This is a genomic window from Xanthomonas hyacinthi (assembly GCF_009769165.1).
Taxonomy (GTDB): Bacteria; Pseudomonadota; Gammaproteobacteria; order Xanthomonadales; family Xanthomonadaceae; genus Xanthomonas_A; species Xanthomonas_A hyacinthi.
Genome location: NZ_CP043476.1, coordinates 2,544,655 through 2,775,340, shown reverse-complemented (window position 1 = coordinate 2,775,340; position 230,686 = coordinate 2,544,655). Strand labels below are relative to the sequence as shown.

Genomic DNA, 230,686 nt, shown 5'->3' with positions numbered 1-230,686 from the left:
GGGTCAGCGCGGTGGCCATTCCCGCCGCCACGCCCAGCGCATCGGCCAGTGCGTCGAATGGATCGGCCGAACGCGTCGTGGTCCACGCGCCCTGCGCGAACTCGATGCCGATCCCCAGCAGCAGCAGGCCCAGCGCCGCCCAGCGCCAGGCGCGCGGCCCGGCGTAGACCTGCACCGCGCCGGCCGCCAGCAGCAGGTAGGCGGTGAAATGCTCGGCCTTGTCGCTGTCCGGCAGGTCGGACAGCTGCGGCGGGTGCGGCATCATGCACACATAGATCAGCGCCAGCACGCCGAGCCACCACAGGCCCAGCCACAGCCAGGGCCGGCGGAATGCGCGCAGCGCCGCCATCACAGCCGCCAGGTCAGGTCGCCGGCCAGGAACGCCGGCGCCAGCGACACGTCGCGTTCGAAACCCATCACCTGGAAGCGCTCGCCCATCTCGCTGGGCAGGGTCAGCCGCTTCACCTGCTCGCGCAGGCGCAGGCGGCCGCGTTCGTCGCTGCGCGCCTCGGCCTCGGCCAGCAGCGCATCCAGGCCGTTGCCGAGCAGGAAGCTGGCCTGGGTACAGTAGCCGCCAAGCGCGAAGCCGGCGCCGGTGCCGGCCTCGGCCAGCGCGGTGAAGTCCACCGACGCGGTCAGGTCCTGCAGGCCCGGCCACAGGTACGGATCGGCATGGGTGCGATGCCGATAGAACGCGCGCAGGGTGCCGTCGTCGCGCTGCGGCAGGTAGAACTCGCCGCGCGGATAGCCGTAGTCGACGAACAGCAGCGCGCCGCTGCGCAGGCCGCCGGCCACTGCCTGGATCCAGTACGGCAGCTGCGGCAGCAGTTCGGAACGATAGCCGTCGGCGAACGGCGCCTGCAGGTAGCGTTCGATATGCCGCACCGCCGCTGCCAGCAGCGGATCGGCCGGCTGCTCGCCGCGGCGGAAGCGGCCTTCGCCGTCCAGGATCACGGTTTCCTCGAACACCTCGCCCTCGCGCAGGGTGAAGCGCGGCGTCGGCAGCGCATCGATCACCTCGTTGGCGAACAGCACCCCGTTCCAGGCGTCCTCGAACGGCCGCTCCAGCCACTCCACCAGGTCGAACACCGGCGGGATCAGCGCGCGTTGCAGGCGTTCGCGCTGGCGCGCGCGCAGATCGGCGCTGGGCTCCAGGATCGCGTAGCGCTCGGGCAGCGCATCCAGCGCCAGCAGGCGCTTGAGCATCACCTCGGCGAACGCGCCGCTGCCGCCGCCCACTTCCAGCATCCGCGCCTGCGGCCCGAGCTGCTGCAGCACCGGCGCCAGCGCGCTGCAGACGGTGGCGGCGAACAGCGGCCCCAGCTCCGGCGCGGTGACGAAGTCGCCGTCCTCGCCGAACTTGCTGCTGCCGGCGCTGTAGTAACCCAGGCCCGGCGCGTACAGCGCCAGCTCCATGAAGCGCGAGAACGGGATCGCGCCGCCGCCGGCGGCGATCTCGGCGCGCAGATGCGCGGCCAGGCGGTCGCTGTGGGCGAGCGCGTCGGCGTCGGGGGTGGGAAAGTCGATAGGCATGCGGCGCTGGATTGCGTGGACAATGCACAGCATAGCCGAGCGTGGAATGCACACATGACCGAGACCAAAGTCGCCCTGATCACCGGCAGCGCACGCCGCATCGGCGCCGGCATCGCGCGGCGCCTGCATGCGGCCGGCTATCGCGTGGCGCTGCACGCGCATACCTCGCAGGCCGAGCTGCAGGCGCTGGCGCAGGAGCTGGAAGGCGTGCGCGCCGGCAGCACCCTGGCCCTACACGCCGACCTGCGCGACGCCGCGCGATTGCCGGCGCTGGTGGCGCAGTGCGTGCAGCATTTCGGCCGGCTCGACGCGCTGGTCAACAACGCCTCCAACTTCTACCCCACTCCGCTGGCCGAGGCCACGCCGGCGCAGTGGGACGACCTGTTCGCGGTCAACGCGCGCGCACCGCTGTTCCTGGCCCAGGCCGCGGCTGCGCAGCTGCGCGAACACCACGGCGCGATCGTCAACATCACCGACCTGCACGCCGAGCAGCCGCTGCGCGCGCACCCGCTGTACAGCGCGGCGAAGGCGGCGCTGGCGATGCTGACCCGTTCGCTGGCGCTGGAACTGGCGCCGCAGGTGCGGGTGAACGCCATCGCCCCCGGCGCGATCCTGTGGCCGGAAGCCGGCAAGGACGGCGCCGCGCAGCAGGCTTTGCTGGCGCGCACGCCGCTGGCGCGGATCGGCCGGGTCGAGGAAATCGCCGAGGCGGTGCGCTGGCTGCTCGACGACGCCGGCTTCGTCACCGGACAGACGCTGCGGGTGGATGGGGGGCGGGGCCTTTCTTGAAGGCTGGGAATGGGGAATGGGGGAGCGCGCCTAGGCCAGTCGTTGCTGAGATCCACTCCTTACCGCGCCATGACAGCCCGACGACCCGGCCCGGCGTCCGCCTTTACCGATTCCCCATTCCCTCTTCCCTATTCCCGGCTTCATCACCCAACTCCACCCCCTCGAACGCCTCCCCGAACTGCGCATGCGCCTGCCACAGCGCGCCCAGGCTGCGGCCGCTGAGCGGGTCGACGAAGTCGGCGGCGATGTCGGCCAGCGGCTTGAGCACGAAGGCGTGGCGCAGTTCCGGGCGCGGGATGCGCAGGTGGCCGGGGCCTTCGACGATGCGATCGCCGTAGAACACCACGTCGATGTCCAGGGTGCGGTCGCTGAAGCGCGGGCCGCCACGGTCGCGCCCGTGCGCGTCTTCCAGCGCATGCAGCCACGCATCCAGCGCTTCCAGCTCCCACTCGGTGTGCAGCGACACGGCATTGTTCAGGAACGGCGGGCCGTCGAATCCGACCGCCGCGGTGCGGTAGGTCGGGGACACCGCGATCGGGCCGAAACGCTGGCGCAGCGCGGCGATCGCGGCGTGCAGATGGTATTGCGGGCGCAGATTGCTGCCCAGGCTGAGGAGCACGGTGGTCATGCGATATTCGCGCATGCCGCGGCCGCGAGCGTCAACGGGTAGCCAAGCCCGTCCCCCCCGCATAGAATCGAAACGCACTGATCTCCGGCAGCGACATGACTTATTGCGTAGGCATCGAAGTGGACGAAGGCCTGGTCTTCGCCGCAGACACGCGCACCAACGCCTCGCTGGACGACGTTCGCGTGCATCGCAAGCTGCATGTGTTCGAGTATCCGGGGCAGGCGGTATTCGTGCTGATGTCGGCCGGCAACCTGGCCACCACCCAGCTGGCGATCTCCAAACTGCAGCGCGACGCCGACGATGCGGACGCGCCGCGCAGCCTGCGCTCGTTCCGGCATCTGTTCGAGATCGCCGAGTACGTCGGCGAGGTGCTGGTCTCCAGCCAGGTCAAGCTGTCCGACCAGTCCCAGCACAGCGGCGTCAGCGTGCAGTCCACGCTGATCCTGGGCGGACAGATCGCCGGCGAGCGGCCCGGGCTGTACATGATCTACCCGCTGGGCAACGCCATCGCCACCTCGCCGGAGACGCCTTACCTGCAGATCGGCGAGTCCAAGTACGGCAAGCCGATCCTGGACCGCATCATCCGCCCGGAGATGCAGCTGGAGGATGCCGCGCGCACCGCGCTGGTGTCGCTGGACTCCACCATCCGCTCCAACCTGTCGGTCGGCATGCCGATCGACCTGGCGCTGATCCGCCGCAACGACCTGCGCGTGACCGAGCGCCTGCGCCTGGAAGCGGACACGCCGCTGTACTCGGAAATCCACGACACCTGGTCGCGCAAGCTGGAGAACGCGGTGCGCACGCTGCCACGCTTTCCGTGGGAGCCGGCCATGGCCAGCGAAAGCGAAACCGACAACCGCGGCAGCCTGCCGCCGCTGCCGCCGCGCCGCGTCCCGGCCCGGCGCGACCCGGAAGACCAGTCGTCCCAGCAGTGAAGCGGGGATTGGGGATTCGGGATTGGGGAATCGTAAAGGCAACGGCAACAGCGCCTGACCGATGACCTCAGCGGAAGCGGTGCCTTTGGCGTACGCGTTGGGGTGTAGGGATTCGCTTTTCCAATTCCCTATTCCCCATTCTCGATTCCCAGCTTCTAGCCACTCTCCAACGCATGCGCCACCGCGCGGAACACGCGCTGCATCTGCAGCGGCTTGCGCAGCACGTGCACGGCGATGTCGCGCGGGAAGTGGTCGCGCTGCAGCGCGGTGCCGGCATCCTCGAGCACGATCGCCGGGCCGCGGTAGTCCAGGTCCTGCAGCGCCAGCAGCAGGCTCACCGCCGACAGCAGGATGATGTCGCTGTCCACGATCAGCAGATCCGGCATGCCGTGCTCGCGCACGGCGCGCAGCGCCGCGGCGCCGTCGGAGGCCAGCTGCGGCCGGTAGCCCTGGCTGGACAAGGCATTGCCGAGCAGCGACAGGCGCGTGGCCTCGCCGTCGACCAGCAGCACGCGCTGGCCCCTGCCCATCGGCATCGCCGGCTCCGGCTCGGCCGAGGGCGCGTGGCCGCGCAGCGGAATCAACAGTTCGAAGCAGCTGCCCACGCCCGGGGTGCTGTCCACGCCGATGCTGCCGCCGTAGCTTTCGACGATGCGCTTGCACGAGATCAGGCCCAGGCCGGTGCCGTCGGGCTTGGTGGTGAAGAACGGACTGAATAGCTGCGCCTGGGTGTCCGCGTCCATGCCCACGCCGGTGTCGCGGACCAGGATCCGCACCTGCTCGCTGCCGTCGGCGCCGATCGCCGGCGCCGCGGAAATGGCCAGGGTGCCGCCATTGGGCATCGCCTGGATCGCGTTCAGGCCGAGATTGAGCAGGCATTGCTGCAGTTCGGTGTAGTTGGCCTCGATCGACAGCTCGGCGTCGGCCACCTCCACCTGCAGCCCGACCCGCTCCGGCAGGCTGCTCTTGAGCAGCATCTGCACCGCCTGGAACAGGCCGGCGATGGACACCCGCTCGCTGGGCGTGCGCGAGCCGCGCACGAACGACAGCATCGACTCGGCCATCTCATGGCCGCGCCGGCCGCACTCGGCGATGACCTCGGCCAGGTGCCGCAGCTGCGGATCGTCGCTGCGCCCGATCATCAGCTCCGGCACGATCAGCAGCGGCTGCAGGATGTTGCGCAGGTCGTGGCTGAGGCCGGCGGCCAGCAGCGCCAGGCTCTCCAGCCGCTGCGCGCGCATCAGCTCGCCCTCCACCCGCTGCCGCTCGCGCTCGCTGCGCGCCTCGCGGATCGCGCGTGCCACCGCCGACGGCAGCCGCGTCGGGTTGTGCTTGATGATGTAGTCGTTGGCGCCGTCGCGCAGCGCCTGCACCGCGGTCTCCTCGCCGATGGTGCCGGAGACGAAGATGAAGGGCACCGACGTGCTGTGCTCGCGCAGCACGCGCAGCGCCTGGTGCCCGGAGAACTCCGGCATGCTCAGGTCCGACAACACGATGTCCGGGGCGAACTCGCGCAGCGCCGCGCGCAGCGCGGACTCGCCTTCCACACGGCGGAAGGTCGCCTCCAGGCCGGCATCCAGCAGCTGGTCGGACAGCAGCTCGGCGTCCTCCGGGGAATCCTCGACCATCAGGATCCGGAGCAGTCCGAGCTTGGTGCCGGTCATGGGCATGCGCGCCTACTCTTTGTCCGGCGCCTGGTTGATCAGCGCCCAGAACGTGCCCAGCGTCTTCACCGCGGTGAAGAACTGGTCCACGTCCACCGGCTTGACCACGTAGGCGTTGACGCCCAGGTCCCAGCTGCGCGCCAGGTCGCTTTCCTCGCGCGAGGACGACAGGATCACCACCGGCAGGCGCTTGAGCGATTCGTCGGTGCGTACCAGCTTGAGCACTTCCAGCCCGTCCATGCGCGGCATCTTGATGTCCAGCAGCAGCACCGCCGGCAGGCCGTCCTCGCGGTCGGCGTAGGCGCCGCGGCGCAGCAGGTAGTCCATCGCCTCCACGCCGTCTTCGACATGCACGATGGGATTGGCCAGGCGCGCGTCGCGCAGCGCATCGACCGCCATTTCGGCATCGGCGGGGCTGTCCTCTGCAAGCAGGATGGTGCGGATGGCGGTCATGCGGTCAACTCGTTGGGAGGCGCTTCGAGCGCGGGGAGTAACACGAAATGGAAGGTCGCGCCCTGGTCCGGCGCCGCATCGGCCCAGATATGGCCGCCGTGGCGGGCCAGCACCCGGCGCACGCTGGCCAGGCCGATGCCGGTGCCGGCGTATTCGCTGGCCTTGTGCAGGCGCTGGAACACGCCGAACAGCTTGGCCGCATAGGCCATGTCGAAGCCGGCGCCGTTGTCGCGCACGCTGAAATGGTGGCTGCCGTCGGGCTGCAGCCGGTAGCCGACCTCGATCGCCAGCACTTCGCGCTTGGCGCTGTACTTGACCGCGTTGCCGAGCAGGTTCAGCCACAGCTGGCGCATCATGTTCTCGTCGGCGACCAGGATCGGCAACGGCGCCACGCTCCACTCGATGCGGCGGCCGCTGCCGGCGTGGTCGGACTGGAAGTTGGCATCCAGCACCGAGCGCGTCTCCGCCACCAGCGACTGCATGTCCACCGCCTGCAGGCGCAGCGCGCTGCGGCCCAGGCGCGAATACACCAGCAGGTCGTCGATCAGCGAGGCCATGCGCCGCGCCGAGGTGCCGATCACTTCCAGATAATGGCGGCTCTTCTCGTCGGCGCCGTCGCCGAGGTGGCGGGCCAGCTTGTCGGCGAAGCCGGCGACATGGCGCAGCGGCGCGCGCAGGTCGTGCGAGACCGAATAGCTGAAGGCCTCCAGTTCGCGATTGACCTCCGAGACCTGCTCCACCTTGCCCTCCAGCTGCCGGTTCAGGAGCTGGATGCGCTGCTGCGAGGCCTTGTGCAGGCTGATGTCGCTGACCGTCATCAGCACCACTTCGTCCTCGCTGTCCGGCAGCGGCATGCGCCGCGCGTTCAACAGCATGGTGCGGCCGACGCCGTCGGCGCCGCGCTGCTCGTGTTCGAAGTCCCACAGCTCGCGTCCGCGCAGCAGCACGTCGGCCAGGCGCTGGCGCACGAGGGGGTCCTGCCAGGCGCCGTCGCCGACCTCGGCCAGCATCTTCGGCGCCGGCTCCGGGTCCAGCCCGTACAGTTCGCCGAAGGCGGCGTTGTGCATCAGCATGCGCTGCTCACTGTCGAGCAGCACGATCGGCTCGCGCACCGTCTGCAGCACCGCGGCAGCGCGGGCATTGGCACGCAGCATGTGCCGCTCCGCGTCCAGGCGCCGGCCGGTCTGCCGCTGCAGCAGCCAGATCACCAGGCCCAGCAGCAGCAACTGCACCGCCAGCGACACCCAACTGATCGCCGAGGCCAGCATCCGCCGCTGGTCGGCATCGGCGGTGCGCTCGGCCAGCAGCGCGTCCTCGCGCCGCTGCAGTTCGGCGACCAGGCCGCGGATCGGATTGTCCGCGGTCATCTCCTGGATCAGCGCACGGATCCGCTGCGGGTCGCGGTTGTGGGCGATGCGCGCGGCCAGCAGGCCGCGGCGCTCCAGGGTGCTCTGCAGGCGGCCGATGCGCACCTGCTGGTCGGGGTTGTCGCGGGTCAGCGCGACCAGGCGCGCGATGGTCGGCGCGATCGCGGCGCGCGACGCGCTGAAACGGATGCGCAGGATCGGCGAGTCGACGTCGTGCGCCATCGCCATCGCCGCCGATTCCATGTCGCGCATGTTCGCCTCCAACCTGCTCAGCGTCGCGGTGACCTCCTGGCTGTGGCTGACCCAGTCGGCCGCATGCAGGGTGCTGTCGCTCATCTGCCGCAGCAGCAACGAGGGCAGGATCACGATCAACACCACGGCTAACGCCAGCAGCGGCAAGCGCCAGCGGTCCCAGGCGTCATGTTTGGCGGTGATCTGCATACCTGTTCATGGAAGATGGGAACGGCAGCGACACCGAGAGGCGGGCATTGCCGCCGATCCCTGCCATCGCACGATGCATTATTCAGGCTTTGCGCAACTCCCCAGCGCGCCATCCGAATGCGACTCTATCCTAATGCTCGGGAACAAAGAAACGGGCGACTGTGCGCCGCCCGATGCCGATGCCGATGTGATGCGATCAGGTGCGGCGCGGCGGAGCCTGCACCGTGCGGGCGGCCGCGCCCTGCGTCGCAGCGATCAGCGTCCACGACGACATCCCGGCCCGGACCAGCAGGAAATCGGCATGGCTGCGCAGGCGCGCACGCTCGGCGGCGCCCAGGTCTTCGTCCAGGTGCTGCATCAGCTTGGCGAAGGCCGCCCAGAAACCGGCATCGTCGTGGAAGGTGGCCAGCAGCATGCCCAGCTGCGATTCGAGCTGGCGCAGCGCGAGGGGCAAGCAAGAGGGTCGCAGCGACGTGCCCGCCGAGGAGGTCGAATCCACCGCGCCGACGGACGCGGGGCGTGCGGACGCGGGGCGGGACGCGGCCTGGGAGTAAGCATCCAACATGGCAATTCGCCTGGTAGCCAACGTCGCTTGATGATGCCTGAACGTGCGTCAATGCAATGCGAAGCGCTGCGCCACCACGTGTGGTGGATGCCCGACATGCGTCTGTGTCGGGCAAAAAAAAGCACTCCGGAGAGTGCGTCGTTGCGTGGGGAGGCGGGACGCGCCTCGTCGCGCGCCCCACCTCCACGGATCGCGAGGATCAGTGCTTGGCCGCGCCGGCCACTTTCAGGCCGGACGCGTCGACCTTCTTGACCCCGTCGATCATCTTGGCGACCGCGATGGCCTTGTCGTGCTGCGCCTTGCTCTCGACCGCACCGGACAGCGTGACCGTGCCGTTGAGCGTCTCGACCTTGATGTCGGTACCGGAGACGTCCTTGGTCGCGAGCAGATCGGCCTTCACCTTGGTGGTGATCCAGGTGTCGGCGACCGGCTCCCTGGACGCGTGCTGCATGCCGTCGGTGTGGACCATGCCGGCATGGTCCTTGTCGGCGGTGCTCGGCGGATCGACGGCCAGCGCCTGGCCGGCGGCCAGGGTCAGACCGAATGCGAGTGCGGTGCCGAGCAGCGTGGGCGACGTGAACTTTTTCATGCTGTCCTCCTCCCTTGAAGGTGTGTGGCGCAGTGTCTGCGCGGCGGCGTACAAGCGATGTGACCGGCAAATCGCGGCGGCGTGAAAGGCGTGCACGCCGCGTGACGGCCTGTGCCGGGATACTGGTCGCCCCCTCGCAGCGCAGCTTCGACGCCATGCCCCAGCCCTTCCATCTCGCCCTGCTCGGCTACGGTTTCGTCGGCCGCGTATTCCATGCGCCGCTGATCGCGCACACGCCAGGCCTGCGCCTGCACAGCATCGTGTCCAGCCGCCACGACGAAGCCGCTGCGGCCTATCCGCAGGCGCGCATCGTCGCCGACCCGCAGCAGGCCTTCGCCGATCCGCAGATCGATGCGGTGGTGGTGGCCACGCCGAACCAGACCCATGCGCCGCTGGCGCTGGCGGCACTGGCGCAGGGCAAGCACGTGCTGGTGGACAAGCCGTTCACTCTGGACGTGGACGCGGCGCAGCAGATCATCGCCCAGGCGCAGCGCGCCGGGCGCATCGTCAGCGTGTTCCAGAACCGGCGCTGGGACGGCGACTTCCTGACCCTGCGCACGCTGCTCGACGCGAACAGGCTGGGCGCGATCGCCGAATTCCACTCGCACTTCGATCGCCATCGTCCGCAGGTCGGCGACCGCTGGCGCGAGCATGCGCTGCCCGGCTCCGGACTGTGGTTCGACCTGGGGCCACACCTGCTCGACCAGACCCTGCAATTGTTCGGCCCGCCGGAGGCGATCCAGGTCGATCTGGCGCAGCAGCGCCACGGCGCACAGGCGACCGATTATTTCCATGCCGTGCTGCGCTACCCGCGGCTGCGCGCGGTACTGCATGCCGGCTCGCTGGTGGCGGCGAAGGGGCTGCGCTTCGCCGTGCATGGCGAGCGCGGCAGCTATCTCAAGCATGGCCTGGACACGCAGGAGGCGCAGTTGCGCGCCGGGCTCACCCCGGCCGCGCCGCAGTGGGGTGAGGATCCGCTTGCCGGCGAGCTGACCCTGCTCGGCGCCGACGGCAATGCCGCCACGCATGCGCTGCCGACGCAGCGCGGCGACTATCGGCACTGCTATGCCGGCTTTCGCGAGGCGATGGCCGGGCGCGCGCCCGCGCCGGTGGATGCGGCGCAGGCGCTGGCGGTGATGCGGCTGCTCGAACTCGGCCAGCGCAGCGCCGCCGAAGGCCGCACGCTGGCGCTGGACTGACGCGCCGCGGCCTAGGGCGCGTCCTCAATCCCCAAGCAGATCGCGCCGCTCTTGTGCGTGCACGAGGCAAGCAAGAGCGAGAAGGCGTGGAGGATGGTTCCGCCCGGGCGATGACGTAGCGCCGAGGGCGCACAAGAGCGGCCCCGCGGGAATCGAGGACACGCCCTACCCGGCCGCAGTCGCGGACGGCGGCACGGCCGGCGTTTCGTGCTTGATCGCGTGCCCGCCGAACTGGTTGCGCATCGCCGACAACAGCTTGTCGGTGAACGAATCGTCGTCGCGCGAGCGCAGCCGTTCCAGCAGCGACAAGGTGATCACCGGCGCGGCGACGTTGAGGTCGATCGCCTCGGCCACGGTCCAGCGGCCCTCACCGGAATCCTCCACGTACGGCGCGATGCCGGACAGGCCCGGGTTGCTGCCCAGCGCATCGGAGCACAGGTCCAGCAGCCACGAGCGCACCACGCTGCCCTGGCGCCAGACCTCGGCGATCTGGTGCAGGTCCAGCTCGAACTCCTGCTTGCGCGCCATCAGCGCGAAGCCTTCGGCATAGGCCTGCATCATGCCGTACTCGATGCCGTTGTGGACCATCTTGGTGAAGTGGCCGGCGCCGCTGGGACCGACCCGGCCCCAGCCGGCGTCGGCGGCCGGCGCCAGGGTCGCGAACAGCGGATCGAGCCGCTGCACCGCCGCGGCGTCGCCGCCGATCATCAGGCTATAACCCTCCTTCAGGCCCCATACGCCGCCGCTGGTACCGCAATCGACGTAGGCGATGCCGTGCGCGGCCAGTTCGCCGGCGCGGCGCATCGAATCCTTGTAGTACGAATTGCCGCCGTCCACGACCACGTCGCCTTCGCCCAACAGCGGCAGCAGCGCGGCCAGGGTGTCGTCGACGATCTTGCCGGCCGGCACCATCAGCCACACCGCACGCGGCGCCGGCAGCGCCGCGACCAGCGCGGCCATCGCCTCCACCGTCTCCACGCCGCGCTGCTGCGCCGCGCTGCGCGCCGCCGCGCCCAGGTCGAAACCGACCACGCGGTGGCCACCACGCACCAGCCGCTCGGCCATGTTCGCGCCCATCCGGCCCAAGCCTACAAGTCCCAGTTCCATGCGTCTGTCCTAGCTCGAAGAGAGGACCGTTAGGGTCGCACGAAGCGTTGCGCCGCGGCTGACGCGCAGCTAAGGCGATTGCGCCTGCGCCGCCTGCGCGCAATCCTGCAACTGCTGGTCGCGCCAGCGCCGGTACAGCGTGGTATGCAGGTTGTGCAGGGTCAGGTCGATCGCGAACGGCGTGCGCGGATTGCGGTCCAGCAGGCGCGCCACGTGATAGCCGATCGGTTGGCGGCCCATGGGGTGCACGTACACCTCGAAGCCGCGGTAGAAGGGATCGTCGAGCAACGCATCGAGCTGCGCCAGGACACTGCGTTGCGCCGGCGATAGCGTCGCGCGCAGCACGGGATCGCGCTCGAACAGCAGTTTCTCGAAGCGCTTGCGGCCGGGTCCGCGCAACGCCTGCGCCAGTTCCCAGATGCGCCGGTTGCTGGCGTCGTAGTAGGCGAAGCCGCCATGCGTGCGCAACGCCGCCGCCTCGGCGCCGACCGCCACGACCACGAAGTTCTCCGCCTGGTTGTTGATGTCGTCCAGGTAGCGGCGCTCGAACACGTGGGCGATGAAGCCGGGCGCGCCGAGGAAGGCGGCGCCGCCCAGTTGCGACGTCTTGGCCGCCTTGCCGTCGGCGAAGAATTCGCCGGCATGCGCGCCGAGCAGGATGCTGTCGGTGTCGTGCAGGGTGAGGAAGGTGCCGATCGACAATTCCCCGGCGCTGAACGCGCGATCGAAGCCGGCAGCGCCGTATAGCTCGCGCTGCGTGGCCAGCTGCGCGATCTGCCGGCCGACGCCGCATTCGGAGCGCACGCGGCCGCTGTAGAAGGCCTCGATCGCGCGCGCATTGCCCTGCAGCGGACGGTAGCCGCGGCCGAAGCTGCGGAAGCGCTGCCAGCCCTGCCGGCGCGCGCCGCCCGGGCCGAATCCGATCCAGCCCAGCTGCAGCGCACTGAACCGGTAGCCGGGGTTGCCCTGCAACTGCGTCACCGCACGCTGGGTGGCCGCGCCGAGCAGCAGGAAATAGCCGCAGTGCGTGGCCGGCGCCTGCAGCAGCGCGCGCAGCGCGTCGCGCCGTTGCGCCTGGTCCCATTGCGCCGGCAACGCCGCCTGCAGGTCGCCGTGCGCCTGCGCATCGGCCAGCGAGCTGCGTGCGCAGGGTGCGCCAGGCAGCAGCCGCGGCTGCGCGGCAGGCGTGCTGTCGATGCGCCAGCCGAGCTGGCGCAGCAGCGCGGCCAGGCAGTCGGCGCTGGCCTGGTCGGCCGCTTGCGGCGGCGCCGCGAGCGCAGCGCCCGTGGCCAACGCCAGCGCCAGCAGCAAGCGCGCGGCAACACGGCGACGGCGCAGCGGTTGCTGGAGCGCAGTGGGGGCAGTCATGGCGCGAGCATGGCAGAGGCGGAAGAGGACAGACCCAGGATGGATGGATGGCTGCGCTGCGGGACGCGCACGCGGAGGCGGAGGCGCAGCGTGACGCGCGCGTGGTGCACGCGCCGCGAAGCCGTGCGCCGCCGCGGCGATGCGCATGGCGGCCATCGGCAGGCGCATTCACTCGGCCGCAATGCCGGCCAACCCTACACTGCCGCTCCCCGCTCGCGGAACCAGCGTCATGCATGTGCTCGTCACCGGCGGCACCGGATTCATCGGCCGCGCCCTCTGCCCCGCCCTGCTCCAGGCCGGACACCAGGTCAGCGTGCTCACCCGCGACGCGGCGCGCGCGGCACGTGCGTTGCCGGGCGTGCAGGCGCTCGAAGACCTGCAGGGCGCGGCACCGGCACACGCGGCGATCAATCTGGCCGGCGAACCGTTGAGCGCGGGTCGCTGGAACGAGACCCGCAAGCGTCGCTTCCGCACCTCGCGCATCGGCAGCACCCGTGCGCTGCTCGACTGGATCGCGCAACTGGACCCGGCGCAGCGTCCCGCGTGCCTGCTCTCCGGCTCGGCGATCGGCTGTTACGGCGACCGCGGCAACGACCTGCTCGACGAGCGCAGCGCGGCCGGTGCGGATTTTGCCGCGCAGCTGTGCCGCGACTGGGAGGCCGAGGCGCTGCGTGCGCAGGCGCTGGGCGTACGCACCAGCCTGGTGCGCACCGGCGTGGTGCTCGGCGGCGACGGCGGCGCGCTGGCGCGGATGCTGGTGCCGTTCCGGCTCGGCCTGGGCGGGCGCATGGGCGACGGCCGGCAATGGATGAGCTGGATCCACCGCGACGATCATGTCGGCCTGTTGCTGTGGCTGCTGCAGCACGGCGGCGACGGCGCCTACAACGCCACCGCACCGACCCCGGTGACCAACGCCGATTTCGCCCAGCAACTGGGCCAGGCGCTGCACCGGCCGGCGCTGCTGCCGGCGCCGGCCGCGGCGCTGCGCCTGGCCTTCGGCGAGATGGCCGACCTGCTGCTCGGCAGCCAGCGGGTGCTGCCGACGCGTGCGCAGCAGGAAGGCTACGTGTTCCGCTATCCGGAGCTGGGCGCAGCGCTGCACGCCGTGGTCGGCGGCTAACGCATCATTTGCTGGCGACCTGCAACGTGTGTGAGCGACTTCAGTCGCGACGGGCATTCCCGATAAAGTCCCGTCGCGACTGAAGTCGTTCCCACAAAAAGCGCCATAGCCTGAAAGAAGCACCATTGCCTGGTGGTCCTCAGCGAGCCACGCGCGGCCTGCGCTGCATCATCCCGAGTGGCGGTACACACATTACTCAGGCCGCAGCAAGCAACACAAAACGCCCCGGCGGATGCTGTCCGCCGGGGCGTTCTGTGTTTCGAGCGCTGCGCCGCGATGGCCTATCGCGGCGGCGACTCAATAGCGCTTGCAGACAGTCTCGACCACGCGGTTGCCGTTGGCCTGCTGGCGCTGGCCCTGGATGTAGCGCCCGGTGGCGCCGCCAGCGACCGCGCCGCCGACCGTGGCCAGTTTCTTGCCGTCGCCCTTGCCGATCTGGTTGCCGAGCAGGCCGCCGATCGCCGCGCCGGCCACGGTGCCGCCGATGCGGTCGGGGTCGGTGTTGTTCTTCTGCACCGCGACCTTCTTGCAGTGCACGCGGGTGCCGTCGTTGAAGCGGCGTCCGGCGTCTTCCGGCCCGTATTGGCGCCGCGCCTGCGCCAGCGGCGCGGCGGCCGTGGCGATCGCGAGGATGCTGAGACACACGGCGGATTTGAAAGTGTTCATGCTGGTTGCTCCTGGGTGGCGGAGCCGATGCCTGCTGCAGGCATCGCACTCTCGACAGGGTTCACCTTTGCACCGCGATTGCAAATGAATCGTGAAGCGAAACTCCCTCTATTCAGTTTCGGCAGGCGCGGACGAACGCAGGCCTCAGCGCGGTGTGGTGCCGTCGCTGACGGCGGGCGCGACGGCAGCCGCAGGCATCGCATCGGCGGCGGGTGCCGGTGCCGGTGCTGCTGCTGGTTCTGCTGCTGGTTCTGCTGGTGCTGGTGCTGCTGGTGCCGGTGCCGGCACCGCAGCGGCAGGCTCGGGCTTGGGCGGCGGCGGCGGCTCGGGCGCGGCCGGCTTGGCCTTGGGCAGGTATTGCGCCATGAGTTCGAAGAAGCGCTTGTAGAAATCGCCGTCCTGCACGGTGCTGCTGGCCACGCGCACCAGCGAGTCGTCGCTGCTGCCGACCGGCAGCGACACCGAGCCGAGCACGCCAACGCCGACGCTGGCCGAGGTGGCGCTCTTCTTCAGCGCATAGCGGTCCTGCAGCGCGCTGACGAACACCCAGGATTCGTCCTGGCCGTGCGCCACGCACGATACGCGCAGTTCCAGCTGCTCGTGCGACTCCTGGTTGGGCTGGAAGTTCTTGGTGCCTTCGACCGCATCGGCGGTGGCCTTGGCCACCACGTAGCCCTGGCTCAGCAGCGCGCGCCGCGCCGATTCGCAGGCCTGGCCCGGCTGTACCGGATAGCTGCGCGAATAGGTGTTATCGGAATTGAAGGTCTCCTTCACCAGGTTGTCCTGCTTGCGGGCGAAGCAGCCGCTCAGGCCGATCGCGACCAGCACGAGCGCGGGAAAGGCGAGGACGTTGGCAGAAGCGGACATGGCCATGGACCGGAAGGAAGGAACCGGCCAAGGATAGCCGCAAGCGCGTCGAGACGGCCTTGATGCCGCCGCCAGCGCTCATCCCGCGGTTAGCGAGTCCGCTGCCGGTCGCAGCGACAGGCCCAGCCGCAGCAAGCCGCTGCCGCGGTCGCAGCGCTCGGCGCGTTGGTAGTGGCAGGCGTCGAACAGGGCTAGCGTTGGCGATCGCCGCGCCGTCGCGGAAGCGCATGATCGCATCGTTGCCGGCCTGCTGCGGCGGCTGCCGCGACAGCGCCAGCCAGGACAGCCGGAAGCGCTGCAAGGCGTGCAGCAGCGCATCGCCGCGACCGCGGGCGGAACCGGCGCCGTTGCTGTACAGAGCACGCGCTGCTCGACCCGCAGCCCGTCGCATTCGGCCTCGCCCAGCGTCTCCAGCAGTTGCAGGAACCAGGCTTCCTCGTCGCTCATCCAGCCCCGACTGCGACGGCGGTAGCGCGGACAGCGGCGCCAGGCCCTGGCGCAGCATCGCGAAATGGTCCGGCGGCGACGGCGGCAGGCTGGCCACGGCGGTGCCGCCGGCGTGCGGGCGCAGCGTCTCCGAACAGAAGCGGCAACGCGCGAACACGGCCGCAGCGACGCATCCGGGGTGAAGGTCGCCGGCTGCGCGACGCGGTAGTCGCGGCGGCCTGAACGCCATGCTGGCGCCCATGCCGACACCTACAGACGCGCGGCGTTCGCGCGCTCGCGCACCTGCGCCAGGCTCCAGTCGTGCAGCAGGCGGCCGTTTTCCCATACCGTGACCATCGCGTCGTCGTAGCCGGCAGGCCGCGCGAGTGCGTCCAGCGACGCGGCCGCGGCCGGCACCGGCTCGGTGCGGTAGCCGCCGTACTCGCGATGGCGCAGCAGGCTCATGCGGCCGCGCTTGCTGAGCTTGCCCTTGTCGGTGACCGGGTCCTTGTAGACGTCGATCCAGGCGCCGTCCACGCGCGCGGCCGAGCACTTCAGCGCGAACTTCTGGGTGTCGCGGTCCAGCCGCTGCAGCAGCGCACCGCCCATGCCGAAGGCGACGTTGTCGGTGGCGTAGCCGGCGCTGGTGACGCGTTCCAGGATCGCGCGGATGCTGGTCGGGTTGACCCCGTCGCCCTGGATCACGCGCACGTGGTTGAGCACCTTGTAGCCCTTGCCGTTGACGCTGTGGCCGAAGGCCTCGTCGAGCAGTTCCAGGCACTGGTGCACCACCGCGACCGGGTCGCCGGAATCGGGGCGGATCACCACCGTGGCGCCGGAGGCGATCACCTCCTCGCGCAGGGTGCTGCCCCAGTGCTCGCGGATCGCGTGGAAGATGTCGTAGCTGTCGGACACCACCGCGACGATGCCGCCGGGCTTGCCGAACTGCCTGAGCATGTTGCGGTACGCATCCACTTCGCGCTCGCGGCCCCAACTGGTGATGGTGCTGTGCTCGGCGGCGGGAATCGAGTAGCCGGCCATCGGCTCGTGGTAGTGGGCGCGCGCCAGCAACAGCCCGGACACGGTATCGGTGCCGAGGAAGTTGACCAGGTGCGCGGCGCCGCCGATCGCCGCCGACTCCAGGCTGGACACGCCGCGCGCGCCGAAGTCGTGCAGCTTGAACGGCAGCTGCCCTTCCGGATCGTCGCTGGTGCGCTCCAGGAACTGGCGCAGGGTCTGCTTGGCGTGCCAGCTGACCGTGGCCACGGTGACCGGATACCAGATGCGCAGCAGCAGCGTTTCCAGGTACGACGGCACCCAGTAGGCCTGCGCGTCGGTGGACTCGATGGTCATCAGCGCGTTGTGCGTGGGCACCACGCTGCCCTCGGGCACGGCGCGGATGCGGATCGGCAGCTGCCCGCCGAGGCGATCGACGATGTCGCGCCAGCCGGCCTCGTTGAACGGCTCGCCGTGCGCGGCGAACAGCTCGCGCGCCGCGTCGATGTCGGCGTGGGTGACGGCGCGGCCCAGCGCCTCCTTGAGGATCGACTGCAGGCCGAAGAACACGGTGCGGTCGTACACGCCGCCGCGCGATTCCACGTAGAAGAACGTGGCATCGGTGCCGGCCGGATATTGCAGCCAGTGGCTGGCCTTGTAGCTGTCGGTGTTGAGCAGCAGGTTGTCCAGGCATTGCATGACGGGAAGCTCCTTCGCGTCGGGGAAAGCCGGCGGTCTGTCCGCTGGCCGGGGCAGGCCGCGGTCAACCGCGGTCCAGGAAGAATTCGAGCAGATGCAGGGCGCAAACGCTATGCCGATGCGCGAGTGGGTCACGTGCGTGCGCGCAGCCGCCGCTGTCGCCGGGCGTAGACGCCCTGCGCTGCAGCGCGCGCTGCACGCGCGAACGCGCTAGCCTCGCGCTCGCCCCGGCCAGCCCCGCAGGTATCCAGGCATCGCTTACGAGCACTCCACCATCGCGGGGAAGAACCTATGAACGGATCGAGCAAACGCATCTGCGCGTGGCTGACGCTGTTGCTGCCGACCTGCCTGTGCGCGCCGGCGGCGGCGCAGAATTTCGCCAAGGGCGCGGACGTGAGCTGGATCGACCAGCAGGAGAACAGCGGCCGCGTATTCCGCAATGCTGCGGGCGCGAACGCCGACTTCTTTGCGTTGCTGAAGGGCACCGGCGTCGACGCGATCCGCTTGCCGGTCTGGGTCAACCCCAAGGACGGCTGGTGCGGCGGCGCCGACGTGCTCAGCATGGCCAAGCGCGCCAAGGCGCAGGGCATGCGCATCATGCTCGACGTCCACTACAGCGACGGCTGGGCCGATCCCGGACGGCAGACCAAGCCCGCGGCATGGAACGGCGATACGTTCTCCAAGCTGGTCAGCGACGTCTACGCGCACACCAGCGGCATCCTTTCGTACCTGAAATCCAACGGCATCGGCGTCAGTTGGGTCCAGGTCGGCAACGAGATCAACGGCGGCATGCTGTGGCCGGACGGCAAGACCCCCAACTTCGGCAATCTCGCGCAGCTGATCGACAGCGGCTACAACGCCAGCAAGGCGGTCTATCCCGACGCCAAGGTGGTCGTGCATCTGGCCAACGGCTACGACAACGCCACCTTCCGCTGGTTCTTCGACAGGCTCAAGTCCGCCGGCGGCAAATGGGACGCGGTCGGCATGTCGTATTACCCCTCGAGCAGCGGCTGGCAAAGCGCCAATACCCAGATCGCCAGCAACATGCGCGACATGGTGGCGCGCTACGGCACGGACGTGATCGTCGGCGAAGTGGGCATGGATTGGCAGCAGGACGCGGCCACGCGGTCGATGCTGGCCGACCTGGTCGCCAAGACCCGCGCGGTCGGCGCGCACGGGCTGGGCGTGTTCTATTGGGAACCCGATGCCTATCCGGGCTGGCAGGGATATACGAGGGGTGCGGTGAACAGCAACGGGCAGCTCACCCAGGCGCTGTCGGCGTTCCAGTAGCGCGCGCGTTGCCGGCCGCGCCGATGCGCGGCGGGCCTGCCTGCCGCCGGCTGCGCACGCCGCTGCCTGTGCGCTGGCAGCGCATTGGCGATGCGGCCGGCGACTGGCGGCCGGTCGCATCCGCATGCCAGCATCGGCGCGATCTCTCGCCACCGGCCAGGCCGGGCAATTCCGTCTGCCAGAGTTGCGCCAGGCGCAGCTGCGGCGCGCGCGCCAGCGGATGCGTGGCAGCCGCTACCGGCAGCGATGAGCGCATGCGATGGCGCGCAGCCAGGCGAACGCCCAACGAAAAACGCGCCACCGCTGGACGATGGCGCGTTCGGTTTTCGCGCGGCGGTGGAGCGTGCGCTCAGTCGGCCCAGCGCCCCGGGCCGGTGGACTGCGGCAGCACCTGCACCGACAGCGGGCGGTCCTTCTCCAGCAGGTTCAACGCGTCGGCCAGGATCGCCGCCGACTCGCGCAGCAGCGGGTCCGGGCGCTTGTCGACCAGCTTCTCGCGCGCGGCGTCCTTGACGATGTCGCGCTCGTTGCCGGTCAGGCCGTCGTCGCTGCTGTCGTCGGCGAGCGGGTCCAGCGGCAGGCCGAGCTGCTTGCGCGTCTCCTGGCGCTGCTTGCGCTGCACGTCCTGCTTCTCGCGCTCGGCGCGGCGCTCGGCCTCGTTGAGCACCACGTACTTCTTCGCCGCCTCGGTGCGGAACTGCTGCACGTCCTCTTCCCACCACTGGAATTCCTTGTCGCTGGCGATGCGGCTGGCATGCAGCGTCTCCAGCTTCGGCAGCAGCGGCGCGAAGTTGCCGTACTGGGTGTGCGGCACCGCGGCGATGCGGGTCCACGGCAACGCGTTGGGGTAAGTGCTTTCGCCGAACTCGGTGGCATCGACGCTGGCCGGGAACGCGATGTCCGGCACCACGCCCTTGTGCTGGGTGCTGCTGCCGCTGACCCGGAAGAACTGGGCGATGGTCAGCTTGACCTGGCCGAAGCGGTCGGTCTCGTTGGCCGGCCAGCGGTCCAGGTCGACGATGTTCTGCACCGTGCCCTTGCCGAAACTGGTCTCGCCGATGATCAGGCCGCGGCCGTAGTCCTGGATGGCGCCGGCGAAGATCTCCGAGGCCGAAGCCGAGCCGCGGTTGATCAGCACCGCCAGCGGGCCGTCCCAGGCCACGGCCGGGTTGTCGTCGCTGTTGACGGTGACGCGGCCGCCGGATTCGCGCACCTGCACCACCGGACCCTGCTCGATGAACAGGCCGGTCAGTTCGATCGCCTCGTCCAGCGAGCCGCCGCCGTTGTTGCGCAGGTCCAGCACCACGCCGTCGACCTTGTCGGTCTTGAAGCCGGCCAGCAGCTTGGCCACGTCGCGGGTCGCCGAGGCGTAGTCGCTGGCGTTGCGGCGGCGGCCCTCGAAGTCCTGGTAGAAGGCCGGCAGCTTGATCACGCCGACGCGCCGCGCCGGCTCGCCGTCCTTCGCCGGCAGGCTGATGGCCTCGCCCTTGGCGGCCTGCTCGGCCAGGCGCACCTTCTGCCGGGTCAGCAGCAACTGGCGGTGCTTGCCGTCCACGCCGGCCTCGGCCGGGATGTACTCCAGGCGCACCTGGGTGTCCTTGTCGCCGCGGATCTTGGCCACCACGTCGTCGATGCGCCAGCCGATCACGTCCTCGACCTGGCCGGACTTGCCCTGGCCGACACCGACAATGCGGTCGCCCGGCTTCAGCGTGCCGTCCACCGCGGCCGGGCCGCCCGGGATGACCTCGCGGATCACCACCATGTCGTCCTGCTTCTGCAGCTGCGCGCCGATGCCTTCCAGCGACAGCGACATCTGCTGGTTGAAGTTCTCGGCGGTGCGCGGGGTGAAGTAGTCGGTATGCGGATCGACGGTGTTGGTGTAGGCGTTCATGAAGAACTGGAACACGTCCTCGCTCTTCAGTTCCTTCACCGAATCGGCGAGGCTGGCATAGCGCTTGTCCAGGGTCTTGCGGATGTCCTCGGGCTTCTTGCCGGCCAGCTTGAGCCGCAGCCAGTCGTTCATCACCGACTTGCGCCACAGCTCGTCCAGCTCCTGATTGTCCTTGGGCCACGGCACGTCCTTGCGGTCGTACTCGAACTTCTCGTTACCCTCGAAGCTGAAATCCTGCTTCAGCAGCTTGCGCGCGTAGCCGATGCGCTCGTCCACGCGCTGCCGGTACACGGCGAACACCTGGAACGCCGGCTCCAGCTGGCCGGAGGCGATATTGGCGCCGAGGTTGGCCTGGAATGGGGCGAACCTGTCGACATCGGCCTGGGTGAAGAACTGCTTGCTGCCGTCCAGCGTCTCCAGGTACTTCTTGAAGACTTCCTTCGACGTCGCCTCGTCCAGCGCGCGCGGCCGGTAGGCGTAGCGGCTGTCGGACAGCAGCCCGTACACCAGCTTGGCGGTGGTGGACTGGTCGGCAGTCGAGGCCGCCGGCAGCGCAGGCGCGTCGGTGCGCGCGAACAGCGCCAGCGGCGCGGTCAGCGCGAACGCCAGCAGGAAGACGGAAGCTTTGAATTTCATCTAGGGACTCTCGGCACCAGGCCGTCAGGGGGCTGCAGAACGTGTGAGACAACACGACAGTGCCGCAAGTTGCAGGCACTGTCGCCTGTTCCTGAACCAGACTAGCCGCGGCCCGGTAGCGAAATGTGAATGGCGCCGATGCAGGCGCTGCGGGCGGGCGCAGAGGCCGCCGCGGCGGGCACGCGGCAGGCCTCCGGCAGGCGCCGGACGCTGCGCTCGAACGCGGAATCGATGCCGCTGCGCCCGCTCAGGCAGCGACGCCGGCGCCGGCGGCCTGGCGGTCGGCGTGGTAGGACGAACGCACCATCGGCCCGGAGGCGACGTGGCTGAAGCCCAGCGCCTTGCCGTACTCCTCCAGCGCCTTGTATTCCTCCGGCGTCCAGTAGCGCATCACCGGGTGGTGGTGCGCGGTGGGTTGCAGGTACTGGCCGATGGTGACCATGTCCACGGCGTGCGCGCGCAGGTCGCGCAGCGTGGCCTGCACCTGCTCCAGGGTCTCGCCCAGGCCGAGCATGATCCCGGACTTGGTGGCGATGGACGGGTGCTGCGCCTTGAACTTCTGCAGCAGGGTCAGCGACCACTGGTAGTCGGCGCCGGGACGCACGTTCGGGTACAGCTCCGGCACCGTCTCGATGTTGTGGTTGAACACGTCCGGCGGATTGGTCGCCAGGATCTCCAGCGCGCGGTCCATGCGGCCCTTGCCGCGGAAGTCCGGGGTCAGGATCTCGATGCGGGTGGCCGGCGCGGCGGCGCGGATCGCGCCGATGCAGTCGGCGAAGTGCTGGGCACCGCCGTCGCGCAGGTCGTCGCGGTCGACGCTGGTCACCACCACGTAGCGCAGGCCCATGTCGGCCACGGTCTGCGCCAGGCTGGCCGGCTCGCCGGCATCCGGCGGCTTGGGCCGGCCGTGGGCGACGTCGCAGAACGAGCAGCGGCGGGTGCAGACCTCGCCGAGGATCATGAAGGTGGCGGTGCCGTGGCTGAAGCACTCGTGGATGTTCGGGCAACTGGCTTCCTCGCAGACCGTGACCAGGCGGTTCTCGCGCAGCTTGGCCTTGAGGGTCTGCACCGCGTTGCCGGACGGGATCCGCACCCGGATCCACGACGGCTTGCGTAGCACCGGCGCGTCGGCGAACTGCACCGGCGAGCGGTTGATCTTGTCCCCGCCCAGCTGCTTGACGCCGGCCTGCAGCGGCACGGGCGCGCTGTCGTCGGAAAGGACCTGCAAGGGGATGCTGCGTGCGCTGGGCTGGGTCATGGCGTCGTCGGCGGGCAGGCGGTCAGGCCGCGTGCGTGAGCGTGAGGTCGGGCAAGGCGTCGAGCGGCTGCAGGGTCAGCCCGAACTGGCGCGCCAGTTGGGCCAGCAGCACCGGTGTGACGGCCTGCATGCCGGAGGGACCGCCCAAGTCTAGCACCGAGGTCACCTGCAGGCCCTGGTAGCCGCAGGGGTTGATGCGGTGGAACGGCTCCAGATCCATCGCCACGTTGAACGACAGGCCGTGGAAGGTGCAGCCGCGGCGCACGCGGATGCCGAGCGCGGCGACCTTGGCCGCACCGACGTAGACCCCGGGCGCGCCGTCGCGGCGCTGGCCGAGGATGTTCCATTCGTCCAGCGTGTCGATGATGGCCTGCTCGATCCGGCACACGTAGTCGCGCACGCCGATCCTGAGCCGGCGCAGGTCCAGCAGCGGGTACACCACCAGCTGGCCGGGGCCGTGGTAGGTGACCTGGCCGCCGCGGTCCACGTGCAGCACCGGGATGTCGCCCGGTGCCAGCACGTGCTCGGGCTTGCCGGCCTGGCCGAGGGTGAACACCGGCTCGTGCTCGACCACCCACAGCTCGTCGGCGCTGGTTTCCTCGCGCGCATCGGTGAAGCGCTGCATCGCCCGCCACACCGGCGCGTAGGGCTGGCGGCCGAGATCGCGGACCCGGCACGGCGGCAGCGCCGGCGCCAGAACGGTGGTGCCGGCTACAGCGTCCACTTCACTTCCGGATGCTCGCGCAGCGCCAGGTGCGCGGCGTCGTACTGGGCGCGGTCGGCGGCACGGAAGGCGATCCGCACCGACACGTATTTGCCGTTGGACGAATGCTTCCAGCTGATGCGCTCTTCCAGCACGTCCACGCCGGCCTGGGCGAGCAGGCGCGGCAGTTCGGTCTCCAGCCCGGTGTTGGCGGTGCCCATCGCGCTGAGTTCGAAGACGCCGGGGAACTGGAAGCCGTGTTCGGGGTTGTCCGCGGTGATATCCATGGCTGCATTATCGGGCCGGCGCCGGGCAAACCCAAGGCCGCGGCGGGCACCGGCGCGGTTGCCGGCACGGGCGCTACCCGGGACCCGCGGCGGCGCCCGCATCCGCGCCGCGTTGGCAAGCGGTACCAGTGGGACGAACCAGTACGACCATGTGCCTTTCCTGCGGCGGCCGCCACATCCTACTATGCTGGGCCGCCACATCACTCTGCTGAGCTTCGGCATCTTCCGCCACCGGTTTCACGGCAAGCGCGCAGCCGGCACGCTAGCGTCGCCTTATCCTTGCCCCTTCACCCGCACAGGGACGTCGCCCATGCCGTCATCGCGCCTGCCTCTCGCCTTCGCCGTCCTGCTCGCCCTCGCTTCGCTGCCCGCCGCCGCCGCCGATCGGTGCGCCGGCAGCGCACTGCAGGACACGCCGCCCACGGTGAACTTCCGGGTCGACAACGACCTGTTCGGCGGCGCCGGCCAGGACCAGGGCTATACCAACGGCTTCGGCGTGACCCTGGTGTCGCCGAACCTGGTCGACTACACCGACGACCCCTGCCTGCCGCGGCTGGCGCGGGCGGTCAACCGCTATCTGGAACGCCTGCATCCAGGCGAGTTCGAGCAGCAGAACATGGTCTTCAGTTTCGGCCAGGCCATCTTCACCCCGACCGACAAGACCCGCCGCGACCTGATCAAGGACGACCGTCCCTATGCCGGCATCCTGGCGGTGAACTTCGGCTACAACGCGCGCAACCACGACCGCCTGCGCACCACCCAGCTGACCCTGGGCATGGTCGGCCCGTCGGCGCAGGGCAAGCAGGTGCAGGACGCGGTGCACGATCTGCTCGGCGACGACAAGTTCCTGGGCTGGGACAACCAGTTGCACGACGAACCGGTGTTCCGCCTGCTGCACGAGCGCATGCGCCGCTGGCCGGGCGACGCGGCGGTCAACGCCGACGGCTGGGGCTGGGACGCGATCAGCCACTGGGGCGGCGCGCTCGGCACCCTGGACACCTACGCCAACACCGGCGCCGAGCTGCGCTTCGGCTGGAAGCTGCCGGACGATTTCGGCAGCTCGCCGCTGCGCCCGGCCGGCGAGAACACCGCCCCGCCGCGCTACGGCCTGGGCCGCGGCTGGTCGGCGCATCTGTTCCTGACCAGCGACGCGCGCTGGGTGCTGCGCGACATCACCCTGGACGGCAACACCTTCCGCGACAGCCACAGCGTCAAGAAGCGCCCCTTCGTCGGCGAGGCCGGTTTCGGCTTGGCGGTGATGCGCGGCAAGTGGAAGTTCGCGCTGGCGCGCTACTGGAGTACCCGAGAATTCGACCTGCAGAAGCAGACCCCGGTGTTCGGCAGCTTCACGATCAGCCGGCGGCTGTGACACAGCACCGGAAAGGCGGAGGCGGCCTGCGGATTCGGCGCGGCCTCTTGTGATCCAAGGCCTCTTGTGATCCAGGCACGGCTCAACCCATGACCGGCGCACCCCTGCCGCCGGGACCTTCCTGCTGCCGCTGCTGCGCCTCCAGCGCCAGCTGCTGCGCGCGCTGCTGATTGAGCGCCTGCGTCTGCTGCACCGTGTCCTGCATCGGCGCGGCCGGCTGCGCCACGTCTGTCGAAGTACGGAAGCCGGGCGTCGTCCCAGCTACCCACATGGCGTCCCCGGCCATGAGCACGCGGTCGATCTTGTCCGCATCGGCGATGCCCGCCTGCTTGGCAGCGAGCATTGCCTGCGCGACGTGGTCATCGCCGATATGCACCGGCACGTCCTGGCGGATGCGCGCGAACATCGCCTGATCGGCCGCCGACAGCGCGGCGATGCCCTGTGCCTGCGCGGCCGTGCGCTCGGCCGGCGGCGCCTGGCTGAGCAGATGCGGCGAACGCAGCTGCGCCCACTGGCTGGCGTAATCGTGCATCGCCACCGATTGCGCCCGGCGTGGATCGATCTGCACCGTTTTCGGCGCATCGAAGGCACTGAAGCGCTGCCGTCCTTGCACCTGGCCATCCGGCCCCATCGCCACGTTGGTGATGCGCTGGCCGTCGCGCTCGGCCGCCACCAGCAGCGCGGCGGCCACCTTCTCGCTGTGCGGGCCGGAGGCGATGCCCTGCCCGGCTTCCATGCAGTGCACTTCGCGCAAGCTGTGCTTGAACTCGGCGTGGCCGGGATGGGCCGGGTCGCGCAGGTCCGCCGGCAGCGACGAGACTGCCGGGGCTGCGCGCTGCGGTCCAGGTTCCGGCGCCGTTGCGGGTGACAGCGCCCGCTCGCGTTCGGCCTGCACCTCGGTTCCACGCCCGGAGACTCCAGGCAGACCCGACGCCTGCGGACCGCTGCGCTCCGGCGCCACATGCTGGCGCGCCTTGTGCCCGATGTCCTGGATCCGCGCATCCAGGCTCGGCACCACCGTTTCCGTCATCAAGTGGCGCTCGGTGGCTTCCTTGGTGCTGGACGCGACCTGGCGCAACAACGTGCCGGACGCGGCGATGTTCACCACGTTGGCGGTCGCGAACAGCGGGTTGTACTGCACATTGGCGGCGGTGCCGGCGAAGACCGTCGCATTGACCGCCGCCGCCGACGCCGGGACCTGTGCGGCGACCTGCCGGGTCTGCCGCCCTGCGCCATCGAACGCGCCATCCACCGCCGCGCCAGCCTGCGCAAGCGCAGCATGGCCCCAGCACAGTCGGAACGGGTAGGTAGATCTCGGCACGGAAGCCGGACTTGTCGGGCTTAAGCAAGTCCTTTATCTGTTCATCCGTCAAATCCAGCTGCGGCGCGCACTCGCGCAGCTTGTCCAAGTGTTCGCTAGCACGGATCCAACCCGCATCCGGCCTACCCTCGCCCTTGGCCGCGTCGTACACGTCATCGGCAATGCCCGCCATCTCGCGGTCGTGATAAAGCTGCTGGAGTTGCGTGGCCTGCTGCTGCGCCTGCGGATCGTTGCTGGTACGCAACTGTTCGAGCAAGGCTCGCTGCTGCTGGTATTCGGCAAGATTGGGCATCTGAAAACTCCTTCTCTCAGTGGTTGGTCAAAGCAACGGGATGTCTTTTTCTTCGTAAGGAAAGCCTAGGACTTTACGCATGCTGCGGTAGTTCTCTAGCAACGGAGGACGCTTGTAGCCACGCTCCAGCAGCCACTGCTGGCACTTGCGCTGCCACGTCGGATCATTTGGATTGCCAGGATGCCAGAACACCGCCGAAATGACATATTCATTGGAAAATTCCGCACCATGCTGGAAAAGCCAATAGACCTGCTCGAAACCACCGCGAGCCGCATATTCAAAAACTATTGGCTGATTCCTCGTTTTTCCATTCACATCCGCGCCTCGCTCCACCAGCAGCTTCACGTTCTGCCATTGGTTTTGCGTCAGGAATGCCTGGAGAAGAAGCGTCTCGCCATTGGAGTTGCGCGCATTCGGATCGCCGCCATGATCCAGCAGCAGCTTCAGGTAGATGGGATCTTCCTGCTTGGCCGCCCAGACCATCGCATTGTCCTCGTAGCGCCCCTTGAAACGGGTTGTGTTCTGCGATGGATGCAGCTTGCGTGCATTCGGGTCGGCCCCGTTCTCCAGCATCGCCCGCAACCCCTCGGGGTGTGGGTCATGATCGGCCACATCAGTAGCGGGTAGCCGTCCGTGGAGAAGAGCGCGTCGGGGTTGACGTGTTCCTCCTTCATCAGCCGCCGCACTTGCTTGACATCGCCATGCTCGGCCGCCAGCGCCAGCGCCTGCGCCTTGGGATCCGGGAAGAATCCGGATAAGCCGTACGCGGACTGCTGTGCGGGGGAAGCCAGCGACAATCCATCGCAGCCGGCGCAGGTCAGCAGCAGCAATGACAGCAATAAAGCGCGCAGCAGCTCAGGCACGTTCCATCCTCATGAACGGGAAAGGCGCAGGTACGGGTTCGCCGTACATGGCCCTAGCCTAGAACTTGTCCGCAGGCTGCGCAGACCCTCGGCAGCAGCCATGCCACTCCGTCACGACCCGGCCGCACGCACCATGTCCAGCAGCGGCACGGCATTGCAGACGCGTCGCCCGAATCAGTCTGACGCGGCACCGAGCCTCGACCTCAGGCGCCGGCAGCGGGTGGCTTTGTTGATGAAGACGGGATTGAGGATTGGAAAACCGCACACCCAAAGTCCAAACGCGAATCGCGAATCCCGAATCCCAAAAAAAGCCGGCGTACGCCGGCTTCTCTAAGATCACTCCGCTTCCCACCACATCCAGAAGCTGTCCCACAGGCGCTTGAAGAAGCCGGCCTCGTCGACCGCCTTCAGTGCCACCAGCGGCGCCTGCGCGATCACCTTGCCGTCCAGCGAGACCTTCACCGTGCCGATCGCCTGGCCCTGCTTGATCGGCGCTTCCAGGGTCTTGGGCACGTCGATCGACGGTTTCAGTTCGTTGTAGCGGCCGCGCGGCACGCCGACCAGCAGCGGCTGCGCCACGCCCAGCAGCACGTCCTTCTCGGTGCCCTTCCACACGCGCTGCTGCGCGACCTGCTTGCCCGGCTCGTACAGGCGATGGGTCTCGAAGAAACGGAAGCCCCAGTTCAACAGGGCCAGGCTGTCCTCGGCGCGCTGCTTCTCGGAGCTGTCGCCCATCACCACCGCGATCAGGCGCTGGTCGCCGCGCTGCGCGGAGCTGAGCAGGCAGTAGCCGGCCTCGGAGGTGTGGCCGGTCTTGATGCCGTCCACGCTGGGGTCGCGCCACAGCAGCAGGTTGCGGTTCTGCTGGGTGATGTCGCCGACCCGAAATTGCTTGATCTTGTTGTAGGCGTAGGTTTCCGGATAGTCGCGCACCATCGCCCGGCCCAGCAGCGCCAGGTCGTAGGCGGTGGTGTGGTGGCCTTCGGCGGACAGGCCGTGGGCGTTGACGAAGTGCGAGCCGGTCATGCCGAGCCTGGCCGCGTAGTTGTTCATCAGTGCGGCGAAGGCTTCCTCGCTGCCGGCGGTATGTTCGGCCAGCGCGATCGCCGCGTCGTTGCCGGACTGGATCGCCATGCCCTTTTCCATGTCTTCCAGGCGCGCGGTCTGGTTGACCGGGAAGCCGCTGTAGCTGCCGTCGGTGCCGGCGCCGCCCTCGCGCCAGGCGCGTTCGCTGAGCATGACCTGGTCGTCGCGCTTGATCTTGCCCAGCTTCAGCTCGGCGGCGACCACGTAGGAGGTCATCACCTTGGTGATGCTGGCCGGGGCCACCTGCGCGTGCTCGTTTTCGCCGGCCAGCACCTGGCCGGTGGCGTAGTCCATCAGCACCCAGGACTTGGACACGGCCGGCTTGGGCGCCGGCGGGATCGCCACGGCGGCAGGCGCGGCGGCAGCGGCGGCAGGCGATGCCGGCACCGGGCCGGGGGTCTGCGCGGAAACCAGGCCGACGGCGAAGGTGGCCACGGCGGCGACGGCGAAGCGGAATTTCATCTAAAACGACTCCTGGCGGGCCCGAGGGCCGATGGTAAACGAGGCATTGTAGGGCTAGCCGGCGCCTGCCCAGCCACGATGGCGGCGCAGGCGGAAGTCGGCGTTAAGCCATCGGTGCTTGAGAACGACGCGCCGCTGGCCGCCTCCGCTCCGGCACGCGGCGCCGGCAGCAGGATCGCGTGCGATTGGGTCTGGCGCCCTCAGTCCTTGACGATCTGCGGACGCCCGAAGCCGAGGCCGGCGATGCGGCTGGCCAGCTCGGTGGCGCGGCCATGATCCTCGGCGGCGACCCGCAGCCGCCACAAGGTGCGCCCGCCGGACACGATGTCGCTGACGCTGGCGCCGACGATGCCGGCCGAGGCCAGCTGCAACAACGCGCGGTTGGCGTTCTCGCGGCTGGCGAAGCTGGCCACCTGCAGCAGGATGCCGAGCGGACCGCGCGCCGCGGCGCTGTCGGCAGCGGCGCGGGTGGCCGACGCGACCGGCGCGACCGGCGCGGGTGCAGCAGCCGCGACGGTCGTAGCGGTGGACGCCGGCGCGGCGGTAGCGGTGACGCGTCGCGGCGGTACCGGGGTGGCGGCGACGGTCACAGCGGCCTTGGTCGGTTTGCCGGTGGCCACGCGCACGCCGCGCGATTTCATCCAATCGTCGAAATGGTCGGCGTTGGCCGCGGTGTCGGCATCGGCCAGCACCCGGTAGCGCCAGCGCTCGCCTTCCGGCAGGGCGGCGGCGGCCGCGCTCGCGCTGGCGGCACTGGGCGCGGCGGCGCTGGCCGTGGCGGTGCTGCGCGCCGACACGCTGGCCGCGGCGACGACGGTGGCCGGCTTGGCCGGCAAGGCCTTGACCAGGTTGTCCATGTCGGTGGCGCGGCGTGCCGCGGCGGACTGCGCGGCACTGCCCGCTGCTGCCGCACTGGCCAGCGCGGTGCCGGTGGCGACCTGCTTGCCGGTCCGTCGCGATGCGAGCAGGTTGCCGTTGTCGGCCGGGGTCAGCCCGCGCACCTCGACCCGGCCGGTGCCCTTGCCGGTGATGCCGAGCTTGACCGCCGCCGCATAGCTCAGGTCGATGACCCGGTCGTCGTGGAACGGGCCGCGGTCGTTGACCCGCACCACCACCGATTCGCCGTTGTCCAGGTTGGTGACCAGGGCGAAGCTGGGCAGCGGCAGGGTCTTGTGCGCGGCGGTGAACGCGTACATGTCGTAGACCTCGCGGTTGGAGGTCAGGCGGCCGTGGAACTTGCTGCCGTAGTACGAGGCGGTGCCGCGTTCGACGTAGCTGTGCGGGTCGTCGATGATCGTGTATTCGCGGCCCAGCACCATGTACGGCGAGCGGTTGCCGACCGCCGAGCGCGGCTCGTTGGTGACCAGCGGCTCGGGGATGCAGGCCACGTTGGGCACGTAGTCCGGGGTGCTGTCGCTGACCCCCGGCGCGTACAGGCCGCCGGCGGTGTAGTTGCCGCGCGTGGACGGGTCTTCCTTGGCCGGTGCGTACGGCGAGGTGGACGGGCAGCCGGTGGCGACATGCGCCGGGCCGCGGCCTTCCACCCGGACCCCCGGCGCTGCGCCGCCGCCGGCGGCCTTCTTCGGGGCGCTGCTGCAGGCGGCCAGCGCCAGCAGGGCGACGACGGGGACGATCCGGAGCAGCGCGTTCGGGTTCATGCCGGGGGTAACTCCTTGCCGGCGATGGCCTGGGACAGTTGGTACACGGCCATCGCGTACATCTTGGAAATGTTGTAACGGGTGATCGCGTAGTAGTTCTGGAAGCCCAGCCAGTACTGCTTGCCGGCGCTGCCGTCGAGCGCGATCGGGGTGGCGCTGGCGCCGGCCGGGACCGGTGCGGCCGGCTGGTAGCCGCGCGCGGCCAGGTCGGCCAGCGTGTAGCTCGGGGTCCAGTCGCTCGGATTGAATTCCTCGGCGCCGGGACGCAGCGTGGCCGGCACCGCGACCACGCCGTCGCGCACCCAGCCGCCCTTCTTGACGAAGTAGTTGGCGATCGAGGAGAACATGTCGTCGTAGTCGGTGAACAGGTTGCGCCTGCCGTCGCCATCGCCGTCCACCGCGAACTGGCGGTAGCTGGACGGCATGAACTGGCCCAGGCCCATCGCGCCGGCGTAGCTGCCGATCAGGCTGGCGATGTCCAGGTTCTCCTCGCGGCCGAGCGCGAACAGCTGGCCGAGTTCGTCGCGGAAGAACAGCTCGCGGCGCACTTCGCGCTCGAGCCTGGCCGGGTCGCCGCTGCGCGGATAGCGGAATGCCAGCGTGTACAGCGCGTCGAGCACGCGGTAGCTGCCGGCGTTCTTGCCGTAGCTGGTCTCCACGCCGATGATCGCGACGATGATCTCCGGCGGCACGCCGGTGCGCGCCTGCACCCGCATGAGTTCTTCGCGATGCGTGGCCAGGAACGCGCGGCCGCCGTCGATCCGCGCCTGGCTGATGAACATCGGCCGGTAGTCGTTCCACGGCTTGACCCGCTCGGCCGGGCGCGACATCGCCGCCACGATCGCGTCCTTGAACTGCGCCTGCGCCAGCGTCGCCTCGATCTGCGCCGGGTCCAGGCCGTACCTGGCCGCGGTGTCGCGGACGAAGTTGGCGCGGGCGATCTCGAACGGCACCGGGGTCAGATCGACCGGCGGCGCGGACACCGCTTCGGGCGCCGCCTCCACCGGCGGCGCCGGGCGCGGCGCGGACTGCGGCAGCGCATTGGCCTGCGGCGGCGCCTTGGGCTGGGTCGCGCATGCGGCCAGGCCAAGCGTGATCAGGCAAATCAGCGAGCGTCGAATCATGCCGGCAGGTTAACAGAGTCCAGATGAATTTCCACCAATAACGCCATGAAACAAAAGAACTTTGCGGCAAGTCAAGAAACCTGCCGCATTCATCCGGCCAGGCCAGTGGCGACTGGCTGCGCGATCCCCAGGCGGCGGCGCCATCGCCACGCGCGCAACGCAAAGGCCGCCGGTGGTTGCCCACCGACGGCCCGGGGTGCTGCGCGGCGGCGCGGCTCAGAACGGCGCGTCGATCTCCACCACGTCGATCAGCTTGTGGTTGACGAACTCCTTGATGCCCAGCCCGATCAACTCGCGGCCGTAGCCGGAACGGCGCACGCCGCCGAACGGCAGGTCGGCCTTGACCATGGTCGGATGGTTGACGAACACCATGCCGGTGGAGACGCGCCTGGCCACCGCCACGCCGCGCGCGGTATCGGCGGTGAACACCGAGCCGCCAAGCCCGAACGGCGAGTCGTTGGCGATGCGCACCGCATCGTCCTCGTCCTGCGCCTTGAACAGCATCGACACCGGGCCGAAGAACTCCTGATGGTAAGCCGGGTTGTCGGGGGTGACGTCGGTCAGGATGGTCGGCTGCACGAACGCGCCCTGGGTCGGCACCGGCGGCCCGACCTCGGTGGCGGTGGCGCCATGCGCGACCGCCGCGGCGATCTGCCGCCTGAGCTCGTCGGCCGCGCCCTGCGAGGACAGCGGCGCCAGCGTGGTCGCCGCGTCCATCGGATCGCCGGCCTTCAGCGCCGCCACGCCCTCGCTGTAGCGGCGCAGGAATTCCGCGTACACCTCCTGCACCACGATCATGCGCTTGGACGACACGCACACCTGGCCGCCGTTCCAGTGGCGGCCGAACACCGCCCACTTCACCGTCTTGTCCAGCTCGGCATCGGCCAGCACCACGAAGGCGTCGGCGCCGCCCAGTTCCATGGTCGATTTCTTCAGCGCCTTGGCCGCCTGCGCGGCGACGATCGCGCCAGCGCCTTCCGAACCGGTCAGCGCCACGCCGTGCACGCGCGGATCGTTGAGGATCGTCTCCACCTGCGTGCGGGTGGCGTAGAGGTTGGCGAACCCGCCGGCGGGCAGGCCCGCTTCGGCCATCAGCGCCTCGAACCTGGCCGCGCACTGCGGCACGTTGGAGGCGTGCTTGAGCAGCACCGTGTTGCCGGCCGACAGCTGCGGGGCGATGATCCGCGCGATCTGGTAGTACGGGAAATTCCACGGCTCGATCGCCAGCAGCACGCCCAGCGGCTCGTGCACGACCATCGCCTCGCCCTCGGCCGGATCGGCCACCGACAGCGGCTCAGGCGTCAGCAGGCGCGCGGCGTTGACCGCGTAGTACTCGAAGATGTCCGCCGACAAGGTCACCTCGGCCTCGGCCTCGCCGATCAGCTTGCCCATTTCCAGGGTCAGCAACTGGGCGTAGCCGCGCACATCGGCGCGCAACAGCTGCGCCGCCGCGTGCATGACCTTGGCGCGCTCGGCGAAGGAGGCGTTCTTCCACTGCTGGAAGGCGGCATCGGCGGCGCCGATCGCGGCGAGCACCGCCTCGTCGGTCGCCTCGGGGAAGCTGGCGAGCAGTTCGCCGGTGTAGGGATTGCGGGTCGCATAAGCCATGGTCGTGTCCTCGTGGAAAGTCGGGAAGCGCCGGTGCGTGGCCGCGCCGGCGCGGGAAGCGGTTCGGTCAGGCGGCCAGATCCTTGACCGCCTGCACCATGCGGTTGAGCACCGCGGCGGCATCGCCGTAGACCATGTCGCAGTTGTCGCCGTAGAACAGCAGGTTCTCCACGCCGGCGTAGCCCTTGCCCTGGCCGCGCTTGATCACGTAGACCTGGTGCGCCTGGTCGGCGTTGAGGATCGGCATGCCATAGATCGGCGAGGCCTTGTCGCTGCGCGCGGCCGGGTTGACCACGTCGTTGGCGCCGATCACCAGCGCCACGTCGGTGTTGGCGAAGCTGTCGTTGATGTCGTCCATGTCGAAGATCAGGTCGTAGGGCACGCCGGCTTCGGCGAGCAGTACGTTCATGTGCCCGGGCATGCGCCCGGCGACCGGGTGGATGGCGAACTTGACGTCCACGTCGGCGGCCTGCAGCAGCTTGACCAGTTCGTACAGCCGCGCCTGCGCCTGCGCCACCGCCAGGCCGTAGCCAGGCACGATGATGACGCTGGAGGCATAGCGCATCGCCACCGCCGCATCGCTGGCTTCCACCGCGGTCATGCGGCCCTGCACGTCGCCCTGCGCCACCGCGGCGCCGTCGCCGAAATTGCTGAACAGCACATTGGCCAGCGACCGGTTCATCGACTTGGCCATCAACATGGTCAACAGCGTGCCGGCCGAGCCGACCACCATGCCGGCGATCATCAGCGCCGGGTTCTGCAGCGCGAAGCCTTCCAGGCTCACCGCCAGGCCGGTGAATGCGTTGTACAGCGAGATCACCACCGGCATGTCGGCGCCGCCGATCGGCAGCGTCATCAGGATGCCGAAGCCCAGCGCAGCGACGAAGAACGCCAGCGCCGCCCAGCCGCCGCCGATCTGCGCGACCACCAGGCCGCCGAGTACCAGCGCGCAAAGGAACACGCTGGCGTTGAACACGCTCTGCCCCTTGAACCTCCACGCCGTGTTGATGCGCCCATCGAGCTTGGCCCAGGCGATCACCGAACCGGACAGCGAGATCGCGCCGATCAAGGCGCCGAGCACGGTCACCGTCAGGTGCAGGCCGCTGTGCTGCGGCTGCCGCGAGGTCAGCGCGACCGCCGCCACCGCGGCCGCGGCGCCGCCGCCCATGCCGTTGTACAGCGCGACCATCTGCGGCATCGCGGTCACCGCCACGGTGCGCCCGCTGCGCCAGGCCCAGGCGCCGCCGAGCGCCAGCGCCAGCAGCGCCAGGGCGAGATTGGTCAGCGCATGCGGCTGCGCGCTGGGCTGCAGGTCGGCCAGATAGCCGAACGCGGCGGCGACCGCGACCAGCATGCCGATGCCGGCCAGCACGATGCCGTGCAGCGCGGTCACCGGCGAGGACATGTGCTTGAGGCCGAGAATGAACAACAGGGCGGCGGCGAACCCGCTGAGCTCCACCAGTAACTGCAGCATGACGCTATTCCTTCGGGGTGGCGGAGGCGGAGGCGGATTTGGCGCTGGGCTTGAACATCGCCAGCATGCGGTCGGTGACCACATAGCCGCCGACGGCATTGCCGGCGCCGAGCAGCACGCCGACGAAGCCGATCGCCTGGCCGGCGACGGTGTCGGCGTTGAACAGCGCGTGCATCGCGCCGACCACGACGATGCCGTGGATGAAGTTGGAACCGGACATCAGCGGCGTGTGCAGGATCGACGGCACCTTGCCGATCACTTCGTAGCCGGTGAACGCGGCCAGCATGAATACGTACAACGCGATCATCCAGCTCATCGACAGATCGAGATTCATCGCTCAGGACTCCTTGGCGGCGGGTGCAGGCGCAACGGCCTGCGGCGTGGGATGGCAGCGCTGGCCGTCGCGGGTCAGCAAGGTGCCGGCCACGACCTCGTCGTCGAAGTCCGGCGCCAGTGCGCCGTCGCGGACCAGCAGCTCGAGCAGGTTCAGCAGGTTCTTCGCGTACAGCTCGCTGGCGTGCTGGGCCAGCGCCGAGGGCACGTTGAACGGCGCAACGATGGTCACCGGCCCCACTTCCACGGTCTGCCCGGGCACGCTGCCTTCGCAGTTGCCACCGCTGTCGGCGGCCAGGTCCACGATCACCGCGCCGGGTTTCATGCCGTCGATCTGCGCGCGGTCGATCAGGATCGGCGCGGTGCGGCCGGGCACGTTGGCGGTGGTGACGATCATGTCGGCCTGCTGGATGTGCTGGGTCAGCACCGCGGCGGCCTTGGCGCGCTCGTCGGCGGTCAGTTCGCGCGCATAGCCGCCCTCGCCGCGCGCATCGATGCCGGTGTCGACGAACTTGGCGCCGACCGATTGCGCCTGTTCGCGCGTTTCCGGACGCACGTCGTAGCCTTCGGTGATAGCGCCGAGCCGGTGCGCGGTGGCCAGCGCCTGCAAACCGGCCACGCCCAGGCCCATCACCAGCACGCGCGCGGCGCGCAGCGAGCCGACCGCGGTGGTCATCATCGGCAGGATCCGCGGCAGATGCACCGCGCCCAGCAGCGGCGCGTAGTAACCGGCCAGCGCGGCCTGGCTGGACAGCACGTCCAGCGCCTGCGCGCGGCTGATCCGCGGCACGGTTTCCATCGCGAACGCGGTGATGCGGCGTTCGCACAGCAACTCCAGCAAGCCCGGCGCCTTGGCCGGATACAGCAGCGCGACCAGCATGCTGCCCGGACGCATCGCCGCCAGCGTCTGCAGCGACGGCGCCTGCACCGCCAGCACCAGATCGGCGCCGGCGACGACTTCCTGCGCATCGTCGAGCACGGTGGCACCGGCATAGGCCACATCGGCGAAGCGCGCGGCCACGCCGGCACCCGCCTGCAGGCGCAGCTGCGCGCCCAGTTTCGCCAGCTTCGGCAGCACCGCGGGCACCATCGCCACGCGGCGCTCGCTGGCACGCTCTTCTTTGATGACCGCTACGGTGAACGCCATATCCAGGCCCGGTTCGAGTACGCAGGCACTGTGCGCGGCTTGCGGCGCGCGCGCATTGATCCGGATCAAATGCGGCTGGCGCCGCGATCGCGGCGCCGATACGGCGCCAGGCCGCGGCAACTACAGCGCCGGGAACACCGGCTTGCTGGCGCACTCGGGCACTGCACCGGACACCGCCGTGGCATACGTAGTGGCGGTGCTGTCGGCGGTCAGCTGCAGGTTGGACCGGTCAACGCCGATGCGCGCGTTGTTCGCCCTCAACGCCGTGACGTCGACCGACACGTTGGCCAGCACCAGGTCCAGCGGCGTGGATGCGTCGTAGCCCTGCACCAGGTTGCCCTTGCCCTTCGGCGAATCCTGCGCCTTCAGGCCATTGACCACGATCTTGGTGAAGGTCGGCACGGTGCCGCCGCCACCGCCGCCGCCGCCGTACAGCGGGTTGATCACCAGCGCGTTGGCCACGCCGAACAGGCAGGTGTTGCGATAGGTGACGTCGTTGACCGGACCGCCCTTGGCCAGGCTGGTCTTGATGCGCAGGCCGTTGTTGTCGGTACTGCGTGCGCCGTCGGCGTCGCTGCCGAGCACGCTGTTGCCATCGATCAGGACATTGTCCACGCCGTGCATCAAGTCGCTGCCGAAGGAGATGCCGTGGGTGCCGTAGAAGCGCGAGTTGCGCACGGTGATGTTGGCCGATTTGGAGGCGATGGCCTTGATCGCCACGCCGTCGTCGCCGCTCATCACATCGTTGTCGTAGAGCGTGGCGTTGCTGACGCTGTCCAGGTCCAGGCCGTCGGTGTTCGGGCTGCGGGCTGAGGACTTGACCCGCATGCCCCAGATGGTGACACCGTCGGCGATGTGCGCGAACAGGTGGAAGTACGGCGCGTTGATCAGGTTGACGTGGTAGACGCTCACGTCGCTGGCGTTCTGCACCTTGATCAGGTCGGGACTGTTCTGGGTCAGATTGGCGGCCTTGGCCTTTTCCCCGAACTGCCACCAGCTGTCGCGGCCGCCGAGCATCGGCAGGTCGCCGCGGCCGTCGATGGTGCCCTGGCGACCGGCGCCGTCGCGCAGGCCCATCACCCCCAGGGACTTGCCCTTCAGGTTGAGCAGCGCGCGGCAGCCGCCGCTGCTGGCGGCGGCCTTGCCGCAGGCATTGGCGCCGGCGATCTGATAGTCGGACGGCTGGCGCGAGGCGAACAGGGTCACCCCGGCGTCGATCAGCAGGATCACGTTGTCCCTGACGTTCAACGGCCCGCTGAGGAAGGCATTGCCGGCAGCGGCGCGCAGCAGCACCGCCGAGCGGCCGCCGGCGGCCGCACACGTGTCCAGCGCGGCCTGGATGCGCGCGGTATCCGGCGCGTTCTGCTCCTGGGCGTCGCTGAAGATGCGATCGCCGGCCTGCAGCGTGGCATCGAGCGGTTGCCCGCAGAGGCTGGGAACGATCGGCTCGGCGACCACGCGCGCATCGCCGGTGGCGGCGGATGCGTCGAGCGTCGCCAGTGCCAGCAGACAGCCGAGCACCAGGGGAGTTGCATGGGACGTCATTGAAGGACTCCAGGTGAGGTGCGCAGGGGGGAGGGCCGCAGCGTGGCGGCGCGAGCATGTCCGAAATTGATTGCAGCAATGGGACGGTCTGGGTTTTCGGCGAGCTGCCGTCGGCGATCGTCCACGATCGCCGCCAGGCCGGCCGGGCGCTGGTCGAAATGGTGGCCGCCGTGCAGCGCGACGATCCGCGCACCGCTGTCGCGCAGTTCCGGGCACACCGTGTCCTTCTCCTGGTCGCCGTACACGCACAGCAGCTGCGACGGCGCGATGCGCGCGATCTCCGGCAGCACCGGCCTGGCATCGCCGGCATCACCCAGGTCCAGCCAGTTGCGCACGCGGATCTGGAAATCGGCTTTGTGGTCCACGCCGAACAAGGCCAGCAGGCCGACCTGCGCGCGCTGCGCCGGCGGCAGGCGGTTGTACATGAACGGCAGCGCGGTGGCGCCGAAGGAATAACCGACCAGCAGGATGCGTTGCGGGTGCCAGCGCTGCTGGTAGTGCGCGATGACCCGCGCCAGGTCGGCGCTGGCCTGCGCCGGCGGCTTGTCGTGCCAGAAGTAGCGCAGGCTGTCCCAGCCGACCACCGCGATGCCGCGCTGCTGCAAGGCCTCGGCCATGCCTTTGTCGATATCGCGCCAGCCGCCGTCGCCGGACAGCACGATCGCCAGCGGCGCGCCCGGCGCGCGCACCGGCAATTCGGTCAGCGGCAGGTCGTCGAGCGCACCGCCGCTGCCCGGCGTGTGCAGGTGCGCGGCCACGCGTGCGGCCAACGCCGTCTCCGGCGCAGCGCCCACCGGTGCCGCCGCGATATCGACGAAGCCCTGCGCGGCATTGGCTGGCGCGGTGCCGGCGCAAACCTCGGTCGCGGCCGGCGCCACGCCGATCGCGCCGCCCAGGGTCGCGGCCGGCGCGGCGCCGACGATGCGCTCGACCAGGGTCGCGCTGCTGCCGGTCCCGGCCAGCAGCGGCAGGAAGTAACGGTCTGCGTGCAGGTCGCGCTGCAGGTGCCGGCTCAGCTGCTCGGCATCGTGCCAGGCATGCCCGCAACCGGTACCGGCGCGCTGCAGGCGCGCCAGATAGCGATCGCCATCGACCGTGGCGACCACCGCGCCGGTCGCGGCGATGCGCGCTGCCGCCGCCTGGCGCTGCGCCCGGTTGCCGCTGGCGAACAGGATCACCATGCCTTGCGCCGGCCCGGCCGGCTGGGTCAGCGCGACCCGGCCATAACCGTGGCTGTGCATGGCGCCGGCAGGAAAGTAGTAGCGGATCAACGCATGGCCGCCCAGGCCCAGCGCGACGCTCGTCAACAGCAGCAATCGCAGGAATTTCATCAACACGCATCCATGTCGGCGCAGCCGAGCGGAGAGGAACCACTAGAGAACGCGAGGGCGGCGAGACGGACGCGGACGACGCAACTGGACGAGACGGGACAGGCCTGGTCGATGCCGCGCTGATTCCCTCGGTGACGCTGGCCGGCTGGGCGGCATGACTGCCGCGCATGGCTCACCCGGAACAGGTCCTGCGCTCGCCACGGGCCGTCAGGAGCGGTACCGCGTCGTCGCATCGAGACCAAGTGTGGGTATCGTCGACACGCATTGCAATCGTTTGCAACATTGCCGCACGCTCGCGGTTAAGCCAACCCATGCGCAGGATCCGCCAGGCTCTCAGTAGCCGTGCACCGGACGATGCGCCTTGACCGCCATCACCAGGCCCAACCCGGCCAGCAGCGACACCGCGGAGGTGCCGCCGTAGCTCATCAGCGGCATCGGCACCCCGACCACCGGCAGCAGCCCGGAGATCATGCCGCCGTTGACCAGCACGTAGACGAAGAACGCCAGGCCGGTGGCGCCGGCGAGCAGGCGCGAGAACGTGTCGCGCGCCTGCGCGGCGATCCACAGACAACGCGCGATCACCACCAGGTACAGGGTCAGCACCGTGGCCACGCCGATCCAGCCGAATTCCTCGCTGAGCACCGAGAACGCGAAGTCGGTGGTCTGCTCGGGGATGAAGTTCAGGTGCGACTGCGAGCCCAGGCCCCAGCCCTTGCCGTGCAGGCCGCCGGAGCCGATCGCGATCTTGGACTGGATGATGTTCCAGCCGGCGCCGAGCGCATCGTTCTCCGGATTGAGGAACATCATGATCCGGTCCTTCTGGTAGGGCCGCAGCAGCCACAGCCAGGCCACCGGCGCGGCCGCGGCGACGCCGCCCACCGCGATGCCGACCCACCACCACGGCAGCCCGGCCAGCAGCAGCACGAAGCCGCCGCTGGCGGCGATCAGCACGCCGGTGCCGAAGTCCGGCTGCAGCATGATCAGCGCGGTCGGCAGGCCGATGATCACCGCGCTGACCAGCACCGTGGGCAGGCGCGGCGGCAGCGGCACGCGGTGCAGGTACCAGGCCACCATCATCGGCATGCTGATCTTCAGCAACTCGGCCGGCTGCAGGTAGAACACCTTCAGGTCCAGCCACTGCCGGCCGTACTTGCCGGTGCCCAGCGCGAACACCGCCAGCAGCGGCAGCATCGACAGCGCGTAGATCAGCGGCGTCCACGCGCGCAGGCGCAGCGCCGAGACCCGCGACAGGCCCCACATCGCCGCCGCGCCGATCGCGAAGCGGATGGCCTGCGCCAGCATCAGATGGTTGCCACCGGCCTGGCCGCCGGCGCTCTTGAGCACGGCCAGGCCGATCACCATCAGCGCTGCCAGGGCCAGGCACATCGGCCAGTCCAGGGTGCGGGCGAAACGGCCGCCGAGATCGGCCAGCCAGCGCAGGAAATCCTTCATCGCTCGTCCGGGATCTCGTCGGGGATCGGCGGCGGCGCGGCCGCTAGCGGCACCGCGGCGGCATCCACCACCACCGGCCCGACCAGCACCGGGCGTTCGCCGGCGGCCAGCGCCACCGTGTCGGCGGCACTGCGCGAGCCGGGATCCTCGGCGTAGTACAGCCGGCTGCCGAACGCGGTGGCGCCGCGCAGGCTGTCCAGCGGCTCGATGCCGGGGGGCAGGCGCCCGAGCAGCCAGGCATCGAAGATCTTGCGCGCGATCGGCGCGGCGGTGCTGGCGCCGTAGCCGCCGCCCTCCACCGCCACCGCCAGCGCGATGGCCGGCTCCGCGGCCGGGGCGAAGCCCTCGAACAACGAGCGGTGGCGCAGGTGCATCGGCAGGCTGCGCGGATCCACCGCGGCCAGGCCCTTGCGGCTGACCACCTGCGCGGTGCCGGTCTTGCCGGCCATCTGGTACGCCGCGCCGACGGCGATCGCATAGCCGCTGCCGCCCGGACGCATGGTGTCCATCATGCCCTCGCGCACCACCTGCAGATTGCCGGGAGTGTCGCTGATCGGCTTGCCCGGGCCGAGCGGCACCGGCGCCCACGGCTGGTCGAACGCGCCGCGCTGGGCCATCACCAGGTGCGGGGTGCGCAGCCGGCCGTCGGCGATGCCGGCCACCGCGCGCACCAGTTGCAGCGGGGTCACCTTCCAGTCGCCCTGGCCGATGGCGATGTTGACCGTGTCGCCGGGATACCAGGCTTCCTTGCGGCTTTTGGCCTTGTAGGCCGGCGACGGCACGATACCGCCGATCTCGCCCATCAGGTCGATGCCGGTGGGCGCGCCGAAGCCGTAGCGGTTCATGTACTGGTCGACCTTGCCGATGCCCATGTCGACGGCCAGCTTGTAGTAATAGGTGTTGACCGACTGCGCGATCGACTTGCGCAGATCGGTCCAGCCGTGCCCGCCGCGGTGCGAGTCGCCCCAGCCGCGGCTGACCCCGGGCAGATAGAACATGCCGGTGGACAGGATCTTGTCCTGCGGCCGGCGCGTGCCGCTGTCCAGCCCGGCCAGGCCCATGAACGGCTTGATGGTCGAGCCGGGCGCCACCCCGCCCAGCACCAGCCGGTTGAACTGCGGCCGCGACGGATCGCTGTTGAGCGCCTCGAAATCGGCGTGGGAGATGCCGTTGACGAACAGGTTGGGGTCGTAGGACGGCAGGCTGACCATGGCCAGGATCTCGCCGGTGCGCGGATCGATCGCGATGGCCGCGCCCTGGTAGTCGCCGAACGCGGCGACCATCGCGCGCTGCAGGTCGGCGTCGATGGACAGGCGCAGGTCGGCGCCGGACTGCGCCGGGACCCGGCCGACGGTGCGGATCGCGCGGCCCTGCACGTTGGTCTCGACCTGCTCGTAGCCGACCTTGCCGCGCAATTGCTCTTCGTAAGAGCGCTCCAGCCCGGACTTGCCGATGTGGGTCAGCGCGGCGTTGCCCTCGCCGAGCATCTCCAGGTCCTTCTCGTCGATGCGGCCGACGTAGCCGATGATGTGCGCGAACAGCTCGCCGTAGGGATAGTGGCGGGTCAGGTACGGCTCCAGCTCCACGCCCGGGAAGCGCCAGCGGTCCACCGCGAAGCGCGCGCGCTCCTCCTCGCTGACCCGCAGCTTCAGGGTCACCGGGCGGAAGCTGCGGCTGGCCTTGCGCGCGGCCTGGAAGCGTTCGATGTCCTCCGCCGACAGCGCGATGACCTTGCCCAGTTCGCCCAGCAGCGCATCCATGTCGGCGACCTTGTCCGGGGTCACGTCGAGCCGGAACGCGGGCACGTTCTCGGCCAGCAGGCGGCCGTTGCGGTCGTAGATCATGCCGCGCCCCGGCACCACCGGCCGCGGCTTGATCCGGTTGGCCTCCGAGCGCGTGGCGTAGATGTCGTGGTCCAGCACCTGCAGCTTGAAGTACCACGCGCCCAGCCCGACCAGCGCCACCAGCACGCAGAAAAAGCCCAGCGCCGCGCGGCGCCGGAACTGCTCGGCCTCGGCGTGCGGGTTCTTCTGCGTGCGGCGGGTGCTCACGGCCACGCTACTTGCTCCGCCGGCCCAGCCGCAGCGCGTCCAGCAGCACGAACAGCGGCGGCCACAGCGCCATGCCCAGCAGCGGCGCCCACCAGTAGTTCCACGGCAGCGTCGGCTCGCCCACCGCCAGGTGCACGGCCGCGGCGACGATGCGGTCGTTGACCAGCAGCCCGCCGATCGCCAGCGCCTGCTGCGACATCGGGAAGAAGCGGATGCGCGCGCGGAAGCGCTGCAGGATGAAGCTCAGGATCACCAGCCGCAGCGCCTGCTCGCCAAGCACCCCGCCGTACAGCAGGTCGGCGACCACGCCGGTGGCGAAGGCGAAGCCCAGCCCGGCCTTGTCCGGGGTCTCGATCACCCAGTACGCCACCACCAGCGCCAGCCAGTACGGGCGCAGCGGCTGCAGCAGCAGCGGCAACGGCAGCAAGCCCAGCACCAGCGCCAGGATCACGCTGACCGGCAACACCCAGCCTTTGCTGCGGGGGCGGCTCATTGGTCCGTCTCCTGTGGAGCCGGACGGGAATCGGGAATGGGGAATGGGGAATGGGGGGCCGCGCTTGCCGGCTTGGCCGGTGCGGGGGTAGCGGTGGCGCCGGCGGGGGGGGATTGCGTCGACGCAGGCGTGGCGGCCCTGGTACGGCTGCCTGCCGGCGCGGGGTTGTGCGAGGCCGCCTGGGCGGGATCGGGCGCGGCGCCGGCCGCCGGGCCAGTGGCCGGCACAGGCGCTGCGTCCGCAGCCGCCGGCTTCATCAATTCCCGATTCCCGATTCCCCATTCCCGGCTCTTCAGCAACAACACATCCCGCCCCCGATCCAGCTTCGCCGCCGGTTTCAGCGCACCGACCAGGAAGGCGTGGGTGTCGTCCGGGCGCAGCGTCGCCACGGTGCCGACCGGGAAGCCGGCCGGGAAGCGCCCGCCCAGGCCGGAGGTGACGATCTCGTCGCCGACCTCGACCCCGGCGCTGAGCGGCACGTCGCGCAGCTCCAGGGTGTCGCCGCGGCCGTAGACGATCAGGCGCACGCCGTTGCGCGCCACCGTCACCGGCACCGCGTGGTCCGGGTCGGTCAGCAGCAGCACGGTGGAATGCAGCGGGGTCACCTCGATCACCTGGCCCATCAGCCCGCCGGCGTCGATCACCGCCTGGCCGACGTGCACCCCGTCGCGGCCGCCGGCGTCGAGCACCAGGCGCTGCCGGGTTGGGTCCAGGTCGATGTCCAGGATCGGCGCCAGCTGCACGTCCAGGCCGCGGCGTTCGGCCACGCCCAGCAGTTCGCGCAGCTGCGCGTTGTCCAGCGCCGCAGTCTGCAGCCGGGTCAGGCGCGCCTTGGCGATCAGCAGCTCATTGCGCAGCGCGCGGTTGTCCTTGACCAGCTGCGCATGGCTGGCGGCGCTCTCCTGCACCTGCGAGCCGAGCCGGCCGGGCAGCCCGGCCAGCGCCCACAGCGGCTGCACCAGCAGGTTGGTCTGGCCGCGCAGCTGCGCCAGCCAGCCGGCCTGCGCGTCGAGCACGATCAGTACCACCGCCAGGGCCAGGTACGCCAGCAGGCGCGGCGTGCTGGCGGCTTCGCCCGGGCGGGCAGTGACGGGAGGACCGGCGTAGGGAGGCACAGTTAAAGCCGGGATTGGGGAATCGGGAATGGGGAATCGGAAAGCAACAGCGCATCCCCGGCGTGATCAGGCCGGGGCGCAGGCAAGGTAGCGGCTGCGGAGCCGGCAATGTCGGTGCGGAGGGGCCTTTCGATTCCCCATTCCCCACTCCCCATTCCCGGCTTCACCATCACTCCGGCGCGAAGAACTCGTTGCCATGCATGTCCACCAGCTCCAGCGCACGGCCGCCGCCGCGGGCCACGCAGGTCAGCGGGTCGTCGGCGACCTGCACGTGCAGCCCGGTCTCCTCGGAGATCAGCCGGTCCAGGTCGCGCAGCAGCGCGCCACCGCCGGTCAGCACGATGCCGCGCTCGGCGACGTCGGCGCACAGCTCCGGCGGGGTCTGCTCCAGCGCCAGCTTGACCGCCGAGACGATGCCCGACAGCGGCTCGTGCAGCGCCTCGAGCACCTCGTTGGAGTTGATCTTGATCATCTTCGGCACGCCTTCGGCCAGGTTGCGCCCGGAGATCTCCATCTCCTGCACCTCGTCCTGCGGGTAGGCGCAGCCGATCTGCAGCTTGATCCGCTCGGCGGTGGCCTCGCCGATCAGCATGCCGTGGTTGCGGCGCACGTAGTTGGTGATCGACTCGTCGAAACGGTCGCCGCCGATGCGCACCGACTGCGAGTAGACGATGCCGTTCAGCGAGATCACCGCCACCTCGGTGGTGCCGCCACCGATGTCGATGACCATCGAGCCGCGCGCCTCGGTGACCGGCATGCCGGCGCCGATCGCCGCGGCCATTGGCTCCTCGATCAGGTACACATCGCGCGCGCCGGCCTCCTCGGCCGACTCCTTGATCGCGCGGCGCTCGACCTGGGTCGAGCCGGCCGGCACGCACACCAGCACGCGCGGGCTCGGGCGCAGGAAGCGCGACTTGTGCACCTTCTTGATGAAGTGCTTCAGCATCGCCTCGGTGTAGGTGAAGTCGGCGATGACGCCGTCCTTCATCGGGCGGATGGTGGTGATGTGGCCCGGGGTGCGGCCGAGCATCTGCTTGGCCTCGGCGCCGACCGCGGCCACCGAACGGGTGCCGCCGATCGCGCGATCCTGGCGCACCGCGACCACCGACGGTTCGTTCAGCACGATGCCCTGGCCACGCACGTAGATGAGGGTGTTGGCCGTGCCCAGATCGATGGACAGGTCGTTGGAGAACATGCCGCGGAGTTTCTTGAACATCGGGGAATTGAGTCCTGGGGAGTCGCGTGCCGTCGCCGAATGGCGAAAAAATGGGCAGAAAACGAAGTCCGCTAGCCTAGCAACCCGCCTGGGTACGGGCAAGGAAAATTCTCGCTAAAACCGCGCCTTGCGCGGCCTCGCAGGCGCGCGGTGCATCGTGCTTCTGGTCCTGTCCGGCCGCAGCCGGTACCCTTTGCGCCGCGGCGCCCCGCACGCTGCCCGCCTGAATGCGGGCTCATCCCTCCGCCAAGGCCTGCCCGATGTCCGCACTGATCTGTGGTTCCCTCGCTTTCGACACCATCATGGTGTTCCCGGACCAGTTCAAGAACCACATCCTGCCGGACAAGGTGCACATCCTGAACGTGTCGTTCCTGGTGCCGCGGATGCGCCGCGAGTTCGGCGGCTGCGCCGGCAACATCGCCTACAACCTGCACCTGCTGGGCGGCGAGCCGATCCCGATGGGCACGGTGGGCCAGGACTTCGGCCCGTACCGCGAGCATTTCGAGACGCTGGGCATCGACCTGTCGCGGGTCAGAGTGATCGAGGACATGTTCACCCCGCAGGGCTTCGTGGTCACCGACCACGACAACAACCAGATCTGGGCGTTCCACCCAGGCGCGATGATGCGCAGCTACGAGAACCACGTGCGCGACGTGCCGGGCGTGACCCTGGGCCTGGTCGGCCCGGACGGACGCGAGGGCATGCTCCAGAACGCCGAGGAGTTCGCCGCCGCTGGCATCCCCTTCATCTTCGACCCCGGCCAGGCGATGCCGCTGTTCAACGGCCCGGAACTGCGCACCCTCATCGAACGCGCCGACTACGTGGTGGTCAACGACTACGAGTCCAACCTGCTGCAGGAGCGCACCGGCTGGAACGAGCAGGACATCGTGGCGCGGGTGCAGGCCTACATCACCACCCGTGGCCCGAAGGGCGCGCTGGTGTACACCCCCGAGAAGACCTACGACATCCCGCCGGCGCACGAGCGCCGCGTGGTCGACCCGACCGGCTGCGGCGACGCGTTCCGCGCCGGCCTGATCTTCGGCATCCAGCGCGGCTGCGACTGGCTGACGATCGGACGCATGGGCAATTTGATGGGCGCGCTGAAGGTCGAGCACCCCGGCACCCAGAACCAGCGCTTCGACTTCGACGAGTTCAACGCCCAGTTCAAACAGCAATTCGGCTACGCGCTGTAAGCGCCTGGGCAGCCCGGCGGCTCGGCTCGGCTGGGCCGGCCCCGGCGTGGCGTGGCGACCCGCCGGAGGTGTCGGCCTCCCCTCGGCCTGGCGCAAGCGCACTTCGGCCGCCGGCCGGGCAGCTCCGGCCGTTACGACGGCACGGCGCCCAGGACCCGCGCGCTCCGGCGGCGTGCCGATCCGCGCATGCCGCCGGGGAAGGTCGCCGCCACGCCTGCCGCGGCGCCGCTCCAGCACGGTTTGCTGCAATGCAGTTTGAGCCGGCGTCCGGTTTGTGTCTCTACTGACGCTTCGCCGTCACTGAGGAACGCTGGCGTGTCCGAGCCAAGCGTTGTCGCCGACACCTCCATCGCCTTGCCGGACGTCGAACCGGACATCCTTCGGCAGATCCGCCGGCTGCGCGACATCGCGCCGCTGGCGGCGCCGCTGTCGCGCTCCTGGCGCCGTTGCCTGGACGATTACGCGTTGCTGCCCGAAGCGCCGCCCAAGCCACTGGTACACGACGCCCTGCATGTGCGCGCGCGGCAGCAACGCCTCAGCGAGGTGCTGCGCATCGCCAAGGTGGAGATGGAAAATCTCTACGAGCAGATCGCCGGCAGCGGCTATGCGGTGATCTTCGCCGATGCCGAGGCCACCGTGCTGCACAGCGTGCAGGACCCGAACATGCTGCGCGAATTCCGCCAGGTCGGATTGTTCTGCGGCGCCAGTTGGGCCGAGTGCCATCAGGGCACCAACGGTCTGGGCACCTGTGCCGCCGAGCGCGCCGCAGTGAGCGTGCACCGCGGCGAACATTACCTGACCCGGCATCTGCCACTGTCGTGCAGCGGCGCGCCGATTCTCGACCCGCACGGCGGCCTGCTGGCCGTGCTGGACGCCTCCACCCCCAACGCGCAGGACGGCAAGCAGATCCAGCGGCATACCGTGGCCCTGGTCAGCATGTCGGCCGCGCAGATCTCGCGCTCGTATTTCCTCGCCCAGTTCGCCCATGCCTACATCCTGCGTTTCCACAGCCGTCCGGAATTCGCCGGGCTGCTGCACGAGGCGCTGATCGCCATCGCCGCCGACGGACGGGTGCTGGCGGTCAACGAGGCCGTGCTCGAACAACTGGGCAAGGTGGACCGTCGGCAACTGGTGGGCCGCGACATCTCGCAGGTGATGCAGCTGGATTTCGATACCATCGAACGGCGCGCCGGCAGCGACGCCGGCACCGTCTGGTCGATCCGCTGCGCCTGCCACGGGCGCCGCTTCTACGCGTTGGTGCGCCCGCCACGCCCGCGGCCTGGGCCGGTGCCGGGCGGCCCGGCCCAGGCCGCGGCGGACACCGAGCCGCAGCCCGGCGAGCATGTCGGCTCCGATCCGCGCATGCGCCACAACCTGGCCAACGCCTTGAAGCTGGCCGCGCACCGGGTATCGATCCTATTGCGTGGCGACACCGGCACCGGCAAGGAAGAATTCGCCAAGGCCGTGCACCGCGGTTCGCATTGGGCGGGCGGCGCATTCGTGGCGATCAACTGCGCGGCCATTCCCGAAGCGCTGATCGAGAGCGAACTGTTCGGCTATGCGCGCGGCGCCTTCACCGATGCGGCGCGCGAAGGACGCCACGGCAAGTTGCTGCAGGCCAGCGGCGGCACGCTGTTCCTGGACGAAATCGGCGACATGCCGCTGCCGTTGCAGAGCCGCCTGCTGCGGGTGCTGGAAGAACAGAGCGTGACCCCGCTCGGCAGCGAGCGCGCAGTGCCGCTGGAACTGCACGTCATCAGCGCCAGCCACCGCGATCTGGCCCAGCGCGTGGCGGCCGGCGAGTTCCGCGAGGATCTGTACTACCGGCTCAACGGCGTGGCGCTGCACCTGCCGCCGTTGCGCGAGCGCAGCGACAAGGCCGAACTCATCCGCACGGTGCTGGGCGAAGAGAACGGCGAGCGTGGCGTGCGCATCAGCGAAGACGCCATGCACAAGCTGCTGAGCTACGCATGGCCGGGCAACCTGCGCCAGTTGCGCAATGTACTGCGCACTGCGGCGGTGCTGTGCAGCGACGGGGTGATCCGGCTGCCGAATCTGCCGCAGGAAATCGTCGATGCCGGCAGCGCGCCGCGCCTGGTCGATGGCAGGGCGCCGGCCGCCGACGATCTGTCCGGCCGCGTGGCGCTCGAACAGGCCGAACGCCTGGTGCTGCAGCAGCAGCTCGAACGCCACCGCTGGAACGTCAGCCGCACCGCCGACGCGCTGGGCATCAGCCGCAACACGCTATACCGCAAGCTGCGCAAGCACGGCTTGGCGACAGCTTGAGCGAGAGTGGCGTCTCGAAACTAAAACTCGAAACCAAAATCAGGCAACTTCGGCGGACGCGGGCCGCCGAAGCGCAGATGGAATCGACGCTCTTGTGCCAGACGAAGGACTTGGGATGGCGAGGCCCTTCCATGACGTTGGCCGGCGTCGATGCGCGTGGCCGGTTCGCCAACAGTCAGCGACAGACCCGGCCGGGACCGATTAGGGGAATGGATCTGGCCAGTTTCGTCAACGCACAACACCAGTGCCCGATCCAGCGTCGCCAGGTAGAGGCCCACCACATCGCCCATCTTGTTCACGCAATGCGGACCGGTGGATGGCTTGCAGGTCTGCTGCAACGCGTTCGAGACCGGGCGCATTGCGAACACGCAGGCATGCCTTCGATTCCGCGTGTTCGGCATCGCCGGTCTGCAGCTTCGCGACGGGGCGTCCTATGGGAAACATCGCCATGGTTTACCGAAGCAAAAACACTGCAAGAGCTACATTCCATAATAGATAAATTTTTCCGCCACATTAGCGCGCTGTATATAGCCGATCTCGATACTTGACCAGCAAGCGTGGGCGGTCGACCGGAAGGACGCAGCGACCCACTGAGAAGGCGCCCCTGTTCCTGCAGCGCCATCCCGCGCTCGAACCGCACCACTTCCGACTGCGCCAATCGTTGCGCCTGGGCGTCCCGGCCTTGCCAAGCTGCCGTCCCTCACCGCGCATATGACTGCGCGGTATGACGCCTGGATCGCGGGCGACCGACGACGCCCGTCCTTCTGCGCACGCGTCGGCGCAGCATGCCTGGACTGTGCGCAGAAACGCCGCCGCGCCGCCCTGCTCTCAACCTTCATCCTGCTCATGCGCTACCGCGACTTCCGATTGTGGGTCGCTCAATCCGGCGTACGTGAAAGGAGGAGCAAATTTTTCCTGAATTTTAAGATATTCCGGACCTGACCTCGGACACGCCTGGAGCAGATCCGCGCGAGTTGCCAACGCAAAATCTCTACCACGCGCACAAAATACTTATCGGTCATAAAAATTAACGGGCGTCGCTCTCGATTGAGCGGTTAATCATGAAAACCAGACACGAGTCACAATAGAGAAATCTGCGCGCGATTCTGCTCAGATTCCTGTTGACAGACGGTCAACCAAGGAATTACATATACGTAGGATCAAGCGCACCATTACAAAAAAATCAAGAAAATCCGAATGAATTTTCGCCACCGAAGGCGCCAGCAGCGCCCATAATAAAAGAGTCCGCAGAATGGCTACCGATCCGGCTGCCGCCAGCGGCTACGGACACCTTGATTTTTCCACATGGATTTCATTCCGCCTCCTCGTTGAGTCGACACGCCATGAAACTATTCCCAGCGCCATTCAGCGATGGATTCACTGTGTCGCACACACAGCATCGACATCGACGAGAAATCGCTCTACCGCCAATTTAGGCAAAGCCTGAACACTCGCCCGTGGGTTGCCGGTCAACGACTGCGCCCGCAGGGATGCGAATTGGCACTTTATTTCCAGTCTTGATATTTCGGCGTTTCCGCGCTGAATTCCAGACTCGGCAGCTATGTTGCGAGTTATTCACAGGTTCACTGATGATTCGCTCCAGGGTACGTTCCGGCCGAGCATGGAGTCGTGTGCGCCCACGAGTAGCGACAGACACGGATCACGAATCGAAACCCAGCGCCCGTGAAAAATAATAAACATCCATTGACTTGAATGATCCACTTCCACTTTTTCATGCGCCTCTAATTCGGCCAAGAAGCGCACAACGGAAAAATATCATGTTCATATGCATTCGCCGGGCGCCACTCCTTGAACTCGCCCCCAGGTACAACACTCGCTTTTAATAAGTGCGGTATCCGCATGTCCAGACATCATTCACAGCTCTCGCACTTTCCAGGTCGCCTGTCCGGCTTCAATTCGGGACCGACCTATCGCAGCGTCTCCAGAAAATATTAATCAAATCGTGATCGAGCCCGCTTCGATTATCTATTTCCACGCCTGTGCGAATGCGTGATCCGGGAGATTCCATCTTGCACGACCCGGAATAGCACCGGCGCAACCATAAATATATGGAGTTCACTCCTTGAACACCTCATCCCAGCAATTTGATGGGCGTCATCGCGACGCATATCTGGCTTCGAAGCTGCGCGCCCTGCTCACCGGACAGGGCACGTCCTTCCTGATGGAAGCGCATAACGGCCTATCGGCACGCATTGTCACCGAAGCAGGCTTCGAGGGGATATGGGCATCGGGTTTGTCCATCTCCGCCTCGCTGGGCGTGCGCGATGCGAACGAAGCGTCCTGGACGCAAATATTGGAAGTGGTCGAATTCATGACCGACAGCACCGATCTGCCGATCCTGCTGGACGGCGATACCGGCTACGGCAACTTCAACAGCGTGCGCAGGCTTGTCCAGAAGCTGTGCCAACGCAACGTTGCCGGAGTCTGCCTGGAGGACAAGATGTTCCCCAAGACCAATTCCTTCGTCGGTGAGGATCAGGAACTGGCGGACCCTTCCGAGTTTGCAGGCAAGATCAAAGCCGCAAAGGACAGCCAGAGCCACGACGCGTTCTGCGTCGTGGCGCGGGTCGAGGCCCTGATCGTCGGCCGTGGACTCACCGAGGCATTGAGCAGAGCCGAGCAATACCACGCCGCTGGAGCGGATGCGATCCTGATTCATTCCAAGAAAAGCGATGGAGCGGAAATCCTGAAATTCGCCGAGCACTGGCAAGACCGCTGTCCCTTGGTGATCGTGCCGACCACGTATTACGCGGTGCCGACCCAGGCATTCATCGACGCGAAGATCGCAAGCATCATCTGGGCCAACCACAATCTGCGCGCGTCCGTCGCCAGCATGCGCAAGATCTGCGCAGCCATTCACCGGGAAAGGTCGCTGAGCGGCATCGAGGCGGAATTGCCACGCGTCAAGGAAATATTCGACCTCGTCGATCAGGACGAACTGACCCAGGCCGAGGGCATCTATCTCCCCAAGGAGAAAAAGGCGGCCCCGCCGACAGACGCAAGCCGCCGCGGCGAGGCTTCACAATGATCAACGGCAGAGAATTCGTCGCGACCGCGTCGCGGCTGGGGTTCAATTTCTACACAAGCGTGCCCTGCTCCTATCTGACATCGCTGCTCAATGGCGTGCTCAGCGACCCGGATGCGCCTCATGTCGCTGCAGCCAGTGAGGGCGAAGCCATTGGCATCGCCGCAGGCGCCTATCTTGCCGGGCGTCTGCCGGTGGTCATGCTGCAGAACTCAGGCCTGGGCAACGCCGTCAATCCGTTGACCTCACTCAACCACGTGTTTCAGATCCCCTGCCTGCTGATCTGCAGCTGGCGCGGCTGCCACGGTGTGGCAGACGAACCGCAGCATGCCGTCATGGGCCAGATAACCCACAGTCTGCTCGACGTGTTGCGCATTCCGCACGCACGCTTCCCGTCCGAGCCGGACCAGGTCGAGCCGACCCTGCGCGCTGCATATGCCTGCATCGCACAAACGCATCTGCCATATGCCCTGATCGTGGAGCCCAACGTGCTCGAAGACGAGCACCTGCTGGCGCAGACGCAGATCCGGCCCCCGGCGGCGGCGACGGCGCGCTTCGGAGGGCCCGAATGTCCGCTGCCGAGCAGAGAAGACGCGTTGCGCGCAGTGGTCGCTATCGCATCGCAAGACGCTGCCATCATCGCAACCACGGGCAAGACCGGGCGGGAACTCTGCTGCATCCGCGACGACGCGCGCAACCTCTACCTTGTGGGATCCATGGGATGCGCCAGTGCGGTTGGCCTAGGTGCCTCGCTCAATACCGAGCATCCGCTGATCGTGCTCGATGGCGATGGCGCAGCGCTGATGAAGCTCGGCAACCTTTCCACCATTGGCCGCTATCGACCTGCAGGGTTCATACACGTGCTGCTGGACAACGGCGTTCACGATAGTACGGGCGGTCAGCCGACCAACTCGGGAAATATCGATTTCCCGAGCGTCGCGGCGGCCTGCGGCTATCGTGCGACGTACGCCTGCAATGGCGATGCAGCGCTGCGACAAGCGCTGGAGATCGCCCTGCACAGCATCGGGCCGCACTTTATCCATGTGCGCATACGCCCCGGATCCATGCATCCGCTGCCGCGCCCCACCGTTTCGCCGAGCGAGGTCGGCAGACGCTTTGCGGCGCATCTGCGACAGCCGAGGATGCCCCAATCCGAAGCGGCTACCGATCCTGCCGTTGCATACGCCGAGATAACCGAGAGGGCGCCGTTGCCATGAACTACCCAATGCCATTCAAAGAATGGGAACGCTGCGCGAAGGTGCGCGGCCCGCTCCCGATGCGCACGCCCGCCGCGAACGACTGGCAGAACGGCCTGCTTTTCACCCCCGAACTGGTGTCGTGCCATCGCCATCCTCTGGTACAGGCACAGGGTCCGCAGGCCTTGCGCTGGCTGTTGGCGCAAGCGTTGTACAACAACCTCGAGTTCACCCAGGTGCTGGAGCATCAGGTTGTCAACGCCGCGGTGTATCGGATCGCGCGCAGCGGAAGCGGCCTCGAACTTCAGTCGGAAATGCTCACCGACGCCTGGAACATCCTGGTGGACGAGTCTTACCACGCCAAACTCACCGCCGACCTGGCGCAGCTGGTGCATGCCCACACCGGAATCCCGGGCAGGTCGGCCAGGATTCCTGCGTTCTACCAACGCCTGCAGCGCGAGTTCCTGCGCGCCGACCCCTCCATAGCCGCGTTGCTTCCCCTGTTTTTCTGCTCCATCTCCGAAATGCTGATCACCAGAAATCTGGTTGAAATTCCCCGCGATCCGCGGGTGGTCGATGCGGTACGTCAAGTCATGAGAGACCACGCGGAAGACGAGAGCAGGCACCATCGTTTCTTTGCGTGCTTCATCTCCCAGGCCTGGCCGCAGCTGAGCGAGCGGCTAAAACGCCGCATCGGACCGCTGTTGCCTTCGTTCATCGCAATCTTTACCGATCCCGACCTGGTCGCCGTGCGCGGCAAGTTGCACGATATCGGCTTGAACGACGCGCACGCCAGCGAGGTGATCGACGACTGCTACTCGCCACGGCAGCTGGCGCAGGTCAGGTGCGAGGCGGCGAGAGCATGCATCGGCACGCTACGCAAGGTCGGCATACTGGAAAGCGCGCAGGTCCAGGACGAATGCGTACGCCTGGGCTTGCTGGATCCTGTCCCCGAGGACACGCTGCCATGAGGGCGATCATCCTGGCCGCAGGAACCGGCAGCCGGCTCAGAGCCCATACCGAGCTGCCCAAGTGCCTGTTGACGCTGGCAGGCCGGAGCTTGATCCAGCATCAGATCGATGCGCTGGCATCGCTTGGCATCGACGACATCCACGTGATACTCGGCTACCGCAGCGACGATGTGGACCGCGTGCTGCCGCCACATGTCGAACGCCACATCTATCCGGACTTTGCCGACACCAACAACCTCTGGACCCTGGCCGCCTTCGCGACGTTGCTCTGCGGCACCTGCATGATTCTGTTCGCCGATGTCTGGGTCGACAGCGCTGCACTGCGCGATCTCGCCAGCACCGATGCGGAAATCGCCGTACTGGCCGATGGGCGCGCCTGCCTCGAAGGCACGATGCGGGTACTGGCGAAGGGCGAACGACTTATGGATCTGGGAAGCCATATCGCCGTCGAACAGGGCGATGGCAATTTCATCGGCATCGCCCGCTTCAGTACGCGCGCAGCGCTGGCATTGGCCGAACGGATCGTTCACCACGTCGATCGGGACGAACGCCGGCAGGCGTATTACACCGCCGCCATCCCCGAGCTGCCTATGGCATCTGTTGCGCTGATCGTATGGATGCGCGGTCGTCGCTGGATCGAGATCGACTGCGAGGACGACCTGCGCAAGGCCCGTCAGCTCCCCATCGCAATCTCCACGCCTGCCACTGCAGCGCCAGTTTGAAGGAAACCCCATGTGCGGATTCGTAGGCATCTTCCATCGCGACGGCGCCACCTTCGAGAAGTACGGCATGCTGCATGCGATGAACCAGACCATCGTGCACCGTGGTCCGGACGACGCAGGCATCCACCTCTCCGGACCGGTCGGCCTGGGCTTTCGTCGGCTCAGCGTCATCGATGTCCCGGGCGGCCATCAGCCGATGCTGGACGGGCACACCGGCGTGGCGCTGGTGTTCAACGGCGAGATCTATAACTACAAGCAATTGCGTCGGCAGCTTGAAGCGCTGGGCGCGCAGTTCCAGACGCGTTCGGATACCGAGGTGTTGCTACGCAGCTTCATCCATTGGGGTGCGCAGTGCGTGGAACGGTTGTCGGGCATGTTCGCGTTCGCCGCCTGGGATCCACGCACCGCCACTCTGACGCTGGCGCGCGATCGGCTGGGCGTGAAGCCGCTGTACTGGACTCAGATCGGCTCGGATTTTGTGTTCGCCTCGGAAGTCAAGGCATTTTTCCAGCATCGCGGATTCGAACGGCGCGCCGATCTCGACGGCATCTCCAGCTACCTGTCGTTCCGTCAACCGGTCTGGGACAACACCTATTTCGAAGGCGTCCACAAGCTGCTGCCCGGCGAGATGCTGGTGGCGAGCCCGACGCAGCTGCAGCGCCACCGGTATTGGTCGCTGCCCATCCCGACTGCGGAGCATCGTAGAAGTGAAGCCGATTGGCTGCAGGCGCTCTCCGAGAAGCTCGATGCGGCCGTACGCCGATGTCTGGTGTCGGATGTTCCACTCGGCGCCTACCTGAGCGGCGGGTTGGATTCGAACATCATGGTGGCGCTAATGGCCCGCCACATGACCTCGCCTCCGCAGACCTTCTCGGTTGGCTATGGCACCCATGGCTACGACGAAGGCGCGTATGCGGCCGAGGCCGCCGCCGCGGTCGGTGCCGAACATACCCATCTGCTGATCGACCGACAGGAGTACATCGACGGCATGGCGCCACTGATCGCGCAATGCGATGCCCCGCTGATGATTCCGCAGATGGTGGCCGGCCTGAAGCTGTCCAAGGAGATGCGTCGCCACGTCAAGGTGGCGCTCAGCGGCGACGGTGCGGACGAGCTGTTCGGCGGCTACGGACGGGTAATGCGCTCGCCATTCGATTGGAAGAAGATCGCGGCGACACGGCGCGTATTGGGTCCGGCGGCGCAATGGCTTAGCAAGCTGGGCAGCGACCCCTACGGACCGGTCAGCAACCTCGGCTGCACACGGCAGATCGAGCACTTTTTCAACGTTTATCACTGGATGCCACTGGACGAAAAGATGGCGCTGTTCTCGCCCGACGTGCGCATCCGTCTGAACGGCGACCGCAAGACACTGGCACCCTTCGAGGACGCATTCGATCAGACCCGCGATTGCGATCCGCACGACAGGGTGCTGCACGTGTTCCAAAAGATCCACCTAGGCTGCGTGCTGGACAAGGTGGACACCATCGGCATGCTCGCGTCCTTGGAGGGGCGCGTTCCCTTTGCCGACCATGAGCTGGTCGAGACTTTCGTCCATATGCCGCATCGCCTGAAGATGAAATGGCGCTCCCCTCTCGCGTTGATGCGCGCACTGGGCACCTCGGCCTTCAACGCGTCCGAAGTGCTGGACCAGAACAAGTATCTGCTGCGCAAGTCCGCCCAACGCCTGTTGCCGCCGCATCTTGCGCAGCGTAAGAAGATGGGGTTCCCCACTCCGCTGGACGACTGGCTCAAGGCCGGCATGCTGGACGACGCGAAGGCGATCCTGCTCGATCAACGTTGCCGCGAGCGTGGCCTATTCGACTCCAGGCGGCTAGAGCATTTCCTCTCCCATCCGCAGTCGCTGGACCACGACTTCTACGGCAAGAAGGTGTGGATGCTGATGAACGTGGAGCTATGGTACCGGGGCGTGGTCGATGCAGCACCAGCTGCAGGCGCCGGGTCGCCACCGCAGGCAGCGCCGATCGCCGCTGCTGCGGATTCCCGCAGCGTCCCTACGCAGACGCACCGACCGACGCGAGGAGCCGACGTGAGCGAATTGCAATTGCGACACGAACAATGGCGCATCGCCGGTACACGGGTGAATAATGCCATCGACCGCCTGGAAGTGCGCTTCCCCTACAACGGCTCGCTGGTTGGAACGGTGCCCCTGGCACAGGCGCATGACGTGCGATCTGCGCTTGCCCAGGCGTATGCCTACCGTCCAACGCTCACACGCCATCAGCGGTATACGATCCTGTCCACCGCGCGCGACCTGCTGATGGCACGCACTGCCGCGTTCGTGCAGTCGATCGTGGCCGAGAGCGGACTGTGCGTACGCGATGCCAGCTACGAAGTCGGCCGTGCCGCAGAGGTGCTGCGCACGGCCGCTCATCAGGTGCTGATCGACGATGGCGATATCTATGCGTGCGACATCACCCAGACCGGACATCCACGTCGCGTCTACACGCAGCGCGATCCGCTGCTCGGTGTGATCGTCGCGATCACCCCGTTCAACCATCCGCTCAATCAGGTCGCGCACAAGATCGTGCCGTCCATCGCGACCAACAACAGGATGCTCCTCAAACCCAGCGAAAAGACCCCGCTGACCGCATTGCTGTTTGCCGATCTGCTGTCCGATGCCGGGCTTCCCGGGCCGATGCTGTCGGTCGTCACCGGCAGACCTGAGGTCATCGGGGAGGCGCTGCTGACCAGCGAACAGGTGGATCTGGTGACCTTCACCGGCAGCGTCGCCGCAGGCAAGCAGATCGCCGCTCGTTGCGTTTATAAACGACAGGTGCTGGAACTCGGGGGCAACGATCCGATGATCGTGATGGAAGATGCCGATCTCGACGAAGCCGTCTCGCTGGCGGTGGCCGGGGCCTATCGCAACAGCGGGCAACGGTGTACGGCGATCAAACGATTGCTGGTGCATCGACAGGTCGCAGACGCCTTCGCGGAGCGTCTGGTGCAGGCCACGCAGCGACTGAAGGTGGGCGATCCGTTCGATCCGCAGGTGGATCTGGGTACCGTGATCGACGATGCGGCGGCCGCGCAGATCGAACGCCGAGTCGATGCAGCCGCTGCCGCCGGTGCCCAGGTCCTGTGCGGGCATCGGCGTAGCGGCGCGCAGTATCTGCCCACCGTCGTCGATCGCGTCGCACCGACCATGGAGCTGGTGCGACAGGAGACGTTCGGACCAGTGGCGCCGATCATCCGTATCGACTCGATCGACGATGCAATCAGGATCGCCAATGCCAGCGACTTTGGGCTGTCGTCGGCGGTGTGCAGCAATCGCTGGGACTACATTCAGCGCTGCGTGGCCGAATTGCAGACAGGATCGGTGAACATCCGCGAGGTGCCTGGCTTTCGACTTGAGTCCACCCCGTTCGGCGGGATCAAGAGCTCAGGCCTGGGCTGCAAGGAAGGCGTCCTGGAAGCCATGCGTACCTACACCAACCTGAAAACGTACTCGCTTCCCTGGGGCGAAAGGACGGTGGCGTGATGGACGGCATCGGCTGGATCTACCCGCTGTTGATTCTGACCGGCGTGCTGTCTGGATTCCTCTCCGGCCTGCTGGGCGTGGGCGGCGGCTTCCTGATGGTGCCGGTCTTCATCGTCCTGTTGCCGCTGCAGTTTCGGATGGACATGGCCGTCGTGCCCCAGGTGGCGGTGGCTACTGCGTTGGCGGCCACCATTCCAGCCACGGCCAGTGCCGTGCTCGCGCAGTATCGACGGGGCGCGCTTCCGATCGGCTGGGCGCTACGGCTGGCGCCGACCGCCGGTGCCGGCGCGGCCATCGGCGCAGCGATCGCAGGCAGCATTCACGGCGTCTGGGTGGCGGCAATCTTCAGTGCCTATGCCGGCTATTTCGGCCTGTGCATGCTCCGTGGCGCGGGAATCCCAGCGCCGCAGCCCGACCAACCATTGGCACACACGCTCGCCACGCGCGTGCCGGCGAGTCTGGTCGGTGGATTGATCGGGTTGTTCAGCGCGACAGCCGGTGTCGGCGGCGCCAGTCTGACCGTGCCGTATGTGCTCGCCCAGCACGACCGCCTGGAGATGCGCAACGCGGTGGCGGTGGGAAGTGCGGTCGGGCTGGCCGTCTCCCTGATCGGCGCACTCACCTTCGTGCTTGGCCCGATGCCCGCACTGGGCGACAGCCAGGGCCTGGTTGGGCTGGTGTGCTGGACGGCGGCTGTCGCGGTGGCCTTTCCTGCCACGCTCCTGGCACCGACGGGGGTCTCCGCCGCTCACCGCTGGCCCACCCGCAAGCTCAAGCGGGCCTTTGGCCTGGTCATGTTGACCGCCTCGCTGGTGACGCTATGGAAGGTGTTCTACTGATGTCTGCCGTGCTGCCCCTGAGCCTGCAACTGCAGCACCGCGACGAGGCTGACGTTACGATCGAGCGACTGCAGACAGTGCCTACGAAAGGCGCACAGCATCCTTTCCCGGGATGCCACCCAGGTGCGCCGGCCCTCGAACTGTGGCGCGCCTACCGAGCTGGACGATGCAACGACGCACGCCATCGCGCACCGCTGTCAGCAGCTCGATCAGCACCACCTGTTCGCCGAAGCCAACATTCGCACCATCGGTTTCTTGCGCTTGAACAAGCTCCTGCTCGACCAAGGCGCATCGCCCACGATGCTTGAGTCTCCCAAGGTGCTGGACATGTGTTCGACCGCGGAAGTCGTCGCAGGCATCCGCCAGGGCCAGCGTCGCTTGCAGGCATTGCAGGCGACCTGAAGCCATCCGGCGACACGCTGGCGCCTGCCATCCCCACTTCTACAGACCAGGAATGCATCATGACGCAATGGCAATCGGTACTGATCGAACAACAACGTTACTACGACGACCGCGCTACCGAATACGACGACTGGTGGTTCCGCCGCGGACAGTTCGATGAGGGTGACGCGCCGAACGCCCGCTGGCGCGAAGAGGCCGCTGTCGTGCAGGACGCGCTGGATGCCGCGGCACTGCAGGGCGATATCCTCGAGCTCGCGGCCGGCACCGGCATCTGGAGCGTACAGCTGCTGCCGAAGGCACGCACGCTGACCATGGTGGATGGATCGGCGCAGATGCTCGCGTTCAATCCGGCGACCCGAGACCCGCGGGCGCTTACGGTGCAAGCAGATCTCTTCCAATGGCGACCCGCGCGGACCTACGACGCGGTGGTGTTCGCCTTCTGGATTTCGCATGTGCCGCGAGAGCTGCTGCTGCAGTTCCTGTGCGCGGTAGCGAGCGCGCTCGCTGTGGGCGGGAAATTCTTCTTCGTCGACAATCTGCCCAAACCCGAGACGCTGTCGCCGCACGTCGTGGGCGTGGAGGGCCAGCTGATGCAGCGCCGCCTACGCAATGGCAACGTCAGCACGATCGTCAAGAACTACTACACGAGCAGCGAACTGCAGGCCGCATGCAGCGCCGCAGGACTGGAAGTCATGGTGGGTCGGACGCAGGCGTTCTTCCAGTATGGCGTCGGATATCGTCGTTGACACGGTTGTCGGCCAGGCGGACCCCGGGTTCGTGACGGACGTTCCCGGGGCGCGGTCCACTCCACGCAGATGCAATGCGCTACAAATTCCAGCGCAAACCGATCAGATACTGGCGCGGCGCACCCGGCGCCAGAAAGCGGGCTGGCCCGGTTTCCAGCGCAGCGTCCTGTGGGCGTGCCAGTTGGCCGCCCGGAAACACATCCTCGGCCACTGCGGCATAGGTGGCGTAACGACGATCGAACACATTGTCGATACGTGCGAACACCGACAAGCGCGTATTGATGGTCCAGCGGGCATGCAGATCCACCAACGCATAGCCGGCGGTGCCGATGTCGATATGCGCCGGCGCTGTCCCGCCGTCTTCGGCGTTGTCCACCTGGCCGTCCTCGTTGCCGCTGGCCACCCGTCCGGACACCGCGCGCAGGCCCGCACCCAGGGTCAGCGCAGCGCGCTGCCACTCCACCCCGAGCTTGAGATTGTGCCGCGGCAGCGCGGCGATGCGCAGGCCGGGACGCAGGGCGATGACCCGTTCGCCGGACAGCAATTCGCCGCTACTGCGATAGGTCGCGTCGAGATAGCTGTAGCCGGCGAACCAGCGCAGCGCGCCGTGGCTGGCGCGCCAGCTCAGGTCCGCGCCCTGGTAGCGGGTGCGGCCGACGTTGTCGAAGTAGCCCCGCTGGGTGTCGGGCGCGCGCAGGAACAGGATGTCGTCGCGGTTGTCGGCCCGGTACAGCGAGGCGTTGAAGGCCTGCTGCGGCGACGGGTTCCAGCGCACACCGACCTCGTAGGTGCGCGAGACGATCTGCTCCAGGCGCGGATCGGCCTGCAGCCCGGTCGGCAGCCGGCACGGCTGCTCCGGATCGGCGCAGCCCAGTTCGATCGCGGTCGGCGCGCGGCTGTTCTGCGAGGCCGAGGCGAAGGCGGTGAAGCTGCCGCCGAGGCGCTGGGTGATGCCCAGCGACGGATTGGCCTTGGCGAACACGAAGCGTTCGCGCGGCAGCGCGCCGTCCTCGGCGGTGGACAGCACGTTGCTGACCTCGACCCGGTTCCAGCGCAGCGCGGCGGTCACGTGCGTGGCTTCGCTCAGTTCCCAGGTATCGGCGGCGAACACGCCCAATGTGCTGCTGCGACCGCTGACCCCGGAAAAGAATGCGCGCTCCTCGTCGGGATCGGCGACGACGGAGCGGTCGTCCTCCACGAAACCCTCCTGTGCGTACTGCCGGTAGCGCACCCGGTTGCGGTCGTAGGTGGCGCCGAGGCTGAGCGCATGCGCGCCGGCCTGGCGGCTGAAATTCAGCGCCACGCCCGCGACGTGCTGGCGCATCTGCGTGGTGTTGAGCACGCCGCTGTGCAAGGCGTCGGCCTGCGCGCGCGACACCGTGCAGTCGTCGTCCAGCGGCGTGCCGTCGGCCGCATAGCCGTCGGCGCAGTCCTCGACGAATTCCTCGTAGTCCTCGTTGATGTCGCCGTTGACGGTGTCGCGGCCGCCTTCGCGGTAATAGGCCAGCAGATGCAGCGCGGTGTCGGCGTCGAAGCGGTGGTCCAGCTGCGCGGTCAGCAGCGTGTTGCGGTTGCGGGTCAGGTCCGGCGAGGTGTAGACCGCGTCGCGGTCGGCCGCGTACAGGCCGGGTTCGACGCCGTCGTCGGTGTAGCGGCTGCCGGGCAGCAGGCCGTTGCCGATCAGGCGGCTGCGCCCGTGCAGCAGCGACACATCCCAGTCGGTGTTCTCGCCTTGCTTGCCCACTTTGCCGAACACGCTGCCGAGGCGGCCTGCGGAGGCGTCGCGCCAGCCGTCCTCGTCGAAGCCGGTGACCGCGACGAAGGCATGCAGGCCGTCGCGCCCGGCATAGCCGTAGGAGGCGTCCAGGCGCTTGCGCGCACCGCTGCCGAACGACAGCTCGGCGCGCAGCCCCGGCGCGGTCAGGCCCGACTGGGTGGTGAACGCCAGCGCGCCGCCGAGCGTGTTGGGGCCGAACAACGGATTGGAGCCGGGCATCAGCGCGACGCTGCGGATCGCCGCCTCCGGCATCATGTCCCAGCTGACGATGTCGGCGAACGGCTCGTTCATGCGCACCCCGTCCAGATACACCGACACGCCTTGCGAGGCGCCCGGCAGCGCCGAGGCGCGGAAGCCGTGGAAGGTGAGATCGGTCTGGAACGGGCTGCCCTGCACCTCGTTGGTGTCCACGCCGTTCATCTGCCGCAGCATGAAATCGGTGAGGTTGCCGGCCTGGCTGCGCGCGATGTCGTCGGCATTGGCGATCTGCACCGTGTACGGCAGGTGGTCGGCATCGATCAGGGTGCCGGGGATCGGCGTGGCGGTGACCTCGACCCGGTCCAGCGCGGTGATCTGCGCATCGCCGGCATTGACCGTGCTCTGTGCGGCGGCCGGTGCGGACGCCAATGCGATGAGGATGGCGATGGCCAGCGCATGCGCGCTCGCCGGCGAAGGACTGCGATCTTTTCTGCTAGCCATGCGTGCTCCTTGGTGTCAGTACAGGACGACCGATTTGATGCCCCTGCCCGCGCGGATCGCATCGAAGGCGCGGTTGATGTCCTGCAGCGGCAGCGTCTCGCTGATCAGTTCGTCGATGCGGATCTCGCCGGCCAGGTAGCGCTCGGCGTAGGCCGGCAGTTCGCTGCGGCCCTTGACCCCGCCGAACGCGCTGCCGCGCCAGGCGCGGCCGGTGACCAGCTGCAGCGGCCGCGTGCTGATCTCCTGCGCGCTCGGCGCCACGCCGAGGATGATGCTTTCGCCCCAGCCCTTGTGGCAGCACTCCAGCGCCGCGCGCATCGCGCGCACGTCGCCGACGCATTCGAAGCTGTGGTCGGCGCCGCCATCGGTGAGATCGACGATCACCTGCTGCACCGGCGCACCGAAGTCCTTCGGGTCCAGGCAATCGGTGGCGCCCAGCGCACGCGCCAGTTCGAACTTGTCGCGGTTGATGTCGACCACGATGATGCGCCCGGCGCGCGCCATCACCGCGCCCTGCACCACCGACAGGCCGATGCCGCCGAGTCCGAACACCGCCACGCTGTCGCCGGGCCGCACCCGCGCGGTGTTGAGCACCGCGCCGATGCCGGTGGTGACCGTACAGCCGAGCAGGCACACCTTGTCCAGCGGCGCGGAAGGGTGGATCTTGGCCACCGCAATCTCCGGCAGCACGGTGTATTCGGCGAAGGTGCTGGTGCCCATGTAGTGCAGGATCGGCCGTCCGCGCAGCGAGAAGCGGCTGCTGCCGTCGGGCATCAGGCCGCGGTCCTGGCTGGCGCGGATCGCCTGGCACAGGTTGCTGCGCCCGGAGCGGCAGAACTTGCACACGCCGCATTCGGGCATGTACAGCGGGATCACGTGATCGCCGGGGCGCACGCTGCTCACGCCGACGCCGACTTCCTCGACCACGCCGGCGCCTTCCTGGCCCAGGATCACCGGAAACGCGGCATCCGGATCGGCGCCGGACAGGGTGCTGGCGTCGCTGTGGCACACGCCGCTGGCGACCAGGCGCACCAGCACCTCGCCGGCCTTGGGCGGTTGCAGGTCCACTTCCTCGATGGCCAGCGGCTGGTTCGCCGCCCAGGCCACCGCGGCTCGCGTCTTCATTTCCCTCTCCCCGCATCCTGTCGCTGTGCCGCGTGCGCTCCTCGCCTCATTGCGCGATGACCACACCCCAGGGCATGTCGCCCACTGCGATCTGCCTGATCTCCTTCATCGTCGTCGTGTCGATGACGCTCACGCTGTTGGAGCGGCCATTGGCCACGTACAGTTTCCTGCCGTCGGCGCTGAGCGCCGGATTCCACGGGCGCTGCCCGACCGCGATCTCGGCCAGCGTGCTGCGCGCGGCCGGATCGATCACGCTGACCGTGCCGGCGCCGCCGTTGGAGGCGTAGACGCGGCTGCCATCGCGCGAAATGGCGATGCCGGCGGTGCGCTGCCCGGCCGGGATGCTGGCCACGCGCCGACGTGCGACCAGGTCGATCACATCGACCACGCTGGCCGCTTCCTGCGCCACGTACACGGTGTTGCCGTCGGGGGCGAAGGCCATGCCGCGCGGATGGCCGCTGGTGGCGATGACGCCGCTGGATTTTCCCGCCTTCAGGTCGATCACGTCCAGATCGTCGGAGCCTTCGTTGCTGGTCAGCAGCAGCGCGCCGTCGGGGCTGTACACGCAGTGCTCCGGCGCCTGGCCCTGGGTGGCGATGCGCGCGCCGATCGCGAAGCTGGCCCGGTCGATCAGCATCACCTGGTTCTGCCCTTCCACGCACACCGCGAACTGGCGGCCGTCCGGCGACGCGGCGATGCCTTCGGCATTCTCGCCGATGTCCACGCTGCGCAGCACCCGGTCGCGCACCGTATCCAGTTCCAGCAGCCGGTGCCCCTGCGCATCGATCACGTACAGGTGCCCGGACGGTCCGGGCAGGATCTGCTGCAGGCGCTTGCCGAGCCGGCCCTGCGCGGACAGCGTGCGCAGCACCGCGTCGCTGCCGGTGTCGATCACCGAGATGGTGCCGCCGCGCTGGTTGGGCACGTAGGCCAACGCGGCCGCTGGCGTGGCCGGCGGTTTGCCGGCCGCGCGCCCCGCCGCGGTGTCGGCCGGCGCCGGCGCGCGCTGGCAGGCGGTGCCGGCCAGCAGCAGCACCAGCGCGATCGTCCCCAGCATGCGGCGCGCCGATTGCCTCATGGCGCCGCGCCTGCGGTCTTGTTGATCGAATGGATGAAGGCCAGCAGCTTCTCGGTGTCGCCGTCCTTGAGCACCGGCGCGAACGGCGGCATCTGCCCCACCACCTTCTCGTGGCCGACGCGGACCTTGCCGTGCGCGGTCATGCCGGCGGTGCCTTCGCTGATCAATGCGCGCAGCGTGTCGTCGTCGTGGCCGTAGACCCAGATGTCGTTGGTCAGCGGCGGGCACATGCCGCCGCCGCCGGTGCCGCCGTGGCAGGCGCTGCAGCCGGCGGACAGGAAGATCTTCTTGCCTTCGGCGGCCAGCTCCGGGGTCACCTTGACCGGCGGGCCTTTCGGAATCGGGGTAACCACCGCCGCCGGCGGAGTCGCGGCAGCCGCCGCCGGGGCGGCGCTGGGCGCGGGTGCGGCCGCAGCGGGCGCTGCAGCGGCAGCGAGCGCGGCAGGCGGCGCATCCTGGCCGCAGGCGGCCAGGGCCAGGGTCAACGCAAGCAGGGACAGGTGCAGCAGTTTCGGCACGACGCAGAAACGGACGACGGCATTGCGCATGGGAGAAGAACCTTTGCGGGACGGACTGTGGGGACGTGCACGCCGCGGCTGCGGCGCGGGCAGGGCGGGCGTGGCGGTCATTGCGTGCGGCGGTGTTCGGCCTCCGTCAGCAGTTGCGCCAGCGATGCATCGCCGCGCTGTTGCGCCAGCGCCGCCGCGGTCTTGCCGTCGGCATCGCGGGTCCCGGCATTGGCACCGGCGGTGAGCAGGCGGCGGCTGGCGTCCGCGCGGCCGGCGGCGGCGGCCAGCATCAGCGGGGTGACGCCGGCGCGGTTGGGCCGGTCGGCCTCGGCGCCGCGCGCCAGCAGCGCGTCGAGCATCTGCGGATCGTTGCGCGCCACCGCGAACATCACCGGGGTGAAGCCGGCCGGATTACTGCGGCGCACGTCGGCGCCGGCACCGAGCAGCGCCTGCACCAGCTCGACATCGGCATAGGAAATCGCCAGATCCAGCGCGGTCCAGCCGTCCTTGGACACCGCATCGACCTTGGCCCGGCGCGCCAGCAGCTGCTTCAGGCTCTGCGCATCGTTGCCCCAGGCCGCCTTCATCAACGGCGTCCAGCCGCTGCCGTCGCGGCCTTCCGGGTTGGCGCCGGCAGCCAGCAGTTCGCCGACCAGGGTCGGCGCCTGGTTGCGGATCGCCTGGTGCAGCGGCGGCTCGCCGAGCAGGTTGGGCCGGTCGGCGCTGGCGCCATGGCGCAGCAGCCAGGCCACGCGCACGCCGTCGCCGGCATCCAGCGCATGCGCCAGCTCCTGGTTGGGATCGGCGCCGCCGGCGATGCGCAGCTGCAGTTGCGCCAGCATCGCCGAGGAGGCCTGCGCGCTCGGTGTGGTGGCATCGTCGGCGGGCATGGCGTAACTGCCGTGCGAGCGCAGATCGCCGTCGACGATGCAGTCGGCGCAGGCCACCAGCGGCACGTGGTACTCGCGCAGGATCGCGCCGATCCTGCCGGCGCTGCGCTGCATCGCCGCGTCCAGCGCATCGCGCAACGCGGCGTTCTTGCGCGACACCGCCCACGCCAGCGAATACTCCAGCACTTCGTCGTCGATGACGTTCAGCGGCACCACGCCCAGGCCGCCGCGCGCGGCGTAGTAGCCGGCCACCGGGCCCCAGGATTCGGCGGCGTCGAGCTGGCCGCCGGCGACGCGTTCGGCCAGCTTGCCCGGGTGGTCCTGCGGCGCCGTCGCCGAGTCGTAGAACAGGTATTGCACGTCGCCGGACACGCCGTGGTCGAACAGCGCCTGCCGCGCCGGCGAACTCTGGAACACGCCGATCTTGAGTTTCTTCAGCGCCGGATCGTCCAGCGAAGCCGGCTGCAACGCCAGACCCTTGCGGGTCACCAGCACATAGGTGGAGCGGTACAGCGGACGCGTGGGCAGGCCCATCTCGAAATCGCTGTTCATGTCCATCAGCACGTCGCAGCGCCCGGCGTTGATCGTGCTGCGCGCCAGCCCACGTTGGTAGTAGGTGCGCCATTCGTATTCCAGGCGCCGGCCCAGCGCTTCGGCGAGGACCTGCGCGATCTTGTTCTGGAAGCCTTCGCCGGCGCGATTGGACAACGGCATGTTGCCCGGATCGGCGCAGACCCGCAGTACCGCCGCAGTGGCGGCGAGTGCGGGAGCGGGCGTGCCCGCCGCTGGCCTGGCGGCCGCGCTGGAAGCGGCCTCAGGAACGCGAGCCGTCGCGGACGACGGCTCGCGCGTGCAACCTGCGGCGACGAGTCCGAGGCTGCAAAGCAGCAACACGGCACACGCGCCCCGCTGCAGGCGCGGCGCGACGACCGCCCCTCCCGGGCGCTCGCTCGCAACATGGACGCGGCGGCGCCGGCTCATCGCGCGGTCTTGGCCGCGGCGGCCGGTGCGCCACCGGCAGCCGCCGTGGCGCTGGCGCTGGCGGTGACGGTCTTGCCGGTGCCGTCGATGCGGAAGGTATGCACCATGCCGCCCAACGGGATCTTGTCGAAGCCGTTGCTGAAGGCCAGCCCAGCCGCACCCAACGCGCCGTACGGATCGCCCGGATCCAGGCCGCCGGCGACCGGCAGGCCGATCCAGCCGCCGATGCCGGAGAACACCGCCACGTACTGGTGGCCGTTGGCCTTGTAGGCGATCGGGTTGCCGATGATCCCCGACGGCAGCTTGGTCTCCCACAGCTTCTTGCCGGTGTCCTTGTCGACCGCGCGGAACCAGCCGTCGAGCGTGCCGTAGAACACCAGCCCGCCGTCGGTGACCAGGGTGCCGCTCCACACCGGGAACTTCTCCTTGATCTCCCACCTGGACTTGCCTTCGACCACGTCGAACGCCTTGACGATGCCCAGCGCGCCAGGCTCGTTCGGCTTCATCATCACGTTGGCGAACACGTACGGCAGGCCCATCATGGTGTTGCCGCGTTCCTGCGGTTCCAGCTCCATGTGCCAGTTGTTGGTGCCGCAGAAGAACACCGCCGAATTGGCCGGATCCACCGAGCACGGCTGCTGGTCCTTGCCGCCCATCGCCGACGGGAACGCCTGTACCTTCTTGCCGCGCTCCAGCGGCGAATGCGCGGCGACCTTGATCGGGCGGCCGGTCTTCATGTCGATGCTCTCGGCCCAGTTGGCCGGCACGAACTTGTGCGCGCGCAGCAAGGTGCCGTCGCGGCGGTCGAGCACGTAGGCGAAGCCGTTGCGGTCGAACTGCACAACGGAAGGCACCTGCTTGCCGTCGATGGTCAGGTCGACCAGGATCGGCTCGTTGATGCCGTCGTAGTCCCACTGGTCGAACGGCGTCTTCTGGTAGCCCCACACCGCCTCGCCGGTCTCGATCTTGCGCGCGAACAGGGTCATCGACCACTTGTTGTCGTATTCGCCGCTATCGCATTCCTTCTGCGTGGTCTTGCCGCAGCGGTACGACGGGCTCCACAGGCCGGGATTGCCGGTGCCGTAGTAGACCAGCTTCAGTTTCGGGTCGTAGCTGTACCAGCCCCACGCCGCGCCGCCGCCGCGCTTCCAGCCGTCCTCCGGGAAGGTCTTGATGCCCAGGTCGCCGAGCTGGCCGTGCTGCGGATTGGCCTTGTTGAAATCCGGGCCCAGGCAGATCGCCTTGTCGCTGCCGGCCGCATCGCAGGACCACACCTGCTTGCCGTCGCCCAGCGCGTACGCGGCGACGCGGCCGAGCACGCCGAACTCGTTGCCGCTGATGCCGGCCACGACCTTGCCGTCGGCGACGATCGGCGCCATGGTGATGGTCTCGCCCTTTTCCGGATAGGCGAGTTTCTGCTTCCACACTTCCTTGCCGGTCTTGGCATCGAGCGCGATCACATCGCCACTGAGGCTGGCGAACACCAGCTTGCCGTCGGCGTAGGAGGCGCCGCGGTTGACCGTGTCGCAGCACGCCACCGCCACCGAGCGCTCGTCCTGCTGCGGGGTGTATTTCCACAGCACCTTGCCGCCGTCGTCCTGCGCCGCCAGATCGATCGCGAACACGTTGTTCGGATACGCGCTGACCATGTACATGACGCTGCCGATCACCAGCGGCTGGCCTTCGTGGCCGCGGGTGGCGTCGGTCTTCATTTCCCACGACATCTTCAGGTTCTTGACGTTGTCGCGGTTGATCTCGGCCAGCGGGCTGTGCCGGGTCAGGCCGAAGTCGCGGCCGATGCCGCCCCAGTTGTCGGGATTGCTGGCGGTGGTGGTGAACTCGCTATCGGTGTCGGCCACCGCGACCGGCGCGGCGGGGGCCGGCTGCTGCGCGGCGGCAGGCGCGGCCGGAGCGGCGGTTTCTTCCTGCTTCTTGCAACCCGCCAGCACCAGCGCGGTAGCCAGCGCGAGCAGCGTCCAGGCACGGGTACGACATGGATGACTGTGCATCGTTCTACTCCCCTCGTTGAAGAGCCGTGGCGCTCGCCGTCGGACGGCCCGCGCGGCGGGATGTGGAAACATCGGGGAAGAGCGAGCAACCCACGTGCCAGCACGCTGCTGCAGTGCGCCATCGCTGGCGCAGCAGGCATCGGATGTCGCGCCAGGACCGGCGCGGCCGTCCGTGACGATGACGTTGTATCGACAACGCGACACTTTGTGCCACGCGCTTGTATCGCGTTTGGCGCAGCCGGCAGCGAAGGGGTCGCCAGGCGGCAGCGACCGGCGTGCCTTGCGCAAGCCAGCGCAGGCGCCTGATCGATCCCTCGCCGCCCTGCCTGCGCGCGTCTGGCTGCACGCGCCCAGGCTTCTTGCGGGAGGAACTCAAGTCTCGACGTTGTTACACCGCGCAGCAGTTGCTGGAGATACGCCGCCGCAGATCGCCGGCGCGGTGCGGCAAACCGCTGCGTCCGAGACGTTAGGCTCTCCAGCGCCAGCTCTTGCTTCTGCTCTTGCTTTGGATTTTCCGGGTTCCCTTACGCAGCGGCGAATAGGTCGGGAAAAACCCCGAAGGGGCGGCGCACAGGGATGTGCGCCGTTCGCGGCAGGGGCAGGGCTCGCCGGAAAAGGCGAAGCACTGCTTCGCCCCGGCGGGCGGGCGGGCGCCGCAAGGCGACTGCCCCGGACTTGGCCGCGTAGCGGACAAGCCCCTTCCGCGAATCCCGGCCTATTCGCGGACCCGGAGCGCGCAGCGCGGAGCGCGTGTAGTCAGGGTGTGCTTTCTTTTGGTTACTTTTCTTTGCACAAGCAAAGAAAAGTAACTCGCCCCAAGGCGAAAGCTCTTGCTCTTGCCTCCCCTGTTGCGACGGCGATGGCAGGGCGAATGCGAAGGATGCAAAGATTGGCAGTCCGCCAGGCGACACGTGGGCGCTGGAAGCCGAATCTGCGCGGCCGTGGCAACGACCGCGACTGGCGCGCCTTTCGCTCTTTGTGGGAGGGATAGTCCCGACAAGGCTTCACCGACAAAGCGTCGGGACTGAAGTCCCTCCCACAGAGAAGACGCCCTACCCGGCCACGTCCTGCCACCACGCCAGCAGCGCCGCACAATCGGCGAAGTGCAGATCCGCCAGCGCCGGCCACGGATTGTCCGCATGCAGCAGCACCGTCGTCGCGCCGGCATGGCGCCCGCACTGCAGGTCGTATTCGTGGTCGCCGATCATCGCCAGCGAATGCGGCGCCACGCCCCAGTGCGCGGCCAGGTGCTGCAGACCGCCAGGATGCGGCTTGGGAGGCGCCTCGTCGCGACCAAGGATGGCGACCTCCTCGAACAACTCATCGACCCCGATCTCGCGCAGCGTCACCCGCGCCAGTTCCTGCGCATTGCGGGTCAGCACCGCCAGCCGGCAACCGGCCGCATGCAGCGTGCGCAGCAGCGCCGGCGCGCCGGGCGCGGCGACCGCCCCCAACGCGAGCTCACGTTCGTGCTCGAGCAGCCAGGCATGCTTGGCCGCGCCCTCCTCGGCCGGCAGCGCGGCCAGATGCTGCAGGATGTCGGCCTGCTGCGGAATCTGCAGCGCGCGGCGGATCAGCGCGGAATCGTGCACCGCGCGGGTCAGCGTGCCGTCCATGTCGAACACCCAGTGCCGCACCTGGCGCAGGCGCGCGCCGGGTGCCGCCACGCTCAATCCCATCCCGGCATCTGCGACCCGTCCAGGCCGCCGGTCTCGAACACCGCGGTGCGGGTGCCGCCGGCCTTCACCGGGAACTCGATCTGCAGCAGCGTGGTCTTGCGCGCCAGCTTCCACAACGCCTTGTCGTCGCTGATGAACATCGCGATCGCCTCGTCGGTGTTCGGGCGCCACGCCGCGGCCGCGCGCGGCGCGGCGTCGTCGGCCTTGAGCTGCACCTTGCAACCGCCGGCGCAACGGAAATCGCCGGCCTGCAGCACCAGGTAGGCGCTGCGCTTCCACTCGGGATGATCGCGGAACACCAGTTGCACCGGCTTCGGGCCGCTGCCGTCCACATCGACCTTGTCGCGGCTGTACAGCATCGCCGAGCGCTGCGTGCCCTTGCCGGCCGGCACCTGCGAATACTCCCAGGCGACCTGCATGCGCCGCAATTCGCGCGCCGCCTCGCCCTTGGCCTTGACCTCGGCATAGCCGGGTTCGATGCGCTCGGCCGCGTCCGAACCGGGATACTGCTGCAGCAGCGCCGCGCCATGGATGCGCGCCAGGTCCCAGTTGCCGGACTTCGCCGCGGCGTCGTATTGCTTGGCCAGGTCGTCGGCGGCCTGCGCCTTGGCCTGCGCCTCGGCCGCCGCCTGCGCCTTGCGCTCGGCCTCGTGGTCGCCGCAACCGGCCAGGGCGACGGCGCACAGCACGCCGAGCAACATGCGTTTCATCGGGGAACTCCTCGTTGGATCAGATTCTCGAGCGCCTGCGCGACCTCGTCGGGCTTCTCGACGATGCACATGTGGCCGCTGCCGTCGAGCAACACCTGCAGCGCCTGCGGCACGCGCTCGGCGTACAGCGCCAGCGCGCTGGCATCGATCACTGCATCCTGCACGCAGTTCAGCAGCAGCGCCGGCTGGCGGATGCGCGCGGCTTCTTCGAACGGCAGGAAGGCTTCGTCGCTGCGTCCGATCCGCGCCAGCACCTGCTGCTCGAAACCGGCCTCGCTGCGCCGCCAGGCCACGATCGACGGCACCGCCCAGGACGGGATGCGCGGCTTGCTCGGCTCCAGCAGAAAGACCGTATCGACGTAGCGGCGCAGCGAGTCGGCGTCGTACACCGCGAACGGATTGTCGCCGTCCAGCACCGCCTGGCCGAAGGCGTTGTCGGCGAAGCGCACGCCGGCGGCGTTGAGCAGGCCGACCCGGTCGAACAATTGCGGATGGCGCGCGGCGGCGAGCGCGGCGATGCCGCCGCCCATCGAATGCCCGACCAGCACGCATTCGCTGCCCGCACGGCGCACGCACTGCGCGGCGAACGCGGCCACGCGCTCGGCCTGCGCGACGAAGCCGTAGTCCTGCCCGTCGATGCGCTGGCTCTCGGCCCAGCCGGGCAGATCGGGAATGAACAGGTGATAGCGCGCGCCGAGCGCGCGCGCCAGCGGCAACCAGTTCTCCTTGCTGCCGGTGAAGCCGTGCACCAGCAGCAGCGTCGGCGCAGCAGGATCGGCGGCCGCGCGGTGCAGATAGGTCCAGCGATGCCCGGCGACCTGCGTCTGGCAGCGCTGCAGACCGCTGCCCCAACGCAGGCGCAGGCTTTCCAGGCGCACCAGCAGGAACGGCCTGCTGCGCAGCAGCAGCACGACGCCCAGCAGCAGCACCAGCATCACGGCCAGCACGGTGAACGCCACCAGCAGCAACAACGTCATCAGCAGCATGAAAAAGCCGGGAACCGGAAACGTGCCATGCGCCTACCTTCGCATGCGCCCCGGCCCGCGCCAAGCCCTGCATGGCGGCACGCCGCGCTGGTGCAGGCGCGGCAGGGTTACGCGGCAACCATCGCCGGCCGCGCAAAAGAAAACAGCGCCGGGATTGCTCCCGGCGCCGCGATCGAACGCCTGCGTTTGCAAGCGCGCCGCCTCAGTGCGCGGCGGCGCCCTTGTCGGCCTTGGCCAGCATGTCTTCCACCGACACCGTGGTGATCGGGTGGTAGCCGGGCTTGGCCTGGGCGAAGACCTGCCTGGCGAAGGCCAGGCCGTCCGCGGTCTTCACCAGCTCGGCGTAGATCGGCAGGATCAGCTTGCGCCGGCCGACGCGGGCGATGAACGCGCCGGCGGCCGGGCGCGCTTCGGCGTAGCCGCTGCGGATCGCCAGCGGATACCAGCGCATGGCGATCTCGCCGTTGGCGGTGCCGGTGAAGTGGTAGGCCGCATCCAGCTGCTTGAGCTGCTCGGGTTTGAGCGTGGCGCCCAGGCCGCTGAGGAAACGCGTCCATTCCTGCGTGCTCCACGCATCGGTGACCTGCTTGGTCGGCAGGGTGCCGCTGCCGGCCCAGGCGATGCGCGCGGTATCCACCATCGCGAAGTTGCGCGAACGCGCCTTCTGCGCGAACGCCGGGATGCCCGGCTCGTCCAGCCACGCATGCAGTTCCTGCTCGCTGACCGCATCGGGCTTCTTGGCCAGCAGGTTCTTCTTCAGGTAGTCGACGAACTGGTCGGTATTGGCGCTCTGGAACGCGTGGTCGTCGAACCAGCCGCGCAGGAACGGATCGAAGGTGGCGCGGCCGAAGCGCTGTTCCAGGAACTGCAGGAACCAGGCGCCCTTGACGTAGGCGACCTGGCTCAGCGCGTCGTCCGGATCGCGCTCGGTCAGCGCCGGCAGCGCCAGCGCCTGGTCGGCCGGGCGCATGTCCTTGACCTCGGCGAGCAGGTCGGTCTGGTCGATCTCGCGCTCCATCTCCGCCGCTTCGGCGCCGTACAGCGCCTCGGTGATGCGCGCCTGCACATAGGTGGTGAAGCCTTCGTTGAGCCAGATGTCCTTCCAGCTGGCGTTGGTCACCAGGTTGCCGGACCAGCTATGCGCCAGCTCGTGCGCGATCAGCGACACCAGCGACTTGTCGCCGACGATCACGGTCGGGGTGGCGAAGGTCAGGCGCGGGTTCTCCATGCCGCCGAACGGGAACGACGGCGGCAGCACCAGCATGTCATAGCGGCCCCAGCGGTACGGACCGTACAGCGTCTCGGCGGCGACGATCATCTTCTCGGTGTCCTCGAACTCCTTGGCCGCCTTGTCGGCCATGCTCGGCTCGGCCCACACGCCCGAACGTGCGGAGATCGGCTTGAACACCAGGTCGCCGGCGGCGATGGCCAGCAGGTAGGACGGGATCGGCTGCGGCATCTTGAACGTGTAGTCGCCGTCGCGCGCCGCCTTCGGGTCGTTGTCGGCGCTCATCAGCACCATCACGTCCGGACGCGACACGACGTGCGCGCTATAGGTGAAGCGCACGCTCGGCGTGTCCTGCAGCGGCACCCAGCTGCGCGCATGAATCGCCTGCGACTGGCTGAACATGAAGGGCAGCTGCTTGCCCTCGGTCATCGACGGCTGCAGCCACTGCAGGCCCGAGGCGGTCGCGGCAGTGTGATAGGCGATGGTGACCGTCTGCGGCTGGTTCGGCGCCTCGATGGTCAGCTTGCTGCCGTAGATCTTGTCGGCCGGCGCCAACGCGTACTGCAGCGGCGCCAGGTTGCCCTTGCCGTCGTCGCCCTGCACCCGCTCGATGGTCAGCTCGCGCGTATCCAGCAGCAGCTGCCTGGCGCCCTTGTCCTTCCAGTCCAGCGTATAGGTGGCGGTGCCGCCGATCTGCCTGCTGTCGAAATCCAGCTTCAGGTCCAGCGCCAGGTCCTTGATCACGACCTTGCCCGGCTCGGCGTAGGAGCTTTCGTCGTGGCTGCGGTCGGCGGGTTTCATGGCGGCGGGCGCGGGCTTGGCGGCGGGAGCGGCGGCTTCGCTAGGAGCCTCGCGGGAACAACCGGTCGCGATGACCGCGGCCAGGGACAGCAACAGGAACGGGGAACGCATGGCGGCACCGGTTCGGGGAAAACCGGCAGTTTACCTTGACGGCTGGGATTGGGGATTCGGGATTGGGGATTCGTAAAGAGCGCATTGCCCCGCTTTTACGAATCCCCAATCCCGAATCCCCAATCCCGGCCGTCAGATCTTGTAGCCGGAATGGATCGCCACGATGCCGCCGGTCAGGTTCTTGTAGTGGCTGCGGGCGAAGCCGGCCTCGGCCATCATGCCCTTCAGCGCGTCCTGCGGCGGGTGCTTGCGGATGCTCTCGGCCAGGTACTGGTAGCTGTCGGCGTCCTTGGCGAACAGCCGGCCCAGCCGCGGCAGGATCTTGAACGAATGGAAGTCGTAGATCGGCTTGAACCAGTCGGCGGTGACCTCGGAGAACTCCAGCACCCGCGCCTGCCCGCCGACCTTCAGCACCCGGTACATCTCGCGCAGCGCCGCGTCCTTGTCGGTGACGTTGCGCAGGCCGAAGGCGATGGTGACCAGGTCGAAGCTCTGGTCCGGGAACGGCAGCGCCTCGGCGTTGCACTGCACGTAGTCCAGGCCCGCGACCAGGCCGCGGTTGGTCAGCCGGTCGCGGCCCACCGCCAGCATGCCGGCGTTGATGTCGCCCAGCACCACCGCGCCGTCGTCGCCGACCCGCTCCTTCAGCAGCGCGGCGATGTCGCCGGTGCCGCCGGCCAGGTCGAGCACGCGGTCGCCCGGCTTGACCTGCGCGGTGGCCACGAAATAGCGCTTCCAGACCCGGTGAATGCCCAGGCTCATCAGGTCGTTCATCAGGTCGTAGTTGCCGGCGACCGAGGTGAACACCTCGCCGACCAGCTTCTGCTTGTCCTTGGCGGCGACGTCGCGGAAGCCGAAATGGGTGGTGCCGGAGGTGTAGGGGGATTCGCTCATGCGGGGGATTATCGCACTGCCGGCCGGTTCGTGGCGGTGAAGCGGGCGCAGTGCCGCCGTGCAGGGGTGACAGCCGCCCGCCGCCTGGGCCAGACTCCGGGGACACGCCCCCCCAACGGCCCCACGATGCTGACCACGCCCGATTACCGCGCCCTGCTCGACACCGCCATCGCCGAGGCCCGCCAGGGCCTGGCCGAAGGCGGCATCCCGATCGGCGCGGCGCTCTACCACAACGACGGCCGCCTGCTCGGCTGCGGCCACAACCGCCGCGTACAGGAAGGCGACCCGTCGGTGCACGGCGAAACCGATGCGTTCCGCAAGGCCGGCCGCCAGCGCCGCTACCAGGACACCATCATGGTCACCACGCTGGCGCCGTGCTGGTACTGCAGCGGCCTGGTGCGGCAGTTCAACATCGGCACCGTGGTGGTCGGCGAATCGGTCACTTTCCAGGGCGGCATCGACTGGCTGCGCGAGAACGGGGTCACCGTGATCGACCTGCACAGCCAGGAATGCATCGACCTGCTCGGCGGCTACATCGCGGCCAATCCGGACGTGTGGAACGAGGACATCGGCGAGGACTGAGCCGCCGCCGCGTAGCCGGTTCAGAACCGGTACTGCACGCCGGCGGTGACGGTGCGCGCCGCGCCCACCGCCACCCACGGCGTCGCCGCCACCGAGCTGGTGTAGTAGCTGCGGTCGAACACGTTGTCCACGTCCAGCGACACGCGCAGCCGTTCGTCGATGCGCCAGTACGCCAGCAGCTTGGCCACGCTGTAGCCCGGCAGCCGCGCCGGCGCGATGCCGGCGTCGGCCTGCGCCTGGGTATAGGCTTCGGCCAGCCGCCGGCCGCTGTAGGTCATGCCGCCGCCGAAGCCGAGCAGGCCGCCGCCCGACAGCGCCGTCTCGCGCACCGCGAGCAGGCTGGCGTTGAGCCTGGGCACGTTGATCAGGCTGCCGCCGAGCTGCAGCGTGTTGTCGCGCAGCACCTGCACCCGGTTCCACGAGGCGCTGGCGTTGAGCCGCCAGTGCGCGCTCAGTTGGCCGGAAACGTCGGCCTCGGCGCCGCGGCTGCGCACGCGGCCGGCGGCGATCTGGTTGCCCGGATTGAGCGGATCGCCGGTGAGCACGTTGTCCTTGACGATCTCGTACAGCGCCGCGGTGCCGCCGAGGCGGCCATCGGGTGCCTGCCACTTGCCGCCCAGTTCCAGCGCGCGGCCGCTTTCCGGTGCCGGCGCGTGCGCGGTGCCGGTGCCGTTCCACACGTCGGACCCGGTGTTGGGGCGGAACGTGCGCCCGGCATTGACGTACCACGACCACTGCTCGCCCGGCGCGTAGCTCAGGCCGATGCGCGGCGTGGTCTTGGCCGGCGCCTGCGCGTAGCGGCCGCCGCTGCGGCGGTCGTCCAGCCTCTGCCGGTAGCGGTCGTGGCGCAGGCCCAGCAGCAGCGTCCATTGCGGCGCCAACGCGATCGCGTCCTGCAGGTACAGCGCGGCGTTGCGCTGGCGCTCGCGGGTATCGACGAACGGCAGCGGCGTCGGCAGCGGCTGTCCGTAGACCGGCGCGAACACGTCCAGCGCGTAAGGCGCGGCGGCGCTGGGGCGGATCCGCCGCATGCGCTGGTTCAGCACGAAGTCGTAGGCCTCGGCGCCGAGCAGCAGTTCGTGGCGCCAGGCGCCGGCGTCCAGTTGACCGCGCAGTTCGGCCTGCAGCGCGCTGTCGTGCGAGGCGAAATCGCGCCAGCGCCGCTGCCGCCACAAGGTACGGCCGTCGTCGCGCAGCGCGCTGGGCTCGGTGGAATAGCCGCGCAGGCTGCCGTCGCGGCGCGAGGCGGCGAGCAGCGCGCTCCAGTCGGCGGCGATGGCGTGCTGCAGCAGCAGCTGGTGATTGCGGTTCTCGACCTGCACGTCGCCGTCGCCCGGCTCGCCGAGGAAGCGCGAACGCGGTATCGCGCCCAGCGCGCCGCGCACCGCGACGATGCCGCGGTCCAGCGGCACCCGCTGGCGCAGCCATTCGCCGTCGTAGCGCAGCGTGGTCGCCTCGCCCAGGCGCCAGGTCAGCGCCGGCGCCACGAAGCGGCGCCGGCCATGCACGAAGTCGCGGAAGCTGTGCTTGTCCTCGAGCGCGAGGTTGAGCCGGTAGGCGAGCGACTCGCCGAGCGGGCCGGTGCTGTCGGCGGCGATGCGGTAGGCATCGTGGCTGCCGGCGGACACTTCCAGCGCCGCGGCCGGCCGCCACTGCGGGCGCTTGGTGACGATGTTGAGCGTGCCGCCCGGCTCGCTGCTGCCGTACAGCGCCGCCGCCGGGCCCTTCAGGAATTCGATCGCCTCGATGTTGGCGGTATCGCGCGGCGCGTTGTAGCCGCGGTTGCCGGCCAGGCCGTTGAGCAGGGTCGCGCTGCCGGTGTTCTCGTTGCCGGGCAGGCCGCGCACCGCGAAGTTGTCCCACAGCCCGCCGAAGCCGTTCTGCCGCGAGATGCCGCCGACGTAGTCCAGGGTGGCGTCGAGCCGGGTCGCGCCGAGGTCGTCGATCGCCTGCCGCGGCAGCACCCGCACCGATTGCGGCAACTGGCGCAGATTCAGGCCGGTCTTGCTGCCCTCGATGGCGTCGGCCTGGTAGGTCCCCGAATCGCGGCGACCGACCACCCGCACCGCATCCAGTTCGGCCGGCTCCGGCTCGGCAGCGGGATCGGCGCCGCGCAGGACCGGATCGGCATCTGCCGGACCGGCGCACAGGCCGGCCAGCAAGGCGATGCAGGACAGGGACAAGGGATGCGGCGAGCGTGGCGGCATGGAAAGGGCACCTCAAAAGAATGTTATATTATTTCAATATCGGCACGAACGCAGCATCTGTCTTCCGTTTCTCTCACCGCCCCCGCCCCCCTCTCCTACGTCCACGCGCCTGGCCTCGATCGATCTGCTGCGCGGCACGGTGAATGGCGCTGATGCTGCTCGACCACGTGCGCGAGACGTTCTACCTGCACCACCCGATCGGCGATCCGGTGGACGTGGAAGCCACCGCGCCGGCGCTGTTCGTGACGCGCCTGCTGGCGCATCTGTGCGCGCCGGTGTTCGTGTTCCTGACCGGCCTGTCGGCCTGGCTGTACGCGGCGCGGCAGCCGCGCGGTCGCGCCGCCGCCGCCGCATTCCTGCTCAAGCGCGGGCTGTTCCTGATCGTGCTGGAACTGACCCTGGTCAACTTCGCCTGGACCTTCTCGTTCCCGCCGCAGGTGCTGTACCTGCAGATCTGGGCGATCGGGCTGAGCATGCTGGCGCTGGCGGCGCTGCTGTGGCTGCCGCGGCCGCTGCTGGCGCTGCTCGGCGCGCTGCTGGTAGCCGGGCACAACCTGCTCGATGGCGTGCAGGTGCACGGCGACGGTCCGTTGGCCGCGGCCTGGGCACTGCTGCACGATCGCAGCTGGCTGCAACTGGGCGGGCTGCGCCTGCGCACCTCGTATCCGCTGTTGTCGTGGATCGGGGTGATCGCGCTGGGCTATGCGGCCGGCCCCTGGTACGGCGCCGGCACCGCGCCGGCGCAACGCCAGCAGCGTCTGCTGGCCTGCGCACCCGGCGCGCTGGCGCTGTTCCACCTGCTGCGCTGGCACAACGGCTACGGCGATGCGCCATGGCGCGACCACGCCGACATCGCGCACACCGCGATGAGCTTCTTCAACCTGACCAAGTACCCGCCGTCGCTGCTGTTCCTGCTGCCGACCCTGGGCGCGGGCCTGCTATTGCTGCGCCTGTACGAGCCGCCGCGGCCGGCGCTGACGCCGCTGGCGGCGATCGGCGCGGCGCCGATGTTCTTCTACCTGCTGCACCGGAGCGCCTTGCTGCACTGAACAGACTAAAGAACACCTTGTGGGAGCGACTGATGGCCCGAGGCCACCCGGAGTCGACTCCCACAACTCCCACAAAAGACGCAGCCCGGCCTGCGCCAGGCTGGCACACCACGGTTACAGGATGTAGCGGCTCAGATCCGGATCCTGCACCAGCTCGCCCAGATGCGTGTTCACGTACGCGGCATCGACGACGACGCTCTGTCCGTCGCGGTCCGGCGCCTCGAAGCTCAGCGTGTCGAGCAGGCGTTCGAGCACCGTGTGCAGGCGCCGCGCGCCGATGTTTTCCTGGCGCTCGTTGACCAGGAACGCGATCTCGGCGAGGCGGTCGATCGCATCGTCGGTGAAGCTCAGGGTCACCCCTTCGGTCAGCAACAGCGCTTCGTACTGCTTGCTCAGCGCCGCCTTCGGCTCGGTGAGGATGCGGATGAAATCGTCCTTGGACAGCGCCGACAGCTCGACCCGGATCGGGAAGCGGCCCTGCAACTCGGGGATCAGGTCGCTGGGCTTGGCCAGGTGGAACGCGCCGGAGGCGATGAACAGGATGTGGTCGGTCTTGACCGTGCCGTACTTGGTGCTGACGTTGGAGCCTTCGACCAGCGGCAGCAGGTCGCGCTGCACACCTTCGCGCGACACGTCGCCGCCGGACGCTCCCGCCTCGCCACGCTTGGCGACCTTGTCGATCTCGTCGATGAACACGATGCCGTGCTGCTCGCAGGCCTCGATCGCCGCGGCGCGCACGTCTTCCTCGTTGACCAGCTTGCCGGCCTCTTCCTCGATCAGCAGCGGCCGCGCCGCCTTGATCGTCAGCTTGCGCGACTGCGACTTGCTGCCGCCCAGATTGGAGAACATCTGCCGCAGCTGCTGGCCCATTTCCTCCATGCCCGGCGGGGTCATGATGTCCATGCTGACGTTGACCGCCACGTCCAGCTCGATCTCGCGCTCGTCCAGTTCGCCAGCGCGCAGCATGCGCCGGAACTTGCTGCGGGTGTCGTTGTCCTGCGCCGAAGGCTCGTTGCGCGCGGCTTCCGGATCGAAGCCGATGCCGGCGCTGCGCCGCGGCAGCAGCGCGTCGAGGATGCGGTCTTCGGCGCGCTCCTCGGCCTGGGTGCGCACGCGCACCTTGGCCTGCTCGCGGTACAGCTTGACCGCGGTGTCGGCCAGGTCGCGCACGATCTGCTCCACGTCCTTGCCGACGTAGCCGACCTCGGTGAAACGCGTCGCCTCGACCTTGACGAACGGCGCATTGGCCAGCGTCGCCAGGCGCCGCGCGATCTCGGTCTTGCCGACGCCGGTGGGGCCGATCATCAGGATGTTCTTGGGCATCACTTCGTTGCGCAGCGCATCGGGCAGCTGCATGCGCCGCCAGCGGTTGCGCAGCGCGATCGCCACCGCGCGCTTGGCGTCATGCTGGCCGACGATGTGGCGGTCCAGCTCCTGCACGATCTCGCGCGGGGTCATGGTGCTATGGGTATCGGTCATGGTCGGGACATCGAAGAGGAAATCGGAAATGGAGAATCGGGAATGGCAAGAGCCGGCATCCTCGGTAACGGAGAGAAGAATCGCCGTTGCGATTCTCGATTCCCCATTCCCGATTCACAGCTCCTCGACCACCACGTTGCGATTGGTGTAGATGCAGATGTCGCCGGCGATGTTCAGCGCTTCGACCGCGATGGTCTTGGCGTCCAGCTCGGTGTGGCCGAGCAGCGCGCGCGCCGCCGACAGCGCGTAGGAACCGCCGGAGCCGATGGCGATGATGCCGTCCTCCGGCTCGATCACGTCGCCGGTGCCGCTGATGATCAACGAGGTTTCCTTGTCGGCCACCGCCAGCAGCGCCTCGAGCTTGCCCAGGCGGCGTTCGGTGCGCCAGTCCTTGGCCAGTTCCACCGCCGCGCGGGTCAGCTGGCCGTGCTTCTCGAGCTTTGCCTCGAACAGTTCGAACAGGGTGAACGCATCGGCGGCGGCGCCGGCGAAACCGGCCAGCACCTGGCCGTCGCGGCCGAGCCGGCGCACCTTGCGCGCATTGCCCTTCATCACGGTATGGCCCAGCGTCACCTGGCCATCGCCGGCCACGGCGACATGGCCGTTGCGGCGCACCGACAGGATCGTGGTGGCGTGGAAAACGGTGGGGTTCTGACTGGGATCCATGCGGCCTCCGGGGTGTTCTCCCTGAGGTGGGGCCGGCCGCGCGCGCTTCAAGCGCGCGGCGAACGCTCAGGGCGCGGTCTTGCGCTTGGCGCGCGGATGCGCGGCGTCGTAGACCTTGGCCAGGTGCTGGAAATCCAGGTGGGTGTAGATCTGCGTGGTGGCGATGTCGGCGTGGCCGAGCAGTTCCTGCACGCCGCGCAGGTCGCCGGAGGATTCGAGGATGTGGCTGGCGAAGCTGTGCCGCAGCATGTGCGGGTGCACGTGCTTGAACAGGCCCTGGCGCCCGGCCAGCTGCTTGATCCGGATCTGCACCGCGCGCGCGCCGATCGGCGCACCGCCGCGACCCGGGAATACCGGCGCCTCTGCCGCCGCCTTGGTCTGCGCCTGCCATTCCAGCAGCGCCTTGCGCGCGTGCGAGCCGACCGGCACCAGCCGCTGCTTGTTGCCCTTGCCGAGCACCCGGACCAGGCCGCTGGCGAAATCCAGGTCGCGCCAGCGCAGCGCGCACAGCTCGCTCAGGCGCAAGCCGGAGGAATAGAACAGCTCCAGCAACGCGCGGTCGCGCAGGCCCAGCGGCACGTCGGTCGGCACTTCGACCAGGCGCACCGCCTCGTCCGCGTCCAGCACCTGCGGCAGCTTGCGCGGCGCCTTCGGCGCACGCAGCGCAGCGGCCGGACTGGCCGCGATCCGGCCATGCTTGAGCAACCACGCATAGAAACTGCGGCACGCCGACAGGCGCCGCTGCAGGCTCTTCGGCGACAGCCCGCGGCGATGCTCGGCGGCGATGAAGTGGCGCAGCTGCTCGGTGCCGAGCGCCACCATCTCGCCGCCGGCATTGTCCGCCGCCCACGCTGCCAGCGCGGCCAGATCGCGCCGGTACGCATCCAGCGTGTGCGCGGACATGCGTCGTTCGACCTGCAGGTAGGCGAGGAACCGGGATTCGGGATTGGAAAGTGGGGATTGGGCATCGCCACTCGGCTCTACCGCCGCGCCGGCAGGCGTTTGCCGCGTTCCCGAACCGCCGGCGCCGCGCGCGCTCATGCGAAGCGTTGCAACGCCACCGTCAGCGACTCGCCCATCATGCGCAGGAACAAGGTGCCCATGCCGGGATAGAAGCGGTTCGGATCGCGGCTGCCGACCGCGAGCAGGCCCACGCCCGGCAGCGGCAGCAGCGCGCTGGACTGCACTTCGTCGATGCGCTCGGCGTACAGCAGCGCCTGCTTTTCCGGCTGCAGGCGGCCGCAGATCGGCTCGCCGTCGTGCAGGCAGTCGCGGAACGGCGCCAGCCGCGGATCGTCCTGCGCCAGGATCTGCAGCCACGGCGCCTGCGCCAGCCCGGGCAACGGCTGCAGCAGCACGATGCGGACCAGGTCGCCCTGGAAATCCTCCTGCAGCGAGGCGGCCATCGCGCGCACGCTGTCGGCGGCGTTGCCCTGCCGCATCAGCGCCAGGGTCAGCTGGTGGGTGCGCACCGCCAGGCGCTCGTTGACCTGGGCATTGGCGGCCAGTTCGGACAGGCGCCGCGCCAGTTCGCGGTTCTTGTCGCGCAGCACTTCCAGCTGGTAGCTGGCCAGCGACGCGGTCGGGCCGTCGTCGCGCGGCACCACCAGGGTCAGCGCCAGGTCGGGGAACTGTTTCAGGAACGCCGGGTGGCGGCGCAGCCATGCGGCGATTTCGTGCGCGCCGATCTTGTCCTGGGCCTCGCTCATCGGATCCACTCCCCATCGAAAACGAACGCGGCCGGCCCGGACATCACCAGCGGCGCATCATCGTGCGGCCAGCGGATGCGCAATTCGCCGCCGGGCAGCACCACGCGCACGTCGCGCTCCACGCGGCCGCGCTGGATCAGCACCGCCGCCGCCGCGCAGGCGCCGCTGCCGCAGGCCAGGGTTTCGCCGACGCCGCGCTCGTACACGCGCAGGCGCACATGGCCGCGGTCGAGCACCTGGGCGAAGCCGACATTGACCGAATCGGGGAACGACGCATGCTGCTGCAGCAACGGCCCCAGCCGCTCGACCGGCGCCGCGTCGACCAGGCCCACTTCCAGCACCGCATGCGGATTGCCCATCGACACCGCGCCGAAGCGCACGCTGCCGCCTTGCAGCGGCAGCACATACTCCTCGCGCATGCGCGGGAAGCCGATCAGCGGCACGTCCTCCGGGGCGAAGCGCGGCACGCCCATCGCCACCGCGAACTGGCCGTCGGCACCGCGCTCGATGCGATGCGAGGCGAACGGACTGTCGATGACGAACGGGTCGCGGCCGGCGGCGCCGTCGCGCACCAGCCAGGCGGCGACGCAGCGCGCGCCGTTGCCGCACTGCCCGGCCAGGCTGCCGTCGGTATTCCAGATGCGATAGCTGGCCACCGCGTCCGCGCTGCGCGGCGCCTCGATGGTCAGCAGTTGGTCGCAGCCGACGCCGAAATGGCGGTCGGCCAGGCGCACCGCCAGCGCGGCGTCCGGCGGCGGCGTGCCATCGCGCAGGTCGAGCACCACGAAATCGTTGCCCGCGCCCTGCATCTTGGAAAAGCGCAGGCGCGCCGCGACGCTGGCCTCACTGACGCTGGCCTCACTCATTCCCATCGGTGGGCGTGGGGCTGGTGGCGTCGACCGGCTGCTGCTGGCCATCGACCGGCTGCGCCTGGCCGGCGGGATCGGTGGTGGCCGGCGGCGTCGCGTCGGGCGCGGTGGCCGGCGCGGCTTCCACCGGCACCGGCTTCTGCGGCATCACCAACGGGCCCTTGTTGCCGCACCCGGCCAGCGCCAGCAGGGCGGCGCCGAACAGGACGGTACGGATCGGATGACGGAACGATGTGCTCATGCGCCGAGTATAGCCAGAAGGGCATGAACCGGCTGTGCCGCATGCGGCGCTGCGGCCAGGCGCAGCAGCACCTAGGCCCAAGGCCTCACTCGCGCGGCGGCGGCTCCGGGCGCAGCCACAGCCACAGCGCCACGCCGCTCATGCAGCCGATCGCCAGCACCTGCACCCACGGCGTGTGCACGAACAGCAACAGCACCAGCGCGCACACCGCCATGGTCAGCGTGGCCATCCACTTGCCGCGGCGGCTGACCGCGCCGTGCGCTTCCCAGTCGCGGATGCTGGCGCCGAAGCGCGGATCCTCCAGCAACCGGCGACGCAGGCGCTCGGAGCCGCGCGAGGCGGCATAGGCCGAGATCAGCACGAACACCGTGGTCGGCAAGCCCGGCACGAAGATGCCGACGATGCCCGTCGCCAGGCTGACGTAGGCCAGCAGCCACCAGGCCCAGCGGAAACGGGAAGGGGGTTCCATCGGCGCATGATAAAGCCGCGAGCCGATGTCGAGCGGAATATGCGCCCTCGCCGCCCGCCTCTTGCGCGAGCGACTTCAATTGCGAGGAGCGGAGCGGCGGGCCTGCCGAACCTCGATGCAGTCGGGACTGAAGTCCCTCCCACATGCACCCGGCCGGCACTCGGCACACTCCCGCCTTGTGGGAGCGGCTTCAGCCGCGACGCAGCGCCGCGCCAATCCGCCTTACTTCGCCGCCTGCTCCACGCCCAACTGGTCGAGCATGAACGCATACGATTCGGCCTGCTCGCGATAGCGGCGGAAGCGCCCGGACTTGCCGCCGTGGCCGGCTTCCATGTTGACCCGGAACACGATCGGGCGGGTGCCGGTGTTGTCGTCACGCAGCCTGGCCACCCACTTCGCCGGCTCCCAGTACTGCACCTGCGAATCCCACAGGCCGGTGCCGACGAACAGCGCCGGATACGCCTGGCGCGTGACGTTGTCGTATGGCGAATAGCCGAGCATGTAGTCGTAGTACTGCTTCTGCTCCGGATTGCCCCACTCGTCGTATTCGTTGGTGGTCAGCGGAATGCTCGGGTCGAGCATGGTGGTGACCACGTCGACGAACGGCACCTGCGCCACCAGCACCCGGTAATCCTGCGGCGCCATGTTCGCCACCGCGCCCATCAGCAGGCCGCCGGCGCTGCCGCCGGCCGCGGCGACGCGGTCCGGCGCCGCATAGCCCAGCTTGACCAGGCCGCGGGTCACGTCGATGAAGTCGGTGAAGGTGTTCTTCTTGTGCAGCAGCTTGCCCTGGTCGTACCAGTCGCGGCCCATCTCCTGGCCGCCGCGGATGTGCGCGATGGCGTAGACCACGCCACGGTCGAGCAGGCTGACCACCGGCAGGTTGAAGGCGGGATCGGTGGACATGCCGTAGCTGCCGTAGGCGTACTGGTACAGCGCCGCGGTGCCGTCCTTCTTGAAGCTCTTCTTGTACACCAGCGACACCGGCACCTTGACCCCGTCGCGCGCGCTCACCCACACGCGCTCGGTCTGGTACTTGTCGGCGTCGTAGCCGATCACCGGCTGCTGCTTGAGCAGCTTGCGCTCGCCGGTGCGGGTGTTGAGTTCGTAGGTGGTGGCCGGCGTGGTCAGCGAGGTGTAGCTGTAGCGCAGCCACGGCGTGTCCGGCTCGGGATTGACCGACAGGCCCATCGAATACGCCGGCTCGTCGGCCTTGACGTACTCCTCCTTGCCGTCGGCGAAGTGCAGGCGGATCCGCTCCAGCCCGTCGGACCGCTCGGCGATGGCGGTGTAGCCGTCGAACAGTTCGAAGCTGTCGATGAACACCTTCTCGTCGTAGGGCAGCCAGGCCTGCCACTGCGCGCGCTTGCTGGCGCCGTCGGGCGCGGTCATCAGCGCGTAGTTCCTGGCCTTCCAGTTGGTGCGGATCACCCAGCGCCCATCAAAATGGTCGGCGCTGTACTCGACGTCGCGCTCGCGCGGCGCCAGCACGGCGAAGTGCTGCGGATCGGCGGCCGGCGCGTAGCGCTGCTCGGAGGACACCGTGCTTTCCACGCCGATGAGGATGTACTTGTCGTCGCGGGTACGGCCCAGGCCCATGTAGAAGCTGTCGTCCTTTTCTTCGTAGACCAGCGCGTCCTGCGTGGCCGGCGTGCCCAGCACGTGCTTCCTGACGCGCACGGTGAGCAGCGTTTCCGGATCGTTCTCGACGTAGAACAAGGTCTTGTTGTCGTCGGCCCAGACCACGTCCGGCGACACGCCCGGCACGCGGTCGGCGTAGACCTCGCCGGTGTCCAGGTTCTTGAAGCGCACCACGTACTGGCGGCGGCCGACGTCGTCCTCGGTCCAGGCCAGGAGGCGGTTGTCCTGGCTGACCACCGCATCGCCCAGGCTGAAATAGCCCTTGTCCGCGGCCATGGCGTTGACGTCGAGCAGGAGTTCCTCCGGCGCCTCCATGCTGCCCTTGCGTCGCGCGTGCACCGGGTAGTCCTTGCCGCTCTCGTAGCGGGTGTAGTACCAGTAGCCGCGCTCGCGGTACGGCACGCTGCTGTCGTCCTGCTTGATGCGGCCGACGATCTCCTTGTACAGCGTATCCTCCAGCGGCTTGAGCGGCTTCAGCACCTGGTCGGCATAGGCGTTCTCGGCGTTGAGGTACGCCAGCATCTGCGGGTTTTCGCGCTTGTCGTCGCGCAGCCAGTAGTAGTCGTCCTGGCGGGTAGCGCCGAACGGCGCGGTGACCGTGTGCGGCTGCTTGGCCGGGTACGGCGGCGTGGCGTCGGTGGCGAGGGCGGAGGCGAAGGGCGAAGTCATGAGCAGGACGAAGCTCGCTAGCAAGGGACGATGGTGCATCTAATGGGGCTCCGGCGGCGGCAACGCAACTTAGAGGACGCGCTGCCCGGGCCGGGAGGCGGCAGGCATGCGGCGCAGCGCCGCACGGTGCCGGCCGAGTCTCCGCGCAACGCCGCATCCTGGCAAGCGCGCGCAACGAATTCTTCGGCATGCTCCTCTATGATCGGGCCATGGCTTCCCTTCCGATCCAACCCGCTTCCGCTCGGCACGCGCCGCCCGCTTACAGCCAACGCAGCCGCGACATCGAACCGTTCCACGTGATGGCGCTGCTGGCCCGCGCCAACGAACTGGAACACGCCGGCCACGACGTGATCCACCTGGAGATCGGCGAACCTGACTTCACCACCGCCGCGCCGATCGTCGCCGCAGGCCAGGCCGCCCTGGCCGCCGGCCATACCCGCTACACCGCCGCGCGCGGACTGCCGGCCCTGCGCGAGGCCTTGGCCGGCTTCTACCGGCAACGCCACGACGTGGACCTGGACCCGGCGCGGATCATGATCACGCCCGGCGGTTCCGGCGCGCTGCTGTTGGCCAGCGCGCTGCTGGTGGATCCGGGCAAGCGCTGGCTGCTGGCCGACCCAGGCTATCCGTGCAACCGCCACTTCCTGCGCCTGGTCGAAGGCGCTGCGCAGCTGGTGCCGGTCGGCCCGGACAGCCGCTACCAACTGACCCCGGCCTTGCTGGACGCGCACTGGAATGCCGACAGCGTCGGCGCGCTGGTCGCCTCGCCGGCCAACCCGACCGGCACCCTGCTGGACCGCGCCGAACTGGCCGCACTGGCGCAGGCGCTGCAGGCGCGCGGCGGCCACCTGGTGGTCGACGAGATCTACCACGGCCTCAGCTACGGCATCGACGCGCCCAGCGTGCTCGAGGTCGACGACGGCGCCTACGTGCTCAACAGCTTCTCCAAGTACTTCGGCATGACCGGCTGGCGCCTGGGCTGGCTGGTGGCACCGCGCGCGGCGGTGCCGTCGCTGGAGAAGCTGGCGCAGAACCTGTACATCAGCGCCTCGAGCATCGCCCAGCACGCGGCGCTGGCCTGTTTCCGCCCCGACACCCTGCAGATCCTGGAAGCGCGCCGCGCCGAGTTCGGCCAGCGCCGCGACTACCTGCTGCCGGCGCTGCGCGCGCTCGGTTTCCGCATCGAAGTGGAACCGCAGGGCGCGTTCTACCTGTACGCCGACGTCAGCGCGTTCACCGACGACGCGCAGGCGTTCTGCGCGCATTTCCTGGAAACCGAGCACGTGGCGTTCACCCCAGGCGTGGACTTCGGCCAGCACCGCGCACGCCAGCACGTGCGCATCGCCTACACGCAGAGCCTGCCGCGGCTGCAGGAAGCGGTGGCGCGCATCGCGCGCGGGCTGGCGCGTTGGTCTCCGCCGGCATCAAGATACGGCCCATGCGGAAGCTAAAGTGACTGAAAAGCCCCCCTGACTTCGAGCAAGTCGGCCCGGTTAAAACTCAAGACGATATGTCGCATCGATGCACCAACAGGACTCTTGACAGCAAGAATCGGGCGGCGTAGAAGATTTTAAGGGTGCAATGGCTAGCCGCAGTCGAGCTTAGCCGAGCTATCAGCGGCTCGCATAGCCCAGAGGCTCCGACAGAAACCCCTGCGATTGTCTTCATCGGTCGAATTTTATCGCGCGGAGTCATTAATCTCTATAACAAGGAGCACCATGAATACATTCATCAAACTCGGCATGGCCGCCTTTTTTTTCCTCTATGGGAACACTGTGCTAGCTCAGGAGTCAAAGCTCTCCGACTTCAACGCCAGTGAATTAGACCAACGACTCATCGATCAGCAGATTGCTCCCATTCATTCCCGGGCAGAACTGCAGCAGTACGTGCAAACCTTACCTAGTGATTCTCCGCTACGACGATTGACACAGGGAGCGAGAACGCGCTTCCTTGATAGTCTGGTTTTTTCCTCTAGCGGCTTGGCCAGTTATTCTTATGAAGATATCGCGCTGGAGTTGACGGCATACGAGGCCTATAAGCTCCTGATGCTATTCGGACAACAGGCTACAGTTCGATCGATTCCAGGCATAAAACAGCCGGATGAGATCAGCAAGACCGTGATGTCTGTCACCCGCATGCGCTCTGACCGTTCCGCTGGCTACAAAAGTACCTGGCTCCCCGGGGACGACTCTTACCCCGTAGACTATCCAGACCATGCGTGTCAGAGTAGAGCCACATGTGTTGAAAGCCTCGGCAAGATCTGTATCGGCAGCAATTGCTAAACGCCATCGACAATATCAATGGCAGCGAGAACGGGGGAGCGAGCCGCCGTCAAGCAGCAGCCGCAGCATCCGCGTGTATGCACCAGTATCCCGAACAGCCTCCGCCAAATGTCCGGCGGAGGCGCAGTCGTTTTTCACTACTCCAAGTGAAGCTATAACGCTCGCTCTCACGCTTTTGGATTTTTTCGCCCCTGCGACCCTACTCAAGCCGGCGCGTAGGTTTTTGACCGTATCGTCGGAGTGACTAATGCCAATGTCGATATGCAGTCGACTCTTTATTCTTTCACCCATCATGGCAAGCCTGCTTTTCGCCTCGTCTGCAGGCAAAGCCCAGGAGCCGGCCACTCCAGTAGACGACGCATACAGCCGCCTGGCCGCGCTCGATCAGGCGACGCTGGATAGCGCGCGAGAAGAGCGGCTCAGGCGCCTGCGCGCTGCTTATGCACAGGACTTCGCTTCGCTCATCCGGTCGGAAAAGCTGCAAACAGCGTCCTCAGCAGAACTCGAACTGCTATTGCGCGCTACGCAGCGGCTTGCCTACTACAGCGACGATCCGCGCTACCTGGAAGACATGGAGAAAGTGGTCAAACAACTCGGCACCCGAATCGGGCCCGACGAATTGAAGATTTACCATGGGTCGCTTATACAGTTCCGTCAATTCGACGAGGCCAGGATGCTAGCTATACTGCACCCGGACGTCGGCCTGGAAGCGGTACCGCGCGTCATCACGGCAACGGCGCCGATCAAAGCCAACGCGTATGCGATGGGTACCTCACAGAGGCAGTTGCGGGAAATCGAGCTTCCGCTGCGTGGCGACACATTGATCGCGATCGTCCATCCAAACTGCGGCTTCTCGCTACGCTCCATGGATGCGCTCAGGGGAAGTCCGCTGTTGCGGGGCCTCAAAGTGCTATGGATGGCGCCAGTCGCGAGAAGGGTTGACTACGACACGTTTGCGGAATGGAACCGCCGGCACATCGATCAGCCAATTGTGCTGGCTCGCAGGACCTCCGACTGGCCGATGATCGACGAATGGGGTACGCCAAACTTCTACCTTTTCCGCGACAGCAAAGTGGTGGCGCATTTCACCGGCTGGCCGAAAGAGGGAAATCAATATCTGCTGAAGGCGCTCGGGCAGAGACTCCGCACCGCCGAAGAGCCAGGTGAACGCCTCTAGCTCGATTCCCGGTAAGGTCCTGCGGGATACATCGACCGATGATGATTTGCTTCTCACCATGGCAGTATGCCCAGGACCGCCGCCATGCATTGGAGCTCGGCGGCGGTCCAACGTTCAGTCCTTCAACCGCTCCCACAGGAACCCATACGCCAACGCCTGCATATGCGCCGCCTGCGCGTTGTTGGCCGCACCGCCGTGGCCGCCTTCGGTGTTCTCGTAGTAGCTCACGTCCTTGCCGGCATCGATCATCTTCGCCGCCATCTTGCGCGCGTGGCCCGGGTGCACCCGGTCGTCGCGGGTGGAGGTCAGGAAGATCACCGGCGGGTAGGTCTTCTTCGGGTCGAACAGGTGGTACGGCGAGAAGGTCTGGATGTACTTCCAGTCGTCGGTATCCGGATTGCCGTACTCGGCCATCCACGAGGCGCCGGCCAGCAGATGGCTGTAGCGCTTCATGTCCAGCAGCGGCACCTGCACCACCACTGCGCCGAACAGCTGCGGGTACTGCACCAGCATGTTGCCGGCCATCAGCCCGCCGTTGCTGCCGCCCTGCACACCCAGGTGCTTGGCCGAGGTGATCTTGCGCGCGGCCAGGTCCTGCGCCACCGCCGCCATGTCCTCGTAGGCCTTGTGCCGATTCTGCTGCAGCGCCGCCTGGTGCCAGCGCGGGCCGTACTCGCCGCCGCCGCGGATGTTGGCCAGCGCGTACACGCCGCCCTGGTCGAGCCAGGCACGGCCGAGCCCGCCGGAATAGAACGGGGTCATCGAGATCTCGAAGCCGCCGTAGGCGTACAGCAGGGTCGGATTGCTGCCGTCCAGCTTGAGCTGCTTCGGCCGGACCAGGAAATACGGCACCTTGGTGCCGTCCTTGGACATGGCGAAGTGCTGCTCGATCGCGTCCTTGGACGCATCGAAGAAGCTCGGCATCGCCTTCAGCGTCTCGATGCTCTGCGGGCCGCGCTGCACGTCGGCCAGCATCAGCGTGGTCGGAGTCAGGAAATCGGTGGAGGTCAGCCACACCTGATCGTTTTCGTCGGCATCGACCGCATCCACGCTGGTGCTGCCGAAGGCCAGGTCGCCGACCGCGAACGGCGCGCGCGCCCACTCGCCCTCGCCCGGGGTCAGCACCCACAGCCGGCTCTTGACGTTGTCGAGCACGTTCAGCACCAGCGTCGACTTGGTCCACGCGAACCCCTCCAGCGAGGTGCTGTCGGTCGGTGCGAACAACACCCGGAACGCACGCTTGCCGGCCATGAATTCGTCGAACCTGGCGGCCAGCAGCGCGCCGGCAGGATAGGTGGCGCCGCCCACGGTCCACGGCTCGCGCAACTGCAGGGTCAGCCATTCGCGGTGCACGCGCTTGCTGGCCGAGTTGGGCACGTCGATCTTGCGCAGGCGGCCGTCGGCGCCCGACGCTCCTGCGCATCCTGCGCCCGCGTCACTCGCACATCCATGCGCTTCGCGCAGGTACAGCTCGTCGTTGTAGAAGGCCAGCGCGCGGCTGACGAAATCGCGCTCGTAGCCGGGCGTGTCGTCGTGCCTCGCGGCGATGTACATGTCCTCCGGCTTGCCTTCGTAGACCAGGGTCGCGCTCTGCAGCGGGGTGCCGCGCTTCCACTGCTTGACCACGCGCGGATAGCCGGAGCTGGTCAGCGAACCGGCGCCGAAGTCGGTATAGAGGTAGACGCTGTCGGCGTCGATCCAGCCCAGCCCGCCCTTGGCCTCGGGGCGGAAGAAGCCGTCCTTGACCCATTGCTTGTCGCCCAGGTCGAACTCGCGGGTGACGTCGGCATCGGCGCCGCCGCGCGACAGCGCGATCAGGCAGCGGCGGTAGTCCGGGCGCAGGCAGTCGGCGCCATGCCACACCCAGTTCTCGCCCTCGGCCTTGTTCAGCGCGTCCAGGTCCAGCACCGTCTCCCACGTCGGCTCGGGCTTGCGGTACTCCTCCAGGGTGGTGCGCCGCCACAGCCCACGCTCGTGCTCGCGATCCTTCCACAGGTTGTAGTAGTACGGACCGATCTTCTGCAGCGCCGGGATCTTCGCGTCCGAGTCCAGCACTTCGCGGATGCCGGCCTCGCGCGCCTGGAAGCCCGGTTCGGCGGTCAGCCGCGCCTCGGTCTTGGCGTTCTGCGCCTTGACCCAGTCCAGCGGCCTGGCACCGGTGACGTCTTCGAGCCAGGCGTAGGGATCTTGGGGCATCGCGGTTTCCTTCGCCGCGGCGGTACCGGAGACGATCAGTCCGGCGAGCAGGCAGGCATGGGCAAGAGAGGGCATCGGGCAGGTCCAGGAGAACAGCGCCGAACCGTAGCATGCAGGGCCGCGGCCCTCCCCTGCCGAAGGTCAGGCCACGCGGCTGAACCGCCACGCCGGCGCGCGCCGCCGCCGCGCCTGCACCCGCGGCCGTTGCGCCAGGACCCGGCGCAACGGCCGCAGCGGCAGCGGGAAGCGGTGCAGCGCCCACCACGCGCTCAGCGGCATGCCCAGCAGCCACAGCGGCCGCCAGCCCAGCCATTCGCTGTAGCCGCGCGCGGCCGGCCAGACCAGGACCAGGGCCAGGCCGGCGAGCAGCGCCTGCCGCACCAGGCGGCGCAGGCCGGGGTGCGGCGCATGGGCCGGGCGGGACGAACGGGCGATCGGCATGGCGGCGGCTCCGGAGCGAAGGCTGAGGCGCGCAGCCTGCCGCGCGGCCATCTCAACGGCTGCGACCCACTATTGACATCGCTTTCGCCCGATACTGGGTAGCGTGTTTCTTCAAGCCTCCGGATCCTGCCTTATGCGCCTGCTTTCCCTGTTCGCCTCCGTGCTGCTGCTGGGCATGGCCGTTCCCCTGCCGGCGGCGCGCGCGAAGTCCCCGGAGCGAGAACCCTCGCAGCAACCGCCGATCGACCTGCAGCGCTTCATGGGCCGCTGGTACGTGATCGCGCACGTGCCCAATTTCACCGAACGCGGCCATGTCGCCAGCAGCGACGAGTACACGCTCAGGGAGGACGGCAAGATCGCCGTGCGCTACCAGTACCGCGAAGGCTTCGACGAGCCGGTCAAGGAGGTCGCCTCGCGCGCCACGGTCAAGGACGGCAGCGGCGACCGCCGTTGGACCACCTGGTTCTTCGCCGTGGTGCCGACCAAGTACCGCATCCTCGAAGTGGCGCCGGACTATTCCTGGGCGCTGGTCGACTATCCCGGCCGCGATCTGGCCTGGGTGTTCGCGCGCACCCCGGACATGGGCCACAAGCAGTACCGCGAACTGGTCGGCAAGCTGGACCACGACTACGGGATCAAGGTGGACAAGCTCAAGCGCGTGGCGCAGCGCCGCGACCAGGTCGGCAAGCTCGGTTTCGAAGTGCCGAGCAAGCCCTGAATCGCTGCCGGCGGCGGGTGCCGCCGATCATCTTGCGCTCAGGGAAGCGCCGGCCGGCCCACGTATGATCGGGCCGGTCCTCCCCTACTAGATGGTGCATCGCTTGGCCAGCGTTCCCTCCGAGATGCTCTACGCTTCGCAGCGCGCTGCCGCCGCAGACCTCACGCGGGGCCAGGTGTTCGCGCAGAACTGCCCCTCGCGCGCCGTGCTCAGCCATGTGACCAGCCGCTGGGGCGTGCTGGTGCTGGTGGCGTTGCGCAAGGGCACGCATCGCTTCGGCGACCTGCGCCGCGGCCTGGAAGGGGTCAGCGAGAAGATGCTGTCGCAGACCCTGCAGGCGCTGGAAGCGGACGGTTTCGTGCAGCGCACCGCCTACCCGGTGGTGCCGCCGCACGTGGAATACGACCTGACCCCACTGGGCGAGGAGGCCGCGGCGCATGTGCAGGCGCTGGTGGACTGGATCGAGCGCAACATCGGCGCCATCCTGAGCAGTGGCGCGGTCCCGCTGGACCCAGCGTAGACAGCGCCGCGCCGCGCGAACGCCTCAGTCGTCGCTGTAGTTGCTCAGCGCCAGCGACAGCAGCGCCTTGGCCTGCTCGCGCAGCGAACGCGGCTCGACGATTTCCGCATCCGAACCATAGTGCAGCACGTCCATCAGCAGCTCGCGCGAGACGCTGTACGGCAGCTTCAGTTCGTAGCGGCCGTCGGCCAGGAAGCGCCCCTGCTGCTTGGAATGCCAGTGCTCGTCGGCGACCCAGCGCGCCGCCTTGGGGCTGAACACGATCGTCGCCCAGCCCTTGGGTGCACCGGAGAAGATCCCGTAGCTGGCCGCCAATTGCGAGTCCAGCTCCTCGTCGGCCACGTCCTGCGCCGGCTGGTCGAGCAACCGCGCATGGTTGATGCGGTCCACCGCGAAGCTGCGCACCGCATCGCGGCCATGGTCCCAGGCGTCCAGGTACCAGTTGTCGCGGTAATGGGTGATGCGCTGCGGCGACACCGTGCGCTTGGTCGATTCGTCGGTGGAGCGCGCGCGGTAGTCGAACGACAGCCGCCTGCGCTCCAGCACCGCCGAGGCGACGGTGCGGAAGCTGGCCTCGTCGAGCTTGCGGCCGCGGTGCGGGATCACCCGCACCCGCTCCACCGGCCAATGGGTGGCCCCGGCCTGCGCCGCCAGCAGGCTCTCGATGCGCTGCTGCAGCGGCGCCAGCACCGAGGACAGCACCCCGCCGCCGGTGCGCGCCAGCAATTGCTGCGAGGCCAGCAGCGCGTGCAGTTCCTCGGAACTGAGCCACAGCCCGGGCAGTTCGAAGCGGTCGCTCTCGCCGGACGCGTAGCGGAACCCGGCCTCGCCGTCGCCCTCGACCGGGGCCATCAGCGCATCGCGCAGGAACGCCAGGTCGCGGTAGACGGTGGCGCGGGAGCAGCGCAATTCGTCCTGCAGGCGCGCCACCGTCACCGGATAGCGGGCGGCCTTGAGCAGCCGGTGCAGAGCATTGATGCGTTCGTAGCGGTCCATGGCGCCGATTATGTCTGAAGTCCGTGGCGGAAAAACGCGCGGCGGCCGGGCGCGCGGCGCGGACCGCGGCAGCGCGGCCGAACCGGCGATGAAGCCCGGGCCTGGCGGCGGCCGGGACGTCATGTAGATCCGGTATGATGAAATCGTTTCCATTGCGTTAGCCGAAGGCTGCGTCCTCAACTCGGAGAAAGCCATGCCCCGCCGCGCCACCGTAGTATCCGCGATCGCCTTGCTGCTGCTGTACAGCTCCGCGGCCTGCGCCGCCGACGTGCCCGCGCCGCCGGCGGAACCAGGCAGTTCACCGTGGAGCGGCTCCGGCGAGCTGGGCTTCGCCTCGTCGCGCGGCAACAGTTCCAATGAGAGCTTCAACGGCCGGTTCAAGGGCCAGTACCTGGATGGCGACTGGATCCACAGCATCGACCTGTTCGCGTTGCGCGCCAGCGCCGAGTACACCAACACCAACGACGACGGCAGCACCGAGCGCGTGCACCAGACCACCTCCAACCGCTATACCGGCAGCGCCGGCAGCGCACTGCAGCTGGGCGAACACCGCCAGCTGACCGCCTCGCTGCGTTACGAGCGCGACGATTTCGCCACCTACGACCGACTGGCCACGATCGGCATCGGCTACGGCACGCGGATCATGGACGGCGAGCGCCGCAGCATCGACGTGCAGATCGGCCCCGGTGTGCGCCGCGCCCACGACGTGGCCGAGGACCGCACCGAGACCGGGCTGATCGGCCGCGGCCTGGTCGACTTCAAGTACGGCCTGACCGCCAACACCGAGCTGGCCAATACCTTGCTGATCGAATCGGGTTCGTACAACACCTTCGCGCAGAACGACCTGGGCATCTCGGTCAGCATGAATTCGCGGCTGGCGCTGAAGGCCGGCTGGCAGGCGCGCCACAACAGCGATGTCAGCGACGACAAGAAGAAGACCGATACGCTGACCACGATGAACGTGGTCTACAAGTTCAAGTAAGGCCGGGATTGGGGATTTGGGATTGGGGATTCGCAACGGCAGGTACTGCGGCAGGCCGGCAATTGGGGTTCGGCTGAGCGCAGTTCTGTAGGCGGTTTCAGCCGCGACAGGCGTTACCGGTAACGCCTGTCGCGGCTGATCCCGAAAAGGGGGCAAGAGTCGCTCCAGGTTCGCTGCCTGCGGATACCGGATTTGTCCGGATGCAACGGGTGCCCCGCCGGCCCTCAGGCCGGCAGCGCGGCATCCAGCAGCTCGCGCGCGCCAGCGCCGAGCAGCGCCTCGGCCACGGCCTGGCCCAGCGCCTGCGGATCGTGTGCCGGATGCTGCGCGTCGGCGCGCACCAGGCGCCCGTCGGCGACCCCGCCGACCATGCCCTGCAGCAGCAGGTCTTCGCCCTGCCAGTGCGCGAACGCGGCCACCGGCACGTGGCAGCTGCCGTGCAGCGCGCGGTTCATCGCCCGCTCGGCCTCCACGCAGCGACGGGTGGGCGCATCGTCGAGCACGGCGAACAGCTCCAGCGCGGCCGCGTCGTCGCCGCGGCACTCCACCGCGATGGCGCCCTGCGCCGGTGCCGGCAGCCACTCCGGCGCCTGCAGGCGCTGGGTGATGCGCGCGGCCAGGCCCAGCCGCTGCAGGCCGGCGCAGGCCAGTACGATGCCGTCGTAGCCGCCGTTGTCGAGCTTGGCCAGGCGCGTGTTGACGTTGCCGCGCAGGTCCAGCAGCTGCAGGTCCGGGCGCCGCGCGCGCAGCTGCGCCTGCCGGCGCAGCGACGAGGTGCCCACGCGCGCGCCCAGCGGCAGCGCCTCCAGCGACGCATAGAGATTGGAGACCAGCGCATCGGCCGGGTCGGCGCGGACCAGGATCGCCGGCAGCACGAACGGCGGGTCCAGCTCCATCGGCACGTCCTTCAGCGAATGCACCGCGCAATCGGCCTCGCCGCGCAGCATCGCCAGCTCCAGCTCCTTCAGGAACAGGCCCTTGCCGCCGATCGCCGCCAGCGAGCGGTCCAGCACCTCGTCGCCGCGGGTGCTCATCGGCACCAGCACCACGTCCAGCTGCGGGTGCGCCTGGCGCAGACGTTCGGCGACATGTTCGCTCTGCCACAGGGCGAGCGGACTCTTGCGGGTAGCGATGCGCAGGATCTTCATCCGCCCATTATCGCGGAAAGCACCGCCGCAGGCCGCAGCCGCGGAGCCAACACCCCCCGCCAATCCCGCCCCTTCCACCGCCGAACGGCCGCGCATCCCGAATCCCCGCCTTCCACAGCCGCATGGATGCTCATCCCGAATCCCCAATCCCGGCCCCTCAGAGATGCCGGATCTCCTGCCGCAGCTGCGCCACGCAGCGCCGGCTTACCTCCAGCGGCTGCTTGCCATGGCGCAGCAGCGCATGCACCTGGCCCTCGCCGAGGCGGCGCAGCTCGACCAGCTCATGGCGCGCGACCAGGCAGTTGCGATGGATGCGCACGAAGCGCTCGGCGAATTCCTCTTCCAGCGACTTCAGCGACTCCTCGATCAGGTCCTCGCCGCGCGCATGGTGCACCACCACGTATTTTTCCTCGGCCTGCAGGTAGTGGATGTCGTCGACCGGGATCAGCCGCAGGCTGCCGCGCAAGCGTGCGCACAGGTGGCTGCGGCGTTGCTGCGACGGAATCGCCGCGGCGCCGCTACGGCCGGCCATGAAGGTGCGCGTGCGCTCCAGCGCCGCCGCCAGCCGCTCGGCGCGCACCGGTTTCATCAGGTAGTCGATCGCCGCGGCCTCGAACGCGGACAGCGCGTGCGCATCGTAGGCGGTGCAGAACACCACCGCCGGGCGCGGCTCGAAGCTGGCCAGGTGGCGCGCGGTCTCCAAACCGTCGACACCGGGCATGGCGATGTCCAGCAGCACCAGATCCGGGTGCAACGCGGCGCAGGCGCGCAACGTCTCCAGGCCATTGCCGGCCTCGGCCACCACCTCGACGCCGGCGTGCTCGGCCAGCAGCGCACGCAGGCGCTCGCGTGCCAAGGGTTCGTCGTCGGCGATCAGCACCTTCACGTACGTCACCTCAGTGGGCCAGAGCGCGGTCTCGCCGCATAGTAGCCCCGCTGCCGGCGGGCCGTCATCCGCGCCGCAGTGCATTGCCGCGGGTCCCGCCCACGCGGCAATGCGCTGCGGCCGCGGCTCAGCCGGCGGCGAAGCGCGCGCTCATCCAGTCGCGCAGATCGGCGATCTCTTCGGCGCAGACCTGGTGCGCCATCGGATAGCGCTGCCACTGCACCGGCATGCCCAGCGCCTGCAGCGCCTGCGCGGTCTGCTCGGCATAGGCTTGCGGGATCACCGGATCGCCCTGGCCATGGGCCATGAACAGCGGCTGCGACAGCGCCGCCGGCGCATGCCAGCGGGCCACGCCGGCCACCTCCGGCAGGTAGCTGGACAGGGCGATCAAGCCGGCCAGCGGCCGTTCGCGGCGCAAGCCTGCCGCCAGGGTGATGGCGCCGCCCTGCGAGAAACCGGCCAGCAGCAGGCGCTCGGCGGGCACGCCGCGCGCGTGCTCGCGCGCGATCAGTTCCTCGACCAGGACGACCGAGGCGGCGACGCCGGCGCTATCGGCGCGGTTGGAAAAATCCGGGCTGACGATGTCGTACCAGGCGCGCATGCGCACGCCGTTGTTGATCGTCACCGCGCGCACCGGCGCATGCGGAAACACGAAGCGCAACGCCGGCCAGCCCGGCCGCAGCAGTTCCGGCACCAGCGGCGCGAAGTCGTGGCCGTCGGCGCCGAGTCCATGCAGCCACAGCACGGTCCAGGCCGGCGAAGCGGCGGTTTCGTGTTCCACTGTTTCCAGCATGCGCGCGGTCTCCATCGAGATGGGGCGCATTATGCCTGCCGCGTCAGCCGCCGGCGCGGCGCGCGGCGGCGGCGCGGCGCAATTCGCCCGCGCGCAGCAGCACCGCCGGCGGCTGCTGCTCTTCGGGGATGGACAGGATGCGCAGCTGGCGCAGCCACAGCCCGGCCGCACGCGAGGAACTCAGCGCCACCACCGGAATCGCCAGCGCCATGCCGATCACCACCGGCGCCATCCACGCCGCCAGCGACGGCGACACCACATAGGCCATCGCCCCCATCAGCAGCCCGAACGCGCTGAGTCCGCCGTAGCTGCGCGCCAACGCCAGCCACGACAGGCGGCCGTCGTCGCGTTGCTGCGCGTCCCAGCCCGAGTCCTTGCCGGCCAGCACTTCGGCCACGCCGCGCGACTGCACGTACATCACCACCGGCGCCATCAGCGCCGCCAGCACGGTTTCCAGCAGCATGCTCAACAGCGCGCGCAACGCACCGCCGCAGCCGCGCCGCTCCTGCGGTTTCAGCAGCATGGCGACGTAGCCCAGCACCTTCGGCGCCAGCAGCACGAACATGGTCACCGCGAACACCCAGAACACCCGGGTCGAGTCCTGCTGGTGCCAGTAGCGCGCCGGCGAGAACGGCGCCACCACCGTGGCGACCAGGTCGATGCCATTGCTCTGCAGCGGGATCGCGATGCCGATCAGCATCAGCAGGCCCCACATCGGCGCGGTGAAGTAATGGCCGATGCCGATCATCATGTGCATGCGGCTGATCCAGTGCAGGCCGCGCGCGGCGACCACCTTGGAATGCTGCAGGTTGCCCTGGCACCAGCGGCGGTCGCGCACCAGCAGGTCGGTCAGCGTCGGCGGGCCTTCCTCGTAGCTGCCCTGCAGGTACGGCACCATGTGCGTGGCCCAGCCGCCGCGGCGCATCAGCGCGGCCTCGACGAAATCGTGGCTGAGCACGTGGCCGCCGAACGGCTTGCGCCCGGGCAATGCCGGCAGGCCGGCCTGTTCGGCGAAGGCCAGGGTGCGGATCACCGCGTTGTGGCCCCAGTAGTTGCTCTCCGCGCCGTGCCACCAGGCCACGCCGTAGGCGATCACCGGGCCGTAGACGCGGCCGCCGAACTGCTGCATGCGCGCGAACACGCTGTTGCCGTTGACCACTTCCGGCAAGGTCTGGATCAGGCCCACATCGGGATGGGCTTCCATGCCCGCGACCAGGCGCACGATGGTTTCGCCGGTCATCAGGCTGTCGGCGTCCAGGATCAGCATCTGCGGGTAGGCGCCGCCGAAACGGCGCACCCAGTCGGCGATGTTGCCGGCCTTGCGCTCGGCGTTGTCGGCGCGGCGCCGATAGTAGATGCGGCCGTGGCCGCCGGTACGCGCGACTAGCTCGGCGTAGACCTGCTCTTCCTCGGCGCCGACCGCGGCGCGGGTGGTGTCGCTGAGGATGAAGAAGTCGAAATGCGCGAGTTGGCCGGTGGCCTCGACCGATTCGTAGATCGCCTGCAGCCCGGCCATCAGCCGATGCGGGTCTTCGTTGTAGGTGGGCATCAGCAAGGCGGTGCGGCTGCGCACCGTCGGCAGCGGCGCATCCGGGTCGATGCCGAGCTTGCGCCCGCCGCCGAACACCAGGGTCGCGAATCCGGCCAGCGCGCTGACGAACGAAAACGCGATCCACGCGAACAGGGGGATGAACAGCGCCATCAGGCAGGCTTCGAGCACGCTGACCCCGCCGATCAGCAGCACCTTGCCGATCAGCACGCTGGCGCAGGCGGTCATCAGCGCGGTGCTGCCGAACACGTACAGCCGCCGCCAGAACATCCCCGGCGGCGTGCTCGGCACGCGTTTGTTGCGCAGTTTGCCTTCGCGCAGCGACTGCACCGGCATCGGCAAAGGCGCCTCGGACGGCAGCACCGCATGGCCGGCATCGAGCGCAGCGGAGACCGGCAGGGTCGGTGGGGGGGCGACCATGCTCATGCGTTCCGCCAGCCTCGTCGGACAGCGCCGCGACGCGGCCACGCATCCGCGCACCAGCGCGGCGTGGCGGACCCTGGCGCCACGACCGGCACCGCCTTGCTGTGATTGCCACTCGTACCCACGTTCTCTCCTGTCGGGCGGGCAAAAGACGGCCGCCACTGTAAACCTCGAATAGTAAGCTTTCGCGAAGATGGGCGAGCGCGCGGCGCCGCGGCCGCCGGCAGGTTCGTTCAGCCATTCGGCAACGCAGCGGCGCGCGCAGGTCGATCGCCCCAGGCGCCAGCGCTGGCGATCCTCCAGCGGCCGCATCATGATGCAGATGTCGCGTTATCCCATCGGTGCAGGCGCCATGCGCTGCAGCGCGAGCGCAGCCGAAGCGCGCGTGCAGCCCTGATCCGCTCGGTTCCCATGGCAACGCCGACGCGCTGCGCGGCGGCGCTGCCGCAGCTGCCCGGATGCTCGCGTGCAGGGGCGTGCGCGGTGCACGCGGCCTCAGGCCGGCGCCGGCAGCGGCGTGCTGTCGCCGCTCTCGCCCGGCGGCGCTTCGGCGACGTACGGGAACGCCAGGGTGATGGTGGCGCCGCGCCCCAGCTCGGAGTCCACGTCGACGAAGCCGCCGGCCTGGCGCACCAGGCCATAGACCTGGGCCAGTCCCAGGCCGGTGCCCTTGCCCTCGGGCTTGGTAGTGAAATAGGCCTCGAACAGCCGCGACTTGGTGTCCTCGGACATGCCCTCGCCCTGATCGCTGACCGCCAGGGTCACGTAGCGGCCCGGCTGGCGCATCGCCGCGGCCTGCGCCGGCGGCACCTGCAGGCTGCCGCAGCGGATCGACACCACGTCGCCGGGCTGGCAGGCGTCGCGCGCGTTCAGGGCCAGGTTCATCACCGCCTGCTCGACCGAACTGCGGTCGGCATAGGTGGTGGCGCCGCCGTCCGCGGTCGCTAGCTGCAGTTTCATTTCCCCGCCCAAGGCCTGCGCCAGCAGCGGCTGCATGTGCGCGACCACGTCGCACAGGTCCAGCCACTGCGGCTTGACCGGGTGCGCGCGGGCGAAGCCGAGCAGGCGCCGGGTCATCCGCGCGCCATGCTGCAGCGCCTCGCCGGCGATGCCGAGCAGCTTGCGCTGGTCCGGCTGCAGCCGCTGCGGATGCTCGGCCACCATGCTCACCGAGGTCATCGCGGTCTGCAGCATGTTGTTGAAGTCGTGAACGATGCCGGCCAGCATCTGCCCGATCGCCTCGCCCTTCTGCGCCTGGATCATGGCCCGCTCGGCGACGCGCTGCGCGGCCAGGGCGATGTCCAGCTGCCCGCGCAACTGCACGTGTTCGGCCTGCCATTGCCGGCCCAGCGCGTCCGCATCGGTCGGCAGCTGGGCGACGGCAGCGGACTGCGGCAGATCGCCGAGCGTGCGCAGGGCTTCCTCGATCTGGCGATGCTCGGTGACGTCGCGGCTGATCACCAGCACGCTTTCCACCTCGGCGTCCGCGTTGGTCAGCGGGCTGGCCAGTACATGCCACCAGCGCGGGCGGCCGTCGAAGGTGTCGCGCTGCGCCCAGAATTCGTACTGCTCGTTGCGCAAGGCCGTGGCCAGCGCCGTTTCCGCCAGCGGCCGCATCTCCTCCGGCCACAGCGCCACCCACTCGCGACCGACGACGCACTTGGGCTCGCTCGCGCCCAGCAGGCCCAGGCCATGCATGTTGATCGAACGCACGACGCCGTCGCGGCCGATTTCCTTGATGCAGTCGTGCGAGAGTTCGACGATCTGACGATAGCGGGCGTGGGTGGGCAAGCTGCGTCTCGCGATGGGTAGGTCCAGCATATCGGCATCACTGCAGCGTCACCAGCGCTTCACTGGCGAATCGTGAAGCTGCAGGCACTGAACACGACGTGGCGTCGCATTATGCGCGGGACTTGCGCCCTCACCACGATTCTTTTGGTGGAGGACGACCAGATGATTCGGGAATTGGCGGCGATGATGCTGGATGCCGATGGCTATCGGGTCCTGTCCGCCGGCAACGCGAACGAGGCGCTCGCGCTGCTGGAGCGGCATGCGGACGTGGACCTGATCTTCAGCGACGTGCAGATGCCCGGTTGCGACGGCGTGACCATGGTGCGCGAACTGCGCCGCCGCCTGATCGCGATCCCCGCCTTGCTCACCTCCGGCATGAAGAACCCCGACACCGCGACGCTGCCGGCGCATACCGGCTTCCTGTCCAAACCCTATAGCCACGCCGGCCTGCTGGCGGCGCTGCAACGGCTGCAGCCGGCGCACTAGCGAGCGCTGCCGGCGCACGCCGTCCACGCGTCGTGGTGGCGCACGGCATCCGCAACTCAGCCGAACACCCATTTCCCGTCCTGCGCCGAACGGATCGCCGCCAGAGGTTCGGCGACGAAGTGCTCCCGCGCGCGCGGCGCCCCGGCGCGAACATCGCCGAAGTACACGCCATCGAAGGCGTGCCGGCTCAGCACGGCGCCATGCGCGAGATCCGGATCGGCGGCACCAGCACCGCGTCCGCCGCCGCGGCGCGGATGGCGTCCAGCACGACGCCGTCCAGCTCGCGTCGCATCCGTTGTCCCGATTGCTCCATGCCGGCATGGCCGCACCGGCCCGATGAAGACAGCACAACCTGCGGGTTCGCGCCGACGGCGACAGGGGACGGCGGCATCGGAAACGAAGCTAAACGGTTCATCGGCGCCATCGCGTCATGCCGCCTGGGCGGCGGCGAAATCACTATGCGGTAACCCCGCGGGCGCAGCGTAGACAAGGCACCCGCTTCACGTTGCTTTTATTGCCGCGTTCGTACATTACTGAAGAGGCGCTAACCCGCCCGTTCGATTCCAAATTCTTTCGTCTCCGGTTCTACGTCGCACGCCCGCCATGGACGCGCGACGGCAACTGCTTTCCGTGTGCCCCTGCTCTCCGTGTGCCCCGTCCCCCCTGCCCGACGGAATCGCCATGTCGCCTCCCACGCCCGACGATCTGCCCGATAGACAACGCGATACCCATCCGGTCCTGCGCGCGCCCCGGCGCCGCCACCGCGATGCGCGCGGACGCTTCATCCGCGCTGCCGAAGTGACCGTCAAGCTGCAACCGACGCCGCGCCGCGCCAGCCTGTTCGTGACCTCGGAGATGGCCGACTTCATCAAGGCCGGCGGCCTGGGCGACGTGGCCGCAGCGCTGCCGCGCGCGCTGCGCGGCAGCTGCGACATCCGCGTGCTGATCCCCGGCTACCCGGCGGTGCTGCGCAAGACCGGGCCGCTGCAGATCGTCGGCCACATCGCCGCCCACGCCGGCCTGCCGGCCTGCGCGCTGGGCCGCGCGGACCGCCCCGACGGCCTGTGCGTGTACGTGCTGCTGTGCCCGCCGCTGTTCGAGCGCCAGGGTTCGCCCTACGTGACCAGCGAAGGCCGCGACTGGGAAGACAACGCGCTGCGCTTCGCCACGTTGTCGCACGCCGCCGCGCAGATCGCCGGCGGCCGCGCCGGGCTGGACTGGAATCCGGACCTGCTGCATCTCAACGACTGGCCGTGCGCGCTGGCCGCCGCCTATGTGCGCTGGTCCGGCGGGCGCACGCCGTGCCTGCTGACCATCCACAACCTGGCCTACCAGGGCCTGTTCCCGTATGCGATGGCCGGCGCGCTGGGCATCCCGGGCGACGGCCTGCAGGACCTGGAGTTCTACGGGCAGATGTCGTTCCTGCGCGCCGGCATCGTCCACGCCGACCACATCAATACGGTCAGCGTCAGCTACGCCGCGCAGATCACCGGCCCGGCGCAGGGCTGCGGCCTGGACGCGCTGCTGGCCCGGCATGCCGCCAGCGGCCGCCTCAGCGGCATCGTCAACGGCATCGACGCCAGCTGGGACCCGCGCACCGACGACCACCTGCATACCCATTTCGGCATCGACCAGGTCCAGGGCAAGCGCGACAACGCCGCCCAGGTGCGCCGCGCGTTCGGCCTGATCGACAGCGCCGGCCCGCTGTTCGCGGTGGTGTCGCGGCTGGTGCACCAGAAAGGCCTGGACATGATCTGCGAGGTGGCGCCGCAGATCGTTGCCGCCGGCGGCCAGATCGTGGTGATCGGCGGCGGCGAGCCGCAGATCGAGCAGGCGGTGGCGGCGCTGGCGCGGCGCTTCCCCGGCCATGTCGGCGCCCATATCGGCTTCGAGGAGCGCTTGGCGCGGCGCATGTTCGCCGGCTCGGACTTCCTGCTGATGCCCTCGCGCTTCGAGCCCTGCGGACTGAGCCAGATGTACGCGCAGCGCTTCGGCAGCCTGCCGATCGCGCACGCCACCGGCGGCCTGATCGATACCGTGGACGATGGCGTGACCGGCTTCCTGTTCGAAGAACCGTCCGCCGATGGCCTGCGCCGCTGCCTGCAGCGGGTGTTCCGCACCTTCCGCCTGCCCGGCCTGCTGCAGGCGATGCGCCGCGCGGCGATGCTGCGGCCCAGCGGCTGGGATCTGGCCGGGCGCAAGTACATGGCCCTGTACGACCGCACTGCACCGCTGTCGCCGGCGGTGGCATGAGCGAACGGGAACGGGCGCCGGACGCGATCACGGTGTGGGACGCGCCGCTGGAAGCGGCGAACGACGAGCGCGAACGCCTCGCCCTGCAGGCACTGGCGCGTGGCGAGGCGGCGGACGCGTTCGCCTGGCTGGGCCCGCACAGCGACGCAGACGGCGCGGTCCGGGTGCGCGCGCTGGTGCCGGGCGCCGATGCGCTGGGCCTGCTCGACGGCAACGGCAAGCTGGTGGCGCGGATGCGCGCGCACCCGGATGCCGACGGCCTGTTCGAAGGCGAACTGAAGACCACGACGGCCTACCGGCTGCGCATCGTGTGGCCGGACGCCGTGCAGGAAATCGACGACCCGTACGCGTTCGGCCCGGTGCTGGACGAGGCCTGGCTGCAGGGCATGGCCGAGGGCGACGGCGCCGCGCTGCGCACCGCGCTGGGCGCGCAGCACAGCCGCATCGGCACGGTCGACGGGGTGCGCTTCGCGGTATGGGCGCCGCATGCGCGGCGGGTCGCGCTGGTCGGCGATTTCAACGGCTGGGACGGCCGCCGCCATCCGCTGCGCCTGCACCGCCAGGCCGGCGTGTGGGAACTGTTCGTGCCCGGGCTTCGCGGCGGCGAGCACTATCAATACGAGATCCTCGACGCCGACGGCACGCCGCTGCCGCGCAAGGCCGACCCGGTCGCCCGCCACAGCACGCGCGCGCCGGACACCGCTTCGGTGGTGCCCAGCGCTGCCGATTTCGCCTGGCACGATTCGGCCTGGCTGGCGCAGCGCGAGGCGCGCGCCGGCGCCGCGCAGCCGTTGAGCATCTACGAGCTGCACGCCGGCTCCTGGCGCCACGACGCGCACGGCCAGCCGCTGCACTGGGATGCGCTGGCCGCGCAGCTGATCCCGTACGTACAGGACCTGGGCTTCACCCATATCGAACTGCTGCCGATCGCCGAGTACCCGTTCGGCGGCTCCTGGGGCTACCAGCCGCTGGGCCTGTACGCGCCGACCGCGCGGCACGGCGATGCGGACGGTTTCGCGCGCTTCGTCGATGCCTGCCACCAGGTCGGGATCGGGGTACTCCTGGACTGGGTCGGCGCGCACTTCCCCGACGATCCGCACGGCCTGCAGCGCTTCGACGGCACCGCGCTGTACGAGCATGCCGATCCGCGCGAAGGCGTGCACCGCGAGTGGAACACGCTGATCTACAACTACGGCCGCGCCGAAGTGGTCGCCTACCTGATCGGCAGCGCGCTGGAATGGATCGAGCGCTTCCACGTCGATGGCCTGCGCGTGGATGCGGTGGCGGCGATGCTGTACCGCGACTACGGCCGCAACGAGGGCGAATGGGTGCCCAACGCACAGGGCGGGCGCGAGAACCTGGAGGCGATCGCGTTCCTGCGCCGGCTCAACGCCGAGATCGCGCAGCGCTTCCCCGGGGTGCGGGTGATCGCCGAGGAATCCACCGCCTGGCCGGGTGTGACCGCGCCGCTGGAGCAGGGCGGGCTGGGCTTCAGCCACAAGTGGAACATGGGCTGGACCCACGACACGCTGAGCTACATGCGGCGCGACCCGATCCACCGCCGGCACCACCACAGCGAGATGAGCTTCGGCCTGGTGTATGCGTTCTCCGAGCACTTCGTGCTGCCGCTGTCGCACGACGAAGTCGCGCACGGCAAGGGCTCGCTGCTGGCGAAGATGCCCGGCGACAGCTGGCAGCGCTTCGCCAACCTGCGCGCCTACCTGGCCTTCATGTGGGCGCATCCGGGACGCAAGCTGCTGTTCATGGGCGGCGAGTTCGGGCAGTGGCAGGAATGGGACCACGACCACGCGCTGGACTGGGCGCAGGCGCAGCGCGCCGAGCACCGCGGCGTGGCGCGGCTGGTGGGCGACCTCAACCGCCAGCTGCGCGCGCTACCGGCGCTGTACCGCAGCGACCGCGCGGCGGACGGCTTCGAATGGAGCGTGGCCGACGACCATCGCAACAGCGTGTTCGCCTGCGTGCGCCACGACCGCGAAGGCGGTGCGCCGCCGCTGCTGGCGGTGAGCAACTTCACCCCGAACGTGCACCACGACTACCGTCTCGGCGTGCCGCGCGGCGGGCTGTGGCGCGAAATCCTCAACACCGACAGCGGCCACTACGGCGGTTCCAACCAGGGCAACGGCGGCGCCCTGCGCACCGCCGCGCAGCCGATGCACGGGCACGCGCAATCGCTGGCGCTGACCCTGCCGCCGCTGTCCACCCTCTGGTTGCAAGCGGAGTATTGACTTGAACATCGCAACGAGCGCAACGCCGACCGGCGACGCCGCAACCGCTCCGTCCGCGGCGCTGCGCCAGGGCGCCTGGCCCACCGCCGACGGCAAGGTCGGCTTCGTGTTGTGGGCACCGGACGCGACCAGCGTCGACATCGTGTTCGACGACGGCACTCGGCAGCCGCTGGCCGCGGCGGCGGACGGCTATTTCGCCGCGACCCTCGCCTGCGCCGCCGGCACCCGCTACCGCTATGCGATCGACGGCGGCCAGCCGCTGCCCGATCCCGCGGCGCGCTGGCAACCCGACGGCGTGCACGGCGCCAGTGCGGTGCTGGCCAGCGATGGCCACCACTGGCAGCACGACGCCTGGCGCGGCCGGCCGTGGTCCGAGACGGTGTTCTACGAACTGCACGTGGGCGCCTGCGGCGGCTATGCTGGGCTGCGCGCGCAGTTGCAGACGCTGGCGGCGCTGGGCGTCACCGCGATCGAGCTGATGCCGCTGGCCGCCTTCCCCGGCCGCCACAACTGGGGCTACGACGGCGTGCTGCCGTATGCGCCGGCCGCGGCCTACGGCCATCCCGACGAACTCAAGGCGCTGATCGACGAGGCCCACGGCCTGGGCCTGAGCGTGTTCCTGGACGTGGTCTACAACCACTTCGGCCCGGACGGCAACTACATCGGCCAGTACGCCGCGGCGTTCTTCCGCGAAGACGCGCCGACGCCGTGGGGCGCGGCGATCGACTTCCGGCTGGCGCCGGTGCAGCGCTACTTCATCGACAACGCGTTGATGTGGCTGCACGACTACCGCTTCGACGGCCTGCGCCTGGACGCGGTGCACGCGATCGTGCCGAACGCGTTCCTGGACACGCTGCGCGAGGCGATCGCGGCCAGCGTGCCGGCCGGGCGCCACGTGCACCTGGTGCTGGAGAACGAGGCCAACCAGGCCGGCGTGCTGGAGCGCGGCTACAGCGCGCAGTGGGACGACGATTTCCACAACAGCCTGCACGTGCTGCTGACCGGCGAGCACGAGGGCTACTACGCCGGTTTCGCCGATGCGCCGGCGCAGCACCTGGCGCGGGTGCTGGGCGAAGGCTTCGCCTACCAGGGCCAGGCCGACCACCGCGGGCATGCGCGCGGCGAGCCGAGCGCGCAGCTGCCGCCGCACAAGTTCGTGATCTTCGCGCAGAACCACGACCAGATCGGCAACCGCGCGCGCGGCGACCGGCTGATCACCCAGGTGGCCGAGCCGGCCTTGCGCGCGGCGCTGGCGCTGACCGCACTGACCCCGATGATCCCGCTGTTCTTCATGGGCGAGCCGTGGGGCAGCCGCACCCCGTTCCTGTTCTTCACCGACTTCGCGCCGCCGCTGGACGAAGCGGTGCGCGAAGGCCGGCGCCGCGAGTTCGCGCATTTCGCCGCCTTCGCCGATCCGCAGCAGCGCGCGACCATTCCCGACCCGAACGCGCTGTCCACGTTCGAGGCCTCGATCGCCGACATCGGCGATGCCACCCACGGCGACGGCGCGCGCTGGCGCGACTGGTTCGTGGCGCTGCTGGCGCTGCGCCGCCAGCACCTGGTGCCGGCGCTGGCGCAGGCGCGTGCGGCGCACGCACGCACGCTGGGGCCGAAGGCGGTGGCCGCGGGCTGGACCCTGGGCGATGGCGAATGGCACGTGGCCGCGAACTTCGGCGATGCGCCGGTGGCGCTGGACCTGCCCGGCGCCACCGTGCACGCCGAGAACGCCGGCGACGATCCGGCGCAGCTGCCGCCGAACGCCTTCATCGCCCGCTACCGGCCCGGTTCCGCAACCTGAGCGCAGGCTGTCGCGACGCCATCGCGACAGCGCCTGCGGCAAGCTGCCCATCCCGTTCGCCGCCCGCGACCGCGCGCCTGGCTTGCCGCTGCGCGGCGCGCATGGCGACGGCGGTGCGTCCTTCTTCCCCCATTGCCGCGGCCCCGACTCGCTCATGACCGATACCCCCCTGCACACCCTGGCGTCCGCCGCCGGCCTGCTGGTCAACTGGATCGACGCCTCCGACACCCCGCGCAGCGTCGGCACGGACACGCTGCGCAGCGTGCTCGGCGCGCTCGGCCTGGACGCGCACGACGACGACGCCTGCCGCGACAGCCTGCGCCAACTGCAAGCCAGCGGCGGCAGCGCCGCGCCGTTGCTGACCGCCGACCTCGGCACGCCGATCGAAGCCGACGGCACGCCCGGCGCGGCGTACCGGCTCGAGCACGAGGACGGCAGCAGCCGCGACGGCCACTTCGATGCGCAGGGCCGCGTCGCCGCGGTGGATACGTACGGCTACTGGACCCTGCAGCACGGCGACCGTCACACCACGCTGGCGGTGGCGCCAGCGCGCTGCTACGGCGTGGCCGAGGCGGTCGGCGAGGACGCGCCGCGGCGTTGGGGCTTGTCGCTGCAGGTGTACTCGGCGCAAGGCCCGCGCGACGCCGGCATCGGCGATGCGGACGGCGTCGCCGCCTGGGCCGGGCGCATCGCGCGTGCCGGCGGCGATGCGATCGCCTTGAGTCCGGTGCATGCGGCGCGGCCGATCGGCACCCACTACAGTCCGTATTCGCCGGGCGACCGCCGTTTCCTGGATCCGCTGCAGGCCGCGCCGGCACGCGTGCTCGGCGCCGCCGCGGCGCAGCGCGCGATGCAGGCGGCCGGGCTGGAACAGGCCTTCGCCGAGGCGCAGGCGCGGCCGCTGATCGACTGGCCGGCCTCGGCCGCGGCGAAGTGGCGGTGGCTGCGCCAGCTGCATGCCGATTTCGCCCAGGCCGACGCCGCGCTGCACGCGGATTTCACCGCGTTCCAGCACGAACGCGGCGTCGCCTTGCGCGACTACGCCGCGTTCGCCGCACGCGATTTCAGCGATGCAGATCCGGCCCTGCACAGCTTCGCGCAGTGGCTGGCCACACGCAGCTGGGCCGGCGTGCAGCGGCAGGCGCGCGAGGCCGGCATGGGCATCGGCCTGATCGCCGACCTGGCGGTGGGCTTCGATCCCGGCGGCGCCGAAGCCGCCGCCTGGCCGCAGGCGGTATTGGCCGGGCTGGAACTGGGCGCGCCGCCGGACGCGTTCAACGGCGACGGCCAGGCCTGGGGCATCGGCGGCTACTCGCCGACCGGGCTGCGCGCCAGCGGCTTTGCGCCGTTCATCGAACTGCTGCGCGCGGTGCTGCGCGACCGCGGCGGCGTGCGTATCGACCATATCCTCGGCCTGCTGCGGCTGTGGACGATCCCGCGCGGCGCCAGTTCCGCCGACGGCGTGTACCTGCGCTATCCGCTGCACGATCTGCTGCGCCTGCTGGCGCTGGAATCGTGGCGGCACCGCGCAATCGTGATCGGCGAAGACCTGGGCGTGGTGCCGGACGGCATCCGCGCCGAACTGTCGCAGCGCGGGGTCATGGGCATCGACGTGCTGCTGTTCACCCGCGACGCCAAGGGTGCGTTCCTGGCGCCGTCGCGCTGGCGCGGGGACGCGATCGCCACTACCACCACCCACGACCTGCCGACCCTGCGCGGCTGGCGCCGCGGCGAGGACATCGACTGGCGCCGCCGCCTGCAGCTGTCCGACGCCGCGCAGCAGCGCGCCGACCACCTGACCCGCCGCGCCGACGTGGCGCGCATGGACGCCGCGGTCGCCGCAGCGCTGGCGCAGGCGCACGACCCCGAACTGGACGCGCTGCGCTTCGTCGCCGCCACGCCCTCGCCGCTGGCGCTGCTGCCGGCCGAGGACGCGCTGGGCCTGGACCAGCAACCCAATCTGCCCGGCACCGTCGATGGCCACCCGAACTGGCGGCGGCGCTTGCCGGCGCCGGACACGGCGGCGGCGACCGCGCCGCTCGACACCCGCCTGCAAGCGTTCGCGCACGCGCGCCGCAGCGCCTCCGCCGCGCAAGGAACCGACGCATGAGCTTCACCCCGCTGCGCGCCACCGCGCGCCTGCAACTGCACGCCGGATTCACCCTGCTCGACGCCGCCGCGCAAGTGCCCTACTACGCCGGTCTGGGCATCAGCCATCTGTACCTGTCGCCGATCGGCATCGCCGTGCCCGGCTCCACCCATGGCTACGACGTCACCGATCCGCGCCAGGTCAATCCCGAACTCGGCGGCGAACCGGCGCTGCTGCAGCTGTCCGAGCGCGTGCGCGCGCACGGCATGGGCCTGATCCTGGACATCGTGCCCAACCATATGGCCGCGCACGCGGCCAACCCGTGGTGGTGGGACGTGCTCAAGCATGGCCGGCGCAGCCGTCATGCCGGCTGGTTCGACATCGATTGGCGCGCGCCCGGCCGCGACGGCAAGCTGTGGCTGCCGGTGCTGGACCGCGCGTACGCGCAAGCCCTCAGCGAAGGCGTGCTGCAACTGGCGGTCGGCGAAGACGGCGAGGTGCAGTTGCAGCACCACGACCAGCGCTTCCCGATCCGCCTGGAAGGCGCCGTGGCCCAGGATCCGCCGGCCGCGCGCCAGGCCTGGGCGGCGCGGCTCAACGACGCCGCGCGACTGGGCGACGACACCCTGCACCGGCTGATCGAACGCCAGTGCTATCGGCTGGCCTGGTGGCGGGTCGGCAACGACATGCTCAACTATCGCCGCTTCTTCGACATCACCTCGCTGGCCGCGCTGCGGGTGGAGCAGAACGAGGTGTTCGCCGCGGTGCACGCGCTGCCGCTGCGGCTGGTCGCCGAAGGCCACCTGGACGGCGTGCGCGTGGACCATGTGGACGGCCTGGCCGATCCCAGCGGCTACGTGCAGCGGTTGCGCGCGCAGCTGGACCGCGCCGGGCGCCGCCGCGGCATCGCCGCCGGCGGTGTCGCCCTGTACATCGAGAAGATCCTGGCGCCGCAGGAAACCCTGCGCAGCGACTGGCCGTGCGACGGCAGCACCGGCTACGACTTCATGGACCAGGTCGCCGGCGTGCTGCACGACCCGGCCGGCGCCGCGCCGTTGACCGCACTGTGGCGCGGCGAGACCGGCCGCAGCGGCGACTTCGGCCAGGAACAGCGCGCCGCGCGCGACGAGATCCTGCAGGGCGCGCTGCAGACCGAGTTCGTGCGCAGCGTGCAGGCGCTGGCGGCCGCCGCGCACCTGGACCCGGCCACCCGCGAGTTCAGCCCGCAGATGCTGGCGCAAGGCCTGATGGCATTGTTGCGGCAGTTCGAGGTGTACCGCAGCTACGCCGGGCCCGATGGCCTGGACGAAGCCGATGCGGCGCGCCTGGCGCAGGCCGCACAGCGCGCGCGCAATGGTGCCGAGCCGCGGGTGTGCGCGGCGATCGACGCGATCGAACGCTGGAGCCGCGACGGCCGCGGCACCGGCAAGGCGCAGATCGCGCTGCGGCGCAGCGTGCGTCGGCGCATCGAGCAGCTGTCGGCGCCGCTCAACGCCAAGTCGGTCGAGGACACCGCGTTCTACCGCCACGGCGTGCTGCTGTCGCGCAACGAGGTCGGCAGCGACCCGGACGTGTTCGCATGGGCGCCGGAAGATTTCCACGCTGCCAACGCCGCGCGCGCGCAGCACCACCCGCGTGCGCTGCTGGCCACCGCCACCCACGACCACAAGCGCGGCGAAGATGTGCGCATGCGCCTGGCCGCGCTCAGCGCGCAGGCGCCGTGGTGGGCCGAACAGGTGGCGCGCTTGCAGGCCTTGTCCGCCGACCTGCTGGCGGCCGGCAGCGCCGCGCCGCTGCCTGGCGACGTGCTGATGCTGTGGCAGATGCTGGTCGCCGCCTGGCCGCTGGAACTGGCCAGCGACGATGCCGCCGGCCTGGCCGACTACGCCGAGCGCATCGGCGCCTGGCAGCTGAAGGCCGCACGCGAGGCCAAGCTGCGTACCTACTGGACCTGGCCGGACGAAGCCTACGAACGCGGCGCGCGCGCACTGCTGGACGCGGCGCTGCTGGCGCCGGCCGGCGCGCCGCTGCGCGAGGCGCTGGCGCAGGCCGCAGCGGCATTGGCGCCGGCCGGCGCGCTCAACAGCCTGGTGCAGACCACGCTGCGGCTGAGCGTGCCCGGTGTCCCCGACCTGTACCAGGGCAGCGAAGGCTGGGACCTGTCGCTGGTCGATCCGGACAACCGCCGCCCGGTGGATTACGCGCTGCGCCAGGCCTGGCTGCACGACGCCACCGCGCCGTCGGCGCTGCTGCGCGACTGGCACAGCGGCCACATCAAGGCCTGGCTGATCGCGCAGTTGCTGCAGCTGCGCGGCGCGCATCCGGCGCTGTTCGCGCATGGCGGCTATCGCCCGCTGCAGGCGCAGGGTGCGCACGCGCAACACGTGTTCGGCTTCGCGCGCGAACACGAGGGCAAGACCCTGCTGGTGGTGGTGCCGCGCCTGGCCGCCGCGGCGCAGCCGCTGGATGCGGCGGCACCGCTGCGCGCGCAGCTGGATTGGCATAACACCTTTCTGACGCTGCCCGCGGCACAGTACCGGCACGTGCTGAGCGGGCGCGACCTCGCGGCATCGGCCTCGATGCCGGTGGCGGACCTGCTCGCCGACTTCCCGGTGGCCGTACTGGCCGCCGTTCCCTGACATGCCGGTGGCCGTACTCGCCGCCATCCCCTGACAAGACCGCCATGGACGCAGAAACACGCCAGCGCCGCATCGAACAACTCGCACACGAAATCTGGGAAGCCGAAGGCCGGCCCGACGGCCGCGCCGCCCGCCACTGGGCGATGGCCGAACGCCTGGTCGACGCCGAAGCCCGCTGCGATCCGCAAGACCACCCGCTTTCCCCGGCCGGCAACGGCCCCGCCACGTCGTAAGGATTCCGCATGCCGCTTCGCAAGCTCGCCCGCCGCTCCCGCATCCGCGAAGGCCGCTCGTTTCCGCTCGGCGCCACCTGGGACGGCCTGGGGGTCAACTTCGCGCTGTACTCGAGCAACGCCACCAAGGTCGAGCTGTGCCTGTTCGACGAGCGCGGCCGCGAGGTCGAGCGCATCGCCCTGCCCGAGTACACCGACGAGATCTGGCACGGCTATCTGCCCGATGCGCGCCCCGGCCAGCTGTACGGCTACCGCGTGTCCGGCCCGTACGCGCCCGATGCCGGGCACCGCTTCAATCCCAACAAGCTGCTGCTCGATCCCTACGCCAAGCAACTGGTCGGCGAGTTGAAATGGGCACCGGCCGTGTTCGGCTACACCATCGGCCACAAGGACGCGGACCTGAGCTTCGACCGCCGCGACAGCGCCGCCTACGTGCCCAAGTGCGCGGTGATCGATCCGGCCTTCACCTGGGGCAAGGACCAGCGCCTGCAGACGCCGTGGGACCGCTCGGTGATCTACGAGACCCACGTGCGCGGCACCACCATGCGCCATCCGTCGGTGCCCGAGGCCTGGCGCGGCACCTTTTCCGGACTCAAGGAGGACGAGGTCGTGGAGCACATCAAGCGGCTCGGCATGACCGCGGTGGAGCTGCTGCCGGTGCACGCCTTCGTCGACGACGAATACCTGCTCAAGCAGGGCCTGCGCAACTACTGGGGCTACAACACCATCGGCTTCTTCGCGCCGCAGCCGCGCTACATGGCCACGCGCACCGTGGCCGAGTTCAAGCAGATGGTCGCGCGGCTGCACCATGCCGGGCTGGAGGTGATCCTGGACGTGGTCTACAACCACACCGCCGAGGGCAACGAACTGGGGCCGACGCTGTCGTTCAAGGGCATCGACAACGCCAGCTACTACCGGCTGGCCGAGGACCGCCGCTTCTACATCAACGACACCGGCACCGGCAACACCTTCGACCTGACCAATGCCGGCGCGCTGCGCATGGTCAACGACTCGCTGCGCTACTGGGTGTCGGAGATGCACGTGGACGGGTTCCGCTTCGACCTGGCCACCATCCTCGGCCGCGAGCACCACGGCTTCGATCCCAAGGGCGGCTTCCTCGACGCCTGCCGCCAGGACCCGCTGCTGAGCCAGGTCAAGCTGATCGCCGAACCGTGGGACGTGGGCCCCGGCGGCTACCAGGTCGGCGGCTTCCCGCCGGGCTGGTCGGAATGGAACGACAAGTTCCGCGACAACGTGCGCACGTTCTGGCGCGGCGACGAAGGCCAGCTGGCGGAACTGGCCACGCGCCTGACCGGCTCGGCCGACCTGTTCAACCACCGCGGCCGCCGCCCCACCGCCTCGGTCAACTTCGTCACCGCCCACGACGGCTTCACCCTGCACGACCTGGTCAGCTACGCGCACAAGCACAACGAGGCCAACGGCGAGGACAACCGCGACGGCTCGGACAACAACATCTCGGCCAACTACGGGGTGGAGGGCGAGAGCGACGACGAGCAGATCAACGCGCTGCGCCTGCGGCAGATGCGCAACATGCTGGCCACGCTGCTGCTGTCGCAGGGCACGCCGATGCTGCTGGCCGGCGACGAGTTCGGGCACAGCAAGGGCGGCAACAACAACACCTACTGCCAGGACAACGAACTGACCTGGCTGAACTGGGAAAGCGGCGAGCGCGCGCAGCGCCTGACCGCCTTCGTGACGCGCCTGACCCATCTGCGCGCGCACTACCCGCTGCTGCACCGCGCACGCTTCTTCGACGGCGTCTACGACGAGGAACTGGGCATCAAGGACGTGAGCTGGCTGGCGCCGGACGGCGAGGAAATGAACGAGGCGTCCTGGCACGATCCGCACGCACGCGCACTGATGATGCGCCTGGACGGCAAGGCGCCGTCCAGCGGTCTGCGCCAGGCCGCCTCGAACGTGACCTTGCTGATGATCGTCAACGGCGCGGCCGAGGACGTGACCTTCACCCTGCCGATGGTCGAGGGCGAGCACTGGCGCGTGCTGATCGATACCGCCGAACGCGACCACGAGCGCGGCCTGCCCGGCGGCTCGCAATGGCATGGCATCGGCCGCGCACTGACCCTGCTGGCCGCCGAGCGCGACGGCAGGGTCGCCGCGGCCCAGCACCAGAATGCGGCGCCGCCGCCGGCAGCGGCGGCGTAAAGCGAAGCGGCGGCAGACAGCGGCCCAGCTCGATTGCCGGGGCCGCTCCCGCGCAGACAAGCCTCGCGTGTGTAGGCGGCTTCAGCCGCGACTGTCTCCGCAGCCGGCGGCCCATCCGGATTCAAGATTCAAGATGTCGCAATGGCGCGGGGTCATCGACTTCGAGGCGTCATGCGATACCGAGACATTCCGACTTCGCCCGTCGCGGCTGAAGCCGCTCCCACAGGGAGCACTGACGAATTCTGGATGCCGATGCTGTCACGTGTGGTCGACTTCAGTCGCGACGGGCCTTACCGGTGAAGCCCGTCGCGACTGATGGCCCGAGGCCACCCAGAGCCGCTCCCACAAGGAATCATGCAGTCGCCTGCATCGCATGCAACTGCGCGAGCTGCACCTGCGCCTCGCCGACCGCGCCGCCGATCAGGATCACCCCGGGCGCACCGATGCCCATGCCTTCCACATCGAGCGCCAGGCGCTCGAGCGTGGTCAGCAGCTGCGCCTGCTGCGGCAGGCTCGCCGATTGCACCACCGCCGCCGGCGTGGCGCCGGGCAGGTGCCGCCGCAGGGCGGCGCTCAGCGCGGCGATGCGGCCCATGCCCATGTAGATCGCCAGCGTGGTGCGGGTGGCACACAGCGCCGCCCAATCCGGCTCGCCATGGTCCTGGGTGTGCGCGGTGATGAAGGTGATGCCGTGGCAGTGGTCGCGATGGGTCAGCGACATGCCCAGCCCCGCCGCCGCGGCGAACCCGGCGCTGACGCCGTTGACGATGCGCACCGCCACGCCGGAGGCGCGCAGGAACGCGATCTCCTCGCCGGCGCGGCCGAACAGCAGCGCCTCGCCGCCCTTGGCGCGCACCACGTTGGCGCCCTGCAACGCATAACGCCGCATCAGCCGGCAGATGAAATCCTGCGGCGTGGAGCGGCAGCCGCCGCGCTTGCCGACACGGATCACCCGTGCCTGCGGCGCGAACTGCACGATGTCCGGGTTGACCAGATCGTCGAGCAGCAGCACCTGCGCCGCGGCCAGCGCCTTGACCGCCTTCAGCGTCAGCAGTTCCAGGTCGCCGGGACCGGCCGACAGCAATACCACCTCGCCGCCACCGCGGCGCATGCCGGACACCAGTGCATCGTTCATCGCAGACTCCGCAAAGGAAGAAGGAACAAACCGGAAGACGCCGCGTTCATGCGCGCACCGCCGTGGCGCACAGCCGCAGCACCTGCGGCATGCACGAGCCGCACACGCTGCCGCAGCCCAGCCGCGTGCGGATCTCGGCCGGCGCCGCGCCGCGCGCGGCCTCGGCGCGGATCGCCGATTCGCGCACCTGGGTGCACTGGCACACCACCGGATCGCGCGCGCCGCCGCCGGCCTGCGCGAACGCCGCCAGCCGCGCACCGTGCCAGGCGGCGCCACTCAACGCGCGCTCGAGCAGCGCTTCGCCGCCGGCATCGCGCTGTGCGCCGGCCAGCAGCAGGCCATCGAGATGGCTGGCCGGTGCGGCGCCGCGCCAGGCCACGCGCTTGAGCAGGCCGCGGCGCACGTCGCGGTATTCGAGCGTGTCGGCGTCGCCGCCGACCAGCGCCAACGCCGCGGCCAGCGCTTCCAGCTGCGCGGCCGCCGGCGCCTGCTCGGCGGCCGCGCGCAGCACCAGCCAGGCCTGCTCCTGTTCGCCGGCCTCGGCCTGCAGGCTCAGCGCGGCGTAGCCGAAGTCGCGCAGCCACGGCTGCGCCGCGGCCTGCAGCGCGAGCGCATCGCCGCGCCGTGCCAGCAGCAGGTGCCAGCCGAACTCGGCCTTCTCCACGCGCACCGCGGCGTGCTTGAGTTCGGGCTGCTGCGAGCGCGCGTCCACCGTGCCCAGGCTGAGTTCGTTGATGCCGCCGTTGTCCAGGAACTGCGCGTTCCAGTGCATCGCCGCGAACACGTCGCCCGAGCGCATTTCCTCGCACGCTTCCAGCGGCAGCACCAGGCTGCCGCGCTTGCTGACGACGCGCACCAGGTCGCCCTCGCGCAGGCCGCGCCGCGCCGCGTCCTGCGGATGCATGCGCAGGCCCGGCTGCGGGCTGTGCGCGAACAGCGCCGGCACCCGACCGCTGCGCGACATGCCATGCCACTGGTCGCGCAGGCGCCCGCTCAGCAGACGCAGCGGAAACCGTGCGGAGGTCGGCTCGGCGACCGGCTTGTAGGGCGTGGGATGGAAGCGCGCACGGCCGTCGGCGGTGGCGAACACGCCGTCGGCGTAGCGCCGCGCCTGGCCGTATGCGGCGCCGGCCGGCAGCGGCCATTGCTGCGGGCCTTGTGCGTCCAGCCGCGCGTAGTCCAGCCCGCCGATGTCCAGGTCGCGGCCTACAGTCAATGCACGGTGCTCGTCGAACACCGCCGCAGTATCGGCAAAGCCGAAGCGCGAGCCGGCGGCCGGCGCATCCAGCCGTGCTTCCAGCCGCCGCGCCACTTCGTTGGCGATCCACCAGTCCGGCCTGGCCGCACCCGCTGCCGGCAGCGCCTGGCGCACGCGCGAGATGCAGCGCTCGGAATTGGTCACCGTGCCGTCCTTCTCGCCCCAGCTCGCCGCCGGCAGCAGCACGTCGGCGTAGGGCACCGTGTCGGTGTGCATGAAGGCCTCCTGCACGATCACCAGCTCGGCCTGGCGCAGCGCGTCGCGCACCTGCGCGATGTCCGGCATCGAGTGCACGGGATTGGTGCAGGCGATCCACACCGCCTTGACCTCGCCGCGGCGCAGCGCATCGAACAGCGCCACCGCCGGCAGGCCGGGACGCGCCGACAGGCGCTCGGCCGGCAGCTGCCACAGCCGCTCCAGCTCGGCGCGATCGGCGGCGCTGCCGATCTCGCGGTGCGCGGCCAGCATCGTCGCCATGCCGCCGACCTCGCGCCCGCCCATCGCATTCGGCTGCCCGGTCAGCGAGAACGGGCCGGCGCCGGGCTTGCCGATCTGCGCGGTGGCCAGGTGCAGATGGATCAGCGCCAGGTTCTTGTCGGTGCCGTGTGCCGACTGGTTCAGGCCCATGCAGTACAGCGACAGCGCCGGCGCATCGCGGCCGAACCACTCCGCCGCCTGCACCAGGTCGGCGACCGGCACGCCGCAGATGTCGGCGGCCATCGCCGGTGTGTATTCGCGCAGCGTCTGCCGCAGTTCGGCGAAGCCCTGCGTATGCGCGGCGATGAACGCGCGGTCGATGCGGTCTTCCCAGATCAGGTGATGCAGCATGCCGTTGAACAGCGCCACGTCGGTGCCGGGCTGGATCGGCAGATGCAGGTCGGCCATCGCCGCGGTGTCGGTGCGGCGCGGATCGACCACGATCCAGCGCACCTGCGGATCGCGTGCGCGCGCGTCCTCGAGCCGGCGGAACAGCACCGGATGCGCATAGGCCATGTTGCTGCCGGCCAGCAGCACGGTCCTGGCCAGGTCCAGGTCCTCGTAGCAGGTCGGCGGGCCGTCCGCGCCCAGCGCCAGCTTGTAGCCGCTGACCGCGCTGGACATGCACAGCCGCGAATTGGTGTCGATGTTGTTGGTGCCGATCAGGCCCTTGGCCAGCTTGTTGAAGACGTAGTAGTCCTCGGTCAGCAACTGCCCGGACAGGTAGAACGCCACCGCGTCCGGCCCGTGCCGCTCGACGATGCCGGCCAGGCGCTCGGCCACGCTGTCCAGCGCCACCGCCCAGTCCACCGCGCGCCGCGGCGCGTCGCGGTGCGTGCGCAGTTCCGGCTGCAACGCGCGGCCGTGCAGGCTGCGCACGGTGTCCGGCAAGGTGCGGCCCTTGCTGCACAGGCGGCCGTAATTGGCCGGGTGTTCCGGGTCGCCTTCGATGCCGACGATGCGCGCGGCGCCGTCGGCGGCGTGCTCGGTCTCGATCAGCACGCCGCAGCCGACCCCGCAGTAGCAGCAGGTGGAACGGGTCAGCGTGCGCCGCGCCGCGGTGTCCGCGGCCGCGCGCGCGCCGGGCACGTGCGCGCCGTCCATCAGCCGGCGCCCTGCAACGACAGCCACACGTCGCCGTCGTCCACCCGCACCGGATAGCGGCGCGCGCAGCCCACGTCCGGCGCGCAGGCCTGGCCGCTGTCCAGGGCGATGTTCCAGTTGTGCAGCGGGCAGGTGACGCTGTCGCCGGCGACGATGCCCTGCGACAGCGGCCCGCCCTTGTGCGGGCAGCGGTCGACCAGCGCGAACACGCGATCGCCGGCGCTGCGGAACAGCGCGATCGGGTCGACGCCGGCGATCTGCAGCACCCGCGCGCCCAGTTCGGGGATGTCGTCGAGACTGCAGATGCGGATCCAGTGGCGGGCGCTGGCGTCGGCGGCGCTGCTGTCGGATGCGCTGCTGTCAGGGGCGATGACGTCGGAAGCGGCTGCGTTCATCGCTCAGTCCTCCACCAGCGCCAGCGGCGCGGCCACGCGCAGTGGCTGGAACTCGCGCTGCCTGGCCCCGGCGATGCGCTCGGCCCATGGATCGGGCAGGCCTTCCAGCGCGTACAGCAGCCGCTCGTACAGCGCGCGGCGGTTGCCGGCATCCTCGATCACGCGCTGGCGGATGTAGTCCATGCCCACCCGCTCGATGTAGTGCACGGTGCGGTCCAGGTAATAGGCCTCCTCGCGGTACAGCTGCAGGAACGCGCCGGTGTACTCCTTCACCTCCTCGGCGCTCTTGACCTTGACCAGGAACTTGGCGACCTCGGTCTTCATGCCGCCGTTGCCGCCGATGTGCAGTTCCCAGCCCGACTCCACCGCGATGATGCCCACGTCCTTGATCCCGGATTCGGCGCAGTTGCGCGGGCAGCCGGACACCGCCAGCTTGACCTTGTGCGGGCTCCACATATTGGCCAGCATGGTCTCCAGCTCGATGCCCATCTGCGTGCTGTTCTGCGTGCCGAAGCGGCAGAACTCGCTGCCCACGCAGGTCTTCACCGTGCGGATCGACTTGCCGTAGGCGTGCCCGGAGTTCATCCCCAGGTCCTTCCACACGCCCACCAGGTCTTCCTTGCGGATGCCGAGCAGATCGATGCGCTGGCCGCCGGTGACCTTGACCATCGGCACCGCGTACTTGTCGGCCACGTCGGCGATGCGGCGCAGTTCCGAGGCGTTGGTCACCCCGCCCTTCATCTGCGGGATCACCGAGAAGGTGCCGTCCTTCTGGATGTTGGCGTGGGCGCGCTCGTTGATGAAGCGCGACTGCGGATCGTCCACCGCCTCGCGCGGCCAGGTCGACAACAGGTAGTAGTTGATCGCCGGGCGGCAGCTGGCGCAGCCATTCGGGCTGCGCCACTGCAGCTGCGCATACACCGCGGCATGGGTGAGCAGCCTGTCCTCGCGGATCGCCTGGCGCACCTCGCCGTGGCTGAGGTCGGTGCAGCCGCACACCGCCTTGGTCTTCGGCGTCTGCTGGAAGTTGGAGCCAAGGCAATTCATCAGGATCTGCTCGACCAGGCCGGTGCACGAGCCGCAGGAACTGGCCGCCTTGGTCTGCTTCTTGACCTCGTCGACGGTGAACAGGCCCTGCACGTTGATCGCCTTGACGATGGTGCCCTTGCACACGCCGTTGCAGCCGCACACCTCGTCGCTGTCGCGCATCGCGCTGGCGCGATCCTGGCCGGCGGTGCCGGCGTCGCCGAGCGCGCTCTCGCCGAACATCAGCCGCTCGCGGCGTTCGCCGATCGGGCTGGCGTCCTTGAGCAGCTGGAAATACCAGGCGCCGTCGTTGGTATCGCCGTACAGGCAGGCGCCGACCAGCTTGTCGTCCTTCAGCACCAGCTTCTTGTAGACGCCGCCGGCCGGATCGGACAGCACGATCTCCTCGCTGCCCTCCCCGCCCATGAAATCGCCGGCGGAGAACAGGTCGATGCCGGTGACCTTGAGCTTGGTCGAGGCCACCGAGCCGCGGTAGATGCCGATGCCGAAACCGGCCAGATGGTTGGCGCAGATCTTGGCCTGCTCGAACAGCGGCGCGACCAGGCCGTAGGCGATGCCGCGGTGGCTGGCGCATTCGCCGACCGCGTACACGCGCGGGTCGAAGGTCTGCAGCGTGTCGTTGACCACGATGCCGCGCGTGCAGTGGATGCCGGCGGCCTGCGCCAGCGCGATGTTGGGGCGGATGCCGGCGGCCATCACCACCAGCTCGGCGGGCACTTCGCTGCCGTCGGAGAACTTCACCGCCACCACCTCGCCGTCGGCGTTGCCGACCAGCTCGGTGGTGGAGGTGCCCAGGCGGAAGTCCAGGCCGCGTTCGCTGAGCGAGCGCTGCAGCAGCTGCCCGGCGACCGGGTCGAGCTGGCGCTCCAGCAGCCAGTCGGCCAGGTGCACCACGGTCACCTGCATGCCGCGCTGCTTCAGCCCGTTGGCCGCCTCCAGGCCGAGCAGGCCGCCGCCGATCACCACCGCGTGGCGCTTGCGCGTGGCGGTGTCGATCATGGTCTGGGTGTCGTGCATGTCGCGGTAGCCGATCACCCCCTTCAGCTCCTTGCCCGGCACCGGCAGCACGATCGGCAGCGAACCGGTGGCCAGCAGCAGGCGGTCGTAGGGCGCCTCGGTGCCGTCGGCGGCGATCACCTTGCGCCTGATCCGGTCAATGCGGACGATTTCCTTGCCCACGTGCAGGCGGATGCCATGCTCGGCATACCACGCCAGCGGATTGAGCACGATCTCGTCGAACTGTTGCTCGCCTGCCAGCACCGGCGAGAGCAGGATGCGGTTGTAGTTCGGATGCGGCTCGGCGCCGAACACGGTGATGTCGTACATCCCCGGCATCAGCTTGAGCAGTTCTTCCACGGTGCGGATGCCGGCCATGCCGTTGCCCACCACCACCAGTCTTGGCTTGTTCATGCGAGTCTCGCTTCGGTGGGTCGATCAGACACGCGCCGCGCCGGCCGCGGCCCATTGGCTGCGCCAGTGCTGCTTGACGTTGGACAGCAGGCCCCAGGCCAGCAGCGCGCAGCCGGCGAACAACCACAGCCCCAGCGCATAGCTGCCGGTGTGCTGCTTGACGATGCCCAGCCCCGCGGCGAGCAGGAAGCCGCCGATGCCGCCGGCCATGCCGATCAGCCCGGTCATCAGCCCGATGTCGCGGCCGAAGCGCTGCGGCACCAACTGGAACACCGCGCCGTTGCCGGTGCCCAGGCACAGCAGGGTCAGCACGAACAGCGCCACCGTCGCCGCCGGGCCGCCGACCCCGATCGCCGCGGCGGCAACCAGCAGCGCCACCAGCAGATAGATCGACAGCAGCGTGCGCGTGCCGCCGATGCGGTCGGCCAGCGCCCCGCCCAGCGGCCGCATCACCGAGCCGGCCAGCACGCACGCCGCGGTGGCCCAGCCGGCGAGCTTGGGCGAGAAGTCGAACTGGTCGTGGAAATAGCCAGGCAAGGCGCTGGCGAAGCCGGCGAAGCCACCAAAGGTGATCGCGTAGAACAGCATGAACCACCACGAATCGCGGTTGCCGACCAGCACCCGCGCGTAGTCGCCCAGATGCTTGCGCGGCACCTCCACCGGCGCGTCCTTGGCGCACAGTGCGAACACCAGCAAGGCCAGCAGCAGCGGGATGCAGACCAGCCCGAACACCGCCTGGTAGCCGAACGCGGTAGCCAGCACCGGCGCGAACAACGCCGCCAGCACCGTGCCGGAATTACCGGCCCCGGCGATGCCCATTGCCGTGCCCTGGTGCTGCGGCGGATACCAGCGCGAGGCCAGCGGCAGCGCCACCGCGAACGAGGCCCCGGCCACGCCCAGCATCAGCCCCAGCAACAGCACCTGCGCGAAACTGTGCACGCCCAGCTGCCATGCCACCACCAGCGCCACGATCACCAGCACCTGCGCCAGCAGGCCCGCGCGCTTGGCGCCGATCGCGTCGGCCAGCATGCCCAGGAACAGCCGCAGCACCGCCCCGCACAGGATCGGCACCGCGACCATCAGCGCGCGCTGCTGCGTATCCAGCTGCAGCGCCGCGGCGATCTGCACCTGCAGCGGACCAAGCAGGTACCAGACCATGAAGCTCAGATCGAAATACAGGAACGCCGACAACAACGTGGGCGTATGCCCGGCTTGCCAGAACGAACGATTCATCCGCGCCATCTCCGAGAAACGTTGGGCCGCAGCGCTGCACACCACCCGCAGCACGCGGTAGTCGAGGGAAGGAAAAACGAAAAAAGCGCCGACCGGTTCGCACCGGAAGACGCCGTTGTCTGGGCAGGCGGACCGCCATTGGTCCGCCTGCCGGATCGAGTTGGTGCGGGCGCGCCGTTGTGTCCGCAGGGGGACTCTCGCAATTTCTGTGCCAAGTGTTCGTGGCGGCGGGGCGGCGGGAGAATTCCCTATAGATTCAATGAACTGGCAGATCCACCCGCGACCCGCGGCCGCGTTGCGCGGCCACCGCACCGGGCCTCAACGAACACAAGTGGTGCGTGGCGCACCTTTATTGTGCGCCGCGGCAACTGCAGCAGCGTTGGCCTTGTGCTTTGATTGCTAATGCAAACTGCCCTGAGGTGTTCGGATAGGCGACGCGCGGAAGCTCAGGCGCCAGCCATACCTAAATTGGCAGCAATCCCCGCTGGCCTTAAACACCAGTATTCCCCAGTGACGGGCGAATAGCACTTCAGCCAGTGCGCCTGAGACGAAGTGAGAGCAACCCGCCAGGACGACTTCATGACTCAGCAGATTGCACTTGTTAACGATCTTTCTGCCTCGCGCAACCGCCTTCTCAAGATCCGAAATCGTGTGCGGTTTCAGATCGAGTAAGCGGATGCTCTCAGTTGTGCTGGCGCTTCGATCTCGAAGCGCTGAGTGCAAGCTTGCCACTTGACCTGATTGCGCATACATCCGAACGTATCCGGTCTTATAGAGAATCCCTCGGAAGATGTGCCCCGGAGCCGCCGCCTCAGTGTAGATTCCACCAAGAAGCATTTCGAGCAGGACGCGGTTAAATATCTTCAATTCCCATGCGACCCGGACGAGAGTATCGAACATCACCCAAGCGGCAACATCGCCGTCAGGTCGTGGATGGGCGAGGCGATGAAGCCGTGTTTGGGATAGAACGCCTTCGCTGCTTCATCGATGGCGTGACACAGCAGCGCAGCGCACGTGCGCCCACCTGCTCGCACGCCTGCAGCGTTCGTTGCACGGCGTCCTTGAGCAACCCCTTGCCGACTCCCTGGCCGGCCCAGTCGACGTGCACGGCCAGACGCCCCAGTACGATGACCGGAACCGGATTGGGCATGTTGCGACGGATGCGGCCAGGCGCATCTTCATGCGCCACCACACCGGCCGCCAGCGCGTAGTAGCCGACGACGTGCTGCTGTCCGTCGCAAACGACGAAGCATCTCGATGCGCCGGACAGCTGATTCTGACGCGCTCGCTCCAACAGCCGCCTTGTCGGTTCCGGCGTACTGCACACGAAAGCGTCCAGCCGATGCCCACCGTTGAGCGGGCCGGGAGCAGTGAGCGGCAAACCTCAGCGCTCCCAGGGCGCCAGCGTGCTCAACAGGCGGCGGATCGCCGCATTGCTCTCCAGGGGCGCATCGAGCAGCGCATTGAAGCGCTGCAGTTGCTGCCCGCTCAGGGCGAATCGGGTCTGGTCGGCCAGCACCTTGTGCGCCTTTTCGCACACGGCGTCCAGGATGAACGCCGTGCGGTTCATGCCGCTGACTTCCACGGCATGGTCGATCAGCGCCTGTTTGGCGGCAGGCGCCCAAAAATTGATGACGTTGCTGGTGGCGGCGCTCATCGCGAGTCCTCCCGGTGTGTGCCCAATGCACACACACCAGAAGGATTGCTCAACCATGCGCCCGATAGCATTCATGTCGCACACGGCCAGGCTCGACTGTCAGCCCCGGGCCGAAAACAGTCGGTACGAAACCATCCAACAGCGCTTTGTTGGAGCGCTTCATTGCCGCCCAGCACGCCAATCCGGCAACCCATCCTCCCGCTCGTCGCGCCCCGGCACCGCAATCCCCAACTGCGCAGCGGCAGCACGATACGTCTGCAACCGATGCACCCGCGCCACGATCTGCGCATCGTGCACCGCATCCTGCCCGGTCCCCGCCTCGCTCGCCGGCAACCACCCCCAACGCCGGAACTGCTGCAGGAACCAACGCCCGTCCGACAACCACGGCATGTTCGCCACACCACCCGCATGGAAGCGCAGCCCCTGCGGGTCACCACCATCGTCAGCCGCGCCGCCCGGCAGCAGGCACGCCGCGATACGCTCGGCCGGCAAGCCGATCACGTCCGGATCGGCCAGCCACGCCACCGCTTCGCGGCGATGCGCGGCAGCGTCGAGCCAGCGGCAGGCGTCGAGCAGCGTGGCGGTCAATGCGGTCGCCAGTTCCGGTTGCAGTGCGGCGAAGGCGCGGCGGCAGGCCAGCACTTTTTCCGGATGGCCGGGCCATAGTTCGCCGCTGCGGATCACGCGCCGGCCCACGCCCATCGCTTCGGCCTGCGCCGCCCACGGTTCGCCGGCGCAGTAGCCGTCCAGTTCGCCGCGCGCCAGCGCGTCGGGCATCTGCGGCGGCGGCAGGGTCACCGCCTGGATGTCGCCGATCGGATCCACGCCCTGCGCCGCCAGCCAGTAGTACAGCCACATCGCGTGGGTACCGGTGGGGAAGGTCTGCGCGAACACCGGCGGGCGGCCGAGTGCGGCCAGCGCGGCGCGCAGCGGCGTGCCTTGCGCCAGCGCGTCGGCCAGTGGCGGCGCCAGGGTGATGGCCTGGCCGTTCTGGTTGAGCGTCAGCAGAATCGCCAGGTCGGCCTGCGGTCCGCCGATGCCGCATTCCACGCCGTAGACCAGGCCGGCCAGGGCATGCGCTGCGTCCAGTTCGCCGGACAGCAGCTTGTCGCGCACTGCGGCCCACGAGGCCTGCCGCTGCAGCTCCAGGCGCAGGCCGTGGCGGCGGTCCAGGCCCAGCCGCACCGCGGCAATCAGTGGCGCGCAGTCGATCAGCGGCAGGTAGCCCAGGCGCAGCGTGCGCGGTTCGGGGTGCAGTAGTGCGCTCATCGCTTCCTCATCCCAGCAGATCGGCCATCGCGAGGATGCGCTGGGCGACGTCGGCCAGCTTCAGTCCCTGCTTCATCGCCTGCTGCCGCAGCGCGGCGTAGGCCTCGTTCTCGCTCATGCCGCGCTTGTCCATCAGCAGGCGCTTGGCGCGGTCGATCCGTTCGCGGTCGCGCAGCTTGCCCTGTACTTCGTCCAGTTGCCGGCGCATGCCCGCTTCCTGCTCGAAACGCGCCAGCGCCACCTGCACGATCGGCGCCAGCCGCGCCGGCGACAGGCCGTCGACCACGTAGGCGGTGACGCCGGCGCTCACCGCGGCGCGGATCAGCTGGTCGTCGCCGTCGGCGGAGAACATCACCACCGGGCGCGGCGCCTGGCGGTGGATCAGCGCCAGCTGCTCGAGGGTGTCGCGCGAGGGCGAATCGACGTCGATGATGACCACGTCCGGCTGCTGGGTGGACACCGCCTTGAGCAGCGCCGGCGCCGCCGCCACTTCGTCCAACACCTCGTAGCCGGCGTCGAGCAGCGCCTGGCGCAGCTGCCCGATCGGCTTTTCGGTATCGTTGACCAGCAGGACGCGCAGCATGCGGGCGTGGCTAACGGGAGTTGGCTGACCCGCATGGTGCCATGCAACACGCGTCCGCAGCGAGCCGTCCCCCACCCCGCAGGAGTCCGCATGCCGTTGTATCCCTTGTTCGCCGACCTGGCCGGGCGCCGCGTGCTGGTGGTCGGCGGCGGCGAGGTGGCGATGCGCAAGATCGAGGCGCTGCTGCACGCCGGCGCGCAGGTGCTGGTGTACGCGCACGCGCTCAACCCCACCGTGGCGCAGTGGCTGGCGCAGGGCCGGCTGCAGCGGGTGGATGGCGATTTCGACCCGCAGTGGCTGGACCAGGCCTGGCTGGTGGTCGCGGCCACCGACGACAACGCCTTCAACCGCCAGCTCGCCGCGCAGGCCGGGCAGCGCCGCAAGCTGGTCAACGTGGTCGACGATGCCGAGCTGTCCACGTTCCAGGTGCCGGCGATCATCGACCGCGATCCGCTGCTGGTGGCGATCTCCTCCAGCGGCGCGGCGCCGATGCTGGCGCGGCGCCTGCGCGAGCGCTGGGAGACCGAGCTGGACCATTCCTATGCGCAGCTGGCGCAGCTGTTCGCGCGCCACCGCGAGGCGATCCGCGCGCGCCTGCCGCAGCTGGCGCAGCGCCGGCGCTGGTTCGAACAGGTGCTGGAAGGCCCGGTGCAGGTGCTGCTGCAGGGCGGGCAGACCCAGGCCGCCGAGCAGGCGTTCCACGACGCCCTGCAGCGCAGCGGGCAGGACGTGCCGCGCCGCGGCAGCGTGTGGCTGGTCGGCACCGGCAACGGCGATCCCGGCGCGCTGACGCTGAAAGCGCTGCGCGCGCTGAACCAGGCCGACCTGCTGCTGTGCGATCCCGCCGTGGAGGCCGCGGTGCTGGGTCTGGCGCGCCGCGACGCAACGCGGCAGCCGCTGCCGGCCGACGCCGACGCGCACCTGGCGCTGCTGCTCGAACAGGTGCAGGCCGGGCAGCGCGTGGTCAGCCTGATGCCGGGCGATGCGTTCCGGCAGATGCCGCACGCGCAACTGGCTACGCAACTGGCCGCTGCCGGCATCGCCTGCGACGTGGTGGCCGGCGTGGCATTGCGCTAATGGCCAACCGATGCGGCGGCGCGCAGGCCGCATGTGGGCGTGACTTCGGCTCCACGCAAAGCGCTACGAACACCGCGTCGGGGCTGCAGCCCCTCCCACAACGGTACAGACAGCCATGCCGCACCTCGAACTGCCAGCGCGATCGCCACCCGGCCCACAGCAGCACCGACCAAGCGCCGCGCATCAGCGCAAGTTGGTCTTGACCAGTTCGATAACCTCGTCGCCGCGCCCGCTCATCACCGCGCGCAGCAGGTACAGGCCCATGCCCTTGGCCTGCTCCAGTTTGATCGCCGGCGGAATCACCAGTTCCTGGGTGGCCACGCGCACATCCACCAGCACCGGCCCCGGATGCGCGAAGGCCTGGCGCAGCGCCGGCTCCAGTTGCGCGGACTCGTCCACGCGCAGGCCGAGGATGCCCATCGCATTGCTCATCGCCGCGAAGTCCGGATTGCTCAGCTCGGTGCCGGTGTCCAGATACCCGGCCGACTTCATCTCCATCGCCACGAAGCCGAGCGAGGCGTTGTTGTAGACCACCACCTTCACCGGCAGCCCCAGTTGCGCCAGGGAGATGAAGTCGCCCATCAGCATGCTGAAGCCGCCGTCGCCGGACAGCGCGATCACCTGCCGGCGCGGGAACTGCGCCTGCGCGCCCAGCGCCTGCGGCATTGCATTGGCCATCGAGCCGTGGTTGAACGAGCCGAGCAGGCGGCGCTTGCCGTTCATGCGCAGATAGCGCGCCGCCCACACCGTGGGCGTGCCGACGTCGCAGCTGAAGATCGCATCCTCGTCGGCCAGCGCATCGATCATCCGGGTCACGAACTGCGGGTGCAGCGGCTCGCCGGGCGCGGCCGCCACGGCCAGCTCGTCGAGCCCTTCGCGCGCCTTGCGGTAATGCGCCAGCGACTTGTCCAGGAAGCCGCGCGGCTCGCGCCGCTGCAGTTTCGGCAGCAGCGCAGCGATGGTCTCGCGCACGTCGGCGGCGATGCCCAGCTGCAGCGGCGTGCGCCGGCCCAGCGCGGCCGGGTCGCGATCGACCTGCACGATGGCCGCATCCTTCGGATAGAACTGGCGGTACGGGAAATCGGTGCCGAGCATCAGCAGCGTGTCGCAGTTGAGCATGGCCTGGTAGCCGGAACTGAAACCGATCAGGCCGGTCATGCCGACGTCGAACGGGTTGTCCCACTCCACGTGTTCCTTGCCGCACAGCGCGTGCACGATCGGCGCGCCGAGCAGGTCGGCCAGCGCCACCAGTTCGTCGTGCGCGCCGGCGCAGCCGCTGCCGCACAGCAGCGTGGTCGCCGCGCTGGCCTGCAGCAGCGCGACCAGGCGCTCCACATCGGCATCGGCCGGCAGGATCCGCGGCGGCGCCAGCGCCGGCCAGGCGCTCGACGTGCCCCTGGGCAGCTCCTGCAGCGCCACGTCGCCGGGAATCACCAGCACCGCCACGCCCTGTTTCAGGATCGCGGTGCGCATCGCCCGGTGCAGCACCTCCGGCATCTGCGCCGGATTGCCGACCAGCTCGACGTAATGGCTGCACTCGCGGAACAGTTCCTGCGGGTGGGTTTCCTGGAAGTAGCCCAGGCCGATCTCCGATGAGGGGATGTGCGCGGCGATCGCCAGCACCGGCTGGTGGCTGCGGTGACAGTCGAACAGGCCGTTGATCAGGTGCAGGTTGCCCGGTCCGCAGCTGCCGGCGCAGACCGCGAGCTTGCCGCTCAGCGCGGCCTCGGCGCCGGCGGCGAACGCGGCCACTTCCTCGTGGCGCACGTGCATCCACTCGATGCTGTCCATCTGCCGCAGCGCGTCGGTGAGCCCGTTGAGGCTGTCGCCGGTGACGCCCCAGATACGTTCGACCCCGGCGCTATGCAGGGTTTCGGCCAGATGCCGGGCGATATTGGTCTTCGACACGTGCGCTGCTCCGCGGGAGGAAACCCGCAGCGTCCCATGGCCTGCGTAAGTCCCGTGTCACGGATCCGGGTCGCGCCGGGCTGGCGCGACGGCGCGACGCTGCGCGCGTGGCCGCCCACTCGGCGTTGCCGGTCTGCAGCGCGGCCGCCGCCATGCCAGCGCCTGGCCCGCTTGCGCAGTGCCTTGCAGGCGCTTGTTCGCGCTGCCAGGGTGCAGCGACGCTTCAGCTCGCCGTTTGCGGCGAACCCCGTACGTTCGACCATCCGCGCACATTGCGCACATCGCCGAGAACCACTTCCGGCACCTGCCCGCCGGCATCGACATTGTTGATGTCGAGCGTTGAGCGGCACGAATCCAGGCGGACCAGGTCGTACTTGACGTTGCAAAACGTGGAATTTTCCAGTGTCAGATGCGCCTCGATCGGTTTGCCGCCGCAGGTCACCGCCAACTGGCCGATGTTGTTGGCACGGATACGATTCAAAATCAGATTGGTGTCGCCATTGATCTGGATGGCCTTGTCCTCCGAGTTGCAGAAGGACGAATTGCTGATCACCACGTGCGAGGCGCGAGTTGGGATCGTGGACGGATCGATGCCGGCGAACCGGCTGTCGGCGGCCTTGTTGACGCTGCCATCGATGGTGAGCAGGTCGTCCTTGCCGCTGTGGATCGCATGCACGTTATCCAGATGCGCGTCGCCCAGCAAGTGGATGCCGTCGCCGCCTGCATAGGAGCAGTTCTTGATCGTCGCCCCAGGCCCGGCGATTATCACCGGCAGTTGGGTTTCGGGGGTGCCGCCGCCGTCCAGCCCCGAGGTCGCGCGGTACACCGCGCCATGCCCGTCGAAGGTCTGCCCCGCGCCTACCACGATGGGCTTGTCCACGTTTATCACGACCGGCGCGTGCACGTTCTTGGCGGCGGTGGTTGCGTTCGGCGATGCTGGCGCATTGCGCGTGCGGATGAGCGGCTGCGCCGCCTGGGCCGCCCCGTGCGGATCCGGCTCGGCCGGTCCGGCCTGGGCCCTGCCGCCGGCCGCAAGCGGCTGCGAAGGCGATCCGCCCGGCTGGCCCGTCTGCGCCGGCCCGGCATGGGCGCTGATCCCATCCGTACGTTTTGCGCCGGGAATCATGGACGCGAACACTCGCGACAGCATCGCTTCCAGCAAAGGCAGCATCTCGAACAAGTCCTGCAGGGTCTGGCGGCCCGGAGCGGCGGACTGCTCCAGCGCTCGATCCATGCCGAATCTGTTTCCGTCGGGCGGTGCGCTCTGGATCGCATGCATGCTCGTTTCCTTGGGATTTTTTCTTGGGGGAGGGATGTCTTGCAGTGGCGAGGTTGCCGTTGCCGTTGCCGTCGTCGCCTACCTTAGTCGGTCGGGACGGCGCCCGGCGGCGGCGCGCGAACGCGCATGGCAGCAAGCGAAGCATGCTGCGGCGCAAGCGCGCTGCCTGCGCACCGGATCGGGTCCGCATGGCGAAGCTCAGCGGCTGGATTCGCCGACGCGCGATACGGCGCTGGCGGATCCCGGTTGCGCAGCCGCGGCTGGCTCCATCGCAGCGCCCAGGAACCGGTTCAGCGCCTTCCCGTAATGGTAGACATTGCCGTGATAGCCGAAGAAGGCGTTATATGGCTTGATCCGCGCTCCCTCGCGGCCGTCGTCCTGCTTCAGGCCCAGGCTGATGCGCACCAGGCCGGTGCCACGCAAACCCAACGACTCAAGGTTGTCCACCAGGTTGCGGCGCGGCGCATGAGCCGCATTGAGCGTGATGATCACGCCATGGGACGACCTGAGATCGTAGTGCGGGCTTTTCGCATGCTTCACCTGCGCCCGATTGAACAGCGCCGGGTCTGCCAGGACCAGCGAGGGCGGATGACTGAGCTTGCATGCGCCTTGCAGCCCGGCGGCGAACATCTGCGCCGAGCCGCCTCCCAACGACAAGCCGCAAACGCGCCGCACCCTTATATCCTCACGATTTTCCAGCGCCGCCGCAACGATGCCGCCGGCTTCTTTGGCACAACGATAGACTTGGCCGACGCCCCCCTTGAGGGTCGTGCCGTTCTGGCGTTCTTTTTTATCGGGAAGACCATCGAAATAGATATCCACCTCGGTCCTGACCGACTGCGTTTCCGGGTCGGTGATGGTGTTCTCGCGCAACCACAGGTGGGTATGCTCAGCCAGCCGCTGCAACTTTTCACGCATCTCCTTCATATCATTCACCTTGTTCGTACCATTCAGCTTGTCCGATTCCTTCCAAGCCTTCTGCTCCTGCGTGGTGCCCTTCATCAATATGGATCTTTTGATGCCCTCGTTTTCGTTCAGAGTGTCATATTCCTCCTCGAAAACAACTTCCAATTTCATGTCCAGATGCTCGCGCACGTCCTGCAACAGCTGGGCGCGTGCGGCAGGATCGTGCAGCGCCGGCGCATCTGCCGGGCCAAGATTCAACGCCTGCGCCAGGCTGCCCAGCTGCGCTGCGGACAGCGACTGGATCGTCGCATCCGGTTGCTTCACCAGATCGATATGCTTGACTGTCGGTAGCGCCGAAGTGGCCGCTGACGCGCGCGCGGCAGCGACCGGCGGCGGCGCGCCGGCCGGTCCGCTGCGGATGGGTGGCGGCGCAGATGGCGCCGCGCTCGGCTGGCTTCCAGGGACGGCGGCGGCCAGCGACTCCTTGCGCGCTTCATGGCGCAGCAGCGCGCCCAACGGACCGCGCGTCCCCGGCGCAAGATCCGCGCTGGCCGGAGGATACATCAAGCTCTTCAAGTCGCCGTGCGTCTGCGCCGGCAGGCTGACCCAGCTGGACGCGGCGGTGGGGACGGGCGCCGGCGCGGAGCGACCAGACCGGGTCGCGTTCTGACGCAGCAGCGGCGGGCGGCGCGGCAAGCCATCGACAACGGACGGCGGCAGCGCGGGATCGCGCACCGCGTCCGCGGCCGCCGGCGACGGCGCAGCCGCGGCCGGCCCGGGCGCACCTGTAGCGGTTGGCTTCCGACCGAACAATTTCGAAGGATATGGAAATTTCATCGTGGCCCGCCAATGCACTGCTTGCCGCCATTGCAGCAGTGCGGCCATCGGCATGCGGCAGCGCACGGTGTCTGCAAGAGCGGGCGCCATCGGCCAAAGAGGGCATCGCGGATGCCATCAATGCCGGTCGTTTGCCTCGTTGTTGCGCGGGCGCTTGTCTGGCAGGCGATGCGCAAGCCATTCGTTTGCCGGGAACAACGGTTGCAAGGCTACGCTTGCGCTATGCCGCTCTTCTCCTGCGCAGCCGAAAAAGCAACCGCTTTTTCGAAGCAACGCATGCCGAACGGCCCGCCAGCGGCGCAACGGCGATGCGTGGATGCCCGGCAGCAGGCACGGCGGCAGACGCGCGGGCAATGAACCCACCGGTTTTTTCCGGCTGCGTACGTGGGGCCGGCCGCTGGCCCCCCGCGCTCAACCTGAATGGGTCGCCTGCTGCAAGCCGTGGGTGCGCCGCGGCCGGCTCGGGAAGGCGTGGCGCACGATCCGCCACATCACCTGGCCGAACTGGCGCGGCAGCGAGCCGGTGTTGTAATGCTGGCCGTAGCGCGCGCAGATCGCCTTCACTTCCACCGCCAGCGCCGCGTAGCGGTTGGCCGGGATGTCCGGGTAGAAGTGGTGCTCGATCTGGTGGCTCAGGTTGCCCGACAGCACGTTCAGCAGCTTGCCGCCGGCCAGGTTGGAGGAACCGCGCAGCTGGCGCAGGTACCAGTGGCCGCGCGACTCGCCCTTGATCGACTCCTTCGGGAACGTCTCCGCATCGGCGGTGAAGTGGCCGCAGAAGATGATCACGAAGGTCCAGATGCTGCGCAGCACGTTGGCCGCCAGGTTGCCCAGCAGCACCGGCAGGAAGAACGGGCCGGCCAGCGCCGGGAACAGCACGTAGTCCTTCAGGATCTGCCGGCCCATCTTGCGTCCGACCGGGGCGAAGCTGCGGCGCAGCTCACCGCGCTTCATCTTGCCGGCGAAGCAGCGGCCCAGGCGCAGCTCCTGAATCGCCACGCCCCATTCGAACAGCAGCGCGAACAGCACCGCGATGAACGGCTGCGCCAGGTAGAACGGGCGCCAGCGCTGCTCGGGGAAGATCCGCAGCAGGCCGTAGCCGATGTCATCGTCCATGCCGCGCACGTTGGTGTAGGTGTGGTGCTTGAAGTTGTGCGTCTTGCGCCAGTTGTCGCCGGTGGCGACGATGTCCCACTCGTAGGTGTTGCCGTTGAGCTGCGCATCGCCCATCCAGTCGTACTGGCCGTGCATCACGTTGTGGCCCAGCTCCATGTTCTCCAGGATCTTGGACAGGGTCAGCAGCGCCACGCCGGCGATCCACGCCGGCCACAGCACGCTGTGCACGAACGCGCCCAGGAACAGCAGCGCGCGCCCGGCCAGGCCGGTGTAGCGCACCGCGGCGACGATGCGGCGGATGTAGCGCGCGTCGGCCGCGCCCAGGGTGGCGACGGTGCGCACGCGCAGCGCGTCGAGTTCGTCGCCGAAGGCCTGCAGGTCGGCCGGGGTCAGTGCGCGGTTGCGGGGAGCAGCCATGGGCAAGTCCTTCAAAGGTCCAGGATCAGGTCGCTGCTGGCGCTGTTGATGCACAGCTTCAGCATCGAGCCTGGTTCGGTGGCATGCGCGCCGGTGAGCAGGTCGCGGGTCGCGCCGGACTGCTTGCCGCAGGCGCAGCTGTTGCAGATGCCCATGCGGCAGCCGTGCTTCGGGCGCAGGCCTTCGGCTTCCAGCGCGCTGAGCAGCGATTGCCCACGCGGCAGCTGTAGCACACGGCCGCTACGCGCCAGCGTCACCGCGACCGTGCCGTGTTCGGCATCGGCCAGCAGCGGCGGACTGAACGCCTCGGCCTGGAAGCGCGCGACATTGCCCTCCAGGCGGGTACGCGCGGCCTGCACGAAACCGCCGGGACCGCAGGCCAGCACCTGCGCCTGCCCCAGCCCGGCCAGGTGCGCCAGTGGCAAGCTGTCCACGCGCGGCGCTGGCGTGGCGCCTTCGCCGGTGATCGCCAGTTGCAGGCGGAAACGCGAGTAGGCGGCGGCCAGCGCCTGCAGTTCCTCGACGAAGCACAGTTGCTCGCGGCGCCGCGCCCAGTAGATCAGGTCCACGTCGGCGGGCATGCCGGCCGCGGCCAGCTGCCGCAGCAGCGCGCGCATCGGGGTGATGCCGCTGCCGGCGGCCAGCAGCAGCCAGCGTCCCTGCGGCGCGGCGGGCAGCACCATGTCGCCGAACGCCTGGCCCAGTTCGAAGGTCTCACCGATCCGCGCGGCGTCGGCCAGGTACTGGCTGACGCGGCCGCCGTCGATCGCCTTGACCGTGATCGCCAGGCGTCCGCCCGGCAGCGGCGTGGGGCTGTAGCTGCGGGTCAGGCGGCGCCCGTCGATCTCCACGCCCAGCTGCACGTGCTGGCCGGCGCGCAGGCCGCGCCAGTGGCGGTTGGCCTTGAGGATCAGGGTCACCGCGTCGCTGCTGGCGCGTTCGCGCTGCAGCAGCCGCGCGCGCGGACGCTGCCAGGTCCACAGCGGATGGATCCGTGTGGACCAGAAATCGAACACCTCCGGCTGCACCCAGGCGCGCAGGGCGCGGGTGGCGGAGCGGGCGGAGGCAGGACGGCGGGCAGCGTTCATGGCTGCCACTATACAGGCGCAGATACAGATGTCTATACAGTTGTATATTCACGAAGGCGCTATGATCCCTGCCTTGCCTCGCCCAGCCCGTCCATGACCTCCACCCCCCTGCCCCTGCCCGAGGATGCGCTGCCCGCGCGCAAGAGCGCGATCTCGCGCGAAGACCTGCTGGCGGCGGCGTTGAAGCTGATCGGGCCGCACCGCAGCGTGTCCACGCTGAGCCTGCGCGAGGTGACCCGCGAGGCCGGCATCGCCCCGAACAGCTTCTATCGCCAGTTCCGCGACATGGACGAACTGGCGGTGGCGCTGATCGACCTGGCCGGCAGTTCGCTGCGCACCATCATCGGCCAGGCCCGGCAGCGCGCGGCCGGCAGCAACCGCAGCGTCATCCTCAGCTCGGTGGAGACCTTCATGGAGCAGTTGCGCGCCGACGACAAGCTGCTGCACGTGCTGCTGCGCGAGGGCACGGTGGGTTCGGATGCGTTCAAGCGCGCGGTGGACCGCGAGCTGAACTACTTCGAGGAAGAACTGCGCGTGGACCTGATCCGCCTGGCGGCGATCGACGCTGCGCCGCTGCACGAGCCGGCGCTGGTGTCCAAGGCGATCACCCGGCTGGTGTTCGCGATGGGCGCCACCGCGATGGACCTGCCGCCGGAGAAGGATCCGGAGCTGATCCGCCAGATCAGCGCGATGCTGCGCATGATCATTCTCGGCTCGCGCACGATCGCCACCGGCTGAGCGGCACGACCCGGCTGCCGGCTTGCCTGCGGGCGGCCGCCGCTGCGCTGGCGGGTCCAGGGCCAAATCTCCGTCGTCCGGTGAACAGCGCTACTGTCCACCGCCACGCACGCATGCGTGCATGGACCAAACGACGACGCCGATGCGCTGCCGCATCGGCGTCGTTGCCAGCCAGGACCTCGGTTGCCGCCGTGGCGCAGGCTCAGAACTCCTCCCACTGCGCACTTTCCGCCAGCGCACCGGACCTGCTGCGTGCGAGCGGCCGCGCGGCCGGCGCCGGCGCCTTCTTGGCCGGCGCGCGAGTGGCGGCGACCGAGCGCACCGCGGCCCTGGCCGGCACCGGCCGGGACGCGACCGCGACGACCGGCCGGGGCACGGCCACCGCGACCGGCTGGGCGGCGCCGGCGAGACGGAGCACCGCCACCGCACGGGTCAGGTCCGAGGCCTGGTCTTCCAGGCTCTTCGCCGCCGCGGTGGCTTCCTCCACCAGCGCTGCGTTCTGCTGCGTGGTCTCGTCCAGCTGCATCACCGTCTTGCCGACCTGCTCGATGCCCGAACTCTGCTCGGCGCTGGCCGCGGAGATCTCGGCCATGATGTCGGTGACCCGCTTCACCGAGGTCACCACCTCGGCCATGGTGGTGCCGGCGCGCGCGACCAGGGTCGAGCCCTGCGCCACTTCCTGCACCGAGTCGGAGATCAGCGTCTTGATCTCCTTGGCCGCCGCCGCCGAACGCTGCGCCAGCGAGCGCACTTCCGAGGCGACCACGGCGAAGCCGCGGCCCTGCTCGCCGGCACGCGCGGCTTCCACCGCGGCGTTCAACGCCAGGATGTTGGTCTGGAAGGCGATGCCGTCGATGACGCCGATGATGTCGGCGATGCGCGCGGAGGCGGCGCTGATCGAGGCCATCGTGGCGACCACGTCCTCGACCACGCGGCCGCCGCTCTCGGCCACGTCGCCGGCGCCCAGCACCAGCTGGTTGGCCTGGCGCGCGCTGTCGGCGTTCTGCTTGACCGTGGAGGTCAGTTCTTCCATCGACGCGGCGGTTTCTTCCAGGCTCGCCGCCTGCTGCTCGGTGCGCACCGACAGGTCGCTGTTGCCGCTGGCGATCTCGCTGGCCGCGGTGTTGATCGATTCGGCCGAACGCTGGATGCCCTGCACGATCGTGGTCAGCTGCTCGGCGGTACGGTTGGCGGCATCGGCCAGCTGCCCGAACGCGCCCTCGTAGCGCACGTCCACGCGCTGCGACAGATCGCCGTCGGCGATCGCGCCCATGATCCGGCCGACGTCGGCCAGGCCGCTTTCGGCCTGGCGCATCAGCCGGTTCAGCGCTTCCACCATTTCCTTGAACGCGAACTGGTAGCGCGCTTCGTCGCCGCGTGCGGAGAAGTCGCCGCGCGCGGCCGCATCGGCCAGGCGCGCGATGTCGCCGTTGATCGCCGACAGGTTGGCCTTCACCGCATCCAGCGCCTCGTGCAGCGCGGCACGCTGGCCGGGCAGGCGGCGCAGGTCGCGGCGCAGGTCGCCGCGACCGTACTCGCCCATGATCGCCATCGCCTCGATGATCGCGTCCAGGTGTTCGAACAGCGCAGTGTTCATGCCGCGCGCCAGGCTGCCGTAATCGCCGGGGAAATCCTCCAGCATGCGGTGGCTGATGTCCTCGCCCTGCTGCAACTGCACCAGCGTCTGCATCTCGCCGTTGAAGCGCTGCAACTGGGTCTGCATCTGCTGCATGCTGGTCATCAGCTGCCCGGTCTCGTCGCGCGACTCCACCTTGATCGTGTTGTCGAAACGGCCCGAGGCGATGGCCTCGGCGGTGCGCGTGGCCGCGCGCAGCGGGGTGACGATGGCGCTGGCGATCAGCCAGCACAGCCCGACCACCAGGCCGACCAGGGCGGCGCCGATCACGGTCAGGATCTTGGTGAAGCCCAGCGCCTCGACCTGGATGTCCTCGGCGTACACGCCCATCACCAGCACCCAGTTCCACTGCGGGTACCGCTTGGCGTAGCTGATCTTCGGTAGCTGCTCTTTCTTGCCCGGCCTGGGCGCGCTGTAGTAGCTGAAGCCATCGCCGCTGGTCACCGCGGTGCGGATGTCGCGCTACACGTATTCGCCGGCATCGCTCCTGTAGTCGCTCATGTCGGTGCCGACCTTGCGCTTGGGGTGCATCACGATGCGCATCTGCGGATCGACGATGAAGAAGTAGTCCACGCCACCGTTGGTCTTCATGTCGGCCAGCGCCGACGTGGCCGCGTCCTTGGCCTGCGCCTCGGTGAGCTCGCCGCGCTTGGCCTGGTCGGCGTAGTGCTGCATCACGCTGATGCCCATGTCGACCTGGGTCTGCACCGTCTGCTTGCGCGCATCCACCAGGTCCAGGTACTGCAGGCGCGCGGCGGTGATCGCGAGCAGGATCACGCCGATGGCGAGCAGGGTGCACAACACCACGAACTTGCGCGTCATCGGCAGGTTGGCGATGCGGTGGCGCAGGCAATGGACGGGATTCATGGCGCTCCTGAGGGCGATGCCGGCGATGTATGTCCGCTGGTATCGGCCGCGGCCGTTTCGAACTTGATGCCTGCGGCGTCGAGGACGGAAGACGTGGTGATCGGATGGGCGGTTGTGCGTTGCGGCGGCAGCGGAGACCCGCATTCAAGTCGAAGCGGCGCGGGGCCGCAACCGCTTTCAGGCAACCCGTGCGGCGCGCTGACGCGGCGCCACGTCTTCGTCGGCAGTGCCATGCCACACCAGCCGATGGAAATCGAAGCCGGACTGCAGGCGCGGCTTCACCACGTTGAAATAGGGCGACACGTCGAAATCGCGCGGCAGATACAGGCTGTGATGGCGGTTGTGCAGGATTTCCGCATCCTGCGCATCGGCCACCGGCACGCTGCCGATCTCCGGCAGGATCGGATAGCGGATCGAACCGAAGGCTTGCGCCAGCAGCGTCGAGCAGATCGCCTTGGTCGGCTCGCCGCTGCCCAGTTCCAGGAAACGGCGCTTCACCGACGACGGCAGCGGCGGCGTGCGGATCAGGTAGCGCGCCAGGTCGACGATGTTCTTCAGGTCGTAGCTGTTGCCGATGCGGCTGACCATGTAATCGACCACCGCCGCGATCTCGTCGGCGCCCAGCCCCACCGGGCGGCAGATGCGCGTATGCAGCCCGGCGAATTCGCTCAGCCCGACCAGACGCACGCCGACGTTGATGTCCACGTCGCAGAAGGTCGGCGCGGCCTCGCCGTCCGCCGCTCCCGGGTGGTCGCCGATGTACAGCGCCGCATGCGACCAGGTGGACTGGCTCAGGTACTTGATCGCGGTGGAGAAGCGGCTGTTGCCCTCCACCAGCAGCACATCGCCCTTGCGCAGCGCCGCCTGCAGCAGCTGCGGCGGGCTGGTCGGCAGTTCCGAGCGGCGCCGGCGCGGCTTGGACAGGAACTTGGCCAGGTGGCGACCCAGCAAGCGTGGCAAGGACAACATGCGCGTGACCTCATGGACGGCCCGATCCGGGCGGCGAAAGCGATTTCGCTTCTCCATGATGGCGGCGCTGTTGGGGAATTCTTGAGCGCTGCCAGCAATCCCCCCTTCTCCCTGCGGGACCATGGCCCCCTTTTCGGGGGAAGGTGCCCCGCAGGGGCGGATGAGGGTACGGGCACAAGCCTCGTGCACCCAAATTCAGCGGGACGCTGCGCGCCGTACCCTCACCCCAACCCCTCTCCCGGGGGGAGAGGGGCTTGAACGCGGCGGCCGCTCACTCGCCGCGCGCGACCACCAGCCGCACTTCCACCCGGCGGTTCGGCAACAGGCATTCCAGCAGCGCCGCGCGCGGGGTCACCCCGGCGCATTGCTGCACCTGCTGGCTGTCGCCGCGGTATGCGTAGCGGATGCGGTCGGCAGGAATGCCGCGGCCGATCAGCAGTTCGCGCACGGTGCGCGCGCGGCGCGCGGACAGGCCCTGGTTGTCGTCGTGGCCGCGGCCGTCCATGCGGTCGGCATGGCCGACCAGTTCCACCCGCTGCAGGGTCAGCTTCTCCTCGGCGATGCGCGCCAGCGCGCGGTCCAGGCTTTCCAGCGAGTGAGTGCGGATGTCCTGGTAGCCGTCGCGGTCGAACTCGAACAGCACGTTGGCCACCAGCGGAATCGGCGCCGCCGCCGGCGTGTCCGGCCGCTCCGGCCCGCCGCATTGCCGTGCCAGCGCCTCGGCGTCGTTGACCAGGTCCTCGGCGATCTGGATGTACGGCTTGGAATGGCGCCATTGCTGCTGGTTGAACTCGTTGCCGGCGTGCACCAGCTCGACCTCGCCGCAGGCCGCCGCCTGCTGTGCGCAGCTGAAACCGGCATTGCCGTGCAGCGCGCGCAGGCGCTGCCACAGGTCGTCGCGCAGGTACTTGGCGGCGTTGACCAGCGGCGTGTCGGTCGGGATCGAGGCGGCGCGTTGCCCCATCAGCTGCACCAGTTTTTCCGACTCGCTCAGCGCGCCCTGCGGGAACGCGCTGCGGTCGTTGCGGGTGTATTCGTGGAAGGACACGTCGAGCCAGCATTGCGCCTTGGACAAGGCGTAGTCGCGCAGCGGGCGGCCGCCGTCGTTGAGCGCCTGGATGCGGTCCTGCACCGACTGGTAGCCGTGCAGGTCGGCGGCGATGGCTTCGTCGCTGATGCGCTGCTGCTGCGGCAGCAACCGGGTCTGCGCGTTGCCGGCGGCGCAGGCGCCGAACAGCAAGGCGGCAACGACGGCGCGGGACAGGACGAAACGGGAGTGGGTCGTGGTCATCATGGATTCCTCAGCGCGCCGGGTCGCGGTAGCGGACCGGATCCCGGCGGAACAGGTCTTCGTCGAATTTGAAGCGCAGGCGCAGGAACACGCCCTGCTGGGTGTACTCGTAGCCGGACAGGTCGCGGTCGCCCGCGTAGCCGGACCAGTTGTAGCCGGCCGACAGCCACAGGTTCTGGCGCAGCAGCCGGCCCACTTCCAGGCCGTAGGCGTACTGGTTGGAACCGCTCTGGCCGCGGAAGGTGGAGCCGAGCACGCCGATGTCCCAGTTCTCGGTGATGTCGTAGACGACGCGGGCGGACACCAGCACCGCATGGAAACGGCTGTCCACGCGGCCGCCGTCGGCATAGGCGAAGCGGTCCTGCTGCCACTTGCCGGCCACGCGCCCGGTCAGCCACCACGGCCGCGACGGATGCCAGTCGGCATGGGTGGAGACGATGTGCGCGCGGCTGCGGATGTCCTGGCTGCTGCCGTCCACCGCCTGCCCGTCGAGCAGGGTCAGCCCGCTCTCGTCGCGCTCCAGCTTGTATTCGTAGCGGGCCAGCGCGTTGATCCGGTTGGTGTCGGTATCGCGGTAGGCCACGCCCAACTGGAAGCGGTTCTGCAGCACGTCGCCGCGCGCGGCGTAGTCGGTGCGCAGCAGGTAGTTGCGGCCGAGCAGGGTCCAGTCGCGGCTGAGCTTGCGCGCCAGCATGAACTGCACCAGGGTGGTGTCGAACGCCTCGTCGGTCGCGGTCTGGGCGACGTCGCCACTGATGCGGTATTCCACCCGCACCGAGCCGCGCCACAGCGGGTTGACACCGTAGTCCAGCGCCAGCGCCAGGCCGGTGGCATCGCCGGTGTTGCCGTCGTACACCTTGACGTGCTCGGCCGAGCTGCTCAGGCGCAGGCCCTCGCGCACGTCCCAGGTGTTGCGGATGCCGGAGGCGGCCTGCACGTCGCGGCCGCTGATCGCATCGCGCAGGCGGTACTCGGAGAACGCCTGGGTGTCGCGCACGTAGCTGCTGTCGATGCCGAACACCAGCGCATCGGCCTCGCGGTCGGCGGTGGTGATGCCGTAGGCGCTGGTCAGGCCGGTCTGCTTCTCGTAGCGGCCGTACACGCGGCTGCGTTCCAGCACCTGGTAGTCGACGCCGGCAGCGATGCGGTTGCGGTCCTCGCCGGAGACGCTCTGCTCGTACTCGGCGCCCAGCGACAGCTTGGCGCCGACGCGGTAGCCGGCGCCGATGCGGGCGCTGTCCGATTCCAGCCGGGTGCCGATCGGCAGGTCGCTGGCGGTGCCGGTGACGGCGCTGCTGGAGCCGATCACCGGCAGCCCGGTCAACGGATCCAGCGGCTGCTGGCCGTAGCCGAGCGCGCCGCCGCCGGAGCCGGTGGCGAAGCCGCCGGTCAGGCCGCCGCTGTTGCCGTAGCCGGTGTCGGTGGACCAGGGCGAGTACGCGCCGACCGTCTCGCGGATCGAGCGCAGGCCGACATCCAGGGTGAGCTTTTCGGTGGCGCCGACGCGCACGCCGGCACCGCCGGCATCGCGCTTGCCGCCGTCCGGATTGCGGTCCTCGCTGCGCAGGCCTTCGGCATACAGCTCCACGCGTTCGGTGAGGTGGTAGGCGAGCTTGGCGTTGTATTCGCCGCGCCCGCCGTACAGCGGCGAGGCGGCATTGTTGAATGCCGGATCGGTGCGCGCGGCGAACAGGTTGGCGTCGAGCTTGTCGCCGTCGTGGCCGAACTCCACCCGCCACGCATCGCCTTCGACGCGGCCGCTGAGGTCCTGCAGGCCCGGGGTGGCGACCTGGTTGATCGAGTTGGTGTTGATCTCGCTCTGGGTGCGCGCGAACTCCGCGACCAGCGCGGTGTTGGGACCGAAGCGGTAGCCGGCGTTGACGCTGCCCATGCGGAACTGCGCGAACGGGTTGCGGTCGTCGACCACCGACGCACCCACTTCCAGCGCATCGCTCAGCCGCAGCTGGCCGTCGGCGCCGTACACCCAGAACGTCTCGGTGCCCTGGTCAAGTTCGTAGGTGATGCGCAGCGAGACCGGGTTGAGGTTGCTGTCGAACGTGGCCAGGAACTGGTTGAGCAGGATGCGCCCGGAGAACGGCTCGAAGCTGTAGTCCACCAACCGCGCCAGCGGCTGCACCGAGACGATCCGCGAAGGCTGGTTGCGGTCGCGCACGACCACTTCCACCCGCTCGCTGCCTTCCAGCACCGCGTTGTTGCGCAATGCGTACGGGCCGCTGCCCTGGCTGGCGAATTCTTCGATCACCTGGCGCAGCGAGTCCTGGATGGCGAACACGTTGGAGCGCAGGCGTGCGTTCTCGTAGTGCCAGCCCAGGCCGGTGGCGGTGCGGTTGTAGGTGCCGAGGCTGCGCTGCGGCATGCTGCTGCGCGCGCCCACGCCGGTCGCGGTGGCCAGCGTGTCGCCGGTCTGGAAATCGCCGTACAGCAGGTAGCTGCGGCGGTTGTCCACGCGCACGTACAGGCGCTCGGCCGAGCGCGCGTCGAAGCCGCGCAGGGAGGAATCGCCGTACACCGGATAGAACTCCTCCGGCTGGATATCGCGCAACAGGCGGCCGCGCACGTCCTTGTCCGAGTCGTAGGCGGCGGTGAGCAGGTAGTCGCCCTTGATCCGGCCCTTGACGAAGAACGCGGTGCGCGCGGCGGCATTGGCCTTGCCGTTGTTGAACTGCTTTTCCCAGCGGCGGATGTCGCGTTCGAACACGTCGTCGTGGTCGACCGGGGCGATCAGCCCGCTGTTGTCGCGGCGGCCGAAATTGACCACGCCCTCGATCAGGCCGGTGGCGAGCATCTCGCGCATTTCCGGCACGAAGCCGATCGTGCCCTCGGCGCTGTGGCCGCCGGCGCTGACCCGCAGCACCACGTCCTGCGGCTGGTCCGGCGCGAGCAGGTCGAACTCGGCCACGCCGTCGCGCACCGGCAGCTGCACGCCGGGCGTGACCTTGTCGGCATCGGCCGCGCCCGGCCCCAGTTCGTCGGTGCGCGAGCCGGGCAGCAGGATGCGCCCGCCGGTGTGTTCGATGGTGGCGAAGTGTTCGCCCGGCAACGGCTTGCCGGCGGCGTCGAGCAGGCGCACGGTCACGTGCACCGGGCTCTGGCCATCGGCCGGCGCGCCGTCGCGGTCGACCTCCACCAGCACCTGGTCCATGCCCTGCCCGGCGTGCGCGTCGAGCGTGCCCGCGCGCGGCGCCAGCGTCTGCGCGGCGGCATCGGCACTGCCCGGCGTGCGCGGGTATAGCGTGCCGGCCTCGCCCAGCACCGGGGTGAAGCGGCTGCTGCCGACCGTCTGCTGGGCCAGGGCCGGCAGCGCGGCCAGGGCGCAGGCGAGCAGGGTCAGCCGCGGCAGGCGGCGCGTCGTGACGGGCCGGCTCATGGCTGCACCTCCGCAGGAACGGCGACATCGGGCGCTGGGGTGCCGCGTGGCTTGACGATCGGCGCCTGCGCCGCCGTGTCGGTGCCCTGCGGTGGCGCGCGCAGCGGCTTGCTGCTGAAGCGCAGCGGCGCGTGGCCGGTTTCGGTTTCCGGCGCGCGCACTTCGCCTTGCGTGCGGCGCGCCTTGACCTGCTCGAGCACCGGGTTGGAACAGCTGCCCTCGATGAAGTCGGCGCGATGCAGCTCGCCGTTCTTGAGATCGATGAACAGGCTGTCGGCATCGCCGAGGTTGCGGTTGCTGCTGGTGGTCAGGCGCGAACCGAGCGGCAGCGTGCTGGCATCGACCTTCAGCGTGTGGCTCTGCGGCGGCAGGCCGCAGTAGCTGTACTTGCCTTCCGAATCGCTGATCACCCAGGTGCCGTCCTCGAAGTACAGGCGCACGCCGGGAATGCCGAGCTCTTCGCGGTCCTGCACATGGTTGACGTTGCAGTCCACGAACACCTTGCCGAGCACGCAGCCCTCCTCGGTGAACACGCCGCCGCTGACGCGCACGCGGTACTGCGCCTGGTTGGACGCCAGCGACCCGGCACGCGGCTGCAGCGAGACCGGATCGATGCAGCCGCCGGCGATCGAGCAGCCGTGCGCCTGCGCGCGGTTGATGCCGTCGCCCTGCTGCGCGCCGACGCCGATACGCACCCGGTAGGTCAACGCGATCTGCTGGCCGACCTGCAGCGGGCCGGTGCTGAAGCCCAGCGTCGGGCCGGGCTTGCCCAGCGGTTCGGCCACGGCCACGCCGTTGGCGCGCGCGGTGCCCTCGATGTAGGTGAAGCCGCGTGGCAGGCGATCGACCACGTTCACCGTCTGCAGCGGGCTGCCGGCGGTCTGGCGGATGGTGATGGTGTATTGCACGGTATCGCCCACTTCGGCGGTCTGGCGGTCGCCGGTCTTGGTGATGGCCAGGCCGGTGGCCACCGCGGTATCCAGCGGAATGTGGTTGTGCACGATGCCGGCGGTGCCGGAACCGGAGAACAGGCTCAGGAAGTAGCGGGTGGCGGGACCGACCGGACCGGTCGGCGCATGCGCGTCGGGCTGCACGCTGTAGCGCGAACCGGCATCGCCCGGCGGCGACAGCGCCTGCGGCTCGGCCGGGATCAGCGTGGACACGAACACGTAGCCGCCCGGCGGGGTCACCGTCAGCTGGAATTCGCAGCGTGCCGGCGCCGCCGGACCGAACAGGAACTGGTAGGCGCCGTCGCTGCCGACGGTCATCGACACCGCGTTGCCGTCGATGCGGTAGCCGCCGCTACCGGTGTTGAGCAGGCTGGTGGCCGGGTCGTAGCCGGCACACACGCCGACCGGGGTCAGCGTGACGATCGCACCCGGCACCGGGTCGCGGGTCACCGCGTCGTAGACCACGCCCGACGGATCCACCGGCAGGCTCTGCTGCGGCAGGTTCTCGCCGGCCTTGAGCACCACTTCCAGTTCGCTGCTGCCGCCGTCGCTGACCCGGCACGAGCTGGTGCCGCCGTTGGCGATGGCGGTATCGGCTGCGCACGGCGCGACCGTGGAGGCGCCCTCCGTGCTCACCGGCCAACCCCACACCGCACCGGACACCGGGTGGCGGAAGCGCAGCTTCCACTTCTGCCCGGGAATCACGTCGCCGATGCGGTAGCTGCCGTCGGCGGCGCTGAGCGTGCTGCGCACGACCTGGCCGCTGGCCGGATCCACCAGCTCCACGGTCCAGCCCTGCAGGCGCTGGTCGCCGCCGTCGAGCAAGCGTTCCTCGCTGCCGCCGTCGAACCACACCGTGCCGGACACCGAGGCCGCCAACTGCACCTGCGTCGGCAGGCGGCAGGCGTTCTGGGTGATCGCCGGATCGCACACCGGCAACTGGGTCACGTCGCCGTCGAACGCGCCGCGTTCGGCCGGGGTCGGGCTGTGCGTGGCATCTTCGCCGCCGCCCTGCACCAGCACCGCGTTGTTGACCGGATTGCCGGTCGCCGCCGCCGCGCCGACCGCGACCTGCACCTGGATGCGATCGCTGGCGGTCTGTGCGGGCGCGATCAGCGTACTGGCATCGCAGCTGAAACGGTCGGCGCCGACCGCGCCGGTGCAGCTCCAACCGTTGCCGGTGGGCAGCGCCGCCAGGGTCACGCCCGGCGGCAGGCGGTCCTGCACCTGGTACGTGCCGGCGGTCGGACGCGGGCCGATGTTGCGCACGCTGATCGTGTAGCTGGCGGTGTTGTTGACGGTGAACTTGACCGGGTCGGCGAGCTTGCTGACGACCAGGTCCGGGGTGTTGGCGATCTCGCCGAAGTTGTTGTCGATCGACTGCGCCCCCGGGGCCAGCACCACCGCGGCAATCGCCGACGGCACGGTCTCGCGCGGGGTCGCCACGCCGCGCGTGGCGCCGCCGACGCTGCCGGCGCTGGTGACGCCGTTGCGGGTGTCGGCGGGCTGATCCGGTTCGGTCACCGTGTAGGTGCCCGGACGCAGGTTCTCGAAGCGGTAGTTGCCCTGCGCATCGGTCTGCACGCTCAGCTGCACCGCGGCGCCGAGGTCGTCGGTGCCGGTCAGCACCACGCGCACGTTGGCGATGCCCGATTCGTCGCTGCCGACCACGCCGTTGTCGTCGTTGTCGTAGTACACGCGGCCGGACAGCGACGCCGCCGCCACTTCGCCGAAGTCGTAGTGCTGGCCCTGCTGGTTGGCGCCGAGCACGATGCTGGCGATCGCCGACGGCGTGGTGGTCACGCCGGTGGCGGTGCCGCCCTTGTCGCCGGGCACGGTCTTGCCGTTGAGGGTGCCGGTCGGCTGGGTCGGCTCGGTCACCGTATAGGTGCCCGGCAGCAGGCCGATGAAGCTGTAGTTGCCGGCCGCATCGGTCCTGGTGGTCAGGGTGACCGCCTGGCCGTTCTGGTCGCTGCCGGTCAGCACCAGCTCCACGTCGGCCAGGCCGGTCTCGGCCGGGTCGATCACGCCGTCGTTGTCGTCGTCGCGCCACACCCGTCCCTGGATCGCGCTGCCGCTGGGGTTCTCGCCGAAGTTGAACTCGGTGCCGTCCAGGCCGGCGCCCAACTGGATCTGCGAAATGCGGTCGGTGCTGGCCGCATCCGGGCCGCCGGGCGCGGCCACCGCGGTGCCGGCCACGCAGCTGCCGGCCGCGCACGCCGCGCCGCCGATCTGGCCGGGATTGATCGCGCTGGGGCGGTTGCTGTACTGCCCGCTCGGCAGCGGCTCGCGCACGCTGTAGGTGAGCGTCGGATCCAGGTCGTCGAAGCGGTAGGCGCCATTGCCGTCGGTGCTGGTGGTGGCCAGCACCGCGCCGGTGCTGGCATCGAGCAGTTCCACGCTGGCGCCGGCGATCGCCGGATCGCCGCCGTCGCGCACGTTGTTGAAGTTCAGGTCCACGTAGACCCGGCCGGACAGGCTGGGGCGGCGCACTTCCGGGAAGTCGTAGCGCACGGCCGCATCGGACGCGCCGACCGCAATGGCGACGTAACTGGAGTTGGGACTGCCGGCGGCATAGGTGCCGCCCAGCGACGGCGCGCTGGCGCCGGCGGCCGGCGGATCCACCGGGCCATTGCGATAGCCGCTGGGCTGGGTCTGGGTCAGCGTGTAGCCGCCGGCGCCGGCCGCGGCCAGGTCGTCGAAGCGGTAGCTGCCGTCGGCCGCGGTGGTGGCGCTGCGGTTGACCGCATTGCCGTAGGCGTCGGTGCCGCTCAGCACGAGGGTCACGCCGGCGATGGCCGGTTCGCCGTTCTGGCGCACGCCGCCGTCGGCGCCTGCGCGCTCGCGGTCCTCGAACACGGTGCCGGCCAGCGACGCCCGCGTGACCAGGATCGGCACGGTGGACGTGTTGTTGGCGGGGACGCGATCGACCTGCTCGGTGGCGATGGTCGCGGTGTTGTTGATCGCCGCCGCGCCCGGATAGGCATCCCAGCGCACCGGCACCACGATGCGCAGCTTGCCGCCGACGGTGACGTCGCCGAGGTTGCAGGTCAGCGTGGCCGAGGCCTGGGTGCAGCTGCCGGTGCCGTTGGGCACCTCGCCGCCGCCGCCGGCCGGCAGCGGGCCCTTCTTCTGCCAGGTCGCCTGGCCGGCGACCACCAGCCCGGCCGGCAGCGTGTCGGCGACCACGGTGCCGGTGCCGTTGAGCGGGCTGCTGCCGCTGCGATCGCGCGACAGGCTCGCGCCGGGGCCGTTGTTGATGCCATCGATCACGTAGAAGAACGGCTGGCGCAGGCCCACCGAGGTGGCGTTGGCCGGCAGCGCCGCATCCGGATCGGCATCGGGCGTGGTGGTGACCACGTACTTGCGCACGCCCACATCGGCGGAGGCGCGGATCGTGGTTTCCTGGCTGGCGCCGTTGTTGGCGGTGTTGCTGTCGGTTTCGGCGGAACTGGCCCGGGCCAGGTTGCTGACCGTATCGCCGGCCGCGCCGGGCGGGGTGTCGTAGCGGTAGCGCAGGTACAGCGTGCTGGTCTGGCCGGAGGCGACCACACCGGCGACGTTGCTGCTGAAACCAACGCCGGGCATCAGGCAGTCCAGCACCTGCGCCGCGCCCACGGTGGGGTTGCTGCCGCTGGTCACCGTGCAGGCGGACGCATCGAACGTGCCGCCCGGCGTGGCCGCGGCGCCGATGAAGGTGACGGTGCGCCCGGACGGCGGAGTGAAGGTGTCGGTCAGGTGCACGTCGGTGGCGACCGACGGGCCGTTGTTGCGGATGGTGATGCGGTAGGTGATCAGGTTCGCCGCGGCATTGCTCGCGTCGTAGCCGAGCGGATCCACGCCGCCGGTGAAACCGGTATCCACCTTGTTGGTGATCAGGTCGACCTGGCCGGCCTCGAACGGCAGCTGCGCGCTCTTGCTGTCGTCGCTGGTGCTGGTGTTGAAGTCGTAGGTGTTGCCGTCGCTGTCGGTGCCGGCGGTGGCGTCGCCGTTGCCGTCGCCATCGATGTCCACCACGAAGTCGGCGATGTTGTCGAACTGGCGGCCGGTGTTGCCGGTGTTGACGTTGGGCCGGATCACCACCTGCAGGCTCTCGGTCTGCTGGTTGGCGAACGACGGCAGCGCCGGGCACTGCACGCTGACCTGCGCCGCCGCGCCGGTCGGGTTGGCGTAGGAGGTGCCGCCGGCGTCGGCGGTGACGGTCACCCCGGCACCGGCCGTGGCGGTACAGGCCTGGGTGCCGGCACCGGTGCGCTGCGCGGACACCAGCACGAAGCCGGAATCGTTGGCCGGCAGGGTGAACACGTCGCGGAAGATCACCCCGGGCACCGCCGACGGGCCATCGTTGATGTAGGACATCACGTAGGTGGTGTTGACGCCGGCGCGGCCGGGCGTGCCCGAGGAAATGGTCTTGGCGCTGGTGACCACGTTGGCCACGCGCGCGATGCGGATCCAGTCCGAGGCCTGGTTGTTGTTGCCGTTGAGTTCGCCCACCGAGCCGGCCACGGCCGCATCGATGCCGACGCCTGCGGTGTTGCAGAACGCGCCGCTGATGGCGTTGCCGCCGCAGGTACCGGCGGCCTGGTTGTAGCTGTCGAACAGCGCGCGCTGGACCTGGATGACGATCTGCGCGCTGGCGCCGTTGCCCAGCGCGGTACTGCCGGAGCGGCAGATCACCGAGGCGCCGCTGACGGCGCAGTTCCAGCCGGCCGGGGTGCTGGTCACGCTGACCTGGGTGCGGCCGCTGACGAAGCCGGGCACGGTGTCGTTGACCACCACGCCGGTGCTGCCGTCCGGGCCGTTGTTGGTCACGGTCAGGGTGTAGCTGAGCGTGTCCTGGTTGGCCGCCAGCACGTTGTCGGCGGCGCCGGCGCCATTGGTCTGCTTGGCGATGGACAGGTCGGCGCGCTCGTCGGTGGTGCGCGTGCCGGCGCCCGAGCAGTCGTTGCCGGTTTCCGGATCGCGGTCGATGCCGTTGCCGGTCAGCGGCTCGATCGAGCCGCCGGAACCGCCGGTACAGGCGTTGTTGAGCAGGTTGGCCGAAGAGCTGCGCGCACGCGTCAGCAGCTGCAGCGTCGGCGCCTGCGCGCCCACCGCCAGCGGCAGCGAACCGGCGCCGAGGTCGCAGGTCACGTGCTGCACGCTGGAGCCGCTGTAGGCCTGGTCCACCGTGCAGGTCCACGCGCCGCTGGCGAAGGCCACGCCCGGCTGCGCCACGCTGCCGTCCGGCTGCAGCAGTTCTTCGCCGCTGGCCAGCGTATCCACCGCCTGCACCTGGCCGGTGGCCGCGCGCGGGCCCAGGTTGCGCACCACGATGCTGCTGCTCATGCGGCTGTCCAGATCGCTGCCGACCCCGCTCCACACCGGCACCAGCGCCGGGGTCTTGGTCTTCTGCAGCGACAGGTCGGCGCCGTCGGCGAGCACGGTGAAGGTGCTGCTGCCGGTGTTGTCGGCGCTGTTCGCATCGGGCGTATCGGCGCTGGCGGTGGCGCTGTTGGTGACGTCGCCGCTGCTGTTGGTGCCGGACGCCGGCACCGTGCTGTCGATGGTGAAATCGACCACCGCGCCGACCGCCAGGCTGCCGCTCAGCGCGCAGCTGCGGGTGGCGTTGCCGTTGCTGTCGGTGCAGGTCCAGCCGGCCGGCACGCTGCCGCCGGTGACGACGAAACCGGTCGGCAGGTTGTCGACGAAGCGCGGATTGACCGCCGCGCTCGGGCCCTGGTTGCGCAGCTGGATGTTGAAGGTGACCGGCTGCCCGGAGATCGCCGGCGACGGGGTGACGCTCTTGCTCAGCGCCAGGTCGGCGCCGGCGGTGACCGTCGTGGTGACGCTGCCGGTGTTGTTGTCCGGCAGCGGATCGGGCGTGCTGCCGGCCTGCACGCGTGCGCTGTTGACGATGTTGCCGCTGGCCGCGGTGACGCGGGCGCGGAAGGTGAAACTGCTGCTGCCGCCGTTGGCCAGCGCGCCGGCGTGGGTGGCGGTCATGCTGCCGCTGTTGAAGGTCCAGCCGCTGCCGCTGAAGCTGTTGGCCACGTACTGCACCGCGGCCGGCAGCGTGTCGACCACGTTGAAGCCGGCCGAGGCGCTGGGTCCGGCATTGCGCACGGTGACGGTATAGGTGACCTCGGCGCCGGCGACGACCGGGTTCGGCGTGGCGCTCTTCTCCACGCTCAGGTCGCCCGCCGATTCCAGCGTGGTCGCCTCCAGGCGGCGATTGTTGGCCGCGTTGCTGTCGCTGGCGAAGAACGCATCGGCATCGGCCAGCGACGCGATCGGCGTACTCGCGGCGGGCAGGCCGGACTCCACGCCGATCGCGCCGCGGACCTCGATCGTGCCCGGGGCCAGGCCGACCGTGCTCACCGGCAACTGGAAGGTCACCGGCGCGCCGTTGGAAGAGAACGTGCCGACCAGCGTGCCGACCCGGCATTCGATGCGCTGCGCATTGCCGGCGGCCACGCTGCAGGAGGACGGCAGCGGCGTCCCCGCCTGCGCACCGGCGGGCAGGTCGAAGATCACCACCGCGTCGTTGACCGTATCGGCGGCGCTGTTCTCGACGGTGACGCTGTAGACGACGCTGCCCCCGGCCGGCGTGGGATCGTAGCCGGTGTCGGACAGGTTGGTGATCTGCAGGTCCGCCGCCGCGGCCAGCGCAGGCGCGGCCAGCAGCAGCACGACCAGCAGCAACCGCAAGCGTCGCCCCGACAACGCCGTGGTCCGGTGGTGTCCGCAGGCAGCACGCACCCACGCCCGCAAGGCAGCCGCACGGCTGCCGCGCATCAGATGATCCATGAGCCTCTCTCTCCCCAAGCATCCAAGCCGGACCCACGAACCGGCGCCCCAGGCCTAGGCCGTGCGGGGCGCGCTGACGATCGGGATCGGAACCCACTCCGAACGCGCAGGCAGGGCCTGCCGGTGTGGTTGCGCGGAGTTTGCGCAGGGACGCGCAGGCAGTCAGTAGCAGCAGTTCGCGTTCGCTGTCACTTGCTCACAGGCAAAGTGAGACGCATGCCACAACAGCAATGCGATGCAGCCCGTCGCTGGACTGTGACGGCAGGCTGGAGGCCGGCATGGCTGGCGAAACGCGGCGATCTGTCTACCGATCGAGCGGCGCCGGGTCCGCGCTCTGCGCGGGGATGGATGACACGCCCTAGGCGCTATCGCCCAGCAGATAGCCCTGCCCGCGTACCGCGCGCAGCGGCAGCGCCGCCGCGGTGGCCGCGCTTGCGCGCGCGCGCAACCGATGCACCAGCACTTCCAGGCGGTGCGGATCGAAATCCCACGGCGCATCGGTGAGCGCCGCGATCAGCGTATCGCGATCGACCGGCGCACCGCGCTGCGCGAACAGCGCCTTCAGCAAGCCGCGTTCGGCCTCGGTCAGCGCCAGCGTGCGCTGCGTGGGCGAGGACAGCGTCCAGCCGTCGTCGCTCAGCCGCCAATCCTGCGCCGACCGCGCCTCGCTCGGCGCGGCAGGCTGCAGGCGCCGGCGCAGGTTGGCCAGTGCGGCGATCAGCAGTTCCACGTCCAGCGGCTTGACCAGGTACAGGTCGGCGCCCTGGGTCAGGCCGCGGGTCATGTCGGTGTTCGCGCCGCGGCCGGTGAGCATCACGATGCCCGCCTGCGGCGCGATCTGGCGCAGATAGCGCGCCACCGAATAGCCGTCCTCGCCCGGCAGCCCCACGTCCAGCACCACCAGATCGCAAGCATGGCCGAGCAGATGCCGGTACAGCGCCTCGGCGCTGCCGAAGCCGAGCGCCTGCGCGCCTTCGTGGCCCAGCTCATCGACGATGATCGCGCGCAGTTCGGCGTCGTCCTCGACCACCGCGATCCGCGCGCCGGCCAGCACCAGTCCCTGCGCTGCCGCCATCATCGCCGGCGGCTCGCGGAAAGCGGCTGCGCGCGCACGGCCCGCTGCCTGCAGCGCGCGCTCGCCATGCGGCGGCTCCCCGCCATGCGCAGCCGGCTGGCCGGAGCGTGCAACGATCGCGCGAATGTTGCATCGCCTTGCTTCAGCACCGCCGACAGCTCCCTGCTCGCCGCCCCAGGCATGGAAACCAGTATGCGACGATTGCGTTCCATCCGCATCCTCCATCAGCTTTCGCGCATGCGTGGCGGGATGCCGCGCGGCGGCCTCGCCGGCCCATTCGTGCACATGACTTGATGCACGTGCCGCACGCGCGCAAGTGCGCTGCAATCGCGAGCCCGCTGCAGGAGTCCGCCATGCGCCTGCGCCGCGAAGCCGTCGCCGACAGCCTGCAGTTGCATCCGCTGGCCGGCGGCTTCGCGCTGCTGTCGGGCACGCACCGCTTCCACGTGCAGCGCGACGGCAAGCCCGAACGGCTGGACGGCCAGGCCGCGTTCACCAAATCTGTGGCAAGCGGTCGATGGCCACTGGCGCATGCGCCGCATCTACAGCTATGCGCACGGCGCGGTGCCCTACGTGGCGCCTGCCACGCATCTGACGCTGGCGCCCGACATCCTGGCCGGCTACGCCGGCGACTCTCTCGGCAAAAGCGTCGGCGCCATTCGCGTCGTCGTCGAAGGCGATCACCTGAAGCCCAGCGCCAGCGCACTCGTGGTGACCCTGCGTGCCGAAACGCCGACGCGCTTCTTCGCCGAGGAACGCGACCTGCGCATCGTGTTCGCGCCGGCAGCGGACGCGCGCGTGCCAGCTGACCGTGTACGCGAACGGCAGCGTTGTCGAGACCGCGCAGGCGTAGGGACGCGCACTGGAAATGCCCGCTGAACACCGGCCTTGAAGTACCGGCAATCGCCCATAAATGTACACATGAACATTTATTCACAGGTGCCGGTATGACAGCAAAGCGCCCCCCGCGGCCACGCGGCCGTCCGCCCAAAGACCAGGCCGACGGTCGCCAGGCGCTGCTCGCGGCAGCGACCGGCATCTTCGCCCGGCATGGCTTCGATCGCGCCGACATCCGTACGATCGCCGCCGCCGCGGCAGTGAGCCCCAACCTGGTGCGCGTGCATTTCGGAAGCAAGGCCGACTTGTGGGACGCCTGCGTGAGCCAGCTCGCCCAGGACCTGGACCCCAGACTTGCGGCCATGGCGCAGCTGACCGAGCGCGACGAGCGGACGCTGCCGGATCGGCTGACGGAGGCGATCCTGCTCATGGCCGCGTTCTACGAGGCCCATCCGGCGATACGCGACTTCGTCGCGCGGGTGGTCTCCGAACGCCCCGAGCGCGCCGCCGTCGTCGCCGAACGCTTGCTGCGCCCCGCCTATCAAGCCGGGCACGCATTGATCCTTGCCGGGATCGAGGCCGGCATCGTGAAGGCGACGCATCCGGCGCTGTTCTTCGTGCTGCTGAACGGCATGCTGAGCCAGCCGCCGGAGTTTCCGCAGCTGCTGGCGCGGCTGGCGCCGGAGATCGGAGCCGACGAAGCGCGGACGCGGCTGGTCGACACCGTCCTCGCCACCCTGCTGCATCCCCCGCATCGCGACACCGGTGGCGCACCGGTCGCCACGCTGCGCACTCCCCAGGAAGGCACCCCATGACAGAAGCAATCCCGCAACCGCGTTCGCTGCCGCTGCTCGGCAATTTCCACCATCTCGATGGCGATGCGCCGGTGCAGAGCCTGATGCGGCTGGCCAAGGTGCACGGCCCGATCTTTCGTCTGAACAGCGGTCCGCTGTCGCTGACCGTGCTGAGCGGACAGGACCTGGTGGACGAGGTCTGCGACGAAACCCGCTTCGAGAAGAAGTTGCACCGTCCGCTGCAAACGCTGCGCGACCTCGGCGGCGATGGCCTGTTCACCGCCTACAACGACGAACCCAACTGGGCCAAGGCGCATCGGTTGCTGATGCCGGCGTTCGGCCCGATCGGCGTGCGCGCGATGTTCGGGCGCATGCAGGACATCGCCGAACAGATGCTGCAGCGCTGGGAGCGGTTCGGCCCGGACGCGGTCATCGACGTGGCCGACAACATGACCCGGCTGACCCTGGACACGATCGCGTTGTGCGCCTTCGACTACCGCTTCAACAGCTTCTACCAGAACGAGATGCACCCCTTCGTCGCGGCGATGGTCGGCGCGTTGGCCGAGGCCGGCGCGCGCGCGCGCCGGCCCGACATCGCCAATCGCCTGCTGGCGCCCGGCCGGCGCCGCTACGCGGCCGACCTGGCGATGATCCGCAGCGTCGCCGACACCTTGATCGCCGAACGCAGGGCCGACCCGGACGCGGCCTCGCGCGAGGACTTGCTCAACCTGATGCTGTACGCACGCGACCAGGCGACCGGCGAAGCGCTATCGGACGAGAACATCCGCTATCAGATGGTGACCTTCCTGATCGCCGGCCACGAGACGACCAGCGGCCTGCTCTCGTTCGCGCTGTATCTGCTGCTGCGCCATCCGGCGGCGATGGCGCACGCGCGCCAGGCGGTGGACGCCGCGCTGGGCGCGCAGCGGCCGCAGGTCGAGGACCTGGCCAAGCTGCGCTACATCGAGCAGATCCTGCAGGAAACCCTGCGGCTGTGGCCCACTGCGCCGGCCTTCGCGGTCGCCGCGCGCGAAACCACGACGCTGGCCGGCCGCTATGCGGTCACGCCGCAGGACACCTTGCTCGTGCTGATTCCCGGCCTGCACCGCGACCCGAAGGTATGGCAGGACCCGGAAGCGTTCCGGCCGGAGCGCTTCGCGCCCGAAGCGGCCGAGCGACTCCCGCCCAACGCCTGGAAACCGTTCGGCAACGGTGCGCGCGCCTGTATCGGGCGTGGCTTTGCGATGCAGGAGGCGCAGCTCGTGCTGAGCATGATCCTGCAGCGCTTCGACCTGGACCAGGTCGATCCGAACTACCAGCTCGAGGTGGCGGAAACGCTGACGCTGAAGCCGGAAGGATGGCGTCTGCGCGCGCGCCGGCGCGACGACCTCTCCCTGCGCCGGCGTAGCGCAGTGGCGTGCGCCCCGCAGAGAATCCTGGCGCCGGCGACAACACCGGCAGCGGCCAGCGAGGCGCCGGCGACGCCGCTGCTGGTGCTGCACGGCGGCAATTCCGGATCGTGCGCAGCGTTCGCGCAGCGCATTGGCGGCGACGCGGCGGCACAGGGCTACGCGCCGCTCGTCGCGGCCCTGGACGACTATGCCGGGCGCTTGCCGCGCGACGCCGCCGTGGTGGTGGTCGCCTCCTCCTACGAAGGCCAGCCGCCGGACAATGCGCGCCGCTTCCTCGACTGGATCGAAGCGCTGGCACCCGGCGCTCTGGCCGAGGTGCGCTATGCCGTGTTCGGTTCCGGCAACCGGCAGTGGGCACGCACCTATCAGGCGATTCCGAAGCGGGTCGATGCCGCGTTCGAGGCGGCCGGCGCCGCGCGCTTCAAGCCCCGTGGCGAGACCGATGCCGGCGGCGATTTCTTCGGTGGCTTCGACGCCTGGTACACGGGGCTGTGGCCAGCACTCGGCCAGGCGTTGGGAAAAGCGGCGACGGAGCAGGCCGCGCATGCGCTGCAGGTGGACATCGTCCCCTCCGCACGGCTTGGCGCGTTGCGGCTGACCGAACTCGACCAGGGACGCATCATCGACAACCGCGAGTTGGTCGCCATGTCCGCACCGTTCGCACGTTCCAAGCGCCACCTCGAAATTGCGCTTCCCGCCGGCATGCGCTACCGGACCGGCGATTATCTCGCCGTGCTGCCGCGCAACGCCGCCGCCCAGGTCGATCGGGTGCTGCGGCGGTTCGGCCTCGCCAGCGACACCCAGGTGCTCATCGGCCAGCGGCCAGGCGCCGCGACGGGCCTGCCCAGCGGCTATCCCGTCGCGCTGGCGCAGGTGCTCACCGACTATGTGGAACTGGCGCAACCGGCGACCCGCGCGCAGGTCGCGCAACTGGCCGCCGCCACGCGCTGCCCGCCCGATCGCGCCGCGCTGCAGGCGCTGGCCGCCGAGCCGGCCTACACGGACGAGGTGCTCGCCAAAAAAACCAGCCTGCTCGATCTGCTGGAGCGCTTCCCGGCATGCGCGCTGCCGCTGGGCGCCTTTCTCGGCGCGCTTCCCGCCCTGCGCGCGCGGCAATATTCCATTTCCTCCTCGCCGCTGCGCGACCCGGCGCAGTGTTCGCTGACCGTGGCCGTGCTCGACGCACCGGCGCTGTCGGGGATGGGGCGACGCCGCGGCGTGGCCTCCACCTATCTGGCCGGCCTCGAAGAAGGCGCACTGGTGTCGGTCGCGGTGCGGCCTTCGCAGGCGAGCTTCCACCCGCCGGAGGACCCGGCCACGCCGATCATCCTGGTCTGCGCCGGCAGCGGCATCGCGCCGTTCCATGGCTTCCTGCAGGAACGCACGATCCAGAAGGCGGGCGGACGCGACGTCGGCGAAGCGTTGTTGTTCTTCGGCATCGACCATCCCGACGTGGACTACCTGTACAAGGAGGAATTGCAACGCTGGCAGGACATGGGCGTGGTCGATGTCCGCCTCGCCTTCTCGCAAGCGCCGCAGGACGGCGTCGCCTACGTCCAGCACCGCATGTGGCAGGACCGCGCACGCGTGTCGGCGCTGTTCCAGCAAGGCGCCACCGTGTTCGTCTGCGGCGACGGCGAGCGCATGGCGCCAGCGGTGCGCGACACCTTCGTGCGCCTCTATCGCGAAAGCATGGGCGTCACCGCCGAAGCGGCCGACGCCTGGGCCGACCGCATCGAACGCGAGCACGGCCGCTACGTGGCGGATATTTTCTCGTGACGGCCAGGGCGGCCAGGGCCACCGCAACGGACGGCATCGGCGGCCTCCAGCCATGAACGTGATCATCCTCGGCGGCGGCGGCAACCTGGGCCGGCGGCTGATCGCGCGCGGCCTGGCCAACGGCCATGCGTTGACGGTGTTGGTTCGCGACCGTGCGCGCTTCGCCGCCACCTGGGGAGCGCCGCAACCATGGCCGTTCCAGGTGATCGAAGGCGACGCGACCGACCGCCACGCGCTCGCCCGCGCGATCGCCGGACACGATGCGCTGGTCAACACGGCCGGCATCGTCACCGAAGGCGAACGCTTCGCCGCCCTGGTGGACGCCGTCGCCAGCGTCGCAACCGGCGTGCTGCCTGCGCCGCATCGAATGTGGTTTCTCGCCGGCGCGGCGTTGCTCGACATCCCGCACACCGATCGCATCGGCGTCTCCTTGCCGGGCGTGCCTTCGATCTACCGATGGCATGCGGTCAACTGGCGGCGCCTGCAACGCTGCAACGCCGACTGGTCGCTGATGTGCCCGGGACCGATGGTCGCCTCGGCCACCGCAATGCCGCGCAGCGACCTGCGGGTAGCCTGCGACGCACTGCCCTACGCGGTCGGCCGCTGGACCCGCTGGGCGCCGGGCATCGCGCTGTCGCTGATGATGAAAGCCAAGCTGCCGGAACTGATCGTCAGCTACGAAGACGTGGCCGAACTGATCATGACGCAGCTGCAGCCCGATGGCCCCTACCGCCGGCGCCGCGTCGGCATCGCCTTACCCGATGGCGAACGCGACGCCAAGCCAGGCGGGTCCCCGGCAGCCGCGGCGCGCGCGGCTAGCAGCTGTTTCCCGCATCCGTTGACAGGCCCCAGGAAACCGTAGCAGCAGCCACGTCCGCCGGCTCGGCGCGCCGGGACAGGGCGGCAACGCGCCCTGCGGACGTGGACGATGGCCGCAGGGCTTGCCTGCGCCGTCGCAGATGGCTACTTCTTCAACGACACATCGTCGCCGGCCTTCGTCGCGGCCGCATCCTTGGCCGGACGGTCGCGATTCTTCTTCGCCCGGGTGATCAGATAAAGGGCCGATCCGATGAACAGGATGAACAGTCCGGCGACCCAAGGCATCAGCGTGGTCTCCATGCGAAGCTCCGTGGTTGTGCGACCTAACACACCACATCGCAGGTGAAGGGTTTGCTAGCGCTGTCCCCGCGCAGCCACCGTGACCGCAGCGTCCGCTCAGGAGCGTTCAGATGATCAGCAAGAACACGATTTGCCTCTGGTTCGACGGCACCGCGCTGGAGGCCGCAACGTGCTATGCCAAAACCTTCCCCGACAGCGCGGTGCAGGCCGTGCATCGCGCACCCGGCGACTATCCCGCAGGCAAGCAGGGCGATGTACTGACGGTCCAGTTCAGCGTCCTGGGCATCCCGTGCCTCGGCCTCAACGGCGGCCCGGCGTTCCAGCACAGCGAGGCGTTCTCGTTCCAGGTGGCCACCGACGACCAGGCCGAAACCGACCGCCTGTGGAACGCGATCGTCGGCAACGGCGGCCAGGAAAGCGCCTGCGGCTGGTGCAAGGACAAGTGGGGGCTGTCATGGCAGATCACCCCGCGTGCCCTCAGCGCCGCGATCGCGGATCCGGATGCGGCGGCGGCCAAGCGCGCATTCAACGCGATGCTGGGCATGACCAGGATCGACATCGCCGCGATCGAGGCGGCGCGGCGCGGTTGACGCCAGCCCCGCAGCGGTTCGAACGCGACCTGTCCGCGTTCGCCGCTGCCACTACCGCGCACGCGGTCGTCATGTCGATTCACCACTCCATGGCCTGCTGCACGCTGCTCGAACCTGCCGGCACCCGTACTGGCGAGCAGGCACGCTGCGGGCGATGTGGAGCCGGAGCCGGCAAGCCACGAAAAACCCCGCCGAAGCGGGGTCGTCCGGTCCTGCGGGGAGCTCATCCGACGCTGGACATCACGCCGATGCTGAAGCCGGACACCTGGCTGATCCGTCCCCGCCACAGACAGCCGTTGACGGGAAATTCGCCACCTGTTGCGACGACCCGCGCATCGGCGAGGTGGATGAAGGTGGCCGGCTTCAGATCGCTCTGCTCGTAGATCTCGCGATAGGGCTGGAAGCGTTCCTGCAACGGCGCCACCAGTTCATCGGGCGCCGCCGTCGTGATGGATTCCGTCAGCCGCTGCATGAACTCCCTGCCGCCGATCAGCATGCCGGAGATGGTGCTGCCCCCCACCGTCAACGTGAGCCCGATCTGCACGCCCAGATTCGCGATGGCCACCAGATCCTGCAGCAGATAGTCGGGATGATGGGCCGCGGCAAGCAATGCATCGGTGTCGAGCGCCTTGATCGATGCCCGCTCTTCTTGTTCTGACATGCGTCTCTCCCTTGGAGTCGCCACGGCGATCCCATGGCGCCACGAGCGTATACAGATTCGTCGCCGCCCGCACGGACAAGGATGCATTGTCGGGACAGAAGCCCCGCTCCCCGTGTCCTGCGGCGGGCATCCTCTGCACCTGTCGCCGCTCAGCCCTGCGCGCACGGCTGCGCCGCGGCCGGTGTCTCGGGCGCGACGCACTGGCCGAAGTCGCGCGGCAGGCCGCCGACCTCGCGGCGCTGGCCGACCCGCAGGTCGAACTCCTGCAGCAGGCGTGGCGCGCACGCGGCCGCCGCAGCGCTGCCGGCGGGCGCGGCCGGCGCCGCGCAGGCGGCGTAGACCCGGTAGTGGCAGCGCCCGCTGCGGCTGTCCACGCAGCGGAACGTGGCCAGCCCGCCGCGGTAGGAGGTGCGGCTGAAGATCACCGCCACCCCGCGCTCGCTGGCATGCACCAGCGTCTCGCGGTGGGCGTCGGTGGACAGGTCGAAGTTGGCGTGGCCCTGGCATCCGACGATGCCGAGCAGACACGACCACAGCGCGGAGAGCAGACGCATGGCGAATTCCTTGTTGCAGTGCGGAGATGCGGGAGGCGGCGCTTACATGCCGCGGAACAGACTCATGTACGGCTGGCTGACGGTCAGCACTTCGTCACGGTGGCGCAGCTTCATCCGGCCCTTGCCGGTGTCGTCGCGGACCACCGAGGCCACCGCTTTGAGGTTGACGATGGTGGAGCGGTGGATCTGCCGGAACGCGGCCGGGTCGAGCACGTCCAGCAGTTCGCGCAGCGGCGTGCGCAGCAAGGCCTCGCCGTCGCGGGTCAGCACCGTGGTGTACTTGTTGTCTGCCTGGAAATAGACCACGTCGTCGAGCAGGATCAGCCGCGTCTCGCGGCCGCTGTTGGCGGTGATCCAGGCCAGCGGCGGCGCCGCGGTGGGCGCTGGCGGGCGCTGCCCCAGGCGCTGCAGCAGCGCATCCAGCACCGCCACGTCCGGCCCTTGCGCGGCACGCGCCTGCAGCCGCTGCACGGTCGCCTGCAGGCGTTCGCGCACGATCGGCTTGAGCAGGTAATCCACCGCACCGTGCTCGAACGCGTCGATCGCGTACTGGTCGTAGGCGGTGACGAACACCACCTGGGTGCGCGGGCTCAACTCGCCCAGCGCGCGCGCCACCTCGATGCCGCTCAGGCCGGGCATGCGGATGTCCAGGAAGGCCACGTCCGGCTGGTGCTCGGCCAGGCGTTCCAGCGCGCTGGCGCCGTCCTCGCACTCGGCGACGATGCGCAGCTGCGGCCAGACTTCGCCGAGCAGCGCGACCAGCGCGCTGCGCAGCAGTTCCTCGTCTTCGGCGATGACCGCATCAACCATGACCGGCTCCCGTCGGCAGCGGCGGCGGCGAGGGTGGCGGCGGCGGCGGCGGATACGGCAAGGTGATCGTCGCGGCCACGCCGCTGGGAAAGTTGGACACGATCGCGAACGTGGCCGCGCCGGCGTAGGTCAGGCGCAGCCGCTCGCGCAGGTTCTTCAGGCCGATGCCGGTGCCGCTGGACTGGCTGTTGAAGCCCAGGCCGTCGTCGGCGACGGTGATGGTGGCGTGGTCGTCGAAGGAGCGCGCCAGGATCCAGACCGTGCCGCCGCCGGGCTTGGGTTCCAGGCCATGCTTGATCGCGTTTTCGACCAACGTCTGCAGCATCATCGATGGCAGCGCCAGGGGCTTCATCGCCTCCGGCACCTGCAGCTCCAGCTGCAGGCGCGCGCCCATGCGGATCCTGAGGATCTCCAGGTAGGCCTGGGTGCGTTCCAGCTCTTCGCCGAGCGAACTCAGCGCGTCCTCGGCGCTGGGCAGCGAGCGGCGCAGGTACTGGATCAGATAGCCGAGCATCAGCTCGGCGCGCGGCGGATCGGTGCGCGCCAGCACCTGCGCGCTGGCCAGCGTGTTGTACAGGAAGTGCGGTTCGACCTGCGCGTGCAGCAGGTTCAGCCGCGCCACGGTCAGTTCCTGCTCGGTGGCCGCCTGCTTGGCAGCGGCCTGTTCGTCGCGGCGCAGCTCGGCGACGCGGCGCGCCACCGCGCGGCTCAGCGCCTCGGCATTCTCGTAGTTGCTGCCCTCGTCGACCGCGAACAGGTCGATCCAGGCGCTGGCGTCGGGGTCCAGCAGCAGGGTCAGGCTGCTGGTGCCGGCGCCGGGGGTCAGCGTCGCCAGCACCTGGTTGCGCTTGACCGCGAAACGCGCGGCCAGGTTCCAGCGCGACGGCGTGCGGCCGTTGTACGGATCGATGCGGCGCACTTTCGCGCGCACCTGCAGGCTGTCGGCGGCGCTCTCGATCTCCTCCACCCGCGGCAGTTCGCGCACCGCCGCATCGACCAGCGCGAACGCCTCGCGGGTGTCCAGCGGGATCTCGATCTGGCGGCGCTGGCGGCTGGACAAGGTGGCGCTGTCCAGCCGTCCGGCGATCAGCCAGACCCGGCGCAGGTGGGTGATGCCGGCGACCAGCGCCGACAGCACCAGCAGCATCGCCAGCAGGCCGAAGAACCAGCCGGGCGGTTCTTCCATGCTGTAGAACAGGCCGCTCCAGACGAAGCCGGCGACGATCACCGCGGCCGCCCAGGCGCACAGCAGGCGGACGATCAGGGACACGCTGGAAAACATGGCGGCGGGGATCGGAGACATGGCGGCGAGCATAGCCGCGGCGGCGCGGGGCGCCAGTCCCGTTGCGACGAAATCGCGCCGGCGCGGACGAGGCGCCGCATCGGCGGAGCGAAACGCGGCATTCCGCGGCCGACCGCGCGCGCCACCGCGTTCCGACTTCGCGCCCCGGCGCCGTCCCGGTCGCTGCGCGCGCCGCCAGCGCGCAGCGACGCGGCGACCGCGAGCGCTTAGACTCTGCCGGTCACGACCAGGAGCCCGGCATGCACCGACGACACTTCCTGCGCAGCGGCGCGCTGGCCGCGGCCACGCTCGGCGCCGCTCCCTTGCTCGCGCATGCGCGGCGCGGCGCCGCATTGGCGCCGCCAGCGCCGAGCCTGCCGGTCCTGCCGGCCCCGCACCCCGCGGCCGCCTTCGCGCCGCTGGCACCGCTGGCGCCGATCCGGGCCAGCGCCGACCGCATCGTCGCGCTGCACGCGTGCACGCGGCCATTCCGCGCGCAGGGGCCGCGCATCGAGGCCGAGCGCATCGGCCGCAAGACGGTGATCCACAACTACGGCCATGGCGGCAGCGGCTGGTCGCTGTCGTGGGGCGCGGCGGCGATCGCCACGCAGCTGGCACGCGCCACCGGCCAGACCCAGCTGGCGGTGATCGGCTGCGGCGCGATCGGCCTGACCACCGCGCTGGTCGCGCAACGCGCCGGGTTGCGCGTGCGCATCTACGCCAGGGAGCGGCCGCCGCAAGTGCGTTCCTCCTTCGCCACCGGGGTGTGGTCGCCGGATTCGCGGGTGTGCACCAGCGCCTACGCCACCCCGGAGTTCGCGCGGCGCTGGGAACAGATGGCGCGCACCTCGTTCGGCATGTACCAGAACCTGCTCGGCCTGCCCGGCGACCCGATCGAGTGGCGCGACGGCTACGTGCTGTCCGATGTGCCGTTCGACCAGCCCGGCGGCCATGGCGGCAACGGCGAACCCGACTACCCGCCGCTGGAAGCGCAGTACCTGGCCGACCTGGGTCCGCATTCGCAGCCGCTGGCGGCAAGCCAGCATCCGTTCCCGGTGGCGCACGTGCGCCGCTACACGCAACTGGTGTTCAACATCAGCGCCTATGCGCGGCTGCTGCTGGACGATTTCCTCGTCGCCGGCGGCGAGATCGAGACGCGCGACTTCGCAAGCCCGCGCCAGTTCGCCGCGCTGCGCGAGAAGACCCTGGTCAACGCCACCGGCTACGGCGCGCGCGCCCTGCTCGGCGACGACAGCCTGGTGCCGGTGCGCGGACAGACCGCGCGGCTGGTGCCGCAACCGGAAGTAGGCTACGGGCTGGTCTATCGCGGCCACAACCTCAACGTGGTGCCGCGCCGCGACGGCATCCTGGTGCAGGCGCAGGCCGACGGCGACTTCGGCAATGCCGACGCCACGCCCGACCGCGCCGCCTCCGAAGCGGCGGTGGCGCGGCTGGCCGCGCTGTTCGCGTAGGGCGTTGGCGTGCGGCCAGCGCGCGCATCCCGCGCTGCGCCGTTCGATCGCAGCCGCGCGCATGCCGACGCCGATGCGCTACAGGCCGCTGACGCTGCGGATGCGGATCTCGTCGCTGTCCACGCCATGCCGCTGCGCGGCCTGTGCACGCAGTTGCTGCAGCAGGCGTTCCGGGTCCAGCGCCGCGTCCTCGCCCCAGCCGGGCGCCAGCGTGGCCCCGGCCACGCGCTGGCCGTAGCTGTGTAGGCGTCGTCGTCGGCCAGAGAGTGGCGCGCGCGCTCAGGTGCCGACGTGGACATCGCCTTCGTCGCCGTTGCAGCCCAGGTGTTCCAGCGCGACGGTAGCCGGTAACGCCCCGGTGCGCGGCGCTGGGCTTTTCCGGGTCCCCGGTCCCTGATCCCGGGTTCCGGCTCCCGCAGCCCACCCGCTTCTGCGATCATAAGCGGTTTCCCGCTGCCGACGCCGCCAGGATCCATGCCATGACCCAGACTGCCTTGCGCCGCGATGTCGGCCCATTCGCCCTGATGCTGACCGGCCTGGGCTCGATCATCGGCTCCGGCTGGCTGTTCGGCGCCTGGCGCGCCGCCGGGCTGGCCGGCCCCGGCGCGGTCTGGGCCTGGCTGCTCGGCGCGGCGATCGTCACCACCATCGCACTGGCCTATGCCGAACTGGGCGCGATGTTCCCCGAGTCCGGCGGCATGGTCCGCTACAGCCACTACTCGCACGGCTCGCTGGTCGGCTTCATCGCCGGCTGGGCCAACTGGATCGCGATCGTGTCGGTGATCCCGGTCGAGGCCGAGGCCTCGGTGCAGTACATGGCGTCGTGGCCGTGGCAATGGGCGCAGGACCTGTACGTACAGCAGCCCGGCGGCGCCGGCGAGCTGTCGGTGCCGGGCCTGTACATCGCCGCGGCGCTGGTGCTGGTGTATTTCCTGCTGAACTTCTGGAGCGTGAAGCTGTTCGCGCGCTCCAACAGCCTGATCACCGTGTTCAAGCTGGTGGTGCCGGCGCTGACCGGCATCGCGCTGGTCGCCAGCGGTTTCCACCGCGAGAACTTCAGCGTCGGCCTGCACGGCGGCACGCATGCGATCGATTTCGCCGCGGTGCTGACCGCGGTGGCCACCGCCGGCATCGTGTTCAGCTTCAACGGCTTCCAGAGCCCGGTGAACCTGGCCGGCGAGGCGCGCAATCCCGGGCGCAGCATCCCGTTCGCGGTGCTCGGTTCGATCGCGCTGGCCACGCTGATCTACCTGATCCTGCAGGTGGCCTACATCGGCGCGGTACCGCCGCAGCTGCTGGCCAAGGCCGGCTGGCACGGCATCGATTTCCGCTCGCCGTTCGCGCAGCTGGCGATCATCGTCAACCTGCACTGGCTGGCGATGCTGCTGTACGTGGACGCCTTCGTCAGCCCCAGCGGCACCGGCATCACCTACACCGCGACCACTGCGCGGATGATCTACGGCATGGAGCGCAACGGCACGCTGCCGGCGGTGCTGGGCAAGCTGCATGCGCACTGGGGCGTGCCGCGCCCGGCGATGTTCTTCAACCTGGCGGTGTCCTACCTGTTCCTGTTCTTCTTCCGCGGCTGGGGCACGCTGGCGGCGGTGATCTCGGTGGCCACGATCATCTCCTATCTGACCGGCCCGGTCAGCGCGATGGCGCTGCGCCGCCATGCGCCGGAGATGCACCGTCCGCTGCGCATCTTCGGCCTGCCGGTGCTGGCCGCCACGGCCTTCGTGCTGGCCACCGAACTGCTGTACTGGGCGCGCTGGCCGCTGACCGGCGAGATCATCGTGCTGATGCTGGTGGCGCTGCCGGTGTACGCGTATTACCAGCACCGCCAGGGCTGGAAGGACTTCGGCCGGCACCTGCGCGGCGCCAGCTGGCTGATCGCCTACCTGCCGACCATCGCGCTGCTGTCGTGGGCCGGCAGCACCACCTTCGGCGGCCATGGCTACCTGTCCTACGGGCCGGACCTGATCGTGGTCGGCGTGGTCGCGCTGGGCTTCTATTTCTGGGGCGTGCGCGCCGGCTGGCGCACGCCGTCGCTGCAGCAGGCCAGCGCCAGCGCCGGCTGAGGCCGGCGCTGGCTCGGGACCCGGGACCCGCTCCTCACTGCCGCTGCGCCGCACTCGCATCGCGAGTAGCGCGGAACTCCGAGTCGCCGCTCCAGTTCGGCCACTGCTGCGAATCGGCCAGCTGCGCGCCCAGCGTGTACAGCACCTGCAGGTCGCGCGCGGCGCCGGCGAAGGTCCAGCTCGGCAGCCATTCGTCGCCGGGCTGGTGGTAGCGCTTGGCGGTGTAGTCGTCGGCCGCCGCCTTGCCGGCCTTGATCCCGCCGTCCACCCAGTCCTGCCCGGCCGCGAACGACAGCGCCGGCACGCCGCGCTTGGCGAAGGAGAAGTGGTCGGAGCGGAAGAAGTAGCCGGCTTCCGGCTTCGGGTCCGGCGTGTAGCGCAGGTCCCAGCGCTTAGCGACCGTCTTCAGATCGTCTAGCAGGTCCAGCTTGGCGGTGCCGTAGATGCCGAAATCGCGCGACGGGCCGAACGGGCTCATGCCGTCCATGTTGATCACCGCCACCGTGCGCGCCAGCGGATACAGCGGCCTGGACGCGTAGTACTCCGAGCCGAGCAGGCCCTTCTCCTCGGCGGTGACCGCCAGGAACACCACCGAGCGCTGCGGCGGCGGGCCCTTGGCGAACACGCGGCCCAGTTCCAGCAAGGCGGCGGTGCCGCTGGCGTTGTCCAGCGCGCCGTTGAAGATGCGGTCGCCGTTGGCGTCGGCCGCGCCCACGCCGATGTGGTCCCAGTGCGCGGTGTAGAGCACGCTGTCGTCCGGATGGGTGCTGCCGGGCAGCCGCGCGACCACGTTGTGCGAGGTGATGACCTCCGACTTCACCGCGTAGTCGGCGTGCAGCCGTTCGCCCTTCAGTTCCACCGGCTTGAACGCGCGCGCTTGCGCCTGCTTCTTCAAGGCCTCGAAATCCAGCCCGGCGCGCTTGAACAGGTCCACCGCCAGGTCGCGCTGGATCCAGCCTTCGAGCGCGGGATGGGCGGCCTTGGGATCGTCGCGGACCACGTCGAACATGCTGTTGGTGTTGGAGCTGGCCACCGTGGCCCAGCCGTAGGACGCCGGAGCGGTCTCGTGCACGATCAGCACGCCGGCCGCACCCTGCCGCGCGCCCTCTTCGTACTTGTAGGTCCAGCGGCCGTAGTAGGTCATGCCCTTGCCGTCGAACGCACCCTTGCCGGTTTCGAAGTCCGGATCGTTGATCAGCACCACCGCGATCTTGCCCGTCAGGTCCACGCCCTTGAAGTCGTCCCAGCCGCGCTCCGGTGCCTTGACCCCGTAGCCGACGAACACCAGCGGCGCGCCGTCGATGGCGACCTGCGCGCTGCCGTCGAGCGCGGCGCGCACGGCGATCTGCTGGCCCTGGCTCAGCGCCTGGCGCTGGCCGCCGCTCTCGATCGCCACCTGCGGGCTGCCGACGATGTCGGCGCGGCGCAGCGGCACCGCCTGCGTCCACAGGCGCTTGCCGCCCTGCAGATCGCCGCCCGGCTGCAGGCCCGCGGCCTGGAATTGCGCGCTCAGGTAGGCCACGGTCTTGTCCTCGCCCGGCGTGGCCGGCGCGCGGCCTTCGTACGCGTCGGAGGACAGCGTCTTGACGTCGGCGGAAATGCGCTGCGTGTCGAAACGCGGTGCGGTCGGCGGCGCCGCCAGCGATGCGCCGGAAACCACCAGCGCCAGCATGCCCATGATCGGTCGCTTCACTCTTGCCCCTTTGGGTCGATGGATGCGTTCGAGTGTAGCGACGCAGGCGGCGAGCGACCACGCGCTGCCGACGCCGCCCCGAAGGACGCGACGCACCGCTCGGATTGCCATCCGCGCATGCTCTCGTCGCCGCGCTTGCGAAGCGCATCGCAGCATCCGTGGACAAGACGCCCTTCCGTGCCGGCAATCACGACGCCCGCCGCATCCGCTCTCGATGATGGTCGCCATGCGCGCGCTTGCGCCCCCACCTTGGCCGCTCCGTCCTGGACCGGCCGCCTGCAGCGAAAGAGAGACAGAGAGACAATGTCGACGTCGAGAAAATCCCGCATCGCCCGCTGCGTGCTGGCCGCAGCGTTGCTGGCGGCCAGCGGTTCGGCCTGGAGCTATGCCATCAACGCCGGCAAGGTCGTGGACGACCGCGGCAACGCAGTGCAACTGCGCGGCGTCAACTGGTTCGGCTTCGAGACCAGCCTGCACAGCGTGCATGGCCTGAGGACGCGCAACTGGAAGGACATGATCACGCAGATGCAGGGCCTGGGCTTCAACGCCGTGCGCCTGCCGTTCTGCCCGCAGACCTTGAACGGCACCGCGCCGAGCGGCATCGACTACGGCCTCAATCCGGATCTGCGGGGCTTGAGCGCGCTGCAGGTGATGGACAAGGTGATCAACGAACTCAGCAGCCGCGGCATGTACGTGCTGCTCGACCACCACACGCCGGACTGCAATGCGATTTCCGAGCTGTGGTACACCGCCTCCTACAGCGAGCTGCAGTGGCTCGGCGACCTGCGCTTCGTCGCCAGGCGCTACGCCGGCGTGCCGGGCGTGATCGGCCTGGACCTGAAGAACGAGCCGCACGGCGCCGCCACCTGGGGCAGCGGCAACGCCGCCACCGACTGGAACACCGCCGCCGAACGCGCCTCGGCGGCGGTGCTGAAGGTAGCGCCGAAATGGCTGATCGCGGTCGAAGGCATCGGCGAGAACGCGCGCTGCTCCAGCAGCGGCGGCCACTTCTGGGGCGGCAACCTGGAGCCGCTGGCCTGCACCGCGCTGAACATCCTGGCCAGCCGCCTGCTGCTGGCGCCGCACGTGTACGGCCCGGACGTGTACATGCAGTCCTACTTCAGCGCCCCCAATTTCCCGGCCAACATGCCGGCGATCTGGGAACGGCACTTCGGCCAGTTCGTGCAGTCCGGCTATGCGCTGCTGCTCGGCGAATTCGGCGGCAAGTACGGCCAGGGCAATGCGCTGGACGTGAAGTGGCAGAACGCGCTGGTCGACTACCTGATCGGCAAGGGCATCCACAGCGGCTTCTACTGGTCGTGGAATCCGGACAGCGACGACACCGGTGGCGTCCTCAACAACGACTGGTCCTCGGTGCGCACCGACAAGGTCGCCCTGCTGAAGAAGCTGTGGGGCGATTCCAGCCGCTCTACGCCGACGCCTGCCCCGACTGCGACGCCCACAGCAACGCCGACGCCCACGCCCACGCCGCCCCCGAGCAGCGCCAGCTTCAACACCAAGACCACGGTGGACAGCGACTGGAAGGCAGGCTATTGCCACCGCGTGCAGGTGACCAACAGCGGCAGCGCCAGCGGCAACTGGGCGGTCAGCCTGTCGATCGGCGGCACCGTCGACACGCTGTGGAATGCGACGTGGACGCAATCCGGCAGCACGCTCAACGCTGCCGGCGTGGACCGGAACAAGCCCCTGGCCCCCGGCGCCATCGCCGAATTCGGCTTGTGCGCCGCGCGCAGTGCGCACAGCGACACTGCCGCTGTGCGCACTGCGCGGCGGGTGCGGACGGCAGCGTCGCGCGGCGCTGCCGTTCGCACTTCGGGCCAGCGCAGCGCGGCGCAGCGCGATGCACACGGCGACATGTGCGGGAGCGGATCCGCCTGCCCACATCCGGTCGCGCCGGATGTTCCCGGTCGCGCCCGCCGCGACTGAAAACGCTGCGATCTGCCGACGATCGGCAAACCGCTCGCAGCAAAACGCCGCATCCCTGGCATAGGTCACGTTCCGAGTCCGGCGCGCCCTCTATGCTGGCCCCTTCTTCCCTGCAGGCCCGGCCCATGCTCCAACCGTTGTCGCTCTTGGTCTCCAGCATCCTCGCCCTCGGCGCTGGCGCCGCGATCGCCCCGGCCATGGCCGCGCCGCCAGCGCTGGCCGCCAAGGCCACCGTGCCGGAGATCGCCTATACCCGCTTCACCCTGCCCAACGGCCTGACCGTGGTGGTGCACGAAGACCACAAGGCGCCGGTGGTGGCGGTGGGCATGTGGTACCACATCGGCTCCGGCGACGAGCCGGCCGGCAAGACCGGCTTCGCCCATCTGTTCGAACACCTGATGTTCTCCGGTTCGGAGAACCACAAGGGCACCTATTTCCAGCCGTTCGAGAAGGTCGGCGCCACCGACATGAACGGCACCACCTCGTTCGACCGCACCAACTACTTCGAGACCGTGCCGAGCACCGCGCTGGACATGGCGCTGTGGATGGAATCGGACCGCATGGGCCACCTGCTCGGCGCCATCGGGCAGAAGGAACTGGATACCCAGCGCGGCGTGGTGCAGAACGAGAAGCGCGAGGACGAGAACCGCCCCTACGGGCGCGCGGAAGAGAACATCCTGGCCAACCTCTTCCCGGGCAACCATCCTTACCAGCACGACACCATCGGCTCGATGGCCGACCTCGACGCGGCCGCGCTGGACGACGTCAAGCAGTGGTTCCACGACAACTACGGCGCCGCCAACACCACCCTGGTGCTGGCCGGCGACATCACCGTGGCCCAGGCCCGGGCCAAGGCCGAGCAGTACTTCGGCGACATCCCCGCCGGCAGGCCGGTGCCGCGCCAGCAGCCGTGGATCACCCCGCTGGCCAAGCAGAGCCGCGGCGTGCAGCACGACCACGTCGCGCAGCCGCGCATCTGCCGCACCTGGGTGGCGCCGCAGCTGGGCAGCGACGATGCGGTGCAGCTGGACCTGGCCACCACCGTGCTCGGCGGTGGCAAGACCAGCCGCCTGTACCAGCGCCTGGTGTACCGCGACAACCTGGTGGACGACGTCTCGGCCAGCATCCAGCCGTTCGCGCTGGCCAGCCAGCTGCAGATCAGCGCCGACGTGAAGGACGGCGTGGACCCGGCCAAGGTCGAGGCCGCCATCGCCGACGAATTGAAGAAGTTCCTGGCCGAAGGTCCGAGCGCCGACGAACTGCAGCGCGCGCAGGTCGCCTTCCGCGCCGGCTTCGTGCGCGGCCTGGAGAAGGTCGGCGGCTTTACCGGCAAGGCCGCGATCCTGGCCGAGGGCCAGGTCTACCGCAACGATCCGGGCGCCTACCAGCACGACCTGCGGCGCGCCCAGGCCGCCACCGCGGCCAGCGTGCGCAAGGCCGCCGACACCTGGTTCGGCAAGGGCGACTATCTGCTGACCGTGCTGCCGGCCGGCGACGGCTTCGACCCGGCGGCCGAGGACAAGGCGCTCAAGCCGCTGCCCGCGGCCGCCGGCAAGCCCGCGCCCAAGCTGCCGGCCAAAGCCAGCTACAGCGTCGGCAAGACCCAGGTGGACCGTGCCGCCGGCCTGCCGGAGACCAGCCAGTTCCCGGACCTGCGCTTCCCGCAGTTGCAGCGCGGCAAGCTCAAGAACGGCATCGAAGTGGTGCTGGCCGAACGCCACGCCATCCCGGCGACCCAGGTCGAACTGCTGTTCGACGCCGGCTACGCGGCCGACCAGGGCGGCAAGCTCGGCACCGCCAGCTTCACCGCCGCGTTGATGAACGAAAGCACCCGCAGCCTGGATTCGGTGGAAGTGGCGCAGCGCCGCCAGCGCCTGGGCGCGATCACCAGCGTGGCGTGCGAGCTGGACAGCTGCGCCGCCTCGCTCGACGCGCTCAACGACCAGCTGGCGCCGTCGCTGGCACTGTTCGCCGACATCGTGCGCAACCCGGCGTTCAAGGCCGTGGACATCGAGCGCATCCGCGGCCAGCGGCTGGCCTCCATCGCGCAGGAGAAGACCCAGCCGCAGGGCCTGGCGCTGCGCACCCTGCCGCCGCTGCTGTACGGCCCGCAGCATCCCTACGGCGTGCCGCTCACCGGCAGCGGCACCGGGGCGGCGATCAAGAGCCTGAGCGCCAGCGACCTGACCGCGTTCCAGAACAGCTGGCTGCGCCCGGACAACCTGCGCATCCTGGTCGCCGGCGACACCACCCTGGCGCAGATCCTCCCGCAGCTGGACGCGGCGTTCGGCGACTGGCAGCCGCCGGCCGGCGCGCGCCCGAGCAAGACCCTGGCACAGGTCGCCGCACAGCCCAGGCCGCGGGTGTTCCTGATCAACCGCGCCGACGCGCCGCAGTCGCTGATCCTGGCCGGCCTGCTGGCGCCCTCGACCAAGGCCCCGGACAACCTGGCCATCGGCGTGGCCAACGGCGCCTTCGGCGGCACCTTCACCTCGCGGCTGAACATGAACCTGCGCGAGGACAAGCGCTGGGCCTACGGCGCCAACAGCTTCCTGCTGAATGCGCAGGGCCAGCGCCCGTTCCTGTTCTTCGCCCCGGTGCAGACCGACAAGACCGCCGAGTCGGCCGCCGAGATCCTGAAGGAGGCCAAGGCCGTGGTCGGCGGCAAGCCGCTGACCGCCGCGGAGATCGCCAACGTCAAGGACCAGCGCATCCGCGCCCTGCCGGGCAGCTTCGAGACCACCGGCGCGGTGCTGGGCACGGTCGAGAACATCGTCCAGTACGGACGTCCGGACGACTACGTGCAGACCCTGAAGAGGCACCTGGAAGGCATCGACCAGGCCGCGGCGCAGGCGGCGATCAAGCAGATCGTCGCGCCGCAATCGATGACCTGGGTCATCGTCGGCGATCTCAAGCGGATCGAGGCACCGGTGCGCGCGCTGCAGCTGGGCGAGGTGCAGGTGCTGGACAGCGACGGCCAGCCGGTCAAGGCGAAGGCCAAGGCCGCCGGCAAGCAGTAAGACAGTCCGCGCATGGCCGGGAGGTCCCGGCCATGCGTTGCAAGGCAAGGCGGCGTGCGGGCGGATCGCGCGCAACGCGGGAACGTCTTGGCGTGGCGACGCGCGCGCCGCCTGCCCACGGCCGCCGTCTCCTGAACGTGCACGCCGCCCATGCGCAACGGCCAGGCTGCACACGCCGTACCGGCAGCAACGCGCCAGCGGCCCGCGAAAACCGATAGGCCGGCCGCACCGCCGGCGGGCGCCACGCAATCCACGCCGCAGCGCGATTGGCCCCGCTCTTGCATCGCTTCCGGCATGTCCCGGCAGCGCACGCTCCGATTCAAGCCAGCCGGCGCATGGCCGATATCGCCAGATCGGCCGATCGCGTCGGGCCTCGGCCCGGATCGCGCCGCGCTTCCAGGTTTCGCCGTCGAACGGCCGCCACAGCCGCCAGTCACCCGCCTCCTCCTTCGGTCGTTTACCATGCCGCACGCATCCTGCTCTGGACCCGAGATGAGCCATGCCGCTCCTCCTTGCTGCACGCCACTGCTGAGCCTGTCGCTGGGCCTGCTGCTGGGCAACCACGACACCGCCTCGGCGCAGCCCGTGCCGGCCGCGATGCAGACCGCGCCGGCGCTGGCACCGCTGACCCCGGACCTGGCCTATCCCGAACTGTTCCAGGCCGTGCAGCAACAGGAACTGTTCGACGACCAGAAGCATTTCGTCGACGCGCTGCCGCTGCGCGACCCGGCCCTGATCAACGCCGACTACCTGGCGCAGCGCCAGCAGCCGGGCTTCGACCTGCGCCGCTTCGTCGCCGCCAACTTCGAAGAATCCGGCCCGGTGCAGACCGAGGCGATCCGCCAGGACACCGGCCTGCGCGAGCACATCGACGCGCTGTGGCCGCTGCTGGTGCGGCGCCAGGTGGACGTGCCGGCGCACAGCAGTCTGCTGTCGCTGCCGCAGCCCTACGTGGTGCCGGGCGGACGCTTCCGCGAGGTCTACTACTGGGATTCGTACTTCACCATGCTCGGCCTGGTCGAGAGCGGCGAGCGCGAACGCAGCCGGCAGATGCTGGACAACTTCGCCTACCTGATCGACACCTACGGGCACATCCCCAACGGCAACCGCACCTATTACCTCAGCCGCTCGCAGCCGCCGTTCTTCTCGCACATGGTGCAGCTGCAGGCCAGGGTGGAAGGCGATGCGGCCTATGCGCGCTACCTGCCGCAGCTGCAGAAGGAATACGCGTACTGGATGCAGGGCGCGCAATCGCTGGCGCCGGGCGAGGCGCAGGCACACGTGGTGCGGCTGGCCGACGGCAGCCTGCTCAACCGCTATTGGGACGCGCGCGACACGCCGCGCCCGGAAGCCTGGCTGCACGACGTGCGCACTGCCGCCGAGGCCAAGGGCCGCCCGGCCGCCGAGGTCTACCGCGACCTGCGTGCCGGCGCCGAGAGCGGCTGGGACTATTCCAGCCGCTGGCTCGGCGATCGCAAGACCCTGGCCACGATCCGCACCACCGCCATCGTCCCGGTCGATCTCAACAGCCTGCTCTACCACCTGGAAACGACCCTGGCCCTGGCCTGCGAAAAGAACCCGGGCGCGGCCGGCTGCGACACCGACTACGCGGCCCTGGCCAGCGCGCGCAAGGCCGCGATCGACAAGCACCTGTGGAGCGATGCCGGCTATTACGCCGATTACGACCGGCAGCAGCGGCGCTTGCGCGACCAGGTCACCGCCGCGGCGCTGTATCCGCTGTTCGTCGGCATCGCCTCGCCGGCGCGCGCCAAGCGCAGCGCCGACACCGTGCAGGCGCAGCTGCTGCGCCCCGGCGGCCTGGCCACCACCCGCCTGCATACCGGCCAGCAGTGGGACGAGCCCAACGGCTGGGCGCCGCTGCAGTGGATCGCGGTGGACGGCCTGCGCCGCTACGGCCAGGACGCGCTGGCGCAGCGCATCGGCAGCCGCTTCCTGGCGCGGGTGCAGGCGCTGTTCGCGCAGCAGCACAAGCTGGTGGAGAAGTACGGCGTCGACGCCAAGGCGCAGGGCGGCGGCGGCGGCGAATACGCGCTGCAGGACGGCTTCGGCTGGACCAACGGGGTGACCCTGCTGCTGCTGGACCTGTATGCGCAACCGGCCGCCACCGCGCCGGCCGCGGCCGCGGCGGCGGCGCAGCGCCACGCACAGCCGGAGCCGGCCACGCCCTGAGCCGCCGGCCGGCGGCTATGCTGCGGTCCTTGCCCATACCAAGGACCGACGATGAGCGTATGCATCCTGGCCGAATTCCTGTCCGCGCGCGCGAAGGACGCCTCCGCCGACGCGTTCGAACTGGAAAGCCCGCACCTGCTGGAAGTGCGCCTGGACGGCCGGGTCTGGGCCAAGGCCGGGGCGATGGTGGCGCGCAAGGGCGCGCTCAAGTTCACCCGAAGGTCGCCGGCATGCTCTCCGGCGGCCTGTTCAACGTGCGCCTGAGCGGCCACGGCATCGTCGCCATCACCTCGCACTACGAACCGCTGACGCTGCCGGTGAACCCCGGTGAACGCGCAGCGCGGCCCGGTGTTCACCGACCCCAACGCCACCGTGACCTGGTCCGGCGGGCTGACCCCGGAGATCGTCGCCGACCTCAGCCTGGGCACGCTGCTCGGGCGCGGCTCCGGCGAGAGCATCCAGCTGCGCTTCGCCGGCGAGGGCTGGGGGTGGTGCAGCCGTGCGAGGAAGTGGCGCTGCAGGCCAGGCGCTGAGGCGTGGCGTGCCGGATCGGCGCGCGCGGCCGCCCCGGGGCGGCAACACGCGCTACTGCGCCGGCGTTTCCGCCCTGATCCCCATCGCCTCGCGGTAGCGCTGGTACAGCGCCATCACCTTGTCGATGTAGTCGCGGGTCTCCGCGTAGGGCGGCACGCCGCGATAGCGCGCCACGGTGCCGATGCCGGCGTTGTAGGCGGCCGCGGCCAGGGTGCGGTCGCCCTGGTAGCGGCGCAGCAGCGCCTGCATGTAGCGCGCGCCGCCGGCGATCGACTGATCGGCGGCGAACGGATCGGCCACCCCGTATTGCTTCGCCACCTCCGGCATCAGCTGCATCACGCCCTGCGCGCCCTTCGGCGACACCGCCGCGGCGTCGAAGCCGCTTTCGGCATGCGCGATCGCGCGCAGCCACGGATCGTCCACGCCGGTGGCGCGCGCCGCGGCGCGGAATTGCTTGGCGTGCGCGTTCAACTGCGGTGCGCCGACCTTGCCCAGGCCCGGATGCGCCGCCTCGCCCGGCGGGGTGACCGCGGTGAAGCGCAGGTACGGGCGCGAGCCGGGCAGATTGCGCGTGGAATACACCAGGCGCCCGTCCTGCTCGCGCGCGTACAAGATGCCGCTGAACACGCCCATGCTGCCCCACAGATTGGGCGTGGCGATCGCGGCATCGTCCAGTTCCTTCGGCGTACAGCGCGACCCCGGCTCCGGCGCGGTCGCCAGGCTGACCGTGCCGTCGCGCACGCAGCGGTACACCGTGCGCGCCTGCGCCGCGGCGACGACGCAGCAGCACAGCAGCAGGCTCAGCAGCGTTCGGGAACAGGGCATGGGGTAGCGACCGCGCGCGGCGAGGCAGGCGCGCATCATCGCGCACCGGGCCTCGGCGCGGGCGAGGAGGACCGGCCCGAGGCCACGCCGAGCCGCTTGGCGCGCCGCGACCGATCGCCCGAGGCCACCCGAAGCCGCTCGCGCGCCGCCCTCAATCGTCGAACGGATCGGCGGCGGCCGCGCTGTCGCCCTGCGGCCGCGGCGCGCGCTTGCCCGGCTTGCTGCGGATTTCCACGTAGAACCGGGTGCCGCCGGCGGCGACCAGCGCGTCGATCGCGCGCAACAGTTCGGCCGGCGGCACGACCGCGGCGCTGGCTTCCTCGGCGCCGAACAGCGTGTCGAAGTCCCAGTAGTCGGCGCCGCTCGGCAGGGTCTTGCGGCGTTCGCGGCGGATGTACTTGCGGATGTCGTGCTTGCTGGCGTCGAGCAGGCGGTCGGGGTGCTTGCCTTCGATGCGGAGCTGGTAGGTCTTCTTCACTGCGGGGAGGATCCTGGAAAGAGGGAACGCGGTGGCCGGCATGCGCGGCGGCGCCCGCTGGCGGGCGCGGACAGGCCGTGGCGCTGGCCGCATGCGCGCGCGGCGGGCCGTCATGGTGCCAGAACCCGGCCCCGCGCTGCGGATTGGCCGATATCGGCGCCCGGCGCGCGCTGGCGCCAGCGCAGGAGTTGCCGATGACCGCCCCTTGCGCCTTCGCCGGCTCTCGCCGCAGGCGCGCTGGATCACCGGCCAGGCGCTGGCGGTGGACGGCGGGCAGTCGCCGGGCGCCTGAACCACACCGCGACGGCTGTGCCCGTTCCGCACGCTGCGATGCAACAAAACATGCCGCGCCGCCGCCGCGGCAGCGGCCATGGGCCAAGGCCGCAGCGCACCGCGCCCGAACGGCAGAACCTGCGCCGCACAAGGGGCGAGGGCTGCAACGGAGCAGGCATTGTGCTTGGCAAGCGCCGACAATCCTGAACAAAGAAAAACAAGAAAGATCTAATTCGAAAAATAACGAACATGGAACAATCATGGCGACGATATGCTGCGGACACAGCGGTTGCATCCGAGTACATCCAGCCCAGCGCAACGCACAGCGATGGGCGATCTGGAGGCCATGTGTTCCAGCCACGCACCGACACCGTCACCCGTACCGTTTCCCGCCGCCGTTCCAGCGGCGCGCGCCGCAGGCCCTGTTCCCGTTCCTGCCGTCGACCACGCGCCGCCACGGCCGCCGCCGCGCCGGCGTCCTTCCCATGACCGGCCGCGCACCCGCGCCGGCCCCGCACACAGCGAGTCACCCATGAACAAGACCCCATGCATCGCCCTGGCGGCGCTGTCGGCAGCGCTGTGCTGCGCGCAGGCCGCGGCGCAGGATTTCGATCCGGCCAAGACCCTGACCGGCGACTGGGGCGGTGCGCGCACCCGCCTGCTCGACAGCGGCGTGGATCTGCGCCTGTCCTACACCGGCGAGTTCGCACACAACACCTCCGGCGGCAGCCGCGACGGTACCTACGCCTATGCCGACCAGTTTTTCCTGGCCGGCACTTTCGATCTGGACAAGCTGTGGGCCTGGCACGGCGCGACCTTCAAGGTCGAAGTGGCCAACCGCAACGGCGACTCGCTCAACGACACGGCCGGCTTCCCCACCCTGCTGGCGGTGCAGGAGATCCACGGCCGCGGCTCGGTGACCCGCCTGAGCCAGTTCTCGCTGACCCAGGAGCTGTTCGACGACCGCCTCAGCATCAAGCTCGGCCGCCTGTACGCCAACGGCGATTTCTTCTCGTTCTCCTGCACGTTCCAGAACCTGAGCTTCTGCGGCGGCCTGCCCGGCTACGTCAGCAACGGCTGGTACACCGATCCGATCAGCCAGTACGGCGCGGTGGTCGCGTTCAAGCCCAACGACGCCTGGCGCTTCAAGCTCGGCGCCTACGACGTCAATCCGAACAACCTGGACCGCGGCCAGGGCCTGAAACTGACCACCGACGGCGACAGCCAGGGCACGCTGGTGGTGGCCGAGATCGAATACCTGCCCACCTTCGGCGATGGCCTGCAAGGCCACTACCGCGTCGGCGGCTGGCGCAACAGCGCCGACTACCGCAACACCGTCACCGTCAGCGGCCTGCCGTCGGAGGTCAGCGACGACGCCACCGCGGTGATGGACAGCGAAAGCGGCTATTACGCCACCGCCGAGCAGGTGCTGTGGCGCAGCCCCGGCGGCGCCGCGCTGCGCCTGTTCGGCAACTGGGTGCAGGCCGACAAGGACACCGACCGCATCGACCAGATGCTGCAGCTGGGCGCGTGGCTGGATGCGCCGTTCGCCTCGCGCCCGTACGACCGCATCGGCTTTGCCGCCGGCCGTACCCGCGTCAGCGAACGCCTCGGCGCTGCGCAGCGCCGCTACAACGCCGCGCTGCCGGCCGGGGCGGCCGCGGTCGGCGTGCAGGAATACGAATACCCGCTGGAACTGAACTACCAGTACGCCATCACTCCGGCGCTGTCGCTGATGCCGAATCTGCAGTACATCCGCAATGCCAACGGGATCAAGGACAACAACGGCGTGGTCGGCGGCCTGCGCGTCAGCATGAACTTCTGACCGCCGCGTGCCGCGTCGCGGCGATGGCGCCGGCCGCACGGCGCCGCGCTGGCGCGGCATGCGGGGGGCGAAGCGCCTCGCATCATCGGCGCCACCTGCATGGCAGGCAGATCCATGCCGCGCCTGTTCTTCGGCCAGGATCTTCATCGGAAGCGCCCATGCGCGATGGGTGGAGGAAGCTACGACGATCGCAGGCACATGGGCAAGGTGCTGTCGGCACGCGCGTCCGACCGGCTCCCGGATCCACGAGGCGCTGCGCGCCGCACCCTCACCCCAACCCCTCTCCCGGTGGGAGAGGGGCTATGCACGCGTGGCTGTTCCCTTCTCCCCTCGGGAGAAGGTGCCCCGAAGGGGCGGATGAGGGTACGGGCGCAGCCTCGCGCCCAACACGCAAGCCGCGTACCTGCACGGCAGCCACGATCCCGCACCGCCGCGCATGGTCGCCGCGCTGCGGCTTGTACGCCACAATAGCCGCCCATCGCGCCGCCCGGCGCCGCTGCAGCCAACCGAGGAGCCGTTCGATGTTCGTGGTGTGTGGAGAGGCCTTGTACGACATCTTCATCGACGGCTACGCCGGCACCTCGGTCGGCATGACCGCGCGCCAGGGCGGCTCGCCGTTCAACGTGGCGATCGGCCTGGCCCGGCTGGGCACGCCGTCGGCGCTGTTCACCGGCCTGTCCACCGATCCGCTGGGCCGCCAGCTGCGCAGCACCCTGGAACGCGAGGGCGTGGCGCTGCAGCACTGCATCGACAAGCGCGAGGCGACCACCCTGGTGATGGTCGCGCTGGACGCGCAGGGCGTGCCCAATTACTCGTTCTACGGCACCGGCTGCGCCGACCGCGCGCTGACCGCGGCCGACCTGCCGGCGCTCGACGCGGCGGTCGGCGGCCTGCACTTCGGCTCCTACACCCTGGTCGCCGAGACCACCGCCAGCAGCTTCCAGGCCCTGGCCGAGCGCGAACGCGCGCAGCGGCTGATCTCGCTGGATCCGAACGTGCGGCCGACGGTGGAGCCGGACATGGCGGTGTGGCGCGCGCGGCTGGCGCGCTGGATCGCGCTGGCGCACGTGGTCAAGGTCAGCCAGGAAGACATCGAGCTACTGTACCCGCAGCAGGATCCGTTCGCGATCGCGCGCAGCTGGCTGCAGCAGGGGCCGTCGCTGGTGGTGATGACCCTGGGCGGCGACGGCGCGCTGGCCTGGCGCGGCGATGCCGAAGCGCGCGTGGCCGGGCGCGCGGTGCAGGTGGCCGATACCGTCGGCGCCGGCGACAGCTTCCAGGCCGCGCTGCTGCACCAGCTGCCCGACCTGGCCGCACTCGCCGCGCTGGGCCGGTCGGCGGCGGCGCTGCAGCAGTTGCTGAACTTCTGCGTGGCCGCGGCGGCGATCAACTGCACCCGCGCCGGCGCCACCCCCCCCAGCCTGGACGAGGTCCGCGCCGCGCTGTAAGGCCGCGGCCGCCGCCGCTCAAGCCCGCGCCACCAGCGCCGATATCCTGTTCCTGAGTGTCGCCATGGGTGCCGCGTTTGCGGCAGGGCGGTGCGTTTACTGGGAGGAAGCGTCCGCATGCCGGATCAACGCGACGAGCCGCCTGCTGGCGGGCTGCGCAAGCTGTTGTCGCCGCGCCGTCGCGAACCGCCGGCGCCGGCCGCTTCCGCGCTGGCGCGGCATGGCCATGCGCATGCGGCCGCGCCTGCCGCGCCGGGCGAGCACGCCGATCCGGCCGCGGCCACCGCGGCGCTGATCCGCCTGTTCAACCACGCCCACGAGCCGCTGGAGCTGCTCGGCGCCTTCGCCAACGGCATGGCCGGCCTGCATGGCGAGCTGGGCGACATGGGCCGGCGCCTGCAATCGGCGGCCGCCAGCGGCGACTGGCCCAGCTACGGCCGCGCGCTGCGCCAGCTGATCGACAAGTACATCCGCACCATCGATGTCGGCGATCCGCTGGCCGGGCCCAGCGATACCGAACGCCTGCGCGACCTGCTGCGCCAGGCGATCGCCGGCGCGCTGGCCTCGCTGCTGCACACCCTGCCGGAACTGGCCAACGCAGCGGAGGCCACCGGCGAGGCGCTGCGCCAATGGCGTCCGGGCCAGCCGCTGGAGCCGCTGGCGCAGCGCGTGCGCGAGCTGTGCCACCAGGTCGCGCTGCGCGCCAGCGACAGCCAGGAGCAGCAGGCCCTGCTGCTGGGCCTGTTCGACCTGTTGCTGGAGAACGTCGGCGAACTGCTCGACGACACCAGCTGGCTGCAGGGCCAGATCGCGGTGGTGCGCGACATGATCAGCGGCCCGCTGGACCGCTATTCGATCGAGGAAGCGCGCGGCAGCCTGCGCGAGGTGATCTACAAACAAGGCCTGCTGAAGCAGGGCATCGCCGAATCCAAGGAGGCGATGAAGGACATGATGGTGTCCTTCGTCGAGAACCTGGACGGCATGGCGATCAGCACCAGCGAATTCCACGACCGCATCGCCGACTATTCGCAGACCATCCGCGACGCGCGCAGCATCGCCGACCTCAACCGCCTGCTGCAGGAAGTGCTGCAGGACACCGGCCACGTGCAGCAGCAGGCGCTGCGCGCGCGCGACCACCTGATCGCCGCGCGCCAGGAAGTGGAAGCGGCCGAGCAGCGCATCCTGCGCCTGGAACAGGAGCTGCAGGACGTCAGCGGGCTGGTGCGGGTCGACCAGCTCACCGGCAGCCTCAACCGGCGCGGGCTGGACGAACTGTTCGTGCGCGAACTGGTGCGCACCGAGCGCGGCACCCAGCCGCTGTGCGTGGCGATGCTGGACCTGGACGATTTCCGCAAGCTCAACGAGATCTACGGCCATCCCGGCGGCGACGCCGCGTTGCGCCACGTGGTCGAGGTGGCGCGCACCACGTTGCGCGGCAGCGACGCGATCGCGCGCTTCGGCGGCGAGGAATTCCTGCTGCTGATGCCCGACTGCACCATCTTCGAAGCGTCCGCGGCGGTGACCCGGGTGCAGCGCGCGCTGGCCCAGCGCGCGGTGGTGCACGAGGACCAGCGCGTGTTCGTCAGCTTCAGCGCCGGGGTGGCGATGCGCCGCGCCGGCGAGACCCAGGACGTGCTGGTCAAGCGCGCCGACCGCGCCCTGTACGAGGCCAAGAAGGCGGGCAAGAACCGGGTGGTTTCAGCCGACTAGTGCGGGAATGGGGAATCGGGAATGGGGAATCGCAACCGCGCGATCCGCCAGACCGCTCTTACGATTCCCTATTCCCTATTCCCCTTTCCCGATTCCCGATTCCCGGCTCCCCCGCAACTTCTGAAACAGCACCACGGCCCCAAGCACCAACGCGCCGGCGACGATGCCGACCAGCGCATTGCCCAGGTTGAGCACCACGCCGCCCCAGGCGCCCTGCGGTGCGAGGCCTTCGAGGGCGTGGTGCAGCGGGCCGATGCTGTGCACCAGGATGCCGCCGCCGACCAGGAACATCGCCGCGGTGCCGGCGATCGACAGCACCCGCATCAGCCACGGCGCCAGCCACAGGATGCCGCGGCCGATCGCCGCGGCGGCGGCGCCCTTGCGGGTCAGGGACAGGCCCAGGTCGTCGAGCTTGACGATGCCGGCGACCAGGCCGTACACGCCGACCGTCATCGCCAGCGCGATCGCCACCAGCACCATGATCTGCTGGGAGAACGGCACCCCGGCGACCACGCCCAGCGACAGCACGATGATCTCGGCGGAGAGGATGAAATCGGTGCGGATCGCGCCCTTCACCTTGTCCTTCTCCAGCGCGACCACGTCCACCTTCTCGTCGGCCAGCGCCTGCAGCTGCTGCGCGTGGCGCTGCGCGTCCTCGTCCTTGGAATGCAGGAAGCGGTGCGCCAGCTTCTCCACGCCCTCGAAGCACAGGAACGCGCCGCCGATCATCATCAGCGGGGTAATCGCCCACGGCAGCCAGGCGCTGATCGCCAGCGCCGCCGGCACCAGGATCGCCTTGTTGAGCAGCGAACCCTTGGCCACCGCCCACACCACCGGCAACTCGCGGTCGGCGTTGACCCCGGTGACCTGCTGCGCGTTCAGCGCCAGGTCGTCGCCGAGCACGCCGGCGGTCTTCTTCGCCGCCACCTTGGTCAGGATCGACACGTCGTCGAGCAGCGAGGCGATATCGTCGAGCAGGGTGAACAGGCTGGCGCCGGCCATGCGGGGATTCCATTCGGGGGGATGAGCGGGGATTCTCGCCGATTCCGTGCGCCCGGTGCGTGAGCGCTGCCGCCCCCGGCCTCAGCCGCGCGTAACGCCGGCTCGGCTACCGTGCGCGGCAGACCCCGCCTCTCTGCGAAGGAGACCCATGGACCAGTTCCTCACCGCCCCGCGCGCCATCGTCGGCGACGTGCTCGATGCCGTCGCCGCGTTGCAACCGCTGCTGCGCTCCGATCCGGCCAGCGGCACCCGCATCGTGCTGCAGGCCGAGCGCGATCCCGCGCAGGTCGCGGTGCTGTCCGGCGGCGGCGCCGGCCACGAGCCGGCGCATGCCGGCTTCGTCGGCCCGGCATGCTCAGCGGCGCCATCGCCGGCGACCTGTTCGCCTCGCCGGGGGTGGAAGCGGTGCTGGCCGCGATCCGCGCCTGCGCCGCCGCGCGCGGGGTGCTGCTGGTGATCAAGAACCTCACCGGCGACCGGCTCAATTTCGGCCTGGCCGCCGAGCGCGCCCGCGCCGAAGGCATCGACGTGGCCAGCGTGCTGGTGCACAAGTACGTCGGCCACCTGGCCCGCCGACAATGCGCCCTGCCAGACAGGCGAGTACCTGTAGGCGGTTTCAACCGCGACGAACGGAGCTGGCCAGTTGCCTGACTTCGGGAACAGTCGGGGCTGAAGTCCCGCCCACAGCGCACCCAGCAAGTCGGCCGCGAGCTTCCTGTAGGAGCGGTTTCAACCGCGACGCGCGAAGCGGCGCAGCGGACCACAGATGATCACGGCGCTCCGGCCCGCGTGCCGGCGCCAGTTCGCCGCGTCGGCGTCGCTCGCTCCGCTGCGCGCAGCGCCTGCGCCACCGCCTGCAACGAGCCGTGCACCGAGCCGGGCTGCAGCGCCAGCGGCTGTACCTTGCCGCGCACGACCACCTCCATCCGCTGCGGCACGCCCTGCGCATTGCCGACGATGCGGTAGCTGGTGTCGCCGCGATCGAAGCGCAGCACCTGCCGCGCCGCATCGAAATCCAAGCCCTCCTGCGCATCGTCGGGGTACAGCAGCTCGACCCGCTGCTGCGCACCGATCGCCGCGTAGTACGGCGTACCGGCCGCTCCATCGCCCTGGTTGGCGAACACGACGATGCGCTTGCCGGATGGCGCCAGGCGGAACTCGAGCAGGATCTTGCGCGCGCCCAGCGCGGTGCCGCCGTCCTCATTCCACAGGTAATGCTTCTCCGCCACGCGCTTGCCGCCCTGGTCGCGGTAGCGCGTCTCCTGGGTCAGTCTCGAAGATGCGCCGGTGGCGTCCTCGACCAGTTCGCGCTCCAGCAACGGCGCGCCGTCGCGCACCGTGTACACCGCGGACTGATGCCAGCAGCAGCCGTCCTTGGTCATGGTGTGGAGTTCGCGCGCCTGCGCGTCCACCTCGAACAGGCCGCAGTTGTTCTGCGCCAGCGCGGTGAATCCCCGACTCGGCTCGAAGCCATGCGCGGTACCGACGTACACCTGGTAGGAAGGGCCGTGGTAGCAGCTGTTCTGCCCATCCATCAACGCCAGGTCCTTGATCCCGTCGAAGTTGAAATCGGCGTAGATCAACACGCTCTGCTTGCCATACGGCAGTTCGAGCACGTTGGCCTTGGCCTTGCCGCCCTTGGCATCGATGTCCAGCACCAGCTCGGGCGAGGCCACCTCGATCAGCGGCGTGGCGCTGCCGCGCGCGAACACGCGCACGATGCCGGGGTGGAACGTCTCGCTGTTGTCCTCGATCTCCAACGTCGCCCGGTAGCGTTCGGAAAAATCCTGCACCTCATAGGTGCGGCGCTGGCTGCGGGCGAAAGCCCGCGCATCGAAGCCGTCGCCGGCGACGCGCTGCGGCTCGGCCGCCGCGGTCGCCGTCAGCAACAGCAGCAAGACGACACCGCAGCGCCACGCGGTGCGCACGGAGAGGGGCGCAGAGAACGACCGCATGGCATATCCTGGATATCGGCAACGTGTGCCTAAGCAGCGCATTCTACAACAGCCGGCACGGCAACATGTTCTGGCCCGTGTCCGCCGGCGCGGCGCCACCGCGGCGACAACGACCGCAGGTTCACCGCACGACGCCCCGGCCCCGGCCACACTGGCGTTCGCGATCCCCGCCATTCCCGGAGCCGACCCTTGAGCGCGACGCCCGACGCTGCGGACACTCCGCACGTGGTCGGCGGCCTCAGCCGCCGCACCCAGATCCTGCGCCTGCTGCTGCGCTACCGCAGCTCGGGGGTGTTCTCCGGCATGGACGTGCGGGCCGCCGACGGCGTGCAGGAACTGCCGCCGGAAGGCACGCCCGAGCAGTTCGTCACCGACCTGGAAGCGCTCGGCCCGACCTTCGTCAAGCTCGGACAGATGCTGTCCACGCGTCCGGACGTGGTGCCGCCGGAATTCGCCACCGCGCTGGAACGGATGCAGGAAAACACCGCGCCGATCCCGGTGGAACGCATCCGCGAGATCGTCGAGGCCGAACTCGGGGTGGCGGTGAACAAGGCCTTCTCCGCCTTCGACGACACCCCGCTGGGCAGCGCGTCGCTGGCGCAGGTGCACCGCGCCGCGCTGCGCGACGGCACGCCGGTGGCGATCAAGGTGCAAAAGCCCGAGATGGCCGCGCAGGTGCGCTCGGACCTGGAGGTGCTGAAGAGCTTCGCCAACGCCGCCGACAAGCTGACCGGGCTGGGCCGGCGCATCCGTTTCGCCGACTGGCTGGCCGAGTTCGGCAAGGCGCTGCTGAACCTGGAAGCGGTGTGCCGGGCGCTGTCGCCCAACCTGGACACGCGCAGCGTGGTCGAGGACCAGCTGCAGCACGTGATGCGCGCGCGGCTGAAGAAATCGCTGTCGGCGGCGAACCTGGCGAGCGAGGCGATGGAGCTGCAGGCGCTGCTGCGCGAAGGCCCGCGCAAGCTGTCGGACATCCTGTCGCTGGCCACCGACAACCGCCTGCAGGTGCGCGTGGCCGGGGTGGAGGAGTGCGGCTGATGGAAAGCCTGCAGAAGATCGCCAACCGCGTCGCCGCCGGCATCGTCACCGCCGCGCTGATCCTGGCCTCCACGCAGATGATGCGCATCGACACCGGCGCCAAGCTGTTCGGCTATCCGGCCATCGCGATGGTGCTGTTCCTGCCCGGCGTGGTGCTGGGCCTGGGCATCGTCGCCAGCGCGGTGCTGTTCGCCCGCCGCACGCGGGTGCGCGAGGAACGCGGGCGGCGCTAGGGCGCGTCGTCGATTCCCGGGCAGGTCGCGCTGGGCCTGTCAGGTCGCCGGCCGGTGCTGCGCGGCGCGGCGCCTGACGGGTGGTCAGGTCAAGCCGCGCGGCGCCGGCTGGCGCCTGACAGGCCCCAACCTGCTGGGCCGCTGTCGCGGGTGCACGCTGCCGTATCATGGCGGGTGCGTGGACACGCCGTTCACTTCCTTCCTTCCTTTTGCCGCATGCACGCGCAAGCGTGGCGCGATCCGCTCGGGGATGGATGACACGCTCCAGGGCATGGACCCGGAATGGTGCCATGAAGCCGATGGCGTGTTCCTGCAGGAGCGGTTCAATCGCGACGCTCGCAGCGGCGAGCGTCGCGGTTTCGTGGAAGCGCCAGCAGAACAGCAATGCGCTTGCATCAAAACCTCCAGTGAATATCAGGAACCTCGATGATGTCGCCTTATCCAAAACTCGTTGAACCTGAGCAGATCAAGATACACCGGTTGTTTGCCACGCCCGTCGCCCAGATCACGCACCCGGCAGCCGAACTCCTGAATGAAGTATTGAAAGAAGAAATCGATCGGAACAGGGCCCAGAACCCGACCGGCGTGCGTCACAGCAATTCGGGAGGATGGCAATCCAGTGCGGACTTCAACAACTGGCATGGCGAAGGAGCCATGGCACTGACATCGTTCGCCAAGGATCTGGCCTACGAGTTGACGGCCGTCCACCATCCGCAGCACGGATTGCTCGTGCCCGATTTCGAGTGGAAAATAAACGCATGGGCCAATGTAAACACTGCCGGAGATTCGAACGCCCAGCATGCCCATCCCGGTGCATTCTGGTCCGGCGTCTACTGGGTGGATGATGGTTCTGGCGATGGCCAGGATCCTGGCGGAGAACTCCAGTTTCTCGACCCAAGAGGCGTCATGCCGTCTCTTTACAATCCAGAACTCAAGATCCGAATCGCAGGCTGCCTGAGTGCAGGGTTGACGACGTCCATTGCCCCCGAGAGCGGCGCATTGGTCATGTTCCCTTCCTGGCTCCTGCACTCGGTCAATCTGTTTACCGGTTCGCGGCCCCGTATCTCGGTCGCATTCAACTTCAGCGTATGAGTGGAATCCAGGCTTTCCCGATCGATTAGCGCACCGGGACCGCACACGTCGCAAATGCCGTCCACCGCGCTCACGGCTCCTTGCGCAGCAGCCGCAGTTCCTGCGGCGATTCCAGCGCGATGCCCTCTTCGGCCAGGCGCTGCAGCAGGCTGAAGAACAGATCGCTGCGGATGCCGTAGCTCAGCCGCGGATTGCCGACGTAGGCGAAACTGTTGAGGGTGATGTGGCCGCTGTCGATGGAATCGATGAACACCGACGGCGCCGGATCCTCCAGCACGCCCGGGTGGGCGAGGTAGAGTTCCAGCAGCAGCTCGCGCAGCTTGACCACGTCGGTGCCCAGCGACACCGCGAACTGGATCTGCATCCGCCCCAGCGGCCCGGCCATGGTCATGTTGCGCAGGATCTTGGTGATCAGCTCGGAGTTGGGCACGATCAACGTCGAAAAATCGCCGACCTGGATCTCGGTGGAACGCACGCTGATCCGGCGCACGTCGCCTTCCTGGTCGCCGATCCGGATCCAGTCGCCGATCTTGACCGGGCGCTCGGCCAGCAGAATCAGGCCGGACACGAAGTTCTGGGTGATCGACTGCAGACCGAAGCCGATGCCCACCGACAGCGCGCTGACCACTAGTGCGATCTTCTCCACGCCGATGCCCAGCGCGGCCAGCGCCCATAGCGCGGCCAGCAGGATGCCGACATAGCGGGCCACGGTGCTGATCGAATTGCGCGAACCGTCGTCCAGCTCGGTCTTCGGCAGATAGGTCTTGACCAGCCAGCCATGCAGGGACTGCATCACCACCAAGCCGAGGATCAGCACCAGCACCGCACGCATGATCGCGCCCGGAGACAGCACCGTGTCCTTGCCGAGCCGGATGCCGTCCGACAGCGCCGAGAACCAATCGGTCAGGGTGGTGAAGTTGGTTCCGAACGGCATCAGCAGCGCGCCCAGGCCGATCAGCAGCAGGCCCACGCGCAGCACCGCGGAGGTCAACACCCCCGCCTGCTCCAGCCGGCTGACGCGTACGCCGAACGCGCCGTTGGCGGCGCGGCCGATGCGGCCTTCGAGGGCGAACAGCCACAGCGCGAAATCGTCGGCGAAGTTCATCAGCAGGCGGATCGCGCCGGCGATCATCGTGATCCAGATGATCTGCTGGGTGATGAACAGGCCCAGGTGCAGATAGCCCAGCAGCGCCGCCAGCAGCGCCACCACCACCGCGACCTTGACCAGCAGCTCGACCAGCGCCAGCGCACCGCCGTGCTGTCCCGCCAGCGGTGGCGGGTGCGCGTGCGCATGCGCGTGCGCCTGCGCTGCGGCCGCGGCGTACTGGCGCTGGCGCAGCCGCGACAGGCTGGACAGGATCGCCAGGATCAGCAGCGCATGGGCCAGCGCAACGATGCCGTCGGCGGCGAGGGTGGCCGACTCGCTGGTCCGGCTGGCCTCGTTGATCACCAGCAGCAGGCTACCGACCCAGGCCAGCAGCGCGGTGGCCCAGGTGTACTTGCGCAGCTGCCGCGCGGTGGCGTCGTCGATCGGGAACAGCCGCCACGTCGGCTGGTTCGGCAGCAGCACGCTGGCACCCAGCGACCCCATGAACGCGGCGGCGAAACTGACCACGACGAAGCTGCTGAGCGCGCTGTCCAGCCGCGCCGGCACCGCGCCGATGCTGCGCAGGCTCTCGGCCAGCGCCAGCACGGCCAGGCCGGGCGTCAGCGTGCCCAGCAACAGGAACCACAGCGCCAGCCCGGAGCGGCGCAGGCGGCTGCCCGGCGCGCGCGTCGTGGCGTAGCGCTTGCCCAGCCAGCGCAGCAGGTAGCGCAGCGGAAACAGCAGCAACAGCGCGACCACCGCGCCGAGGCCGAGCGCGCCGACGCCGTGTTCGGCGATGGCGGCATCCAGCGTCTGCGCGCTCAGGCGGTACAGGCCCATCACGCGCTCGCGGTCGGCGGGGAAATCGCTGGCGAACCGCCGCCACAGCGCCGGCGACAGCGGCGACGCCGAGCGCCGCGACAATTCCTGGCTGAAGTGCTCGGCGCGCGCGCGCTCGTTTTCCTCGCCGAGCTGCTCGGCTTCCACCGCCAGCAGCTTGCCGCGCTTGATCGCCGAATCCAGCGGCGCGCGCTGCTTGGCGAGATCCTTGCGCTGTGCGGCGATGTCGTGCGCCTCGCCCTCGCTGACCGGTCCCAGCTGCTGCAGGCGCGCATCGACCTGGGCCAGTTGCGGGACCAGCGCCGCCACTGCCGCTTCCGCATCGCGCTGCGCGTCGGATACCTTCCCGACCAACGCGCGCAGGGTCTGCTGGTCGGCCGCGCTGTCCTGGTCGCGCCGGGCGTCCTGCAACGCCTGCTCGGCGCGGCTCAGCAAGGCCTGCGGGTCGGGGGCCTGGGCCTGCGCCTCGTCCTGCGGCTGCGCGGCCGCGCTCAGGCACAGGCACAGGCACAGCAGCAGCAACGAGCGGCGCAACAACGGCAGCAGCAACACGGAACGGGAAGGCAAGCGCACGCAGGGACCGGCGGTCGGGCGCGGACCACCGCGCGTGTCGGGCAATATACGGCGTGGCGCTTGAACAGGGCCAGTGGCTGAACAGGGCCAGTGGCGCGCGGCCGCCGGACGCGGCACGATGGCGCGGCGCGCAGCAGCGGGCCGCGCTCGACAGCGGCCGCCAACGCGGTCCACCTGGACTGGAGTTCCCTGCGCCGTTTCGCCTGCGCGGCGATCGGACCTTCCAACCGCTCCAGCGCATCGCGCAGCGAATCGGCCAGCCCGGCCGCGCGCAGGCGGGCATCGAGGTCGGCGATGTCCAGGCGCATCGACCGTGCCAGCCGCGACGGCTTTCCGCTCAACGGGCACGGCACGCGATGCGCGTCCGGATCGCGCTTGTCCAGGCCCACCGACACCAGCGGATCGTCCGCCCCGGCGTTGGCGAAGCGAAGCCGCAACAGCCGGCACACGCGGCCCAGTTCAGGACCGCCGAGCAGGCGTTACAGGCGCTCATCGGCGGCGGCGTTCATTCCGCGGGAACCTGCGGCCGGGGTCGTCCTGCACGCGCGGCACGCTGCCGTCCCACAGCCAGCGCGAGACGCATACCGCGTCGATGCCCTCGCGGCGCTGCAGCTGGCAGATCGCCACGCCGGGCAGCTTGCGCCACTGCCCGTCCCGCAGGCGCTGGATGCGGAATCGGTGCCAGTGCCGGTAGTCGAGGGCGCGCGCGCTGGTCGATCAGGCTGCCGCCGACAGCCTCGGCATCGGCGCGGGCGCGTTCGGCATCGCTCCGCCGCTGCAGCATGTCGCCGACCGTGCGCCGGTCCTCGGGCGACCACTATCAGCCGGCCGCGCCACGAACAGCTGGTTGGTCGGCGAGTCCGACGCGAACTGCGCGCCGGCCGCGGCCAGGCCCTCGCGCAGGCGCGCGGCCATGCGGCGGAAGCCGATCCGCGCGGTCGGCGCGGACACGCTCACAGCCCCTTCGCCGCCTCGGCCACCGCGCGGAACAGCGCGCGGCCCTTGTTCATGGTCTCGTCCCATTCCTTCTGCGGATCGGAGTCGTAGACGATGCCGGCGCCGGCCTGCACGTGCAGGCGGCCGTGCTTGATCACCGCGGTGCGGATCGCAATCGCGGTGTCGGCATCGCCGTGCCAGCCCAGGTAGCCGATGCTGCCGGCATAGACGTTGCGCTTGATCGGCTCCAGCTCGCGGATCACTTCCAGCGCGCGGATCTTCGGCGCGCCGCTGACGGTGCCGGCCGGGAACGTGGCGCGCAGCACGTCGGCGTAGCTCAACCCGGGCAGCAGGGTGCCAGTGACTTCGCTGACGATGTGCATGACGTGGCTGTAGCGCTCGATCACGAAGCGCTCGCCGACCGCGACGGTGCCGGCCTGCGACACCCGTCCGGCGTCGTTGCGGCCGAGGTCGATCAGCATCAGGTGCTCGGCGCGCTCCTTCGGATCGGCCAGCAGTTCCGCTTCCAGCGCCAGGTCCTCTTCCACGGTCCTGCCGCGCGGGCGGGTGCCGGCGATCGGGCGCACGGTGACCTGGCCGGCTTCCAGCCGCACCAGGATCTCCGGCGAGGAGCCGACCACCTGGGTGTCGCCGACATCGAGGAAATACATGTACGGCGACGGATTCAGCGCGCGCAGCGCGCGGTACACGTCCACCGGGCGCGCGCTGAATGGCACGCTCAGGCGCTGGCTCAGCACCACCTGGAAGATGTCGCCGGCGCGGATGTATTCCTTGGATTTCTCCACCGCGGCGATGAAGCCTTCGCGGGTGAAGCCGGACACGAAGTCGCTTTCGTCGAGCACGTCGCGCGCCAGCGGCACCGGATAGCCGGCGCCGGGCTGGCGCAGCGTGGCGGTCAGCGCGTCCAGCCGCGCCTGCGCCCGTTCCCAGGCGTCGGCCTCGCGCGGATCGGCGTGCACGATCAGGTACAGGCGGCCCTTGAGGTTGTCGAACACGGCGACCTCTTCGGACAGCATCAGCAGGATGTCGGGGGTGTCGAGCTCATTGCGCTTGTCGCCGCTGGCCAGGCGCGGCTCGATGTAGCCGATGCATTCGAAGCCGAACCAGCCGACCAGGCCGCCGGTGAAGCCGGGCACGCCGTCGAGCTTGGGCACCGAATGCGCCGAGCGCAGCGCCTCGACCTCGGCGAACGGATCGGCGACCTCGCGGCGCTCGATCAGCTCGCCGTGATCGCGTACTTCCAGCGTATGCCCGCTGAACGTGTACACGCGGCGCACCGGCAGGCCGATGATCGAATAGCGGCCGAAGCGTTCGCCGCCTTCGACCGATTCGAACAGGTAGGTATGCGGTGCGTCGGCGAGCTTGAGATAGACCGACAGCGGCGTGTCCAGGTCGGACAGCACTTCGCGGACGACGGGGATGCGGGTGTGACCTTCAGCGGCGTAGCGCTGGAACAACTCGCGGGTGATCAAGACGACTTTCCTTGCGGGACTCGGTGGCGGGGCGGACGACGGCTGCAGGCCACCATCGCCACGCACGGCGAGCGGAAATGAAGGAACGCGGGGTCGTCAGGCTGGACACGGCGGCTACTTTACCGCAACTGCGGCGACTGGCAACGGTTGCAGAAGGGACGACCCTCCGCGCTGCACTGCATAGGCTGTTGCACAGCCTGGAAAGCGACAGGACTGCCTGGGCTGGATGCAGTCGGGACTGAAGTCCCTCCCACAGCGCACCCAGAAGACGGCGCGGCGCAAGTCGCATTGTGGGAGCGACTTCCGTCGCGACGCGGCGTGCTCTCCGGGCCAGCGACCGGCGCGCCACTACCCCGCCCGGCCGCGCAGCAAGGCCGAATCGGCCGGCAGGTGCATGCGCAGGCGGCCGGCGATGCAATCGATGCGGAAGTGCCGCGAGGTCTCCGGTTCGCCATCCAGGTTCAAGGTCAGCGGCATGGCCGCGTCGATGCGCAGCCACGGCAGCTGCGCGCGCACCGCGACCCGCTCCAGCGCGGCCTGCTTGCCCGAGGTGACCAGCGTGCCCAGGGTCGCGGCGACCTCGCCGCTCATCTCCGGGACGATGGTCAGGTCGAGCAGGCCGTCGTCGAGCACCGCGTCCGGGCACAGCGCCTGGCCGCCGCCGGCCTGGCGTCCGTTGCCCAGGCCCAGCGCGATGAATTCGCCTTCCCAGGCGAACTCCGGCCCCTCGAACCGCGCCTGGATCGGATCGATCCGGCCCAGCTTGCCCATCCCGGTGATCAGGTAGGCCAGGCCGCCCAGCATCTTCTTCAGGCCCTCGTCGGTTTCCACCGTGACCTGGGTGCCGAAGCCGCCGCTGGCGACATTGGCGCACCAGTGCGGCCCGTGCTCGGCCTCGATGCGCAGCAGGTCGATGGCCACGGCCGGCGCCTGCGCGACCAGCTCCAGCGCCGCCAGCGGGGTGTCGGGAATGCCGGCGGCGGTGGCGAAATCGTTGGCGGTGCCCAACGGCACCAGGCCCAGCGCCGGCAGCGCCGCGGCGTCGGCGTCGTGGTGGGCCAGCGCGCTGGCCACCTCGCTCAAGGTGCCGTCGCCGCCGGCGGCGACGATGCAGTCGGCGCCGTCGGCCACCGCTTCGGCCACGTAGCGCTCGGCATCGCCCTCCTCCCAGGTCACCCGCACCTGCAACTGGATGCCGCGTGCGCGCAGCGCGGACACGGCCTCGCGCAGCGGCGCGTCGCCCGCCGACTTGCCATTGAGGATCAGACGCCAGTGCGGTGCTGCCATGCGGACCTCCCCGCGATCAGGCCGGCAGCCTAGCCGGCGGCGGATGCGGACATCGTGAATGCGCAGGGGGCCGGCGCGCGGCCATTGGGCACTGCGCCCGGCACGCGCTACGCCGCGCCCTCGGCACCGGCCGGCCTGCCGTGGTCGGTTGCTGGCGCAGCGCCCGGCCAGCGCACCGCGCTGTCCGCCGCAATGTCATCCCTGCGTCACCGATCGCCCGGAACATGGAAGGCCATAGCAAGGACGACGGATGGAGGCAGGATCAGCCTCCGATTTCTCCCAGGGGCCGCATTGGCGACGGTGCGGTTCTTTTTTTTGTGCCGCCGCTCAGCCGGCCGCGAACCTGGCCAGCGCCTCGCCCTGCAGGCGGTACACGGTCCATTCGTCCTGCGCCTGCGCGCCGGCGGCCTGGTAGAAGTCGATCGCCGGCTGGTTCCAGTCCAGCACCGACCATTCGAAGCGGCCGCAGCCCTCGGCCAGCGCCTGCCGGGCCAGATGCCGCAGCAAGGCCTTGCCGGCGCCGCTGCCACGGTGTTCCGGGTCCACGTACAGGTCTTCCAGGTACAGGCCGTTGCGGCCGAGCCAGGTCGAGTAGTTGTAGAAGTACACCGCGTAGCCGATCGGCTGCGCGTCGGCCTCGCAGATCAGCGCGTGCGCGGTGGCGCCGGGGCCGAACAGGCTGGCGCGCAGGCCGTCCTCGTCGGTCTGCACCGCGTCCTCGGCGCGCTCGTAGCGGGCCAGCTCGCGGATCAGGCGCAGGATCAACGCCGCGTCGTCGGCGGTGGCCGGGCGGATGTGCAGTGCGGCCATGTCAGCGCGCCGCCACCGCCGCCCGCATCTGCGCGATCACCGCGGCATAGTCGGGGGCGTTGAAGATGGCCGAGCCGGCGACGAAGGTGTCGGCGCCGGCGGCGGCGATCGCGGCGATGTTGTCCGGCTTGACCCCGCCGTCGATCTCCAGCCGGATCGGCTTGCCGCGGGCGTCGATCCTGGCGCGGATCGCGCGCAGCTTGTCCAGCGCCGAGGGGATGAAGGCCTGGCCGCCGAAGCCCGGGTTGACCGACATCACCAGCACCAGATCCAGGTCGTCGAGCACCCAGTCGAGGATGTCCACCGGTGTGGCCGGGTTGAGCACCAGCCCGGCCTTGCAGCCGTGCGACTTGATCAGCTGGATGCTGCGGTGCACGTGGCGGCTGGCCTCGGGATGGAAGCTGATCAGGCTGGCACCGGCCTCGGCAAAGTCTGGGATCAGCCGGTCCACCGGCTCGACCATCAGGTGCACGTCGATCGGCGCGGTGACGCCGTGCTTGCGCAGCGCCTGGCACACCATCGGGCCGATGGTCAGATTCGGTACGTAGTGGTTGTCCATCACGTCGAAATGGATCCAGTCGGCGCCGGCCTTGAGCACGTTGTCCACTTCCTCGCCGAGGCGGGCGAAGTCGGCGGACAGGATGGACGGGGAAATGATGCAGTCGGACATGGCGAAGGTCTCAGCGCTTGCGCAGGGTGCGGATACGGTCGTAGGCGGTGTTGAGCCGGCTGGCCTTCTGCTCGGCCCGCGCGCGCAGCTCCGGGCTGGCGCCGGCGACCTTGTCGGGGTGGTACTGGGAGATCAGCCGGCGGTAGGCCAGCTCGATCTCGGCATCGGTGGCGTCGCGGCGCACGCCCAGCTCGCGGTAGGGGTCGTCGCGCTGGCCGAGCTTGAACCAGTCGGCATCGAAGGCATGCCCGACCAGCAGCCCGAGCACCGCGCCGAACACCGGATTGGGCCGGAACAGCAGCGCCCCGGCGATGGCGCCGAGCAGTTTTCCGTACCAGTGCATGGGCGAGGGCGGGCTCGGCGGACAAGGCCTCGCATTTTACGGCACAGCGGGGCTTTCCGGCCGTACACTACGCGGCCCGCTGTCGAGCCGCGGGCCCGCCGGGTCCCGGGACAGCCGCCATTGCGAAGTCCGTAGGAGTGCCTGTGTCCACCACGCTGTTGCAATCCGATCTGCCCGGCCTGCCGTTGCGTCACCGGGGCAAGGTCCGCGACGTATTCGATCTTCCGCGCGAGCGCCTGCCCGCCGACGCCCCGCCCGGCGACTACCTGCTGATGGTCGCCAGCGACCGCCTGTCCGCCTTCGACGTGGTGCTGCCCGACCCGATCCCGGGCAAGGGCGAGATGCTGTGCCAGGTCTCCAACTTCTGGTTCAAGAAGACCGAACACCTGATGCCCAACCACCTCACCGGCATCGACATGGCCGCGGTGCTGCCCGCTGGCGTGGACGCGGCGCTGTACGCCCGGCGCGCGGTGGTGACCAGGAAGCTCAAGCCGGTGCCGGTGGAGGCGATCGCCCGCGGCTACCTGATCGGCAGCGGCTGGCAGGACTACCAGCGCACCGGCAAGATCAGCGGCATCGAACTGCCCGACGGCCTGCGCCAGGCCGAGAAACTGGCCGAACCGATCTTCACCCCCTCGACCAAGGCCGCGCTTGGCGACCACGACGAGAACATCGACTTCGACGCGATGGTCAAGGCCGTCGGCGCCGAGCTGGCCGAGCGCGTGCGCGACGCCACCCTGCGCATCTACCGCTTCGCCGCCGACTTCGCCGCCGAGCGCGGCATCCTGCTGGCCGACACCAAGTTCGAGTTCGGCACCGATGCCGACGGCCGCCTGTACATCATGGACGAGATGCTGACCCCGGATTCCTCGCGCTACTGGCCGGCCGACGAATACCAGGTGGGCACCAGCCCGCCCAGCTACGACAAGCAGTTCGTGCGCGACTACCTGGAGACGCTGGACTGGGGCAAGACCGCGCCCGGCCCGCGCCTGCCGCAGGACGTGATCGAGCGCACCCGCGCCAAGTACGCCGAAGCGCTGCAGCGGCTGGCGGGGATTTCGATCGACTGACGTGCAGGTAACCTGATCGCGAATCGCAACGGGCTTGGCTTCTCCGGGCAGGCCCTTCGGCGCATCGCAGACGTATTTTTTTAGCGCAGGCTGCTGCCAGTTCTTTCGTGGCCGCCGCGCGCAATGCATGTTCCCTATCGGTGCAGAGGCCGCAATGACGCAGTCCGCTCGCGCTCGTTTTTCTTTTCTCCGCAGCCTGTGCAGGACGGGTTTGCTGCTGGCGCTTGGCGCCTGCACTGCAGGCGAACACGCCGTCACTGCCGCATCGGCTCGGACATCAGCTCCGGCATCTGCGGCAACGCCTGCGCCTGCTGCATCGCCGGGCGACGCATTGCAGGCGCTGATCGAGGCGAGCGGCGTCCGTTGCGCCGATGCCCAGACCGCGCATGGTTGCACCGCAGGCAATCTCGACGCGGGCGACTTCTATGACGTCGACCTGTCTCCCGATTGCGGCGACGACGGCTTCTTCGCCAGCGTGGCGCAGGCCAAAGGCGCGGATGCGCTCGACCGGGTTCCTACCACCGGCAGCAATGCGCGCCCCCGCGCCAGGTTCGCGCAGGGGCAGTTCGTCTGCATCCAGGGCATCGGCCGGGCCGGACAGCAACCGCTCTACTATTACGTCATGGCGGTACCGACCGGCAGCGTCGCCAAGTGCAATGACAACGCCCTGTGCAGCAATGGCGATCGCCCTATCCAGCGCACCGTGCAAGGCAGCGGCGGCGCCTGCCGCGTCACCGCACCCGGCATCTATGCGGGCGACTGCGCCCAGGGCTGGGTAAGCGCCGACACGCTGGATGTGTTTTCCAACGGCATGTAGCCGCGGCCGACGGCGGTCCGATCACAGGCGGATCGATTTTGGGGCCGGCAAAGAGACCCCGATGCCGCACGTCGGTCGCAGCTGCGGCATTCGCACATGCCGGGAATCCGTCGGCGATTCGAGCCGGACGACGCTCCAACGGATTTCACCGCTTTTTTACCCACCGCCAATAAAACTGACGCTCCGAACGTAGTCATGCCACCCAACCAGATCAGGAGGATCCGTTGGTCTACGCACGCACCTTTTTGACCGCTCTTGCGCTTGGCCTGACGCTTGCCGCCTGCAAGGCGCAACAGGCCGAGTCCACCGCCGTCGCATCGCCCCCGTCCACGCCGGCCGCGGCCCCCGCTCAGGCCGCGCCGGGTTGCCCCGATGCCGATTTCAACAGCTTCCTCAAGCGCTTCAGCGCCGACATCGCAGTGCAGCAAAAGGCCACGGCCAATCCGCTGACGATGATCCAGCGCGACCCGGACGCACAGCCCGAGCCGACGCCGGTGACCCGCGAAGTCCCGCTGCCCGAGGTCGAGTGGCCGGTGATCCCGAACCTGGACGCGGCACGCAACAGCCGCCGCGAAGTCGCGGTTTCCGAAGATGCCGGCGGCCGCAAGGTATTGGTCCGCACAGCGGACACCGGCGACCAACAGGTCTACCACTTCGCCCAGCGCCCGTGCTGGACGCTGGTAAAGGTGGACGACCAGTCTCTGTGATTGGGCGCCCGGCCACGCAAGCCATGGAGATGTTCGCGATGCTCCAAGCCGCACTCAAGATGCCCCGACCGCTTTTCCTGTCGATTTTTTCGACCGCACATGGATCGCCGGATCGCTGGACAATGACGGACTCCATCGCTTCTTGCCGAGGAAACAACATTGCAGCCCCTGAAAATGATCGCACCTGCCCTGGCTATCGTCCTTGCCGCCTGTGGAGGTCCGCAACCTGGCGAAAACACCTCGGCCATGGGCACCGGGCCGGGAAAGCAGACACCCGCCGCCGATCAAGGCCAGAGCGCCCCCCCGCCTACTACGCAGCAAGGGAATGCACCAATGCATGACGTCGATTCCTTTGTGCCGGCCGGAATGAAAGTCGTGGAAACCATCCGCGGCGACCTGACCGGTGCCGGTCACTCGGACGCATTGATCGTGATGTCGCCGCCGCCAGCCGGCAACGAGAAGCTCGGCGAAGGCGCGCCTCGCACCGTCATTCTGCTGACTCAGGACGCTGCCGGATCGCTGCACAAATCCGCGGAGAACTCGCGCATCGTGCCCTGCGCACGCTGCGGCGGTTTGGCTGGCGATCCGTATGCCTATTCGCGCATCGAAAAAGGCCAGTTCACGATCTCGATTTCGGGCGGCTCGCGCGAACGCTGGGGCGATGACTACATCTTCCGCTACGCCGCCGACCGCAAGACCTGGCTCCTGGACAAGGTGGTGCGCGAACTTACGGATACGGCGACCGAGCAGCACAAGACACTGGAATTGGCGCCCAAGGATTTCGGACAGGTGACATTCGCAGATTTCGATCCGGCCAACCTACCCAAGGTTGGGCCTCTGGAGGAAAAAGCGGAGGCGGGTACGAATTAAAAGGAGGGAATGGCTGGTACGGACAGGGATGCAGTCCGTCACTTCAACGTTGCTGAGAAATGAGGAGCTACACCATGGCAACAACAGACAGAGAAAACCAGCTGCTTGGCGACGCCTACGCGGCAGGCATCTCCAATCCTGGAGAATTGGCCAACTTCATGGCCCAGGTAGGCCATGAATCAGGGGGACTCAATCGGCTCGAGGAGAGCTTTCGCTACACCAAGGGGAGTTGGCAAATCACGGCCAACGTCCGTTCCGCATTGCGCGAAGGACCTGAAGCCCTGGAAAGCGCTCGTCTCGAAGCATTGAATGGTCGCCCGGAGCGTCTGGCCGAACTGATGTACGGCGGGCGCATGGGCAATGATGAGCCCGGCGATGGCCTTCGCTATCATGGACGCGGTTATATTCAGCTCACTGGCAAGGACCAGTACAGGGCCGCCGGAGAGGCCTTGGAGCTGGACTTGGTGAATCATCCCGAGTTGGCCGCGCAACCCGAGAACGCCTCACGCATCGCGACGTGGTACTGGCAGCAAAACGTTCCGACCGCGGCACGCGATAGTGCCCGCGAAGCGGGAGCCGCGATCAACGGCAGCGATCCTCCAAACGGTCTACAGGATCGGGAAAACCGATTCGATCGTTGGGAACGCGACCTTACCCCCGAGTTGATGCAGAACCTGGCGCACGGAAGGCTGGGCCAGACCGTTCCCCCACCCGCGCGCGCCGACCACCAGCCAGCAGCCGCTGCCCATACCACCCGCAGCGACTTCCAGCAGACCATGGAGCGCATGCTGCCCGGCCAAGGCGGCACCGATCCGCACATTACCGGCCACTACGGCGAGCACCGCGGCAACCGCGGCGAGCATGGCAGCACCGACTTCAACTATGAAGGCGGACAAGCCGGGCGCAACTTGCAACACCCAACCGTGCATGCCCCGATCGCCGGTACGGTGACCTTTTCCGGAGGCCAGTACGGCACGGTGAAGATCCGCGACGCGCAGGGAAATTCGCACGAAATCCTGCATCTGGATTCGCGCTCGGTGCAAGAAGGCCAGACCGTGCGCGCCGGCGATCCGATCGGCACGATGGGCGGGCGCGATCCCGACGGACGCGCTCAGTACGCCCAGCACGTGCACTACCAGATGCGCGACCCAAGCGGGCGCAACATCAGCCCTGAAACCTGGTGGAACCAAGGCCGCCAGGTCGAGGCCGGTGAGCGTGGGCAGCACCAGGGCACAAGCGAGACGCTGCGCCACGGCGACCGCAGCGAGGACGTGCGCAAACTGCAGCAGCAGCTCAACCAACTCGGCGTGCACGATGCGCATGGCCGGCCGTTGACCGAGGACGGCCGCTTCGGCGACAACACCCGCGATGCGGTGCGCACCTACCAGCAGGCGCATGGGCTGCAGGTCGACGGCAAGGCCGGGGCGCAGACGCTGGGCAGCCTGCGCGAACAACTGCGCGCGCCGCAGGAGCAGGCGCATGCGGCGCAGAACCGGGGGCCCGCCGCTGCGCCCGAGAATGCGCTGGTCAAGACCGTGCGCGAGCGCATGCCCGAAGGCACCACGCCGGAGGTCGCAGCCAACGTCGCGCTGCAGGCCAAGCAGAATGGGATCGACAGCGCCGACAAGCTGCGCAGCATCACCGTGCAGGACGACAAGGCCTACGTGCTCGGCACCACGCCCGGCTTCCGCGCGGTGGTGGACCTGCAACAACCTGCGCCGCCACTGGAACAGACCAATGCGCAGCTGCTGGCCAGCCAGGCGGCGCAACAGCAAAACGTGCAGGAAGCGCAGCAACGCATCGTGCAAGGCGGGCGCTGACGCCCGCCGCTGCCGCGCTGCCGGCGCCGGCGCCGGCGTGAACGGCACGCACGCCGGCAGTGTGCACGCGCTCGGCATGGCGAACGCTGCAGGGTGCCGCGCTGCGATTCAGCCCGGCGCGGCGACCTGCAGTTCCGGCTCGCGCTGCATTCGGCGTTGCAGGCCACGCAGCAGGACCCAGGCCACCAGCGAGACGGCGACCATCACATAGCCGACCCTGTCGAAATGCTGCAGCCTGCCGTCGGCGCCAACGCTGACGATGTGCCCGGCGATCAGCGATGCCAGGCCGCCGGACAGCTGCTGCACGGAGGCGCCGATGGCGTTGAAGGCGCCGCGCTGCGCCACCGACGGTACCGAGGCAGCCAGCGCCTGGAACGGGATCATGCGCGAGAAGATCGCCGCGAACAGCAGCACGTTGACCACGATCAGCACCGGCAGCGACGCCCGGACCAGGTGGGTGTAGACCAGCACCATGACGATCGAGGCGAGCGTACCGAAGGTGAACACGCGCAGGATGCCGAAGCTGTCGGTCGCGCGGCCGATCATCGGGCCGAACACGATCGCGCACAGCCCGGTGATCAGGTAGATGGTGGGCAGGCTGTGCAGGTCGATGCCGAGGTTGCCGACGATGAAGGCGCTACCGAACGGCATCAGCATGAAGCCGCCGATGCTCAACAGCGCGGTCGCCGCGAACGCGGGCAGGTGCCGAGGCACGGCGAAGGTGTGCAGCAGGTGCCGCCATGCGCCGTGTTCGCGCGGCGCATGCAGGTGGTCGGTGACCGGCTGCAGCCGCCAGGCCACGACCAGGCCGGCGAGCAGGCCGAGCCCGGCCATCGCCAGGAACGGCGCATGCCAGTCCCAGCGGTTGGACAGGGACAGGCCGATGGGGATGCCCAGCACCTGGCTGGCCGCGAAGGCGGTCTGGATCAGGCCCATCACCCGGCCGCGCTGCTGCGCGGGAAACCGGTCGGCGGCGATGGCCAGCACCACCGAGCCGATCACGCCACCGAACAGGCCGGTGACGATGCGCGCCAGCAGCAGGCTGTGGAAGCTCTGCGCCAGGCCGCACCACGCGGTGCCGACGACGAAGCCGGCGTAGAAGAACAGCAGGATCCTTTTGCGGTCGAAGCGGTCGGCGAAGCCGGCGGTCAGCAGTCCGGAAATGGCGGCACTGAACGCGTACGCGGAGACCACCAGCCCGAACTGGGCCGGGCCGATACGCAGCGCCGGCATGATCGTCGCGCCCAGCGGCGACATCAGCATGAAGTCGAGGATGACGGCGAACTGCAGGAACGCCAGCATGCCCGCCACCGCCTTCTGGTAGCCGGTGAAACCCGGCGGGGACGCCGCGGCCGCGGCGCTCATGCCGGCTCCCCGCGGCGCAGCGTGATCGCATGCTCCGGGCAGGCGGCCACGCACAGGCCGCAGCCACGGCAGGCGTCGGCGTTCGGCGTATAAGCCACGCGCATGCCGTGCACGCGCAGCTTGAACCGGTGCAGCAGGCCCAGGCGGCGATAGTGTGGCGCGTCGATGCGGCGCAGTTCGAACACCTGCTCCGGGCACACCGCGACGCAATCGCCCTTGCCCTCGCAGCGCGTCAAGTCGACGCTCGGCTGCACCGCGCCCGGCGCCTGCCGGCACACCGTCATCGCATCGTGCAATGGCTTCACTGGCGTTCGCCCCGGTGCCGGCGGCGATGCATGGCGTGCTTGAACTGCTCGCGCTCTTCCGGCGTCATCGCCTGCCATTTCTCCCAGTGGCGGTGCCTGTGCCAGCCACCGTGCCCGCGGAATCCGCCGAACAGAATGCGGCTGAGCACCAGCAATCCCACCGCATGTGGATAGTCGATCGGGTGCGCGCCGCTCACGGCGAACGGCACGACCGCATTCCACAGCAGCATGACCACCGCGCCGAGGACGGCCAGCGCCGCCAGCACGAACACCGCCTTGCCCAGATATCTCGCTTTGAATGCCATCTTGTTCACTCCTTCAGAATTCGAGTTCGTCGTAAGCCGTTTGCAGGCGCGCGCGCAGGTACAGCACGGCGTAGCGCTTGCGCGCCAACAAGGTGTTGATCGCGATGCCGCTGTCGGCGGCCATCTGCTTGAAACTGCGCCCCTCGAACTCGTGGGCCACGAACACCTCGCTCTGGTTTTCCGGCAATTCGTCCAGCGCCTGCTGCAAGGCCAGCAGCAAGCGCGTGCGCGCATATGCGGCGTCCGGCCCGCCGCCAGGCGCCGGCAGCGCCAGATCCAGGCGCAGCGTGTCGTCGTCGTCGGCAACGTCGGCGCCCTCGTCGAGATGCCTGTCCGGCGGCTGCGCCTGGCGCTTGCGGAAGCGATCGATGATGCGGTTGCGCGCGACCTGGAACAACCAGGCGCTGGCCTGCTCGATCGGCGCGGGAAGCCGGTAGGCCTGCACGAACTCGGAGAGCACGTCCTGCAGGATGTCCTCGGCCTCGGCGCGGTCGAGCACGCGGCGGCGGATGAAGTTGCCGAGCCTGGAGCGCTCGCGCAGGACCGTCGCGGCGATGGCGCGGTCGGTCTCGGGCGCTGGGTTCGATGGGCTCATGCTGTTGCAGACGTGGCAGCGCGGTCGATATTGTGCCGACGACGGGTTTTTTTTTGCGCTGCGCCGATTCGCCGCCGCACGGCGGCCCTGTGGGGCCCGACCGACATGGCCCAGGCAGGCGCCTGCGCCGGCGCGGCCGCTGTCTCCGCATCGCCGCGCCGATGGCGCTATGCTGGCCCGATTCCTGGGAGGGACGATGGACACCACCGCCTACGCGCGCCCGATCGACCGCTATTTCGCCAGCTATTCCGACGATCACCGCAATGCCGCCAACCAGCGCCTGCATGTGCTCGCGGTGCCGGCGAACCTGTGGTCGGTGATGGCGCTGCTGTGGTGCATTCCGGGCGGCGGCAGCTGGTTCCAGAGCGGGCTGTGGGCGGCACTGGGCATGTTCGCGGCGTGGATGTTCTACAACCGGCTGTCGCGGCCGCTGGGCTACGGCATGCTGGCGGCGTTCTTCTTCTGCGGCTGCCTGTGCCGGCTGCTGGAGGCGCGGCTCGGCCTGCACGGCCTGCTATGGCTGGCCGTGGGCGTGTTCGTGGTGGCCTGGATCGCGCAGTTCGTCGGGCACAAGCTGGAAGGCCACAAGCCCAGCTTCCTCACCGACCTGGTGTCCCTGCTGATCGGGCCGGCCTGGGTGCTGGCCAAGCTCTATCGGCGCATGCACTGGCGCTACTGAGCCAGGCGCTGCGCCGCGCGGCGCCCGCGCCTCAGCGCGGCATGCCCAGCATCGCCGCATCCAGGGCGAAGGCGCGCGGCGCGTAGCCGAAATCGCGCTGCGCCGGCGCCAGGTCGAACACCAGGTCCTCGCCCATGCGCTGCAGCGCGGCGCGGTTCATGCCGCGCAGGCGGCCGCCGGCATGGGCGATGCGCAGGGCCAGCGCGAAGACCGCGTGCGGCAACGGCAGCAGCCGCGCCGGCGGCTGCAATGCGGCCAGGACCCGCCGCACCATCTCGCGATAGCTGAGCACTTCGCCGCCGCCCAGCGCATAGCTGCGGCCGTGCGTGGCCGGATGCGCCAGCACCGCCAGCGCCGCGTCGGCCAGGTCCTGCACGTGCACCGGCTGACGCAGGCCGCGCGCGCTGCGCGGCAGCACGAACCAGCCGCTGCGCCGCGCCAGCGTCGCGATCGCGCTCAGCGTGCGGTCGCGGCCGGCGCCGTAAACGAGCGTCGGACGCAGCACGGTGGCCGCGGCGCCGCGTGCGGCCGCAGCGGCGAACAAGGCGGCCTCGGCCTCGCGCAGGCGCCGCGCGACATCGCGTTCGGCCGCATCCAGCGAATCGCGCTTGACCTCCAGGCTGGTGGAACCGAACGCGACCACGCGCGGCGCCTGCAGCGGCGTGCGCCGGTACCAGTCGGCGAACGCATCCAGCGGGCCGCAGCTGAAGAGCGCCTCGGCCTGCACCGGCGGTGCCCGCAGCATGCTCAGTTCGCCAAGGTGCCAATGCAGGCCGTCGCGCGGCGCTTGCGGCGTGCGCGAGAACGCATGCACCTGCCAGCCGGCGGCCAGCAAACCGTGCAGCAGGCGCTCGCCGATCTGGCCGCTGCCGCCGAACAGCAGCGCCACGCGTGCTCCCGCCGTGGGCGTAAGCGTCGTGGAGGCGGCAGCGGCGACAGGAGGCGCATCGGTCATCGCGCAAGCATAGCGAGCGCGCGGCGCCACGCCCAATGCCGCGGCTGCGGCGCGCTCGCAAGCGCATCACCCGGGCCACGCTAGGCTGAAGCAATGACCTTGCATGCGCCGACCACCATCGCAGGCCAGCGCCGCGGTGCGCCTGTTACACTCGGGCTCCTGCTCGCGAATCTCGTATTCCCTGCATGATCCCCGTTCTGGACATCCTGCTGGCCTTGCCGTTCCTGATGGCGGCGGCCGTCATCGCCCTGCGCCATCGTTCGCGCGCCACGCTGGCCTGGGTCGCCGCGGCGGCGCCGCTGGCCGGGCTGGTCCTGCTCGGCACGCTGACCCCGACCGTGCTCGGTGGCGGCATCGTGCGCGCCGACCACGCCTGGCTGCCGCAGATCGGGCTGCAGTTCTCGCTGCGCCTGGATGGACTGGCGTGGATGTTCGCCGGGCTGGTGCTGGCGATCGGCGCGCTGGTGGTGATGTACGCGCATTACTACCTCGGCGCGCGCGAGAACGCGGCGCGCTTCTACGGCTACCTGCTGCTGTTCATGGGCGCGATGCTGGGCATGGTCATCGCCGGCAATCTGCTGCTGTTGATGGTGTTCTGGGAACTGACCAGCATCAGCTCGTTCCTGCTGATCGGGTTCTGGTCGCATCGCCAGGATGCGCGCGACGGCGCGCGCATGGCGCTGCTGATCACCGGCGGCGGTGGCCTGGCGCTGCTCGGCGGCGTGCTGCTGCTGGGGCGCATCGTCGGCAGCTACCAGCTCGATGCGGTGCTCGCCGCTGGCGATGCGATCCGCGCCAGCGCGCTGTATCCGTGGGCGCTGGGGCTGATCCTGCTCGGCATCTTCACCAAGAGTGCGCAGTTCCCGTTCCATTTCTGGCTGCCGCATGCGATGGCCGCGCCGACGCCGGTGTCGGCGTATCTGCACTCGGCGACGATGGTCAAGGCCGGCGTGTTCCTGCTGGCGCGGCTGCATCCGGCGCTGGCCGGCAGCGACCTGTTCTTCTACACGGTCAGCGGCATCGGCGCGGTCACGCTGCTGGTCGGCGCCTGGTACGCGATCTTCCAGCACGACCTGAAGGGTTTGCTGGCGTATTCGACGATCTCGCACCTGGGCCTGATCACCATGCTGTTCGGGCTGTCCACGCCGATGGCGGTGGTGGCCGGCGTGTTCCACATCCTCAACCATGCGGTATTCAAGGCCTCGCTGTTCATGGCCGCGGGCATCATCGACCACGAGACGCATACCCGCGACATGCGCCGGCTCGGCAACCTGCGCCGCTGGATGCCGTTCACCAGCGCGCTGGCGATCATCGCCTCGCTGTCGATGGCCGGCATCCCGCTGCTCAACGGCTTCCTGTCCAAGGAGATGTTCTTCGCGCAGGCGCTGGACGCCGACGGCCCGGTGGCGATGCGCGTGTTCACCGCCACCGCGGCGCTGCTGGCCGGCGTGTTCGGCGTCGCCTACAGCCTGCGCTTCGTCTACGAGACGTTTTTCGGCAGCGGTCCGCGGCAATTGGACTCCATGCCGCACGAGCCGCCGCGCTGGATGAAGATCCCGGTGGAGATCCTGGTGCTGCTGTGCGTGGCGGTCGGCATCTTCCCGGCGCTGACCGTAGCGCCGGTGCTGCGCAGCGCGGCCGGGGCGATCCTCGGCGACGCGCTGCCCGACTACAGCCTGGCGGTCTGGCACGGCTGGAACGCGCCGCTGGCGATGAGCATCGCCGGCGTGGTCGGCGGCGTGGCGCTGTATTTCGGCCTGCGCCGGCTGACCGCGCTGTATACCGAAGTGCGCCGTTCGCTGGGCAAGCGCGTGTTCCACTGGCAGGTGGACGCGCTGTTCGGCATCGCCGCGCGCTTCACCCGCGTGCTGACCAACGGCAGCCTGCAGCGCAGCCTGCGCTGGCTGCTGCTGAGCGCGGTGCTGGTCGCCGCGGCGCCGTTCGTGGCCGCACCGCCGCTGTGGAGCCAGTGGCCTACGCCGCAGCCGATGCCGCTGCTGGGCTGGGCGCTGTGGCTGCTGATCGTCAGCTGCGCGCTGGCCACGCTGTTCCTGTACCGGCAGCGCCTGCTGGCGGTGCTGGTGATCGGCGGCAGCGGCCTGGGCGTGAGCCTGGTGTTCGTGTTCCTGTCGGCGCCGGACCTGGCGCTGACCCAGCTGCTGGTGGAGATGGTCACCCTGGTGCTGATGCTGCTGGCGATGAACTACCTGCCCAAAGCCTCGCCGATCGAGCCGCAACGCTGGCGCAAGCTGCGCGATGCGGCGCTGGCGATCGCCGCCGGCACCGGCATGGCCTTGCTGGCGTACTCGGTGATGACCCGGCCGGCGACGACGATGGCCGGCGAGCTGTTGCAGCGCGCGCTGCCGGAAGCCTATGGGCGCAACGTGGTCAACGTGATCCTGGTGGATTTCCGCGGCTTCGACACCTTCGGCGAGATCACCGTGTTCGGCATCGCCGCGCTGGTGGTGCATGCGCTGCTGCGGCGCGCGCGGATGGCGCCGGAGAAGGTGATGCCGGGGCCGCCGATCAAACTGCCGGTGCCGGCCGACCTGGCGCAGCTGATGTTCCCGCTGACCCTCACCGTGTCGATCTTCCTGTTCCTGCGCGGCCACAACGCGCCCGGCGGCGGCTTCATCGCCGGCCTGGTGCTGGCGGTGCCGCTACTGATCCAGTACGTGATCCAGGGCGCGGCCTCGGTGGAATCGCGCTTCGGTTTCGACTACATCCGCTGCATCGGCCTGGGCCTGTTGCTGGCCGCGCTCAGCGGCATGGCCTCGATGCTGTTCGGGGTGCCGTTCCTGACCAGCGGCCACTACGCTCTGTCCTTGCCGCTGATCGGCGACATCCCGCTGGCCAGCGCGCTGGGCTTCGATACCGGCGTGTACCTGGTGGTGTTCGGCGGCACCATGCTGACCCTGTCGATGATGGGCACGATCAAACCCTCGCGCACGCGCGAGTCGCAGCGCGGCGAGATCGATCCGGCACAACGTTCGGCCCGCACCGGGGAGATGCGCTGATGGAACTGGCCCTGGCAAGCGCGATCGGCGTGCTGACCGCGGTCGGCGTGTACCTGCTGCTGCGCACGCGCAGCTTCGACGTGATCCTGGGCATGACCGTGCTGTCCTACGCCACCAACCTGCTGATCTTCGCCGGCGGGCGATTGCTGCAGGGCAAGGCGCCGGTGCTGCGCGACGGCGTCGCGCCGACCCTGGCCGAGCACGCCGATCCGCTGCCGCAGGCGCTGGTGCTGACCGCAATCGTGATCGCCTTCGCGATGACCGCGGTCAGCATCGTGCTGGCGATGCGCAGCCGCGGCGACAACCGCAGCGACCACGTCGATGCGCGCGCCGATCACGACGGCGATAGCGCGCGATGAACCATCTGCTGATCCTGCCGATCCTGATCCCGCTGCTCGGCGCCGCCCTGTCGCTGTTCGTCGAGCACCGCCGCTACGGGCGCCACGTGCGCCGCGCCGTGGCCTGGACCGCGATGGCGGCGCTGGCCGCGGCGGTGATCGCGCTGTTCGTGCGCGCCGGCGACGGCCAGGTGCAGGTGTATCTGCTCGGCGACTGGCCATCGCGGCTGGGCATCGCGCTGATGGCCGACCGCCTGTCGGCGTGGATGCTGCTGACCACCACCCTGCTCGCCGCGGCCTGCCTGCTGCACGCCTGCGCCGGCTGGGACCGGCGCGCGCCGCACTTCCACGCGCTGTTCCAGTTCCAGCTGGTCGGCCTCAATGGCGCGTTCCTGACCGGCGATGTGTTCAACCTGTTCGTGTTCTTCGAGGTGATGCTGATCGCCTCCTACGGCCTGCTGCTCAGCGGCGGACGCGGCCTGCGCCTGCGCGTGGGCTTCCACTACGTGGTGTTCAACGTCACTTCCTCCACCCTGTTCCTGATCGCGCTGGGCCTGCTGTACGCGCTGCTCGGCTCGTTGAACATGGCCGAGCTGTCGCAGCGCATCGCGCAGGCGCCGCCGGAGAACCTGCGCCTGATCAAGGCCAGCTTCGGCCTGTTGCTGCTGGTGTTCTGCGCCAAGGCCGCGCTGCTGCCGCTGTACCTGTGGCTGCCGGAAACCTATGCGCGCGCGCCGGCGCCGGTGGCGGCGCTGTTCGTGGTGATGACCAAGGTCGGGTTGTACGCGGTGCTGCGGGTGAGCACGCTGATCCTGGGCAGCCAGGCGCAGGCGCTGGACGGCTATGCGCGCGACTGGCTGCTGTGGCTGGGCATCGGCACGCTGCTGCTGGCCGCGCTCGGGGTGCTGGCCGCGGTGCGCCTGCGGGTGCTGGTCGGCTACCTGGTGATCGTGTCGGCGGCGACGCTGTTCATCGCCTTCGCGTTGGACGCGCCGGGCACGCTCGGCGCCGGCCTGTACTACCTGGCGCACAGCAGCTTCGTCGCCGCGGCGCTGTTCCTGATCGCCGACCTGATCCGGCGCCGCCGCGGCGATGCCAGCGACCGCAAGGAAGTGATCGCGCCGCTGCCGGGCAAGACCGTGCCCGGCGTGCTGTTCCTGATCGCCGCGGTGTCGGTGGCCGGGTTGCCGCCGCTGTCCGGGTTCCTGGCCAAGGTCGCGATCCTGAGCGCGACGCCGGCAGGCAACGTCGCGCCGGTGTGGGCCGCGGTGCTGCTCAGCAGCCTGATGGTGATCATGGGCCTGACCCGCGCCGGCGTGCGCCTGTTCTGGCGCGTGCCGGGCGAGCAGCACGTCGACGACGACGGCATCGAACACGTGCCGCAGCCGCCGCCGCGCAAGGCGCGCGCGCGGCCGCTGGAAACCGCCGCGACGCTGCTGCTGCTCGGCTACGGCGTGGCGATGACCCTCGCCGCCGGGCCGATGCTGCGCTATACCGAGGCCGCCGCCGCGCAGTTGCTGCGTCCGGCCGATTACGCCACCCAACTGCGCGCCACCGCGCCAGTACTGCGGGAGCCCTGACATGCGCCGTCCCTGGTTGCGCCGCCTGTTTCCGTCCTGGCCGCTGAGCATCACCGTCACCGTGTTCTGGCTGCTGATGAGCGACAGCTTCAGCCTGGGCCAGCTGCTGCTGGGCGCGCTGCTGGGTGTGGCGGTACCGCTGTTCGCCGCGCGCCTGGACCGCGAGTTCGCGCGCATCGGCTCGCTGCGCTCGGTGCCGAAGATGCTGTGCGTGGTCGCCTGGGACATCGTGCGCTCCAACGTGGTGGTGGCGCGGCAGGTGCTGGGCCCGGAATCGCGGATCCACCCCGGCTTCATCTGGGTGCCGCTGGACATCGCCAACATCCACGGCATCGCCGCGCTGACCAGCATGATCACGCTGACCCCGGGCACGGTGTCGGCGGCGCTGTCGGACGACCGCAAATATCTGTTGGTGCACGTGCTGCACCTGGACGACGCCGAGACCGTGATCCGGCAGATCAAGACGCGCTACGAAGCGCCCCTGATGGAGATCTTCCCATGACCGGTCACATGTTCATCGAGGGCACCATCGCCGTGTGCATGCATGTGGTGGCATTGGCGATGCTGCTGGCGTTGTGGCGGCTGCTGCGCGGACCGACCGTGCCCGATCGCATCCTGGCGCTGGACACGCTGTCGGTGACCGCGATCGCCGAGCTGATGCTGTTCGGCATGTATCTGGATTCGCCGGTGTACTTCGAAGCGGCGCTGGTCATCGCCATGCTCGGCTTCGGCAGCACCGTGGTGCTGAGCAAGTTCGTCTTGCGCCGGGACATCGTCGAATGATCGGGCTGCTGCAGGTCGGGCTGTCGCTGCTGCTGATCGTCGGCTGCTTCTTCATCCTGCTCGGCGCGCTGGGGCTGGTGAAGCTGTCGGATTTCTTCAAGCGCCTGCACGCACCGACCAAGGCCAGCACCCTGGGCGTGGGCTGCGTGCTGCTGGCCTCGGTCGGCTACCACCTGTTCCTGGGCCAGGACCCGCAACCGCGCGAACTGCTGATCACCGCGTTCCTGTTCATCACCGCGCCGATCAGCGCGCACATGATGGCCAAGGCGGCGCTGTCGCTGATGATGGAGCAGCGGCCACAGGTGCCGGGCAGCAGCGATCATGCCGACAAGGAAGGGCTGCCGCCGACGGCGCAGCAGGACGAGCGCTGAGAATGACGATCGCCGTAATGTTGTGGGAGCGACGACTCCGGCCGCAAGCTGGTCCCCACTTTTCCGGCACCCGAGTCCCGGGTCCCGCCTCACCCCACCAGCACCACTTCCAGCCCGACCCAGGCCAGAAACGCGAGCAGCAGCACCGCGCCTTCGCCGCGGCTGATGCGCATGTCGCCGCGCAGCATCGGATACAGCACCACGCTCAGCGCCACCGCCGCCGGCAGTTCCAGGCGCACGAACGAGGCCGGCAGCGGCAGCGGACGCAGCGCGGCCATGCCGCCGATCACCACCAGCAGGTTGAACAGGCTGGAGCCGAGCACATGCCCGACCACCATGTCGCCCTGCCCGCGCCGCGCCGCAGCGATCGCGGCGGCGACTTCCGGCAGCGCGGTGCCGATCGCGACCGGCAGCAGGCCCACCAGCAGCGGCGACAGGCCCCAGGCGGCGCCGAGCCGCGGCGCCGCATCGACGACGAGTTTGGCGCCGAAGTACAGCAGCACGATTGCGATCAGCAGGCGCAGCAGATTCAGGCCAAGCGCGGTGCGGGTCACCGCATAGCCGGACAGGCCGAGCTGGCGCGTCGCGTTCTCGCTGCGCGCGCGGCGCAGCAGGAATACCACCACGCCGACGAAGCCCAGCAACAACAGCACGCCTTCCAGCCGCGAGATCGCCCCGTCCAGGCCGAAGCCGATCAGCGCCAGCGTCGCCACCGCCAGCACCACCAGCAACGGCGCCAGCATCCGCGTGCGCACCAGCAGCGGCGCCGCCAACGCGGCCAGGGCCAGGGTCAGGCCCAGGTTGGCGATGTTGCTGCCAACCGCGTTGCCCAGCGCCAGGTCCTGCGCGCCGACCACGTAGGCGCGCGCATTGACCGCCAGTTCCGGCAGCGAGGTGCCGAACGCCACCAGCAGCAGGCCGGCGACGAACGGCGAGGCGCCACAGCGCTGCGCCAGGCCTGCGGCCGCCTTGACGATCGAGTCGCCGCCCAAGGCCAGCAGCAGCAGTCCCACCAGCACCAAGCCGATCGCGCTCGCCATCGCCCATCCCCTCGCCATTACGATCCGCGATTCTATGCGCAGCACGGATGATGCGGCCGTCATCGTGGCGATGGCATGGGGCATATGCCCAGGCGGATTCATCGGCGCTGAGCGCCGGCGGCGGCGGCCGCAGCCCGATGGTCGAAGGCCGCCCGGAGTTGCTCTGGACCGAATTGCGGCTAGCTCTGGATGGGTGCCGCTTCGGGAGGCTTCCGGCCATCGGCCCCGGAAGCTACCCGAAACCGTGGGGTCCATCGCGGCGTTCGTCGCGGCTGAAACCGCTCCCACAGGGACTTGTGGCGGGCCGGCTGGATGCACTGTAGGGGGCTTCAGCCCCAACCGCTGCTGCCGAGGTCCGCTCTCTCACCGCAGCACCTGTCGCGGCTGAAGCCGCTCCCACAGGGATGCAGTGCGTCGGCTGGGAGTCCTGTGGGAGCGGCTTCAGCCGCGACGCGCTTCGCCAACCGCGCCTGCTGGTTCAACGGCATCGCGGCTGAAGACAACGGCAATTCGGCTAGGGCGTGTCATCGATTCGCGAGTAGGTCGCGTTGGGTCTGTCAGGTCGCCAGCCGGTGCGACCTTGCCGCCTTCGATGTACTTGTGCGGCCGCTCCTGCGCGCGTCCGGCATACAGCGCGCGCAATTGCGCCAGGTCCATGCCGACCTTGCCACCGCCCGGCGCGGCCTGCTTACGGCACCGCCACAGTTTCGCGCAGCGCCGCAGCGACAACACGCAGCGCCTGTCATCAACGTTTCACCGCCGACGGCCAAGCTTCGCACCTTCCGGTATCGCTGCCATGCCTCCGCGCAAGACCGCTCTCGCCCTCGCGGCACTGCAATCCCATGCCGCGCCGTTGGACATGCGCCAGCGGCGTGTGTTGATCCTGGCCGACGGCCAGCGCAGCGTCGAAGAACTGACCGCATTGGGCGGCAGCAATGCCGCGGCGATCGTGCAGGCGCTGTTGCAGCAGGGCTATCTGGACGATGGCCGCGCCGCCGCCGCCCCGCGCGCGGCGCCGGCGGCGGCGCCAGCGGATCCGCGCCGTGCGCTGCTCAACGCACGCATGTATCTGCTCGACCTGCTGCAATTGCAGCGCCATCCGGCCTCGCGCCCGCTGCAGCAGCAGTTGCGCGACGCGCGCGAGGACGCCGCCACCCTGCAGGCGATCGTCGATGCGCTGCGCGCGATGCCGGAGATGACCTCCGAGCGCTATGCGCAGCGCATCCGCGAGCGCCTGCTGGAAGTGCTGCCGGCGCCGCTGCACGCGGCGCTGGCCGCCGCCTGAGCGCGGCGCGCGCTCAGGGCGCGCGGAAGTGGCGGCGCAGATCCTGCCAGCACTGCTGGTAGTCGCGCTGGCGATGGTCGGCGGCCAACGCCTGCGCGGTCGGGCGCAGCACCGCGCGGGTCTCGAACATGAAGGCCATGCTGTCGGCGATCACGTCCGGCCGCGACAGGTCCGCCTGCGAGGCCTTGTCGAAGGTGGCCGCGTCCGGGCCATGCCCGCTCATGCAGTTGTGCAGCGAGGCGCCGCCGGGCGCGAAGCCTTCGGCCTTGGCGTCGTACACGCCATGCACCAGGCCCATGAACTCGCTGGCCACGTTGCGGTGGAACCATGGCGGGCGGAAGGTGTGCTGCGCCACCAGCCAGCGCGGCGGGAAGATCGCGAAATCCAGGTTGGCGGTGCCCGGCGTGTCGCTGGGCGCGGTGAGCACGGTGAAGATGCTCGGGTCGGGATGATCGAAGCTGATCGAGCCGATGGTGTTGAAGCGGCGCAGATCGTACTTGTACGGTGCGTAGTTGCCGTGCCAGGCCACCACGTCCAGCGGCGAATGCGCGATCGGCGCACGCCACAGGTGGCCCTGGAACTTGGCGATCAGCGCGAAGTCGCCTTCGTCTTCCTCGTAGGCGGCCACCGGGGTCAGGAAATCGCGCGGATTGGCCAGGCCGTTGGCGCCGATCGGCCCCAGGTCGGGCAGCCGCAGCAGCGCGCCGAAGTTCTCGCACACGTAGCCGCGCGCCTGCGCGTCGAGCAGCGCGACGCGCAAGCGCACGCCGCGCGGGATCACCGCGATCTCCTGTGGCTCCAGGTCGAGCGTGCCCAGTTCGGTGCACAGCTGCAGCCGCCCGAGCTGCGGCACGATCAGCAGTTCGGCGTCGGCGTTGTAGAAGAAGCGGCCCTGCATCGAGGCGTTGGCCGCGTACAGATGCACCGCCACGCCGTGCTGCGCGGCGGCCGAGCCGTTGCCGGCCATGGTGTACAGGCCGTCGACGAAATCCACCGGCGCCTGCGGCAGCGGCAGCGGCAGCGGCAGCGGACTCCAGCGCAGTTGGTCCGGCGACACCGGCCCGGCATCGAAGTCGTTGTGGAAACCGCCGGCCTGCGTGTATGCGGCGAACGTGCCATGCACCGCCGCCGGACGGATCCGGTACAGCCAGCTGCGCCGGTTGACGCCGCGCGGTGCGGTGAACGCGGTACCCGACAGCTGCTCGGCGTACAGGCCATGCGCGACGCGCTGCGGCGAGTTCTGCCCCTGCGGCAACGCACCGCGCACGGCCTCGGTGGCGAATGCGTTGCCGAAGCCGGACATGTAGCGATGATGGTCATGCATGCACTTGGCCTTCGCGAGATCAAGCCCCTCTCCCATCGGGAGAGGGGTTGGGGTGAGGGTACGGAGCCGCTATAACGCCGTAAATTAACTGAATCACTGCGTCTGTCGACAGCAGCACATCGTTGTTCCAGAAGCGGACGATTCGCCAGCCTTGCGACTCAAGCCAGCGTGTTCTTGTGGCATCCCCCGGTTCGCTGTGTTGCGAACCATCGAGCTCGACGATCAGCTTCGACGCCACGCAGCAAAAATCGGCGACATAGGGAGGGATGGGATACTGGCGCCGGAACTTGAAGCCTTGCAACTGCCCACCTCTCAGGCAGCTCCACAGTTTGCGTTCGGCGTTGGTCATGGTCCGACGCAGCAGACGTGCGTTTTCCAGTGTTGAGGTAGGGAGCGGCGGTTTGACTCTCATGACCCCACCGTACCCTCACCCCAACCCCTCTCCCGTCGGGAGAGGGGCTTTCGCCGCGTCGGCGCATGTCTGCTTGTCGCGTCAGAGCACGCCGCGCTTCATCTGGTCGCGCTCGATGCTCTCGAACAGCGCCTGGAAGTTGCCTTCGCCAAACCCCTCATTGCCCTTGCGCTGGATGATCTCGAAGAAGATCGGGCCGATGCAGTTCTGGGTGAAGATCTGCAGCAGCTTGCGCTGCTTGGTCTCCGGGTCGGCATCGATCAGGATCCTGTTCCTGGTCAGCCGCGCCACGTCCTCGCCATGGTCGGGGATGCGCTGGTCGATCACCTCGAAATACGCCTCCGGGGTGTCCAGGAATTCCACGCCGGCCGCGCGCATCCGCTCCACGGTTGCGTAGATGTCGTCGGTGAAGCAGGCAATATGCTGGATGCCTTCGCCGTGGTAGGCGTCGAGATATTCGTTGATCTGGCTCTTCGGGTCGGAGGACTCGTTGAGCGGGATGCGCACCACGCCGTCCGGCGCGGTCATCGCCTTGGAGGTCAGCCCGGTCTTGGCGCCCTTGATGTCGAAGTAGCGGATTTCGCGGAAGTTGAACAAGCGCTCGTAATAGTCGGACCAGCGCTGCATGTTGCCGAAATACAGGTTGTGGGTCAGGTGGTCGATGAAGGTCAGGCCGAAGCCGGCCGGATGCGGCTCGGCACCGGGCAGCGGCTCGAACTCGGCGTACACCGAACCCTTTTCGCCATAGCGGTCGACCAGGTACAGCATGCAGTCGCCGATGCCCTTGACCACCGGCGCCGGCACCGCGCGCGCGTCGGCCTTGTCGGCGATGGCCTCGCCGCCGTTCTCCAGCACCCTGGCGAACACGTCCTCGGCCGGATGCCGGAAGCGGATCGCGAAGCCGCAGGCGCAGGGACCGTGCGCGGCGGCGAAATCGGCGGCGAACGAATCCGGGTCCTCGTTGACCAGGAAATTGACCCCGCCCTGCCGGTACACGGTGATCGCGCGGCGGCGATGGCGCAGCACCGCGCTGAAGCCCATGCTGCGGAAATAGGCGTGCAACTGTCCGCCCTGGCCGGCGGGCGCGGCGAACTCGACGAATTCGAAACCGTCGATGCCCATCGGGTTCTCGAACGTGGTGACCTGCATGCCCAGGTTGGCCGGCTGGGACGGATACTGCGGTTGTGCGCTCATGGCTCGTCTCCTGGGGCGCGCGGGCAGCGCCCGGCCGAAATTTCGGATGCGGACGGACGCCAGACTCGCGAGAATGGACAGTAGCTCTCCCCGTTATAGTTACATATGAAACCACAAGCAAGGTGCAATGCAGCATGACGCCGATCACCCCCGCCGCCCCGCCCGCCCCCGAGCAGCCTTCGCTGGACCTGGAGCAGTTCCTGCCCTACCGCATCAGCGTGCTGTCCAACCGGATCAGCAGCAATATCGCCCGCGTCTACGGCGAGCGCTACGGCATGGCGGTGACCGAATGGCGGGCGATGGCGGTGCTGGCGCTGTCCCCGGGACTGTCGGCCGGCGAAGTGTCCGAGCGCACCGCGATGGACAAGGTGGCGGTGAGCCGCGCGGTGGCGCGCCTGCTGGAACGCGGCTTCATCCAGCGCGAGACCCATGGCGACGACCGCCGCCGCTCGGTGCTGCACCTGTCGGCCGCGGGGGTGGAGGTCTACCAGGTGGTCGCGCCGATGGTGCTGGAATGCGAGCGCCGCCTGCTGGCGCCGTTCAGCGAGGAAGAGCAGCGCCTGCTGAACCGGCTGATCGACCGCCTGGCCGCCGAGGGGCTGCCGAGCATGACTGGCAAGTGAGGCGAGACCTCCGCGTTGCGCACGGCGGAGGGCGATGCAGGTGCAGCACCTGTGGGAGCCCAGCCGCTCCCATAGGGAGCTGCCATTGGCGCTGCGAACACGCTTACGTCTGCGGCGGCGCCCACTGCTTGAGGAAGTCGAAGAACTTCTTGCGGTCGTAGCCCTTGCCCTTCTCCAGCTCGCCGGTGAACTGCGAGTGCAGCAGCTTGCCGTCGGCATCCAGCACCAGCAGGTGCGGGTAGGCCTCGATCTTCGGGTACTGGGCCAGGAACGCTTCGTTCTTGTTGTCGTCGCTGTAGTTGACCTTGACCCACACGTAGTTGGCGTCGCGGAAGCTGCGCACCTCGGCGTCGCCCTCGATGAAGTCATCGAGGATGTGGCACCACGAACACCACTCGCCGCCCACGTCGAGCAGGATGCGCTTGCCGCCGCGCTTGGCTTCCACCTCGGCCGTTTCCAGGTCGTTGGCTGGATCGCGGTTCGGATCGAACTGCGCGCCCAGGGCCGCGGCCGCGGCCACGTCGGCGGCGGCAGGCGTGTTGCCCGAGGCCACCGGCTGGTTCGGATCGGCCACCGGCGGCTTCTGCACCGAGGTGTCCAGCGGCTTGGCCGGCGCCTGTTCCGGTTCCGGCGCGGCGCCCTTGCCGCAACCGCCCAGCGCCAGCATCAGCGCCGCAGCGCGGCCTATCGTCTTGATCGTCTTGTTCGACATTGCGATCTCCCTCACGTCATTTGACACCGTGCATCAACTTGTTGATCAGCGGTGCGATCAGGAACAACAACACCCCCGAGCCAAGCAGCGCCCAGAAGCCGAAAGTGTAGCCCTTCAGCGCCGAGGCCACGGTCATGCCGCTGTCGCCACTGACCCCTGCGGCGAAGATGCCCGACAGGTTGTTGCCGATGGCGGTGGACAGGAACCAGCCGCCCATCGCGAATCCCACCATCTTGGTCGGCGCCAGCTTGGTGGTCATCGACAGGCCGATCGGCGACAGGCACAGCTCGCCGGCGGTCTGGATCACATAGACCATGAACAGGGTCCAGAACGGGATCTTGCCGGCGCCGTCGACCAGCGAGGACAAGGCGTACATCAGCAGCGCGAAGGCCAGGCCGTTGAAGATCAGGCCCAGGCCGAACTTGCGCGGGATCGACGGATTGGCCGACTTCAGCGCCACCCACAGCCACACGAACACCGGTCCCAGCACCAGGATCGCCAGCGTATTGACCGACTGGAACCAGCCGACCGGGAACATCCAGCCGCCCAGGTCGCGCTCGACGATGTTCTGCGCGAGGAAGTTGAACGAACTGCCGGCCTGCTCGAAGAACATGAAGAACATCACGTTGAACACGAACACGATCAGCATCGCGATCGAGCGGTCGCGCGGCACGCGGCCCTCGCGGATGCCTTCGACCAGGATCATCGCGCACAGCGCCACGAACAGCGCGGTCAGGATCCAGCCGAGAATGCCGGCATCGATCAGCAGCAGCCCGTAGGCCACCGGGATCACCACCAGCGTCGCCAGCAGCACCCCGAACGTGCGCCCCATGCCCTCGCCGCCGGCCGGCGGCCGGCCGACCGCGCCGAGCTGGTGGCGTCCGATCCAGAACCACACCAGGCTGATCAGCATGCCGATGCCGGAGGCGATGAACACGTACTTGTAGGCCGGCATCGCTTCGGTGCCGAACAGCTTGTCGGCCAGCAGGCCGGTCAGGATCGGCGCGAAGAAGCCGCCGGCGTTGATGCCCATGTAGAAGATGGTGAAGCCCGAATCGCGGCGCGGATCGTTGAGCGGATACAGCTTGCCGACCATGGTCGACACGTTCGGCTTGAACAGGCCGTTGCCGGCGATGATCGTGGCCAGGCCGATCTTGAACACCTCTTCGTTCGGCACCGCGATCAGGAACAGGCCCACCGACATGACCACCGCGCCGATCAGCAGCGAGCGCTGGTAGCCGATCAGCCGGTCGGCGACGAAGCCGCCGAACAGCGCCGAGGCGTAGACCAGCGCCAGGTAGGCGCCGTACAGCCGGTTGGCCGGGGCCTCGCCCGCGCCGGAGCCCTGGAAGAACTCGGCCACGATGTACAGGGTCAGCGCCCAACGAATCCCGTAGAACGCGAAGCGCTCCCAGAACTCTGTCATGAACAGCATCCACAATGGCCGTGGATGGCCCAGCAGGGTCTTGAATTCGGGCGGTTGCGCTGGCGGCTGCGGCGGTGAGGCTGGGTGGTGCGACGCGACGTCGTCAACGCTCATGCGGTCTTCCCTTGCGTATTCAGTATGGGCTGGGGCGATTCCCGACCGGGCCGGGCAACGGGCGAGCATCACCGACAGTCGGCGCTGGCGTCAAATGGCCGGGATTGGAGAGTGGGGATTGGGGATTCGCAAGCGCCTCTCGGCCTGCGGCTGGCCGTGGAGCCCGGGCACGCCGGTGCACCTGCCCGGCGTGCGCGCTCAGGCCCCGGATTCCGCACTGCCGGCGGCCGCTCCCGGCAGCGTCGCATCGCGTCCGTCCGGCAGCCCCACCGAGGTGCGCACCTCGAACAGCTCCGGAAAGAAGGTCAGCGCCAGCGCCTGCTGCAGGAAGCCCACGCCGCTGGAGCCGCCGGTGCCGCGCTTGAAGCCGATCACCCGCATCACCGTGCGCATGTGGCGGAAGCGCCACAGCTGGAACTGGGTCTCCAGGTCCACCAGGTCCTCGCACAGCGAATACTCGCGCCAGTAGCGGTCGGTGTTCTCGTAGATGCGCTCGAACACCGGCCGCAGCAGCGGGTCGCTGACGTGCGGCTGGCGCCAGTCGCGCGCCCGGTACTGCTCGGGAATCGCATGCCCGAAGCGGGTCAGGTAGCGCAGGAACTCCTCGTACAGGCTGGGCGCTTCCAGCACCGCCTGCAGCGCCGCCTGGCCGTGCGGATCGTGGCCGAACACGCGCAGCATCTGCACGTTCTTGTTGCCGAGCAGGAACTCGATGGTGCGGTACTGCAGCGACTGGAAGCCGGAGGCCGGGCCGAGCACGTCGCGGAAGCCCATGTATTCGGACGGGGTCAGCGTCTCCAGCACCGACCACTGCTCGGTCAACTGGCGCAGCACCTGCTTGCTGCGCGCCAGCACCTTGCGGCACTGCCAGATCTGGTCGCGCTGCAGGTGCGCGATCGCCGCGCGCAGCTCGTGCGCCAGCAGCTTCAGCCACAGCTCGGAGGTCTGGTGCTGGATGATGAACAGCATCTCGTCATGGTGCGGCGGGTCGGACAGCGGCTGCTGCGCGGACAGCAGCTGGTCCAGCCGCAGGTAGCCGCCGTAGGTCAGGCGGCCTTCCAGGTCGGTGTGGATGCCGGCTTCGAGCGGGCGCTGGTTGTGTTCGACGGGCATGGGCGGGGACGGCGATCCGGGGCCGGCAAGGGTACCGCAGCGACGCCTGTCACATCCCGGTCAGCGGCGGGCGACAAACTCGGGCAGAATCGAATCGGCGCCGTGGGGGGCGCCCGGTCGTCATCCGCGGCATTTCACGCCTTCCAGGATTGGGGAGAGTCTTCGTCATGCGAACCATGCTGCTTCGGGCCGTCGTGTTGTCGTGCGCGCTTGCCTGTGCCGGAAACGGTCAGGCCCAGGTCGTCATCAGCCAGGTCTATGGCGGCGGCGGCAACAGCGGCGCCACCTACAAAAGCGATTTCATCGAACTGCACAACAACGGCAGCCAGGCGGTGAGCCTGGCCGGCTGGTCGGTGCAATACGCCTCGGCCGCCGGCAGTAGCTGGCAGGTCACCACGCTGGCCGGCAGCATCCCCGCCGGCGGCTACTACCTGGTCAAGCAGGCCGACGGCAGCGGCGGCAGCACCGCGCTGCCGACCGCGGACGCCACCGGCACCACCGCGCTGAGCGGCACCGCCGGCAAGGTCGCGCTGAGCAACGCGGCGGCCGCGCTGAGCGGCGCCTGCCCCGCCGGCAACGTGGATTTCGTCGGCTACGGCAGCAGCGCCAGCTGCGCCGAAGGCAGCGCGCCGAGCGCCGCGCCGAGCAACACCCTGGCGGTGCTGCGCGGCAACGGCGGCTGCAGCGACAGCGACAACAACAGCGCCGACTTCGCCACCGGCGCGCCGACCCCGCGCAACGCCGCAGCGGCCGCCAACCTGTGCGGCGGCGGCAACCAGCCGGTGGCCAGCGTGGCCAACCTCAGCCGCGGCGAAGGCGACAGCGGCAGCAGCGCGTTCGTGTTCACCATCGCCCTGAGTCAACCGGCCGGTAGCGGCGGGGTCGGCTTCAGCGTCGCCACCCGCGACGGCAGCGCCAGCGCCGGCAGCGACTACCAGGCCGTGGCCGCGACCAACGTGACCATTGCCGCCGGCGAAAACAGCGCTGAGGTCAGCGTGCTGGTCAATGGCGACACCGCCAACGAAGCCGACGAGACCTTCTACCTCGACATCAGCGGCATCAGCGGCGCCTTGCCGGACACGCTGACCGCCAGCGCAGTGATCCTCAACGACGACTTCGACCTGGTGCCGATCCACAGCATCCAGGGCAGCGGCGCGCGTTCGCCGCTGGTCGGGCAGGTGGTCGCCACCAGCGGCATCGTCACCGCGCGGCGCAGCGCCGGCTTCTTCCTGCAGGCGCCGGACGACCAGGCCGATGCCGATCCGCAGACCTCCGAAGGCATCTACGTCTACACCGGCAGCGCGCCGCCGGCCGAGGCCGCGGTGGGCAACGCGGTGCGGGTGCAGGCCAGCGTGCTCGAGTACGTGCCCAGCGCCGACCCCACCCAGCCGCCGCTGACCGAATTGGGCACACCGACCGTGCTGCTGCAGTCCACCGGCAATCCGCTGCCGGCCGCGGTGACGCTGACCACCCGCTTCCCCGACCCCAACGGCGCCTACGACCAGCTCGAGCGCCTGGAAGGCATGCGCGTGACCGTGCCCAGCCTGACCGTCAACGCGCCCACCGGCGGCAACGTCAACGAGACCAACGCCAGCGCCAGCAGCAACGGCGTGTTCCATGCGGTGGTCACCGGCCTGCCGCGCGCCTGGCGCACTGCCGGCGTGCAGCAGCCCGATCCGCTGCCGGCCGGTTCCCCGGCCGACGTGCCGCGCTGGAACACCAACCCGCAGGTGCTCGCGGTGGGCAGCGCCGGCCTCGGCGGCGAGCGCATCGACGTGGCCGGCGGCTGCGTGGTGCTCGGCGTCAGCGGCCCGCTGGACTACAGCTACCGCCGCTACACGATCTACCCGGAAACCGCGCCGACCGTGCACTGCAACGGCGCCGACCAGCCCAAGCCGGCCCCGGCGCCGCAGGCCGACGACGTCAATGTCGCCACCTACAACATGGAGCGCTTCTTCGACGACCAGAACGACCCGGCGATCGGCGAACCGGTGCTGACCGCGGCCGCCTACCAGGCCCGGCTCAACAAGGCCTCGCTGGCGATCCGCAACGCCCTCAACACGCCCGACATCCTCGGCACGGTGGAAGTGGAAAGCCTGAGCGTGCTGCAGACCCTGGCCAGCCGCGTCAACAGCGACGCGGTCGCCGCCGGCCAGCCCGATCCGCAGTACGTGGCCTATCTGCAGGAAGGCAACGACGTCGGCGGCATCGACGTCGGCTTCCTGGTCAAGACCGCCGCGGTCGGCGCCGGCATCGCCCGCGTGGAAGTGCTCTCGGTCAGCCAGGAAGGCAAGGCCACCACCTGGACCGAGCCGGCCGGCGGCAGCAGTCTGCTCAACGACCGCCCGCCGCTGCTGCTGAAGGCGAGCGTGCATTTCGCCGACGGCCGCAGCCTGCCGCTGACCGTGGTCGAGGTGCACCAGCGCTCGCTCAACGGCGCCGAGACCGACGACGCCAGCGGCCAGCGCATCCGCGCCAAGCGCCAGGCGCAGGCGGTGTTCCTGGCCAACCTGCTGCAGGCGCGCCAGGTGGCCGATCCCGACGAACAGCTGCTGGTGATGGGCGACTTCAACGCCTTCGAGTTCAACGACGGCTACGTCGATGCGATGGGCACGGTGACCGGCCTGCCGTCGGCCGACGCGCAGACCGTGGTCGATGGCGACGGCGCCGACCTGGTCAGCCCGGACCTGTACAACCTGACCCTGCTGTCGACCCCGGACCAGAGCTACTCCTACGCCTACGACGGCAACGTGCAGTCGCTGGACCACGTCCTGGCCAACCGCGCGCTGATGAACTCGGCACAGGTCGCGACGCTGAGCGAAGGCCACGCGCGGCTCAATGCCGACTTCCCGGCCACCGCGCGCAACGACGCCAATTCGCCGGCGCGGCTGTCCGACCACGATCCGGCGGTGGTGCTGCTCAAGCTCAAGCCGCTGCAGCGCGCCGATCTGGGCGTGACCGCGACCGCGGCCAATGCCGCGGTCTACGCCGGCGACACCATCCGCTACAGCGTCGAGGTCGGCAACGCCGGTCCGGATACCGCCCGCTTCGCCGCGGTCGCCTTCGCCCTGGACGCGGCGGTGACCCCGACCCTGACCGCCGCCCCCGGCTGGGACTGCGCCGCCCCGGACGTGGCCGCGCAGACCGTGGTGACCTGCACCACGGCGCAGTTCGCCGCCGGCGCGGCGCCGCGCTTCGAGGTCGCGGTGCCGGCCGGCACCGAGCTGGTCGGCCGCACGCTGACCCTGGCCGCCTCGGTCGCCTCGCAGACCGAGGACCCGAACGCCGGCAACAACGGCGCCAGCGCCGCGGTGGCGGTGCAGGCCGCGCCTGCCGGCAACCTGGCGCTGCGCATCGACGGCCCGGGGACGCTGCCGCTGACCGCGTTCAGCGCCAACTACCGCATCGCCCTGAGCAACCACGGCAATGCGCCGGTCAAGCGCGCCAGCCTGAGCGTCAGCGGCAACACGCTGTCGCTGCTGTCGCTGCTGGTGCCGCCACGCGGCTGGCAGTGCGTACGCCAGGGCCACAGCCTGCGCAGCGCGCAGTACCAGTGCAGTACCCACGCCGACCTGGCGCCGGGCGCCAGCGCCGCGTTCACCCTCACCACGGCGACCCGCCCGCTGCCGGCCGACCGCAGCATCGTGATCGAGGCCAGCGCCGGCTCGGCCTCGCCCGATGCCGACCCGACCGACAACGCGGCACGCTTCAGCACCCGCATCGAAGACGGCCGCTTCGGCCGCTGATCGCTGCCGCCTCAGGGCATGGCAAGGGCGTGGCCGCAACGCCGCGCCCTTGTCTTTTGCCGCCGCTCCAGAGTCCGCTGTCGCCCTTGAGCCCTCTACTGTCGAAGCCCCTCTCCCCTCGGGAGAGGGGTTGCGGAGAGGGTCGGGGGCGCAGCCACCTCGCCCTCCATTCGAATGCAGCCTTCGCCCCGACCGAGTACAGCAGGCACCAAGCCACCCAGGCCTGGACGTCCCCCGATGGACATCCACAGCCGCTGTGCGACCATCGACCGCAACGCAGCAATCGCCCGAGTGAACGCCAGCAGTGCGCACAGCCAACCCATCGCGCTTTTTTGCTGCAATCCAGCAAGATGCCGTGCTGCGGTGCAGGACGGCTTTTGTGCACGGCTTCACTTAACATGCCAGCTCATATCATTTGAAACTTGTTGTCGAGAGTGCCGTTGTCATGACCATCGCCGCGCAGTTCGAAATCGAATTCCTGCAATACCTCGACGCGGGCGGCCAGCCGGTCCGCGACGCGCTTCCGGCCGACTCGGCCAACCCGCAGACGCTGCTGGCGCTGTTCAAGCAGATGCTCTACGTGCGCACCTTCGACAGCAAGGCCGTCGCCCTGCAGCGCACCGGCAAGCTCGGCACCTACGCCTCATGCCTGGGCCACGAGGCCACCCACATCGGCATCGGCGCGGCGATGCGCAGCGGCGACGTGCTGGCGCCCAGCTACCGCGAGTACGGCGCCATGTTCATGCGCGGCGTGCGCCCGCGCGACGTGCTGCTGTACTGGGGCGGCGACGAGCGCGGCAGCGACTTCCTGCGCGATTCCGACGCGGCCCGCGATTTCCCGATCTGCGTGCCGATCTCCACCCAGTGCCTGCACGCCGCCGGCGCGGCGCTGGCGTTCAAGCTGCGCGGCGAAGGCCATGTCGCGGTCGCCACCTGCGGCGATGGCGGCTCCTCGAAGACCGATTTCTATGCTGCCCTCAATTCCGCCGGCGCCTACCAGCTGCCGCTGATCCTGTGCGTGATCAACAACGGCTGGGCGATCTCGGTGCCGCGCGCAGCGCAGACCGGCGCGCAGACCCTGGCGCAGAAGGGCCTGGCCGGCGGCCTGCACTGCCTGCAGGTGGACGGCAACGACCTGATCGCGGTGCTGGAGGCGATGCGCCAGGCGCGCGAACGCGCGCTGTCCGGCCAGGGCGGCAGCGTCATCGAATTCCTGACCTACCGCCTGTCCGACCACACCACCGCCGACGACGCACGCCGCTACCGCGACGCCGCCGAGGTCAAGCAGGCCTGGGAACGCGAGCCGCTGACCCGGCTGCGCAGCTGGCTGACCGCGCAGGGCCTGTGGAGCGAGGCCGAGGAAGCGGCCTGGAAGCAGGAATGCGCGCGCCTGGTCGACATCGAGGTCGACACCTACCTGGCAATGCCGGTGCAGCCGGTGGAGGCGATGTTCGACTATCTGTACGCCGATCCGCCGCCGGACCTGCTCGCGCAGCGCGCCGAGGCCATCGCCCTGGAACAACGCCCTGCCCTGGAGCGGCGCCATGGATGAACTCTCCCCCCGCCTTGCCGACACGGCCGCCACGCACGCGGCCGGCACCGCCCACAGCGCGGCTACAGCGCGCGGAGACAGCCCGATGACCAGCACGCCCATCACCCTGATCGAAGCGGTCACCCAGGCCCTGGCCTGGGAGCTGCAGCACGACCCGTCGGTGCTGGTGCTGGGCGAGGACGTAGGTGTCAACGGCGGCGTGTTCCGCGCCACCGCCGGCCTGCAGCAGCGCTTCGGCGCGCAGCGCGTGCTGGACACGCCGCTGGACGAGACCACCATCGCTGGCCTCAGCGTCGGCCTGGCCGCGCAGGGCATGAAGCCGGTGGCTGAGGCGCAGTTCGACGGCTTCGTCTACCCGATGGTCGATCACCTGATCTGCCACGCCGCGCGCCTGCGCACCCGCACCCGCGGCCGCCTGCACTGTCCGATGGTGCTGCGCGTGCCGTGGGGCGGCGGGATCCGCGCGCCGGAGCACCACAGCGAGGCCAACGAGGCCATCTTCACCAACGTGCCGGGCCTGCGCGTGGTGCTGCCGTCCTCGCCGCAGCGCGCCTACGGCCTGCTGCTGGCGGCGATCCGCGAGCCGGATCCGGTGATCTACATGGAACCCAAGCGCCTCTACCGGCAGTACAAGGAAGTGGTCGCCGACGATGGCGAGGCGCTGCCGCTGGACGTGTGCTTCGTGCTGCGCGACGGCAGCGACGTGACCCTGGTCGCCTGGGGCGCGCAGGTCAAGGAAGCATTGGAAGCGGCCGACAGGCTGGCCGCCGACGGCATCAGCGCCGAGGTCATCGACGTGGCTACGCTGCGCCCGCTGGACTTCGACACCATTGCCGAATCGGTGGCGCGCACCGGCCGCTGCGTGATCGTGCAGGAAGCCCCGCGCAGCGCCGGCTTCGGCGCCGAGATCGCCGCGCGCCTGGCCGAGCAGTCGATGTACGACCTGCTCGCGCCGGTGCAGCGGGTGACCGGCTACGACACGCACATCCCGTTGTACCGGCTGGAGATGAAATACCTGCCGAGCGTGGACAAGATCGTCGCGGCGGCCAAGCGTGCCGTCGCCGCAGGCTGAGATGCGCGCGCCTGCTCAGCGACTCCCGCGCCGCCTGCCCGCACCGCTCCGCTTCGGCGCCGGCGAGCGGGTGGCGCTGGACGTGCGCGACAATGAATGGCCCGCCTTCGCCTGGACCACGACCGCGGCCGGCAGCGCCGGCTGGGCGCCGCTGGCCTGGCTGCGTGCCAGCGGCGACGGCCACGCCGAGGCCTTGCGCGACGACGATGCGCGCGAACTGGATGCCGCGCAGGGCGACACCGTGACCCTGCATCACGAATACGGCGACTGGTGGTGGGCCGAGCGCGCCGATGGCGCGCAGGGCTGGCTGCCGGCGCGCGACCTGGAACTGCTGGAAGAGACCCCATGAACGAAACCAAGAACTTCAATCTGCCCGACCTGGGCGAAGGCCTGCCCGACGCCACCATCGTCGAATGGTTCGTCAAGGAAGGCGACAGCATCCAGCTCGACGAGCCGCTGGTGTCGATGGAAACCGCCAAGGCGGTGGTCGAAGTGCCCTCGCCGGTCTCGGGCAAGGTGCTGAAACTGGCCGGCGCGCCGGGCGACATCATCGTCACCGGCAGCATGCTGGCGCAGTTCGCGCCCGACCCCAGCATGCCGCAACGCGCCGAAGGCCAGGACACCGGCCACCACCACGGCGGCGCCGCGGCGGCCAGCCCCGGCAAGGGCGCCGGCGCCGATGCGCGGGGCGACAACGGCCGCGTGGTCGCCTCCGACAAAGGCGGCGAACTGCAGGCGGCCGACGCCACGCAACCCCGCGGCGAAGGCGACGATGCCGGCACCGTGGTCGGCGCGATGCAGAGCTCCAACAGCGTGCACAGCGAGCGCACGGTCTCGGTCGGCGGGGTCCGCGCGATGCCGGCGGTACGCGCGCTGGCCAGGAAACTGGGCGTGGATCTGGCGCGGGTACGCGCCAGCGGCGGCGACGGCGCGGTGACCCTGGCCGACGTGAAGCAGGCCGCCGCCGACGGTTCGGCCGTTGTAGGAGCGGCTGAAGCCGCGACCGCACGGTCACCGCAGGTCGCGGCTGATGGCCCGAGGCCACCCGGAGCCGCTCCTCCTACAACGGCGCCAGCGCCTGCCGCACCCGCGCGCACGCCGCTGTCCGCTGCCGGCAAGCCGATGCGCACGCAGCCGCCCGGCGTCGCCGCCCACGGCCAGCCGGAGCCGCTCAAGGGTGTGCGCCGCAACATGGCACGGGTGATGGCGCAGGCGCAGCGCCAGGTGGTGCTGACCACGCTCAACGACGACGCCGACCTGCACGCCTGGACGCCCGGCAACGACACCACGGTGCGCCTGGTACGTGCGCTCGTCGCCGCCTGCCAGGCGGTGCCGGCACTCAATGCCTGGTTCGACGGCGACGCGCTGACCCGCACCCTGCACGCGCAGGTCGATATCGGCATCGCCGTGGACACCGACGAGGGCCTGTTCGTGCCGGCGCTGCGCAACGCCGACATGCTCGACGCGCGCGGCATCCGCGAAGGCGTCAACCGCCTGCGCCAGCAGGTGCAGGCGCGCAGCATCGCCGCCTCGGAACTGAGCGGCTACACCATTTCGCTGTCCAACTTCGGCATGTTCGCCGGCCGCTACGCCACCCCGATCGTGGTGCCGCCATGCGTGGCGATCGTCGCCGCCGGCCGTGCCCGCCACCAGCTGGTGCCGGTGCTGGGCGGGGTGGAGACGCACCGGCTGCTGCCGC

The 230,686-nt window shown here is 69.4% G+C and carries 183 protein-coding genes and 10 pseudogenes (2 of these 193 running past the window's edge); 73 read left to right on the top strand and 120 right to left on the bottom strand.

Features of this window, described 5'->3' with window-relative positions; translation table 11 throughout:
* Positions 1-361: the 5' portion of a VanZ family protein gene (locus FZ025_RS12260; protein ID WP_208803805.1), read on the bottom strand. 59 nt of this gene lie to the left of the window's left edge; only the first 361 of its 420 coding nucleotides appear in the window; its start codon is at positions 359-361; its stop codon lies beyond the left edge, outside the window.
* Complete coding sequence (locus FZ025_RS12255; RefSeq protein ID WP_046980520.1) at positions 349-1,533, bottom strand: class I SAM-dependent methyltransferase; 1,185 nt, start codon at positions 1,531-1,533, stop codon at positions 349-351. The genes FZ025_RS12260 and FZ025_RS12255 overlap by 13 nt, the downstream gene beginning before the upstream one ends.
* A gap of 54 nt (positions 1,534-1,587) precedes the next feature.
* Between FZ025_RS12255 and FZ025_RS12250 the strand changes: the two genes are divergently transcribed.
* Entirely contained in the window at positions 1,588-2,322 is a 735-nt protein-coding gene (locus tag FZ025_RS12250; RefSeq protein ID WP_104558800.1) for a pteridine reductase, read from the top strand.
* A 103-nt stretch (positions 2,323-2,425) separates the two neighbouring features.
* Here the strand turns inward: FZ025_RS12250 and folK are convergent, their stop codons facing one another.
* A complete protein-coding gene (gene folK, locus FZ025_RS12245; RefSeq protein ID WP_046978891.1) occupies positions 2,426-2,950 on the bottom strand; it encodes a 2-amino-4-hydroxy-6-hydroxymethyldihydropteridine diphosphokinase in 525 nt (174 codons plus the stop codon).
* A gap of 95 nt (positions 2,951-3,045) precedes the next feature.
* Here folK and FZ025_RS12240 point away from each other — a divergent pair, with 95 nt between their 5' ends.
* Complete coding sequence (locus FZ025_RS12240; protein WP_046978874.1) at positions 3,046-3,885, top strand: proteasome-type protease; 840 nt, start codon at positions 3,046-3,048, stop codon at positions 3,883-3,885.
* Between the two features lie 155 nt (positions 3,886-4,040).
* Here the strand turns inward: FZ025_RS12240 and FZ025_RS12235 are convergent, their stop codons facing one another.
* From FZ025_RS12235 to FZ025_RS12215, 5 genes are all read right to left on the bottom strand, one after another.
* Positions 4,041-5,555: an ATP-binding response regulator gene (locus tag FZ025_RS12235; RefSeq protein ID WP_046978875.1), complete on the bottom strand. Its 1,515-nt coding sequence runs from the start codon at positions 5,553-5,555 to the stop codon at positions 4,041-4,043.
* Positions 5,556-5,561: 6 nt separating this feature from the next.
* The gene (locus tag FZ025_RS12230) at positions 5,562-6,002 is read right to left on the bottom strand and encodes a response regulator (protein WP_039006037.1); all 441 of its coding nucleotides are present in this window, start codon (positions 6,000-6,002) and stop codon (positions 5,562-5,564) included.
* Positions 5,999-7,810: a sensor histidine kinase gene (locus FZ025_RS12225; RefSeq protein WP_046978876.1), complete on the bottom strand. Its 1,812-nt coding sequence runs from the start codon at positions 7,808-7,810 to the stop codon at positions 5,999-6,001. Before FZ025_RS12225 ends, FZ025_RS12230 begins: the two co-directional genes overlap by 4 nt.
* 196 nt (positions 7,811-8,006) lie before the next feature.
* Complete coding sequence (locus FZ025_RS12220) at positions 8,007-8,375, bottom strand: hypothetical protein (RefSeq protein WP_046978877.1); 369 nt, start codon at positions 8,373-8,375, stop codon at positions 8,007-8,009.
* Positions 8,376-8,574: 199 nt separating this feature from the next.
* Positions 8,575-8,964, bottom strand: coding sequence for a BON domain-containing protein (locus FZ025_RS12215; RefSeq protein ID WP_046978878.1), 390 nt, complete (start codon positions 8,962-8,964; stop codon positions 8,575-8,577).
* Between the two features lie 155 nt (positions 8,965-9,119).
* Between FZ025_RS12215 and FZ025_RS12210 the strand changes: the two genes are divergently transcribed.
* The gene (locus tag FZ025_RS12210) at positions 9,120-10,163 is read left to right on the top strand and encodes an oxidoreductase (RefSeq protein ID WP_046978892.1); all 1,044 of its coding nucleotides are present in this window, start codon (positions 9,120-9,122) and stop codon (positions 10,161-10,163) included.
* Positions 10,164-10,328: 165 nt separating this feature from the next.
* Here FZ025_RS12210 and gnd read toward each other — a convergent pair whose 3' ends face one another.
* Together gnd and FZ025_RS12200 are read right to left on the bottom strand one after the other, a co-directional pair.
* Positions 10,329-11,270, bottom strand: a complete 942-nt coding sequence (gnd, locus tag FZ025_RS12205) for a phosphogluconate dehydrogenase (NAD(+)-dependent, decarboxylating) (RefSeq protein ID WP_046978879.1) — start codon at positions 11,268-11,270, stop codon at positions 10,329-10,331.
* Positions 11,271-11,339: 69 nt separating this feature from the next.
* On the bottom strand, positions 11,340-12,638 hold the full coding sequence (locus FZ025_RS12200) for a hypothetical protein (RefSeq protein WP_046978880.1): 1,299 nt from the start codon (positions 12,636-12,638) through the stop codon (positions 11,340-11,342).
* A 229-nt stretch (positions 12,639-12,867) separates the two neighbouring features.
* Between FZ025_RS12200 and FZ025_RS12195 the strand changes: the two genes are divergently transcribed.
* Positions 12,868-13,758: a TIGR01777 family oxidoreductase gene (locus tag FZ025_RS12195; protein WP_046978881.1), complete on the top strand. Its 891-nt coding sequence runs from the start codon at positions 12,868-12,870 to the stop codon at positions 13,756-13,758.
* A 297-nt stretch (positions 13,759-14,055) separates the two neighbouring features.
* Here the strand turns inward: FZ025_RS12195 and FZ025_RS12190 are convergent, their stop codons facing one another.
* From FZ025_RS12190 to FZ025_RS12175, 4 genes are all read right to left on the bottom strand, one after another.
* Positions 14,056-14,424: a glycine zipper 2TM domain-containing protein gene (locus FZ025_RS12190; protein WP_046978882.1), complete on the bottom strand. Its 369-nt coding sequence runs from the start codon at positions 14,422-14,424 to the stop codon at positions 14,056-14,058.
* A gap of 144 nt (positions 14,425-14,568) precedes the next feature.
* Positions 14,569-15,291, bottom strand: coding sequence for a DUF2242 domain-containing protein (locus FZ025_RS12185; RefSeq protein ID WP_046978893.1), 723 nt, complete (start codon positions 15,289-15,291; stop codon positions 14,569-14,571).
* Between the two features lie 78 nt (positions 15,292-15,369).
* Positions 15,370-15,738 carry a hypothetical protein gene (locus tag FZ025_RS22025; protein WP_208803632.1) on the bottom strand — a complete coding sequence of 123 codons (369 nt, stop codon included), beginning with the start codon at positions 15,736-15,738 and terminating at the stop codon, positions 15,370-15,372.
* A gap of 249 nt (positions 15,739-15,987) precedes the next feature.
* Entirely contained in the window at positions 15,988-17,412 is a 1,425-nt protein-coding gene (locus tag FZ025_RS12175) for a nicotinate phosphoribosyltransferase (RefSeq protein WP_046978883.1), read from the bottom strand.
* A 291-nt stretch (positions 17,413-17,703) separates the two neighbouring features.
* Between FZ025_RS12175 and FZ025_RS12170 the strand changes: the two genes are divergently transcribed.
* Positions 17,704-18,702, top strand: a complete 999-nt coding sequence (locus FZ025_RS12170) for a glycoside hydrolase family 53 protein (protein WP_046978884.1) — start codon at positions 17,704-17,706, stop codon at positions 18,700-18,702.
* 349 nt (positions 18,703-19,051) lie between these two features.
* Here the strand turns inward: FZ025_RS12170 and FZ025_RS12165 are convergent, their stop codons facing one another.
* The 4 genes from FZ025_RS12165 to FZ025_RS12150 form a co-directional block, all read right to left on the bottom strand.
* Positions 19,052-21,229, bottom strand: a complete 2,178-nt coding sequence (locus FZ025_RS12165) for a carboxy terminal-processing peptidase (protein WP_046978886.1) — start codon at positions 21,227-21,229, stop codon at positions 19,052-19,054.
* A gap of 247 nt (positions 21,230-21,476) precedes the next feature.
* A complete protein-coding gene (gene lipA / locus FZ025_RS12160; protein WP_046978887.1) occupies positions 21,477-22,487 on the bottom strand; it encodes a lipoyl synthase in 1,011 nt (336 codons plus the stop codon).
* A gap of 22 nt (positions 22,488-22,509) precedes the next feature.
* Entirely contained in the window at positions 22,510-23,211 is a 702-nt protein-coding gene (gene lipB, locus FZ025_RS12155; RefSeq protein WP_046978888.1) for a lipoyl(octanoyl) transferase LipB, read from the bottom strand.
* A complete protein-coding gene (locus FZ025_RS12150) occupies positions 23,199-23,477 on the bottom strand; it encodes a DUF493 family protein (protein WP_046978889.1) in 279 nt (92 codons plus the stop codon). The genes lipB and FZ025_RS12150 overlap by 13 nt, the downstream gene beginning before the upstream one ends.
* A gap of 310 nt (positions 23,478-23,787) precedes the next feature.
* Between FZ025_RS12150 and FZ025_RS12145 the strand changes: the two genes are divergently transcribed.
* Positions 23,788-24,846: a lipid A deacylase LpxR family protein gene (locus FZ025_RS12145; protein WP_046978890.1), complete on the top strand. Its 1,059-nt coding sequence runs from the start codon at positions 23,788-23,790 to the stop codon at positions 24,844-24,846.
* Positions 24,847-24,928: 82 nt separating this feature from the next.
* Here the strand turns inward: FZ025_RS12145 and FZ025_RS22425 are convergent, their stop codons facing one another.
* Positions 24,929-26,167 (bottom strand): XVIPCD domain-containing protein, encoded by a 1,239-nt coding sequence (locus tag FZ025_RS22425; protein WP_244292371.1) that lies wholly within the window; start codon positions 26,165-26,167, stop codon positions 24,929-24,931.
* Positions 26,168-26,255: 88 nt separating this feature from the next.
* Here FZ025_RS22425 and FZ025_RS12135 point away from each other — a divergent pair, with 88 nt between their 5' ends.
* On the top strand, positions 26,256-26,528 hold the full coding sequence (locus tag FZ025_RS12135) for a hypothetical protein (protein WP_046981552.1): 273 nt from the start codon (positions 26,256-26,258) through the stop codon (positions 26,526-26,528).
* Here FZ025_RS12135 and FZ025_RS12130 read toward each other — a convergent pair.
* The 15 genes and pseudogenes from FZ025_RS12130 to FZ025_RS12060 all read right to left on the bottom strand — a co-directional run bounded on the left by FZ025_RS12130 (position 26,487) and on the right by FZ025_RS12060 (position 45,417).
* A pseudogene (locus FZ025_RS12130) lies at positions 26,487-27,322 on the bottom strand (ankyrin repeat domain-containing protein). The gene FZ025_RS12135 and the pseudogene FZ025_RS12130 overlap by 42 nt on opposite strands.
* A gap of 336 nt (positions 27,323-27,658) precedes the next feature.
* On the bottom strand, positions 27,659-28,870 hold the full coding sequence (locus FZ025_RS12125) for a D-alanyl-D-alanine carboxypeptidase family protein (RefSeq protein ID WP_046979563.1): 1,212 nt from the start codon (positions 28,868-28,870) through the stop codon (positions 27,659-27,661).
* Positions 28,871-29,070: 200 nt separating this feature from the next.
* A complete protein-coding gene (locus tag FZ025_RS12120) occupies positions 29,071-30,528 on the bottom strand; it encodes a septal ring lytic transglycosylase RlpA family protein (RefSeq protein ID WP_046979564.1) in 1,458 nt (485 codons plus the stop codon).
* Positions 30,525-31,652, bottom strand: coding sequence for a lytic murein transglycosylase B (gene mltB / locus FZ025_RS12115; protein ID WP_046979565.1), 1,128 nt, complete (start codon positions 31,650-31,652; stop codon positions 30,525-30,527). Before mltB ends, FZ025_RS12120 begins: the two co-directional genes overlap by 4 nt.
* Positions 31,653-31,868: 216 nt before the next feature.
* Positions 31,869-33,260, bottom strand: a complete 1,392-nt coding sequence (locus FZ025_RS12110; protein ID WP_104558521.1) for an NAD-dependent succinate-semialdehyde dehydrogenase — start codon at positions 33,258-33,260, stop codon at positions 31,869-31,871.
* Between the two features lie 67 nt (positions 33,261-33,327).
* Positions 33,328-34,734 (bottom strand): NAD(P)(+) transhydrogenase (Re/Si-specific) subunit beta, encoded by a 1,407-nt coding sequence (locus FZ025_RS12105; protein WP_046979567.1) that lies wholly within the window; start codon positions 34,732-34,734, stop codon positions 33,328-33,330.
* 4 nt (positions 34,735-34,738) lie between these two features.
* Positions 34,739-35,068 (bottom strand): NAD(P) transhydrogenase subunit alpha part 2, encoded by a 330-nt coding sequence (locus FZ025_RS12100; RefSeq protein WP_046979568.1) that lies wholly within the window; start codon positions 35,066-35,068, stop codon positions 34,739-34,741.
* Between the two features lie 3 nt (positions 35,069-35,071).
* Positions 35,072-36,214, bottom strand: coding sequence for an NAD(P) transhydrogenase subunit alpha (locus tag FZ025_RS12095; RefSeq protein WP_046979573.1), 1,143 nt, complete (start codon positions 36,212-36,214; stop codon positions 35,072-35,074).
* 120 nt (positions 36,215-36,334) lie between these two features.
* The gene (locus FZ025_RS12090) at positions 36,335-37,759 is read right to left on the bottom strand and encodes a glycoside hydrolase family 28 protein (protein ID WP_046979569.1); all 1,425 of its coding nucleotides are present in this window, start codon (positions 37,757-37,759) and stop codon (positions 36,335-36,337) included.
* On the bottom strand, positions 37,756-39,090 hold the full coding sequence (locus FZ025_RS12085) for a virulence factor family protein (RefSeq protein ID WP_046979570.1): 1,335 nt from the start codon (positions 39,088-39,090) through the stop codon (positions 37,756-37,758). The genes FZ025_RS12090 and FZ025_RS12085 overlap by 4 nt, the downstream gene beginning before the upstream one ends.
* A gap of 333 nt (positions 39,091-39,423) precedes the next feature.
* The gene (gene rodA / locus FZ025_RS12080; protein WP_046979571.1) at positions 39,424-40,542 is read right to left on the bottom strand and encodes a rod shape-determining protein RodA; all 1,119 of its coding nucleotides are present in this window, start codon (positions 40,540-40,542) and stop codon (positions 39,424-39,426) included.
* Positions 40,539-42,599, bottom strand: coding sequence for a penicillin-binding protein 2 (mrdA, locus tag FZ025_RS12075; protein ID WP_046979572.1), 2,061 nt, complete (start codon positions 42,597-42,599; stop codon positions 40,539-40,541). The genes rodA and mrdA overlap by 4 nt, the downstream gene beginning before the upstream one ends.
* 1 nt (position 42,600) lies before the next feature.
* A complete protein-coding gene (gene mreD / locus FZ025_RS12070) occupies positions 42,601-43,086 on the bottom strand; it encodes a rod shape-determining protein MreD (protein WP_104558520.1) in 486 nt (161 codons plus the stop codon).
* Positions 43,083-44,201 carry a rod shape-determining protein MreC gene (mreC, locus tag FZ025_RS12065; protein WP_104558519.1) on the bottom strand — a complete coding sequence of 373 codons (1,119 nt, stop codon included), beginning with the start codon at positions 44,199-44,201 and terminating at the stop codon, positions 43,083-43,085. Before mreC ends, mreD begins: the two co-directional genes overlap by 4 nt.
* 169 nt (positions 44,202-44,370) lie before the next feature.
* Positions 44,371-45,417, bottom strand: a complete 1,047-nt coding sequence (locus FZ025_RS12060; RefSeq protein ID WP_046981480.1) for a rod shape-determining protein — start codon at positions 45,415-45,417, stop codon at positions 44,371-44,373.
* Positions 45,418-45,677: 260 nt separating this feature from the next.
* On the opposite strand from FZ025_RS12060, the gene FZ025_RS12055 reads away from it, so the two are divergent.
* Positions 45,678-46,610, top strand: coding sequence for a carbohydrate kinase family protein (locus tag FZ025_RS12055; protein WP_046981481.1), 933 nt, complete (start codon positions 45,678-45,680; stop codon positions 46,608-46,610).
* Between the two features lie 348 nt (positions 46,611-46,958).
* Positions 46,959-48,896, top strand: coding sequence for a sigma-54-dependent Fis family transcriptional regulator (locus tag FZ025_RS12050; protein ID WP_425478428.1), 1,938 nt, complete (start codon positions 46,959-46,961; stop codon positions 48,894-48,896).
* Positions 48,897-48,916: 20 nt separating this feature from the next.
* Here the strand turns inward: FZ025_RS12050 and FZ025_RS22915 are convergent, their stop codons facing one another.
* Positions 48,917-49,264, bottom strand: coding sequence for a hypothetical protein (locus FZ025_RS22915; protein ID WP_158185559.1), 348 nt, complete (start codon positions 49,262-49,264; stop codon positions 48,917-48,919).
* A gap of 1,814 nt (positions 49,265-51,078) precedes the next feature.
* Between FZ025_RS22915 and aepX the strand changes: the two genes are divergently transcribed.
* From aepX to FZ025_RS12000, 8 genes are all read left to right on the top strand, one after another.
* The gene (gene aepX / locus FZ025_RS12040; RefSeq protein ID WP_425509710.1) at positions 51,079-51,945 is read left to right on the top strand and encodes a phosphoenolpyruvate mutase; all 867 of its coding nucleotides are present in this window, start codon (positions 51,079-51,081) and stop codon (positions 51,943-51,945) included.
* Positions 51,942-53,159: a phosphonopyruvate decarboxylase gene (aepY, locus tag FZ025_RS12035; RefSeq protein ID WP_046981484.1), complete on the top strand. Its 1,218-nt coding sequence runs from the start codon at positions 51,942-51,944 to the stop codon at positions 53,157-53,159. Before aepX ends, aepY begins: the two co-directional genes overlap by 4 nt.
* Positions 53,156-54,109, top strand: coding sequence for a diiron oxygenase (locus tag FZ025_RS12030; RefSeq protein ID WP_046981485.1), 954 nt, complete (start codon positions 53,156-53,158; stop codon positions 54,107-54,109). Before aepY ends, FZ025_RS12030 begins: the two co-directional genes overlap by 4 nt.
* Complete coding sequence (locus FZ025_RS12025) at positions 54,106-54,831, top strand: phosphocholine cytidylyltransferase family protein (RefSeq protein ID WP_104558518.1); 726 nt, start codon at positions 54,106-54,108, stop codon at positions 54,829-54,831. The genes FZ025_RS12030 and FZ025_RS12025 overlap by 4 nt, the downstream gene beginning before the upstream one ends.
* A gap of 10 nt (positions 54,832-54,841) precedes the next feature.
* Positions 54,842-58,333 carry a phosphonoacetaldehyde dehydrogenase gene (gene phnY, locus FZ025_RS22415; protein WP_244292370.1) on the top strand — a complete coding sequence of 1,164 codons (3,492 nt, stop codon included), beginning with the start codon at positions 54,842-54,844 and terminating at the stop codon, positions 58,331-58,333.
* Entirely contained in the window at positions 58,333-59,172 is an 840-nt protein-coding gene (locus FZ025_RS12010) for a sulfite exporter TauE/SafE family protein (RefSeq protein WP_046981486.1), read from the top strand. The genes phnY and FZ025_RS12010 overlap by 1 nt, the downstream gene beginning before the upstream one ends.
* 123 nt (positions 59,173-59,295) lie before the next feature.
* Positions 59,296-59,574 (top strand): hypothetical protein, encoded by a 279-nt coding sequence (locus FZ025_RS12005; protein ID WP_053057388.1) that lies wholly within the window; start codon positions 59,296-59,298, stop codon positions 59,572-59,574.
* Positions 59,575-59,633: 59 nt separating this feature from the next.
* Positions 59,634-60,320, top strand: coding sequence for a methyltransferase domain-containing protein (locus tag FZ025_RS12000; RefSeq protein WP_046981487.1), 687 nt, complete (start codon positions 59,634-59,636; stop codon positions 60,318-60,320).
* Positions 60,321-60,399: 79 nt separating this feature from the next.
* Here FZ025_RS12000 and FZ025_RS11995 read toward each other — a convergent pair whose 3' ends face one another.
* From FZ025_RS11995 to ubiE, 11 genes are all read right to left on the bottom strand, one after another.
* Positions 60,400-62,796, bottom strand: a complete 2,397-nt coding sequence (locus tag FZ025_RS11995; protein WP_046981488.1) for a TonB-dependent receptor — start codon at positions 62,794-62,796, stop codon at positions 60,400-60,402.
* 15 nt (positions 62,797-62,811) lie between these two features.
* Entirely contained in the window at positions 62,812-63,921 is a 1,110-nt protein-coding gene (locus FZ025_RS11990; protein WP_046981489.1) for an S-(hydroxymethyl)glutathione dehydrogenase/class III alcohol dehydrogenase, read from the bottom strand.
* Positions 63,922-63,967: 46 nt separating this feature from the next.
* Positions 63,968-64,999 (bottom strand): beta-propeller fold lactonase family protein, encoded by a 1,032-nt coding sequence (locus FZ025_RS11985; protein WP_104558517.1) that lies wholly within the window; start codon positions 64,997-64,999, stop codon positions 63,968-63,970.
* Positions 64,996-65,547, bottom strand: a complete 552-nt coding sequence (locus FZ025_RS11980) for a c-type cytochrome (RefSeq protein ID WP_167523881.1) — start codon at positions 65,545-65,547, stop codon at positions 64,996-64,998. Before FZ025_RS11980 ends, FZ025_RS11985 begins: the two co-directional genes overlap by 4 nt.
* 77 nt (positions 65,548-65,624) lie before the next feature.
* Positions 65,625-67,379: a quinoprotein dehydrogenase-associated putative ABC transporter substrate-binding protein gene (locus FZ025_RS11975; protein ID WP_104558515.1), complete on the bottom strand. Its 1,755-nt coding sequence runs from the start codon at positions 67,377-67,379 to the stop codon at positions 65,625-65,627.
* On the bottom strand, positions 67,376-69,388 hold the full coding sequence (locus FZ025_RS11970) for a methanol/ethanol family PQQ-dependent dehydrogenase (protein ID WP_104558514.1): 2,013 nt from the start codon (positions 69,386-69,388) through the stop codon (positions 67,376-67,378). The genes FZ025_RS11975 and FZ025_RS11970 overlap by 4 nt, the downstream gene beginning before the upstream one ends.
* Positions 69,389-70,440: 1,052 nt before the next feature.
* On the bottom strand, positions 70,441-71,067 hold the full coding sequence (locus FZ025_RS11965; protein ID WP_046979886.1) for an HAD family hydrolase: 627 nt from the start codon (positions 71,065-71,067) through the stop codon (positions 70,441-70,443).
* The gene (locus FZ025_RS11960) at positions 71,058-71,777 is read right to left on the bottom strand and encodes a hypothetical protein (protein WP_046979887.1); all 720 of its coding nucleotides are present in this window, start codon (positions 71,775-71,777) and stop codon (positions 71,058-71,060) included. The genes FZ025_RS11965 and FZ025_RS11960 overlap by 10 nt, the downstream gene beginning before the upstream one ends.
* On the bottom strand, positions 71,774-72,763 hold the full coding sequence (locus FZ025_RS11955) for an alpha/beta fold hydrolase (RefSeq protein WP_046979888.1): 990 nt from the start codon (positions 72,761-72,763) through the stop codon (positions 71,774-71,776). The genes FZ025_RS11960 and FZ025_RS11955 overlap by 4 nt, the downstream gene beginning before the upstream one ends.
* A gap of 202 nt (positions 72,764-72,965) precedes the next feature.
* Positions 72,966-74,903: a M1 family metallopeptidase gene (locus tag FZ025_RS11950; protein WP_046979889.1), complete on the bottom strand. Its 1,938-nt coding sequence runs from the start codon at positions 74,901-74,903 to the stop codon at positions 72,966-72,968.
* Positions 74,904-75,035: 132 nt separating this feature from the next.
* Positions 75,036-75,797, bottom strand: coding sequence for a bifunctional demethylmenaquinone methyltransferase/2-methoxy-6-polyprenyl-1,4-benzoquinol methylase UbiE (ubiE, locus tag FZ025_RS11945; protein ID WP_046979890.1), 762 nt, complete (start codon positions 75,795-75,797; stop codon positions 75,036-75,038).
* Positions 75,798-75,923: 126 nt separating this feature from the next.
* On the opposite strand from ubiE, the gene FZ025_RS11940 reads away from it, so the two are divergent.
* Positions 75,924-76,379 carry a nucleoside deaminase gene (locus tag FZ025_RS11940; RefSeq protein ID WP_046979891.1) on the top strand — a complete coding sequence of 152 codons (456 nt, stop codon included), beginning with the start codon at positions 75,924-75,926 and terminating at the stop codon, positions 76,377-76,379.
* 20 nt (positions 76,380-76,399) lie between these two features.
* On the opposite strand, the gene FZ025_RS11935 is transcribed toward FZ025_RS11940, so the two are convergent.
* Complete coding sequence (locus tag FZ025_RS11935; protein ID WP_244292369.1) at positions 76,400-78,562, bottom strand: TonB-dependent siderophore receptor; 2,163 nt, start codon at positions 78,560-78,562, stop codon at positions 76,400-76,402.
* Positions 78,563-78,584: 22 nt separating this feature from the next.
* Between FZ025_RS11935 and FZ025_RS11930 the strand changes: the two are divergent.
* Positions 78,585-79,614: pseudogene (locus tag FZ025_RS11930) on the top strand (acetyltransferase domain-containing protein); the annotation flags it as partial.
* A gap of 135 nt (positions 79,615-79,749) precedes the next feature.
* On the opposite strand, the gene hslU reads toward FZ025_RS11930, so the two are convergent.
* From hslU to FZ025_RS11890, 8 genes are all read right to left on the bottom strand, one after another.
* Positions 79,750-81,114, bottom strand: a complete 1,365-nt coding sequence (hslU, locus tag FZ025_RS11925) for an ATP-dependent protease ATPase subunit HslU (protein WP_046979893.1) — start codon at positions 81,112-81,114, stop codon at positions 79,750-79,752.
* 114 nt (positions 81,115-81,228) lie between these two features.
* Complete coding sequence (hslV, locus tag FZ025_RS11920) at positions 81,229-81,780, bottom strand: ATP-dependent protease subunit HslV (RefSeq protein WP_046979894.1); 552 nt, start codon at positions 81,778-81,780, stop codon at positions 81,229-81,231.
* Between the two features lie 66 nt (positions 81,781-81,846).
* Positions 81,847-82,683, bottom strand: coding sequence for a tyrosine recombinase XerC (gene xerC / locus FZ025_RS11915; protein WP_046979898.1), 837 nt, complete (start codon positions 82,681-82,683; stop codon positions 81,847-81,849).
* Between the two features lie 134 nt (positions 82,684-82,817).
* Positions 82,818-83,489, bottom strand: coding sequence for a DUF484 family protein (locus FZ025_RS11910; protein ID WP_046979895.1), 672 nt, complete (start codon positions 83,487-83,489; stop codon positions 82,818-82,820).
* Positions 83,486-84,355: a diaminopimelate epimerase gene (gene dapF / locus FZ025_RS11905; RefSeq protein ID WP_046979896.1), complete on the bottom strand. Its 870-nt coding sequence runs from the start codon at positions 84,353-84,355 to the stop codon at positions 83,486-83,488. Before dapF ends, FZ025_RS11910 begins: the two co-directional genes overlap by 4 nt.
* Complete coding sequence (gene lptM / locus FZ025_RS11900) at positions 84,348-84,599, bottom strand: LPS translocon maturation chaperone LptM (RefSeq protein WP_104558513.1); 252 nt, start codon at positions 84,597-84,599, stop codon at positions 84,348-84,350. Before lptM ends, dapF begins: the two co-directional genes overlap by 8 nt.
* Before the next feature lie 85 nt (positions 84,600-84,684).
* Positions 84,685-85,068: a YbaN family protein gene (locus tag FZ025_RS11895; RefSeq protein WP_104558512.1), complete on the bottom strand. Its 384-nt coding sequence runs from the start codon at positions 85,066-85,068 to the stop codon at positions 84,685-84,687.
* 222 nt (positions 85,069-85,290) lie between these two features.
* Entirely contained in the window at positions 85,291-87,417 is a 2,127-nt protein-coding gene (locus tag FZ025_RS11890) for a S9 family peptidase (protein ID WP_104558511.1), read from the bottom strand.
* 170 nt (positions 87,418-87,587) lie between these two features.
* Here FZ025_RS11890 and FZ025_RS11885 point away from each other — a divergent pair, with 170 nt between their 5' ends.
* From FZ025_RS11885 to FZ025_RS11875, 3 genes are all read left to right on the top strand, one after another.
* Positions 87,588-88,829, top strand: a complete 1,242-nt coding sequence (locus FZ025_RS11885) for a pyridoxal phosphate-dependent aminotransferase (protein WP_104558510.1) — start codon at positions 87,588-87,590, stop codon at positions 88,827-88,829.
* Between the two features lie 267 nt (positions 88,830-89,096).
* Complete coding sequence (locus tag FZ025_RS11880; protein ID WP_244292368.1) at positions 89,097-89,660, top strand: hypothetical protein; 564 nt, start codon at positions 89,097-89,099, stop codon at positions 89,658-89,660.
* A 247-nt stretch (positions 89,661-89,907) separates the two neighbouring features.
* Positions 89,908-90,837, top strand: coding sequence for a hypothetical protein (locus tag FZ025_RS11875; protein ID WP_046979660.1), 930 nt, complete (start codon positions 89,908-89,910; stop codon positions 90,835-90,837).
* Between the two features lie 114 nt (positions 90,838-90,951).
* On the opposite strand, the gene FZ025_RS11870 is transcribed toward FZ025_RS11875, so the two are convergent.
* Together FZ025_RS11870 and FZ025_RS11865 are read right to left on the bottom strand one after the other, a co-directional pair.
* Positions 90,952-93,108: a prolyl oligopeptidase family serine peptidase gene (locus FZ025_RS11870; protein ID WP_046979661.1), complete on the bottom strand. Its 2,157-nt coding sequence runs from the start codon at positions 93,106-93,108 to the stop codon at positions 90,952-90,954.
* Positions 93,109-93,174: 66 nt separating this feature from the next.
* Positions 93,175-93,474, bottom strand: coding sequence for a hypothetical protein (locus tag FZ025_RS11865; protein ID WP_046979662.1), 300 nt, complete (start codon positions 93,472-93,474; stop codon positions 93,175-93,177).
* A gap of 133 nt (positions 93,475-93,607) precedes the next feature.
* Between FZ025_RS11865 and FZ025_RS11860 the strand changes: the two genes are divergently transcribed.
* A complete protein-coding gene (locus FZ025_RS11860; RefSeq protein WP_046979663.1) occupies positions 93,608-94,192 on the top strand; it encodes a lipocalin family protein in 585 nt (194 codons plus the stop codon).
* Positions 94,193-94,316: 124 nt separating this feature from the next.
* Positions 94,317-94,712, top strand: coding sequence for a winged helix-turn-helix transcriptional regulator (locus FZ025_RS11855; protein WP_244292367.1), 396 nt, complete (start codon positions 94,317-94,319; stop codon positions 94,710-94,712).
* A gap of 24 nt (positions 94,713-94,736) precedes the next feature.
* Here FZ025_RS11855 and FZ025_RS11850 read toward each other — a convergent pair whose 3' ends face one another.
* The gene (locus FZ025_RS11850) at positions 94,737-95,708 is read right to left on the bottom strand and encodes a helix-turn-helix transcriptional regulator (protein ID WP_046979664.1); all 972 of its coding nucleotides are present in this window, start codon (positions 95,706-95,708) and stop codon (positions 94,737-94,739) included.
* A 193-nt stretch (positions 95,709-95,901) separates the two neighbouring features.
* On the opposite strand from FZ025_RS11850, the gene FZ025_RS11845 reads away from it, so the two are divergent.
* Positions 95,902-96,690, top strand: coding sequence for a DUF481 domain-containing protein (locus FZ025_RS11845; protein ID WP_046979665.1), 789 nt, complete (start codon positions 95,902-95,904; stop codon positions 96,688-96,690).
* A gap of 224 nt (positions 96,691-96,914) precedes the next feature.
* Here FZ025_RS11845 and hemC read toward each other — a convergent pair whose 3' ends face one another.
* The 5 genes from hemC to FZ025_RS11820 all read right to left on the bottom strand — a co-directional run bounded on the left by hemC (position 96,915) and on the right by FZ025_RS11820 (position 103,280).
* A complete protein-coding gene (gene hemC, locus FZ025_RS11840) occupies positions 96,915-97,838 on the bottom strand; it encodes a hydroxymethylbilane synthase (RefSeq protein WP_046979666.1) in 924 nt (307 codons plus the stop codon).
* Positions 97,839-97,995: 157 nt separating this feature from the next.
* On the bottom strand, positions 97,996-98,724 hold the full coding sequence (locus FZ025_RS11835; RefSeq protein WP_046979667.1) for a LytR/AlgR family response regulator transcription factor: 729 nt from the start codon (positions 98,722-98,724) through the stop codon (positions 97,996-97,998).
* Between the two features lie 127 nt (positions 98,725-98,851).
* Positions 98,852-99,517 (bottom strand): alpha/beta hydrolase, encoded by a 666-nt coding sequence (locus FZ025_RS11830; RefSeq protein WP_046979687.1) that lies wholly within the window; start codon positions 99,515-99,517, stop codon positions 98,852-98,854.
* A gap of 43 nt (positions 99,518-99,560) precedes the next feature.
* Positions 99,561-101,492: a glucans biosynthesis glucosyltransferase MdoH gene (gene mdoH, locus FZ025_RS11825; protein WP_046979668.1), complete on the bottom strand. Its 1,932-nt coding sequence runs from the start codon at positions 101,490-101,492 to the stop codon at positions 99,561-99,563.
* A 492-nt stretch (positions 101,493-101,984) separates the two neighbouring features.
* Positions 101,985-103,280: a two-component system sensor histidine kinase NtrB gene (locus FZ025_RS11820; protein WP_046979688.1), complete on the bottom strand. Its 1,296-nt coding sequence runs from the start codon at positions 103,278-103,280 to the stop codon at positions 101,985-101,987.
* A 72-nt stretch (positions 103,281-103,352) separates the two neighbouring features.
* Between FZ025_RS11820 and FZ025_RS11815 the strand changes: the two genes are divergently transcribed.
* Positions 103,353-103,766 (top strand): response regulator, encoded by a 414-nt coding sequence (locus FZ025_RS11815; protein WP_244292366.1) that lies wholly within the window; start codon positions 103,353-103,355, stop codon positions 103,764-103,766.
* 56 nt (positions 103,767-103,822) lie between these two features.
* Here FZ025_RS11815 and FZ025_RS22410 read toward each other — a convergent pair whose 3' ends face one another.
* Positions 103,823-103,960 carry a hypothetical protein gene (locus tag FZ025_RS22410; RefSeq protein WP_244292365.1) on the bottom strand — a complete coding sequence of 46 codons (138 nt, stop codon included), beginning with the start codon at positions 103,958-103,960 and terminating at the stop codon, positions 103,823-103,825.
* Positions 103,954-104,181 (bottom strand): hypothetical protein, encoded by a 228-nt coding sequence (locus FZ025_RS22405; protein ID WP_244292364.1) that lies wholly within the window; start codon positions 104,179-104,181, stop codon positions 103,954-103,956. Before FZ025_RS22405 ends, FZ025_RS22410 begins: the two co-directional genes overlap by 7 nt.
* 266 nt (positions 104,182-104,447) lie before the next feature.
* Between FZ025_RS22405 and glgA the strand changes: the two genes are divergently transcribed.
* The 7 genes from glgA to glgX all read left to right on the top strand — a co-directional run bounded on the left by glgA (position 104,448) and on the right by glgX (position 117,208).
* The gene (gene glgA, locus FZ025_RS11805) at positions 104,448-106,019 is read left to right on the top strand and encodes a glycogen synthase GlgA (protein WP_104558507.1); all 1,572 of its coding nucleotides are present in this window, start codon (positions 104,448-104,450) and stop codon (positions 106,017-106,019) included.
* The gene (locus FZ025_RS11800; protein ID WP_046979671.1) at positions 106,016-108,265 is read left to right on the top strand and encodes a 1,4-alpha-glucan branching enzyme; all 2,250 of its coding nucleotides are present in this window, start codon (positions 106,016-106,018) and stop codon (positions 108,263-108,265) included. The genes glgA and FZ025_RS11800 overlap by 4 nt, the downstream gene beginning before the upstream one ends.
* Positions 108,266-108,326: 61 nt before the next feature.
* Complete coding sequence (gene treZ / locus FZ025_RS11795; RefSeq protein WP_046979690.1) at positions 108,327-110,063, top strand: malto-oligosyltrehalose trehalohydrolase; 1,737 nt, start codon at positions 108,327-108,329, stop codon at positions 110,061-110,063.
* A 154-nt stretch (positions 110,064-110,217) separates the two neighbouring features.
* Positions 110,218-112,173, top strand: coding sequence for a 4-alpha-glucanotransferase (gene malQ, locus FZ025_RS11790; RefSeq protein ID WP_046979691.1), 1,956 nt, complete (start codon positions 110,218-110,220; stop codon positions 112,171-112,173).
* Entirely contained in the window at positions 112,170-114,791 is a 2,622-nt protein-coding gene (treY, locus tag FZ025_RS11785; protein ID WP_046979672.1) for a malto-oligosyltrehalose synthase, read from the top strand. Before malQ ends, treY begins: the two co-directional genes overlap by 4 nt.
* A 44-nt stretch (positions 114,792-114,835) precedes the next feature.
* Complete coding sequence (locus FZ025_RS11780) at positions 114,836-115,024, top strand: DUF2934 domain-containing protein (RefSeq protein WP_046979673.1); 189 nt, start codon at positions 114,836-114,838, stop codon at positions 115,022-115,024.
* 9 nt (positions 115,025-115,033) lie between these two features.
* Positions 115,034-117,208: a glycogen debranching protein GlgX gene (gene glgX / locus FZ025_RS11775; protein WP_046979674.1), complete on the top strand. Its 2,175-nt coding sequence runs from the start codon at positions 115,034-115,036 to the stop codon at positions 117,206-117,208.
* Positions 117,209-117,560: 352 nt separating this feature from the next.
* Here the strand turns inward: glgX and cobA are convergent, their stop codons facing one another.
* The 9 genes from cobA to FZ025_RS11725 form a co-directional block, all read right to left on the bottom strand.
* Positions 117,561-118,298, bottom strand: coding sequence for a uroporphyrinogen-III C-methyltransferase (gene cobA, locus FZ025_RS11770; RefSeq protein ID WP_208803803.1), 738 nt, complete (start codon positions 118,296-118,298; stop codon positions 117,561-117,563).
* A gap of 91 nt (positions 118,299-118,389) precedes the next feature.
* Complete coding sequence (locus FZ025_RS11765; protein WP_046979676.1) at positions 118,390-121,182, bottom strand: molybdopterin oxidoreductase family protein; 2,793 nt, start codon at positions 121,180-121,182, stop codon at positions 118,390-118,392.
* Positions 121,182-121,577 carry a nitrite reductase small subunit NirD gene (nirD, locus tag FZ025_RS11760; protein ID WP_104558505.1) on the bottom strand — a complete coding sequence of 132 codons (396 nt, stop codon included), beginning with the start codon at positions 121,575-121,577 and terminating at the stop codon, positions 121,182-121,184. Before nirD ends, FZ025_RS11765 begins: the two co-directional genes overlap by 1 nt.
* Positions 121,578-121,580: 3 nt before the next feature.
* Positions 121,581-123,998, bottom strand: a complete 2,418-nt coding sequence (gene nirB, locus FZ025_RS11755) for a nitrite reductase large subunit NirB (RefSeq protein WP_244292531.1) — start codon at positions 123,996-123,998, stop codon at positions 121,581-121,583.
* Between the two features lie 60 nt (positions 123,999-124,058).
* Positions 124,059-125,228, bottom strand: coding sequence for a nitrate/nitrite transporter (locus tag FZ025_RS11750; protein ID WP_208803802.1), 1,170 nt, complete (start codon positions 125,226-125,228; stop codon positions 124,059-124,061).
* Positions 125,229-126,189: 961 nt separating this feature from the next.
* Positions 126,190-126,648, bottom strand: a complete 459-nt coding sequence (locus tag FZ025_RS11740) for a GNAT family N-acetyltransferase (RefSeq protein WP_208803627.1) — start codon at positions 126,646-126,648, stop codon at positions 126,190-126,192.
* A 3-nt stretch (positions 126,649-126,651) separates the two neighbouring features.
* Positions 126,652-126,924 (bottom strand): type II toxin-antitoxin system TacA family antitoxin, encoded by a 273-nt coding sequence (locus tag FZ025_RS11735; protein WP_046979679.1) that lies wholly within the window; start codon positions 126,922-126,924, stop codon positions 126,652-126,654.
* A gap of 159 nt (positions 126,925-127,083) precedes the next feature.
* Positions 127,084-128,193 carry a CmpA/NrtA family ABC transporter substrate-binding protein gene (locus FZ025_RS11730; protein WP_046979680.1) on the bottom strand — a complete coding sequence of 370 codons (1,110 nt, stop codon included), beginning with the start codon at positions 128,191-128,193 and terminating at the stop codon, positions 127,084-127,086.
* Between the two features lie 7 nt (positions 128,194-128,200).
* Complete coding sequence (locus tag FZ025_RS11725) at positions 128,201-128,773, bottom strand: ANTAR domain-containing response regulator (RefSeq protein ID WP_104558523.1); 573 nt, start codon at positions 128,771-128,773, stop codon at positions 128,201-128,203.
* Positions 128,774-128,866: 93 nt separating this feature from the next.
* Between FZ025_RS11725 and FZ025_RS11720 the strand changes: the two genes are divergently transcribed.
* Complete coding sequence (locus tag FZ025_RS11720; RefSeq protein ID WP_046979682.1) at positions 128,867-129,853, top strand: NAD(P)-dependent oxidoreductase; 987 nt, start codon at positions 128,867-128,869, stop codon at positions 129,851-129,853.
* Positions 129,854-130,036: 183 nt separating this feature from the next.
* On the opposite strand, the gene poxB is transcribed toward FZ025_RS11720, so the two are convergent.
* The 5 genes from poxB to FZ025_RS11695 all read right to left on the bottom strand — a co-directional run bounded on the left by poxB (position 130,037) and on the right by FZ025_RS11695 (position 137,404).
* Positions 130,037-131,746 (bottom strand): ubiquinone-dependent pyruvate dehydrogenase, encoded by a 1,710-nt coding sequence (gene poxB / locus FZ025_RS11715; protein WP_208803800.1) that lies wholly within the window; start codon positions 131,744-131,746, stop codon positions 130,037-130,039.
* Between the two features lie 238 nt (positions 131,747-131,984).
* A complete protein-coding gene (locus FZ025_RS11710) occupies positions 131,985-133,040 on the bottom strand; it encodes a pectate lyase (protein ID WP_053057263.1) in 1,056 nt (351 codons plus the stop codon).
* A gap of 198 nt (positions 133,041-133,238) precedes the next feature.
* Entirely contained in the window at positions 133,239-134,831 is a 1,593-nt protein-coding gene (locus tag FZ025_RS11705; RefSeq protein WP_244292363.1) for a polycystic kidney disease 1-like 3, read from the bottom strand.
* Positions 134,832-135,194: 363 nt separating this feature from the next.
* Positions 135,195-136,316, bottom strand: coding sequence for a fatty acid desaturase family protein (locus FZ025_RS11700; protein WP_104558503.1), 1,122 nt, complete (start codon positions 136,314-136,316; stop codon positions 135,195-135,197).
* An 11-nt stretch (positions 136,317-136,327) separates the two neighbouring features.
* On the bottom strand, positions 136,328-137,404 hold the full coding sequence (locus tag FZ025_RS11695) for a ferredoxin reductase (RefSeq protein WP_046981535.1): 1,077 nt from the start codon (positions 137,402-137,404) through the stop codon (positions 136,328-136,330).
* A gap of 93 nt (positions 137,405-137,497) precedes the next feature.
* On the opposite strand from FZ025_RS11695, the gene fabR reads away from it, so the two are divergent.
* On the top strand, positions 137,498-138,142 hold the full coding sequence (gene fabR, locus FZ025_RS11690; protein WP_046981534.1) for an HTH-type transcriptional repressor FabR: 645 nt from the start codon (positions 137,498-137,500) through the stop codon (positions 138,140-138,142).
* Between the two features lie 202 nt (positions 138,143-138,344).
* Here fabR and FZ025_RS11685 read toward each other — a convergent pair.
* The 7 genes and pseudogenes from FZ025_RS11685 to FZ025_RS22400 form a co-directional block, all read right to left on the bottom strand.
* Positions 138,345-140,627: pseudogene (locus tag FZ025_RS11685) on the bottom strand (methyl-accepting chemotaxis protein).
* A gap of 195 nt (positions 140,628-140,822) precedes the next feature.
* A complete protein-coding gene (locus FZ025_RS11680) occupies positions 140,823-141,614 on the bottom strand; it encodes a C40 family peptidase (RefSeq protein ID WP_046981533.1) in 792 nt (263 codons plus the stop codon).
* Positions 141,615-141,885: 271 nt separating this feature from the next.
* A complete protein-coding gene (locus FZ025_RS11675; protein ID WP_053057393.1) occupies positions 141,886-142,905 on the bottom strand; it encodes an OmpA family protein in 1,020 nt (339 codons plus the stop codon).
* Between the two features lie 10 nt (positions 142,906-142,915).
* Positions 142,916-146,293, bottom strand: a complete 3,378-nt coding sequence (locus FZ025_RS11670) for an Ig-like domain-containing protein (RefSeq protein ID WP_053057392.1) — start codon at positions 146,291-146,293, stop codon at positions 142,916-142,918.
* Positions 146,290-153,948 carry an SdrD B-like domain-containing protein gene (locus tag FZ025_RS11665; RefSeq protein WP_158185557.1) on the bottom strand — a complete coding sequence of 2,553 codons (7,659 nt, stop codon included), beginning with the start codon at positions 153,946-153,948 and terminating at the stop codon, positions 146,290-146,292. The genes FZ025_RS11670 and FZ025_RS11665 overlap by 4 nt, the downstream gene beginning before the upstream one ends.
* A gap of 442 nt (positions 153,949-154,390) precedes the next feature.
* On the bottom strand, positions 154,391-155,110 hold the full coding sequence (locus FZ025_RS11660) for a response regulator transcription factor (RefSeq protein WP_104558500.1): 720 nt from the start codon (positions 155,108-155,110) through the stop codon (positions 154,391-154,393).
* Between the two features lie 221 nt (positions 155,111-155,331).
* Positions 155,332-155,640 (bottom strand): hypothetical protein, encoded by a 309-nt coding sequence (locus tag FZ025_RS22400; protein WP_244292362.1) that lies wholly within the window; start codon positions 155,638-155,640, stop codon positions 155,332-155,334.
* Between FZ025_RS22400 and FZ025_RS11650 the strand changes: the two genes are divergently transcribed.
* The 5 genes and pseudogenes from FZ025_RS11650 to FZ025_RS11635 all read left to right on the top strand — a co-directional run bounded on the left by FZ025_RS11650 (position 155,639) and on the right by FZ025_RS11635 (position 160,791).
* Positions 155,639-155,986, top strand: a complete 348-nt coding sequence (locus tag FZ025_RS11650) for a hypothetical protein (protein ID WP_244292361.1) — start codon at positions 155,639-155,641, stop codon at positions 155,984-155,986. The genes FZ025_RS22400 and FZ025_RS11650 overlap by 2 nt on opposite strands.
* A 68-nt stretch (positions 155,987-156,054) precedes the next feature.
* Positions 156,055-156,201: pseudogene (locus tag FZ025_RS22910) on the top strand (hypothetical protein); the annotation flags it as partial.
* A gap of 3 nt (positions 156,202-156,204) precedes the next feature.
* Positions 156,205-156,759, top strand: a complete 555-nt coding sequence (locus FZ025_RS11645) for a TetR/AcrR family transcriptional regulator (RefSeq protein ID WP_244292360.1) — start codon at positions 156,205-156,207, stop codon at positions 156,757-156,759.
* Entirely contained in the window at positions 156,756-159,929 is a 3,174-nt protein-coding gene (locus tag FZ025_RS11640; RefSeq protein WP_046981125.1) for a bifunctional cytochrome P450/NADPH--P450 reductase, read from the top strand. Before FZ025_RS11645 ends, FZ025_RS11640 begins: the two co-directional genes overlap by 4 nt.
* Positions 159,930-159,981: 52 nt before the next feature.
* Positions 159,982-160,791 carry an NAD(P)H-binding protein gene (locus FZ025_RS11635; RefSeq protein WP_046981126.1) on the top strand — a complete coding sequence of 270 codons (810 nt, stop codon included), beginning with the start codon at positions 159,982-159,984 and terminating at the stop codon, positions 160,789-160,791.
* A gap of 101 nt (positions 160,792-160,892) precedes the next feature.
* On the opposite strand, the gene FZ025_RS21855 is transcribed toward FZ025_RS11635, so the two are convergent.
* On the bottom strand, positions 160,893-161,048 hold the full coding sequence (locus FZ025_RS21855) for a hypothetical protein (protein WP_167523879.1): 156 nt from the start codon (positions 161,046-161,048) through the stop codon (positions 160,893-160,895).
* 110 nt (positions 161,049-161,158) lie between these two features.
* Here FZ025_RS21855 and FZ025_RS11630 point away from each other — a divergent pair, with 110 nt between their 5' ends.
* Positions 161,159-161,638 (top strand): VOC family protein, encoded by a 480-nt coding sequence (locus tag FZ025_RS11630; protein ID WP_046981127.1) that lies wholly within the window; start codon positions 161,159-161,161, stop codon positions 161,636-161,638.
* Positions 161,639-161,861: 223 nt separating this feature from the next.
* Here FZ025_RS11630 and FZ025_RS11625 read toward each other — a convergent pair whose 3' ends face one another.
* The 4 genes from FZ025_RS11625 to FZ025_RS11610 all read right to left on the bottom strand — a co-directional run bounded on the left by FZ025_RS11625 (position 161,862) and on the right by FZ025_RS11610 (position 164,945).
* Positions 161,862-162,299: a hypothetical protein gene (locus tag FZ025_RS11625; protein ID WP_046981128.1), complete on the bottom strand. Its 438-nt coding sequence runs from the start codon at positions 162,297-162,299 to the stop codon at positions 161,862-161,864.
* A gap of 149 nt (positions 162,300-162,448) precedes the next feature.
* Positions 162,449-162,853 carry a hypothetical protein gene (locus FZ025_RS11620; protein WP_046981129.1) on the bottom strand — a complete coding sequence of 135 codons (405 nt, stop codon included), beginning with the start codon at positions 162,851-162,853 and terminating at the stop codon, positions 162,449-162,451.
* Positions 162,854-162,895: 42 nt separating this feature from the next.
* Positions 162,896-163,663 (bottom strand): LytR/AlgR family response regulator transcription factor, encoded by a 768-nt coding sequence (locus FZ025_RS11615; protein ID WP_046981130.1) that lies wholly within the window; start codon positions 163,661-163,663, stop codon positions 162,896-162,898.
* A complete protein-coding gene (locus FZ025_RS11610) occupies positions 163,656-164,945 on the bottom strand; it encodes a sensor histidine kinase (RefSeq protein ID WP_046981135.1) in 1,290 nt (429 codons plus the stop codon). Before FZ025_RS11610 ends, FZ025_RS11615 begins: the two co-directional genes overlap by 8 nt.
* A gap of 260 nt (positions 164,946-165,205) precedes the next feature.
* Here FZ025_RS11610 and FZ025_RS11605 point away from each other — a divergent pair, with 260 nt between their 5' ends.
* Positions 165,206-166,417, top strand: coding sequence for an FAD-dependent oxidoreductase (locus FZ025_RS11605; protein ID WP_046981131.1), 1,212 nt, complete (start codon positions 165,206-165,208; stop codon positions 166,415-166,417).
* A gap of 78 nt (positions 166,418-166,495) precedes the next feature.
* Here the strand turns inward: FZ025_RS11605 and FZ025_RS11600 are convergent, their stop codons facing one another.
* Positions 166,496-166,642, bottom strand: coding sequence for a hypothetical protein (locus FZ025_RS11600; RefSeq protein WP_244292359.1), 147 nt, complete (start codon positions 166,640-166,642; stop codon positions 166,496-166,498).
* 254 nt (positions 166,643-166,896) lie between these two features.
* Between FZ025_RS11600 and FZ025_RS11595 the strand changes: the two genes are divergently transcribed.
* Entirely contained in the window at positions 166,897-168,495 is a 1,599-nt protein-coding gene (locus FZ025_RS11595; protein WP_046981132.1) for an APC family permease, read from the top strand.
* A gap of 34 nt (positions 168,496-168,529) precedes the next feature.
* Here the strand turns inward: FZ025_RS11595 and FZ025_RS11590 are convergent, their stop codons facing one another.
* The gene (locus FZ025_RS11590) at positions 168,530-170,188 is read right to left on the bottom strand and encodes a M28 family metallopeptidase (RefSeq protein WP_046981133.1); all 1,659 of its coding nucleotides are present in this window, start codon (positions 170,186-170,188) and stop codon (positions 168,530-168,532) included.
* 303 nt (positions 170,189-170,491) lie between these two features.
* On the opposite strand from FZ025_RS11590, the pseudogene FZ025_RS11585 reads away from it, so the two are divergent.
* From FZ025_RS11585 to FZ025_RS11570, 4 genes and pseudogenes are all read left to right on the top strand, one after another.
* Positions 170,492-171,937 (top strand): annotated as a pseudogene (locus FZ025_RS11585) (cellulase family glycosylhydrolase); the annotation flags it as partial.
* Between the two features lie 323 nt (positions 171,938-172,260).
* The gene (locus FZ025_RS11580; protein WP_104558499.1) at positions 172,261-175,155 is read left to right on the top strand and encodes a M16 family metallopeptidase; all 2,895 of its coding nucleotides are present in this window, start codon (positions 172,261-172,263) and stop codon (positions 175,153-175,155) included.
* A 492-nt stretch (positions 175,156-175,647) separates the two neighbouring features.
* Positions 175,648-177,345: an alpha,alpha-trehalase TreA gene (gene treA / locus FZ025_RS11575; RefSeq protein WP_046977819.1), complete on the top strand. Its 1,698-nt coding sequence runs from the start codon at positions 175,648-175,650 to the stop codon at positions 177,343-177,345.
* A gap of 51 nt (positions 177,346-177,396) precedes the next feature.
* A pseudogene (locus FZ025_RS11570) lies at positions 177,397-177,878 on the top strand (AIM24 family protein).
* Positions 177,879-177,930: 52 nt separating this feature from the next.
* On the opposite strand, the gene FZ025_RS11565 reads toward FZ025_RS11570, so the two are convergent.
* Positions 177,931-178,704 carry a lytic transglycosylase domain-containing protein gene (locus FZ025_RS11565; protein ID WP_046977852.1) on the bottom strand — a complete coding sequence of 258 codons (774 nt, stop codon included), beginning with the start codon at positions 178,702-178,704 and terminating at the stop codon, positions 177,931-177,933.
* Positions 178,705-178,855: 151 nt separating this feature from the next.
* Positions 178,856-179,182: a DUF6172 family protein gene (locus FZ025_RS11560; protein WP_046977820.1), complete on the bottom strand. Its 327-nt coding sequence runs from the start codon at positions 179,180-179,182 to the stop codon at positions 178,856-178,858.
* Positions 179,183-179,987: 805 nt separating this feature from the next.
* Between FZ025_RS11560 and FZ025_RS11550 the strand changes: the two genes are divergently transcribed.
* The 3 genes from FZ025_RS11550 (at position 179,988) to FZ025_RS11540 (ending at position 184,438) form a co-directional block, all read left to right on the top strand.
* Entirely contained in the window at positions 179,988-181,280 is a 1,293-nt protein-coding gene (locus FZ025_RS11550) for a carbohydrate porin (RefSeq protein WP_046977821.1), read from the top strand.
* Positions 181,281-181,801: 521 nt separating this feature from the next.
* Positions 181,802-182,728, top strand: a complete 927-nt coding sequence (locus tag FZ025_RS11545) for a carbohydrate kinase family protein (protein ID WP_046977822.1) — start codon at positions 181,802-181,804, stop codon at positions 182,726-182,728.
* 117 nt (positions 182,729-182,845) lie between these two features.
* Entirely contained in the window at positions 182,846-184,438 is a 1,593-nt protein-coding gene (locus FZ025_RS11540) for a GGDEF domain-containing protein (RefSeq protein ID WP_046977823.1), read from the top strand.
* 75 nt (positions 184,439-184,513) lie between these two features.
* Here FZ025_RS11540 and FZ025_RS11535 read toward each other — a convergent pair whose 3' ends face one another.
* Positions 184,514-185,440: a DUF808 domain-containing protein gene (locus FZ025_RS11535; RefSeq protein WP_046977824.1), complete on the bottom strand. Its 927-nt coding sequence runs from the start codon at positions 185,438-185,440 to the stop codon at positions 184,514-184,516.
* Positions 185,441-185,546: 106 nt separating this feature from the next.
* Entirely contained in the window at positions 185,547-185,771 is a 225-nt protein-coding gene (locus FZ025_RS22395) for a hypothetical protein (protein WP_053057139.1), read from the bottom strand.
* On the opposite strand from FZ025_RS22395, the pseudogene FZ025_RS22020 reads away from it, so the two are divergent.
* Positions 185,697-186,091 (top strand): annotated as a pseudogene (locus tag FZ025_RS22020) (dihydroxyacetone kinase subunit DhaK). The gene FZ025_RS22395 and the pseudogene FZ025_RS22020 overlap by 75 nt on opposite strands.
* A gap of 119 nt (positions 186,092-186,210) precedes the next feature.
* Here FZ025_RS22020 and FZ025_RS11525 read toward each other — a convergent pair.
* Positions 186,211-187,395: an XAC2610-related protein gene (locus tag FZ025_RS11525; protein WP_046977826.1), complete on the bottom strand. Its 1,185-nt coding sequence runs from the start codon at positions 187,393-187,395 to the stop codon at positions 186,211-186,213.
* Positions 187,396-187,620: 225 nt separating this feature from the next.
* On the opposite strand from FZ025_RS11525, the pseudogene FZ025_RS11520 reads away from it, so the two are divergent.
* The 3 genes and pseudogenes from FZ025_RS11520 (at position 187,621) to FZ025_RS11510 (ending at position 189,758) form a co-directional block, all read left to right on the top strand.
* Positions 187,621-188,666: pseudogene (locus tag FZ025_RS11520) on the top strand (AarF/UbiB family protein).
* Positions 188,667-188,844: 178 nt separating this feature from the next.
* Positions 188,845-189,096, top strand: a complete 252-nt coding sequence (locus FZ025_RS11515) for a hypothetical protein (RefSeq protein WP_046977827.1) — start codon at positions 188,845-188,847, stop codon at positions 189,094-189,096.
* Positions 189,093-189,758, top strand: a complete 666-nt coding sequence (locus tag FZ025_RS11510) for a TIGR02466 family protein (protein ID WP_208803622.1) — start codon at positions 189,093-189,095, stop codon at positions 189,756-189,758. Before FZ025_RS11515 ends, FZ025_RS11510 begins: the two co-directional genes overlap by 4 nt.
* A gap of 70 nt (positions 189,759-189,828) precedes the next feature.
* Here FZ025_RS11510 and FZ025_RS11505 read toward each other — a convergent pair whose 3' ends face one another.
* The 9 genes from FZ025_RS11505 to FZ025_RS11470 all read right to left on the bottom strand — a co-directional run bounded on the left by FZ025_RS11505 (position 189,829) and on the right by FZ025_RS11470 (position 197,797).
* Positions 189,829-192,219 carry a DUF3772 domain-containing protein gene (locus FZ025_RS11505; RefSeq protein WP_046977854.1) on the bottom strand — a complete coding sequence of 797 codons (2,391 nt, stop codon included), beginning with the start codon at positions 192,217-192,219 and terminating at the stop codon, positions 189,829-189,831.
* Positions 192,177-192,707, bottom strand: a complete 531-nt coding sequence (locus FZ025_RS11500) for a TIGR02679 domain-containing protein (RefSeq protein WP_158185556.1) — start codon at positions 192,705-192,707, stop codon at positions 192,177-192,179. Before FZ025_RS11500 ends, FZ025_RS11505 begins: the two co-directional genes overlap by 43 nt.
* Before the next feature lie 40 nt (positions 192,708-192,747).
* Entirely contained in the window at positions 192,748-192,885 is a 138-nt protein-coding gene (locus tag FZ025_RS22015; RefSeq protein WP_208803620.1) for a hypothetical protein, read from the bottom strand.
* 90 nt (positions 192,886-192,975) lie between these two features.
* Positions 192,976-193,209 carry a hypothetical protein gene (locus FZ025_RS11495; protein WP_146093542.1) on the bottom strand — a complete coding sequence of 78 codons (234 nt, stop codon included), beginning with the start codon at positions 193,207-193,209 and terminating at the stop codon, positions 192,976-192,978.
* A 2-nt stretch (positions 193,210-193,211) separates the two neighbouring features.
* Complete coding sequence (trpE, locus tag FZ025_RS11490) at positions 193,212-194,687, bottom strand: anthranilate synthase component I (protein WP_046977829.1); 1,476 nt, start codon at positions 194,685-194,687, stop codon at positions 193,212-193,214.
* 348 nt (positions 194,688-195,035) lie between these two features.
* Positions 195,036-195,974 (bottom strand): lipid kinase YegS, encoded by a 939-nt coding sequence (gene yegS / locus FZ025_RS11485; RefSeq protein WP_046977830.1) that lies wholly within the window; start codon positions 195,972-195,974, stop codon positions 195,036-195,038.
* A gap of 327 nt (positions 195,975-196,301) precedes the next feature.
* Positions 196,302-196,784 (bottom strand): GNAT family N-acetyltransferase, encoded by a 483-nt coding sequence (locus FZ025_RS11480; RefSeq protein ID WP_046977831.1) that lies wholly within the window; start codon positions 196,782-196,784, stop codon positions 196,302-196,304.
* 1 nt (position 196,785) lies between these two features.
* Positions 196,786-197,454, bottom strand: a complete 669-nt coding sequence (gene rpe / locus FZ025_RS11475) for a ribulose-phosphate 3-epimerase (RefSeq protein ID WP_046977832.1) — start codon at positions 197,452-197,454, stop codon at positions 196,786-196,788.
* A gap of 10 nt (positions 197,455-197,464) precedes the next feature.
* Positions 197,465-197,797, bottom strand: coding sequence for a J domain-containing protein (locus tag FZ025_RS11470; RefSeq protein ID WP_046977833.1), 333 nt, complete (start codon positions 197,795-197,797; stop codon positions 197,465-197,467).
* Between the two features lie 143 nt (positions 197,798-197,940).
* On the opposite strand from FZ025_RS11470, the gene FZ025_RS11465 reads away from it, so the two are divergent.
* From FZ025_RS11465 to FZ025_RS11445, 5 genes are all read left to right on the top strand, one after another.
* Positions 197,941-198,867 carry a phosphoribosylaminoimidazolesuccinocarboxamide synthase gene (locus FZ025_RS11465; protein WP_046977834.1) on the top strand — a complete coding sequence of 309 codons (927 nt, stop codon included), beginning with the start codon at positions 197,941-197,943 and terminating at the stop codon, positions 198,865-198,867.
* Between the two features lie 154 nt (positions 198,868-199,021).
* Positions 199,022-199,684 (top strand): hypothetical protein, encoded by a 663-nt coding sequence (locus FZ025_RS11460; protein ID WP_104558495.1) that lies wholly within the window; start codon positions 199,022-199,024, stop codon positions 199,682-199,684.
* A 224-nt stretch (positions 199,685-199,908) separates the two neighbouring features.
* Positions 199,909-200,391 (top strand): hypothetical protein, encoded by a 483-nt coding sequence (locus FZ025_RS11455; RefSeq protein WP_104558494.1) that lies wholly within the window; start codon positions 199,909-199,911, stop codon positions 200,389-200,391.
* A gap of 333 nt (positions 200,392-200,724) precedes the next feature.
* Entirely contained in the window at positions 200,725-201,261 is a 537-nt protein-coding gene (locus tag FZ025_RS11450; protein ID WP_046977835.1) for a hypothetical protein, read from the top strand.
* A gap of 74 nt (positions 201,262-201,335) precedes the next feature.
* Positions 201,336-203,081 carry a peptidoglycan-binding protein gene (locus tag FZ025_RS11445; RefSeq protein WP_046977836.1) on the top strand — a complete coding sequence of 582 codons (1,746 nt, stop codon included), beginning with the start codon at positions 201,336-201,338 and terminating at the stop codon, positions 203,079-203,081.
* Positions 203,082-203,189: 108 nt separating this feature from the next.
* Here the strand turns inward: FZ025_RS11445 and FZ025_RS11440 are convergent, their stop codons facing one another.
* The 4 genes from FZ025_RS11440 to FZ025_RS11425 are packed head-to-tail and all read right to left on the bottom strand — an operon-like array spanning position 203,190 to position 205,651.
* Positions 203,190-204,446 carry an MFS transporter gene (locus FZ025_RS11440; protein WP_046977837.1) on the bottom strand — a complete coding sequence of 419 codons (1,257 nt, stop codon included), beginning with the start codon at positions 204,444-204,446 and terminating at the stop codon, positions 203,190-203,192.
* The gene (locus FZ025_RS11435) at positions 204,443-204,751 is read right to left on the bottom strand and encodes a 4Fe-4S dicluster domain-containing protein (protein ID WP_208803618.1); all 309 of its coding nucleotides are present in this window, start codon (positions 204,749-204,751) and stop codon (positions 204,443-204,445) included. The genes FZ025_RS11440 and FZ025_RS11435 overlap by 4 nt, the downstream gene beginning before the upstream one ends.
* Positions 204,748-205,065: a hypothetical protein gene (locus FZ025_RS11430; protein WP_208803616.1), complete on the bottom strand. Its 318-nt coding sequence runs from the start codon at positions 205,063-205,065 to the stop codon at positions 204,748-204,750. Before FZ025_RS11430 ends, FZ025_RS11435 begins: the two co-directional genes overlap by 4 nt.
* A 4-nt stretch (positions 205,066-205,069) precedes the next feature.
* Complete coding sequence (locus FZ025_RS11425) at positions 205,070-205,651, bottom strand: RNA polymerase sigma factor (protein WP_046977840.1); 582 nt, start codon at positions 205,649-205,651, stop codon at positions 205,070-205,072.
* A gap of 196 nt (positions 205,652-205,847) precedes the next feature.
* Here FZ025_RS11425 and FZ025_RS11420 point away from each other — a divergent pair, with 196 nt between their 5' ends.
* Positions 205,848-206,330, top strand: coding sequence for an Mpo1 family 2-hydroxy fatty acid dioxygenase (locus FZ025_RS11420; protein ID WP_046977841.1), 483 nt, complete (start codon positions 205,848-205,850; stop codon positions 206,328-206,330).
* A 31-nt stretch (positions 206,331-206,361) separates the two neighbouring features.
* Here FZ025_RS11420 and FZ025_RS11415 read toward each other — a convergent pair whose 3' ends face one another.
* Positions 206,362-207,285 carry an SDR family oxidoreductase gene (locus FZ025_RS11415; RefSeq protein ID WP_046977842.1) on the bottom strand — a complete coding sequence of 308 codons (924 nt, stop codon included), beginning with the start codon at positions 207,283-207,285 and terminating at the stop codon, positions 206,362-206,364.
* Positions 207,286-207,470: 185 nt separating this feature from the next.
* Between FZ025_RS11415 and FZ025_RS11410 the strand changes: the two genes are divergently transcribed.
* Genes FZ025_RS11410 through FZ025_RS11385 form a run of 6 tightly spaced genes read left to right on the top strand, consistent with a single transcriptional unit; the run spans position 207,471 to position 213,374 of the window.
* Positions 207,471-210,302 (top strand): monovalent cation/H+ antiporter subunit A, encoded by a 2,832-nt coding sequence (locus tag FZ025_RS11410; RefSeq protein ID WP_046977843.1) that lies wholly within the window; start codon positions 207,471-207,473, stop codon positions 210,300-210,302.
* Positions 210,302-210,661 (top strand): Na+/H+ antiporter subunit C, encoded by a 360-nt coding sequence (locus tag FZ025_RS11405; protein WP_046977844.1) that lies wholly within the window; start codon positions 210,302-210,304, stop codon positions 210,659-210,661. The genes FZ025_RS11410 and FZ025_RS11405 overlap by 1 nt, the downstream gene beginning before the upstream one ends.
* Complete coding sequence (locus FZ025_RS11400; protein ID WP_046977845.1) at positions 210,658-212,220, top strand: monovalent cation/H+ antiporter subunit D; 1,563 nt, start codon at positions 210,658-210,660, stop codon at positions 212,218-212,220. Before FZ025_RS11405 ends, FZ025_RS11400 begins: the two co-directional genes overlap by 4 nt.
* A 1-nt stretch (position 212,221) precedes the next feature.
* On the top strand, positions 212,222-212,722 hold the full coding sequence (locus FZ025_RS11395; protein WP_046977846.1) for a Na+/H+ antiporter subunit E: 501 nt from the start codon (positions 212,222-212,224) through the stop codon (positions 212,720-212,722).
* Entirely contained in the window at positions 212,719-213,003 is a 285-nt protein-coding gene (locus FZ025_RS11390; protein ID WP_046977847.1) for a K+/H+ antiporter subunit F, read from the top strand. Before FZ025_RS11395 ends, FZ025_RS11390 begins: the two co-directional genes overlap by 4 nt.
* Positions 213,000-213,374 (top strand): Na+/H+ antiporter subunit G, encoded by a 375-nt coding sequence (locus tag FZ025_RS11385; protein WP_046977848.1) that lies wholly within the window; start codon positions 213,000-213,002, stop codon positions 213,372-213,374. Before FZ025_RS11390 ends, FZ025_RS11385 begins: the two co-directional genes overlap by 4 nt.
* 89 nt (positions 213,375-213,463) lie before the next feature.
* Here the strand turns inward: FZ025_RS11385 and FZ025_RS11380 are convergent, their stop codons facing one another.
* Both FZ025_RS11380 and FZ025_RS11375 read right to left on the bottom strand, forming a co-directional pair.
* Positions 213,464-214,414: a calcium/sodium antiporter gene (locus tag FZ025_RS11380; protein ID WP_046977849.1), complete on the bottom strand. Its 951-nt coding sequence runs from the start codon at positions 214,412-214,414 to the stop codon at positions 213,464-213,466.
* 585 nt (positions 214,415-214,999) lie between these two features.
* A pseudogene (locus FZ025_RS11375) lies at positions 215,000-215,104 on the bottom strand (lectin); the annotation flags it as partial.
* A 106-nt stretch (positions 215,105-215,210) separates the two neighbouring features.
* On the opposite strand from FZ025_RS11375, the gene FZ025_RS11370 reads away from it, so the two are divergent.
* Positions 215,211-215,699: a hypothetical protein gene (locus FZ025_RS11370; RefSeq protein ID WP_046977850.1), complete on the top strand. Its 489-nt coding sequence runs from the start codon at positions 215,211-215,213 to the stop codon at positions 215,697-215,699.
* 13 nt (positions 215,700-215,712) lie between these two features.
* On the opposite strand, the gene hmgA is transcribed toward FZ025_RS11370, so the two are convergent.
* From hmgA to hppD, 3 genes are all read right to left on the bottom strand, one after another.
* A complete protein-coding gene (hmgA, locus tag FZ025_RS11365) occupies positions 215,713-217,023 on the bottom strand; it encodes a homogentisate 1,2-dioxygenase (RefSeq protein ID WP_046977851.1) in 1,311 nt (436 codons plus the stop codon).
* 19 nt (positions 217,024-217,042) lie between these two features.
* Positions 217,043-217,372, bottom strand: a complete 330-nt coding sequence (locus FZ025_RS11360) for an endonuclease domain-containing protein (protein ID WP_244292357.1) — start codon at positions 217,370-217,372, stop codon at positions 217,043-217,045.
* A gap of 144 nt (positions 217,373-217,516) precedes the next feature.
* Positions 217,517-218,629 (bottom strand): 4-hydroxyphenylpyruvate dioxygenase, encoded by a 1,113-nt coding sequence (gene hppD, locus FZ025_RS11355; RefSeq protein WP_046982228.1) that lies wholly within the window; start codon positions 218,627-218,629, stop codon positions 217,517-217,519.
* A gap of 134 nt (positions 218,630-218,763) precedes the next feature.
* On the opposite strand from hppD, the gene FZ025_RS11350 reads away from it, so the two are divergent.
* Complete coding sequence (locus FZ025_RS11350) at positions 218,764-219,252, top strand: MarR family winged helix-turn-helix transcriptional regulator (RefSeq protein WP_104558492.1); 489 nt, start codon at positions 218,764-218,766, stop codon at positions 219,250-219,252.
* A gap of 103 nt (positions 219,253-219,355) precedes the next feature.
* On the opposite strand, the gene FZ025_RS11345 is transcribed toward FZ025_RS11350, so the two are convergent.
* From FZ025_RS11345 to FZ025_RS11335, 3 genes are all read right to left on the bottom strand, one after another.
* Positions 219,356-219,964, bottom strand: coding sequence for a thioredoxin family protein (locus FZ025_RS11345; protein ID WP_046978779.1), 609 nt, complete (start codon positions 219,962-219,964; stop codon positions 219,356-219,358).
* A gap of 16 nt (positions 219,965-219,980) precedes the next feature.
* Positions 219,981-221,504: a peptide MFS transporter gene (locus FZ025_RS11340; protein ID WP_046978778.1), complete on the bottom strand. Its 1,524-nt coding sequence runs from the start codon at positions 221,502-221,504 to the stop codon at positions 219,981-219,983.
* A 198-nt stretch (positions 221,505-221,702) separates the two neighbouring features.
* Complete coding sequence (locus FZ025_RS11335; protein ID WP_046978777.1) at positions 221,703-222,617, bottom strand: tryptophan 2,3-dioxygenase; 915 nt, start codon at positions 222,615-222,617, stop codon at positions 221,703-221,705.
* 167 nt (positions 222,618-222,784) lie between these two features.
* Here FZ025_RS11335 and FZ025_RS11330 point away from each other — a divergent pair, with 167 nt between their 5' ends.
* From FZ025_RS11330 to FZ025_RS11310, 5 genes and pseudogenes are all read left to right on the top strand, one after another.
* Complete coding sequence (locus tag FZ025_RS11330; protein ID WP_046978776.1) at positions 222,785-226,363, top strand: lamin tail domain-containing protein; 3,579 nt, start codon at positions 222,785-222,787, stop codon at positions 226,361-226,363.
* Positions 226,364-226,808: 445 nt separating this feature from the next.
* Positions 226,809-227,915 (top strand): pyruvate dehydrogenase (acetyl-transferring) E1 component subunit alpha, encoded by a 1,107-nt coding sequence (gene pdhA / locus FZ025_RS11325; RefSeq protein ID WP_046978775.1) that lies wholly within the window; start codon positions 226,809-226,811, stop codon positions 227,913-227,915.
* Positions 227,908-228,987: an alpha-ketoacid dehydrogenase subunit beta gene (locus FZ025_RS11320; protein ID WP_046978774.1), complete on the top strand. Its 1,080-nt coding sequence runs from the start codon at positions 227,908-227,910 to the stop codon at positions 228,985-228,987. The genes pdhA and FZ025_RS11320 overlap by 8 nt, the downstream gene beginning before the upstream one ends.
* A pseudogene (locus tag FZ025_RS11315) lies at positions 228,984-229,336 on the top strand (SH3 domain-containing protein). The gene FZ025_RS11320 and the pseudogene FZ025_RS11315 overlap by 4 nt, the downstream one beginning before the upstream one ends.
* On the top strand, positions 229,333-230,686 hold the 5' portion of the coding sequence (locus FZ025_RS11310; RefSeq protein ID WP_104558490.1) for a dihydrolipoamide acetyltransferase family protein. 92 nt of this gene lie beyond the right edge of the window; 1,354 of the gene's 1,446 nt are visible here — the first part of the coding sequence; the start codon lies at positions 229,333-229,335; its stop codon lies beyond the right edge, outside the window. Before FZ025_RS11315 ends, FZ025_RS11310 begins: the two are co-directional and overlap by 4 nt.

What these genes read in the sequence shown, in the direction of transcription:
- FZ025_RS12255 (WP_046980520.1), bottom strand. Translation starts at nt 1,533, where the DNA reads ATGCCTATCGACTTTCCCACCCCCGACGCCGACGCGCTCGCCCACAGC.
- FZ025_RS12250 (WP_104558800.1), top strand. Translation starts at nt 1,588, where the DNA reads ATGACCGAGACCAAAGTCGCCCTGATCACCGGCAGCGCACGCCGCATC.
- folK (WP_046978891.1), bottom strand. Translation starts at nt 2,950, where the DNA reads ATGACCACCGTGCTCCTCAGCCTGGGCAGCAATCTGCGCCCGCAATAC.
- FZ025_RS12240 (WP_046978874.1), top strand. Translation starts at nt 3,046, where the DNA reads ATGACTTATTGCGTAGGCATCGAAGTGGACGAAGGCCTGGTCTTCGCC.
- FZ025_RS12235 (WP_046978875.1), bottom strand. Translation starts at nt 5,555, where the DNA reads ATGCCCATGACCGGCACCAAGCTCGGACTGCTCCGGATCCTGATGGTC.
- FZ025_RS12230 (WP_039006037.1), bottom strand. Translation starts at nt 6,002, where the DNA reads ATGACCGCCATCCGCACCATCCTGCTTGCAGAGGACAGCCCCGCCGAT.
- FZ025_RS12225 (WP_046978876.1), bottom strand. Translation starts at nt 7,810, where the DNA reads ATGCAGATCACCGCCAAACATGACGCCTGGGACCGCTGGCGCTTGCCG.
- FZ025_RS12220 (WP_046978877.1), bottom strand. Translation starts at nt 8,375, where the DNA reads ATGTTGGATGCTTACTCCCAGGCCGCGTCCCGCCCCGCGTCCGCACGC.
- FZ025_RS12215 (WP_046978878.1), bottom strand. Translation starts at nt 8,964, where the DNA reads ATGAAAAAGTTCACGTCGCCCACGCTGCTCGGCACCGCACTCGCATTC.
- FZ025_RS12210 (WP_046978892.1), top strand. Translation starts at nt 9,120, where the DNA reads ATGCCCCAGCCCTTCCATCTCGCCCTGCTCGGCTACGGTTTCGTCGGC.
- gnd (WP_046978879.1), bottom strand. Translation starts at nt 11,270, where the DNA reads ATGGAACTGGGACTTGTAGGCTTGGGCCGGATGGGCGCGAACATGGCC.
- FZ025_RS12200 (WP_046978880.1), bottom strand. Translation starts at nt 12,638, where the DNA reads ATGACTGCCCCCACTGCGCTCCAGCAACCGCTGCGCCGTCGCCGTGTT.
- FZ025_RS12195 (WP_046978881.1), top strand. Translation starts at nt 12,868, where the DNA reads ATGCATGTGCTCGTCACCGGCGGCACCGGATTCATCGGCCGCGCCCTC.
- FZ025_RS12190 (WP_046978882.1), bottom strand. Translation starts at nt 14,424, where the DNA reads ATGAACACTTTCAAATCCGCCGTGTGTCTCAGCATCCTCGCGATCGCC.
- FZ025_RS12185 (WP_046978893.1), bottom strand. Translation starts at nt 15,291, where the DNA reads ATGTCCGCTTCTGCCAACGTCCTCGCCTTTCCCGCGCTCGTGCTGGTC.
- FZ025_RS22025 (WP_208803632.1), bottom strand. Translation starts at nt 15,738, where the DNA reads ATGAGCGACGAGGAAGCCTGGTTCCTGCAACTGCTGGAGACGCTGGGC.
- FZ025_RS12175 (WP_046978883.1), bottom strand. Translation starts at nt 17,412, where the DNA reads ATGCAATGCCTGGACAACCTGCTGCTCAACACCGACAGCTACAAGGCC.
- FZ025_RS12170 (WP_046978884.1), top strand. Translation starts at nt 17,704, where the DNA reads ATGAACGGATCGAGCAAACGCATCTGCGCGTGGCTGACGCTGTTGCTG.
- FZ025_RS12165 (WP_046978886.1), bottom strand. Translation starts at nt 21,229, where the DNA reads ATGAAATTCAAAGCTTCCGTCTTCCTGCTGGCGTTCGCGCTGACCGCG.
- lipA (WP_046978887.1), bottom strand. Translation starts at nt 22,487, where the DNA reads ATGACCCAGCCCAGCGCACGCAGCATCCCCTTGCAGGTCCTTTCCGAC.
- FZ025_RS12150 (WP_046978889.1), bottom strand. Translation starts at nt 23,477, where the DNA reads ATGGATATCACCGCGGACAACCCCGAACACGGCTTCCAGTTCCCCGGC.
- FZ025_RS12145 (WP_046978890.1), top strand. Translation starts at nt 23,788, where the DNA reads ATGCCGTCATCGCGCCTGCCTCTCGCCTTCGCCGTCCTGCTCGCCCTC.
- FZ025_RS12125 (WP_046979563.1), bottom strand. Translation starts at nt 28,870, where the DNA reads ATGAAATTCCGCTTCGCCGTCGCCGCCGTGGCCACCTTCGCCGTCGGC.
- FZ025_RS12120 (WP_046979564.1), bottom strand. Translation starts at nt 30,528, where the DNA reads ATGAACCCGAACGCGCTGCTCCGGATCGTCCCCGTCGTCGCCCTGCTG.
- mltB (WP_046979565.1), bottom strand. Translation starts at nt 31,652, where the DNA reads ATGATTCGACGCTCGCTGATTTGCCTGATCACGCTTGGCCTGGCCGCA.
- FZ025_RS12110 (WP_104558521.1), bottom strand. Translation starts at nt 33,260, where the DNA reads ATGGCTTATGCGACCCGCAATCCCTACACCGGCGAACTGCTCGCCAGC.
- FZ025_RS12105 (WP_046979567.1), bottom strand. Translation starts at nt 34,734, where the DNA reads ATGCTGCAGTTACTGGTGGAGCTCAGCGGGTTCGCCGCCGCCCTGTTG.
- FZ025_RS12100 (WP_046979568.1), bottom strand. Translation starts at nt 35,068, where the DNA reads ATGAATCTCGATCTGTCGATGAGCTGGATGATCGCGTTGTACGTATTC.
- FZ025_RS12095 (WP_046979573.1), bottom strand. Translation starts at nt 36,214, where the DNA reads ATGGCGTTCACCGTAGCGGTCATCAAAGAAGAGCGTGCCAGCGAGCGC.
- FZ025_RS12090 (WP_046979569.1), bottom strand. Translation starts at nt 37,759, where the DNA reads ATGACGTCCCATGCAACTCCCCTGGTGCTCGGCTGTCTGCTGGCACTG.
- FZ025_RS12085 (WP_046979570.1), bottom strand. Translation starts at nt 39,090, where the DNA reads ATGAAATTCCTGCGATTGCTGCTGTTGACGAGCGTCGCGCTGGGCCTG.
- rodA (WP_046979571.1), bottom strand. Translation starts at nt 40,542, where the DNA reads ATGAAGGATTTCCTGCGCTGGCTGGCCGATCTCGGCGGCCGTTTCGCC.
- mreD (WP_104558520.1), bottom strand. Translation starts at nt 43,086, where the DNA reads ATGAGCCGCCCCCGCAGCAAAGGCTGGGTGTTGCCGGTCAGCGTGATC.
- FZ025_RS12060 (WP_046981480.1), bottom strand. Translation starts at nt 45,417, where the DNA reads ATGTTCAAGAAACTCCGCGGCATGTTCTCCAACGACCTGTCCATCGAT.
- FZ025_RS12055 (WP_046981481.1), top strand. Translation starts at nt 45,678, where the DNA reads ATGTCCGCACTGATCTGTGGTTCCCTCGCTTTCGACACCATCATGGTG.
- aepX (WP_425509710.1), top strand. Translation starts at nt 51,079, where the DNA reads ATGGAAGCGCATAACGGCCTATCGGCACGCATTGTCACCGAAGCAGGC.
- aepY (WP_046981484.1), top strand. Translation starts at nt 51,942, where the DNA reads ATGATCAACGGCAGAGAATTCGTCGCGACCGCGTCGCGGCTGGGGTTC.
- FZ025_RS12030 (WP_046981485.1), top strand. Translation starts at nt 53,156, where the DNA reads ATGAACTACCCAATGCCATTCAAAGAATGGGAACGCTGCGCGAAGGTG.
- FZ025_RS12025 (WP_104558518.1), top strand. Translation starts at nt 54,106, where the DNA reads ATGAGGGCGATCATCCTGGCCGCAGGAACCGGCAGCCGGCTCAGAGCC.
- phnY (WP_244292370.1), top strand. Translation starts at nt 54,842, where the DNA reads ATGTGCGGATTCGTAGGCATCTTCCATCGCGACGGCGCCACCTTCGAG.
- FZ025_RS12010 (WP_046981486.1), top strand. Translation starts at nt 58,333, where the DNA reads ATGGACGGCATCGGCTGGATCTACCCGCTGTTGATTCTGACCGGCGTG.
- FZ025_RS12000 (WP_046981487.1), top strand. Translation starts at nt 59,634, where the DNA reads ATGACGCAATGGCAATCGGTACTGATCGAACAACAACGTTACTACGAC.
- FZ025_RS11995 (WP_046981488.1), bottom strand. Translation starts at nt 62,796, where the DNA reads ATGGCTAGCAGAAAAGATCGCAGTCCTTCGCCGGCGAGCGCGCATGCG.
- FZ025_RS11990 (WP_046981489.1), bottom strand. Translation starts at nt 63,921, where the DNA reads ATGAAGACGCGAGCCGCGGTGGCCTGGGCGGCGAACCAGCCGCTGGCC.
- FZ025_RS11985 (WP_104558517.1), bottom strand. Translation starts at nt 64,999, where the DNA reads ATGAGGCAATCGGCGCGCCGCATGCTGGGGACGATCGCGCTGGTGCTG.
- FZ025_RS11980 (WP_167523881.1), bottom strand. Translation starts at nt 65,547, where the DNA reads ATGCGCAATGCCGTCGTCCGTTTCTGCGTCGTGCCGAAACTGCTGCAC.
- FZ025_RS11975 (WP_104558515.1), bottom strand. Translation starts at nt 67,379, where the DNA reads ATGAGCCGGCGCCGCCGCGTCCATGTTGCGAGCGAGCGCCCGGGAGGG.
- FZ025_RS11970 (WP_104558514.1), bottom strand. Translation starts at nt 69,388, where the DNA reads ATGCACAGTCATCCATGTCGTACCCGTGCCTGGACGCTGCTCGCGCTG.
- FZ025_RS11965 (WP_046979886.1), bottom strand. Translation starts at nt 71,067, where the DNA reads ATGGGATTGAGCGTGGCGGCACCCGGCGCGCGCCTGCGCCAGGTGCGG.
- FZ025_RS11960 (WP_046979887.1), bottom strand. Translation starts at nt 71,777, where the DNA reads ATGAAACGCATGTTGCTCGGCGTGCTGTGCGCCGTCGCCCTGGCCGGT.
- FZ025_RS11955 (WP_046979888.1), bottom strand. Translation starts at nt 72,763, where the DNA reads ATGCTGCTGATGACGTTGTTGCTGCTGGTGGCGTTCACCGTGCTGGCC.
- FZ025_RS11950 (WP_046979889.1), bottom strand. Translation starts at nt 74,903, where the DNA reads ATGCGTTCCCCGTTCCTGTTGCTGTCCCTGGCCGCGGTCATCGCGACC.
- ubiE (WP_046979890.1), bottom strand. Translation starts at nt 75,797, where the DNA reads ATGAGCGAATCCCCCTACACCTCCGGCACCACCCATTTCGGCTTCCGC.
- FZ025_RS11940 (WP_046979891.1), top strand. Translation starts at nt 75,924, where the DNA reads ATGCTGACCACGCCCGATTACCGCGCCCTGCTCGACACCGCCATCGCC.
- hslU (WP_046979893.1), bottom strand. Translation starts at nt 81,114, where the DNA reads ATGACCGATACCCATAGCACCATGACCCCGCGCGAGATCGTGCAGGAG.
- hslV (WP_046979894.1), bottom strand. Translation starts at nt 81,780, where the DNA reads ATGGATCCCAGTCAGAACCCCACCGTTTTCCACGCCACCACGATCCTG.
- xerC (WP_046979898.1), bottom strand. Translation starts at nt 82,683, where the DNA reads ATGTCCGCGCACACGCTGGATGCGTACCGGCGCGATCTGGCCGCGCTG.
- FZ025_RS11910 (WP_046979895.1), bottom strand. Translation starts at nt 83,489, where the DNA reads ATGAGCGAGGCCCAGGACAAGATCGGCGCGCACGAAATCGCCGCATGG.
- dapF (WP_046979896.1), bottom strand. Translation starts at nt 84,355, where the DNA reads ATGAGTGAGGCCAGCGTCAGTGAGGCCAGCGTCGCGGCGCGCCTGCGC.
- lptM (WP_104558513.1), bottom strand. Translation starts at nt 84,599, where the DNA reads ATGAGCACATCGTTCCGTCATCCGATCCGTACCGTCCTGTTCGGCGCC.
- FZ025_RS11895 (WP_104558512.1), bottom strand. Translation starts at nt 85,068, where the DNA reads ATGGAACCCCCTTCCCGTTTCCGCTGGGCCTGGTGGCTGCTGGCCTAC.
- FZ025_RS11890 (WP_104558511.1), bottom strand. Translation starts at nt 87,417, where the DNA reads ATGCACCATCGTCCCTTGCTAGCGAGCTTCGTCCTGCTCATGACTTCG.
- FZ025_RS11885 (WP_104558510.1), top strand. Translation starts at nt 87,588, where the DNA reads ATGGCTTCCCTTCCGATCCAACCCGCTTCCGCTCGGCACGCGCCGCCC.
- FZ025_RS11880 (WP_244292368.1), top strand. Translation starts at nt 89,097, where the DNA reads ATGAATACATTCATCAAACTCGGCATGGCCGCCTTTTTTTTCCTCTAT.
- FZ025_RS11875 (WP_046979660.1), top strand. Translation starts at nt 89,908, where the DNA reads ATGCCAATGTCGATATGCAGTCGACTCTTTATTCTTTCACCCATCATG.
- FZ025_RS11870 (WP_046979661.1), bottom strand. Translation starts at nt 93,108, where the DNA reads ATGCCCTCTCTTGCCCATGCCTGCCTGCTCGCCGGACTGATCGTCTCC.
- FZ025_RS11865 (WP_046979662.1), bottom strand. Translation starts at nt 93,474, where the DNA reads ATGCCGATCGCCCGTTCGTCCCGCCCGGCCCATGCGCCGCACCCCGGC.
- FZ025_RS11860 (WP_046979663.1), top strand. Translation starts at nt 93,608, where the DNA reads ATGCGCCTGCTTTCCCTGTTCGCCTCCGTGCTGCTGCTGGGCATGGCC.
- FZ025_RS11855 (WP_244292367.1), top strand. Translation starts at nt 94,317, where the DNA reads ATGCTCTACGCTTCGCAGCGCGCTGCCGCCGCAGACCTCACGCGGGGC.
- FZ025_RS11850 (WP_046979664.1), bottom strand. Translation starts at nt 95,708, where the DNA reads ATGGACCGCTACGAACGCATCAATGCTCTGCACCGGCTGCTCAAGGCC.
- FZ025_RS11845 (WP_046979665.1), top strand. Translation starts at nt 95,902, where the DNA reads ATGCCCCGCCGCGCCACCGTAGTATCCGCGATCGCCTTGCTGCTGCTG.
- hemC (WP_046979666.1), bottom strand. Translation starts at nt 97,838, where the DNA reads ATGAAGATCCTGCGCATCGCTACCCGCAAGAGTCCGCTCGCCCTGTGG.
- FZ025_RS11830 (WP_046979687.1), bottom strand. Translation starts at nt 99,517, where the DNA reads ATGCTGGAAACAGTGGAACACGAAACCGCCGCTTCGCCGGCCTGGACC.
- mdoH (WP_046979668.1), bottom strand. Translation starts at nt 101,492, where the DNA reads ATGAGCATGGTCGCCCCCCCACCGACCCTGCCGGTCTCCGCTGCGCTC.
- FZ025_RS22405 (WP_244292364.1), bottom strand. Translation starts at nt 104,181, where the DNA reads ATGAACCGTTTAGCTTCGTTTCCGATGCCGCCGTCCCCTGTCGCCGTC.
- glgA (WP_104558507.1), top strand. Translation starts at nt 104,448, where the DNA reads ATGTCGCCTCCCACGCCCGACGATCTGCCCGATAGACAACGCGATACC.
- FZ025_RS11800 (WP_046979671.1), top strand. Translation starts at nt 106,016, where the DNA reads ATGAGCGAACGGGAACGGGCGCCGGACGCGATCACGGTGTGGGACGCG.
- malQ (WP_046979691.1), top strand. Translation starts at nt 110,218, where the DNA reads ATGACCGATACCCCCCTGCACACCCTGGCGTCCGCCGCCGGCCTGCTG.
- treY (WP_046979672.1), top strand. Translation starts at nt 112,170, where the DNA reads ATGAGCTTCACCCCGCTGCGCGCCACCGCGCGCCTGCAACTGCACGCC.
- FZ025_RS11780 (WP_046979673.1), top strand. Translation starts at nt 114,836, where the DNA reads ATGGACGCAGAAACACGCCAGCGCCGCATCGAACAACTCGCACACGAA.
- glgX (WP_046979674.1), top strand. Translation starts at nt 115,034, where the DNA reads ATGCCGCTTCGCAAGCTCGCCCGCCGCTCCCGCATCCGCGAAGGCCGC.
- FZ025_RS11765 (WP_046979676.1), bottom strand. Translation starts at nt 121,182, where the DNA reads ATGGACGGCGCGCACGTGCCCGGCGCGCGCGCGGCCGCGGACACCGCG.
- nirD (WP_104558505.1), bottom strand. Translation starts at nt 121,577, where the DNA reads ATGAACGCAGCCGCTTCCGACGTCATCGCCCCTGACAGCAGCGCATCC.
- nirB (WP_244292531.1), bottom strand. Translation starts at nt 123,998, where the DNA reads ATGGCCGGCATCCGCACCGTGGAAGAACTGCTCAAGCTGATGCCGGGG.
- FZ025_RS11735 (WP_046979679.1), bottom strand. Translation starts at nt 126,924, where the DNA reads ATGAGCGCCGCCACCAGCAACGTCATCAATTTTTGGGCGCCTGCCGCC.
- FZ025_RS11730 (WP_046979680.1), bottom strand. Translation starts at nt 128,193, where the DNA reads ATGAGCGCACTACTGCACCCCGAACCGCGCACGCTGCGCCTGGGCTAC.
- FZ025_RS11720 (WP_046979682.1), top strand. Translation starts at nt 128,867, where the DNA reads ATGCCGTTGTATCCCTTGTTCGCCGACCTGGCCGGGCGCCGCGTGCTG.
- FZ025_RS11710 (WP_053057263.1), bottom strand. Translation starts at nt 133,040, where the DNA reads ATGCATGCGATCCAGAGCGCACCGCCCGACGGAAACAGATTCGGCATG.
- FZ025_RS11705 (WP_244292363.1), bottom strand. Translation starts at nt 134,831, where the DNA reads ATGGCCGCACTGCTGCAATGGCGGCAAGCAGTGCATTGGCGGGCCACG.
- FZ025_RS11700 (WP_104558503.1), bottom strand. Translation starts at nt 136,316, where the DNA reads ATGGCTGCTCCCCGCAACCGCGCACTGACCCCGGCCGACCTGCAGGCC.
- FZ025_RS11695 (WP_046981535.1), bottom strand. Translation starts at nt 137,404, where the DNA reads ATGAACGCTGCCCGCCGTCCTGCCTCCGCCCGCTCCGCCACCCGCGCC.
- fabR (WP_046981534.1), top strand. Translation starts at nt 137,498, where the DNA reads ATGACCTCCACCCCCCTGCCCCTGCCCGAGGATGCGCTGCCCGCGCGC.
- FZ025_RS11680 (WP_046981533.1), bottom strand. Translation starts at nt 141,614, where the DNA reads ATGTTGTCCTTGCCACGCTTGCTGGGTCGCCACCTGGCCAAGTTCCTG.
- FZ025_RS11675 (WP_053057393.1), bottom strand. Translation starts at nt 142,905, where the DNA reads ATGACCACGACCCACTCCCGTTTCGTCCTGTCCCGCGCCGTCGTTGCC.
- FZ025_RS11670 (WP_053057392.1), bottom strand. Translation starts at nt 146,293, where the DNA reads ATGAGCCGGCCCGTCACGACGCGCCGCCTGCCGCGGCTGACCCTGCTC.
- FZ025_RS11660 (WP_104558500.1), bottom strand. Translation starts at nt 155,110, where the DNA reads ATGATGGCGGCAGCGCAGGGACTGGTGCTGGCCGGCGCGCGGATCGCG.
- FZ025_RS11650 (WP_244292361.1), top strand. Translation starts at nt 155,639, where the DNA reads ATGCGCCGCATCTACAGCTATGCGCACGGCGCGGTGCCCTACGTGGCG.
- FZ025_RS22400 (WP_244292362.1), bottom strand. Translation starts at nt 155,640, where the DNA reads ATGCGCCAGTGGCCATCGACCGCTTGCCACAGATTTGGTGAACGCGGC.
- FZ025_RS11640 (WP_046981125.1), top strand. Translation starts at nt 156,756, where the DNA reads ATGACAGAAGCAATCCCGCAACCGCGTTCGCTGCCGCTGCTCGGCAAT.
- FZ025_RS11635 (WP_046981126.1), top strand. Translation starts at nt 159,982, where the DNA reads ATGAACGTGATCATCCTCGGCGGCGGCGGCAACCTGGGCCGGCGGCTG.
- FZ025_RS21855 (WP_167523879.1), bottom strand. Translation starts at nt 161,048, where the DNA reads ATGGAGACCACGCTGATGCCTTGGGTCGCCGGACTGTTCATCCTGTTC.
- FZ025_RS11630 (WP_046981127.1), top strand. Translation starts at nt 161,159, where the DNA reads ATGATCAGCAAGAACACGATTTGCCTCTGGTTCGACGGCACCGCGCTG.
- FZ025_RS11625 (WP_046981128.1), bottom strand. Translation starts at nt 162,299, where the DNA reads ATGTCAGAACAAGAAGAGCGGGCATCGATCAAGGCGCTCGACACCGAT.
- FZ025_RS11620 (WP_046981129.1), bottom strand. Translation starts at nt 162,853, where the DNA reads ATGCGTCTGCTCTCCGCGCTGTGGTCGTGTCTGCTCGGCATCGTCGGA.
- FZ025_RS11615 (WP_046981130.1), bottom strand. Translation starts at nt 163,663, where the DNA reads ATGGTTGATGCGGTCATCGCCGAAGACGAGGAACTGCTGCGCAGCGCG.
- FZ025_RS11610 (WP_046981135.1), bottom strand. Translation starts at nt 164,945, where the DNA reads ATGTTTTCCAGCGTGTCCCTGATCGTCCGCCTGCTGTGCGCCTGGGCG.
- FZ025_RS11605 (WP_046981131.1), top strand. Translation starts at nt 165,206, where the DNA reads ATGCACCGACGACACTTCCTGCGCAGCGGCGCGCTGGCCGCGGCCACG.
- FZ025_RS11595 (WP_046981132.1), top strand. Translation starts at nt 166,897, where the DNA reads ATGACCCAGACTGCCTTGCGCCGCGATGTCGGCCCATTCGCCCTGATG.
- FZ025_RS11580 (WP_104558499.1), top strand. Translation starts at nt 172,261, where the DNA reads ATGCTCCAACCGTTGTCGCTCTTGGTCTCCAGCATCCTCGCCCTCGGC.
- treA (WP_046977819.1), top strand. Translation starts at nt 175,648, where the DNA reads ATGAGCCATGCCGCTCCTCCTTGCTGCACGCCACTGCTGAGCCTGTCG.
- FZ025_RS11565 (WP_046977852.1), bottom strand. Translation starts at nt 178,704, where the DNA reads ATGCCCTGTTCCCGAACGCTGCTGAGCCTGCTGCTGTGCTGCTGCGTC.
- FZ025_RS11550 (WP_046977821.1), top strand. Translation starts at nt 179,988, where the DNA reads ATGAACAAGACCCCATGCATCGCCCTGGCGGCGCTGTCGGCAGCGCTG.
- FZ025_RS11545 (WP_046977822.1), top strand. Translation starts at nt 181,802, where the DNA reads ATGTTCGTGGTGTGTGGAGAGGCCTTGTACGACATCTTCATCGACGGC.
- FZ025_RS11540 (WP_046977823.1), top strand. Translation starts at nt 182,846, where the DNA reads ATGCCGGATCAACGCGACGAGCCGCCTGCTGGCGGGCTGCGCAAGCTG.
- FZ025_RS11535 (WP_046977824.1), bottom strand. Translation starts at nt 185,440, where the DNA reads ATGGCCGGCGCCAGCCTGTTCACCCTGCTCGACGATATCGCCTCGCTG.
- FZ025_RS22395 (WP_053057139.1), bottom strand. Translation starts at nt 185,771, where the DNA reads ATGCGCCGGCTCGTGGCCGGCGCCGCCGCCGGACAGCACCGCGACCTG.
- FZ025_RS11525 (WP_046977826.1), bottom strand. Translation starts at nt 187,395, where the DNA reads ATGCGGTCGTTCTCTGCGCCCCTCTCCGTGCGCACCGCGTGGCGCTGC.
- FZ025_RS11510 (WP_208803622.1), top strand. Translation starts at nt 189,093, where the DNA reads ATGATGTCGCCTTATCCAAAACTCGTTGAACCTGAGCAGATCAAGATA.
- yegS (WP_046977830.1), bottom strand. Translation starts at nt 195,974, where the DNA reads ATGGCAGCACCGCACTGGCGTCTGATCCTCAATGGCAAGTCGGCGGGC.
- FZ025_RS11480 (WP_046977831.1), bottom strand. Translation starts at nt 196,784, where the DNA reads ATGGCCGCACTGCACATCCGCCCGGCCACCGCCGACGACGCGGCGTTG.
- rpe (WP_046977832.1), bottom strand. Translation starts at nt 197,454, where the DNA reads ATGTCCGACTGCATCATTTCCCCGTCCATCCTGTCCGCCGACTTCGCC.
- FZ025_RS11470 (WP_046977833.1), bottom strand. Translation starts at nt 197,797, where the DNA reads ATGCACTGGTACGGAAAACTGCTCGGCGCCATCGCCGGGGCGCTGCTG.
- FZ025_RS11460 (WP_104558495.1), top strand. Translation starts at nt 199,022, where the DNA reads ATGACGCAGTCCGCTCGCGCTCGTTTTTCTTTTCTCCGCAGCCTGTGC.
- FZ025_RS11450 (WP_046977835.1), top strand. Translation starts at nt 200,725, where the DNA reads ATGCATGACGTCGATTCCTTTGTGCCGGCCGGAATGAAAGTCGTGGAA.
- FZ025_RS11445 (WP_046977836.1), top strand. Translation starts at nt 201,336, where the DNA reads ATGGCAACAACAGACAGAGAAAACCAGCTGCTTGGCGACGCCTACGCG.
- FZ025_RS11440 (WP_046977837.1), bottom strand. Translation starts at nt 204,446, where the DNA reads ATGAGCGCCGCGGCCGCGGCGTCCCCGCCGGGTTTCACCGGCTACCAG.
- FZ025_RS11425 (WP_046977840.1), bottom strand. Translation starts at nt 205,651, where the DNA reads ATGAGCCCATCGAACCCAGCGCCCGAGACCGACCGCGCCATCGCCGCG.
- FZ025_RS11420 (WP_046977841.1), top strand. Translation starts at nt 205,848, where the DNA reads ATGGACACCACCGCCTACGCGCGCCCGATCGACCGCTATTTCGCCAGC.
- FZ025_RS11415 (WP_046977842.1), bottom strand. Translation starts at nt 207,285, where the DNA reads ATGACCGATGCGCCTCCTGTCGCCGCTGCCGCCTCCACGACGCTTACG.
- FZ025_RS11410 (WP_046977843.1), top strand. Translation starts at nt 207,471, where the DNA reads ATGATCCCCGTTCTGGACATCCTGCTGGCCTTGCCGTTCCTGATGGCG.
- FZ025_RS11405 (WP_046977844.1), top strand. Translation starts at nt 210,302, where the DNA reads ATGGAACTGGCCCTGGCAAGCGCGATCGGCGTGCTGACCGCGGTCGGC.
- FZ025_RS11400 (WP_046977845.1), top strand. Translation starts at nt 210,658, where the DNA reads ATGAACCATCTGCTGATCCTGCCGATCCTGATCCCGCTGCTCGGCGCC.
- FZ025_RS11395 (WP_046977846.1), top strand. Translation starts at nt 212,222, where the DNA reads ATGCGCCGTCCCTGGTTGCGCCGCCTGTTTCCGTCCTGGCCGCTGAGC.
- FZ025_RS11390 (WP_046977847.1), top strand. Translation starts at nt 212,719, where the DNA reads ATGACCGGTCACATGTTCATCGAGGGCACCATCGCCGTGTGCATGCAT.
- FZ025_RS11385 (WP_046977848.1), top strand. Translation starts at nt 213,000, where the DNA reads ATGATCGGGCTGCTGCAGGTCGGGCTGTCGCTGCTGCTGATCGTCGGC.
- FZ025_RS11380 (WP_046977849.1), bottom strand. Translation starts at nt 214,414, where the DNA reads ATGGCGAGCGCGATCGGCTTGGTGCTGGTGGGACTGCTGCTGCTGGCC.
- FZ025_RS11370 (WP_046977850.1), top strand. Translation starts at nt 215,211, where the DNA reads ATGCCTCCGCGCAAGACCGCTCTCGCCCTCGCGGCACTGCAATCCCAT.
- hmgA (WP_046977851.1), bottom strand. Translation starts at nt 217,023, where the DNA reads ATGCATGACCATCATCGCTACATGTCCGGCTTCGGCAACGCATTCGCC.
- FZ025_RS11360 (WP_244292357.1), bottom strand. Translation starts at nt 217,372, where the DNA reads ATGACCAACGCCGAACGCAAACTGTGGAGCTGCCTGAGAGGTGGGCAG.
- hppD (WP_046982228.1), bottom strand. Translation starts at nt 218,629, where the DNA reads ATGAGCGCACAACCGCAGTATCCGTCCCAGCCGGCCAACCTGGGCATG.
- FZ025_RS11350 (WP_104558492.1), top strand. Translation starts at nt 218,764, where the DNA reads ATGACGCCGATCACCCCCGCCGCCCCGCCCGCCCCCGAGCAGCCTTCG.
- FZ025_RS11345 (WP_046978779.1), bottom strand. Translation starts at nt 219,964, where the DNA reads ATGTCGAACAAGACGATCAAGACGATAGGCCGCGCTGCGGCGCTGATG.
- FZ025_RS11340 (WP_046978778.1), bottom strand. Translation starts at nt 221,504, where the DNA reads ATGAGCGTTGACGACGTCGCGTCGCACCACCCAGCCTCACCGCCGCAG.
- FZ025_RS11335 (WP_046978777.1), bottom strand. Translation starts at nt 222,617, where the DNA reads ATGCCCGTCGAACACAACCAGCGCCCGCTCGAAGCCGGCATCCACACC.
- FZ025_RS11330 (WP_046978776.1), top strand. Translation starts at nt 222,785, where the DNA reads ATGCGAACCATGCTGCTTCGGGCCGTCGTGTTGTCGTGCGCGCTTGCC.
- pdhA (WP_046978775.1), top strand. Translation starts at nt 226,809, where the DNA reads ATGACCATCGCCGCGCAGTTCGAAATCGAATTCCTGCAATACCTCGAC.
- FZ025_RS11320 (WP_046978774.1), top strand. Translation starts at nt 227,908, where the DNA reads ATGGATGAACTCTCCCCCCGCCTTGCCGACACGGCCGCCACGCACGCG.